The following is a 227,691-nucleotide window of genomic DNA, read 5'->3' on the forward strand; positions in this document are numbered from 1 at the left end:
TACGTGAACAAGATCTACCTGGGCAACCGCGCCTACGGCATCGACGCCGCCGCGCAGGTGTACTACGGCAAATCGATCCGCGACGTGAGCCTGGCGCAGATGGCGATGATCGCCGGCCTGCCCAAGGCACCGTCACGCTTCAACCCGCTGGCCAACCCGGTGCGCGCCAAGGAGCGCCGCGACTGGATCCTCGGCCGCATGTACAAGCTGGGCAAGATCGACCAGGCCAGCTACCAGGCGGCCCTGGCTGAGCCGCTCAATGCCAGCTACCACGTGCCGACGCCTGAGGTGAATGCGCCTTACATCGCCGAAATGGCCCGCGCCGAAATGGTCGGGCGCTACGGCAGCGAGGCCTACACCGAAGGTTTCCGCGTTACCACCACGGTGCCCAGCGACATGCAGGAAATGGCCAACAAGGCCATCCTCAAAGGCCTGTCCGACTACGATGAGCGCCACGGCTACCGCGGCCCCGAAGCACGCTTTCCGGGGCGTACCCAGGCAGCCTGGCTACAGGAACTGGGCAAGCAGCGCACCTTGGGTGGCCTGGAACCGGCCATCGTTACTCATGTCGATAAAACCGGCCTCCAGGTACTCACCCGGGACGGCCAGCAAGCCGAAGTGGCCTGGGACACCATGAAGTGGGCGCGCCCGTTCATCAACAGCAACGCCCAGGGCCGCGCACCACAATCGCCGGCCGACGTGGCACAGGTCGGTGACCTGGTACGCCTGCAGCGCCTGGAAGACGGCAAGCTCAAGTTCAGCCAGGTGCCTGGCGCGCAAAGTGCGCTGGTCACCCTCGACCCTTACAACGGTGCCATTCGTGCACTGGTTGGCGGCTTCTCGTTCGAGCAGAGCAACTACAACCGCGCCATGCAGGCCAAGCGTCAGCCGGGTTCGAGCTTCAAGCCGTTCATCTACAGCGCCGCACTGGACAGCGGCTACACCGCATCCACTCTGGTCAACGATGCGCCGATCGTGTTCGTCGACGAATCCGTGGACAAAGTATGGCGACCGAAGAACGACACCAACACCTTCCTCGGCCCGATCCGCATGCGCGAAGCCCTTTACAAGTCGCGCAACCTGGTGTCGATTCGCCTGCTGCAGGCCATGGGTGTAGACCGCACCATCGACTACATCGCCAAGTTCGGTTTCAACAAGCAGGACCTGCCGCGCAACCTGTCGCTGGCCTTGGGCACCGCCACCCTGACCCCTATGGAAATCGCCACAGGCTGGAGCACCTTCGCCAACGGCGGCTACAAGATCAGCCCATACCTGATCGAGCGCATCGAAAGCCGCAGCGGCGAAACACTGTTCACCGCCAACCCGGCCCGCGTCCCCCAAGGGGCCCAGGATCAGGCTGGCCTGGCGGCTCCCGAGCAGCCGATCAGCACCGCGGCCATGCCAGGTGAGGCACCTTCTGCCTTCAACCAGGTGGCCGCTGCACCGCAAGCGCCGGCTGTGGCCGAACAGATCATCGACGGGCGCACCACCTATATCCTCACCAGCATGCTGCAAGACGTGATCAAACGCGGTACCGGGCGCCGGGCGCTGGCCCTGGGCCGCACCGACCTGGCAGGCAAGACGGGCACTACCAACGAGTCCAAAGATGCCTGGTTCTCCGGCTACAACGCCGATTATGTGACCACGGTATGGGTCGGTTTCGATCAGCCGGAAACCCTCGGCCGCCGCGAGTACGGTGGCACGGCGGCGCTGCCGATCTGGATGAGCTTCATGGGCGCGGCACTCAAGGACAAGCCGGCGCATGCGCCAGCAGAACCTGAAGGCATCCTCAGCTTGCGCGTCGACCCGGTCAGCGGCCGTGCTGCCTCCCCGAGCACGCCGAATGCCTTCTTCGAGCTGTTCAAGGCCGAAGATTCGCCACCCTCGGTGGACGAACTGGGCAATGGCGCAGCACCGGGCAGCCCGCTGCCGGCCGATGAAGCGGCGCCGATGGACCTGTTCTAAGGCAGGGCGCCTGACTCAGGTTTTGCGTGGGCGCGTGAATCGAGCGCCGCCCGCGCGGCGCATCGCGACGCAAGGCCGCTCCCACATCTGTTGCAACGTGCCGAACCTGCCAAGCCATGGTTGCCCGCCTGGGTGCATGCTTTGAGACAGGCAGGGCGGCATCAATGCCCACCTCCAAATCCAGTCATGCCAGCAAGGCTGACAACCATGGCCTCACAGACATGGCCACGTTGCAACAAATGTGGGAGCGGCCTTGCGTCGCGATGCGCCGCGCGGGCGGCGCTCGGTCTCATAGGCGCCACAAGTACCCTGACGAACACCTGGCAGCCCTGACGCATTCCAACGCCCCAACAAAAAGCCCCGGCTCATGCGAGCCGGGGCTTTTTGTGTCGCGACAGGGGTGGGGTAATCAGCCCTTGAACACGTCATCCACGCTGGTGAGCGGGTAGTGCTTCGGATACGGCAGGGTAGCCACACCGGATTCGATAGCGGCCTTGGCCACAGCGTCGGAAACGACAGTGATCAGGCGTGCGTCCAGCGGCTTCGGAATGATGTACTCACGACCGAACTCCAGGCCTTCGACACCGTAGGCTTCGCACACTTCCTTCGGCACTGGCAGCTTGGCCAGGTCTTTCAGGGCGATGGCGGCGGCGATCTTCATTTCTTCGTTGATACGCTTGGCACGAACGTCCAGAGCACCACGGAAGATGAACGGGAAGCCCAGTACGTTGTTGACCTGGTTCGGGTAGTCGGAACGACCGGTAGCCATGATCACGTCGCTGCGAGTGGCGTGCGCCAGCTCTGGCGAAATTTCCGGGTCCGGGTTCGAGCAGGCGAACACGATCGGGTTGGCAGCCATCGACTTCAGGCCTTCCGGGCTGAGCAGGTTCGGGCCGGACAGGCCTACGAACACGTCCGCACCGTCGAGTGCGTCAGCCAGGGTGCGCTTGTCGGTTGCGTGAGCGAACTGTGCCTTGTACTGGTTCAGGTCGTCACGGCCAGCGTGGATGACACCGCTGCGGTCGATCATGAAGATGTTTTCGACCTTGCCACCCATGCTCACCAGCAGCTTCATGCAGGAGATGGCGGCAGCACCGGCACCCAGGCAGACGATCTTGGCGTCTTCGAGCTTTTTGCCGGCGATTTCCAGGGCGTTGATCATGCCGGCCGCGGTAACGATGGCGGTACCGTGCTGGTCATCGTGGAACACCGGGATGTCGCACTGTTCAATCAGGGTGCGCTCGATCTCGAAGCACTCTGGCGCCTTGATGTCTTCAAGGTTGATGCCACCGAAGGTGATCGAGATGCGGCGGACAGTGTCGATGAACGCTTGTGGGCTTTCCGATTCGACTTCGATGTCGAACACGTCAATACCCGCGAAACGCTTGAACAGAACACCCTTGCCTTCCATGACCGGCTTGGAAGCCAGTGGGCCGAGGTCACCCAGACCGAGGATGGCGGTGCCATCGGAAATCACCGCAACCAGGTTACCTTTACCGGTGTATTTGTAAGCCAGCTCTGGATCACGGCCAATTTCACGCACGGGCTCAGCAACACCTGGGCTGTAGGCCAGGGCGAGATCACGGGCGGTGGCAGTGGGCTTGGAGAGTTCGACGCTCAGTTTCCCCGGACGAGGGTGAGCGTGATATTCGAGAGCGGCGGTTTTCAGGTCTGACATGGTGGGCATTCCGCTATTTACTGTTCTGACGGACCGCCGAGGATACGCAAAGAGCCGGGGAGTCACAAGACTGGTCGGTCACTTGTGTCAAGGCCTTTAGCCTACGACTTTACGCTATAACCCACGGGGGCATACGGCTCACAGTGTGTACAATCCAATAGCGAAATGTCTACATCTTTTAGCCTGAAAAACGCTCCAACATGCTCGGATCGGTCAATGGCAATACCCAGCGTCGCTGCCCAGGCTTGAGGCCGCCCTTGCGGGAACGATCCAGCACCCAGCCACGCGCTTCGACCTGGCGTCCCTTGAGATTATCGAAGAAGCTGGCGGGGAAGTTGCGTTGCAGACGAGTGGGAACCTGTAGCACAACAGCCTCGTCCAGGGTCAACCAGACCCCGCCACGGTTGCGCTCGACACCCCTGATGCGGCCACTGACCACCGCGAAACCCGACTGCCTGACATCGGCTGCAGCCACCACAGGCGAGCGCCGCCACACACCATTGCCGGCCTTGCGCGCTGCTTGCTCGGCAACCTGCTGGCAGCCGCTGAGGCTTACATTGGGGGCAACTGCCACCCGGTAGCCCAAACCCTCGCTGAGCAACCGTGCTTCAATATTGTCCCCACTGATGCCGTAGATATGCGCCAGTGTGCGGCCATACTTGTCTTTTTCCTCAACGCCCGGTACCAGCCCGATGCGCCCGTCACTGGCGTTGACCAATGCTTGGAGGCGCCGCCTGGCAGCCTCGGCATAGGGCTCGCTGGTGCGCCCTTTGCGGCCAATTTCCGGAGCATTGATGCCGATCAGCCGCACGCTGCGGCCATCAACCAGGCGCAAGGTATCGCCATCCACTACCTGGCGCACAACCACTTGCTGCGCCTGCTGCGGCAGCGGGCAGAACGCCAGGGCCGGGAAATGCCAGATGACGCCCATAAAAAAAGCGCCCACAAGGGACGCTTTTTTGTGCAGCAATGCGAAACCCGAGGGGTTCGCCATGCGCATGATTACTTCTTGGCACCGAACATGCCGAAGCGATCGGCGAACTTCTGTACGCGACCACCGGTGTCCAGGACTTTCTGCTTACCGGTGTAGAACGGGTGGCACAGGTTGCAAACGTCGATCGACAGGGTGTTGCCCAGGGTCGAACGGCTTTCGAACTTGTTGCCGCAGCTGCAGGTGACTGCAACTACTTCATAGTTCGGGTGGATACCTTCTTTCATGGTCGCTTCCTCGAGCTGCGTGCCGCCATCCAACACCAATTGTTGAATACCGCACGTAATTAGGCGGCAAATAATACCAGAGCGCTGCGTCAGTGCAAGTTGTCGCTTGCACCGGCCGTCGTCTGCTAGGCTCGCCAGTCTTTGATACGCCCTCCGAGACCTTCCGCGTGCCCGACGTCATCCTGCGCCTTGCCCTGCCCTCCCCGCTGCGTCGCCTGTTCGACTACAAGGCACCCGCGAGCATGGCGCGCCAGGCCTTGACCCCGGGCATGCGCATTCGTGTGCCATTCGGCCGCCGCGAAATGATCGGAGTGCTGGTGGAGGTATGCGCGCAAAGCGAGGTGCCCGCCGACAAGCTCAAGCCGGCCAGCGCCCTGCTCGATCCGGTATCACCGATCCCGCCATCGCTGTTCAAGCTGTGCCTGTGGACCGCCCAGTACTACCAGCACAGCCTGGGCGACACCCTGAGCTGGGCCCTGCCGACATTATTGCGCCAGGGCGAGCCCGCCGAGATGCGCCAGGAGCGCTTCTGGCACGTCGCCCCCGGCGCCCGCCTGGAAGACCCGCGCATCGCCCGCGCGCCGCGCCAGCGCGACGCGCTCAAGACCCTGGCCCAGCACCCACACGGCGTGGCCCACAGCCTGCTGGCCAAGCTCAACCTGAACAAGGACAGCCTCGACCTGCTGTTGGCCAAGGAACTGGTACAAATTGAAGTACGCCGGCACCTGCCGGGGCTACGCCACGAACACTGGCTGGCGCAGCCGGAATTGCCGCTCAACGAGGAGCAACGCGACGCCTTTGATGCTGTGCGCGAAGGCTTTGGGGGCTTTGGCGCGTTCCTGCTGGCGGGCGTTACCGGTAGCGGCAAGACCGAGGTCTACCTGCAACTGATTCGTGAAACCCTGGAAGCCGGCAAACAGGCGCTGGTGCTGATTCCGGAGATCAACCTCGGCCCACAGACCCTGGCGCGCTTCGAGCAACGCTTCAACGCCCGCATCGCCCTGCTGCATTCGGCAGTGAACGACCGCGAGCGCCTGGACGCCTGGCTGGCTGCCCGGGACGGCGAAGCCGACATCATCATCGGCACCCGCTCGGCATTGTTCACACCGATGAAAAACCCCGGCCTGATCATCATCGACGAGGAGCACGACGGCTCCTATAAACAGCAGGAGGGGCTGCGCTACCACGCCCGCGACCTGGCACTGGTGCGCGCCCACCAGGAAAACATCCCGATCCTGCTCGGCTCTGCCACGCCGTCGCTGGAAACCCTACACAACGCCCTCACCGGCCGTTACCGCCTGCTGCGCATGAACCAGCGCGCTGGCGGAGCCCGCCCGCCGCGCATGTTGCGCCTGGATGTAAAGAGCCTGCCACTGGACAGCGGCATCAGCGGCCCGTTGCAACAAGCCATCCGCCAGACCCTGGAAGCAGGCCAACAAGTGCTGGTGTTCCTCAACCGCCGCGGCTTCGCCCCTACCTTGCTGTGCCACGATTGTGGCTGGCTGTCCGAGTGCCCGCGCTGTGATGCACGCATGACCGTGCACCAGCGTTCTGGCGAGCTGCGCTGCCACCACTGCGGCTATGACGAACGCCTGCCGCACCAGTGCCCGCAGTGCAACCACGTGGACCTGCGCCCGGTCGGCGCAGGCACCGAGCGGGCCGAAGAGCGCCTGAAAGTGCTGTTTCCGGACTACCCGATCCTGCGGGTGGACCGCGACAGCACAGCGCGCAAAGACGCCATGCACAACCTGTTCACGACTATTCAGCGGGGCCAGCCGAGCATCCTTGTCGGTACGCAGATGCTTGCCAAGGGTCACCATTTCCCCCGGGTGACCCTGGTGGCCATCCTCGATGCCGATGGCGGGCTGTTCTCGGGTGATTTTCGCGCCAGTGAGCGCATGGCGCAGCTGATGGTGCAGGTGGCCGGCAGGGCCGGGCGGGCCGAAGAGCCAGGCAAGGTCATCATCCAGACCCACCTGGCCGACCACCCGCTGTTGGTGCAGCTTACCGAGCAGGGCTACTTCGCCTTTGCCGAACAGGCCCTGGACGAACGCCGCGCCGCCGGGCTGCCGCCCTACTCCCACCTGGCCCTGCTACGCGCCGAAGCGCACAAGCCGGGGCAGGCCGAAGGCTTTCTCGACGAAGCCTGCGCCGCCGCCGAGCGCCTGGTCGCCGAGCAACACCTGCCGGGCATCGAACTGCTGGGCCCGGTGCCGGCGCCCATGGAGCGCCGCGCCGGGCGCTTCCGCGCGCAACTGTTGATACAGGCCAATACCCGGGCGCCTTTGCATCGACTCATCAGCGCCTGGTTGCTAGTGTTGGAGCAGATGCCCAGCGGGCGCCAGGTACGTTGGTCGCTGGACGTCGACCCGGTCGACCTGTATTGACGTCTGGCGCTGCTTTGCAGCCCCAAAGGTTGGCAACCCGCTCCCGGCAACGGATAATGCCCAGTTTTTCCACCTGCGCATCCAGGCGCTCACCGCGCTTGCGGTCGAAAAGAGATCCCCATGAAAGACACCATTCGCCAGCTGATCCAGCAAGCCCTCACCCAACTCGTCACCGACGGTGTGCTGCCTGAAGGGCTGTCGCCGGCGATCCAGGTGGAAAACGCCCGGGACAAGACCCACGGCGACTTCGCCAGCAACATCGCCATGATGCTGGCCAAGCAGGCAGGCATGAAGCCACGCGACCTGGCCGAAAAACTGATCGCCGCCCTGCCGGCCAGCGCCGACATCAGCAAGGTGGAAATCGCTGGCCCCGGCTTCCTCAACTTCTTCCAGAACACCGACGCCTTGGCCAACCGCCTGGATGCTGCCCTGGCCGATGACCACCTGGGCGTGCGCAAGGCCGGCCCGAGCGAAAAGGTCGTCATCGACATGTCGGCGCCAAACCTGGCCAAAGAGATGCACGTCGGCCACCTGCGCTCGACCATCATCGGTGACAGCGTCGCACGCGTGCTGGAATTTTTGGGTGACAACGTCATTCGCCAGAACCACGTCGGCGACTGGGGTACCCAGTTCGGCATGCTGATGGCCTACCTGCAGGAAAACCCGATCACCAGTGACGAGCTGTCAGACCTGGAAAACTTCTACCGGGCGGCGAAGAAACGCTTCGACGAATCGGAAGAGTTCGCCAATCGCGCCCGTGGCCTGGTGGTCAAGCTGCAGGCCGGCGACCCCGAGTGCCTGGCCCTGTGGACACGCTTCAAGGACATTTCGCTGTCGCACTGCCAGAAGACCTACGAGCTGCTCAACGTCAAGCTGACCATGGCCGACGTGATGGGCGAAAGCGCGTACAACGACGACCTGGCCAACGTGGTGGCCGAGCTCAAGGCCAAGGGCCTGTTGGTCGAGGACCAAGGCGCCCAATGCGTGTTCCTCGAGGAATTCAAGAACAGCGAAGGCGAACCACTGCCGGTGATCGTGCAGAAAGCCGACGGCGGCTACCTGTACGCCACCACCGACCTGGCCGCCGTGCGCTACCGCAGCAACGTACTCCACGCTGACCGCGCCCTGTACTTTGTCGACCAGCGTCAGGCCCTGCATTTTAACCAGGTGTTCGAAGTCGCCCGCCGCGCAGGCTTTGTCGGCCACCCGATGCAGATGGAGCACATGGGCTTCGGCACCATGAACGGCGCCGACGGCCGCCCGTTCAAGACCCGCGACGGCGGCACCGTGAAGCTGGTCGACCTGCTCACCGAGGCCAAGGAGCGTGCCTACGCGCTGGTCAAGGAAAAGAACCCGAGCCTGGCCGACGAAGATCTGCGCCACATCGGCGAAGTGGTGGGCATTGGCGCAGTGAAGTACGCCGACCTGTCCAAGCACCGCACCAGCGACTACAGCTTCAACTTCGAGCTGATGCTCAACTTCGAAGGCAACACCGCTCCATACCTGCTGTACGCCTACACCCGCGTAGCCGGCGTGTTCCGCAAGCTGGGCAAGGGCTTTGACGAAGTCGACGGCAAGATCGTGCTGCAGGCCCCCCACGAGCAGGACCTGGCTGCGCGCCTGGCCCAGTTTGGCGAAACCCTCAACAGCGTCGCCGAAAAAGGCACGCCGCATGTGCTGTGCAGCTACCTGTACGACCTGGCCGGCCTGTTCTCCAGCTTCTACGAGAACTGCCCGATCCTGGCCGCCGAAACCCCGGAACAACAGCAGAGCCGCCTGCGTCTGGCCGCCCTGACCGGCCGCACCCTCAAACAAGGTCTGGAACTGCTCGGCCTGGAAACCCTGGAGCGCATGTAAGTTGGCTGCCAAGAAAAAACCCGCCCCCAAACGCGGCGCCAGCCGCCAGACGGCGCCGGCCAAACAGCCGATCCCTGGTTGGGTATGGATGGCCGTCGGCCTCACCGTCGGCGCGTTTATCGTGTTCCTGATGAAGCTCGAGCCAGGCGGCGAAGACATCAAGCGCGCCAAGCCCGAGCAACAGAAGGTGGAGAAAGCGGCCGAAGCCAGCAAGCCTGCGCAGGCCACCCCACAGCAGCCCGTGAAGCCGAAGTATGACTTCTACACGCTGCTGCCAGAGTCCGAGGTGATCGTGCCACCGGAGGCCGTGCCCGAGAAGACACCACCGGTACCCGCCCAGCCGGTGACCCCGGTAACGCCGGCAGAAGCTGCGAAGATCGACACCGCGCGCGCGCAGGCGGCATTGCTGGGCCAGACCCCGCCACCGCCCCCGCCGGTGATCAAGCCGGCAGCGACCACCCAGTATTTCCTGCAGGCCGGCTCGTTCCGCAAGCAGGCCGATGCCGACAAGGTCCGCGCGCAGATCATCCTGCTGGGCCAGTCGGTGAAGGTGGAGTCGGGTACGGTCAAGGACGAGACCTGGTACCGCGTACTGGTCGGGCCCTTCAGCAACCGCGAGCAACTGACCGGCGCGCAGAAGCAACTGGCCGGGGCCGGGTTCACCAACCTGCTGCTGCAACAACGGCAGACCCGGCAGTAACCCAGCAACAAAAAAGGCCTTGCCGCTTCGGTGCGACAAGGCCTTTTTCATTACCCGCAAAGCATTTCAACGCAAGGCGTTGCGCTCGGACACCTGGCTGTTCAATGTCCAGAAGTCGTACAGCACCCCCACCAGGAACAAGCCGCCAGTAAAGAAGTAAATGATCGCGGTGATCCATTTGCCCTGGTACAGCCGGTGCAGGCCGAACACCCCAAGGAAGGTCAGCAGAACCCAGGCGATGTTGTAATCGATGCGACCAGACTGGAACCGCAGATCGGCTTCACGGTCCATGGACGGGATCAGAAACAGGTCGATCAGCCAACCGATGCCCAGCAGGCCGAATGTAAAGAACCAGAGGGTTCCGGTAATCGGCTTGCCGTAATAGAACCGATGCGACCCGGTGAAGCCGAAAATCCACAGCAGGTAACCGATGGTCTTGCTATGGGTGTCGTGAAAGGGCGCCCCCTGTTGATAACTGTTCATGCATAGCCCTCGTGGGTTATCCGAAAATTTTCTAAAAAAAAATGTGACTTTCTCGTTGCAGGCCGACGTACGGCACCTGGGCAATCGACCAACGGATCAAAGATTGATCAAAAAGCTGTTATAAAGTTGCGCGCCCAACACATAACTATTCATAAGAGCTTCATCTATGCCGCCTTTGATCAAGACATGGCTGACCCTCTGCCTATTATTGCCCCTGGCCGCCCACGCCACCAATCGTGAGCAACGTCTTCCTAATGGTTTCACCGGCTATACCTCCAATGCCTCGGTGAAACACGCGCCGGTCAAACAGACCTCTCTGCGCACGCGACCAGGCAATGCCGCCAGCAACCGCGGCTTGCCTGTCGCTGCCATGTCGCCGAAGCAGAGCAGCGATGTGCTTAGCCGTGCGGTGAATGTGCTCGGCACCCCTTATGTTTGGGGTGGCAGCAGCCCGAAAAAAGGCTTTGACTGCAGCGGGCTGGTTAAATACGCCTTCAACGATGTCGCTGACGTCGACCTGCCGCGCACCTCCAATGCCATGGCCCAGGGCCACGGCGTCAAGGTAGCCAAGGGTGACCTGAAGCCTGGTGACCTGATCTTCTTCAACATCAAGAGCCGCCGCGTAAACCATGTTGCCATCTACCTGGGCAACGACCGCTTCATCCACGCACCCCGGCGTGGCAAGCGGGTAAGCATCGACAACCTGAGCAAGCCGTACTGGCAGAAGCACTACGTAGTGGCCAAGCGGGTGCTGCCGAAGGAACAGCAGCAGCTGAACCTGGCCAAGCGCTAACAGCGCCCGGCCTCTTCGCGGGCACGCCCGCGAAGAGGCCTGAGCATGCACTATCACCCTCTGATCAGTCCGCTCTCCTTAAGCCCCCGCATCGCCCCTTCCATCGTCCGCATCCCCTGAGACGCCCCGCCCTGCATCACCGAACATAACTGCGCCATTCGCCCCTCCCGAACCAGGTTGCGCACCGCCGGCGTCGCCACCAGCACTTCCCGCGCCGCCACCCGCCCACCGTCCACACGCCGGACCAGCGTCTGCACCACCACGAGGCGTAACGATTCGGCCAGCATTGCCCGCACCAACGGTTTTTCCTCGGCAGCAAATACCTCCACCAATCGGTCAATGCTGCTGGCCGCCGAGCGCGTATGCACGGTCGCCAGCACCAGGTGCCCGGTCTCGGCGGCGCGCAAGGCCAGGCGAACGGATTCCAGGTCCCGTAGCTCACCGATCATGATCACATCAGGGTCCTGGCGCAGCGCACTGCGCAGCCCCTGGGCGAACCCGCCGCTATGGCGGCCAATCTCACGCTGATTGATCAGGCTGCGCTGGCTGCTGTGGATAACTTCGACGGGGTCTTCGAGGGTGATGATATGCAGCGCCCGGTCGCGGTTCAGTTGGTCGAGCAAGGTCGCCAGGGTGCTGGACTTGCCACTGCCCGTAGGCCCACCTACCAGGACCAGGCCATCAGTGCACTGCGCAACAGCTTGATACACATCCCCTAGGTCGAGTTCACCGACCGTGGCGATCCGCCCCGGGATCAACCGGAAGGTAACCGCAGGGCCGTTCAACTGGCGAAACAGGTTCAGCCGAAAACGGCCCAGGGCGGGCAGCTGCAGCGCCAGGTCCAACTCATCGCCCTCTGCCCATTGCCGCCGTTGGCGTTCAGCCAGCAAGGCCGCCATGCCGTCGGCCAGGTCTGCCGGCACCAACGCCGGCATGTCCAGGCGCTGCAAGTCGCCCTCAAGGCGCAGCATCGGGATCTGACCCGCCGCCAGGTGCAGGTCCGAAGCCCCTGCATCCACAGCACGGGCCAACAGGTCGGTCACATCCATGAGACTCCCCAAAGGCCTTCAAGTAGGTAGAATGCCGCAGACCCTACAGCCGTCGGCATCCGTCCATGTCCACCCTAGCAGACAACCTTTCCGCTATTTCCGCCCGTATTGCCAGCGCTGCCCAGGCTGCCGGGCGCGATCCGGCCAGCGTCCAGTTGCTGGCCGTGAGCAAGACCAAGCCCGCCAGCGCCATTCGCGAAATCCACGCCGCTGGCGTGCGCGATGTCGGGGAAAATTACCTACAAGAAGCGCTGACAAAGCAGCAGGCGCTAAGCGACCTGCCCTTGATCTGGCACTTCATCGGCCCCATTCAGTCGAACAAGACCAAAGCCATCGCCGAGCATTTCGACTGGGTGCATTCCGTGGACCGCCTGAAAATTGCCCAACGCCTGTCCGAGCAGCGCCCTGCCGGCCTGGCGCCACTGAATCTCTGCCTGCAAGTGAACGTGAGCGGCGAAGACAGCAAGTCTGGCTGCGCCCCCGCTGACCTTCCGGCCCTGGCCCAGGCAGTGGCCGGGCTGCCCAACCTGCGCTTGCGTGGGCTGATGGCAATCCCCGAGCCCACCGACGACCGCGCCGCCCAAGAGGCAGCGTTCGCCCGCTTGCGCCAGCTGCAGGAAAGCCTGGGCCTTGGCCTGGACACGCTCTCCATGGGCATGAGCCACGACCTTGAAGCGGCTATTGCACAGGGTGCGACCTGGGTACGCATTGGTACCGCCCTGTTCGGCGCCCGCGACTACGGCCAACACTGACTCCATGCTTTACTCACTCTTCCCCACAAGGACCTGACATGAGCAAGACACGTATTGCCTTTATCGGCGCCGGCAACATGGCCGCCAGCCTGATCGGTGGTTTGCGTGCCCAGGGCCTGGACGCCTCGCAGATCCGCGCCAGCGACCCGGGCGTCGAGACCCGCACCCGTATCCAGGCCGAGCACGGCATCGAAACCTTCGAGCACAACGCCCAGGCCATCGACGGCGCTGACGTCATCGTGCTGGCGGTCAAGCCGCAGGTCATGAAAACCGTGTGCCAGGCCCTGCAACCCCACCTGCAGGATGGCCAGCTGATCGTTTCCATCGCCGCCGGCATCACCTGTGCCAGCCTGCAAAGCTGGGTGGGCGCTCGCCCGGTGGTGCGCTGCATGCCCAATACCCCAGCGCTGCTGCGCCAGGGCGTAAGCGGCCTGTACGCCACCGCTGAAGTGTCCGACGCGCAGCGCCAGCAGGCCGAACAGCTGCTGTCGGCCGTCGGCACTGCCCTGTGGCTGGAGCAGGAACAACAACTGGACGCTGTGACCGCTGTATCCGGCAGCGGCCCTGCGTATTTCTTCCTGCTGATTGAGGCCATGACGGCAGCGGGCGAAAAACTCGGCCTGCCACGTGAAACCGCCTCCCAGCTGACCTTGCAGACTGCCCTTGGTGCTGCCCGCATGGCGGTTGCAAGCGATGTCGATGCCGCCGAGCTGCGCCGCCGCGTCACCTCGCCCGCCGGCACCACCGAAGCGGCCATCAAGTCGTTCCAGGCCAGCGGCTTCGAAGCCATCGTCGAGCAGGCACTGCAGGCTGCGGCCACGCGCTCCGCCGAGCTGGCCGAACAACTGGGCAAATAAGGAGCTTTAGATGAATGCACTGTCTGGCGCCGCGATCTTCGTGGTGCAAACCCTGGTCAGCCTCTACCTGGTGATCGTCCTGCTGCGTTTTGTCCTGCAACTGGTCAAAGCCAACTTCTATAACCCGCTGTGCCAGTTCGCTGTGCGTGCCACGCAGCCGCTGCTCAAGCCGATCCGCCGGATCATCCCCAGCATCGGCGGGCTGGACACCTCGTCGCTGTTGCTGGCGATCGTCATCCAGGCGCTGCTGATGGGCTTTGTGCTGATGGTCACCTACGGCACCTTCGGTGACGTCCTGCACCTGCTGATGTGGGCGATCATTGGCATCACCTCGCTGTTCCTGAAAATTTTCTGGGTGGCGATGATTGTCATGGTGATCGTGTCCTGGGTTGCCCCCAACAGTCACAACCCGGCAGCGGAACTGGCCTACCAGATCAGCGAACCGGTGCTGGCACCGTTCCGCCGCATCGTGCCCAACCTGGGCGGCATGGACATCTCGCCGATCTTCGCCTTCCTGGCGATCCAGGTAATCCAGTCGTTCGTCATGCCCCCGCTGGCCGCCTACGCAGGCATGCCACAAGAACTGTGGCGCATGATCTGACCCTGGTTGCTTCCAGCGGCAAGCCTTTGCTTGCCGCTGGGGGTAGCGCTCTTTAGACTTACGCCTCCGTCAAGCGTGAGCAGGGTCGATGTCCACTGTCTTTCCCGAAGATTCCGTCGGTCTGGTAGTACCGCAAACCGCCCGGTTCGATGAACCGCTGGCACTGGCTTGTGGCCGCTCCCTGGCCAGTTACGAGCTGGTCTACGAGACCTATGGCACCCTGAACGCCAGCGCGAGCAACGCCGTGCTCATCTGCCATGCCCTGTCCGGCCACCACCATGCCGCTGGCTATCATGCCGCCACCGACCGCAAACCAGGCTGGTGGGACAGCTGCATTGGCCCTGGCAAACCGATCGACACCAACCGCTTCTTCGTCGTCAGCCTGAACAACCTTGGCGGCTGCAACGGCAGCACCGGCCCCAGCAGCGTCAACCCGGCCACCGGCAAGCCTTATGGCGCCGACTTCCCGGTACTGACCGTAGAGGACTGGGTGCACAGCCAGGTGCGCCTGGGCGAGCGCCTGGGCATCCAGCAATGGGCCGCTGTGGTCGGCGGCAGCCTGGGCGGCATGCAGGCACTGCAATGGACCATCAGCTACCCGGAGCGTGTGCGCCATTGCGTCGACATCGCCTCGGCCCCCAAGCTGTCGGCGCAGAACATCGCCTTCAACGAAGTGGCTCGCCAGGCAATCCTCACCGACCCCGAATTCCACGGCGGTTCGTTCCAGGACCAGGGCGTGATTCCCAAACGCGGCCTGATGCTGGCACGCATGGTCGGCCATATTACCTACCTGTCCGACGACTCGATGGGCGAAAAATTCGGTCGCGAGCTGAAGAGCGACAAGCTCAACTACGACTTCCACAGCGTCGAGTTCCAGGTCGAAAGCTACCTGCGCTACCAGGGCGAGGAGTTTTCCGGCCGTTTCGACGCCAACACCTACCTGCTGATGACCAAGGCGCTGGACTATTTCGACCCGGCCGCAGCCCAAGGCGGCGACCTGGCCGCTACCCTGGCCCACGTCAAAGCGGATTACTGCATCATGTCGTTCACCACCGACTGGCGCTTCTCGCCGGCCCGTTCGCGCGAGATCGTCGACGCCCTGATGGCTGCACGCAAGAACGTCTGCTACCTGGAGATCGACTCGCCTTACGGGCACGATGCCTTCCTGATCCCTACACCTCGCTATATGCAGGGCTTCTCGAACTACATGAACCGCATTGTCATCTGAGGACAGCATGAGAGCCGATCTGGAAATCATCCACGACTGGATCCCCGCCGGCAGCCGGGTACTTGACCTGGGCTGCGGCAGCGGCGAACTGCTGGCCTCGCTGCGTGACCGTAAACAGGTCACCGGCTATGGCCTGGAAATCGACGCCGACAACATCGCCGCCTGCGTGGCCAAAGGCGTCAACGTTATCGAGCAGGACCTGGACAAGGGCCTGGGCAACTTTGCCAGCAACAGCTTCGACGTCGTGATCATGACCCAGGCCCTGCAGGCCGTGGAGTACCCCGACCGCATCCTCGACGAGATGCTGCGCGTGGGCCGCCAGTGCATCATCACCTTCCCCAACTTCGGCCACTGGCGCTGCCGCTGGTACCTGGCGACCAAAGGCCGCATGCCAGTATCGGACTTCATGCCGTATACCTGGTACAACACGCCGAACATCCACTTCTGCACCTTCGCCGACTTCGAAGAACTGGTGCACGAACGCAGGGCCAAGGTACTAGACCGCCTGGCCGTCGATCACTTGCACCGCAACGGGTGGGGTGGCCGGCTATGGCCTAATCTTCTAGGTGAAATCGGCATCTATCGCGTCAGCAGCCCGGCCCTGCAAGAACATCAGCTCGCCGTCTGACGCCCACTGGAGGAATCGCACCATGCGTCGCCTAGCCCTGTTCCTGTTCAGCCTGTGCCTGGCATTGCCGGTACTGGCTGCCGATGCCGCCCGGCCCGAGCGCAAGGAAGTGTTTGGCGACGTGACGGTGCACTACAGCGCATTCACATCAAGCATGCTCACACCCGAGGTGGCCGCAGCCACCGGCCTGGTGCGCAGCAAGAACCAGGGCGTGCTCAACATTGCCGTGCTCAAGGCCGGCAAGCCCGCCCCGGCGCTGGTCAGCGGCACAGTCAAGGACCTGACCGGGCGCAGCAGCCCGCTGTCATTCAAGCAGGTTACCGAACAGGGCGCGGTGTACTACATCGCTCAGTTCAAGATCGAACAGCCAGAAACCGTCACCTTCGACCTGAACATCGAAACCGGCGGCATCAGCAACTCCCTCAGTTTCAATCAGGAAGTTTTCCCAGGCGAATGATGAATTTCCAGCAACTCGTATTGGCCAGCCATAACGCCGGCAAACTCAAGGAACTCCAGGCCATGCTCGGCCAGTCCGTGCAGCTGCGCTCGATTGGTGAGTTCAGCCAGGTCGAGCCCGAAGAAACCGGCCTGTCGTTCGTCGAGAACGCCATCCTCAAGGCACGCAATGCCGCGCGTATTTCCGGCCTGCCCGCCTTGGCCGACGATTCCGGCCTGGCCGTGGACTTCCTCGGTGGGGCGCCGGGCATTTACTCGGCACGCTATGCCGACGGCAAGGGTGACGCGGCGAACAACGCCAAACTGCTCGAGGCCCTGAAAGACGTGCCCGAGGCCGAACGCGGCGCACAGTTCGTCTGCGTCCTGGCGCTGGTGCGCCATGCTGATGACCCGCTGCCGATCCTGTGCGAAGGCCTGTGGCACGGCAGCATCCTGTTCGAGGCCAGCGGTGAGCACGGCTTTGGCTATGACCCGCTGTTCTGGGTACCGGAGCGCAACTGCTCCAGCGCCGACCTGGCCCCTGTGGATAAAAACCAGCTCAGCCACCGCGCCCGTGCCATGGCCCTGCTGCGCCAACGTCTGGGCCTGGCATGATCGCAACGCTGTCTTCACCCGGCGCGGCGGGCTTTACCAGCCTGCCGCCGCTGGCGCTGTACATCCACATACCGTGGTGCGTGCGCAAATGCCCTTATTGCGACTTCAACTCCCACGCTGCCGGGCCTGAACTGCCCGAAGACGCCTACGTCACAGCCCTGCTGGACGACCTGGACCAGGAGCAGGCCGCGGTACAGGGCCGCCCGATCAGCTCGATCTTCTTTGGTGGCGGTACGCCCAGCCTGTTCAGTGCCAACGCCTTGGGCCGGCTGCTACGCGGCGTGGAACAACGCATCCCGTTCGCCCCAGACATCGAAATCACGCTGGAGGCCAACCCGGGCACGTTTGAGCAGGACAAGTTCAAGGCCTACCGGCAAACCGGCATCAACCGCCTGTCCATCGGCGTACAGAGCTTCCAGGCAGCCAAGCTGGAGGCACTGGGGCGCATACACAATGGTGACGAAGCAGTCCGTGCCGCCGGCATGGCGCGTGCCGCGGGCTTCGACAACTTCAACATGGACCTGATGCATGGCCTGCCCGACCAATCACTGGATGACGCACTGGGCGACCTGCGACAGGCCATCGACCTTGGGCCGACGCACCTGTCTTGGTACCAGCTGACCGTGGAGCCGAACACGGTGTTCTGGAACCAGCCGCCAGAGCTGCCCGAAGACGACATCCTCTGGGACATCCAGGAAGCCGGCCAGGCATTGATGGCCAAGCACGGGTTCCGCCAGTACGAAGTCTCGGCCTACGCCCAGGCGGGCCGTGCTGCGCAACACAACCTCAACTACTGGCGCTTCGGCGACTTCATAGGTATTGGTGCCGGTGCCCACGGCAAACTGACCTTCGCCGACGGGCGCATCCTGCGCACCTGGAAAACCCGCCTGCCCAAGGACTACCTAAACCTGGCCAAACCGTTCAAGGCCGGCGAGAAGCTGCTGCCGGTCGACGAGCTGCCGTTCGAATTCCTGATGAACGCCCTGCGGCTTACCGATGGCGTGGAGGCCGAACTGTTCACCCAGCGCACGGGATTGCCGCTGGCACAGCTGCGCGAGGCACGCCGCGCCGCCGAACAAAAGGGCCTTTTACAGGTCGAACCGGATCGACTGGCAGCCACGCCAAGGGGCCAGTTGTTTCTCAATGACCTGCTGCAGTATTTCTTGACCTAAGGATGACCCATGGATCTGGTACTTGATCTGCTCGCGACGGTTTCCCGCTGGAGCCGCAGCAACCTGTCGGAGATTTCACTGGCCTTGGTAGGCTGCCTGCTGGTGCTGTTCGGCACCGATGTCAAAGCCTGGGCCGAGCAACGCCTGGGTGGGCTGGCGGGCGCACTGCGGGTGCCGTTCATGGCGCTGATGGTGGTGGTCGGCAGCGGTGCAGCGCTAATCTATGCCACGCCGTGGGTAGTGAAGGGGTTGGGCCAGTTCAACAACTACGCGCTGGCGCCGGTGTTGCTGGTGGTGCTGGTGTTGATTGGCGTGGTGGCTGATCGCAGGGGTTGATTCCATCTACAAAGGCCCTTGCAAGGGCCACTGCCTTGCTCAAAATCTGACGGTTGCGTAATTTCTGTGGGGATGTTTGAGGTGAAGTCTCAGAGCCAAGGATACTCAGTCCTGGCGCTCACAAAAAAACCGCCTTTCTCAAGGCGGTTTTTTTCGCCTGCATTTCTGCAAGCACCAGCACATCGAAAGGCCAGATCAGCCGATCAATCCGCCTTCTCGAACTTCAAATCCCACACCCCATGCCCCAGCCGCTCACCGCGGCGCTCGAATTTGGTGATCGGGCGCTCTTCCGGGCGTGGCACGTAGGTGCCGTCAGCCGCACGGTTGCGGTAGCCCGGGGCGGCGCTCATCACTTCCAGCATGTACTCGGCATACGGTTCCCAGTCGGTGGCCATGTGGAACACGCCACCAGGCTTGAGCTTGCGACGGACCAGCTCGGCAAACTCAAGCTGTACGATGCGGCGCTTGTGGTGGCGCGCCTTGTGCCAAGGGTCGGGGAAGAACAGCATCAGGCGGTCGAGGCTGTTGTCCGCCACACAGCGGTTCAGCACTTCGATGGCATCGCAGTCGTACACACGCAGGTTCTTAAGCCCCTGGGTCAGTACGCCGTTGAGCAGCGCGCCAACACCCGGGCGGTGCACTTCCACACCGATGAAGTCCTGCTCAGGTGCGGCAGCAGCCATTTCCAGCAAGGAATGGCCCATGCCGAAGCCGATCTCCAGGGTGCGCGGCGCCGACCGGCCGAATACCTGGTCATAGTCCACCGGGCTGTCGGCCAGCGGCAGGATGTACAGCGGGCCGCCCTGATCCAGGCCGCGTTGCTGGCCTTCGGTCATGCGCCCGGCGCGCATCACGAAGCTCTTGATGCGGCGGTGTGGGCGGGCTTCGCCGTCGGGAGTGATCGGCGTATCGTGCGATTCAGTCATCAGGAGCTCTTACTTGATCAGACCATCCAGCGGCGAAGAGGCGCTGGCATAGAGTTTCTTCGGCATACGGCCGGCCAGGTAGGCCATGCGACCGGCGACAATGGCGTGCTTCATGGCTTCGGCCATCAGCACCGGCTGCTGGGCGTGGGCGATGGCCGAGTTCATCAGCACCGCCTCGCAACCCATTTCCATGGCGATGGTGGCGTCGGAAGCAGTACCTACGCCGGCATCGACCAGCACCGGCACCTTGGACTCTTCCAGAATGATCTGCAGGTTGTAGGGGTTGCAGATACCCAGGCCAGTGCCAATCAGGCCAGCCAGCGGCATGACCGCGATGCAGCCGGCTTCAGCCAGCTGGCGGGCGATGATCGGGTCGTCGCTGGTGTACACCATCACGTCGAAACCTTCCTTGACCAGCACTTCGGCGGCCTTGAGGGTTTCGATCACATTGGGGAACAGGGTTTTCTGGTCGGCCAGCACTTCCAGCTTTACCAGCGTCCGGGACTCGTGCGATTTGCGCCCGTCGAGCAGTTCGCGGGCCAGACGGCAGGTACGTACCGCTTCTACCGCGTCAAAGCAGCCTGCAGTGTTCGGCAGGATGGTGTACTTGTCGGGCGACAGTACGTCGAGCAGGTTCGGCTCGCCCGCATTCTGACCAAGGTTGGTGCGGCGCACGGCGACGGTGACGATTTCGGCACCCGAGGCCTCGGTGGCCAGGCGGGTTTCTTCCATGTCACGGTACTTGCCGGTACCGACCAGCAGGCGCGACTGAAAAGTACGCCCGGCCAGGGTGAAGGGCTTGTCGCTACGAACGTTGCTCATCGTTGTTCCTCGGGAAAAGGTTGCTGGGCTTGCTTGTAAACCGCCGGGCTGCTGTCAGCCGCCACCGATGGCGTGGACCACTTCGACCTGGTCGCCGTCGTTCAGCAGCGTGCTGTCGTGCTGGCTACGCGGCACGATATCCAGGTTCAGTTCCACTGCCACACGGCGCCCGGCCAGCTCCAGGCGCGTCAGCAGGGCTGCAACGCTTTCGCCAGCAGGCAGTTCGTAAGGTTCACCGTTCAGTTGAATGCGCATGCGCACGGCCACCATTGTTCTTTGGGGCCCGCATTCTAGCGCCGAACCGGCCTGCAACCCAAGGCCGGTGCACGCCATTAGTCGCGATTGTGGACCACTCGGTCAGCCCAGTCGCCAAGCTGCCAGGCCCAGGCACAGCCAGCCGGCCAGGAAGCACAGGCCGCCAATCGGGGTGATCATGCCCAGCTTGCCCACCCCGCTGAGGGTCAGCAGGTACAGGCTGCCGGAAAACAGCACTATCCCTAGCGCAAACAGGCCGCCAGCCCAGCCAACCAGGCGCCCGGGCAGGTGCGCCGAGAGCACGGCGACACCGAAGATCGCCAGGGCATGCACCAGCTGGTAGGTCACGCCAGTGTGGAAGATCGCCAGGTAGTCTGCCGTCAGCCGGCTTTTCAGGCCATGGGCGGCGAAGGCACCCAGGGCGACCCCGGTAAAGCCGAAAAAGGCGGCAAGCATCAGGAAGCTGCGAAGCATGGGACGACTCCTTGTATCGGGTCTGTATAATGGCCCCTTCCACCCGTACGGCCAAGCCATCGCCATGCTGCCAACCTTTATCCGTCGCCTCTTCCGCGCCCTGCTCTGGTTCGCTGCCGGCAGCGTCGTGCTGGTACTGGTGTTCCGCTGGGTGCCACCGCCCGGCACGGCGCTGATGGTCGAGCGAAAGGTCCAGTCATGGGTTAATGGCGAGCCGATCGACCTGCAGCGCGACTGGGAGCCGTGGGAGAACATCTCCGATGAGCTCAAGGTCGCGGTCATTGCTGGCGAGGACCAAAAATTCGCCACTCACTGGGGGTTCGACATCCCGGCCATCCAGGCGGCGCTGGCCTACAACGAGCGTGGCGGCAATGTGCGCGGGGCCAGCACCCTGACCCAGCAAGTGGCCAAGAACCTGTTCCTGTGGTCCGGGCGCAGTTGGTTCCGTAAAGGGCTAGAGGCCTGGTTCACCGCGCTGATTGAGCTGTTCTGGTCGAAAGAGCGCATTCTCGAGGTTTACCTGAACAGTGCCGAATGGGGCAAGGGCGTGTTTGGTGCGCAGGCGGCGGCGCGCTATCACTTTGGTGTCGATGCCAGCCGACTCAGCCGCCAGCAGGCCGCACAACTGGCTGCGGTGCTGCCAAGCCCGATCAAGTGGAGTGCCAGCAGGCCAAGTACCTACGTGGCCAGCCGGGCTGGCTGGATTCGCCGGCAAATGAGCCAGTTGGGCGGGCCCGGTTACCTGATGCAGCTGGATACATCGCGCAAGCCTTGAGTTTTGCGGTGATGCGCAAATCGAGCGCCGCCCGCGCGGCGCTCGATCTCACGGGCGTCACAACATTCACGCCGAGCACAAAAAAGCCGCTCGCCCCATCGGGGCCAGCGGCTTTCTCTACAACCAAGGCTCGATCAGGCTGCGATCAGTGCCTTGACCTTGTTCATCGCATTCTTCTCCAGCTGGCGAATCCGCTCAGCCGATACGCTGTACTTGTCGGCAAGCTCATGCAACGTGGCCTTCTCTTCCGCCAGCCAGCGCTGGTAGAGAATATCGCGGCTACGTTCGTCCAGACCTTGCAGTGCCTCGTGCAGGTTGCTGGTGGAGTTGTCGCTCCAATCGGCATCTTCCAACTGCACCGCCGGGTCGTAACGGTGGTCTTCCAGGTAATGCGCAGGCGACTGGAAGGCGCTGTCGTCGTCAGCTTCTGCTGCCGGGTCGAAGGCCATGTCCTGGCCACTGAGGCGGCTTTCCATCTCGCGCACTTCACGCGGCTCGACACCAAGGCTTTCTGCCACGCGATGCACTTCGTCGTTGTTCAGCCAGGCAAGACGCTTCTTCTGGCTGCGCAGGTTGAAGAACAGCTTGCGCTGGGCCTTGGTGGTGGCCACCTTGACGATGCGCCAGTTGCGCAGGATGAACTCGTGGATTTCTGCCTTGATCCAGTGCACGGCGAACGACACCAGGCGCACGCCCATCTCCGGGTTGAAGCGCTTGACGGCTTTCATCAGGCCGACGTTGCCTTCCTGGATCAGGTCGGCCTGGGCCAGCCCGTAGCCTGCATAGCTACGGGCGATATGTACGACGAAACGCAGGTGGGCCATCACCATTTGACGAGCGGCCTCGACATCCTGCTCATAATAGAGACGCTCGCCCAGATCACGCTCCTGCTCGACCGTCAGCAGCGGAATGCTGTTGACCGTGTGCACATAGGCTTCCAGGTTTGCACCGGGTACCAGGGCATAGGCAGGTTGCAACGATGTGGTCATTCAAGAACCTCCGACTTACTAAACTCGCGCCTTGTGGGCACTGCCAACATTGACCTGGAACGACGGTACAAGTTCCGTAGTGAAGAAAATGTCAATGCTGGCACGTAAAAACTATCGCGGCGCCAGCTCGTTCAAGTGGCGGGCGACGGCAATCCATGCACCGATATACCCCAACAACACCGCTCCGATCAAGAGCGACAGACCATCGGACGCCGGCACCCCACCCAGGGCGAAGTCACTGCCGTACAGCCCGGAAAGCCCTACCACCGCGTCGTTGAGCCAGTTCAGGCCAAACGCCAGGATACCCCAAGCCAGCAGGCCCGCACCCAGGCCATACAGGGCGCCCATGTACAGGAAAGGCCGGCGCACGTAGGCGTCAGTGCCGCCTACCAGCTTGATTACTTCGATTTCCACACGGCGGTTTTCAATGTGTAGACGAATTGTGTTACCGATTACTAACAGAAGCGCAGAAATCAGCATCACGGCCAGGCCGAAGACAAAGCGGTCACCCAGTTTGAGGATTGCCGCCAGGCGCTCGACCCACACCAGGTCCAGTTGCGCCACTTCCACCCGCGGCAGCTCCGACAGGCGCTGACGCAAGGCGTCCAGGGCCGGCTTGTCGACCTCGGTCGGGGTCACTACCACCACCCCTGGTAGCGGGTTGTCGGGCAGTTCGCGCAGGGCCTCGCCCAGACCGGACTGCTGCTGGAATTCTTCCAGTGCCTGCTCGCGGCTGACGAATTGCGCGTCCGCCACACCCGGCATGCCCTTGATCTCGTCGCGCAGCGCTTCGCCATCGCGGCTGCCAGCATCGAGCTTGAGGTACAGCGATATTTGCGCAGCGCGCTGCCACGAACCGCCAAGCTGCTCGACGTTCTTCAGCAGCAACGACAGGCCCATGGGCATGCTCAGCGCCACCGCCATCACCAGGCAGGTGAAAAAGCTGCCGATCGGCTGCTTGCCCAGGCGGCGCAGGCTGTCGGCCATGCTGGCACGGTGGCTTTCCAGCCAGGCATGCAGCAGCGTACGGAAATCCGGGCCGTCATCGTCTTCGCCGCGCTTTTTCTTCGTCGGCTGCGGGTCGGCAGGCTTTGGCGCAACCCGCTCGGAAACCTTCGGCGTACGTGTAGTGCTCATTGCCCGGCCTCCCCATCGCCGATCAAGCGGCCGCGCTGCAAGGTCAGCATGCGGTGGCGCATGCGCGCAATCAGTGCCAGGTCGTGGCTGGCGATCAATACCGTGGTCCCCAGGCGGTTGATGTCCTCGAACACACCCATGATCTCTGCTGCCAGGCGCGGGTCGAGGTTACCGGTGGGTTCGTCGGCCAGCAGCAGGGCCGGCTGGTGAACGATGGCGCGGGCGATACCCACCCGCTGCTGCTGCCCGGTAGACAGGTCGGCCGGGAACAGCTCGCCCTTGTCGGCCAGCGAGACACGCTCCAGGGCCGAGTCCACACGTTTGGCGATCTCGGCCTTGGACAGGCCAAGAATCTGCAGGGGCAAGGCGATGTTGTTGAACACAGTGCGGTCGAACAACAATTGGTGGTTCTGGAACACCACGCCGATCTGCCGACGCAGGAACGGGATCTGCGCATTGCTGATCTGGCCCAGGTCCTGCCCTGCCAGCATGAGCTTGCCGCTGGTCGGGCGCTCCATGGCCAGCAACAGACGCAGCAAGGTGCTCTTGCCAGCGCCCGAGTGGCCGGTGACGAACAGGAATTCGCCCCGGCGCGCCCGGAAACTCAGCTCATGCAAACCCACATGACCGTTGGGATAGCGCTTGGCAACCTGTTCGAATCGGATCATGGTCAGTCTCGCTCGGCGAACAGAGCCTTCACGAACGGCTCGGCTTCGAAGGTGCGCAGGTCATCGATACCTTCACCGACACCGATGAAGCGAATCGGGATGTTGAACTGCTTGGCCAGGGCGAAGATCACCCCGCCTTTGGCAGTGCCGTCCAGCTTGGTCAGGGCCAGACCGGTCAGTTCGACGCTCTGGTTGAAGTACTTGGCCTGGCTTATGGCGTTCTGGCCGGTGCCGGCATCGAGTACCAGCAGCACCTCGTGCGGTGCGTCGGCGTCCAGCTTGCCGATGACCCGGCGGACCTTTTTCAGCTCCTCCATCAGGTTGTCTTTGGTGTGCAGGCGGCCGGCAGTGTCGGCGATCAGCACGTCGGCGCCACGGGCCTTGGCGGCCTGCACTGCGTCGAAGATCACCGACGCAGAGTCGGCGCCGGTATGCTGGGCAATCACCGGAATCTGATTACGCTCGCCCCACACCTGCAACTGCTCGACCGCCGCAGCACGGAAGGTATCACCGGCAGCCAGCATCACTTTCTTGCCTTCGAGCTGCAGTTTTTTCGCCAGTTTGCCGATGGTGGTGGTCTTGCCGGCGCCGTTCACGCCGACCACCAGGATCACATAGGGTTTGTTCTGCGCCTGCACTTTCAGCGGCTGCTCGACCGGGCGCAGCAGCGCGGCCAGTTCTTCCTGCAGCGACTTGTACAGCGCGTCGGCGTCGGCCAGCTGCTTGCGTGCGACCTTCTGGGTCAGGTTCTGGACGATGGCCGAGGTGGCTTCTACACCGACGTCGGCGGTCAGCAGGCGCGTCTCGATTTCGTCGAGCAGGTCATCGTCGATGACCTTCTTGCCGAGGAACAGGCTGGCCATGCCTTCGCCGATGCTGGCGCTGGTCTTGGACAAGCCCTGCTTGAGGCGGGCAAAGAAGCCGGGTTTGGCTTGTTCGGCAACGGTTGCGGCAGCGACAGGCTCGGGCTCTGCCTGCACGGGCTCTGCTACCGGACGCTCGGGAATCGCTGGCGGGGCCTTAGGCTCCAGGTCAGGGACGAGCGCGACGGGCTCCTCGGCAACGGGCAGGACCAGGTTGCTGACCGGGGGTTCGACAGCCTGAAGGGCCGGGGCTGCAACTGGCGCAGGGGTTTCGAGCTGCGGGGCCGCAGGTTCCGCATTCGCGGGCACGCCCGCTCCCACAGGGGCGGGGGCCGGCTCAGGAGCTGGGGTAACCACCGGGGCAGGTGCTGGCTCAGGGACCGGTGCAACCACCGGGGCAGGTACTGGCTCAGGAACCGAGGCAGCCACCGGGGCAGGTGCTGGCTCAGCAGCCCGAGGGGCCTCAGTTGCAGTTGCGGGTGCTTCAGCAACCACCGGCTCGACCGGAGCAGCTTCAGGGTGCTCGACGGCAGACGGCGGCGCTACAGGCTCTGCAGCCTGGGATTCAGGGACTTGTGGCTGTTCGGCGACAGGTTGCTGCGGCTTCTTGCGAAACCAGCTGAACAGGCCTTTCTTCTCGCCAGCCTCGGCCGGCGCTTTTTTGTCGTCGTTGGAACCAAACATGGAGGACGGCTATCTCAGGGTAGCGATGAGCCAGCAATGGCACATCGGGAATTCTCTCTACGCAGAACAGACTATCTTGAAGCCGGCTGGTTCATGCGCAACGTTTTGTCGTAGTGTCCTGTGGGCCAGAACGGCGACAGGCATGGTCGCCAGGCAACCGGATCAGTATCCTAGCACCTCCTGGCCCGTCGACGCTAAACCCAGCGGGCCGCCGAACAGGTTAAACACCTTATGAATGCTCTAGCCCGCCGCGCCGCTGGCCTGTTGCTCGGCACGCTGTGCCTGCCACTGGCCGCCTTCGCCGCCGATGTGCAGCCCACCCACGAATTCATCCTCGACAATGGCCTGAAGGTGGTCGTGCGCGAAGACCATCGCGCGCCGGTGGTGGTCTCGCAGATCTGGTACAAGGTCGGCTCCAGCTACGAAACCCCCGGCCAGACCGGCTTGTCTCATGCGCTGGAACACATGATGTTCAAGGGCAGCGCCAAGGTCGGCCCCGGCGAAGCTTCACGCATCCTGCGTGACCTGGGCGCCGAAGAAAACGCCTTTACCAGCGACGACTACACCGCCTATTACCAAGTACTGGCCCGTGACCGCTTGCCGGTCGCCCTGGAGCTGGAGGCCGACCGCTTGGCCAGCCTGCGCCTGCCGGCCGACGAATTCAGCCGCGAAATCGAGGTGATCAAGGAAGAGCGCCGCCTGCGCACCGACGATCAGCCCAATTCCAAGGCGTTCGAGCTGTTCCGCGCCATGGCCTATCCGGCCAGCGGCTACCACACGCCGACCATCGGCTGGATGGCCGACCTGGAGCGCATGAAGGTCGAAGAGCTGCGCCACTGGTACGAATCCTGGTACGCCCCCAACAATGCCACTCTGGTGGTGGTCGGCGATGTCACCGCCGACGAGGTCAAGGGCCTGGCGCAGAAGTACTTCGGCAGCATTCCCAAGCGTGCCGTACCGCCAGCCAAACTGCCCCTGGAGCTGGCCGAACCTGGCCAGCGCCAGCTGACCCTGCACGTACGCACCCAACTGCCCAGCCTGATCTATGGCTTCAACGTGCCCGGCCTGCCCACCGCCAAAGATCCGCGCACCGTGCATGCCCTGCGCCTGATCTCGGCACTGCTCGACGGCGGTTACAGCGCGCGCATGCCGGCACGCCTGGAGCGTGGCCAGGAGCTGGTCGCCGGCGCCTCGTCCAGCTACAACGCCTTCACCCGCGGCGACAGCCTGTTCCTGATCTCGGCCACGCCGAATGTGCAGAAGCAGAAAACCCTCGACGATGTGGAAAAAGGCATCTGGCAATTGCTTGAAGAACTCAAGACCACCCCGCCCAGCGCCGAAGAGCTCGAACGCGTGCGCGCTCAAGTCATTGCGGGCCTGGTCTACGACCGTGACTCCATCAGCAGCCAGGCCACCACCATCGGCCAGCTGGAAACCGTCGGCCTGTCCTGGAAACTGATCGACAGCGAGCTGGACGAGCTCAAGCAAGTCACCCCGCAGGACATCCAGAACGCCGCGCGCACCTATTTCACCCGTGAACGCCTGAGCGTTGCCCATGTACTGCCCGAGGAGTCCGCTCATGAGTGATCGTCGCGCACCACGCCCAACCCTGCTGGCCACCGGCATCCGCGCCCTGGCGCTGGCGGCAGTGCTGGCCGCACCGGCCATGGCCGACAACTCCGCCAAGGCTGACAACAGCGCCGCCCGGCCGGCCAACACGTTGCAGTCGCTGGCCGAGCTGGATGGCAAGGCCCCCAGCCGGCGCCAGCTGAACATTCAGCACTGGAGCACCGCTGAGGGTGCCCGGGTGCTGTTCGTCGAAGCCCGCGAACTGCCGATGTTCGACCTGCGCGTCACCTTCGCCGCCGGCAGCAGCCAGGACGGTGGAACACCCGGCGTGGCGGCGCTGACCAACGCCATGCTCAACGAGGGTGTGGCCGGTAAGGACGTAACCGCCATCGCCGAAGGTTTTGAAGGCCTGGGCGCAGACTTTGGCAACGGCTCCTACCGCGACATGGCTGTGGCGTCGCTGCGCAGCCTCAGCGCCAAGGACAAACGTGAGCCTGCGCTCAAACTGTTCACCGAAGTGGCAGGCAAGCCGACCTTCCCCGAGGACGCCCTCAAGCGCATCAAGAACCAGATGCTGGCCGGCTTTGAATACGAAAAGCAGAACCCCGGCAAGATCGCGGGCAAGGCCCTGTTCGGCAACCTTTATGGTGACCACCCCTACGCCCACCCAAGCGATGGCACCGCAGAAACCATCAACGGCATTACCCTGGAACAATTGCGTGCCTTCCACGCCAAGGCTTATACCGGTGGCAACGCGGTGATCGCACTGGTCGGCGACCTCAGCCGGGCCGAGGCCGAAGCCATCGCTGCCCAGGTTTCGGCAGGCCTGCCCAAGGGCCCGGCGCTTGCCGCGCCGGCCCAGCCCAGCGAAGCCAAGGCTGGCCTGACCCACATCGACTTCCCGTCCAAACAGACCCACCTGATGCTGGCAGAACTGGGTATCGACCGCCAAGACCCGGATTGGCCAGCCTTGTCGCTGGGCAACCAGATCCTCGGCGGTGGTGCCTTCGGTACCCGGCTGATGAGCGAAGTGCGTGAAAAGCGTGGCCTGACCTACGGCGTGTACTCGGTGTTCAGCCCCATGCAGGTGCGTGGCCCGTTCATGATCAACCTGCAGACCCGTGCCGAGCTCAGTGAAGGCACGCTCAAGCTGGTGCAGGGCATACTTGCCGACTACCTCTCGACAGGCCCCACCCAGCAAGAGCTTGACGATGCCAAGCGCGAACTGGCCGGCAGCTTCCCGCTGTCCAATGCCAGCAACGCCAGCATCGTCGGCCAATTGGGTGCAATCGGTTTCTACAATCTGCCGCTGACCTGGCTGGAAGACTTCATGCAGCAGTCCCAGGCCCTCACCGTCGAGCAGGTCAAGGCAGCCATGAACAAACACCTGTCAGCCGATAAACTGGTGATCGTCACCGTGGGCCCGAAAGTGCCACAGAAACCCCTGCCAGCACCTACTGAAAAGCCCTCCGAGCAAGCGCTCGGGGTACCGGAGCACTAATGCCAAGATCCACCCCTCCCGCCCGCCCGCAATCGGGCCAAAGCAAGGGCCAGGGCCACCTGCGCATCATCGCCGGCGAGTGGCGTAGCCGCCGCCTGGCGGTACCGGAAGGTGAAGGCCTGCGGCCAACGCCAGACCGCGTGCGCGAAACCTTGTTCAACTGGCTGGCGCCGCACATCGAGGGTGCCCGCATACTGGATGCCTTCACCGGCAGCGGTGCTCTGGTGCTCGAAGCCCTGTCTCGCGGCGCCAAGGATGCCGTGGCACTGGACAGCAACCCCGCGGCGATCGGCAACCTGAAGAACAACCTCGAGATCCTTCGTTGCCCGCGCGGGCAAATTCTGCAAACCGATGCCCTGCGCTACCTGCAAGGCCCGGCCAAGCAGCAGTTCGACGTGGTGTTCCTCGACCCGCCGTTCCACAAGGACCTGCTGGCCAACACCTGCAACCTGCTGGAGCAGAACCAGTGGCTGGGCGAACAGGCGCTGATCTACACCGAAAGCGAAGCGGCGCCGTCAACACTGCCGATGCCCGGCAACTGGCGCCTGCACCGCGAGAAGAAAACCGGCCAGGTGCATTACGCGCTCTGGCAGCGAGGATGACCCGGTAAACCGGGTTTGGCTTACTTAGTTACCGCATTCCCGCCGCCTGCGTGGCTGAAGCTGCTCCTTTGTTTCTTGAAGGAGCACTTCAACCATGACCGAACACCCCTCCCCGCCCACACCGGCTAGCCGGGTAAGTGCTTTTACCCTCGCCAATGGCCTGCGCGTCTGTCTGCGTGAAGACCACCGCGCACCTCTGGTCAGCGTGCAGCTTTGGTATCACGTGGGTTCCAGCTACGAGCCCGAAGGCCATACCGGCCTTTCGCATGCCCTTGAACATTTGTTGTTCGAAGGCAGCAGCAAACTGGCTGGCGGCCAATACTCCGCCCTCATGACCCAGTTGGGTGGTGAGGCAAATGCATTCACCCTCACGGATGCCACGGCCTTCCCGCTGACGTTGCCAGCCAGCCGCCTGGAGATCGCTCTGGAAGCCATGTCCGATATCATGGCCAGTGCCACCCTCAGCGATGCACCCTTTGCCCGCGAACTGGCGGTTGTCATGGCCGAACGACGCGAGGATGTCGATAACAACCCGTGGGCATTGGCTCTGGAGCATCATCTGCTGCTAGCCTATGGCAACAGCGGCTATGGTACGCCTGTGATCGGCCACAAGACCGACCTCGGCCACATGACGCCTGCGGCGGCACGCACCTGGTACCAGACCTGGTATCACCCCAACAACGCGACGCTTGCAGTGGCCGGCGCCATTACCCTGGCGCAACTGCAAACGCTGGTAACGCGACATTTTGCAGCGATCCCCGCGCATCGCCTGCCAGCCCGGCAAATACCTGCAGAGCCCTCCTCGCTGGCTCGGCGCGTCCAAACCCTGCGCCAGCAAGGCCTGCGCACGGGTGTGATCATCAGTTTCAACCTACCCAGTCAATGCACCGCCCAGTCTGAGTCACAAGCCTATGCACTGCGCCTGCTACCCCAGATTCTTGCCCAAGGCCAAGCCAGCATCCTCCAGCGCCTGCTGGTGCACGATGAACCGCTACTGCAAGGTGTGGGGGCGAAGTACGAGCCCTGGCAGCGTGGGGACAGCCTGCTCATCATCTACGCGTTCTGCAGCCCGCAAGTGGCACCCGAGGCGGCGGCAGAACGGCTGCTGATGGAGATCGAAGCGTTCCGCCAGTCAGCGCCCGGCAAAGAAGACCTCCAGCGCGCCAAGGCACGGCTTCTGGCCGGGCAATTATTCGACAGGGACGATATCAGTCACCAGGCAGATGCCATCGGCAAGCAGGCCGCCTGTGGCCTGGACCCTGTTGCACTGGAGGATGAACGGCAAGCCATCGAAGCCGTGACAGCCGAGCAGGTAGGCCTGGCTGCCTATGACTTCCTGACCGAATCCCGGACCACCATTACCTTTACGTACCAGAAGGCAAGCGCTGATGAATGACTTGAGCTCAAACCCACAGCGTCCTGCTGCGATCAGTCCAGTTCATGGTGGCCTGGTTTCGGCCCAGGGGGTTGATCTTGACCGCTTGGAACCCATTGATACGCAGGTGCAAGCGTGGACCACAGATAACGGCACAGGTGTGAAATTCGTCGAAGCCCGAGGGCTGCCAATTGTCGATATCGTGCTGCGATTCAAGGCCGGCACGACTCAGGACACCGCACTCCCCGGCCTGGCATCCCTGGTGTTGTACATGCTCGACGAAGGCAGCCAGCTGCACACCGCCACCCAGCAAGCAGAGCAACTGGAGCGCCTGGGGGCTGTTTTGGAAAAGCAGATACGCCTGGAGCACGCGACCCTGAGCCTGCGAAGCCTGAGCACCCATGCGCTGTTCGACCCGGCGCTGGCGCTTTTCATTGACCTCGTCGCACGCCCTGCCTTCACCGCCGACGCGTTAGCCAAGATAAAATGCCAACTGCTGCGGCACAATGCATCTCGTGAGCAGTACCCCCGCCTTAGGGCGCGCAGCGAAGCCTTTCGTCATTTGTTCAGTGGGCATCAATATGGCAACCCGCTGGGGAGCACCCAGCAAGGGATAGACCAGACTACGCCTGAGGATCTGAAGCGCTTCCACCAACGTGCCTACTGCGCAAGCAACCTGGACATCGTGATAGTGGGTGACGTTTCCGTTGCACAGGCCCAGGCCATTGCACAACGGATCAGTCAGGCCCTACCCCAAGGCTGGTCCGCAATCGAGCTGCCGACGGCTGCCCCGGCAGCCGGCACCACGCTCAACGTCGAACAGCCTGGCGCGAGCAGTGCCGTCCTGATTGCGTTACCCATGGGCGTACCCGCCCATCATCCGGAATATCAGGCCATGGTGCTGGCCAACGAGGTGCTAGGGTCGGGAATCGCGTCCCGCTTGATGAATGAACTGCGGCACCGCCGCGGGTTGACGTATGGCATCCATACCCGGGTAAATGCATTGAGCGCGGGTGGCCTGTTCAGCGCCGAATGGGACATCACGCCCGCGTATGTCGAAGGCTCTCAAGAACTGGTGGTGACCTTGCTGCGCGAGTTCATCGACCAAGGGCCAACCCAGGCCGAGCTGCAAGTGGCGCGTAAACAGCTGGCAGGGCAACTGCTGCGCGATGTGGCACAGAACAAGCACCTGGCAGCCTTGCTCACGCAGATCACCTATCAACGCCAGCCCGCCGATTATCTCGCCACCCGCATCGAGCGCCTCGCCAGCCTGACACCAGAAGACGTCCGCGCCGTCATGCAGCGTCGGCTGGATCTGAGCAACGCAGTACGTGTCAGTGTCGGCCCACGCGCCGAGCAACAGCCGCTGCCAGCCACCGACCAATAGCGCAGGTACAGTGGCGCTTTTTCATGGCACTCTAGGCAGGCACATCACGAGTTGCCCAGCATGCCCAGCCAAAGCGCCACCTTCCGTCCGGCCATCGGCCTGTCCAACCCCCACCTGCAAACGCTGTGGGGGCCGCTGTGGCGCAAACTGCCAGACCTGCAGCGCAACCGCGAGCGCTTGTGGCTGGCCGACGGCGACTTCATCGACCTCGACTGGCACGGCCCGCATCAGCCACAAGCGCCACTGGTACTCGTGCTGCATGGCCTGACCGGATCGTCTCAATCACCTTATGTAAAAGGCTTGCAGCAGGCGTTGCAACGTCGCAACTGGGCCAGCGTGGCGGTGAACTGGCGTGGTTGCTCAGGCGAGCCCAACCTGTTGCCACGCAGCTACCACTCCGGTGCCAGCGAAGACCTGGCGGAAATTGTCAGTCACCTGCGCGCCCAGCGCCCGTTGGCCCCGCTGTATGCCGTGGGTTACTCACTGGGTGGTAATGTGCTGTTGAAATACCTGGGCGAAAGCGGCGTTGCCAGCCAGCTGGAGGCGGCAGTTGCAGTGTCGGTGCCATTTCGCCTGGACCACTGTGCCGACCGTATCGGCCAGGGGTTCTCCAAGGTGTATCAGGCGCATTTCATGCGCGAGATGCTGGCGTACGTTCAGCTCAAGCAGCGGCACTTCCACGACCAGGGCCAGCATGAACGGCTGGCGGCGCTGGAGCGGCTGGGGCAATTGAGCAACCTGCGCACATTCTGGGACTTCGACGGCAAAGTCACTGCCCCACTCAACGGGTTTCGAGATGTGCACGATTATTATCGTCGCTCATCGAGCCACTTCTTTCTCAGCCACAACCGCACGCCGACGCTGATCATCCATTCCAGCGATGACCCGTTCGTGTCCGCCCATAGCCTGCCTACGGCCCGTGAACTGGCACCCCAAACACGCTTCGAACTGCACAGCCGCGGTGGCCATGTGGGCTTCGTCGATGGCAGCCTGCGTCACCCAGGGTATTACCTGGAGCGGCGGATTCCGCAGTGGCTGGTCGAAGGCCAGTAAGCACCGCAGTTTTCATTGGCAATACCGGCCTGATCGCCGGGCCTGCTTACTCGCCGGTAGCTACGGCACGCTGCGGGTTGTTGATCCACTCGCTCCACGACCCGGCGTACAGCTTGCCCAGCGGGTACCCCGCCAGCGCCATCGCAAACAGGTTATGGCAAGCCGTCACCCCAGACCCGCAGTAAGACACCAACTGCTCCGGTGCCCGCCCGGCCAGCTTTTCGGCAAAGCGCTGCTTGAGTTGATCCACAGGCAAGAAGCGCCCGTCAGCCCCCAGGTTGTCGGTAAACGCCGCGCACTGGGCCCCGGGAATATGCCCCGCCACCGGGTCGATCGGCTCCACCTCACCGCGAAAACGCGGCACGGCTCGCGCGTCGATCAAGGTCAGGTCTGTGCTCCCGAGACGCTTGCCCAAGTGGTCGGCATCGATCAGCAGCTTGGCATCCGGCTCACCACTGAAGGTGCCTTCGCGCTTGGGCGGTGAGTCCAGGCTCAACGGCAGGTGCGCCGCATGCCAGGCCTTCAGGCCACCGTCGAGGATCGCCACACCGTTGCGCTTGCCCAGCCAGACCAGCAGCCACCAGGCCCGGGCGGCAAAGGCACCCGGGCCATCGTCGTACAGCACCACCTCGCTGTCGTTGTCCAGGCCCCACTCACGCAGGCGCGCGACCAGCCGCTGCGCATCTGGCAGTGGATGACGCCCGGTGCGCCCCTTGCTCACCGGCCCGCTGAGGTCGCGGTCCAGGTCGGCAAAATGCGCCCCGGCAATATGCCCCTGGGCATAGCTGCGTTGGCCATAGTCCACATCCTCGAGGGCAAAGCGACAGTCGAGGACCACCAACTTGGGCGAGCCCAATCGCTCGGCCAACTGCTGCGGGGTGATCAATTGCGCAAGGGGCATGACAATCTCCTGATCGATGGCACTAGGGCCCTGGGCTAGCGCTCCAGAGCCTGGTTGAACGGTACATGGAATTCCTGGCACAGGGCGTCCACGGCGGCGCGGGCGTTGTCGGTGACGAAGCCCAGTTCCAGCACCAGCACCTGATAGACGCCCCGCTTGAAGGCTTCTTCACCCAGATGCGCGGAATGCTCACGCGTGGTGCTGAGAAAACGAACCCAGGACGTCAGCACGATCCAGGCATTGATGGTCAGCGATTCGATCTGCGCCGGCACCATGGCCAGGATCCCCGCGTCGACAAAGCCACGGTAGATCGCCTGGCCCTGGCGCAGGCAGCGCTCGGAAAAACGCCGGTAACGGGCGGCAAGTTCCGCGTCACTGTCCAGCAGGTGCTCCAGGTCGCGGTGCAGGAAGCGGTAGTTCCACATCGCCGCCAACAAGGCCTTGAGGTAGAAGCGCTTGTCCTCCACGGTGGCCTTGCGGCCTTGGGGCGGGCGCAGGAAGCTGTCGACCAGTTCTTCATACTGGCTGAACAACAGGGCAATGATCGCCTGCTTGTTGGGGAAGTGGTAATACAGATTGCCGGGCGAGATTTCCATGTGCGCGGCAATGTGGTTGGTACTGACGCTGCGTTCGCCCTGCTCGTTGAACAACTCCAGGCTGTTCTGCACGATGCGCTCTCGGGTCTTCATGCGCGGGGCCATGCTCAGCTCCCAGTCTGCGGGCCTTCATCAAAGGATCATCTTACGGCGTATTGCTGGTGGAAGCACCGTTCGACGCCACGGAAAAATTCGCACCATCGTGCAGATTAGAGTATAGGCTCTAGGCACTCACTGCCCGGATCCGAAGCCGCCATGAACGCGCCCAGTGCCTTGTCCTCAGTGCAATCCGACCTCGACCTCGCAGCGATGTTCGCTGCCCAGCGCCAGGCATTTGCCGGCAACCCCCTGCCGCCGGCTGCCCAGCGCCTGCAATGGCTGAGAAGCCTGCGCGAAGCCCTGCTGGCCGGCCAGGCCGGATTGATCGAGGCCATCAGCGAGGACTTTGGCGGGCGTAGCGCCGACGAAACCCTGCTGGCCGAGCTGCTGCCCTCGATACAGGGCCTGCGTCACGCCGAAAGGCACCTGCATCGCTGGATGCGCGCCAGCCGGCGACGGGTCGGCCTGGCCTTCCAGCCCGCCAGCGCTCAAGTACGTTATCAGCCGCTGGGGGTGGTCGGTGTCATCGTGCCGTGGAACTACCCGCTGTTCCTCGCCATCGGCCCGCTGACCTGCGCCCTGGCCGCCGGCAACAGAGTCATGCTCAAACTCAGTGAAGCCACACCCGCCAGTGCCCAAGCCTTGAAACAATTGCTGGAGCAAGTGTTTCCTGCCGACCTGGTCAGCGTTGTGCTGGGCGAGGTAGAGGTGGGCCAGGCCTTCGCCCGCTTGCCCTTCGACCATCTGCTGTTCACCGGCGCCACCAGCGTAGGCCGACAGGTCATGCTGGCTGCCGCGCAGAACCTGACCCCGGTCACCCTGGAGCTGGGCGGCAAGTCACCGGCCATCGTGTCGGCCGATGCGCCGCTGGACAGCGCCGCCGAGCGCATCGCCTTCGGCAAGACCCTCAACGCCGGCCAGACCTGCGTCGCCCCCGACTATGTGCTGGTGCCACGCGAACGGCTATCAGCCTTCAGCGACGCCTATCAGCAGGCCGTGCGGCGTATGTACCCACGCATCGCCGACAACCCCGACTACACCGCCATCATCAACCCCCGCCAGCTTCAGCGCTTGCAGCACCTGCTGGACGATGCCCGCGACAAAGGTGCGCAGGTACTGGACCTGTACCCCGCTGAAACCCGCCAGGGCCGGCGCTTGCCACCCCACCTGCTGCTGGACGTCAACGACAGCATGCAGGTAATGCAGGACGAAATCTTCGGCCCGCTGCTGCCACTGGTGCCCTACGACAGCCTCGACCAGGCGCTGGCCTACATCAACCAACGCCCGCGCCCTCTGGCGCTTTACTACTTCGGTCATGACCGGGCCGCCCAGGAACATGTGCTGCGCCACACCCACTCTGGCGGGGTTTGCCTGAACGACACCCTGCTGCATGTAGCCCAGGACGATCTGCCTTTCGGCGGCATCGGCCCTTCCGGCATGGGCCACTACCATGGCCACGACGGTTTCCTGACCTTCAGCAAGGCCAAGGCGATACTCGCCAAGCACCGCTTCAACGCCGCACGGCTGATCTACCCGCCTTACGGCAAAACTTTGCAGCGCCTGGTCTACAAGCTTTTCATCCGCTGAGCGCCTGCCTGTGCACCGTATGCCATCAGTGCCAGGCTCACCGAGGCCTTGATTGCCCGCCTGGCACACAGTGCATGACAACGATTGCGGCCCCTGTCTATAGTGCCATCAGCTGGCCGCATGACTTGGCCAGGCGCAGTCGCTGCGCTACCATCCGACTCCCCAACGCACTCCAGCCAGGATGACGCGATGAACCGAGTGTTGTACCCGGGTACTTTCGACCCCATTACCAAAGGCCATGGCGACCTGGTCGAGCGCGCCTCGCGGCTGTTCGACCACGTGATCATCGCGGTGGCGGCCAGCCCGAAGAAAAACCCCCTGTTCCCACTGGAGCAGCGGGTGGCGCTAGCGCGTGAGGTCACCAAGCACCTGCCCAATGTCGAAGTCATCGGCTTCTCCTCCCTGTTGGCGCATTTCGCCAAGGAACAGGGCGCCAACGTCTTCCTCCGTGGCCTGCGTGCGGTGTCCGACTTCGAGTACGAGTTCCAGTTGGCGAACATGAACCGGCAACTGGCCCCCGATGTCGAGAGCCTGTTCCTGACGCCTTCGGAGCGGTATTCGTTCATTTCCTCGACCCTGGTCCGGGAAATCGCCGCACTGGGTGGTGATATCAGCAAGTTCGTCCACCCGGTGGTGGCCGAAGCGCTGACTGAACGCTTCAAGAAGTAAGCCCAATCGCCTGATTATCGCGCCCGCGTGCACTGCGGGCGCGAATGCGGCACAATTGTGCCCATTGCGTTGAACATGCCCGGGCACTGAGCCCCGGCCGGAGTCCCCATGTCCCTGATAATCACCGACGATTGCATCAATTGCGACGTCTGCGAACCCGAGTGCCCGAACGAGGCCATCTCCCAAGGCGAAGAGATCTACGTGATCGACCCTAACCTGTGCACCCAGTGTGTGGGCCATTACGACGAGCCGCAGTGCCAGCAAGTCTGCCCGGTCGACTGCATTCCGCTGGATGAAGCGCACCCGGAAACCGAAGAACAGCTGATGGCCAAGTACCGTCGGATTACCGGCAAGGACTGATCACTGCCTGCTCGCCTCTGTGCGGTCCTTGTGGGAGCGGCCTTGCGTCGCGATGGGCCGCACAGCGGCCCCGGCAATTTTTGCTGCGAAGCTAAACCAATGGGGCCGCTTCGCGCCCCATCGCGACACAAGGCCGCTCCCACAGGGGACAGCGATACACCTTAGCGCTGGCAGCGCGGGCAATACACGCTCGCCCGCTGCCCCAGCTTCACCTCGCGCAACTCCGTGCCGCACACCTTGCACGGCTGCCCGCCACGGCCGTACGCAAACAGTTCCTGCTGGAAGTAACCCGGCTGCCCATCGCCCCCGATGAAGTCGCGCAGGGTGGTACCGCCGCGCTCGATCGCCGCCGCCAGCACCCGCTTGATCTCGATCGCCAGCTTCAGGTAGCGCGCCCGTGAAATCCCGCCCGCCTCCCGACGCGGGTCGATACCTGCAGCAAACAGCGCTTCAGTGGCGTAGATGTTGCCCACCCCCACCACCACCGCGTTGTCCATGATGAACGGCTTGACCGCCATCGACCGCCCGCGCGACAGCTGGAACAGGCGCTCACCGTCAAACAGATCAGTCAGCGGCTCTGGCCCGAGGCGCAGCAATAGCTCGTGGTTCAGCGGGTCCAGGCTCCACAGCATGGCCCCGAAGCGGCGCGGGTCGGTGTAGCGCAGCATCAGCCCCGACTCCAGCTCGATGTCGACATGTTCATGCCGGGCCGCCGGCAAACCCAGTTCGACCAGCCGCAAGTTGCCCGACATGCCCAGGTGGCTGATCAGCGTACCCACCTCGGCATTGATCAACAGGTATTTGGCGCGCCGCTCGACACTGACAATGCGCTGCCCCGACAGGCGCACGTCCAGGTCTTCCGGGATTGGCCAACGCAAGCGCCGGTCACGCACCACCACGCGGCTGACACGCTGGCCTTCCAGGTGGGGCGCGATACCGCGCCGGGTGGTTTCTACTTCTGGCAATTCCGGCATGTGTCAGTGCCCGCTCAGCTCGCGAATGTTCTGTTTGAGGTTTTCGAAATCGTATTCCGACAAGCCAATGTAATCGAGCACCAGCGGGCCGACCGCGTTCCATTCGTGGTCCACCGCCTGGTTGCCCAGCACCCGGTAGGACGCGCAGATGTGCTCGGCCATCTTCAGTACCGCCAGCAGGTTTTTCAACTGGCTCTGGGTATTGCGCGAGCTCTCATCACGGAACACGGCCAGTGCATTGTGATGGGTGGCGATGGCTGCCGTGAGGTGCTCAGGCAGGCGCCACGACTTGGCGGTGAAATAACCGACTACCGAATGGTTGGTGTTGAACACGCGGTTTTCGGTGTCGACGACCCGCGTTTGCGCGCTGGCCTGAGCATAGGCCTGCACCAGCACATCCATGTAGTCGGGGAAGCGCTTGAGCATCAGCGGCACGCCACAGTCATGGAACAGGCCCAGGGTGTAAGCCTCGTCCGCGGCCTGGACACCGGTGCGCTTGGCCAGCGTCAGGCAGGTCATCGCCACGTCCTGGGCGGTATCCCAGAAGCGGTTGAGGGTGACGATGGTCTCGTCGCTCATCTCGCCCTTGATCGACTGGGCGTTGATCAGGTTGATGATCGAACGGCTGCCCAGCAGGTTCACTGCGCGCTGGATCGAGCCGATCTTGTTGGAAAGGCCGAAGTGCGGGGAGTTGACCAGCTTGAGCAAGGCGCCCGAGAGCCCCGGGTCCTGGGAAATCAGCTTGGCAATGGTTTCCAGATCCGGGTCAGGCATGTATTGCTCGAACTGCAGGTCGACCATGATCTGCGGTTGCGGCGGAATGGTGATGCCTTGCAAGGCTTGCTGGATCTGTTCGGCGCTGAGTTCTTGGGACATACGTGCACACTCGTTTAGGACCGGGGATTTTAACCCTCTCTGCGCTCGCCGTGACAGGTGCAGCGGCTGCGAGATTGAGCGCCACGCGCGCGGCGCTCGATCTCCCAGGCGCTGCACCTCTAAAGGCGAAAGCACCGCAGACACGCTATACTCCCGCTCTTTTTTCCCGGAGCGACGTCATGTCCCTGCCCAGCCTTCGCCTCAAAGCCAACGCCGACCGCCGCCTGCGCGCCGGCCACCTGTGGGTCTACAGCAACGAAGTCGACGTCACCGCGACCCCGCTGCAAGGCTTTCAGGCCGGTCAGCAGGCCGTTCTCGAGGCAGCCAACGGCAAACCGCTGGGCATCGTCGCACTCAGCCCGAACAACCTGATCTGCGCCCGCCTGCTGTCGCGCGACATCAAGCTGCCGCTGGACAAGTCGCTGCTGGTACACCGCCTGAACGTCGCCCTGTCGCTGCGCGAGCGCCTGTTCGATCAACCATGCTACCGCCTGGTCTACGGCGATTCCGACCTGCTGCCGGGCCTGGTGGTCGACCGCTTCTTCGATATCCTCGTGGTGCAATTGGCCTCGGCCACCATGGAAGCGCACAAGGACGACGTGATCGCTGCCTTGGTGCAGGTGCTCAAGCCCAGCGGCATCCTGTTCAAGAACGACTCCGCTGCGCGTGATGCCGAAGGCTTGCAGCGCTATGTCGAGACCGTCTACGGCGAGGTGCCGGACTGGGTGCCGCTGGAAGAGAACGGCGTCAAGTTCGAAGCCCCGGTGCGTGAAGGCCAGAAGACCGGCTGGTTCTACGACCACCGCATGAACCGCGCGCGCCTGGCGCCGTACGTGAAGGGCAAGCGTGTACTCGACCTGTTCAGCTACATCGGTGGCTGGGGCGTGCAGGCCGGTGCCTTCGGCGCCAGCGAAGTATTCTGTGTCGATGCCTCGGGTTTTGCCCTGGATGGCGTGGAGCGTAACGCTGCACTGAACGGCATCAGCGAGAAGCTGACCTGCATCGAAGGCGACGTGTTCGAAGCCCTGCGCGAGCTCAAGGCTGCCGAAGAGCGCTTTGACGTGATCATTGCCGACCCACCCGCCTTCATCAAACGCAAGAAGGACCTGAAAAACGGCGAAGCGGCCTACCGCCGCCTGAACGAACAGGCCATGCGCATGCTGAACAAAGATGGCATTCTGGTCAGCGCTTCGTGCTCGATGCACTTGCCCGAGGACGACCTGAACAACATCCTGCTCACCAGCGCCCGCCACCTGGACCGCAACATGCAGCTGCTCGAGCGCGGTGGCCAAGGCCCGGACCATCCGGTACACCCGGCCATTGCAGAAACCCGCTACATCAAGAGCATCACCTGCCGGTTGCTGCCCAACAGTTAAGTAAGGGTTCCGGGAATTCCGTTTAGTTTCCCGAAACGCCGATTACGGCCTCGGCCTGCACAGCCGAGGCCCTTCCCATATTTCGTACAGCAGTGTCGATTAAGGGCCTACGCCTGGCATTTCTGCCAGTTGTCTTCGCCCCCTCACCGGATTCCAATAAGCCCAGCCACCCGGGAAAATTGGAGAAAACGGCAATGAGGAATAACCATCACCACCAAGGGCTGGAAGCCCCAACCATTAAAGAAGCCAACAGCGATAACTTCTTACCGTTTGAAACACTAAACCAAGGCATAACCATCCTGATTCCAGGGTCGAGCGTATTCCAGAAAGGCGACCACATCGTCATAAACGTGGGCCAGATAAGCAGCTTTATATTATTAGATTGTGAAGCGCCCGGGGAAACAATCGAACATTTCATATCCGGCGAACGGCTGAATGAGCAGCATGGGCGCCGCGTCACGTTAAATTACATAATCGTTAGAACTGGCAATACATCACCGACCACCACGTATGATTTCGGTGCAGAGCTCTATCATCCTGTTGCAAAAGACATCGTAGAAGGCGTGCTGCCTTGGGACGCTGTAAAAAATGGGTTCAGCGTTACGATACCCGTGTACCCTGGCGCCACACCATCCGATACCATTCGGCTGTTCTTTGTAGGGTCCCACCCTCTCGCCAGTGGAATACTTGAAGAACAATTCGGCGACGTGGGGCAACCACTCGAAATAGCCATTGGAAAAGAATTGACGTTCCCCACCAACGGCGGCGAAGTGCACATTATTTATCAAGTCGTCCGTGACGGCGAGGCACGCACTTCCCCCTCTGTCAGCTTCTGGAGCGAAGCTCAGGTATTGGCTCCGAACCCGACCCACATGTACGCGGAGGACGCCTACTCCCCCGCCCAGATGAGTGCTGTTGAGAGCAGCCCAGGGAAATATGCTTTTACCACAGCATTGAGCGCCGAGCTGATAGCGGGCGATGAAGTTTTTTTACTGGCCCTGAACAGTGCTTCGCGTAAAAATGAAATTGCTCACAAAAAAATAAGTGAGCCCACAGAAACGGTAGAGCACACGCTTTCAAAACCCAACCTTGATTACATGTCAAGTTTTAAACTAGTGGCACTGGTACGCACCCCAGCAGCCACCTGCTCATCTCACACGCGCTCAATCGTTATAAAAAGCGCTTAACACCGCATTCAGCTGCAGCTATGGGTTCGTGGCAAGCCGATAGCAGCTGGCCTTTCAAGGCAGCTTAAGGCTTGGAGTGCACTGCTTGTCAGCGCCACGGGGCGGGTTTCAGAACGGTCCTGCAAAAACGCCCATCGCGCGCCCGATGCCACCGCCCAGACACATCGCCATTCCCTCGCCGCGCCAGCGGTGTAGAATCGGGCTATTCATCGCCAGTCATCCCCGGCGGGTTTATGAGCTCTGGTCGAGCACGCGGCGATCCCGTGCTGTCTTCGGCCCCATCCGTGCCAGTGGCAACCGGCCTAAGGCGCATAGGAAAAGAGAAGCTCACTCCCCTTTTTGTGACCTGATTAAGCCGCCAGGAGTGCTTCATGCCTGATTATCGTTCCAAGACTTCCACCCAAGGCCGCAACATGGCCGGCGCCCGTGCCTTGTGGCGTGCCACCGGGATGAAAGACGAAGACTTCAAGAAACCGATCATCGCCATCGCCAACTCGTTCACCCAGTTCGTCCCGGGCCACGTGCACCTGAAGGACCTGGGCCAGCTGGTCGCCCGCGAGATCGAGCGCGCCGGTGGCGTGGCCAAGGAATTCAACACCATCGCGGTCGATGACGGCATCGCCATGGGCCACGACGGCATGCTGTACTCGCTGCCAAGCCGCGAGATCATTGCCGACGCCGTGGAATACATGGTCAACGCCCACTGCGCCGACGCCATCGTGTGCATCTCCAACTGCGACAAGATCACCCCCGGCATGCTGATGGCCGCCCTGCGCCTGAACATCCCGGTGATCTTCGTTTCCGGCGGCCCGATGGAAGCCGGCAAGACCAAGCTGGCCAGCCACGGCCTGGACCTGGTCGACGCCATGGTCATCGCCGCCGATGCCTCGGCCTCCGATGAAAAAGTCGCCGAATACGAGCGCAGTGCCTGCCCGACGTGCGGTTCGTGCTCCGGCATGTTCACCGCCAACTCGATGAACTGCCTGACCGAAGCCCTGGGCCTGGCCTTGCCGGGCAATGGCTCGACCCTGGCCACCCACGCCGACCGCGAGCAGCTGTTCCTCACTGCCGGCCGCACCATCGTCGAGCTGTGCAAGCGCTACTACGGCGAGAACGACGAGTCGGTGCTGCCCCGCAGCATCGCCAACTTCAAGGCGTTTGAAAACGCCATGATGCTCGACATCGCGATGGGCGGCTCGACCAACACCATCCTGCACCTGCTGGCCGCAGCCCAGGAAGGCGAAGTCGCGTTCGACCTGCGTGACATCGACCGCCTGTCGCGTAAAGTGCCGCAGTTGTGCAAAGTGGCGCCGAACATCCAGAAGTACCACATGGAAGACGTGCATCGCGCCGGCGGCATCTTCAGCATCCTCGGTTCGCTGGCCCGTGGCGGCCTGCTGCACACCGACCTGCCGACCGTGCACAGCCGCAGCATGGAAGAAGCCATCGCCAAATGGGACATCACCCAGACCGATGACGAAGCCGTGCACACCTTCTTCAAGGCCGGCCCTGCCGGTATCCCGACCCAGACCGCATTCAGCCAGTCGACCCGTTGGGAAACCCTTGATGACGACCGTGAAAACGGCTGCATCCGCAGCTTCGAGCACGCCTACTCGCAAGAAGGCGGGCTGGCCGTGCTGTACGGCAACATCGCGGTCGACGGTTGCGTGGTGAAAACCGCCGGTGTCGACGAGTCGATCCACGTGTTCGAGGGCAACGCCAAAATCTTCGAGAGCCAGGACAGCGCCGTGCGCGGCATCCTCGCCGACGAGGTGAAAGCCGGCGACATCGTGATCATCCGCTACGAAGGCCCGAAAGGCGGCCCGGGCATGCAGGAAATGCTGTACCCGACCTCGTACCTGAAGTCCAAAGGCCTGGGCAAGGCCTGCGCCCTGCTCACCGACGGCCGCTTCTCGGGCGGCACCTCGGGCCTGTCGATCGGCCACGCCTCCCCAGAAGCTGCTGCTGGCGGCGCCATCGGCCTGGTCCGTGATGGCGACAAGGTATTGATCGACATCCCTAACCGTTCGATCAACCTGCTGGTCAGCGACGAAGCGCTGGCCGAGCGCCGCATCGAGCAGGACAAGAAGGGCTGGAAACCCGCTGAAGTACGCCCACGCAAAGTGACCACCGCGCTGAAGGCCTACGCCCTGCTGGCGACCAGTGCCGACAAAGGTGCGGTGCGCAACAAGGCGATGCTCGAAGGGCTCTGAGGCTTTTCTAGCGTGAAAGAAGAACCGGCGCCCTGGGTGCCGGTTTTTTTATGCCTGTTCCGGCCTCTTCGCGGGCACGCCCGCGAAGAGGCCGGAACAGACAACGCAACAACTACTGGATTTGCTCCGGCGTCACGATCACCCAGTTCTTGTCCGCCGTCACCGGCAACCCTTCCTTGGCCTGCGCCGCCGCATTCCTGGTAATCATGCCGTTGAGCTGGTCCATGTACTTGGCCTTGCGGTTTATCCACAGGTGGATGCCGCCCTTGCCCACATCCACCCCGTGGAACTGCATGTAGCCATCGCTGGTCGGCGTGTCGCCGCCCACCAGCACCGGCTTCTTCCATTCATCGATGTAGGTCAGGATGGCCGCCTGCTTGCCCGCCATCCAGGTAGCCGGGGTCCACAGATACGGGGTCAGCTCCAGCCCTTCATTGGCCTTGGCATCGTAATGGCCGGCACTGATCTGCTTGCGCGCCGTGGTCAGTTGGCCATTGCTGCGGTCCTTTAACAGCAGACTCACGCCAATCACGTTCTGCGGCTTCACGTTGTAGCCGTACTTGGGATCTGATGCGACCATGCGCACCAGTTCCTCGGAGGCAGCAGAAATCACATAGACCTCGATGCCGTTCTCCATCAGTTTGTTGTACAGCTCGGCCTGGCCCCTGAAGACCTTGGGGGGCTGTACTTCGATGGCCTTGACCTGGTCACCTTCGTAATAAGTGCTGGGGATGGGCTTGGTCGAAGCCATCAGCTCATCCACCTGCACCTTCAACTCCTTCAGGGTAAAACCGGAAAACACCTGGGCCACCCACGGGTAGCAGACCATATCGTCGACTTCGCACAACCGGTAGTAGTAGCTGAACAGGCTTTCCTTGTGCTCGGCAGTGTCCTTGAACGGCATCAGTTTCAGCGAAGGGTCGAGCTTGTCGCGGCTCAGCAGGCCTTTGTTTTCCATGAAGGGCAGCAAGGCTTCTTCCAGGTCATAACGGTAACTGGTGTTGTCCATGTCGAACACCGCGTAGTTACCTTTATTGGCATTGGCGGCGATCATGCTGTCGAGCTGCCTGGCCGCTTCGGCAGGCCAATGTTGGAGCTCGGTGGCGAAGGTTTCGATACTGAACAGCAGGGACAGGCCGATGGCGGCAGCTTTCACAGCGGATTTCATGTACGAATCTCCTGAAAGTGACCCAGAAACGCTAGTGCAACAATCACCCCTGGCAACCCTCGATAACGACCTCCAGACAGCCGTAAACGCCGTGTTCATTGCAATACGCGACACTTCGTTATTCCATAAACGACTATGCAAATTCCATTTGGGTATAAATTCGTTTGTTTTCAGGCTGTTAGCATTTCCGTTCGCAATCGCTCACAGAGGCGATGCCAATTCTGCTTTTTTCTGCTGGAGCTTCAATGAACCTGCCGCTGTCCCTAAACCTGCTGGCGTTCCTGGCCCTGTTGCTGGGCCTGGCACAAACCCGCCGCACCGACTGGAGCCTGGCCAAGAAGGTACTGCTGGGCCTGGTGCTGGGCGTCGTCTTCGGCCTGGCCCTGCACACGATCTACGGCGCTGGCCACCCCGTGCTCAAGGCCACCATCGCCTGGCTTGACCTGGTCGGCAACGGCTATGTGGGCCTGTTGCAGATGATCGTCATGCCGCTGATCTTCGCCTCGATCCTCAGCGCCGTGGCGCGCCTGCACAATGCCTCGTCGCTGGGCCGCATCAGCGTGCTGAGCATCGGCACCCTGCTGCTGACCACCGCCATTGCCGCGCTGATCGGCATCGTGCTGACCAACCTGTTCGGCCTGAGTGCCGAAGGCCTGGTGGCCGGTGTGCAGGAAAGCGCCCGCATGCAGGTTATCCACAGCGACTACGCCGGCAAGGTCGCGGACCTCAACATCCCGCAGCTGCTGCTGTCGTTCATCCCCAGCAACCCGGTGGGTGACCTGGCGCGGGCCAAGCCGACGTCGATCATCAGCGTGGTGATCTTCGCCGTGTTCGTCGGCCTGGCCGCGCTGCAGCTGATCAAGGACGATGCCGAGAAAGGCGAGCGCGCCCTGTCGGCCATCGACACCCTGCAAGCCTGGGTGATGCGCCTGGTGCGGGTGGTAATGAAACTGACCCCGTATGGCGTGCTGGCGTTGATGACCAAGGTGGTTGCCAGCTCGAACATGGAAGACATCCTCAAGCTGGGCAGCTTCGTGGTGGTGTCGTACCTGGGCCTGGGGCTGATGTTCGTGGTGCATGCCCTCATCCTGGCGGCGACCGGTGTGAGCCCGCTGCGCTTCTTCCGCAAGGTGTGGCCGGTGCTGACCTTCGCCTTCACCAGCCGCTCCAGCGCCGCCAGCATTCCGCTGAACATCGAAGCGCAAACCCGCCGCCTGGGTGTGCCGCAGTCGATTGCCAGCTTCAGCGCATCGTTCGGCACCACCATTGGCCAGAACGGCTGCGCTGGCCTCTATCCCGCCATGCTGGCGGTGATGGTGGCACCGGCGGTGGGCATCGATACCTTCGACCCGCTGTGGATCGCTACCCTGGTGGCCATCGTCACGCTGAGTTCTGCAGGGGTTGCCGGCGTGGGTGGCGGGGCCACCTTTGCCGCGCTGATCGTGCTCCCAGCCATGGGCTTGCCGGTGGAGCTGGTGGCGTTGCTGATTTCGGTGGAGCCGCTGATCGACATGGGCCGCACGGCGTTGAACGTCAATGGCTCGATGACCGCAGGCGTGGTGACCAGCCAACTGCTCAAGGAGACAGACAAGGATGTGCTGGCTGACGATGAGCACGCCGAGTTGAGCCACTCCTGAAACGGCTGGGGCCATTAATGCGGCCCCAGAATCATCACACCTTGTTCCACACCTCGAAGTGATACGCAGGCTTGTCCGCCTCTGCCTGCGCTTCACTCGACGCCAGTTGCCACTCCCCTTTGTCGAACTCGGGGAACCACGCATCACCTTCCGGCTCAAGCTCCACCCGGGTCAGGTACATGCGGCTCACCAAGCTTTTCTCCAGCGCCTGTGCATACAACTGCGCGCCGCCGATCAGCATCAGCTCATCCACGCCCTGCTCGCGTGCCCACTGCCCGGCGCGCGCAATCGCGTCTTCCAGCGAGGCGAAAACCTCGGCACCCGCCAATTCCAGGCCCGGTTGGCGGCTGACCACGATATTCAAACGCCCCGGCAGCGGTCGGCCCAGGGAGTCCCAGGTCTTGCGGCCCATGATGATCGGCTTGCCCAGGGTGGTGGCCTTGAAGTACTTGAAATCCCCCGGCAAATGCCAGGGCATGGAATTGTCGATGCCGATCACGCGGTTCTCGGCGAGCGCCGCAATCAGGCTGAGGGGGAGTGAAGTCGTCATGCAGCGAGGATAGCAAACCCGCGGTGGGTTATGCTTCTGCCCTGAACCGTGCAATGGAAGACCTTGTGACTGGACCGACTCCACTGGACAAGCGCTGGCTCACCGAAGCGGTACGCCTGCGCGAGGAACACGCCGGCCCCCTGGAGGACCAGGAAGCCAACCGTCGCGCCCGCCAATTGGGCGGCGACCTGGCGGCCCGCATCGAAACCCGTGCACTGTTCCTGGCCGAACGCGATGGCATGAGCACCGCCCTGCGCCACTGGAAGCAAGGCGCGCGCCTGGCGCTGCTGGCCTTGCTGCTGATGGCCGTGCTCAGCGGCGCGGGCCTGGCCCTGGCCGCCCTGGGCGACGGGCAGCGGCCGGTGAACGTGTTCTGGGCCCTGGGCAGCCTGCTCGGGCTGAACCTGCTGATGCTGCTGGGCTGGGCCATCGGTTTTGCCGTAAGCGGCGAGCATGGCGCAGGGCTGGGCCGCTTGTGGCTATGGCTGAGTGAACGCTTTGCCCGCGATGCCAAGGCCGCACACCTGGCACCTGCGCTGCTTGTGCTGCTGCAACGCCAACGCCTGAACCGCTGGCTGCTCGGCCTGCTGGTGCATGGCCTGTGGCTGCTGGCCATGCTCACCGCCCTGGGCATGCTGCTGGCCTTGCTGGCGACCCGGCGCTATGGCTTTGTCTGGGAAACCACGCTGCTTGCCGCCGACCCGTTCATCCACCTGACCCAAGCCCTGGGCGCCCTGCCTTCGCTGCTGGGCTTTGCCGTGCCTGACGAAGCCATGATCCGCGCCAGCGGCGACACCTTGCCGGCCCTGGAGCAAGCCCGACAGGCCTGGGCCAGCTGGTTGCTGGGGGTGGTGCTGGTGTATGGCCTGTTACCACGCCTGGTACTGGCTGCATTGTGCCTGTGGCGCTGGCGCCAAGGCCGCGAGCGCCTGGCACTGGACTTGAGCCTGCCCGGCTACGCGCAACTGCGTGATGCACTGATGCCGCGCAGCGAACGCATCGGCGTGCAGGATGCCGCACCCGAGGCCCTGCCACAGTTTGCCGCCGGCCAGCTGGAAAGCGGCAGCAGCGGTGCCCTGCTGGTGGGCCTGGAACTGGACGACCAGCGCCCCTGGCCGCCCGCCCTGCCGAACAGCGTGATCGATGCTGGCGTGCTCGACAGCCGCGAATCGCGCAACAGGCTGCTCGAACAACTCAGCCGCTTCCCCCCGGCACGCCTGGCCATCGCCTGCGACCCCCGGCGCTCACCCGACCGCGGCAGCCTGGCGTTGCTCGCCGAACTGGCGCGCAATGCCGGCGCAACCCGTATCTGGCTACTGCAGTCCGCACCCGGCCAGGCTGTTGATGCCCAGCGCCTGGGCGATTGGCACGAAGCCCTCGACCGCCTTGGCCTGCAGCACGCCGACACCTCACCACTGACCTGGCTGGAGCATGGCCATGACTGAGCCACTGAAACTGGCTGTGGTCGGCCATACCAACGTCGGCAAGACCTCGCTGCTGCGCACGCTGACCCGCGACGTAGGCTTTGGCGAAGTGTCCCACCGCCCCAGCACCACCCGCCATGTAGAAGGTGCGCGCTTGTCGGTGGACGGCGAACCCTTGCTGGAGTTGTACGACACCCCGGGCCTGGAGGACGCCATTGCCCTGCTCGACTACCTGGAGCGGCTGGAGCGCCCGGGCGAGCGCCTGGACGGCCCGGCACGTCTGGAGCGCTTTCTGCAAGGCAGCGAGGCGCGCCAGCGCTTCGAGCAGGAGGCCAAGGTGCTGCGCCAGTTGCTGGCCAGCAATGCCGGCCTGTACGTGATCGACGCGCGCGAGCCGGTGCTGGCCAAATACCGCGACGAACTGGAAGTGCTGGCCAGCTGCGGCAAGCCGTTGCTGCCGGTGCTCAACTTCGTCGCCAGCCATCAGCACCGCGAGCCGCAATGGCGTGAAGCCCTTGCCCGGCTTGGGCTTCACGCGTTGGTGCGGTTCGACAGCGTGGCCCCGCCCGAGGATGGCGAGCGCCGCTTATATGAAAGCCTGGCCCTGCTGCTGGAGGATGCTCGCCCGGCCCTGCAGCGGCTCATCGACGACCAGCAGGCACAGCGCCTGGCCCGCCAGCACAGTGGCAAGCGGCTGATTGCCGAGTTGCTGCTGGACTGCGCCGCCTGCCGGCGTAGCGTCGAGGCCGAGCCAGCGGCCGAAGCCAAGGCCATAGAGGCGCTGCGCCAGGACATACGCCAACGTGAACAGCGTTGCGTCGAAGCCCTGCTCAAGCTGTATGCCTTCCGCCGCGAGGATGCCCATGCCAGCGACCTGCCGTTGCTCGATGGCCGCTGGGGCGATGACCTGTTCAATCCCGAAACCCTGAAGCTGCTGGGCGTGCGCCTGGGCAGCGGCGTGGCGGCCGGCGCTGCAGCCGGGGCCGGCGTCGATCTGCTGGTCGGCGGGCTTACCCTCGGCGCGGCAGCGCTGGCCGGGGCGATTGCCGGCGGTGCGCTGCAGACGGCGCGTAACTATGGCTCACGGTTGATGGGCAAGCTCAAGGGCAAACGCGAGCTGACCGTGGACGACACGGTATTGCGCCTGCTGGCTTTGCGTCAGCAGCAGTTGATGGTGGCGCTGGATAACCGCGGGCATGCGGCGCAAGACAGCATCAGGCTGGGTGAGCTGGATGAGAAGGCATGGCGCGAGGGCAAGTTGCCAGAAGCACTGGTGAAGGCGCGGGCGCACCCACAGTGGTCCACCCTCAACCCCGGGGCGAAGCTGAATCAGGCTGAGCGGCAGGAGCAGTTGGAGGCGTTGGTTTCACAGATCTGAGCCCGCAGGGTCTGGCCTCTTCGCGGGCAAGCTCGCTTCCACAGGGATAGCGCAGTTTTTTAGGCGTGTGCGGTCTCTGTGGGAGATTCTATGGTTTCTGGCAAATTGCATTAGGGCCGCCAGGCGTTTGCCTATGCATTTCCATCGCCTGTGAGATCGAGCGCCGCCCGCGCGGCGCTTCGCGGGGCAAGCCCGCTCCCACATTTGTTGCAACGTGCCAAACCTGTCAGGCCATAGTTGTAAGCCTTGTTGGCTTGACGCGATTACTTGGCTGCCGCCGCCGCCCCGCCCTGTTTCAAGACATGCACCAAGGCTGACAACGCCGCTTCCACAGGCATGGCCACGTTGCAACAAATGTGGGAGCGGGCTTGCCCCGCGAAGCGCCGCGCGGGCGGCGCTCGATCTTGCAGGCGCCACACCACGCAAGCCATACCCCTGCCAGCCCTCACTCAATCACTGCTGGGCCACCTTCTCCGACTTGCCGTCGTAGCGCTTGCGCCACTCGGCCAGAATCTGGTCACGGTTCTTCGATGCCCAGGCAAAGTCGTTCTTGATCAGGCGCTGTTCATAGTCCGCCGGTAGCTCGGTCTGTGGCTTGGCAATACCCGGCGCGGCCAGCACGGCGAAGTTTTCCTTGTACAGCTCCATCGCCGCCGGGCTGGCCGAGAAATCAGCCAGGCGCTTGGCCGCATCCGCCTTGGGCGAGCCTTTGATCACAGCAGTCGCCTCGATCTCCCAGCCCAGGCCTTCCTTCGGCAACACGATGTCCAGCGGCGCGCCCTGGCGCTTCAGTTGCACAGCCGGGTATTCGAACGAGATACCGATCGGGAACTCGCCCGCAGCCGCCAGCTTGCATGGCTTGGAGCCGGAGTGAACATACTGGCCGATATTCTGGTGCAGTGCGTCCATATAGGCCCAGCCTTGCGGCTCACCAAAGGTCTGCAACCAGGCACTCACATCAAGGAAGCCGGTACCCGACGAGGCCGGGTTCGGCATGACGATCTTGCCCTTGTACTCCGGCTTGGTCAGGTCCTGCCAGCTCACCGGCTTGCTCAGGCCCTGCTTCTCGGCCTCGATGGTATTAAAGCAGATGGTTGCGGCCCACACGTCCATGCCCACCCACGCCGGCGGGTTGGCAGCGTCCCGGTAGTTGCCGGAGATCTTGCCCAGGTCCTTGGGTGCGTAGGCTTCTAGCATGCCGTTCTGGTCGAGAATGGCCAGGCTGGACGCTGCCAGGCCCCATACCGCGTCGGCTTGCGGGCGGTCTTTCTCGGCCAGCAGCTTGGCAGTGATGATGCCGGTGGAATCGCGTACCCACTTGATCTCGATGTCCGGGTTGGCCTTCTCGAAGGCCTGCTTGTAGCTCTTCAACTGCTCGGCTTCCAGTGCGGTGTAGACCGTCAGCTGGGTACCGGCGGCCGAAGCCTGCAGGCTGAACACGGTGCAAACAGCAGCGGCAAGTGCAAGGTGCTTGTACATGGATAGGTTCCTTACAGGTCAGACGGTCGCGGCGCGTTGGCGCCAGGCTTGGGAGCGGCGCAGCAGGCCGCGTGAGGCTGCGGCCAGCAGCAGTGAAGCGCCGGCACTGGTCAGCAGGATCAGGGTGGACATGGCAGCAGCACCGCCAACGTTGCCGGCATCGTCCATATTCAGCAGGGCAACGGCAGCCAGGATGGTGTCGGGGCTGTACAGGAAGATCGCCGCAGACACCGTGGTCATCGCCGAAACGAACAGGTAGCGGATGATGTCCAGCAGCGCTGGCAGGCAGATCGGCACTGTGACCCGCACGAAGTGCTTGTACAGCGGCGCCTTCAACGAGAGCGCCGCGGCCTCGAACTCGCCATCAAGCTGGCGCAGCGCGGTGGTTGCGGTCATCTGCGCGGTGGTCAGGTAATGGGCGATGGTGCACACCACCAACAGCCCCATGCTGCCGTACAGCACATGCAGCGGGTTGCCGTTCAGGTTGAAGAAGAAGACGTAGCCCAGGCCCAGCACCAGGCCCGGCACGGCCATGGGGATAAAACTGAGCAGGCGCAGCACCTGGTTGAGCAGGCGCTGCCCTTGGGTCTTCTCCATCAGGTAGGCACCGGTGAAAATCACGATGCTGCCGATCAGCGCGGTGCCGATGGCCATGGTCACGCTGTTGCGGTAGGCCAGCCAGCCGCCACCGGCGGTGTCTTCGAACATGTAGTGACGCAGCGACAACGACAGGTTATATGGCCAGAAAGTGACCAGCGACGAATACACCGCCATGCCGATCACCAGCAGCAATGCCGCACACACCAGCAGCACGAGGGCCAGGAAGCAGGCATCGCGGCCACGCGATGGCTTGGGTTCGAACACCTGGGCGCGGCCGCTCATGGCGTCGCCCTGGCGCCGGCGCAGCCAGGCGTCGACGCTGAAGCTGAACAGGGCCGGCAACAGCAGCACCATGCCGATTAGCGCACCACGGCCGAACTGTTGCTGGCCGACCACCGCCTTGTAGGCCTCCAGCGCCAGCACCTGATAGTCGCCACCGACCACCACCGGCACACCGAAGTCGGTGATGGTCAGGGTGAACACCAGGCAGAACGCCGCAAACACCGCCTGGCGCGTGGCCGGCCAGGTGATGCTGGTGAACGCCCGACCTGGGCCGGCGCCCATGCTGGAGGCAGCATCGAACAGCCGAGCATCGGCCAGCGACAGCGCCGAAAGCAGGATCATCAGCGCATGCGGGAAGGTGTAGATGGCCTCCCCCAGCACGATGCCCCAGAAGCCGTAGATGTTGTCGCTGAGCAACCCGCGTAGCAGCCCTTGGTTACCGAACAGGTAGACCAAAGCGATGGCCGGCAGCATCGACGGGGCAAGCAGCGGCAGCAGCGAAATCCCCCGCCACAGGCCCTTGGCCGGGATCAGCGTACGTTGCAGGGCATAGGCAAACAGGTAGGCCAACGGCACCACGATGGCCGCGACGGTGAAAGCCACCGACAGGCTGTTGCCCAGCAACCAGTGGAAGTTGTCGCTGGCGAACAGCTCCCGGGCTGCCAGCAAGCCGCCACCCTGGCCCGCGTCCGCGCTGAAGCCACGCCAGAAGATCGCCAGCAATGGCATCAGCACGGCCAGTACCAACAGGATCAGCAGCAGGCTCTTGCCGCCGACGACGAACAACCGGTCGCCCAAGGCAACGCCAGCACGCGGCGCGGCTTTGGCCTGGCTCAGCGGCAAGGACATTGGCGCGGCCATCTCAGGCAAACACCTGCAGGCTCTGCGGTGGCAATGCCACCCAGATGTCCTGCGAACCCAGGCGCGGCATGGCCTCGGGGGCCACCTCGGCCAGCAGGGCATGGCCTGGCAGGGCCTTGAGTTCAAAACTCATGCGGCAGCGGTTACCGAGAAAGGTGATTTCGCGGACCATAGCCGGGAACAGGTTTTCTTCGTGTACCACCGGGTTGACCGTGATCGCCTCCGGGCGACAGAACAGCCGGCCGCTGCTGGCCTGGGCCGACCCCGGCGCCAGGCGCATGTTCATGCCGCCAACCTGGGCATGGCTGTCGCCGCTGCGCTGGAATGGCAGCCAGTTGCCCTGGCCGACGAACTCGGCAACGAACGGCGTGGCCGGCTGGTCGTAGATTTCCTGCGGGGTGGCGTACTGCTCGACCTGGCCGTTGTTCATCACCGCAATGCGGTCGGCCATCAGCATGGCTTCGTCCTGGTTGTGGGTCACCATCAAGGTGGTGATGCCCAGCTGGCGTTGCAGCTGGCGCAGCTCGGTGCACAGGTACTCGCGCACCCGGGCGTCCAGCGCCGACATCGGCTCATCGAGCAGTAGCAGGGATGGCGACGGCGCCAGCGCACGGGCCAGGGCCACACGTTGCTGCTGACCACCAGAGAGCTGGCCAGGGTATTTCTTCTCGCTGCCAGAAAGGCCTACCAGTTCGAGCATTTCAGCCACCCGCTGGCGGGCCTGCTCGCGGCCACTGCCGGTCAGGCCGTAGGCGATGTTGGCTTCGACGGTCAGGTTGGGGAACAGCGCGTAGGACTGGAACAGGATGCCGTAGTCACGAGCCTGGGGCGGCAGCTCGGAGATATCGCGCTCGCCGATATACAGCGTGCCGCGGTCCTGGCGCTCCAGGCCGGCGATGCAGCGCAACAGCGTGGTCTTGCCACAGCCGGACGGGCCGAGCAGGCACACCAGTTCGCCGGCGGCGATGTCCAGCGAGACATCGTTGAGCGCCGTAAAGGCACCGAAGCGCTTGTGGATGTTGCGCACTTTCATCTGTGCGCCGGGGGTGGTGTGGTTCATGGCAGGGCCTCATCGAAGAGATGGGGCCATGCTAGGAAGGCTGTGCGAAGGTTCTGTGGCTTTGAGGCAAAAGCCGGTGATAGTGGTATAGGCAGATTTTGTATTGGCCTGTGGGGGCCTCTCCGCGGGCTTGCTCGCTCCCACAGGATATCTACAAAACTCAGACCCTGCGCAGTACCTGTGGGAGCGGGCAAGCCCGCGAAGAAACCAACACAGGTCTAGAAATGCGAACCGGCCACTTCTTGCGCTACACCCAGGAACGCGGCCGGCAACCTGGCCTGGCGCCGTTCCTTCAGGCAATACAGGTATTCATGCATCACCGGCGCATTCTCCAGCACGAGCACCCGCAGTTCGGGGTTGTGCGGCACCTCATGGCGGGCAATCACGCTGATGCCGATGTTGCGCAGCACCGCTTCGCGGATCGACTCGCGGCTGCCGATTTCCAGCAAGGCCCCGGCCGTCACCCCGGCCTCCTGCATCATCTGCTCGGTCAGCTTGCGCGTGGTCGAGCCCTTTTCGCGCATCAACAGGCAATGCCCGGCCACCACGTCGATGGACACTGTCTGGCGATAGGCCAACGGATGGTTGCGGTGTACCGCCACCACCAGCGGATCGGTGCCCAACACCCGCCGCACCAGCCGGGCGTCCTCCACCAGCTGCGACGAAGCGGCGATATCCACCCGGTAGTCTTCGAGCATTTCCAGCACCTGCTGCGAGTTGCCGATCTCCACCGCTACATCCACCTGCGGCAAGCGCTCGCGGTAGATCTTCACCAGGTCGAGAATGTAGTAAGGCGCCGTGGCGGCGATGCGCAAGCTGCCTTGGGCCTGGCCGCTGTTGCGCAGCTCGAACTCGATGTCGGCCTCCTGTTGCAACAGCGCCTTGACCATCGGCAGCAGTCGCACGCCCTCTTCGCTCAACACCAGGCGCCGCCCGCCACGGTAGAACAGCTCGACCGTGTAGTGGCTTTCCAGGTTGCGGATCTGCGTGGTCACCGTGGGCTGGCTGAGCCCGAGCTTCTTTGCCGCCAGGGTGATGCTGCCCAGGCGGGCCACCATGTAAAAGGCTTTAAGCTCCGAACTCAGCATGCACGTCCTCTATTTGCGCAAAAGGCGCAAGCCGTTGAACACCACCAGCAGGCTCACGCCCATGTCGGCGAACACCGCCATCCACAGGGTGGCCATGCCGGCAAAGGTAATCGCCAGGAATATCGCCTTGACGCCCAACGCCAGAACGATGTTCTGCATGAGGATCGCCGCACTTTGGCGCGACAGCCTGACGAAGGCCGGGATTTTCCGCAAGTCGTCGTCCATCAGTGCCACATCGGCGGTTTCGATGGCGGTGTCGGTGCCGGCAGCGGCCATGGCAAAACCGATCTCGGCACGGGCCAGGGCCGGGGCATCGTTGATGCCGTCACCGACCATGCCCACCCGATGGCCCTGTGCGTACAAGGCTTCGATGGTTTTCAGTTTGTCGGCAGGCAGCAGGTTGCCCTCCGCGCGGTCAATACCCACCACGGCGGCGATGGCCTGCGCGGTATGCGGATTATCACCGGTCAGCATGACAGTCTTGATGCCCAGCTCATGCAGCTCGGCAATGGCCTGGCGGCTGCTGTCCTTGACCGTATCGGCCACTGCAAAAAGGGCCAGCGGGCCACTGCGGTCAAGCAGCAGGACCACGGTCTTGCCCTGGCGCTCCAGCGCATCCAGCTGGGCTTCCAGCTCGGGTGAGCACAGCCCCAGTTCTTCCACCAAGCGGTGGTTGCCCAGGTGGTAGACCTCGCCAGCGATGGTGCCACGCACGCCGCGCCCGGCCAGGGCAGCGAAGTCATCGACCTCGCTCAAGGCCAGGCCTTGCGCCTTGCCGAACTGGGCAATGGCGCGGGAAACCGGGTGGTCCGAACGTTCGCCCAAGCTGGCAGCCAGGGCTTGCGCACGGCCTTCGAACACCGGCTCCAGTACTTTGGCGTCGGTCTGTACCGGCTTGCCGTGGGTGATGGTGCCGGTCTTGTCCAGGGCCAGGTAATCCAGGTGGCGGCCGCCTTCCAGGTACACACCGCCCTTGATCAGGATGCCTTTGCGCGCAGCAGCGGCCAGCCCGCTGACGATGGTCACCGGGGTCGAGATGACCAGGGCGCACGGGCACGCGACCACCAGCAGCACCAGGGCGCGGTACACCCAGTCGAACCAGCTTGCGGCCATGAACAGCGGCGGGATCACCGCCACGGCCAGGGCGATGGCAAACACCACCGGGGTATAGATACGCGAAAACTGGTCGACGAAGCGCTGGGTAGGCGCCCGCGCGCCTTGCGCTTCCTCCACGGCCTTGATGATCCGCGCCAGGGTCGATTGGCCCGCGCCAGCGGTAACGCGAAACTCCAGCGCACCCGCCTGGTTGATGGTGCCGGCGAACAGTTTGTCGCCTACGGCCTTCTCCACAGGCAAGCTTTCGCCGGTGATCGGCGCCTGATCGACGCTGGATTGCCCACTGGTCACTTCGCCATCCAGGCCGATGCGCTCGCCGGGGCGCACCCGCACCAACGCGCCGACGGCCACTTCGCGCACTTCCACTTCGCGCCATTGGCCATCTGCCTGCTGCACCGTGGCCATGTCCGGGGTCAGCTGCATCAGCCCGCTGATGGCATTGCGTGCGCGGTCCAGCGAGCGTGCTTCGATCAGCTCGGCAACGGTAAACAGCACCATCACCATGGCCGCTTCCGGCCACTGGCCGATCAGCACAGCACCGGTGACGGCGATGCTCATCAGCGCGTTGATGTTGAGGTTGCGGTTTTTCAGGGCAATCCAGCCCTTCTTGTAGGTGCCCAGGCCGCAACCAAGAATGGCTGCCAGCGCCAATGCCGCCACCAGCCACTCCGGCGCCAGCGACGCAAAGTGCACGATTTCGGCGGCGATGGCGGCAACACCCGACAATGCCAGCGGCCACCAGCGGGTCTTGGCCGGTTGGGGCGCGGCGGCGGTACTGTCGCCTTCGGCACCAAGCGGCTCGGCCTTCATGCCCAGGCTGTCGATGGCACGCTCGATGTCGCCAGTGCCGTCCAATGTATGGCGCACGCCCAGTACGCGGTTGATCAGGTTGAATTCCAGCTGCTCGATACCGGCCAGCTTGCCCAGCTTGTCCTGAATCAGGGTCTGCTCGGTCGGGCAGTCCATGGCGTCGATGCGGAAGCGGCTGAGCTGTGCCTGGGCACTGGCCGTTTCAGTCAGCTGCACCAGCGCCGGCGCGGCTTTGGCCCCGCAGCAGCTGTGGCCGTGGGCGGCGTGCCCATGGTCGTCATCGCCATGGGCGTGATCGTGCGGATGCTTGTGTTCGTGGCTGACAGGCTGGTTCATGGGGTCGTCCTTAAAGTGAGCCTGTTGCCAAGTGAACACCCTGTAGCCACTATAGGGTCAAGCCACTTGCTGGAGATTTCGTGATGAAGATCGGAGAACTGGCCAAAGCCACCGACTGCGCGGTGGAAACCATTCGCTACTACGAGCGTGAAAACCTGCTGCCCGAGCCTGCCCGTACAGAAGGCAACTACCGGCTGTATACCCAGGCCCACGTGGAACGGCTGACCTTCATCCGCAACTGCCGCACCCTGGACATGACCCTGGACGAAATCCGCAGCCTGCTACGCCTGCGCGACAGCCCCGACGACTCGTGCGGCAGCGTCAATGCGCTGATCGACGAACATATCGAGCATGTGCAGGCGCGGATCGATGGCTTGGTGGCTTTGCAGGAGCAGCTGGTGGAACTGCGGCGGCGCTGCAACGCGCAGGGGAGCGAATGCGCGATCTTGCAGCAACTGGAGACGAACGGGGCGGTATCAGTGCCGGACACCGAGCATTCGCATGTGGGACGCAGTCACGGGCATTGAGCCAAAAGCTTCGCGGGTGAACCCGCGAAGAGGCCAGTTCAAACAATGGAGATCTATCAGACCGCCATCGGCGCTGTCATCGGCGCATGGTGCTCATAGCCTTCCAGCCAGAAATCACTCGGCTCGATCTTCTCCAGCCACTCCGGCTCATACTTGCCCGTCTCGGCAAACGCCGGCACGCGGTCGCTGATCACCAGCTTCGGCGCTTCCAGCGGCTCGCGCTTGAGCTGCTCGTTCAGCATGTCCAGGTGGTTTTCATACACATGGGCATCGCCAATGAAGTAGGTGAACCAGCGCGGGGTGTAACCGGTCAGGCGGCCGAACAGCGACAGCAGCGCCGCGCCTTCGGTGAGGTTGAACGGTGTGCCCAGGCCCAGGTCGTTGGAGCGGATGTAAAGGGTCAGGGAAATTTCCTTGGTCTCTACATTCGGGTGGAACTGGTACAGCAGATGACACGGCGGCAGGGCCATCTCGTCCAGTTGCGCGCAGTTCCAGCCGTGGAACAGGATGCGGCGGCTGCCGGGGTCGTTGGCGATGGTGTCCAGGCACTGGCGCACCTGGTCGATGGCCTTGTACAGAATGACGAAGGCGACGCCGTCCTCTTCGTCCTGGGCGATACGACGGAAGCCGGCCTTCTCGGCCATTTCAATGGCGGCCGGGTTGCTCAGCGCAATGCGCTTGTAGCCCGGCCACTGGCGCCATTGCACGCCGTAGATCTCGCCAAGGTCGTCATGGCCCTGGCGGAACGGGTTAGCCAGCCACTGTGCGTTTTCGTTAGCGTTCTGGTCCCAGACCTTGCAGCCCAGCTCACGGAATTCACCGGCGTTCTTCACGCCACGCAGGAAACCGACCATTTCGCCGATCGCCGACTTGAACGCCAGCTTGCGCGTGGTGATGGCCGGGAAGCCCTTCTGCAGGTCGAAGCGCAGCATGGCGCCCGGCATGCTGATGGTACGGATGCCGGTGCGATTGCCTTGCAACGTACCGTTCTCGATGACTTCACGGACCAGATCTAGATACTGTTTCATGACTTTCCTGTAACAAGAACGGCAGGGGGATCGCCCCTGCCGTGAAAATCATACGGCTGGTTTTGCCGTAGGTTTGCGGTTGTAGGCCAACCAGATCAAGAAGATGCCGCCAACGATCATTGGCACGCAGAGCAACTGACCCATGGTCAACCAGCCGAATGCGATATAGCCAAGCTGAGCATCAGGCACCCGCACAAACTCCACGATAAAGCGGAAAATGCCGTAGAACAGCGCGAACATGCCGGAAACGGCCATGGTCGGGCGCGGTTTGCGCGAGTACAGCCAGAGAATCACGAATAATGCCACACCTTCCAGGGCAAACTGGTACAGCTGCGACGGATGACGGGGCAACTGGGCAGGGTCGCTGAACGGCGGGAACACCATCGCCCACGGCACGTCGGTCGCCTTGCCCCACAACTCGGCGTTGATGAAGTTGCCGATACGCCCGGCACCCAGGCCGATCGGCACCAGCGGGGCAACGAAGTCCATCAGCTCGAAGAACGACTTGTTGTTGCGCTTGCCGAACCACAAGGCCGCCAGCATCACGCCGATGAACCCGCCGTGGAACGACATGCCGCCCTTCCACACCTCGAAGATCAGCGTCGGGTTGGCCAGGTAGGCATGCAGGTCGTAGAACAGCACGTAACCCAGGCGGCCACCGACGATCACCCCCATCGACAGCCAGAACACCAGGTCGGAAAGCTTCTCACGCGACCAGGTGGGGTCGAAGCGGTTCAGCCGGCGCGAGGCCAGCAGCCAGGCGCCGCCGATGCCGATCAGGTACATCAGCCCGTACCAATGGATTTTCAGCGGCCCGATGGCCAGGGCCACGGGGTCTATCTGCGGGTAAGGCAGCATGGAACTTCCTCTCGATTCAAATCAAAAAGCTGAGGCCGACACAGAACAGCAGCGCTGCGAACAGGCGTTTCAACAAACGGGGCGAAAGCTTGTGCGCCAGACGCGCGCCAAAGCGGGCGAAAAACATGCTGGTCACGGCAATGCCGACCATCGCCGGCAGGTATACGTAACCCAGGCTGTGGGCCGGCAGGTGCTCCTCGTGCCAGCCGAGCAGCATGAAGCTCAGGGCGCTGGCCACCGCAATCGGCAGGCCACAGGCCGAGGACGTGGCCACCGCCTGCTGCATGGGCAGGCTGCGCCAGGTCAGGAACGGCACGGTCAGCGAACCACCGCCGATGCCAAAAATCGCCGAAGCCCAGCCGATCACACCGCCTGCGCCGATCAATGAGGGTTTGCCGGGGATGCCGCGGCTGGCCTTGGGCCTGAGGTCCAGCGCCATCTGCGCGGCGATGACCAGGGCGAACACGCCGATGATCTTCTGCAGCAGCGGGCCCTGGATCAGTGAAGCGGTCTTTGCGCCGACACCTGCCCCAAGGAGGATGCCGAGCGTCATCCAGGCGAAGATCGGCCATTGCACCGCACCCTTGCGGTGGTGCTCAAGCACGGCATTGATCGAAGTGAATACTATGGTTGCCAGCGATGTGCCGACTGCCAGGTGGGTCAGCACCGAGGCGTCGAAGCCCTGCAAGGTGAAGCTGAATACCAGCACCGGCACGATGATGATGCCGCCGCCCACGCCGAACAGCCCGGCCAGCACTCCGGCACAAGCGCCCAACAGCAGATAGAGCACGAATTCCATTCGGCTTCCCCGAAAAATCAATCCGGCATGGTAACGGAAGCCGGGCTCGAGGCTCTAGTGAACTCTGTGTCAGGATGGATCCGCCCGACTGCTGTGGGTACAGTGACAAAAAACACAGAGGCCAAACCGATGTGCCTGATCGTATTTGCGTGGCGGCCGGGGCACACCCTGCCGCTGATCGTGGCAGCCAACCGCGACGAGTTCTATGCCCGTCCTACCCAGCCCCTGGCGGCCTGGGAGGATTCGCCTGGGGTGCACGCCGGGCGTGACCTGGAGGCCGGTGGTACCTGGCTGGGCGTAGGCCCGCAGGGGCGCTTTGCCGCGCTGACCAATATCCGCGATCCGGGCCAGGCACCGGGGCCGCGCTCGCGGGGGGAACTGGTGGCGGCCTACCTGCAGGGGGAGCTTGGGGTCGAGGCTTACCTGGATCAGGTAGCCAGCCGCAGTGGGCAGTATTCGGGGTTCAACCTGCTGGTGGGTGATGGGCGACAGCTGGGTTACCTGCACGCCCGTGACGCCACGCCGTGCCTGCTGGACGCCGGGGTGTACGGGTTATCCAACGCAGGGCTGGATACGCCGTGGCCAAAGCTGGTGAAGGCACGTAGCGGGCTGGAGGGCCTGTTGGAAACGCCGGAGCCGGATCGGCTGCTGGCTTTGCTGGCGGATAACGAAACGGCGGCGGATGGCGACCTGCCCGAGACAGGTGTCGGGTTGGCGACCGAGAAATTGCTGTCGAGCGTGTTCATCGCCAGCCAGAACTACGGGACCCGGGCGAGTACCGTGCTGATCGTGGATGATCAGGGACGAAGGCGGCTGATCGAGCGCAGTTTCGGGCCCTTTGGTGGGCATCTGGGTGAGGTTGAAGTGCGGGTCTGATCATTTGATGCTGCCTGTGCGGGCCTCTTCGCGGGACAAGCCCGCTCCCACAGCTACCGCGGGGTCTTCAGGATCTGCGCAACCCCTGTGGGAGCGGGCTTGTCCCGCGAAGAGGCCGTAACAGGCAACCTAACGCTCAGAGGGTTTTGTTGGCCCCTGGCCCGATCATCCGCGCCAACCCGAGGTTCTTCAGGGCCAGCTGCAGCGAGCTGTGGATAACCTGCGGGTTGTCATGGCTCAAGGCGTCGGCCAGCAACTCCTTGGCCTTGCTCATGTTCACCTGGCGCAGCATCCACTTCACCTTCGGCAGGTTGGTGGCGTTCATCGAAAGGCTGTCGAAGCCCATCGCCATCAACAGGATGGCCGCCGCCGGGTCACCCGCCATCTCACCGCAGATGCTTACCGGCTTGCCTTCGCCATGAGCGTCGCGCACTACCGTATTCAGCGCTTGCAGCACCGCCGGATGCAGGTAGTCGTACAGGTCGGCAACCCGTGGGTTGTTGCGGTCCACCGCCAGCAGGTACTGGGTCAGGTCGTTGGAGCCCACCGACAGGAAGTCGACTTGGCGTGCCAGCTCCTTGGTCTGGTACACCGCCGCGGGGATTTCCACCATCACGCCCACCGGGGGCATCGGCACGTCGGTGCCTTCGTCACGCACCTCGCCCCAGGCGCGGTGGATCAGGTGCAGCGCTTCTTCCAGCTCGTGGATGCCAGAAATCATTGGCAGCAGGATACGCAGGTTGTTCAGGCCCTCGCTGGCCTTGAGCATGGCGCGGGTCTGCACCAGGAAAATTTCCGGGTGGTCGAGGGTGACGCGGATGCCGCGCCAACCCAGGAACGGGTTTTCTTCCTTGATCGGGAAGTACGACAGCGCTTTGTCACCGCCGATATCGAGGGTACGCATGGTCACCGGCAGCGGGTGGAAGGCGGCCAACTGCTCGCGGTAGATGGCCAGCTGTTCTTTCTCGCTGGGGAAGCGCTGGTTGATCATGAACGGCACTTCGGTGCGGTACAGGCCTACCCCTTCGGCGCCGCGCTGCTGGGCACGGGCCACGTCGGCCAGCAAGCCGGTGTTGACCCACAGCGGCATGCGGTGGCCGTCGGGGGTAACGCATGGCAGTTCGCGCAGGGCATCCAGGCCCTGGGCCAGCTGGCGCTCTTCCTCAACCACTTCGCTGTATTGCTTGCGCAGCACTTCGCTGGGGTTGGTGAACACCTCGCCCTTGTACCCGTCGACAATCAGTTCGATACCGTCGACCTTGGAGTACGGCAGGTCGACCAGGCCCATCACCGTGGGGATGCCCATCGCGCGGGCGAGGATGGCGACGTGGGAGTTGCCCGAACCCAGTACCGAGACCAGGCCTACCAGCTTGCCTTCCGGCACTTCGCCGAGCATGGCCGGTGTCAGCTCCTCACTGACCAGGATGGTGTTGTCGGCATACACCAGCGACTGCGAGCGGGCTTCCTGCAGGTAGGCCAGCAGGCGCCGGCCCAGGTCCTTGACGTCGGAGGCGCGCTCACGCAGGTAGTCATCGTCCATCAGCTCGAAGCGGCTGACGTGCTCGCCGACCACCTGGCGCAGGGCGCCCTGCGCCCACTGGCCGGTCTTGATGACTTCGGTCACCTCGCCGCCCAGGGCTGCATCTTCGAGCATCATCAGGTACACATCGAACAACGCGCGCTCTTCAGGCCGTAGCTGGGTGGCCAGCTTGGCCGACAGCTTGCGCATGTCAGCACGTACGCCTTCAAGGGCATTCTGGAACAGCTTGAGTTCAGCGTCGATGTCATCGACGGCCTTGTCCGGCACCACTTCCAGGTCGGCTGGCGGCAGCATCACCACCGCGCGCCCCACGGCAGCGCCAGGCGAGCCAGGCACGCCGACGAAGCGCGCCTCCTGGATACCCTTGCCTTGGCGGCCAAGGCCACGGATCGACCCAGTGGCTTCAGCGTGGGCGATTACCCCGGCGAGCTGGGCGCTCATGGTGACCAGGAAGGCTTCTTCGCCCTCGTCGAACTGGCGGCGCTCCTTTTGCTGGATGACCAGAACCCCGACCACGCGGCGGTGGTGAATGATCGGCGCACCCAGGAAGGAGGCGAATTTTTCTTCACCGGTTTCGGCAAAGTAGCGGTAACGCGGATGGTCGGCGGCGTTTTCCAGGTTCAGCGGCTCTTCCCGGGTACCCACCAGGCCAACAAGGCCCTCGTTGGGGGCCATGCTGACCTTGCCGATGGAGCGCTTGTTCAGGCCTTCGCTGGCCATCAGCACGAAGCGGTTGGTTTCCGGGTCAAGCAGGTAGACTGAGCAGACCTGGCTGCCCATGGCCTCCTTGACGCGCAAGACGATGATCCCCAACGCCGACTTGAGATCTTTGGCGGAGTTTACTTCCTGGACGATCTTGCGCAGCGTATTGAGCATGGCTCGGGGTCGAACTCCGTCGTCAGTCGCGCGTCAGCAGACGCGGTGCTAGCTCTTTCAGGGCGCGCCGGTACACCTCGCGCTTGAATGTCACAACCTGGCCCAGCGGATACCAATAGCTCACCCAGCGCCAGCCGTCGAACTCCGGCTTGCCGGTCAGGTCCATCCGCACCCGCTGTTCATTGCTGACCAGCCTTAGCAGGAACCACTTCTGCTTCTGGCCGATGCACAGCGGCTGGCTGTGGGTACGTACCAGTCGCTGGGGTAAACGATAACGCAACCAGCCACGGGTGCAGGCAAGAATTTCCACATCGTCGCGTTCAAGGCCAACTTCTTCGTTCAGCTCGCGGTACAGGGCATCTTCCGGCGTCTCGTCAGGGTTGATACCACCCTGGGGAAATTGCCAGGCATCCTGGTTGATCCGTCGAGCCCATAGCACCTGCCCGGCATCATTCGTGAGAATGATCCCGACATTGGGGCGAAAACCATCCGGGTCGATCACGGCAGCAACCTCGCAAACGCATGTCACCGCATTGTTCCACAAAGCTTGCGAGCGCAGCAACGCGCCTGCCAAGCTTATGTGCAGCAGCGTGAAAACTCCGTATTCTGCGGGCCTCCCCTGTGGCTGATGCGAGTGACCGCGATGCGCCTGGCTTTATTCGACCTGGACAATACCCTCCTCGGTGGCGACAGCGACCATGCCTGGGGTGATTACCTTTGCGAGCGCGGCATTCTCGACCCGGTCGCCTACAAGCAACGCAACGATGGCTTCTACCAGGACTACCTCACCGGCACCCTGGACCTGCAGGCCTACCTGGCCTTTTCCATGGAGATTCTGGCGGCAACGCCTGTGGCCCAGCTCGACGAATGGCACCGCGACTTCATGCGCGACTGCATCGAGCCGATCATCCTGCCCAAAGCCCTGGCCTTGCTGCAGCAGCACCGCGAGGCGGGCGACCAGCTGGTGATCATCACCGCTACCAACCGTTTTGTAACCGCACCGATTGCCCGGCGCCTTGGGGTGCGAGTATTGCTGGCGACCGAATGCGAGATGCGCGACGGCCGCTATACCGGGCGCAGTACCGATATACCGTGTTTCCGTGAAGGCAAAGTGACGCGGCTGGAGCGCTGGATGCTGGAGAACGGCTTTGACCTTGAGGACAGCTACTTCTATAGCGACTCGATGAACGATTTGCCGTTGTTGCAGCGGGTGACGCATGCGGTGGCGGTGGACCCCGACCCGAACCTGCGGGCCGAGGCCGAGAAGCGCGGGTGGCCGGTGGTTTCGTTGCGCGATTGAGGTTTTCCTGTGCTGGCCTCTTCGCGGCTAAAGCCGCTCCCACAGGGACCGTATCAGGCCTGAGGGCTGCGCCGTACCTGTGGGAGCGGGTTCACCCGCGAAGAGGCCGGCACAGGCAACCCAAGGCTGTCAGACTGGCTTGGCGCCCATCAGCCCGGCAATGGACAGGAAGCAGACCCCGCTGAACACCGCCAGCGCCAGGGTAAACCGCAACCCCACAACTTCAGCCTTGCGTAGCCGGTTCAGCCGCACCAGCAGCCACCACACGGCCAGCGCGCCGAAGGTATAGATGACGCTGGACGCCAGCACCCAGGCCTGCCCTAGCGGCCAACCCACCAGGTGCACCAGCCACCAGCCGGTAAACGGCATGCTCACCAGGCACAGGCCCATCACCAGCCACACAAATACCAGCGGCCGGCGCAGCAGTTTGGCATAGGCCTCGGCATCGCCCTGTCGACGGGCGCGCACCGTCCACACCGCAAGGCCCAGGGCGCCCAGAAACAGCAGTGCGGTGGCGATGATGTGCAAGGTCTTGAGGGTGGTCAGGTGTTCCATGTCTTCACATCCTTGAGCGATAAGCCAAGCTTAGCCGCTCAACCCAGGAACAGCTTGTAAGCCGGGTTCTCGGTCTCGTCCCAGTATGGGTAACCAATCTTGGCCAGCGCTGCCGGCACCAGGTGGCGCTCGTCCTCCGGCACCTGCAGCCCCGCCACCACGCGCCCGTCAGCCGCGCCATGGTTGCGGTAATGGAACATCGAGATATTCCAGCGCCCGCCCAGCTTGTTGAGGAAGTTGAACAACGCCCCCGGCCGCTCGGGGAATTCGAAGCGCAACACCATTTCATCACTGGCACCGGCCGAATGGCCGCCAACCATGTGGCGAATGTGCAGCTTGGCCAGTTCGTTGTCGGTCAGGTCGGTAACCGGGAAGCCCTGATCGGTCAGATGCTGCACCAGCGCCGCCCGTGGGTCGTTTTCCGGGTGGGTCTGCACGCCAACGAAGATGTGCGCTTCGTCGGAGGTGTGCTTGCGGTAGTTGAATTCGGTGATCTGGCGCTTGCCGATCGCCTCGCAGAAGGCCTTGAAGCTGCCCGGGCGTTCCGGGATGGTCACGGCGATGATCGCTTCGCGCTTTTCACCCAGCTCGGCACGCTCGGCCACATGACGCAGGCGGTCGAAGTTGACGTTGGCGCCGGAGTCGATAGCCACCAGCGTCTGCCCGGTCACGCCATAAAGCTCGACATACTTCTTGATACCCGCCACGCCCAAGGCGCCGGCAGGCTCGGTGATCGAGCGGGTATCGTCGTAGATATCCTTGATAGCCGCGCAGATCTCGTCAGTGCTGACCGTCACCACTTCATCCACATGGTGGCGGCAGATATCGAATGTATGCTGGCCGATCTGCGCCACCGCCACGCCGTCGGCAAATAACCCAACCTGTGGCAGCACCACACGCTCACCGGCAGCCATCGCCGCCTGGAGGCAATTGGAATCGTCCGGCTCGACACCGATCACCTTGATTTCCGGGCGCAGGTACTTCACATAGGCAGCAATGCCAGCAATGAGGCCGCCACCGCCCACGGGTACAAAGATGGCGTCCAGCTGCCCAGGGTGCTGGCGCAGGATTTCCATGGCCACAGTGCCTTGCCCGGCGATGGTGTGCGGGTCGTCGTAAGGGTGAACATAGACAAAGCCCTTCTCCTCGACCAGTTTCAGCGAATAGGCCAGCGCCTCGGGGAACGAGTCGCCATGCAGCACGACCTTGCCACCGCGCGAGCGCACACCTTCGATCTTGATCTCCGGGGTGGTTTTGGGCATTACGATAGTGGCCTTGATGCCCATCTCGCGCGCAGCCAGGGCCAGGCCCTGGGCATGATTGCCGGCCGAGGCAGTGACCACGCCACGGGCCAGCTCTTCGGCCGTCAGCTGCGCCAGCTTGTTATAGGCCCCGCGGATCTTGAACGAGAACACCGGCTGCAGGTCTTCACGCTTGAGCAAAATCTGGTTGCCCAGGCGCTTGCTCAGCTGCCCGGCGCTCTGCAACGGGGTTTCGACGGCAACGTCATAGACGCGCGAGGTGAGGATCTTCTTGACGTACTGTTCGAGCATCGGGAAAGCATCACTGGGCCGCGGGACAAGGGCTGCGAGTCTACCCCAGCGCTACGTCGGGCGACCACAGCAAAGCCGCCCAAGCCGTTATACTAGGCAACTTTGAAAACCGCCCTGCCCCTTTCGGAGCCCGCATGACCCAGGACCAACTCAAACAGGCCGTCGCCCAGGCCGCTGTCGACTTCATTCTGCCCAAGCTGGATGAAAAGAGCGTCGTCGGCGTCGGTACCGGTTCGACTGCCAACTTCTTCATCGACGCCCTGGCTCAGCACAAGACCGCCTTCGACGGCGCAGTCGCCAGCTCCGAAGCCACTGCCCAGCGTCTGAAGGGCCATGGCATCCCGGTCTACGAGCTGAACAGTGTCAGCGAGCTGGAATTCTACGTGGACGGCGCCGACGAGAGCGACGCGCACCTGAACCTGATCAAGGGTGGCGGCGCGGCCCTGACCCGCGAGAAGATCGTCGCCGCTGTGGCCAAGACCTTCATCTGCATCGCCGATGGCAGCAAGCTGGTGCCGGTACTGGGCGCATTCCCGCTGCCGGTCGAAGTTATCCCGATGGCGCGCAGCCATGTGGCCCGTCAATTGGTCAAGCTGGGCGGCGACCCGGTGTACCGCGAAGGCGTGGTCACCGACAACGGCAACGTGATCCTCGATGTGCACAACCTGCAGATCACCAACCCGGTGGAGCTGGAAGCGCAAATCAATGCCATCGTTGGCGTGGTGACCAATGGCCTGTTCGCGGCGCGGCCGGCAGACTTGCTGCTGCTGGGCACCCCTGAAGGCGTCAAGAGCCTGAAGGCCGAGTAATCTTCGGCGAGGGCTCTGCCCTCGATTCGCAGCCAAGGCTGCACCTACAGGGGTACACGATTTCCTGTAGGTGCAGCCTTGTGCTGCGAATGGGCTGCAAAGCAGCCCCACCTGCTCACTCCGTCGGCTGCTTGAACACATAGAACAGGTTAGGCTCACTGACCAGATAGATGGTCCCCGCCTCGTCCATTGCAATCCCCTCCGCCTGCGGCACCGTCGCCTGCAACCCCTGAAAGCCCTTGCGCAACGACAAGGTACTCAAGGGCACGCCTTCCAGATCCAGCTCCAGCACCAGCCGTGACTCATCCGAAAGCGCCAGCAAATGCCCACTGCGCTCATCGAACTGCAAGCTCGACAAGTCCCGCACAAACAGCCGTGAATCACGCTTGCGGTCTTGCACCACATGCACGGCGTAAGGCTTTTCCGGGTTGTCATGGGGAAAGCCATGAACCTCATAGATCAGCATCGGGTCGCGTTCCTTTGCCACGAACAGCCGCTTGCCCGCCGAATCGTAAGCCAGCCCCTCAAACCCTTTGTTGCCATTCAGGCCGATGCCCAGGCTGAGCTGTTCGGCATCACCGGCGTCGAGGAACATCGTGTCGTCTTCCAGCCGTACACGAATCAACCGTTGTTGACGCTCGTCGGTGATGACATAGCTGTTGGGCCCGACATACTCCACCGCCTCTGGGTCGCCGAACCCCGTCAGCGGTATGCGACGCAGGATACGGCCGTCCAGCGACAGCTCGATCAGCTCCGAGCGGGCGTTGGTGACGGTGAACAGGGTTTTTCGGTCCGGGTCGTAGGTCAGCGCCGAAATATCATCATCCAGCCCCTCGACCGGCTGCGCCTCCACCACCACACGGTAGCGGTCAAGGCCGATGCTCTGCTCGGCGGGCTGCCACCACGTCTTGAGGTTGAACCAGCCCCGCTCGAACAGGCGAAATTCCTGCCCGGCCCAGCCGAGCAGGAGCAGACCGATAACGACCAGGACAAGAAACAGGCGAACAAGATGACGCATGGGGCAGACTCGACATGGGGGTGGCGAATCTAACCATGTACAACTGAAACAAAGCTTAATGCCAGCATCAGAAACATCGGATGTTGGGGTCAGTTCTTTCTGAAGCGATAGAACAAAGCCGGCTCGCTGACCATATACAGGTTTCCCTTGTCATCCATGGCCACCCCTTCAGCCCTTGGAATGGTGTCTTCAAGGCCGTTGAAGCCTCCCAGCAAGGTCATGAAGCTGACCTGCTGGCCCTGCTCGTCCAGCTCCAGCAGCATGTTGGAATCGGCCGAGAGCACCAGCAGGTGACCAGTGCGCGGGTCGACCGCCAGTGCAGACAGGTTACGCAGGTCGAGTTCCTCGCTGGGTAACGGCTGCTTCTCGCCCTTGAGCGGGCTGCGGCCATCGGTGTTCCAGGTGTACAGCTTGGGCGGGCGCTCCTCGCCGATGATCAGGCGCTGACGCAGCGGGTCCCAGGCGACCGCCTCGAAGCCCTTGTTGCTCTTCACCGACGGGCCCAGGTCGTGGCTCTGAAAGTCGTCGTGGTTCAGCGCGGTGGTCTGCGCGTCCACCTTGACCACGGTCAGGTCATGCAGGCGCTCGTCGGTGATGGCCAGATTGCCGTCTTCCAGCACCGCAACGCCTTCCGGGTTGTTCCAGCCGTTGAGGGGGATCTTGCGCAGTACATCGCCCTCCAGGCTCAGCTCGACCAGGATCGGGTTCTTGCCCATGACCGCGAACAGGGTGCGGGTATGCGGGTTGAAGGCCACGTCCGAGGCTTCGTCATCGTCCATGCCTGGTAACGGTTTGGCATCGATGTCGACCTGATAGTCTGGCAACCACACGCTTTCGCTGCGCTCGCCGGTGCTTTCGAAGCGCTCTTTCACCCACAGCGCGCCGCGGTCATCCCAGTGCATCGCCACTGCGACGCCATAGCCGATCACCGCCGCCACGGCAAGGCCGAAAGGCCAGCGCCGGTAGAAGCGACGCTTGGGAGTTACCGGGGCGCTGGAGGGTGATGGCATGCGGGCTTCCTGGGGAATGGGCGTAGGTCAGCGCATTATCCGGATAGGGTGTGAAAAAAGGGTAAACAGGGCCGGCCTCTTCGCGGGTAAACCCGCTCCCACAGGTTCAGCACAGTATTCAAGGCCTGTGCAGTACCCGTGGGGGCGGTTTACCCGCGAAGAGGGCGACGCGGCTTCGAGTTAAAGCACCCGGCTTTCGAAGCGGCTCACGCCCGGCAGCTCCAGCACCAGCTCGTCACCAACATTGAACGGTCCCACACCCGCCGGTGTACCGGTGAGGATCACATCCCCGGCCTGCAGCGAGAAATGCGCCGCCATGTACTGGATCATCGGCACGATCGGGTTCAGCATCATCGCGCTGTTGCCATCCTGTCGCACTTCGCCGTTGACGGTCAGGCGCACCGGGATGTCGGTGACGTCTTCGAAGCTGGCAGCAGAGACGAACGGCGGCAGTACGCAGGCGCCGTCAAAACACTTGGCCAGCTCCCACGGCAGGCCCTTCTCTTTCAGCTGGGCCTGCACGTCGCGCAGCGTCAGGTCCAGCGCCGGGGCATAACCGGAAATGGCGTCCAGCACCTCTTCCTCGCTCGGGTGGGTCGACAGCGGCTTGCCCAGCAACACGGCAATTTCGGCCTCATAGTGCACCGAACCCCGGTCGGCCGGGATCTTGAAGCCGCCCTCGGTCGGCACCACGCAACTGCCCGGCTTGATGAACAGCAGCGGCTCGGTGGGGATCGGGTTGTCCAGTTCCTTGGCATGCTCGGCATAGTTACGGCCGATGCACACCACCTTGCCCAGCGGGAAGTGAATGCGCGTGCCGTCTACGTACTGGTGCTGGTAACTCATGGCCGACTCCTCTGGGTACTGCTTTTTATTCAGGTGCGAAGATCTTACCCGGATTCATGATGCCGTTAGGGTCGAAGACGGCCTTTATTGCCTTCATGCAGGCGATTTCTTCCGGCGAGCGGCTGTAGCCCAGGTAGTCGCGCTTGGTCATGCCCACGCCGTGCTCGGCGGAGATCGAGCCGTTGTAGCGCTTGACGATATCGAACACCCATTTGTTGACCTTGGTGCATGAGGCAAAGAAGTCGTCCTTGCTCATGTGTTCGGGCTTGAGGATGTTCAGGTGCAGGTTGCCATCGCCGATGTGGCCGTACCACACGACTTCGTAATCCGGGTAGTGCTCCGCGACGATGGCGTCGATATCACGCAGGAACGCGGGCACTTTCGACACGGTGACGGAAATGTCGTTCTTGTAGGGTGTCCAGTGCGAGATGGTTTCCGACAGGTACTCGCGCAGCTTCCACAAGTTTTTAAGCTGGGTGTCGCTCTGGCTCATCACCCCGTCCAGCACCCAGCCCTGCTCGACGCAATGCTCGAAGGTGGCCAACGCTTCGTTGGCGACTTCTTCAGTGCTGGCTTCGAACTCCAGAAGTGCATAGAACGGGCAGTCGGTCGCGAACGGGGCGGGTACATCGCCGCGCGCGAGGATCTTGGCCAGGCCCTTGTCGGAGAAGAACTCGAAGGCTGTGAGGTCCAGCTTCCCCTGGAAGGCGTGCAGCACCGGCATGATCGAGTCGAAATCCGGTGTGCCAAGCACCATGGCAGTGAGGTTGCGCGGGGTACGGTCCAGGCGCAGGGTGGCCTCGACCACGAAGCCCAGCGTGCCTTCGGCGCCAATGAACAGCTGACGCAGGTCATAGCCGGTGGCGTTCTTGATCAGGTCTTTGTTCAGCTCCAGCAACTCGCCCTTGCCGGTAACCACTTTCAGCCCGGCCACCCAGTTGCGGGTCATGCCGTAGCGAATCACCTTGATGCCGCCAGCGTTGGTGCCGATGTTGCCGCCAATCTGGCTGGAGCCGCTGGAAGCGAAGTCCACCGGGTAATACAGGCCCTGCTCTTCGGCGTAGGTTTGCAGCTGCCGGGTGATTACCCCCGGCTGGCAGACCACGGTGCGGTCGAAGGCATTGAAGCCGAGAATCTGGTTCATGTAGTCGAAGGAAACGACAACCTCGCCATTGGCCGCCACGGCCCCGGCAGAAAGCCCGGTGCGCCCGCCCGATGGCACCAGGGCCACCTTGTGCGCATTGGCCCAGCGCACAATGGCCTGCACCTGTTCTACTGTCTTGGGGAAGACGATGGCGCTGGGCGCCGGGGGGTAATGCTTGGTCCAATCCTTGCCATACGCTTCGAGGGAAGCCGCGTCGGTCAGGACCTTGCCAGGGTCGACAAGGGTCATCAGTTCATCAATTACAGCGGGGTGGGTCATCGCTGGAACTCTCGACTTATTCATAGTCACCCTGAGCACTCTTCACCTGTCGGGATAAGCTCAGATTGTGTCGCGTATGCTAGCATAGCCCTCCCGCTGTTCATGCTAAGGCTGCCCTCGCGCCTGGCATCACCCCTCGCCATTTTTTCTCCGGGATACAGGTTTACGCAGATGAGCAAGACTTCTCTCGACAAGAGCAAGATCCGGTTCCTTCTTCTTGAAGGTGTGCACCAGAACGCGGTCGATACCCTCAAGGCCGCCGGCTACACCAACATCGAATACCTCACTGGTTCGTTGCCGGAAGCCGAGCTGAAGGAAAAGATCGCCGATGCCCACTTTATCGGCATCCGTTCGCGCACCCAGCTCACCGAAGAGATCTTCGACTGCGCCAAGAAACTGGTCGCTGTTGGCTGCTTCTGCATCGGCACCAACCAGGTCGACCTGGAAGCTGCCCGCGAGCGCGGTATCGCCGTGTTCAACGCACCGTACTCCAACACCCGTTCGGTGGCCGAGCTGGTACTGGCCGAGGCCATTCTGCTGCTGCGCGGCATCCCTGAGAAGAACGCTTCCTGCCACCGTGGCGGCTGGATCAAGAGCGCGGCCAACTCGTTCGAAATCCGCGGCAAAAAACTGGGCATCGTCGGCTACGGCTCGATCGGGACCCAGCTGTCGGTACTGGCCGAGAACCTGGGCATGCAGGTGTACTTCTACGACCCACTGACCAAGCTGCCACTGGGCAACGCCGTGCAGGTCACCAGCCTGAACGAGCTGCTGGGCCTGGCCGACATCGTCTCGCTGCACGTGCCTGAGCTGCCATCCACCCAGTGGATGATCGGCGAGAAGGAAATCCGCGCGATGAAGAAGGGCGCGATCCTGATCAACGCCGCCCGTGGCACCGTGGTCGAGCTGGACCACCTGGCCGCCGCCATCAAGGACAAGCACCTGATCGGCGCCGCCATCGACGTGTTCCCGGTCGAGCCACGCTCCAACGACGAAGAGTTCGAAAGCCCGCTGCGCGGCCTGGACAACGTGATCCTGACCCCGCACATCGGCGGCTCCACTGCCGAAGCCCAGGCCAACATCGGCCTCGAAGTGGCCGAGAAGCTGGTCAAGTACAGCGACAACGGTACCTCGGTGTCCTCGGTCAACTTCCCGGAAGTGGCCCTGCCTGCCCACCCTGGCAAGCACCGCCTGCTGCACATCCACGAAAACATCCCGGGCGTGCTCAGCGAGATCAACAAGGTCTTCGCCGAGAACGGCATCAACATCTCCGGTCAGTTCCTGCAGACCAACGAGAAAGTCGGTTACGTGGTGATCGATGTCGACGCCGAGTACTCGGACCTGGCGCAAGAGAAACTGCAACAGGTCAAGGGCACCATCCGTTCCCGCGTCCTGTTCTAAGTTTGCTTGCAGCATGAAAAAAAGGGAGGCCATTGTGGCCTCCCTTTTTTTTATTTCACTTCAACAGTGATCTTCTTCGATTCGACGCTTGGCTTGAACGGCACGTGGTACTGGTCACCCAGGATCAGTTGCAGGGTGTGCTTACCCGGCGTCAGGGTGATGCTGGTTTCGGTCTGCGCCTTGCCGAAGTGCAGCACCTGCGGGCCCGCCGGCAGTGCGGTGCCGGCCTCTGGCATCAGGCTGGTCGGCAGCGGCATATCGGCGACGGGTTCTTTATCCACGTCCACCAGCAGGTGGTGGTGGCCGCTGTGAGGGGTCTGGTCACCCGCTGGCTTGAGCGCCATACCCTCGATGCCGAACTTGACGGTGAAGGTCTTGTCGACCGTGGCACCATCGGCGGGGGAAACGATGAAGACCTTGGCATCCTTGGGCGGCTCCTGGCTCTTCAGGGCGTCCGCAGCACCGGCGAAAACCGACACTCCCATCAGCAGACCGGCAACGGCAGCGCGCGAAAATAGGCTGTTCATTCACTTCTCCTGTGATTCACTTATTGACCGCCGCCATTCATCTGCCGACGACGGTAGTTCACCTTAGTTGAAATAATCGGCAAGGTGTTCACATTGCCTGACAGAAATATTTCAGTCAGGGTTAAACAATGCCGAGGCTTCAAGGTCATAGGCTGCGCTCGATCACGGCGAGGAAGAAAGCCGTGGCGAAGGTTTTTCATCAGTTAAAAGAAAAGGGGCAATCATGCGTTCGACCATAGGGGTACTGCTGGCAGTACTGATCAGTCCATTGGCCCAGGCGGAGCTGATCGACGAAATCGCCGACCGGGGCGAACTGCGTATTGCCGTACAGGCCGACAACTCGCCGTACGCCTTCAAACAAGATGACCACCTGACCGGTTTCGACATCGAATTTGGCCAGGACCTGGCCAGGGAACTGGACTTGCGCGCCGAGTTTGTCGAAGCCCCGGCCGAAGAAGTAATGAGCGGTGTCGAGAGTGGCAAATATGACATCGCACTTACCCCATCGAGTAATGCGCCCAAAGGCGACGGCCCGCTGGATGTGAGCCTGCCATTTGGCGACAAGAAACTGGTGATCCCGTTCCAGAAGGACAACCCGGCGTTCGAAAGTGCCGTGAACAATGCGCTGCAGCGCTTGAAAGACAGTGGCCGCACGGCCGAGCTTGAGCAGAAGTGGTTCAAGGGTGTGCAGGAGACTGCAGCCGGGCAATAAGATTTGTATTGCCTGTACCGGCCTTGTGCTGCGAAGAGGTCGGTACAGGTTTACCCCAAAGCCCGCTGCGCCTGTTCCAGCTCCAGCTCGCTGAACACCTGCACCCCAGCCCGCCGCAACAGCGCCGTGGTCACCCCTTCCCCCGCCACTTTCACACCACTGAACGTGCCGTCATAGGTCAACCGGTTACCACACGAAGGGCTACCCGCCTTCAGCACCGCCACGCCAATGCCATGCCGGCGCACCAGTGCCAGCGCCAGTTGCGCCCCGGCCACAAACTCGGCAGTTACATCTTCGCCCGTCACCGTCAGCACCTGCGTGCTGCCGTCGAGTACTGCACCGCCCTGTCCGCCCGGAATCTCCGCTGGCGGGCGCGGGGTGGGCAAGCCACCGGCTACCTCCGGGCACAACGGTACAACGCGCCCTTCGGCCTGCCACTGCTGCAACAGGTCCGGATGCCCGCTGGCCCGGCCGTCATAGCGTACCGGCTGGCCGAGCAGACAGGCGCTGACCAGCACTTTGGGCAGGTCAGAACAGGTCATTGCCACGGCGCCTGAACCAACCGGTCAACGACAACCGCTCACGCCCGGCCGGCAACACTTCGTGAGGCACTTCACCCGACAGGAACACCACCAGGCAGCCCGCCACAGGCTCCACGTCATGCTCTACGTCGCCGGCCAGGAACATGCGCAACTGGCCACCGTCCTGCGGCTGCCAGCCTTCATTAAGGTACAACACAGCCGACACCATGCGCCGGTCATCGTCGCGAAAGCGGTCCAGGTGCCGGCGATAGAAGGCGCCCGGAGGGTACAGGGCAAAATGGCACTCAAAGTCTTCCAGGCCCAGGAACAGGCCCTGATTGATTGCCAGACGCAACTGGTCCATGGCCGTCAGGTACTGGTCGCAGGATTCTGCCTGCCCGGGGTCGATCCACTGGATCTGGTCACCGCGAATGGCTTCGCGCACCTCCTGGGTAGCACCGCGCCCCACCCCCGCCGGGTTGAGCTCGCCCTCGGCATCACGGCGACGGCACTCGGCTGCCAGCGCGCGCACCAGTTCGGCAGGCAGAAAGAGTGCCTGCTGGGACCAGCCATGGGTGGCCAGATCGTCGACGACGGCCGCAAGCATCGGGTGTTCAGGGGATATGTGCATGGCGCGCATCATATCCATTCGCCCTGTCGGCGCACAGCGCCACTTGGCCGAGAAACACGCTGATATCTCGACAAACCGGCGCCGGGCCAAGGACAATAGCCACCTGCCGACAGGAGTCCTGAATGCGCCGTCTGTTTTCCCTGATTCTGCTGATGATCTGCACCGTGCCTGTCTGGGCAGACAACCTGGATCAACTGTACAAGGCCGCCGGCTGGCCCGACCAGCGCGCCCACTTCAACGATGCCCTGAGCGCCGCCCAGGAACGCTACCGCAACAGTTTGCCACCCGCCGTTTACCAGGCGCTGGTCAACAACAGCAACCAGCGCTTCCAGGCCCAGGCGGTGGACCGCCGCGCCCAGGCAAAGCTGCGCGCCACCTTGGCCAACCCGGCTCCGGCCCTGGCGTTCTTCCAGTCACCGCTAGGGCGCAAGGTGGTAGCAGCCGAACTCAAGGCCACCCGCAAGGACGAGCTGGCCAAGAACGCCAAGGGCCTGCCGAAGATCCAGGCCAGCGACGACCGCCTGCTGGTCATCGGCCACCTGGCCCAGGCCCTGCCAGCGCGTGAAGCCGGCGCCGAAGTGAGCCTGGCCATCGCCGGTGTGGCGGCCGATAGCCTCAGTTCGATGATCCCCGGCCTGTTCGGCGGCGGCCAGGCCCAGGGCCTGCTAGACGGCCAGCGCCAACGGCTGATGGGGCAGATTGGCGAAGACCTCAACAACACGCTGCTGTACGTCTACCGCGACTTGTCCGATGCCGAGCTGGAAGCGTTCGCCACCTTTGCCAAGTCGCCGGACGGCAAGGCCTACTACCAGGCGGCGTTGGCCGCTGTCCGCGCTGGCCTGGCGGTTGGCCAGAGCGCCAACGACCTGCAATGATCAGCCCAGCCGCTGGTCGATGAAGTCGAAGTAGCGCTGGCGGATGCCCGGTAGCTCGTTGGCCAAGTGGTGACGGGCTTCGGGCAACATCAGGATCTGCGGCTCGGCAAACTTGGCCTTGAGCACTGCGAGGTTGTAAGGCCAGTCCACCGTACCATCGGCCTCCCCCTGCACGATCAACGGCTGCCGCGTGCTGCGTGGCGCGGCCTCGATGCGTTTGACCCAGGCGATCAGTGCACCCACCCAGGCGGTTGGCAAGCGGCGCGGTTGCAGCGGGTCGGCTTCCAGGAACGGCAGGAAGGCCGGGTCGTTGGTGTTCTCGCTGAAGCGTCGTTCGATGCCGTTGACGAAATGCCGCAGCACCCGATAGCTGAACTTCGACCAACGCCAGGAGCACGGCCGCACCAGCGGTGCCAACAGGATGACCTGGCCATTGATCGGGCTGCGTGCGCCCTGGTGCAGCAGGTGGTCCACGGCAATGGCGCCGCCCGTGCTCTGCCCGCACAGGTGCCAAAGGCGCGGCAGTTGCAGCAGGCGCGCCTGTTCGAACAGGGCGTCCAGCACCTGCTGGTACACTGCGAAATCACTGATGCTGGCCCGCTCACCACTGGACAGGCCGTGGCCGGGCAGGTCGCAGCTGATCACGGCGAAACCCTGCTTGAGTGCCCACTCGATCACATGCCGGTAGAGGCCCATGTGGTCGTAGTAGCCGTGCAGCAAGAACAGCGTCGCGGTGGGCTGGTCGGGCAACCAGGCCTGCCCGACCAGGTCGAAGCCCGCCGCCTGGAAACCGCCCAGCCAGCTGTGTACCGGCAAGTTCAGGCCGTAGAAGCGCTGGTAGCCCTGCGCCTCGGTCGTTAACGGCTGGCGAGCGGCCAACGGCGCCAGGTGGGTGCGCAGGAGGTCGGGGTGAAAAGCAGCGGGCATCGAGCACATCCACATTGATGCAAGTATTGATCTGGAATCTTCAGCTCTGGCCGGCGTCATGGCAAGCTTGCTCACCTTTGAACAACCACTGTCTTGCACAAAGACTGAAAGCTGGCGCGATCACTGTGGGAGCGAGCTTGTCCCGCGAACACCGGCAACGCCGGGGCCATCCACCGCGTCGCCTGCTTCGCGGGACAAGCCCGCCCCCACAAAGGGTCACCGAGTCGTCATGAATAGCCGAATCATCAAACCGCTGTGCACGGTAATCGCCTTATTGGTCAGCGCCGTCATACTCTGGCAGGCCTACACCACCTTTCAAGCCCGCTACCTGCGCCCGTTCGTCAACCAGGCCACGCTGTTCGATGGCAGCCAGCTGCAACTACCGGCCGAGCTGGCCGGCCCCGGCCCGGTTCGTGTGGTGCATTTCTGGGACCCCGCGTGCCCGTGCAATGTCGGCAACCAGCAGCACCTGGGCGACCTGGTCAGCCAGTTCGCAGGCCGCGGCGTTACCTTCCACGTGCTGCAAAAGCCCGGCAGCCACGGCCAACTGCCCGCCAACCTCACCGCCCTGAAGCCCATCGCCAACCTGCCCGGCAGCGAGCACCTGCCCGCCTCCCCGGCCGTGGCCATCTGGGACCGGCAAGGCCGCCTGGCCTACTTCGGCCCCTACAGCGAGGGTGCGGTGTGCAATGCCAGCAACAGTTTCGTCGAGCCAATGCTCAAGGCCCTGCTCGACGGCCGCCAGGTCAGCGCCTCCAATACACTGGCAGTGGGCTGCTACTGCCCCTGGGCGGGCTGACGCACCCGCGCCGGGTTACCCACCACCGTCGCACCCGCCGGCACATCCCGGGTCACCACACTACCGGCACCCACCACGGCATTGTCGCCAATGGTCACCCCCGGCAGGATGATCGCCGCGCCGCCGATCCACACGTTGTTGCCAATGGTCACCGGCCGCCCGCTCTCCAGCCCGCTGCGCCGCACTTCGGGGTCGAGCGGATGGTCGGCGGCGTAGATCTGGACGTTGGGGCCGATCTGGCAGTCATCGCCGATACGCACCGGCACCACATCGAGGATCACGCAGTTGAAGTTCATGAAGGTATTGCGGCCAATACTGATGTTGTAGCCATAGTCGCAATAGAACGGCGGGCGGATCACCGTGCCTTCGCCAACGTGGGCAAAGTGCTCCACCAGCAACCCATGACGTGCCTCGTTGAGCAATTCGACACTGCTGTTGTAACGGTGCATCCAGTGCTTGTTGGCGATCTGCTCGGCTTGCAGCTCAGGGCAGCCAGCGTGGTAGAGCTGGCCTGTGAGCATTTTCTGTTTTTCGCTGAGGGACATGGAAACTCCTTCCTGGGGGCTATGCTCTGTTCGCGAATCCACCGATGATCGGACCACATTTTCTGCTTGAACGCACAAGGAGTCTGCATGAAGCGCAGCCTGACCCTGTTGGCCGTGGTTGTGGCCGTAGCCGCTGGCGTCGGTTACTGGTACGTGCAGGGCAAACTGCCACAGCGCGAGGGCGAGGTGGCCATGGCCGGCCTGCAAGCGCCGGTCAGCGTGCGCTACGACGCCCGCGGCGTGCCGCACCTGCAAGCGCAGAGCGAGCCAGACCTGTATCGCGCCCTGGGCTATGTGCATGCCCAGGACCGGCTGTTCCAGATGGAGATAATGCGGCGCCTGGCCCGTGGCGAACTGGCCGAGGTGCTTGGCGACAAGCTGCTACCCACCGACACCCTGTTCCGCAGCCTGCGCATTCGCGAGCAGGCCGCCCTGATGGCCAGCCGTCAGGACCCGCAGTCACCTGCCTGGCAGGCCCTGCAAGCCTACCTCGACGGGGTCAACAGCTGGCAGGCCAGCCATCCCAAGCCCATGGAGTTCGACCTGCTCGGCATCACGCCGCGTCCGTTCACCGCCGAAGACACTCTGAGCATCGCCGGTTACCTGGCCTACAGCTTCGCGGCCGCGTTTCGCACCGAGCCCGCACTGACCTACATCCGCGACCAGCTGGGGCCTGAATACCTGAACATCTTCGACCTCGGTTGGCAGCCCGAAGGCGCCCTCGGCACACCACTGGCCGCTGCCGATTGGCAAAGCCTGGAGGCCCTCGCCCGGCTCAGCCATGACGCACTGGGCGAGGCCGGTATCCCGCAGTTCGAAGGCAGCAACGCCTGGGCAGTGGCCGGCAGCCATACCCGCAGTGGCAAGCCGCTGCTGGCCGGCGACCCGCATATCGGCTTCGCGGTGCCCGCGGTGTGGTACGAGGCCGAACTGTCAGCACCCGGCTTCAACCTGTATGGCTACTTCCAGGCGCTCAACCCGTTCGCCTTGCTGGGCCATAACCGCGACTTCGGCTGGAGCCTGACCATGTTCCAGAACGACGACCTCGACCTGATCGCCGAGCGCACCAACCCTGCCGACCCCAACCAGGTCATGGTCGACGGCAAATGGCAGGCGTTGCAAAAGACCGAACAGCAGATCGCGGTGAAAGGCGAAGCGCCGGTGACCCTCAGCCTGCGCCGCTCGCCCCATGGCCCGATCGTCAACGACGTGCTGGGCGCCACGGCCGGGTCAACGCCAATCGCCATGTGGTGGGCGTTTCTGGAAACCGAAAACCCGATCCTCGAAGGTTTCTACCAGCTCAACCGTGCCGATACCCTGGGCAAGATGCGCGATGCCGCTGCCAAGGTTCACGCGCCGGGGCTTAACTTTGTCTGGGCCAATGCGGGTGGCGATATCGGTTGGTGGGCGGCGGCAAAGCTGCCAATCCGCCCCGACGGCGTCGACCCGGCATTCATCCTCGACGGTGCCAGCGCGCAGGCCGACAAGCTCGGTTTCTACCCTTTCAACGTTAACCCGCAGCAGGAAAACCCGGCCCGCGGCTATATCGTCTCGGCCAACTACCAGCCGCCGGCAGCGGTGCCGATACCGGGTTACTACAACCTGCCCGACCGTGGCCGCCAACTCGACCGACAGCTGGCCAACCCTGATGTGAAATGGGATACGCAGAACAGCCAGGCACTGCAGCTGGACTCGGCCAGCGATCACGGTCCACGCACCCTTGCACCGCTGCTGGCAACGCTGCGCGCGGTGGCCGAAGGTGACGAAGAAAAGGAGCTGGTCGAGCAGCTGGCTGCCTGGCGCGGCGACTACCCGCTGGACTCGACCAGCGCCACGTTGTTCAACCAGTTCCTCTACGAACTGGCATTCGCGGCCATGCATGACGAACTGGGCGACACGTGGTTCCCGGTACTGATCAGCACCCGCGCCATCGACGCTGCCTTGCCACGCCTGGCCGCGGATGCCGACTCACCCTGGTGGAACACCCGCGGTGGCAACCAGCGTACCGACCGTACCGCAGTCGTGCGCACGGCTTGGCAGAGCAGCTTGAAGCACTTGCGTGACGCCCTGGGCAGCGACCCGGCCCGCTGGCAATGGGGCAAGGCGCATACCCTGACCCACAACCACCCGCTGGGGGTAAAGAAGCCGCTGAACCTGCTGTTCAACGTCGGGCCGTTCGCCGCACCCGGTACCCATGAAGTGCCCAACAACCTCTCGGCGAAGATCGGCCCGGCGCCATGGCCGGTGACCTATGGGCCGTCGACGCGGCGGCTGATCGACTTTGCCGATGCCGGGCAGGCACTGACCATCAACCCGGTCGGGCAGAGTGGCGTGCCGTTCGACAGGCATTATGCAGACCAGGCCAAGGGGTATGTGCAGGGGCAGTATCAGCGGGCGCAGATGGGGGTGATTCCAGCGCAGAGTACCCTGAGGCTGGTACCGGGTGGGTGATAGATGGGGCTGCTTTGCAGCCCCAATTACGCGGTCAGCCCTGCCACTTGCCGCCTTCTACAATCACGCTTTCCGGCTTGGTGTCATCGCTCAGTTCCTTGCGCACATACTGGTCATACAGTTTCAGCAGAAACTTCTCTTCCCCCAGCTTGGCCAGCTCGGCATTCACCCAGTCACGCAGCTCGGTGTTGCCCTTCTTGACCGCTGGCGCAATCGGCGCTTCGTCACCCAGCAGCTGCGGCAGCACGCGGTAGCCCGGGTTCTGCTTGGCCCAGCTGAACAGGATCAGGTTGTCCTGGGCATAGGCATCGCCACGGCCAGTGGCCAGGGCTTGCAGCGACTCGCTGTTCTTCTCGAACTTGAGCAGTTTCCACTCAGGGTGGTGCTTGGTCAGCCAGATGTCGGCCGTGGTGCCGGTGGTGACGATGATGGTTTTGTCGGCCAGGTCGTCAAGCTTCTGCACCGGGCTGCCATCTGCAACGATGGCCTGCACGGCAACGCGCAGGTTGGGGTTGGTGAAGTCCACCGCTTCCTTGCGCTCCGGGGTGACGGTCATGTTGGCGAGGATCAGATCGACCTTGTCGCTCTGCAGGAACGGAATACGGCTGGCCGGTTCCACGGCAACGAACTCGACCTTGTTTTCATCACCCAGCAGGTCCTTGGCCAGGCGCCGGCCGATGTCAGTGTCAAAGCCCACATAGCGGCCTTTTTCATCGACGAAGCCAAACGGCGGTTTGTCGGTGAACACCCCGACAATCAGCTTGTCGCGGGCCTTGATGGTTTCCAGGTAGCTGGTGGCTGGCGACGCCGCTGCCGGCTTGGGCGGTTCTTCGGCCTTGTTGCAACCGGCGAGCAGGGCCAGGCCGAACAACGGCGCCAGCAGTTTGGTGAGGTTGGCAGTTTTCATGACAGTTCCTTGTGCAGTGTCTTTGGCAGGCTTTCTACGAAGGAGAATTTCTCCAGGAACTGCTGCGCGCGTGCGGTCTGCGGTTTGGTGAAGAAGCTCTCGGGGTCGCCTTGTTCAAGGATCCTGCCGGCCTCCATGAACACGATGCGGTCGGCCACCGCGCGAGCGAAGGCCATTTCGTGGGTAACGATGAGCAAGGTCATGCCGTCGCGGGCCAAGCCCTGGATCACTTGCAGCACCTCCTTGACCATTTCCGGGTCGAGGGCGGCGGTAACCTCGTCGAACAGCATCACCTCGGGGTTCATGCACAGTGAGCGCACGATGGCGATGCGCTGTTGCTGGCCGCCGGACAATTGCCGGGGGAAGGCGTCGCGTTTGTCCAGCAGGCCGACCCGCGCCAGCAGCGCCTCGGCCTGGGCCTGGGCCTCGGCGCGTTCGCGTTTTTGTACCTTGAGCGGGCCAAGCAGCAGGTTGTCGATCACGCTCATGTGGCCGAACAGGTGATAGCTCTGGAACACCATGCCCACCCGCTGGCGGACGTGGCGCCAGTCGGTGCGCGGGTCAAGCAGCTCTAGCCCGCCCAGCCGCAGGTGGCCACTGTGGGCCTGCTCCAGGCCGTTCAGGCAGCGCAGCAGCGTGCTCTTGCCGCAACCGCTGGGGCCGAGGATGACCACCACTTCGCCGGCCGCCACCTTGAGGTCGACGTCCTTGAGCACCTGGTGCTCGGCAAAAAACTTGTTGAAACCCTGGAATTCGATCAATGCGCTCATGAGTGTGCCCAGCGGCGTTCCAGCACGCGCGAAGCGGCGGACAGCGGATAACAGATGATGAAGAAGAACAGGAACAAGGCGCCGTAGATCAGCACCGATTCGTAGGTGCGTTCGATGATCTGCTGGCCGGCCTTGATCACCTCGACCACGCCGATCAGCACCGCAAGCGAGCTGGTCTTGATGATCCGCGTGTAGATGTTGATGGTCGGCGGGGTCATGCGCTTGAGTGCCTGGGGCAGCAACACGTAGCCATACAGCTGCCAGCCGGCCAGGCCGATCGACAGCCCGGCCTCGCGCTGGCCACGTGGCAGCGAAGCCAATGCACCGCGCACTACCTCGCCCACCTCGCTGGCGCCCCACAGGGCCAAAACCAGCACGGCGCACCAGAAGCTGGGGATGCTCAGGGCAAAGAAGATCGGCAGGCCAAAGAACACCAGGTACAGCCAGACCAGCACCGGGATGGCGCGGAACAGCTCCAGGTACACCTGCAAGACGATGTTCAGGGCACGGTTGCCCACGGTTGCCAGCACGCCGTACAGCACGCCACCCAGCGTTGCGAACAGGATGCCCAGCGCCGAGATGGCCAAGGTCTGCGCGGCGCCGCCAGCCAGCTGCGGCAACGCCTGCAGCAACAGTTCAGATGCCGAACTGGCCATGTTGCAGCCTCCTTTCCACGTAGCGCAGCAGCAACGACAGCGGCAGGAACAGCAGCACGCAGAGCAAGGTCAGCACGGTGAGCATTTCGTAGGTCTTGTAGTACAGCGCGATGTAGTTCTTGGTGGTGTAGAGGATTTCCGGCACGGCCACCGCCGACACCACGGTGGTTTCCTTGAGCAGGAAGATGAAATTGGCGAACAGCGCCGGCAAGCTGAGGATAGTGGCCTGGGGCAGCACCACATGGCGCAGCAACTGGCCCTCGGACAGGCCGATGGAGCGCCCGGATTCGAGCTGGGCGCGCGGCACGGCCTCGATGCCGGCCCGCAACACCTCGGTGAGATAGGCACCGCCCATGAAGGTCATGGTGATGATCGCTGCGCTGAAACCGGAAATTTTCAGCCCCAGGCTCGGCAAGGCGAAGTAGACGAAGAACAGCTGGATCAGCAGCGGCGTGTTGCGCGCCAGCTCCACGTAGGCTTTGACCAGTCGCCACAGGTAGGGGGTGCGTAGTACCAGCAGCGTGGCATTGACCAGGGCGACCAGTAGCGAGGTGGCAATGGCGATCAGGCCTACCTGCAAGGTCACGCCCACGGCCTTGAGGAAGGCGGGTAACGTGCTGAGGATGAATGCGGTGTCGAGGGTCATGGGTAGAGCAAGTCTGCAGGGTGCGCGGGGCACGATTGCTAGACTCTAATGATCTAAAAAATTTTTAATAAATACCTTTATTGCATATGCATATCACCAAGCATTTTTCACCGGGCATACATCCTGGGGCTGCTTTGCAGCCCAATCGCGACGCAAGGCCGCTCCCACAATGGCCCGCGTACGCCGAACCCATGTGGGAGCGGCCTTGCGTCGCGATTGGGCCGCAAAGCGGCCCAAGATACAGAAACAAAAACGCCGACACAGGGGTGTCGGCGTTGGGTTATGCAGGGTATCGCAAGCGAATCAGAACGCCGGCAGCACAGCCCCCTGATACTTCTTGGCAATGAATTCCTTCACTTCCGGGCTGGTCAGGGCCTTGGCCAGTTTCTGGATGGCTTCGCTGTCCTTGTTGTCCGGGCGGGCAACCAGGAAGTTCACGTATGGCGAGTCAGCGCCTTCGATCACCAGCGCATCCTTGGCCGGGTTCAGGCCGGCTTCCAGCGCGTAGTTGGTGTTGATCATGTCCAGGTCAACCTGGTCCAGCACACGCGGCAGCATGGCCGACTCAAGCTCGCGGAACTTCAGCTTTTTCGGGTTTTCGGCAATGTCCTTGGGGGTGGCCAGGGCATTCTTCGGGTCTTTCAGGGTGATCAGGCCAGCCTTCTGCAGCAGGATCAGGGCGCGGCCGCTGTTGCTGCCTTCGTTAGGGATGGCCACAGTAGCGCCTTCCTTCAGCTCAGACAGGTTCTTGATCTTCTTCGAGTAGCCACCGAAGGGTTCGACGTGTACGCCGATCACCGTTTCCAGGTGCGTGCCCTTACCTTCGTTGAAGCTCTTCAGGTAAGGCAGGGTCTGGAAGTAGTTGGCGTCAAGGCGCTTCTGGTCCACCTGCACGTTCGGCTGCACGTAGTCGGTGAAGACCTTGATTTCCAGGTCCACGCCTTCCTTGGCCAGAGCAGGCTTGATCAGCTCAAGAATCTCGGCGTGGGGTACCGGGGTAGCGGCAACCACCAGTTTCTCGGCGGCGGCGGCCAGGCCTGAGAACGACAGGGCAGCGGCCAGGGCGGTGGTCAGCAGGGTCTTCTTCATGGTGGTCCTTGTTCTGAATCTGGGCCATCGGCGATGGCGAATCGGGTGCCCAACCGGTTCACCAGCGGGCGTGAGGCGGACAATACCTAGATTTTTTATTCCGTAACAATATCTTTTATTTAGCTGCTTATTCCAAAAACAAAATGCCACCAGCCACTTTGCTTATGAGCGATGTCTAGCCCGCGGTGTTGGGCAAGTCGAGGTCCTCAGGCTTGATCTCCGCGCCGTCATTCACCAGCAAGGCAAAGTGAATGACGTTCTCCAGTTCGCGGGTATTGCCAGGCCAGAAATGCGCTTCCAGCACCTGCTGCGCAGCCTCGCTTACCAATGGCACAGGCCGCTGCAGACGCGCGCTGTAGATGCCCACAAAATACTCGGCCAGCGGCAGGATATCGCCCGGCCGCTCGCGCAGTGGCGGCAGTTCCAGCGCACCCTCGCGCAAGTACTGGTACAGGCGCTCGTTGAAACGCCCGGCACGTACCACGCGCGCCAGGTCGATGCTGGTGGCGGCGACCAGGCGCACATCCACCGGCTGTGGCTGCTGTGCGCCCACCCGGGTGACCTCGCGGTTTTCCAGGGCCGCCAGCAGCTTGCCCTGGATGGCCAGCGGCAAGTCGGCAATCTCATCCAGGTACAGCGTGCCGCCGTTGGCCGAACCGAACCAGCCGGCGCGGCTGCTGGCCGTACCGCCATGGCTGCCGGCGCTATAGCCGAACAGCTCGGCATCGGCGTAAGTGGGGCTGATGGCCGCACAGTTGACCGACACGAATAGCCCTCCACGGTCGCTGGCACGATGGATCTGCCGGGCCAACAGTTCCTTGCCGGTGCCGGTTTCGCCCCGGATCAGCACGGGCAAGGGTTGCGGTGCCAGACGCTCAAGGTCTTCACGCAACTGCTGCGAACGCGGGTCGATGAACACCAAGGCCTTGGCACGGATGCTCAGCGGGCTTTTGTCCAGCTCAGGGAAGGTCAGCAGTGGCTGGCCAAACGGGTGTTGAAGCGTCATGACGAACTCCCGCCCCAGGCCTGCAATGGCCGGGCGTCAGGTAAACGGTAAACAGCAAGGGGTGTCAGGCGCGACGCAGTGCGCGCTGCTCAACCCGGCTCTGCAAGCGATACAAGTAGGCGAAGCCTTGTTCCCAGCGCTCATGCCCGGACTTGACGTTGATGTGCCCGGCATTGCTCAGCAACCCCGCTTCGGCGCCCCATGCCTGGGCCAGGTACAGCGCCCGCGGCACGCTCACGGCCGGGTCGTTGTCCGAGCTGACTACCTGGCTGGGAAACGGCAGCGCTTCGCCAGGGATCGGCGCAAAGTTACGCAGGGCTGGCGCGCAGGTGGGGCGCTCGACGTCTGCCGGCGCCACCAGCAGTGCACCACGCACCCTGCGCAGCAAGGCCGGGCTGGCCTGCGCGGCCCAATGGGCGACAGTGATGCAGCCAAGGCTGTGGGCAATCAGGATCACCGGCGCACGCTCGGCGGCAACCGCCTGCTCCAGCGCCCGCACCCAGTCCTGACGTTGCGGGGTGAGCCAGTCGTGCTGCTCGACCCGCGCACTGTTGGGCAGGGTACGCTGCCAGTGACTCTGCCAATGGTTGTCTGGCGATCCTTGCCAGCCCGGCACAATCAGGTAACGAATAGACTCATTGCGCATGGGGACGCCTCCAGTAGTTTGCGTGCTTGGAGACAAGTATAGGGAGGGAGTTATATTCGTAAAGGAATAAGAAGCTATTTATTAATAACTATATGTAATTTATGCCGATAGCCCTATCGCCGGCAAGCCAGCTCTCACAGGGACTGCACAAAGCCTGAGGGCAGCACAATACCTGGGGGCGCTGGCTTGCCGGCGACAGGGCCCTCACAGGCAAAAAAAAGGGCCTACCCCTGCCAAGAGATATGGCCCCAACGCACTTGCGTGAGTCACTTGCCTGAAGAAGTTTTGCAGCCATCAGCGCGCGGTGATCACCGCCAGTTTGCTGATCCCCGCACGTTCGATGGCTGCCATGGCCCGCGCCACTTCGCCGTAGTTCACGCCGTCATCGGCCTGCAGTTGCACGCGAACGTTCGCGTCCTTGTCCTTGGCGGCCTTGAGGTTGGTCTCCAGCAGGTCAGGCTGGATCTGGTCCTTGTTGATGAACAGCTTGCCCTCGCCGTCGATGCTGACCACCAGTGGGTCCTTCTGCTCCACCGGGGCAACGGCCTCGGTCTTGGGCAAGTTGATGGGGATGGCATTGGTCAGCAGCGGCGCGGTGACGATGAACACCACCAGCAACACCAGCATGACGTCTACCAAGGGCGTGACGTTGATTTCACTGAGGACTTCGTCGCTGTCCTGGGTCGAAAAGGCCATATCAGGACGCCTCCTTTACCGGCTGGGTGAAACCAGCCTGGGTTTTTTGCACAGCGGGGTGCACCAGCACGCGGAAGGCACTCTTCTGCGCCAGGCTGTAGAAGTCGTGGGCGAAGTCATCCAGGTCGGCGGCGGTCAGCTTGAGGCGACGCAGGAAGTAGTTGTACACCAGCACCGCAGGCACCGCGACGGCGATGCCCACCCCGGTAGCCACCAGTGCCGCACCGATGGGCCCGGCGACGGTTTCCAGGCTGGCGGAGCCGGCCGCACTGATGCCCTTGAGCGCTTCCATGATGCCCCACACGGTGCCGAACAGGCCGATGAAGGGCGAGGTGCTGCCGATACTGGCGACCACCGCCAGGCCGGTTTCCAGCGAGCGGCGCTCACGCACGATCTGCTGGCGCAAGGCGCGCTCCAGGCGGTCCTGGTGGTTGATAGCGTGGCTCAGGTCGTTGGCCTGGGTATCGCCAACGGCAATCGCGGCGTAGCCGGACTGGGCAACGCGAGCAGCCGGCCCGGGCAGCTCATGGCTGAGTTCAGCGGCCGAGTCCAGGCTGGAGGCAGCCCAGAACTGCTTATGAAAGCGCTTGTCCTGGTTTTTAAGCCGCACGAACTGCGCAACCTTGACCAGGGCCAGGCCCCAAGTGACGACAGAAAAACCGACCAGCAGCCAGATGACTGCGCTTTCAACGGATTCGAGAGGGGATGCCAGCAGGCTCATGATGATGTCTTCCTGTGTTCTGCGAAATAGTTAGCGAAGCTTGAAATCGATCGGCACGCTGACCCAGCCGGTCTGGGCCACATCGCCCTGCTTGGCGGGTACGAAGCTCCAGCGCTTGACCGCGGCCAGCGCGGCAGCGTCGAGGGCGTCACGGCCACTGCTTTTCTGTACCTGGATCTGCCCGGGCTTGCCGCTGGGCAGCACCTCTACGCGCAACAGCACGGTGCCTTCCCAACCACGGCGCTGGGCCATTTGCGGGTATTCCGGTGCCGGGTTCTTCAAGTACGCGGCGTTGGCCGATGCCGGGGTTATCGGGGCCGGCGCGGGTGGCGCAGGCGCAGGCGGTGCGGGGGCGGCCACCGGCGCTGGCGGTGCTGCCTCGACCGGCTTGGGCTGTGGCTTGGGCGCTTGCTTGACCACAGGCTTAGGCACGGGCTTTGGCTTGGGTTTGGGCTTGGCGGCCAGTTCGTCGACTACCGGTGGTGGCGGTGGTGGCTCGACCACGGGCGGCGCGGGCGCTGGCGGCGGAGGCTCGACCACAGGCGGTGCAGGCGCAGCAAATTCGATAGTCATGGGCGGCACCTGTGGCGGCACCACCGGCAGTTCGGGCGTTGGCGCCTGGCTGACCCAGTACGCTGCGGCGCCATGCAGGGCCAGCACCAGCAGGCCCAACACCAGCTTGTCGCGGCGCTTGAGACCGCTGACGGGCGTGCGTTGCAGGCGCAGCTGGCCAAGCGGGAGGCGAAGCGTGCGTCCAAGCTCGACCAGGTCACCCGGGGCCGGGCGCCATGGCTGGTCGTAGGCCCTGACGGCCGACTGGACATTACCCATTGATCAAACTCCTGGGGTCTCGATTCAGGTGTGTGGCTGAATCATCGGGGCCAGAGGCTTATCTCTTAAAGTAATGTTTAAAATTATGGTTATAACTGAATTGAATATTGTTTTTGAGGGGGGCCGTGAAAGCCACGGATTGCGTGGGCTGCGGCTTTCATGGCTAAAGGCTATGCATTGGGGGCATGCAAAATATTCGCGTAAGGCATGAGATTGCCGCGAGGGCTGCGCCCTCGATCGCGACGCAAGGCCGCTCCCACAGGAAATTGCAGCTCCCTGTGGGAGCGGCCTTGTGTCGCGATGGGCTGCGGAGCAGCCCCGGCAATCCGACAGGCATAAAAAAGCCCGAGACCAAGCCCGGGCTTCTCATCATCAAGGGCAGATCAGATATCCGCCACCTTCTGCCAAACCTTCGGCCGGAAGAACAACGTCCCTCCCCGCGCCAACCCGGTCAGGCTGTCATGGTCCTTGACCACCTCGGCCTCGATCAGCTCGCTCTGCCCTTCCACCTTCAACGTTACCCGCGTGGTAGCGCCCAACGGCCGGATATCCCGCACCTCGGCAGCATGGTGCCCTTCGGTCTCATGCCGTGACAACGACACCTCATGCGGGCGGAACAGCACATGGTGCCCTTCGCTCAGCGCCAGGCGGTTGGAGTCGCCCAGGAAGTGGTAGACAAAATCGTTGGCCGGCTGCTCGTACACCTCGCCCGGCGAGCCGATCTGCTCGATCACGCCCTTGTTCATGACCACGATGCGGTCAGCCACTTCCATGGCCTCTTCCTGGTCGTGGGTGACGAACACCGACGTCAGGTTGATGTCCTCGTGCAGCCGCGCCAGCCAACGCCGCAGCTCCTTGCGCACCTTGGCGTCCAGCGCACCGAACGGCTCGTCCAGCAGCAGCACCTTGGGCTCCACTGCCAAGGCGCGGGCCAGGGCAATACGCTGACGCTGGCCGCCAGACAACTGCTCGGGGTAGCGGTCGGACAACCAGTCCAGCTGCACCATGTTCAGCAACTCGTGCACTTTCTCGGCGATCTTGCTCTCGCTCGGGCGCTCGCCCTTGGGCTTCATGCGCAGGCCGAAGGCGACGTTGTCGAACACGCTCATGTGGCGGAACAGCGCGTAGTGCTGAAACACGAAACCGACGTTGCGGTCACGCACGTCGTGGCCGGACACATCCTCGCCATGGAACACGATGTTGCCCTGGTCCGGGGTTTCCAGGCCGGCAATGATGCGCAGCAGGGTGGTCTTGCCACAGCCGGACGGGCCAAGCAGCGCCACCAGCTCGCCACTGTTGATGTCCAGGTTGATGTTGTTCAGGGCCTGGAAGCTGTTGAAGCGCTTGCTGACATTACGAACTTCGATCGACATGAATCATTCCTCCGCGGCGCTGTGGCGCAGGCGGTTAATACGGTTCTCGCTCCACTGCTTGAGCAGCAGGATGAAGAGCGCCAGGATCAGCAACAGGCTGGCCACGCTGAAGGCCGCGACGTGGTTGTACTCGTTGTAGAGGATCTCCACATGCAGCGGCAAGGTATTGGTCACGCCACGAATGTGGCCCGACACCACCGACACCGCGCCAAACTCGCCCATGGCCCGTGCAGTACACAGCACCACGCCATAGATCAGGCCCCATTTGATGTTGGGCAAGGTCACGTGCCAGAACATCTGCCAGCCATTGGCGCCCAGCAGGCGCGCAGCCTCCTCTTCTTGCGTGCCCTGCTCCTGCATCAGCGGGATCAGCTCACGGGCCACAAACGGCACGGTGACGAAGATGGTCGCCAGGACGATGCCCGGCAGGGCGAAGACAATCTGGATGTCATGGTCCTGCAGCCAAGGCCCGAACAGGCCCTGCGCGCCGAACATCAGCACGTAGACCAGGCCGGCGATTACCGGCGATACCGAGAACGGCAGGTCGATCAGGGTGACCAGGATACTTTTGCCACGGAACGTGTACTTGCTGACGCACCAGGCGGCGCTGACACCGAACACCAGGTTCAACGGTACCGAAATGGCTACGGCGAGCAGGGTCAGCTTCAGCGCCGACAAGGCGTCAGGCTCGAAGATCGCCTCGAAGAAGGTGCCAAAACCGTTCTTCAGCGCCTGCGACACCACGATCACCAGCGGCAGCAGCAGGAACAGGGCGAACACCAGCCAGCCAAGGCCGATAAGAATGCGCCGCGACGTAGCACTGCCACGGCGGGCGGCGTTGGCGGCGGCGCTTGCACTCAGGGATGAACTGGACATGCCGGCCTCCTTCAAGGGGTTTCGATGCGGCGCTGCAGCAGGTTGATCAGCAGCAGCAGGATGAAGGAAACCACCAGCATCAGCACGCCGATGGCGGTCGCGCCGGTGTAGTCGTACTGGTCGAGCTTGACCATGATCAGCAGCGGCAGGATCTCGGTCTTCATCGGCATGTTGCCGGCAATGAAGATCACCGAACCATACTCGCCCACACCGCGGGCGAAGGCCAGGGCAAAGCCGGTGAGCCAGGCCGGCAGCAGCGCTGGCGCCAGTATATGGCGGAACACCTGCAGCGGTTTGGCCCCCAGGCAGGCAGCGGCCTCTTCCACTTCACGCGGGATGTCGGCCAGCACCGGCTGCACCGTGCGCACCACGAACGGCAAGGTGACGAAGGTCAGCGCCAGGGTGATGCCCAACGGGGTGTAGGCAATCTTGAAGCCAAGGTCGGTCGCAAACTGGCCAACCCAGCCCGCAGGCGCGTACAGGGCGGTCAGGGCGATACCGGCAACGGCGGTGGGCAGGGCGAACGGCAGGTCGATCATCGCGTCGATGATCTTGCGCCCCGGGAAGGTGTAGCGCACCAGCACCCAGGCCAGCAGGGTGCCGATCACCCCGTTGATGATGGCGGCGAACAGGGCGGTGCCGAAACTCAGCTTGAGTGCGGCGATCACCCGCGGCGCACTGATGATGTTCCAGAACTGCTCCCAGGTCAGCTGCGAGGCATGAATGAACATGGCGGCCAGCGGTATCAGCACGATCAGGCTGAGGTACACCAAGGTGTAGCCCAGCGTCAGCCCGAAGCCGGGTATGACGGGGGAAATACGACGTGACATAAGTATCCCTGGTTGAACGCACTAAGCCCGGAATCAACCCCGGGCCGGTGCAAGCTTTTGAATCCTGGGGCTGCGTTGCAGCCCATTCGCGGCACAAGGCCGCTCCCATAGGGATCGCGGTTCCACAGGGGATCGCGGCTCTTTGTGGGAGCGGCCTTGTGCCGCGAATGGGCCGCAAGGCGGCCCCCGCTTTTCCTTGGCGTTTACTGTGCCTGATAGATCTGGTCGAACACACCGCCATCATTGAAGAATTTGGGTTGTGCAGTTTTCCAGCCACCGAAGTCCTTGTCGATGGTTACCAGGTCCAGTTTCGGGAATTGCTTGCCGAACTCGGCAGCGACCTTCTCGTCACGCGGGCGATAGAAGTTTTCGGCGGCAATCTTCTGGCCGGCCGGGCTGTACAGGTGCTTGAGGTATTCGGTGGCAATTTCGGTATTGCCCTTCTTCTCGGCGTTCTTGTCCACCACCGCCACTGGCGGCTCGGCCAGGATCGACAGCGAAGGTACGACGATGTCGAACTTGTCGGCGCCACCGTCTTCCTTCAGCGCCAGGAACGCTTCGTTTTCCCAGGCCAGCAACACGTCGCCCTGGCCGTTGTTGACGAAGGTGATGGTCGAGCCACGGGCGCCGGTATCCAGCACCGGTACGTGCTTGAACAGCTCCTGCACGTAGGCCTTGGCCTTGTCTTCGCTACCACCGGTCTTCAGGCCATAGGCCCAGGCCGCCAGGAAGTTCCAGCGCGCACCGCCGGAAGTCTTCGGGTTGGGGGTGATGACCGAAACGTCCTTCTTGATCAGGTCGCCCCAGTCCTTGATGCCTTTCGGGTTGCCCTTGCGCACCAGGAACACGATGGTCGAGGTGTACGGAGTGCTGGCGTCTGGCAGACGGGTCTGCCAGTTGTCCGGCAGGGTCTTGCCAAGCTTGGCAACTTCGTCGATGTCGCCGGCCAGGGCCAGGGTCACCACGTCGGCGCGCAAGCCGTCGATCACCGCACGGGCCTGCTTGCCCGAGCCACCATGGGATTGCTGGATCTTCACCTTGTCGCCCGGGTGGGCCTGCTGCCAGTGCTTGATGAACTCGGCGTTGTACTGCTGATACAGCTCGCGGGTCGGGTCGTAGGACACGTTCAGCAGTTCGTAGTCCTTGGCGATGGCGGAACCGGCAAAAACAGCACTGGCCAGGGCGGCGAGCGCATAACGGCGGATGGACATGGTGAAGCTCCCGATTGGCATTTTTCTAATTTTGGATGTAAGGCGTGCTCAGCCGGACTTGTTGCCGGGCTGTTGCAGGCGGAACTTCTCCTTGCGCTCGATCTGTACGACCTGAGCGTTGTGCACAGTGATCTCCACCGCACCAAACCGCAGGTCGCGCAAAGCGCTCTGGATTTCACGCAGAATGGTGGCTTCGTCCTGACCGTCGATGCTACGCAGAGATGCACTCATGCTCGTTCTCCTTGGAGTGAGGGTGCCGGGCAGAGGTTTGAAGGGGATTTGCGCCTGGCTTGAGGGCAATAGTAGTGAGGCGGAGTTATTCTTAAAAATACTGTTTAAGAATGTTTATATAACCAAATTAAAATCGCGATTCAACAGCCGACGCAAAGCCCTGTGGGAGTGGGTTCACCCGCGAATGCGAGGGTGGAGCTACCGTCGCATTCGCGGGTGAACCCGCTCCCACAGGGTCCGTACAAGGCTTCAGTTTTGTTTCTGCGGCTCGCGAATCTTGTACCAGGCCACATACAGCGCCGGCAGGAACAGCAGCGTCAGCAGCGTTGCCACGATGATCCCGCCAATCATGGCGTAGGCCATCGGCCCCCAGAACACCTCGCGGGCGATCGGGATCATCCCCAGGCTCGCCGCCGCCGCAGTCAGCAGGATCGGCCGCCGACGATGGTTGGTGGCTTCCACAACCGCATCCCAAGGCGAGAAGCCCTGGGCTTCGAACTCGTCGATCTGGGTCACCAGAATCACCGAGTTACGAATGATGATGCCCGCCAGCGCCAGGATGCCGAGGATCGCCACGAAGCCCATCGGGGTACCGGTGGGCACCAGCGCCAGCACTACACCGATCAACCCCAGCGGCGCCACGCTGACCACCAGGAACAGCTTCTGCACGCTGTGCAGCTGGATCATCAGGAAGGTCGCCATCAGGAACAGCATCAGCGGAATGACCTTGGCGATCGGGCCCTGGGCCTTGCTGCTCTCCTCCACCGTACCGCCAGTGGCCACTTCGTAACCGACCGGCAGCTGGCTGGCGAACTCATCGATCTTCGGCTTGAGCTGTGCCACCAGGTCGGTGGGCTGGATCTCGCCAGTGACCGAAGCCTTGAGGGTGATGGTCGGCTTGCGATCCCGGCGCCACACCAGCGGCTGCTCCAGCTCGTAGCGCACGGTAGCGAATGACAGCAGCGGGATCGAAGTACCATTGGGGGTGAGAATCTGCAGGTTCTGCAGGGTATCGGGCGAGCCGCGCTCACTGTCTTCGGCCCGCGCGACCACGTCCACCAGGTAGATGTTGTCGTTGACCTGGGTGATCTGCACGCCACTGACGATGCTGTTCATCACATTGGCCACGTCTTCCGACGACAGCCCCAGCTGGCGTGCCTTGTCCTGGGCGATTTCCACCCGCAGCACCTTACCCGGCTCGTTCCAGTCGTAGATCATCTCGCCGATGTGCTTGTTCTGGTCAAGCAAGGTGGCCAGTTCGATCGCGTGCTTGCGCACCTGATCGATATCAGGACCACTGACCCGGTACTGGATCGGCCGCCCTACAGGCGGGCCCATTTCCAGCGACTGCACATTGGAGCCAATGCCGACGAACTCTTCATGCAGGATCTTCTGCAAACGCTCCATCATGCCCTGGCGCTCTTCGAAGCCTTTGCTGACAATCACCAGCTGCGCGTAGTAAGGGTTCTGCAACTGCTGGTCGAGGGGCAGGTAGAAGCGGACCGCACCCTGACCAATGTAAGTGCTCCAGTGCACCAGGTCCGGGTCGTCCTTGATCCGCGCCTCGAAGCGGTCGACCACCTTGCGCGTTTCCTCGATCGAGGCGTTCTGTGGCAGGTTGAGGTCGACGAGAATTTCCGGGCGGTCCGAGGACGGGAAGAACTGGTTCTGCACGAAGCGCATGCAAAAGAGCGCCAGCGCGAACAGCACCACGGTACCGATGATGGTCAACCAGCGGTTGCGCATGCACCACAGCAACCCGCCTTCAAATGCCCGCCCGACACGGCCAGGCTCAGCCTCATGGGCCTTGACCTTGTCGCTCTTGAGAATATGCACCCCTAGCACCGGCGCAAAGAACACTGCCACCACCCAAGACACGATCAGGGCCACGGCGATGACCGCGAACAGGGTGAAGGTGTATTCACCCGCGGAGCTGGCGTTCAGGCCGATAGGCACAAAACCCGCCACGGTCACCAAGGTGCCGGTCAGCATGGGAAAGGCTGTGGAGGTGTAGGCGAATGTCGCCGCCTGCTCCTTGCTTTCGCCCATTTCCAGCCGCGTGACCATCACCTCCACGGTAATCATCGCATCGTCCACCAGCAGGCCAAGCGCAATGATCAACGCCCCCAGCGATATCCGCTGCATGGTGATGCCGCTGTACTCCATGAACACGAACACCATGGCCAGCACCAGCGGGATCGAACAGGCCACCACCAGGCCCGCACGCACGCCGAGGCTGACAAAACTGACGGCCAACACAATCACCACTGCCTCGAACAGCGCACTGGTAAAGCCGCCGACCGCTTGCTTGACCACCACGGACTGGTCCGACACGGTGTGTACGCCGACACCTATCGGTAAGTCCTGGACCACTTTGTCCATGCGCTTTTTCAGCGCCTCACCGAACACCTGGATATTGCCACCGGCCTTCATGCCGATGGCCAGGCCCAACGCCGTCTGGCCGTTGTAGCGGAACATCGGTGAAGGCGGGTCGACGTATCCGCGCTCGATGTCGGCGATGTCGGCCAGGCGGAAGAAGCGGTCGTTGATCCTCAGGTTGACGGTTTGCAGGTCCTTTTCCGAGGCAAACTGGCCGGAGGTACGCACCGAAATACGTTCCGGGCCGGCCTCGATGACGCCAGCCGGGGTCACCGCGTTCTGCGATTGCAGGGCCTGCATCACCTGGCGCTGGTCAATGCCCAGGGCGGCCAGCTTGCGGGTGGAGAAGTTCAGGTACAGCACTTCGTCCTGAGTGCCGACCAGCTCGATCTTGCCGATGTTGGGCACATCGCGCACCTCGGCCCGGGCCTGTTCCACGTAGTCACGCAGTTGGCGCAAGGTCAGGCCGTCGGCGGTAAAGGCATAGATCGAGCCGAATACATCACCGAATTCGTCGTTGAAACCCGGGCCCTGGATGCCCGCCGGGAATTCGCCACGAATGTCCTGGATCTTCTTGCGCACCTGGTACCAGATATCCGGAATGTCCTTGGCCTTGGTGGTGTCGCGCAGGTAGACGTAGACCGTGGATTCACCGGGGCGGGTGTAGCTCTTGGTGTAGTCGAGCGAGTCGAGTTCTTCGAGCTTTTTCTCGATGCGGTCGGTGACCTGGTACAGGGTTTCGTCCTGGGTCGCGCCGGGCCAGCGGGTCTGGATGACCATGGTCTTGATGGTGAATGACGGGTCTTCCTCGCGCCCGAGGTTGAAGTACGAAAAAATCCCCATCAGCAGGCCAACGAACATCAGATACCACACGAATGACTGGTGCTTGAGCGCCCATTCGGAGAGGTTGAAGCTTCCTTTCATTGCGCATCCTCGTCGAAGGTGACCTTCTGGCCAGGCTTGAGGCTGTTCACACCCGCGGTAACCACGCGCTCGCCGGGCTGCACGCCTGACGTCAGCACGATGCTGTCGGCGGTACGCTCGATCAGCTCCACGTCACGGGTTGCCACGGTCTTCTGCTGCGTATCGATCACCCACACCTGAGTCTTGCCGTCACGCTCCAGCAACGCGCTCAAGGGCAGCTCGCTACGAGGCGTCACTTCAGAACTCAGGGTCACGCTGATGGCAGTGCCCAGGTGGAACGCCGCTGGCGTGCTGGCCAGCGTCAGGCGGGCGCGGCGGGTACGGGTGGTGGCGTCGGCCTGGGGTTCCAGTTCGCGCAGGCTGGCCGTGGTGCTGATGGTCGGGTCGAGTTGCGAGGCAACGGTGAAGGTCAGGCCTTTGCTCAACTGCTCAGCCAGCCCGATCGGCAGGTCGATTACCGCTTCTTTCACATCCGGTCGGGCCAAGGTCACCACCGCTTGGCCGGCCGTAACGGTTTGCCCGGCTTCGGCCTGCCATGCGGTGATCACGGCGGCGTGGTCGGTGCGCAAGGTGCTGTAGTCGAGCTGGTCGCGAGCCTGGCTGAGCGCAGAGCGCGCCTGCTCCAGCGCCGCGCTGGTGGTTTTCAGGTTGGTCTGGGCGATATCCAGCTGGGCCTGGGCGCCAACGCCACGGTCATACAGCTGTTGCTGGCGACGGGCATCGGCCTGGGCGTTGATCCACTGCGCCTGCACCTTGGCCAGGTCGCCTTCGGCGGCGCGCAGCTGGTTCTGCTGGTCGGTGGGGTCGAGGGTGGCCAAGGTGTCGCCGGGCTTCACCTGGGCGCCCACATCCAGCCAGCGCCGGGCAATGCGCCCGGAAACCCGGAAGCCCAGGGTGCTTTCGAAACGCGCCTGGATACTGCCGGCGAAGCGGCCCAGTTGCGCCTGTACCTGGGGTTCGACCTTGACCGACAGCACCGGCCGAACCGGCTCGGGGGCCTCTTCCTCGCTACTGCAGCCAGCCAGCAATACGCCGGCCGACAGCATCAGCAGCAGGCGCTTCATAGCTCACCCCCTTGGGCCTTGGCGTCGACCTTTTGCACCTGCATGCCGGGGTGCAGCAGCTGCCCACCCGTGACCACCACGGTTTCACCACCCTTCAGGCCACTGGCGACCACAATCTTGCCGGTGAGGTAACGGCTGACTTCGACTTTGCGCAATTCCACCTTGTCGCCCTCGCCCACCACCCACACGGCGGGGTCATGCAGGGCCTTGGTCAGTGCCGACCACGGCAGCTCGATGCTGGGCCGGCCCTGAGCATTGGTGGTGGCGGTCACGGGTGCGCCCAGTTGCATACCTGCTGGTACGTCCTTCAGGCCTACCTTGACCTGCACCGTGCCGCTTTGCGCAGACACCGTGGGCGTGATCTCGCGCACGAAGCCATGCGCCTGGACCTTGGGATCGTCCAGCAGGCTGACGATCACCCCCGCATCGCTGGGCGGCGCTACCAGCAGTGATTCGTAGACGTTGAACACTGCATCGCGGTCGCCGTCAGTGGCCAGGCTGAAGATTGGCATGGTCGCCTGCACCACCTGGCCAACCTCGGCCTGGCGCTCGGTGATAACCCCGGCGGCCTCGGAGACCAGTGCGGTATAGCTGAGTTGTTCGTTGGCGTTAGCCAGTTGCGCCTGGGCGGCCTTGAGCGCGCTCTGGTTACTGCGCAGCGCGGCTTCGGCGGAATCGTACTCGCTCTGGCTGGTGTAGCCCTTGGGCAACAGTTTTTGCTGGCGCACAAAGGCCGCGCTGGTCTGGGTAACCCGCGCCTGCGCGGCAAACACCTCGGCCTTGGCCGAGTTGACGTTGTTCTGCAGGTCTTTCGGGTCCAGCCGGGCCAGCACCTGGTTGGCCTTCACGTGATCGCCCACGTCCACGCTGCGCGAAATGATCTTGCCGCCAACCCGGAATGACAGGTCGGTCTGCACCCGCGCCTGTACGTCGCCGGTCAGGGTAACCCGGGCAGCGAAGTCGGTGGGCTGGACCTGCTGCACACCAACCCGAGGCAGCGTCTCGGGGACCTCTTCCTTGCTACAGCCAGTGAGCATGTAAAGCAGCCCCAGGCAGACGACCGACAACGGACGTATCAACGCCATGCTGGCTCCTTGCTTGTGCACAAATGATTTGTGGAATGCGACTGTGAGCGTAGTTCAGGGTTCGATAAACATCACTGACGCGGATCAGTTCGGCATTTTCACAGCCTGTGCCGGCCTCTTCGCGGGTGAACCCGCTCCCACAGAGATCGTGCATAGGCTGAATCCTGTGCAGTACCTGTGGGAGCGGGTTCACCCGCGAAAGGGCCGGTCCTGCCATATCCAGAAATCATCTGCTTCCCTGGGGGTGCAACACAGCCACTACCTTGGGATGTTGATCTCTATTCAAGGAAGAACCTGATGCCCAGGGCCCAATCCCATCTGCTTCGTCGTGGTCGCTATTCAGAACTTGGCAGGCTGTATCTGCTGACCACTGTTACCCATCAGCGCAAGCCGCTATTCGATGACTTCCACCATGCCCGGTTAGTCATTCACCAATTGCGGCAAGCCGATCAAGAGCACGCCTGCCGCTCACTGGCGTGGGTGCTGATGCCAGACCATCTGCATTGGCTGATCGAGCTGAAAGGAACAACACTGGCTACCCTGATGCGCAGGTTCAAGTCCCGCTCCAGTCTCGCATTACATCAGGCAGGGGTTAAGCATGACCCGGTATGGCAGCCTGGGTATCAGGACCGGTCATTGAGAAGGGAGGAAAGCATGGTGCATGTAGCCCGGTACATTGTTGCCAATCCATTGAGGGCTGGATTGGTCAGAAGTGTCCGGGAATATCCACACTGGGATGCAGTATGGCTTTGATTCGATGCTGGAGCCTTCGCGGCGGTTCGGCGCGAAAGGGCCGAACCGCCGCGAAAGGGCCGGGTCAGGCCGACGCAGCCACCTGTGTCGGGCGCTTGACCTGCGGCTGCGAAGCGTTGGCCGCAGCGCCTTCCTCGATCGCCTGCTGAATCGCCTTGCGACGACGCTCTTCGCTGCGGCGGCTGAAGTACCAGACAAAGAAGGTCACCAGCGACACCGACAGCAGGATCAGGCTGGCCACGGCGTTGATCTCCGGCTTCACGCCCAGGCGCACTGCCGAGAACACCTCCATCGGCAAGGTGGTCGAGCCCGGGCCGGACACGAAGCTGGCCAGCACCAGGTCGTCCAGCGACAGCGCGAACGACATCATACCGCCTGCTGCCAGCGATGGCGCGATCATCGGGATGGTGATCAGGAAGAACACCTTCCACGGCTTGGCACCCAGGTCCATCGCCGCTTCTTCGATCGACAGGTCCAGCTCACGCAGGCGTGCCGACACCACTACCGCCACATACGCTGCACAGAACGTGGTGTGGGCAATCCAGATGGTGACGATGCCGCGCTCCTGGGGCCAGCCGATCATCTGCGCCATGGCCACAAACAGCAGCAACAGCGACAGACCGGTGATCACTTCAGGCATTACCAGCGGCGCAGTGACCAGGCCACCGAACAGCGTGCGGCCCTTGAAGCGGGTGACCCGGGTCAGCACAAAGGCCGCCAGGGTACCCAGCGCCACCGCTGCCACCGCCGTGTAGCAGGCGATTTCCAGCGAGCGCATCACCGAACCCATCAGCTGGGTGTTGTCGAGCAGGCCGACGTACCACTTGATCGACCAGCCCCCCCACACCGTCACCAGCTTGGAGGCGTTGAACGAGTAGATCACCAGGATCAGCATCGGCAGGTAGATGAACAGCAAGCCAAGCACCAGCATCAGCTTGGAGAAACTGAAGCGTTTCATGCGCGGCCCTCCATTTCTTTGGCCTGGCTGCGGTTGAACAGCAGGATCGGCACGATCAGGATCGCCAGCATCACTACCGCCAGCGCAGAAGCTACCGGCCAGTCACGGTTGTTGAAGAACTCTTGCCACAGCACCTTGCCGATCATCAGGGTTTCCGGGCCGCCGAGCAGTTCTGGGATCACGAACTCGCCCACCACCGGGATGAACACCAGCATGCAGCCGGCGATGATGCCGTTCTTCGACAGCGGAACGGTAATCTTCCAGAAGCTGTTGAAAGTGCTCGAGCCCAGGTCGGATGCAGCCTCGAGCAGGCTCGGGTCATGCTTCACCAGGTTGGCGAACAGCGGCAGGATCATGAACGGCAGGTACGAATAGACCACGCCGATGTACACCGCCAGGTTGGTGTTGAGGATCTGCAGCGGCTGGTCGATCAACCCGGTCCACATCAGGAAGCCGTTGAGCAGGCCGTTGTTGCTCAGGATACCCATCCAGGCATAGACGCGGATCAGGATCGCGGTCCATGTCGGCATCATGATCAACAGCAGCAGGACGGTCTGGGTTTCCTTCTTGGCGTTGGCAATGGCGTAGGCCATCGGGAAGCCGATCAGCAGGCACAGCAGGGTGCTGAAGAAAGCCATCTTCAACGAGCCCAGGTAAGCCGAGAGGTACAGCTCATCCTCGGTCAACAAGCCATAGTTGGCCAGGTTGAGCACCAACTGGATCTTGTCTTCGACGTAGCTGTAGATCTCGGTATACGGCGGGATCGCCACATCGGCTTCGGCGAAGCTGATCTTCAGCACGATGAAGAACGGCAGCATGAAGAACAGGAACAGCCAGATGAACGGCACGCCGATCACCACGTGCCGCCCCCGCGGGGTGAGGCGCTGGAAGGCTCGCTTGAGCTTGCGCAGTTTCATGACCGCAGTACCACGCCGCTGTCGTCTTCCCACCACACGTACACTTCATCGCCCCAGGTCGGGCGGGTACCCTGGCGCTCGGCGTTGGCGACGAACGACTGCACAACCTTGCCGCTCGGCAACTCCACGTAGAACACCGAGTGGCCACCCAGGTAGGCGATGTCATGCACCTTGCCGCGCGACCAGTTGTGCTCGAAATCCGGCTGCTTGGTGGTTACCAGCAGCTTTTCCGGGCGCAGGGCGTAGGTGATGTGCTTGTCTTCCACCGAGGTGGTGATGCCATGGCCCACGTAGATCTTGCGCTCAAGCTCCGGGCTGGCAATGATCGCGTAGCCTTCGGCATCATCGACCACATCACCTTCGAAGAGGTTGACGTTACCGATGAACTCGCACACCAGGCGGCTGGTCGGCGTTTCGTAAATGTCCACGGGCGAGCCGATCTGGGCAATCCAGCCCAGGTGCATGATGGCAATGCGCTGGGCCATGGTCATGGCCTCTTCCTGGTCGTGGGTCACCATCACGCAGGTCACGCCCACCCGCTCGATGATCTCCACCAGTTCCAGCTGCATCTGCGAACGCAGTTTCTTGTCCAGCGCCCCCATCGGCTCGTCGAGCAGCAGCAGCTTGGGGCGCTTGGCCAGCGAGCGGGCCAGGGCCACACGCTGACGCTGGCCACCGGATAACTGGTGCGGCTTGCGCTTGGCGTACTGGGTCATGTGCACCAGCTTGAGCATCTCCTCCACGCGGGCATCGATCTCGGCCTTGGGCATCTTGTCCTGCTGCAGGCCAAAGGCGATGTTCTGCGCCACGGTCATGTGCGGGAACAGCGCATAAGACTGGAACATCATGTTGATCGGCCGCTCGTAGGGCGGCATGTCGGTGATGTCGACGCCATCGAGGAAGATTCGCCCTTCGGTCGGGCGCTCGAAGCCGGCCAGCATGCGCAGCAAGGTCGATTTGCCAGAACCGGAGCCACCCAGCAGGGCAAAGATCTCGCCTTTGCGGATTTCCAGCGACACATCGTCTACGGCGATGGTTTCGTCGAATTTTTTCGTGACCCGGTCGATCTTGACCAGCACCTGCTTGGGTTGCTGGCCACCCTCGAGGGCTTTCTTATAGGCACCGGAGGCAACTGCCATGAGTGAAACTCCCAACAAGATTTGTGTGCCCGCCCCTGCTTTGCGGCGGGCCTGGATTGTTACTTGCCCGACTTGACCTTGGTCCAGCTGCGGGTCATCAAACGTTGCACCTTGGGTGGCAACTCACTGTTGACGAACATCTTGTCCAGCACTTCCTGCGGTGGGTATACCGCGGCGTCAGTCCTCACGGCCTGGTCCATCAGGTCGCCAGCCTTGGGGTTCGGGTTGGCGTAACCGACGTAATCACTGACCTGGGCGATAACCTCAGGTTTCAGCAAATAGTTGATGAAGGCGTGGGCCTCTTTGACGTTCTTGGCATCCTTGGGGATCGCCAGCACGTCGAACCAGAGGTTGCCGCCTTCCTTGGGAATGGCATAGGCCAGGTTCACACCCTTCTTCGCTTCTTCAGCGCGGGCCTTGGCCTGGAACACATCTCCGGAGAAGCCTGCCGCGACGCAGATGTCGCCGTTGGCCAGGTCGGTGATGTACTTGGACGAGTGGAAGTAGGTCACGTACGGGCGCACGGCCAGCAGCTTCTGCTCCGCTTTTGCATAATCCTTGGGGTCGGTGCTGTTGGGGTTGAGCCCCATGTAGTTGAGTACCGCCGGCAGCATTTCGTCCGCCGAGTCGAGGAAGGCCACGCCGCACTTGGAGAGCTTCTTCATGTTCTCGGGTTCGAACAGCACGGCCCAGGAGTCGATGGTGTCCACGCCCAGCGCGGCCTTCACCTTGTCGACGTTGTAACCGATGCCGTTGGTGCCCCACAGGTAAGGCACGGCGTACTGGTTGCCCGGGTCGTTCTTTTCCAGGCGCTTCATCAACCCAGGGTCCAGGTTGGAATAATTGGGCAGCAGGTTCTTGTCGAGCTTCTGGAACGCGCCCGCCTTGATCTGCTTGCCGAGGAAATGGTTGGACGGCACCACCACGTCATAGCCGGTATTACCGGCCAGCAGCTTGCCTTCCAGGGTTTCGTTGGAATCGAACACGTCCTGCACGGGCTTGATGCCCGTTGCTTTCTCGAAGTCCGCGAGTGTGGTCGGGCCGATATAGTCGGACCAGTTGTAGAAGTGCACCGTAGGCGCCGCTTGGACGCTGCATGCCAGCGTCAGGCCCGCACCAGCCATCAAGGCCTTGCGGTATACAGAAATAGACAAGTGGGTGCTCCTCACAATCAGTGCCTGGGTCGCGACAATGCTGCCGCACACGCAAAACCGGCGCGCAACTTACCTTCGCAGCTTCGATGCCGCAATCAACAATTGCCTTTCACTGGCTCTGGGCCGGTAAAGCCCGGCCCAGAGGTGTCGCATAGGGCTTATTTGCCCGATTTGATCTTGGTCCAGCTGCGGGTGATTACACGCTGCACAGAAGCGTCAGGCGCAGCGATCGCGTACAGCTGCTTCTTCACTTCGGCAGGCGGGTAGATGCTCGGGTCACCGCTGATGTCTTTGTTCACGAGCGCAGTGGCAGCCTGGTTGCCGTTCGGGAAGCGCACGGCGTTGGTGATCTCGGCCATGATTTCCGGCTGCATCAGGAAGTCCATGAACTGATAGGCGGCGTCTTTATGCTCGGCATCTTTGGGGATGGCGACCATGTCATAGAAGGTACCGGCGCCTTCTTTCGGAATGACGTAGTCCACTTTCACCTTGTCGCCAGCTTCGTGGGCGCGGGCCTTGGACTGCTCCAGGTCACCCGAGTAACCGACCGCCACGCAGATGTTGCCGTTGGCCATGTCGCCGATGTACTTGGACGAGTGGAAGTAGGTGATCGAAGGACGAATCTTGAGGAACAGGTCCTCGGCGGCCTTCAGGTCTTCTTTTTTGGTGCTGTTGCTCGGCAGGCCCAGGTAGTGCAGCGCGGCCGGGATCATTTCGGTCGGTGCATCGAGGAAGCTCACACCGCAGCTTTTGAGCTTGGCGATGTTCTCAGGCTTGAACACCACGTCCCACGAGTCGATCTTGTCCACGCCCAGCGCGGCCTTGACCTTCTCCGGGTTGTAGCCGATGCCGATCGAGCCCCACATGTACGGGAAGGCGTGCTTGTTGTCCTTGTCGCTGGCATCGCCAACGGCTTTGAGCAGGTCCGGGTCGAGGTTCTTCCAGTTCGGCAGCTTGGAACGGTCCAGCTCCTCGTAAACACCCGCCTTGATCTGCTTGGCCAGGAAGTTGTTGGACGGCACCACGATGTCGTAGCCCGACTTGCCTGCCAGCAGCTTGGCTTCGAGGGTTTCGTTGCTGTCGAAGACGTCGTACTTGACCTTGATACCGGTCTGCTTCTCGAACTTGGCGATGGTGTCCGGCGCGATGTAGTCCGACCAGTTGTAGACGTTCAACACCTTGTCTTCAGCCTGAACAGCGGAGGCCATGGCACCCATAAGGGCGGCGGCCAGCAACGTCTTGCCCATTTTCTTCATGCGTAATGCTCCAGAATTTTTGTTTAGCCTTCCGTTCAGCAGCCAGGACCCACGGTGCAGAGCGCGCGGCGACTGAAACAGTCGCTAGTCTGGCAAGTTACAAGGCCCTGTATCAAGGAAAGCAGGGCGTTGTAACGACTTAATGTCACATCGCTAGCCTAGCAGGTGCTCAGTTGATCGCCTGGAGCGTCAGGTCCAGGCATTTGCGCGCCTTTTCCACCAGCTCGTCGATCTCCGCATGGCTGATCACCAGCGGCGGCGCGATGATCATGGTGTCACCCACCGCGCGCATGATCAGGCCATTTTCGAAGCAGAAGTTACGGCAGATCATGCCCACACCCTTGCCCTCGTAACGGCTGCGGGTGGCCTTGTCCTTGACCAGCTCGATCGCGCCGAGCATGCCAAGGCCACGGACTTCACCCACCAGCGGGTGGTCCTGCAGCTCACGCAAACGCTTTTGCAAATACGGTGCCGCTTCAGTGCGCGCCTTCTCGACAATTTTCTCGTCGCGCAGGATGCGCAGGTTTTCCAGGCCCACCGCGGCCGCGACCGGGTGACCCGAATAGGTGAAACCGTGGTTGAAGTCACCGCCTTCGCTGATGACCTTGGCCACTTTGTCACGCACGATCACACCGCCCATGGGGATGTAACCGGAGGTCAGGCCCTTGGCGATGGTCATAAGGTCGGGCTTGAGGTCGTAATAGTCAGAGCCGAACCATTCGCCGGTACGGCCGAAACCGCAGATGACTTCGTCGGCAACGAACAGGATGTCGTACTTGGCAAGAATCTCCTTCACCTTCGGCCAATAGGTTTCTGGCGGGATGATCACGCCGCCTGCGCCCTGGATAGGCTCGGCGATGAAGGCGGCGACGTTGTCTTCGCCCACTTCGAGGATTTTCTTCTCCAGCTGCTCGGCCGCCCAGACACCGAACGCATCCGGGGTCATGTCACCGCCTTCGCCGAACCAGTACGGCTGCGGGATGTGCACGATGCCCGGGATCGGCAGGCCGCCCTGCTCGTGCATGCCGCTCATGCCGCCCAGGCAAGCACCGGCGAAGGTGGAGCCGTGATAGCCGTTGATACGGCCGATGATGGTCTGCTTGTGCGGTTTGCCCTTCAGCGCCCAGTAGTGACGCACCATGCGCAGCACGGTGTCGTTGCCTTCTGAGCCGGAGCCGGTGAAGAACACATGGGTCATGCCTTCGGGCGCCACATCGGTGATCGCCTTGGCCAGTTCCAGCGCAGGCGGGTGAGCAGTCTGGAAGAACAGGTTGTAGTACGGCAGCTCGCGCATCTGCTTTTCTGCCGCCTGCACCAGCTCTTCACGGCCGTAACCAACCGCCACGCACCACAGGCCCGCCATGCCGTCGAGGATCTTGTGCCCCTCGCTGTCCCACAAATGCACGCCCTGGGCCTTGGTGATAATGCGCGGCCCCTTCTCCTTCAGCTGCTTGTAGTCACTGAAAGGTGCGAGATGGTGCTCCCCGCTCAGGGTTTGCCATTCACGGGTTTGCGGGTTGTTGACGCTCATGTGCTTCTCCGTTGTTCGACAGCCGCGCTCCAGCGGCCCCAGGGTTTATCAGACAGCGAACAGCAGGAACTCACGCTCCCAGGAACTGATGACGCGTTTGAAGTTCTCGTGCTCGGCGCGCTTGGTGGCGACGTAGCCGGTAATGAATTTCTTGCCCAGGTACTGCACCAACGCACGGCTGTTTTCCATGCGCTCCAGGGCATCTTCGATGGTCAGCGGCAGGCGCAGGTTGCGGCGTTCGTAGCCACGGCCCTGCACCGGCGCGCTGGCCTCGATGCCTTCGACCATGCCGATGTAGCCACACAGCAGGCTGGCGGCAATGGCCAGGTAAGGGTTGGCGTCAGCGCCCGGCAGGCGGTTCTCGACCCGGCGGCTTTGCGGGCCGGCATCCGGTACGCGCAGGCCGACGGTGCGGTTTTCTTCGCCCCACTCCACGTTCACCGGCGCCGACGTGTCGGGCAGGAAGCGGCGGAACGAGTTGACGTTGGGGGCGAACAGCGGCAGCGCCTCGGGGATGAACTTCTGCAAGCCACCGATGTGGTTGAGGAACAGCTCGCTCATGCTGCCGTCTTCATTGCTGAAGATGTTCTTGCCAGTGGCCAGGTCGACCACGCTCTGGTGCAGGTGCATGGCACTGCCCGGCTCGCCGGTCATGGGCTTGGCCATGAAGGTGGCGGCCACGTTGTGCTTGAGTGCAGCCTCGCGCATGGTGCGCTTGAACACCAGGATCTGGTCGGCCAGGTGCAGGGCGTTGCCGTGACGGAAGTTGATTTCCATCTGCGCCGTGCCGTCTTCGTGAATCAGCGTGTCCAGGTCCAGCTGCTGCAGTTCGCACCAGTCGTACACGTCTTCGAACAGCGGGTCGAATTCGTTGGCGGCTTCGATCGAGAACGACTGGCGGCCGGTTTCCGGGCGGCCCGAACGGCCTACCGGGGGCTGCAACGGGAAGTCCGGGTCTTCGCTGCGCTTGGTCAGGTAGAACTCCATCTCGGGCGCGACAATCGGCTGCCAGCCCTTGTCGGCGTAGAGCTTGAGGACTTTCTTCAACACGTTGCGCGGCGACAGTTCGACCGGGTTGCCCTTCTTGTCGTAGGTGTCGTGGATCACCTGCGCTGTCGGCTCGATGGCCCACGGCACCAGGAACACGGCGTTCTCGTCGGGGCGGCAGATCATGTCGATGTCGGCCGGGTCGAGCAGTTCGTAATAGATGTCGTCGTCGACGTAGTCGCCAGTCACGGTCTGCAGCAGCACGCTCTCGGGCAGGCGCATGCCTTTTTCAGCGATGAATTTGTTGGTGGGCGAAATCTTGCCGCGCGTGATGCCGGTCAGGTCACTGATCATGCATTCGACTTCGGTGATCTTGTGCTCTTTCAACCAATCGGTGAGCTGGTCGAGGTTGTTACTCATAAATACCTCAGGAGGTAAGGTGGGCCGCACGTTGATTCTGGATGGAGTAGATTGCTAAAGCAAAAACCCCCGCGCAGCGCCGCAGTGGATACACTGAAAACAAGTGTGTCCATAATGAGTTGGAAGGGCAGGAAGACGAAGTGAAAGGCGGCAAGCCGCTTCGAGGCCAGGACCGGAGACGCCAAACGTCAATTATTGCGGCCAGGGCGACCACGCCATTGACGAAGCTTGCAAAAACGACAGAGGTACCCGTTGGCACTGCGCAGGCAGTGCTTTCAGGTCGCGGCAAGCGGACCATGTGACCCTCGTATTATTGTGTTCTGGGTTGTGACCGAGCTTAGCCTTGTTCATTTTTTTACACAACACCCGCGTAAAAAATAAAAGACGGCACGCTTGAGATACCCCTTTGCAGGTGAAATAGCGGATAATGGCACGCCCCGATTTGCAGCAAATCTGCCGTAGATGTGCCATTTCAGGGCATCATGGGGTTGGCTTGACATCAGTATGGCTTTTCGATTGACTGGTCCTGCAAGCCCCCCTTGATTGATATTTTTAACAACAAAGGTGTTGCATCATGTCGGTACCCCCGCGTGCCGTTCAGCTTAACGAAGCGAACGCGTTCCTTAAGGAACATCCTGAGGTTCTCTACGTTGACCTTCTGATTGCAGATATGAATGGTGTGGTGCGCGGCAAGCGCATTGAGCGCACCAGCCTCCACAAGGTTTACGAGAAAGGCATCAACCTGCCGGCCTCCCTCTTCGCCCTGGACATCAACGGTTCCACCGTCGAAAGTACCGGGCTTGGCCTGGACATTGGCGATGCTGACCGCATCTGCTACCCGATCCCCGACACGCTCTGTAACGAGCCGTGGCAAAAGCGCCCCACTGCCCAACTGCTGATGACCATGCACGAGATCGAAGGCGAGCCGTTCTTCGCCGACCCTCGTGAAGTGCTGCGTCAGGTGGTGAGCAAGTTCGACGAGATGGGCCTCACCATTTGCGCTGCATTCGAACTGGAGTTCTACCTGATCGACCAGGAGAACGTGAACGGCCGCCCGCAGCCGCCGCGCTCGCCAATTTCGGGCAAACGCCCGCAGTCGACCCAGGTGTACCTGATCGACGACCTCGACGAATATGCCGACTGCCTGCAGGACATCCTCGAAGGCGCGAAAGAACAAGGCATCCCGGCCGACGCCATCGTCAAGGAAAGCGCCCCGGCGCAGTTCGAAGTCAACCTGCACCACGTCCCCGACCCGCTCAAGGCCTGTGACTACGCAGTACTGCTCAAGCGGTTGATCAAGAACATTGCGTACGACCATGAAATGGATACCACCTTCATGGCCAAGCCCTACCCGGGCCAGGCAGGCAACGGCCTGCATGTACACATTTCCGTGCTGGACAAAGATGGCCACAACATCTTCACCAGCGAGGATCCCGAGCAGAACGCCGCGCTACGTCACGCTGTCGGCGGTGTGCTCGAGACCCTGCCCGCGTCCATGGCGTTCCTTTGCCCGAACGTCAACTCGTACCGCCGCTTTGGCGCGCAGTTCTATGTTCCGAACGCGCCAAGCTGGGGCCTGGACAACCGCACCGTAGCGCTGCGGGTGCCAACAGGCTCGGCAGATGCCGTGCGCCTCGAGCACCGGGTCGCCGGCGCCGACGCCAACCCGTACCTGATGATGGCGGCCGTACTGGCAGGCGTGCACCACGGCCTGACCAACAAGATCGAGCCGGGCAAGCCAATCGAAGGCAACTCGTACGAGCAGCTGGAGCAGAGCCTGCCGAACAACCTGCGCGATGCCTTGCGCGAGCTGGACGACAGCGAGATCCTCAACAAGTACATCGATCCGAAGTACATCGACATCTTCGTCGCGTGCAAGGAAAGCGAGCTGGAGGAGTTCGAGCACTCGATCTCCGACCTCGAGTACAACTGGTACCTGCATACCGTGTAAACAAAAACGCCGCCCCTCAAGGGCGGCGTTCTTGTTTGAGACCGGTGTCGCCCGCTTCCGCAGGTAAGCCACAAGCTTCAGCACTGGAGATTACCCTGTGGGAGCGGGCTTGTCCCGCGAAGAGGCCGGTACAGGCTTAAAGCGGTTTCTCGAAAATCTTCGAATTGCGCTGGTAGTTGTACAGCGAAGCCCGCGCCGATGGCAGCCGCTCCACACCGCTGGGTGCAAAACCGCGCTCACGGAACCAGTGCGCCGTACGCGTCGTCAGCACGAACAGGGTATTCAACCCCATCTGCCGCGCCCGGCTCTCGATGCGCTCCAGCAATTCATCTCCGCGCCCGCCGTGGCGGTATTCCGGGTTCACCGCCAGGCATGCCAGCTCTCCTGCTTCGGATTCGGCAATCGGGTACAACGCCGCACAGGCGATGATCATGCCCTCGCGCTCGACCACGCTGAACTGCTCGATCTCCCGCTCCAGCACTTCACGCGAGCGGCGCACCAGAATGCCCTGCTCTTCCAGCGGGCTGATCAGTTCCAGCAAGCCGCCCACATCCTCGATGGTTGCCTCGCGCACCACTTCGAACTGCTCCTGCGACACGAGCGTACCGCCACCACCCCGGGTGAACAGTTCGGTCAGCAGTGCGCCGTCCTCGGCATAACTGACAATGTGGCTGCGCGCCACGCCGCCCTTGCAGGCCTCGGCGGCGGCGTCCAGCAGTTCGCTCTGGTAGTCGCTGCCCAGACGCTGCAGGTGCGGGGCAACCTGCTGCGGGCGCAGTTCCCGCACCAGCTTGCCGTCGGCGTCCAGCAGGCCCGGCTCGGCGCCGAACAGCAGCAACTTGTCGGCCCCCAGTTCGATGGCGGCACGGGTGGCCACATCTTCACAGGCCAGGTTGAAGATTTCGCCGGTGGGCGAGTAGCCCAGCGGCGACAACAGCACGATGGAGCGCTCGTCGAGCAGGCGGCTGATGCCCTTGCGGTCGACCCGGCGCACTTCACCGGTGTGGTGGTAGTCCACCCCTTCGAGCACGCCGATCGGCCGTGCGGTAACCAGGTTGCCAGACGCCACCCGCAGGCGCGAGCCTTGCATCGGCGACGCGGCGATGTCCATCGACAGGCGTGCCTCGATGGCCAGGCGCAGGGCGCCAACGGCATCGATCACGCAGTCCAGGGTGGCGGCATCGGTGATACGCAGGCCATGGTGGTAGTGCGGGGTCAGCCCGCGCTCGGCCAATCGGCTTTCGATCTGCGGGCGCGAGCCATGCACCAGCACCAGGCGCACGCCCAGGCTGTGCAGCAACACCAGGTCGTGGACGATGTTGCCGAAATTAGGGTGTTCCACCCCATCGCCGGGGAGCATGACCACGAAGGTGCAGTCGCGATGGGCATTGATGTACGGGGAGGCATGACGCAGCCAGTTGACGTAGTCGGGCATGACAGGGCCTGTGGATAAGTGGACGGAGAACGGCGATACAAGGGGCGTTCAAGATCATCGTCGGAACAGGCTTGCGGTCACGCGCGGTCTCCTCTAGGCAGGAACGAATCAACTCGATTGACGTTTAGTGCAGGCAATAGTGCCGGATCAGGTCACGCAATAGACGCACGGTAGGCTCGATTCGTGACATTTCAAGGTATTCGCCGGGCTGGTGGGCACAGGCGATGTCGCCAGGGCCCAGCACGATGGTCTGGCAGCCCAGCTGCTGAAGATAAGGCGCTTCGGTGCCAAACGCCACCGCTTCGGCGCGATGGCCCGTCAGGCGTTCCGCCACTTGCACCAGCTCGGCATCGGCAGCCTGCTCGAACGGCGGCACCTCCGGGAACAGCGGTGCATAGTCGATGCGCACATCATGGCGCTCGGCCACGGGCACCAGCTTTTCGCGTATGGCTGCGCGCAGTTGCTCCACATCCATGCCCGGCAGCGGCCGCAGGTCGAATTCGAGCGCACACTGGCCGCAGATGCGGTTGGGGTTGTCGCCGCCGTGGATGCAGCCGAAGTTCAGGGTCGGGGTCGGCACGGTGAACTGCGGGTTGCGGTAGGTTTGCTGCCATTGCTGGCGCAAGCCCATCAGCTCGGCCATCACCGCGTGCATGGCCTCCAGGGCGCTGCGGCCCAGGCTTGGGTCCGACGAATGGCCGCTGCGCCCGAGGATGTCGATGCGGTCCATGAGAATGCCCTTGTGCATGCGGATCGGCCGCAGCCCGGTAGGCTCGCCGATGACCGCAACACGGCCCAGGAGCTGGCCGGCCTCAGCCAGGGCGCGGGCACCGGACATGGAGCTTTCTTCGTCGCAGGTGGCGAGGATCAGCAGTGGCTGCTTGAAGTCGTGCTCCAACAGCGGGATGACGGCTTCGATGACCAAGGCGAAAAAGCCCTTCATGTCACAGCTGCCCAGGCCGACCCAGCGGCCATCGACCTCGGTGAGCTTCAGCGGGTCGCTGGCCCACAGTTGTTCGTCATAGGGGACGGTATCGCTGTGCCCGGCCAGCACCAGGCCACCCGGGCCGCTGCCGCGGCTGGCCAGCAGGTTGAACTTGCCCGCAGTGACCTGCTGGATGTCGCATTTGAACCCCAGGTCGCCCAGCCACCCCGCCAGCAGGTCGATCACGTGGCGGTTGGACTGGTCCAGCGCAGGTTGGGTGCAACTGACCGAAGGCGCGGCGATCAAGGCGGCAAACTGGTCTTTCAGCGTCGGCAACGGCATGCACATACTCCTCGGAAGCGTTGCCCATCATAGGACTATCCGCTGTCTGGAATAAACCGTTGGTGGCTGACTGCTGTAGACTCTCCGCCAACCACGCCCCTCTTTCGAGTCTGTGATGCACAAAGAAACCGAACTGAAGCTCCGCGCCAGCCGCGAGACCCTTGCCGCCCTGCGCGAGCACCCTCTGCTGAAAAAGCGCAACAAGTCCGGCTGGCAGACCCGTGAACTGCTCAACCAGTACTTCGACACCCCCGAGCGTGAGCTGTCCGCCGCCCGTGTCGCCCTGCGCCTGCGCCGCGATGGCGATGCCGTCATCCAGACTCTCAAATGCCGCGGCACCAGCGTGGCCGGCCTGTCCGAGCGCAACGAGTACGAATGGAACCTGGACAAGGTCAAGCTCGACCTGAAGAAGCTGGACGCCACCTGCTGGCCCGAGCAACTGGCAGACCTGGACAAGAAAACCATCAAGCCGCTGTTCACTACCGACTTCAGCCGTGAATACGCCGAAATCGCCTGGGGCCGTGGCAAGAGCAAAGTGGTGATCGAAGCCGCGCTGGACCAGGGCTTCGTGATCGCCGGCAAGCGCAAGGAAGAGATCTGCGAGCTGGAGCTGGAACTGCGCGAAGGTGACCCGCAAGCACTGCTGGAGCTGGCCGCCGAGCTGGCCGCCAGCCTGCCGCTGATGCCCTGCGACATCAGCAAGGCCGAGCGTGGCTACCGCCTGCTGGAGCCGGACAGCTACGAGTTGGGCCTGCCGCACAGCGAGCTGGACGCCGAGATGGCCCTAGACGACGCTTACGCCGCATTGGCCTGGCAACTGCTGGGCAGCAGCCAGCGCCTGGCCGAGCAGTACCGCCACAACGGCCACTGGCGCCTGCTGCAGGACTGGGTCGAGTGCCTGAGCGAGCTGCGCGCCCTCACCGCCAGCCTTGGCCAGGCCGCGCCACGCGCGAGCACCCGTGACCTGCGCAGCAGCCTCGACGCCCTGCTGGAAGACTGGCGCCCGCTGGTGCAGGCCGGCAACGATGACGAAGACATCCGCCGCGCTGCCCCCGAGCAGTTCGCCGAAGAACTGGAAGACGTGCGCTGGGGCCAGTTCTCGCTGGAAACCTCGCGCTGGCTGCTGGCCCGTTCCTGGACCGTGGAGCGCAAAGGCCGTGGCGAACGCCAGGGCAAGGCGCAGCTGGCCAGCTGGCTGGCACACCTGCTGGGCGAAGAAGGCCGCGCGTTGAAGCTGCCGCTGTACACCCAGCGCCCAGAAGACCTGGCCGAGCAGCTGCCACGTATCGAGCAACTGCTGGCCTGGCTACACCATGCTCGCCAGGTGCTGGAAGCGCCGCAGATGGACCGCCTGTATGGCGACCTGAAGAAGCTGCACGAGCTGGCCGAACTGCCAATCAGTGATGAAGTGCTGGACGCACGTATCGAACAGGCTCGGGCAGTGGATCAGAGTCGCGGCTGGAAGCACCTGATCAAGGCTTGATACCGCGTCGCCATTTCGCGGCGGTTCGGCGCCGCGAATGGCCTCACCGCGACAGCGGCAGGCTGGTGGTGGACTTGATCTCGGACAGCGCCACAATAGAGTTCACTTCCTGGATACCCGGCACGTTCGACAGTTTTTCGAAGAAGAACCGTTCGTAGGCCTCGATATCCGACGTGACGATGCGCAGTAGAAAGTCCACTGCCCCCATCAGCACATAACACTCCAGCACCTCCGGAAACCCGCGGATCGCCTCGGTAAACTCGGTGAAGTTGGAGCGCCCGTGAGCATTGAGCTTCACCTCGGCGAAAATTTGCGTGTTCAGGCCGACTTTCTTGCGGTCCAGCAAGGTCACCTGCCCGCGAATCACCCCCTCTTCCTTCAAGCGCTGTATGCGCCGCCAGCACGGCGATTGCGACAGCCCCACGCGCTCGGCGATCTGCGCGCTGGACAGCGAAGCGTCCTCTTGCAGCAGTTCGAGAATGCGGCGGTCGTAGGCGTCCAGCTCACTATGCATTGTTCAATCTCCTGATTGGCATTATCTGAATTGATCAATTCATCAAATAGGCAAAATGATCAAATGATAGCGAAAAAATGCCGCGCCTGACGTGCAAGAATTTCTCCCACATTCGCGGAGACCAGCATGAACGCACAGCCCCGTACCGACGCCTGGGCCGCCAGCAACGCCCACAGCACCGTGCACTACCGCCTGCAAGCAGATGCCGAGCCCGACAGCCTATGCCGCGTGCTCAACCTGTTTGCCCTGCAGTTCCTGACCCCGCACAGCGTGCACGTCAGCCAGCAGGATGACTGGCTGGACATCGAAGTCGGCATTGGCGGCCTGAGCTGGCACCGGGCCGAGGTGATTGCGCAAAAACTGCGTAACCTGGTGTGTGTGGGTGAAGTGAGCCTGACCAACATGCACCGGGTGGAGCTGGCGGTTGTATGAATATTTGCGGCGCTATCGCCGGCACAGAAATAGCAAATTCCTGAAACCCTTCACCTCCGATGCTCTTCCGCCGCCCGGCTAGCCTTGATCAGCACTTCCCCATCAGGCACGGACGCCAACCATGCACACCCCCGACAACCTGGAACTCGATCTGAAGCGCGTGCTTCAGGCCCTGCTCACCGATCAGTACCTACACGCCAACGACACCCTGCAAGTACTCGAACACGCCGCCGCACAGCCCGCCGGCCACCCGCTGGAACACATCGCCGCCTGCTGCCTGGAAGACCGCCGGCAACCAGGCCGGCTGCTGGACGTGGACTACCTCTGCCAATGGCTGGCCGGCAAGGTCGGTCAGCCCTACCTGCGTATCGACCCCATGCAACTCGACCTGCCGCAAGTCGCCGGCCTGGTATCCCCTGCTTTTGCCCAGCGCCACGGCATCCTCATCGTCGCCGACGACCCCTCCGGCATCACCGTCGCCAGCGCCCAGCCCTACCAGAACGACTGGCAGGCAGACCTGGCCCGCAGCCTGGGTCGGCCGATCCGCCGCGTGCTGGCCAGCCCCACACAAATCCGCCAGTCAGGGCAGTCGTTTCACCACTTGGCCCAGTCGGTAAAGGGCGCGCAGCACCAGCAATCGTCCAGCTTGGGCGACCTCGAACAGTGGCTGGAACTGGGCATGCGCCAGACCGAAGCCAGCGCAGACGACGCACACATCGTGCATATCGTCGACTGGCTGCTGCAATACGCCATTGAGCAGCGCGCCAGCGATATCCACCTGGAGCCACGACGCGACCAGGGCCAGTTGCGCTACCGCATCGATGGCCTGCTGCACACCGTGTATGCCTTCCCCGCCGGGGTCACCCTGGCGCTGGTCAGCCGCCTGAAACACCTTGGCCGCATGGACGTAGCAGAAAAGCGTCGGCCCCAGGACGGCCGCCTGCAAAGCCGGCTACCGGGTGGTGGTGAAGTGGAACTACGGCTGTCGACGCTGCCGACCCCGTTCGGCGAAAAGCTGGTACTGCGCGTGTTCGACCCACACCAACTGCACGAGGGCTTCGACCACCTCGGCCTGGAGGGGCCGCAGCTGGCTCAGTGGCAAAGCCTGCTGCGCCAGCGCCAGGGCATCATCCTGGTCACCGGCCCCACCGGTTCCGGCAAGACCAGCACGTTGTACACCAGCCTCACACTGCTGGCCACGCCGCAGGTAAACGTGTGCACCATCGAAGACCCGATCGAACGCCTGGAACCGGCCTTCAACCAGCTACAGGTGCAGCCCGCGCTGGACCTGGGTTTTGCCAGCGCCGTGCGGGCCATGCTGCGCCAGGACCCGGACATCATCATGATCGGCGAAATCCGCGACCGCGAAACGGCCCTGGTGGCGGTACAGGCGGCCCTGACCGGGCACCTGGTCCTGTCGACCCTGCATACCAACGATGCCTGCGCGGCAATCACGCGCCTGCAAGAGCTGGGTGTGGCCGACTACCTGATCAAGGCCACACTGGTCGGGGTCATGGCCCAGCGCCTGGTGCGTACGTTGTGCCCGGACTGTGGAGCGAATCCTTCAGACACCTGCCGGACCTGCCGAGGCACCGGTTTTCATGGGCGCACGGGGTTGTTCGAACTGCTGCAGCCCAGTGAGAGCCTGCGTGCTTTGATTGGCCCGAACACCGATCTGGCCCATTTACGGCGTCAGGCGCTGGCCGATGGCCTGGTTGACCTGCGCCGTTGCGGCGAGGCCAAAGTGGCTAGCGGGCAGACCCGTACCGAGGAAGTACTGCGTGTCTGCAACTGACGAAAAGTCCTTCGTATTCAAGGAACTTGCCCTGGCAGAAAAGATCCAATCGCGCATCTTTAACCCTCACCCTTCGAGGTGTTTCAACATGCGTCTCAAAACCGCCATCGCTGCCGCTGCCTTGCTTTCGCTGCCCATTGGCTCGGCCATGGCCGATACCTTCTGGCGTAACGTGATGACTTCCGGTGCAACCACTGGATCGAGCTACCTGACCTCGCGGGATCACAAACTGGTAGTAGCCGCGCAGGATGACGCCAGCAGCTTCGTCGCCAGCGAAGGCGCAATCCGCGGGCCGTTCCTGGAAGCGGCCATGCGCCAGGCACGGGCAGAGCACCCAGGGATGCAAGCTTCCGACATGGAACTGGCCAATGCCATCCTGGCCAAGAATGCAGTAGCCGAGTAACCGCGTCGCCTGCTTCGCGGGCCTGCCCGCTCCCACAGGGACCGCACAAGGCTGAACCTGGTGCAATTCCTGTGGGAGCGGGCAAGCCCGCGAAAAACCCAGCACTAATCTCAGCGGTAAGCCTCCACCGGCACACACGCGCAGAACAGGTTTCTGTCCCCATACACGTTGTCCACCCGGTTCACCGCCGGCCAGTACTTGTGCTGGCGCACGTGCGCACTGGGTGCCACCGCCTGCTCCAGGCTATACGGCCTGTCCCACACCCCCAGTACATCAGCCAGGGTATGCGGCGCATGCTTGAGGGGGTTGTTCTCCGCCGGCCAGTTGCCTTTCTGCACCTCGCCAATCTCTGCACGAATCGCCAGCATCGCCTCGACAAACCGGTCCAGCTCGGCTTTGGACTCACTTTCGGTCGGCTCCACCATCAGCGTGCCCGGCACCGGGAATGACATGGTCGGGGCGTGGAAACCATAGTCCATCAAACGCTTGGCCACGTCCTCCTCGCTGATGCCCGTCTGTGCTTTCAACGGCCGCAAGTCGAAGATGCACTCATGCGCCACCCGCTGGTTGCGCCCGCGGTAGAGCACCGGGAAGGCGCCGCCCAACTGGCTGGCCAGGTAGTTGGCCGACAGGATTGCCACCTCGCTGGCATCGGCCAGCTGCGGCCCCATCATGGCAATGTACATCCAGCTGATCGGCAGGATGCTCGCGCTGCCCCAGGGTGCGGCGCTGACCGCGCTGTTGTTCGGGTCCAGGCCGGGCACAGGTACCACCGGGTGGCTGGCAACGAACGGCGTGAGGTGCGCGCGGATACCAATCGGCCCCATGCCCGGGCCACCACCGCCGTGAGGGATGCAGAAAGTCTTGTGCAGGTTCATGTGCGAAACATCGGCCCCCATGTCGGCCGGCCGCGCCAGGCCCACTTGGGCATTGAGGTTGGCGCCATCCATGTACACCTGGCCGCCGTGCTGATGGACCACTTCGCAGATTTCGCGGATGCCCTCTTCGTACACACCGTGGGTGGACGGATAGGTGACCATCAGGCACGACAAGCGCTCCCCGGCCGCGTGGGCTTTGGCCTTGAGATCGTTCAAGTCGACGTTGCCGTGGTCGTCGCAATCCACGATCACCACCTCCATGACCGCCATTTGCGCCGACGCCGGGTTGGTGCCGTGGGCTGACGAGGGAATCAGGCACAGCGTGCGCTGGGGCTGGTGGCGGCTGCGATGGTAGCGGGTGATGGCCATCAGGCCTGCGTACTCGCCCTGGGCACCGGAGTTGGGCTGCATGCAGATGGCGTCGAAGCCGGTGATTGCGCACAGCCAGCTTTCCAGTTCGTCGATCATCGCCTTGTAACCCGTGGCCTGGGCCGCCGGCGCAAAGGGGTGCATCTGGGCAAAGCCGGGCCAGGTGATGGGGATCATTTCACTGGTGGCGTTGAGTTTCATGGTGCACGAGCCCAGCGGGATCATCGACTGGTTCAGGGCCAGGTCCTTGTTCTCCAGCTGCTTGAGGTAGCGCAGCATCTCGGTTTCGCTGTGGTGCAGGTTGAACACCGGGTGAGCGAGAAACGGCGTGCGCCGCACCAGCCCGGCCGGGATGCCTTGGGGCAGGGCCAGCTGATCGAGGGCAGCGATCTCCAGCCCGTGGTCCACACCCAGGAAGATATCGAACAGGCGCAGCACCGTGTGCTCGTCACAGGTTTCGTCCAGGCTCACGCCCAGGTGCCCGCGCCCAAGAATGCGCACGTTGATGTGCGCGGCTTCGGCGCTTTCGATGATGGCCGCCTGGGTGCCGCCGACATCCAGGGTAAGGGTGTCGAAGAAATGCCGGTTGAGCCGCTGGATGCCTTTGGCTTCAAGGCCAGCAGCCAGGATGACGGTCAGCCGGTGCACACGCTGGGCGATGCGCTGCAGGCCTTCAGGGCCGTGATACACCGCGTAGAAGCCGGCAATGTTGGCCAATAGCACCTGGGCCGTGCAGATGTTGGAGTTGGCCTTCTCGCGGCGGATATGCTGCTCGCGGGTTTGCAGGGCCATGCGCAGCGCAGTGTTGCCACGGGCATCGCGCGACACGCCAATGATGCGCCCCGGCATGGCACGCTTGTAGTCGTCGCGGCAGGCGAAATAGGCCGCGTGGGGGCCGCCGTAGCCCATCGGCACACCAAAGCGCTGGGTCGAACCCAGTACCACATCGGCCCCCAGCTCGCCGGGGGGCGTCAGCACCACCAGGCTGAGCAGGTCGGCAGCCACGCAGGCCAGTGCCTGCTGGCTGTGCAACTGGTCGATCAGCGGGCGCAGGTCACGCACCTCGCCGTGGGTGTCGGGATACTGCAGCAAAGCGCCAAATACCGCGTGATTGCCAAGGTTATCCACAGCGTCGACGATCAATTCGAAGCCAAAGCCCTCGGCGCGGGTCTTGAGTACCGACAGCGTCTGCGGGTGGCAGTGCTCGTCAGCAAAGAAGGCATTGCTCTTGTTGCGCGCCATCCGCTTGGCCAGGGCCATGGCCTCGGCGGCGGCGGTGGCTTCATCGAGCAGCGAGGCATTGGCCAGCGCCAGCCCGGTGAGGTCGATGACCATTTGCTGGAAGTTCAGCAGCGCCTCCAGGCGGCCTTGGGCGATTTCGGGTTGATACGGCGTATAGGCGGTGTACCAGCCGGGGTTTTCCAGCACATTGCGCAGGATGACCGTGGGGGTGATGGTGCCGTGGTAGCCCATGCCGATCAGGCTGGTCCAGACCTGGTTCTGTGCGGCGTAGCCGGCGAGTTTGGCCAGCGCGGCCTGCTCATCCAGCGCCGCTGGCAGGTCAAGTGGGCGATTGAGGCGGATGCCTGGCGGTACGGTCTGCTCGATCAGCTCGCTGCGGCTGGCGACACCCAGCACGTTGAGCATGGCCTGCTGTTCTGCGCCATCGGGGCCCAGGTGGCGATGCAGGAAAGGGTTGAGCTCTTGCAGTTGATGCAGGGATGGCGACTGGGACATGACGACGCTCTCTTCCTAGACCAGGTCTCATGGAGACTTACAAGTCTAGGAAGGGATTGCCGATTCTGCGGGGAAACTTGCTTTGGCCTGGCGAAAGCCGGGGGCGCGTTGCGCCCCAAGATCTATCAGTTACTCGCCGATGGCAGCTGCATAGCCGGCAGCATCCAGCAGCTTTTCCAGCTCGGCCGGGTTGCTTGGCTTCAGCTTGAAGATCCACGCTGTGTAGGGTTCTTCGTTGAGCTGCTCCGGGCTATCGGCCAGTTCTTCGTTGACTGCGATCACTTCGCCGCCGATCGGGGCGTAAATGTCCGAAGCGGCCTTGACCGACTCGACCACACCGGCAGCGTCGCCAGCGGCGAATACCTTGCCGACTTCGGCCAGCTCGACGAATACCACGTCACCCAGGGCTTGCTGGGCGTGGTCACTGATACCCACGGTCACGCTGCCGTCGGCTTCCAGGCGCGCCCACTCGTGGCTTTCGGCAAAACGCAGGTCGGCGGGGATATTGCTCATGTCTTGAATTCCTCGATTGGCTCAGCGGTACGCCCGCCGGTTGATAAATGTTCAGATCAGGATCTTGCCGTGGCGCACGAAGGTCGGTTTGACCACTCGCACCGGGTACCATTTGCCGCGGATTTCCACCTCGGCGCGGTCACCGGTGGCCATGGGTACGCGCGCAAGGGCAATGGACTTGCTCAGCGTAGGAGAGAAACTACCACTGGTGATCTCCCCTTCGCCAATCCCGGCCACACGCACCACCTGGTGGGCACGCAGCACGCCGCGCTCTTCCAGCACCAGGCCGACCAGCTTTTCCTGCACACCCTGTTCGATTTCCGTCAGCAGGCCGGCGCGGCCGATGAAGTCACGCTCGGCTGGCTCCCAGGCGATGCTCCAGCCCAGGTTGGAGGTCAGCGGGGTATGGGCTTCGTCGATGTCCTGGCCGTACAGGTTCATGCCGGCTTCCAGGCGCAGAGTATCGCGGGCACCCAGGCCACTGGGGGCGATGCCGGCGCCGACTAAATCATTGAAGAATGCCACCGCCTGATCGCCCGGGAAGATGATCTCCAGGCCGTCCTCACCGGTATACCCGGTGCGGGCAATGAACCAGTCACCGTCGGCGACACCTTCGAACGGTCGCAGATCGCGAATCAGCGCCGCACGCGCCTGGCTGAGCAGTGCTGCGACCTTTTCGCGGGCACGTGGGCCCTGGATGGCGAGAATGGCCAGGTCGGGGCGGACCTGGAATTTCACGGTAAAACCGGCCTGCTGGCGTTCTAGCCAATCGAGCACTCTCGCCCGGGTAGCGGCATTGGTGACCAGGCGGTAGCCGGTTTCCGTGCGGTAGACGATCAAGTCGTCAATCACCCCGCCCTGCTCCTGGAGCAGCGGGCTGTACAGCGCCTTGCCGGTAGCCTTGAGGCGGGCCACGTCGTTGGCGAGCAAACGTTGCAGCCAGGCAGTTGCGTCGCTGCCATCGACATCGATCACGGTCATGTGGGAAACATCGAAAACCCCGCAATCGCTGCGCACCTGGTGGTGCTCCTCGACCTGCGAGCCATAGTGCAGGGGCATGTCCCAGCCACCGAAATCGACCGTTTTGGCGCCAAGCGCCAGGTGCAGGTCATACAAAAGCGTGCGCTGTCCCATGGGTTTCTCCTTCCGGGCGTGGCGAAGCGGCGGCGGTCGATGACGTTTGATCGTCAGCTCTTCTTGTAGGACCCACCGCGCGAATGCCGCGCATTGTAGCCGCAAGGACGCAGGCTGACACCCTCAGTGACTGTGACCGGGCCGATGTGCCGAACGGCGGATCAGGCCGATGACCGGCAGCAGGCCCACCAGTACCAGCGTCAATGCGGGCAGCGAGGCACGCGCCCATTCGCCCTCGCTGGTCATCTCGAACACCCGTACCGCCAAGGTGTCCCAGCCGAACGGTCGCATCAGCAAGGTGGCCGGCATCTCCTTGAGCACATCGACGAACACCAGCAGGGCGGCGCTGAGGGCACCGGGCACCAGCAGCGGCAGATACACCTTGAAAAACAATCTGGGCCCACCCACGCCCAGGCTACGGGAGGCCTCGGGCAGTGACGGGCGGATACGCTCCAGGCTGCTTTCCAGCGGCCCGTAGGCCACGGCGATGAAACGCACCAGGTAGGCCAGCAGCAGGGCGGCCAGGCTGCCCAGCAACAGCGGCTTGCCTGCCCCGCCCAGCCAGCTGGACAGCGGAATCACCAAGTGGTTGTCGAGGTAACTGAACGCCAGCATGATCGACACTGCCAGCACCGAGCCGGGCAAGGCATAGCCCAGATTGGCCAGGCCGACCCCGGCGCGGATAGCCCCCGTCGGCGCCTGCCGCCGGGCAAAGGCCAGCACCAGCGCCACGCTCACCGTGACCAGTGCCGCCATGCTGCCCAGGTACAGGGTGTGCAACACCAGGCCGACATAGCGCTCGTCCAGGTCATGCCGGCCGCGTTGCCAGAACCACGCCAGCAGCTGCAGCAGCGGGATGACGAAGGCGCAGGCAAACACCAGCAGGCACCAGCCACTGGCCAGCAGCGCCTTGACCCCGCGCAGGTGGTACAGCGCCTGCGCCCGCGGCCGCTCGTTGCCGCTGCGGCTGGCCCCACGGGCACGGCGCTCGCCGTACAGCACCAGCATCACTGCCAGCAACAACAGGCTGGCCAGCTGGGCGGCGCTGGACAGGCTGAAGAAGCCGTACCAGGTCTTGTAGATGGCGGTAGTGAAGGTGTCGAAATTGAACACGGCCACCGCGCCGAAGTCGGCCAGGGTTTCCATCAAGGCCAGGGCAATGCCGGCACCGATGGCCGGCCGTGCCATCGGCAAGGCCACACGCCAGAAAGCCTGCAGGGGCGATAGCCCGAGTACGCGCGCCGCTTCCATCAGGCCTTTGCCCTGGGCCAGGAAGGCCGTGCGCGCCAGCAGATAGACATAGGGGTAGAACACCAGCACCAGCACGATGATCACCCCGCCGGTGGAGCGCACCCGCGGCAGGCGCATCGGCCCGAACACCTCACGCAGGGCGCTTTGCACCGGGCCGGCGAAGTCCAGCAGGCCGACGAAGACGAACGCCAGCACATAGGCCGGGATGGCGAACGGCAGCATCAGCGCCCAGTCCAGCCAGCGCCGGCCGGGGAACTCGCAGAGGCTGGTGAGCCAGGCGAGGCTGACGCCCAGTACAGTGACGCCGATACCCACGCCCACCACCAGCGTCAGGGTATTGCCCAACAGGCGGTTCATCTGGGTGTCGAGCAGGTGCGACCAGATCTGCATATCGATCGACTGCCAGGACAACAGCAGGACGCTCAAGGGCAGCAGCACGAGGGCGGCGATCAGGGAGACCGGGAGGTACCAGCGGCGTTGGGGGGTGTGGGGCAAGGCTTGATTCTCGGTTGCGATGGCGACCGCTGCGCGGTCGTTCGCGGGACAAGCCCGCTCCCACAGGGACTGCACAAGGCATCGGTCCTGTGAAGGTACTGTGGGAGCGGGCTTGTCCCGCGAAGGGGCCTCTGAAGGCCCCGGAAGGATACGGCCTGGCGCTTAGTTGTAGCCAGCGCGATCCATCAAACGAATGGCTTCGGCCTGACGCTTGCCGGCAATTTCCACCGGAATGCTGTCAGCCTTGAAGCTGCCCCATGCCGCCACTTCCTCGGAAGGCTTGACCTTCGGGTTGGCCGGGAACTCCTGGTTGATGTCGGCGAACAGCTTTTGCGCGTCTTCACCTGTCATCCACTCCACCAGCTTTTTCGCCGCTTCCGGGTGTGGCGCATGCTTGGTCAGGCCAATACCCGACAGGTTGACGTGCACGCCACGGTCACCCTGGTTGGGCCAGAAGATCTTCACCGGCAGGTTCGGGTTTTGCTTGTGCAGGCGGCCGTAGTAATAGGTGTTGACCACGCCCACGTCACACTGGCCGGCCTCGATGGCCTGGATTACCGCGTTGTCGTCGGAGAACACGTCGGTGGACAGGTTGTTGACCCAGCCTTTGACGATTTGCTCCGTTTTCGCCTCGCCATGTGTCTCGATCAGGGTGGCGGTGAGCGACTGGTTGTACACCTTCTTTGCCGTGCGCAGGCACAGGCGGCCTTCCCACTGTTTGTCGGCCAAGGCTTCGTAGGTGCTCAACTCCTCGGGCTTGACCCGCTCGGTGGAGTAGATGATGGTGCGGGCGCGCAGGCTCAGGCCCGTCCAGTCATGGGACGAGGCGCGGTACTGCCGCGGAATGTTCTGGTCGATGATGTCGGACTTGATCGGCTGCAGGATGCCCATCTGCTCGGCTTGCCACAGGTTGCCGGCATCGACGGTCAACAGCAGGTCGGCCACGCCGTTGTCGCCCTCGGCCTTGATGCGCTGCATCAGCGGGGCTTCCTTGTCGGTGATGAACTTGATCTTGACCCCGGTCTTGGCGGTGTAGGCATCGAACACCGGCTTGATCAGCTCGTCGATGCGCGAGGAGTACACCACCACTTCATCCGCCGCTTGGGCAGTGCCGCCGAACAGGGTCAGGGCCAGGGCGGCCAGTAGGGGCTTGCGTGGCAACATGGGAAGCACTCCTCGGATCGTTTGAGAGGTGCGAATGGTAGTGAATCCCATTTTCTGGCTCATCTACCTAGCAGTTACCGGATGTTGCAGAGCTTGCACCGCCCATTGCAGGAGCAACCCTCAGGCTTTGGCCAGATCCGGCAGATCACCACTCAAACCCAGCGCCTGGCGTACAAACAGCGCCTTGGCCTCCGGCATCTGCTCCACCAGTTTCAACCCGCTGTTACGCAACCAGCGCAACGGCAGCGGGTTGGCCTGGAACAAGCGCTCGAAGCCCTCCATTGCTGCCATCAGCGCCAGGTTGTGCGGCATGCGCCGCCGCTCGTAACGGCTCAATACCTTCACATCCGCCAGCCGCTCACCGCGCTCGCAAGCGTTGACCAGCACTTCGGCCAGTACTGCGGCATCGAGGAAGCCCAGGTTTACACCCTGCCCCGCCAGCGGGTGGATGGTGTGCGCAGCATCGCCGATCAAGGCCAGGCCTTCATCCACATAGCGCTTGGCGTGGCGCTGGCGCAGCGGCACGCATACCCGCGGGTCGGCCTGCAGCACCTCCCCCAGGCGCCCCTCGAAGGCCCGCTCCAGGGCCTGCAGGAAGGCAGCTTCATCCAGTGCCATCAGCTGCTCGGCATGCTCCGGGGTGGTCGACCATACAATCGAGCACCAGTCCTGCTGGCCATCACGGGTCAACGGCAGGAAAGCCAACGGCCCCTCATCGGTGAAACGCTGCCAGGCCGTGCCCTGGTGCCCGGCACTGCAGCGCACACTGGTGACGATGGCATGGTGAAGGTAATCCCATTCGCGGGTTTCGCAGCCCGCCAGGCGCCGCACCGCTGATTGGGCACCGTCGGCGGCAACCACCAGCGGTGCACGCAGCTGCCGGCCATCGGCCAGGGTCAGCAACCACTCGTCTCCCGAGCGACGCAACTGCTCCATCCGCGCGTTGGGCAGCAGGCCGATGTCGCTGTCGTGCAGGCGCTCCAGCAGGCCATCCTGCACCACCCGGTTCTCGACGATATGGCCAAGCACGTGGGCGTGCACGCTGGCGGCCGAGAAATGAATCTGCCCAGTGCCGCTGCCGTCCCACACATGCATGTCCGAATACGGCGTGGCACGCCGCTGGGCAATGCCGTCCCACGCGCCAAGGCGCTCGAGGATGCGCTGGCTGGCCGCCGACAGCGCGCTGACACGTGGCTCGAAGGGTGCCTGGGCGTCGAAGGGCTTGACCGTCAGCGGGCCGCCATCGAGCAAGAGGATTTGCAAGCCACTGTGGCGCAACGCCAGGGCCAGTGCGCTGCCGACCATACCGGCACCGACAATCAACAGATCTGCGCGCGTTTCCATGCCTTACGCCAGCCTCGCTTGCGGCTTGAGCCGCACGTATAGGGTTTTATCGACCCGCGCCACCAGTTCGCCGGCACCATCGCGGATATCGACCTGCAATCGCGGCAGGCACTTCTTGCCGGTGGCGGTCTGCTGGCGAATGTCGTCCAGCAGCGCGTCATCAACGTGAAATTCGGCATACACCGGGCCTTTGCCCGGCGAGATGAAATCGATGCTGGCGGCCTTGTCCCAGACGATGTAGTCGCGGCCCAGTTGCTCGATCAGCAGCAACATGTAGAAAGGGTCGACCATCGAATACAGGCTGCCACCGAACTGGGTACCGACATAGTTGCGGTTCCAGCGGGTCAGCTTCATCGCCACTTTGACGCTGCGCAGGTCCGGGCTGATGGACTGCACGCGGATACCAGCACCCAGGTACGGCGGGTAGAGGTTCAGCATCCAGCGCAACATGCGTGCACGACGTGCCAGTTTACGCGGGTTGCTCATGCCTGCCCTCGCGGATCGGGGCGGGTGCCAAGGCCCATGGCCTGGCGGGCGAACCAGCTTTTGGCCGGCGGCAACAGGTCGAGCCCCAGCAGGCCGAGGTTACGACCGGCGGCCAGCAACGGCTGATTGCTGCCAAACAGGCGGGTGACCTGGTCGGAAAAGCCAATGGTCATGGCCTGGTCCAGACGCTGGCGCTGGGCATAAGCCTGCAGCGTGGCCAGGTCGCCAGGCTGCTGCGGGCCGGCCAGCAACGCGTCGGCCAGCGACTGCACATCGCGCAGCGACAGGTTGAAGCCCTGGCCAGCGATGGGGTGCAGGCTGTGCGCGGCATTGCCCAGTACCACCAGGTGCGGCCGCACCTGTTCCTGGGCCTCGATCAGTGACAGGGGGTAAAGGTGCCGTGCGCCGACCTGGCGCAGCGTGCCCAGACGATAGCCAAACACGCCTTGCAGCTCGCGCAGGAAGCTGCGCTCGTCGATGTCGGCCAGGCGCCGCGCATCCATGCCCTGGCGTGTCCACACCAGTGCACAGCGGTTTTCCGGCAGCGGCAGCAGGGCCATGGGGCCTTCTTCGGTGAAGCGCTCGAACGCCTGGCCGCCGTGGGCCTCACCCGGGGTGATGTTGGCGATCAATGCGCTCTGCTGGTACGGCGTATGACGCACGTGAATACCCAACTGCTCGCGCAGCCCGGAACGGCCGCCGTCAGCCAGTACCGCCAGGTCGCATTCCAGCTGGGTGTCGTCATTCAACCCCAGGCGGTAACCGCCTTCGATCGCCTGCATCGAGGTCACTTCTGCCGGGCAGCGCCAACTCACCACGTCGCTGTCCAGCCCTTGCCACAGGCATTGGCCAAGCCAGGCGTTTTCCACCACGTAGCCCAGTGCCGGCACACCCTCTTCCTGGGCATCCAGGCGGGTGGCGCCGAAGCGGCCACGGTCAGACACGTGAATTTGCCGGATGGGCTCGGCACGCCGGCCAATGGCCTGCCAAAGGCCCTGCTGCTGGTAGATCTGCTGAGTACCGAACGACAACGCCGAAGAGCGCGCATCGTAGCTGGGCTGGAAGCTGTCGCCGGGTGCGAACGGCTCGATCAGGAGGATCTTCCAGCCGCGCGCCTTGGCCCCGGCCTGCAGGGTCAACGCCAGGCTTGCGCCCACCAGGCCACCGCCAATGATTGCCAGGTTCACGCGGCTCATGCGGCGTCCTTGCGGGCGGCCTGCATCAGCGCCTCGATCTCGGCAACCGTACGCGGCACGCCTGAAGTCAGGATTTCACAACCTTGCCTGGTCACCACCACGTCGTCCTCGATCCTTACACCAATGCCGCGCCATTTTTTGGCCACTGCCTGATTGTCGGCACCTATGTAGATGCCCGGCTCGACGGTCAGCGCCATGCCGGGTTCCAGCACACGCCATTCGCCGCCCACCTTGTACTCGCCAACATCGTGCACATCCATTCCCAGCCAATGGCCGGCACGGTGCATGTAGAAGGCGCGATAGGCCTCGCTGTCGATCAGCGCCTGCACCTCGCCGGTGAGCAGGCCCAGCTCCACCAGGCCTTCGGTAATGACCTTCACGGTCGCCTCGTGGGCGTGGTTCCAGTGCTTGCCCGGGGCGATTTCGGCAAACGCCGCGGCCTGTGCCTTGAGCACCAGCTCGTAAATGGCCTTCTGCTCGGGCGAAAAGCGCCCGCTGACCGGGAAGGTGCGGGTGATGTCGCTGGCGTAGCAGTCGATTTCGCAACCGGCGTCGATCAGCACCAGGTCGCCATCCTTGAGCAGGGCGTCATTCTGCTGATAGTGCAGGATGCAGCCATTGCGCCCGGCCGCGACAATCGAGCCGTAGGCAGGCATCTTCGCGCCGCCCTTGCGGAATTCGTAATCCAGTTCGGCTTCCAGGCTGTATTCGTGCAGCCCGGCCCGGCAGGCCTGCATGGCACGCACATGTGCCCGCGCCGAGATGGCTGCGGCAGCCCGCATCACCTTCACTTCCGCAGCCGATTTATACAGGCGCATGTCGTGCAGCAGATGATCCAGCGCAACGAACTCGTTCGGCGGCTGCGCGCCCAGGCGGGCCTTGGAGCGGATCACGTTGATCCAGTCCATCAGCCGCCGGTCGAACTCGGGGTTGCTGCCCATGGCGCTGTATACCCGCTCGCGGCCTTCGATCAGGCCCGGCAGGATCTCGTCGATGTCAGTGATGGGGAAGGCATCGTCGGCGCCGAAATCGCGCACTGCGCCTTCCTGACCGGCCCGAAGCCCGTCCCACAGCTCGCGCTCCGGGTTACGCTCACGGCAGAACAGCACGTACTCGCCATGCTCACGCCCCGGGATCAGCGCAATGACCGCCTCAGGCTCCGGAAAGCCGCTGAGGTACTGAAAGTCGCTGTCCTGGCGGTATACGTGCTCGACGTCGCGGTTGCGGATGGCAACTGCGGCGGCGGGCAGGATGGCGATGCTGTTGGGGACCATCTGCGCCATCAGCGCCTTGCGCCGGCGGGCATACTCGGCCTTGGGAATGTGGCTCATGGGCAGACTACCCCCGGTTGATCAGTGCAGCGATGGCTTGGGCGCGGGTGCGGCCGGCTTGGCCAGCTCCGAGAACAGCAGCAGAGGCGCCACGCGCAGGTATTCCATGACTTCCATGTAGTCGCTCTCGCCGTCTTCAGACTCTTCGAGGGCTTCCTGTACCTGGGAAATGGCCACCAGGTCCTGCAGCACATCCTTGGCTTCGTCGGACAGGTCCTTGCCCCCGGCATTCAGGCCGAAACCGGTAATGAACCCTTGGCACCACTGGCCCAGCGCGGTGGCGCGGTCGCTGAGGGCGGCGTCGTCGGAAGGCAGCAGCAGGACGATGGCCATATCGTCGCTGGTCAGCTCACCCTTGACCATTTCCTGCAGGCCGATCAGGGCGTTGCGCACGGTGTCACCGGGCTCGGTTTCCAGCAACTGGGCGGCATCGGCCAGCCAGGCATCGGCATCGAAACCGGCACCGGCGCAGCTGCGGCCGATCAGCAGGCCGTGCAGTTCGGCCGGGGTGACAGGATGACCATTGCTCGAGAGCAGCATGGCGAAGGCGATGTAAGGCGATTGGGTATTGGGCATGGGCAGCTAGGCGCCAGACGGCGCAATGACTAGAATGGAGGCCTTGTATCCTAGCACCGGCAGGCGCGCCAAGACCATCGGCACTGGCCGTCGCCGCCCAGGGAGAGGCATCATCGCCAGGTGACTCAACGACGGAGCGAATCGAGTGCAACCCACGCAAGAGAACGACCTTCAGGCACTGATGAGCCGATTCGAGTTGCTGATCGAACGCGTCGAGCAACTAAAACGGCAAAATGCACTCCTAGTAGCTCAGGAAAAATCCTGGCGCGAAGAGCGCGCCCACCTCATCGAAAAGAACGAGATCGCCAAGCGCAAGGTCGAGTCGATGATCTTACGCCTCAAGGCTCTGGAGCAAGACTCATGAGTTCAAGCAATAGCGTCACCGTGCAGATCCTCGACAAAGAATACTCGATCATCTGCCCGCCGGAAGAGCGCAACAACCTGGTCAGCGCCGCGCGCTACCTGGACGGCAAGATGCGCGAGATCCGCAGCAGCGGCAAGGTGATTGGCGCCGACCGCATCGCGGTCATGGCGGCATTGAACATTACCCACGAAATGCTGCACCGCCAGGAAGACCGCACCGAAGCTCCGGCCAGCAGCACCAATCGCGAACAGGTGCGCGACCTGCTGGATCGGGTAGATAAGGCATTGTCCGACGACACGGATACCAAAATCGGTTGAGATTGGTATACTGGCGCCACTCCCTGGTGGATGCGCCAGTCGGTTATGTCCCTGAGCCGATACGCACAACCACGGGGGTTGCACGCTGGGGCCGGTGTGCATGTCCGCCCGACGGAAAGCCTTAACGCCCCCTGCAATCTCCACCTTGAACTTTCGGGTTCAAGGGCTACACCGACAGCGGTCTGACCGGGGAGCCTGAATTCTGTTGCCCGCCCCTCAAGGCGGGCGATTCGCTTTGGCCGACCTTGCAGTGTCGGCCAGCCCTCCTGGGATCGCTCGTGCCATGACCGACACCGCGCCGCTCACCCGCCCCCAGCTCCGTCGCCTGCTTCGCAATGCCCGCCGTGCCCTCACCCCTGCCCAGCAACGCCAGGCCACCCTCGGCCTGTATCGCCAGCTGGCACAGCATCCGTTGTTCCGCCGCGCCCGGCACATTGCCTTGTATCTGCCCAACGACGGCGAAATCGACCCTTGCCTGTTGATGCGCGAAGCCCAGCGTCGCGGCAAACGCACCTACCTGCCGGTGCTGCACGCCTGGCCGCGCACGCGCATGGTGTTCCAACGGTTCGAGCAGGGCGAAAAGCTAAAGCCCAATCGTTTCCGCATTCCCGAGCCGCTCACGGACCGCAGGCGCCAGCGGCCGGTCTGGGCGCTGGACCTGATCCTGCTACCGCTGGTCGGTTTTGACGAAGTGGGCGGGCGCCTGGGCATGGGGGGTGGGTTCTATGATCGCAGCCTGGCCTACCAGGCACGTCGGCAAACCTGGAAAAAACCATTGCTGCTGGGGCTGGCGCACGAATGCCAGAAGGTCGAGCGGCTGGCGCAAGCCAGTTGGGATGTACCGCTGCAAGGGACGGTCTCGGACCGTGACTGGTACCTGGCGCCGCGTTGAGCGGCGCCAGCGGAGGGCATCAACGTTGTGGCTGGCTGGCGTCAACCGGCATTTGATAGGCGCTGTCCAGCTTGCGCTCCCACAAACCCTGCGCATAACCGGTAGTGACCACACCCAGGCCAAAAATGAACACCAGAATCCACAGCAGATCCGGCTTTTTGCGTTGATTCATCGAAGATTGCCCCCCAGGCAAACTGTTCAGTGCTTGGCGATTTTCTGAGTATCGCCAGCGGATCGCGCTTTAAACGGGGCGCATTTTCCGACAACCTGCGTCCGCAAGCAAACCTTGACGCCAACCGGCTGTCGGTTTCGTGCAACAGGTTATTTCAAACCTTTTCAGGAGCAGTATCCATGGCCTACTGGCTGATGAAATCCGAGCCCGACGAACTGTCCATCGAAGGCTTGGGCCGCCTGGGCGAAGCGCGCTGGGACGGCGTGCGCAATTATCAAGCGCGGAATTTCCTGCGGGCCATGAACGTAGGTGACGAATTTTTCTTCTACCACTCCAGTTGCCCGCAACCGGGCATTGCCGGCATTGCCAGAATCATCCGCGCGGCTTATCCCGACCCCACCGCGCTGGACCCACAAAGCCACTACTACGACGCCAAGGCCACGGCCGACAAGAACCCATGGAGTGCAGTGGATGTGGCCCATGTGCAAACCCTGCCGCGGGTACTGGAACTGGGCAGGCTGAAGCAGCAGTCCGGTCTGGCCGAGTTGCCGCTAGTACAAAAGGGCAGCCGGCTGTCGGTCATGCCGGTAACCCCCGAACAATGGGCGGTAATTGTCGCGCTTCGTTGAATCCGTGGCTAAGGTCAAGGGTTTGACCGATATCAACACGCCACGCGTGGCCCCGCGCCATGATGTGGTGTGCATGAGCGCAAGGATGCAGAACGATGAACCGATACGCCCCCAGAATCTTCGCCACCGCGCTGATCGCCCTGCTCGCTGCAGCCGGAGGGCTGGGGTACTGGAAGTCGCTCCACGACCAGTTGCCCGAAGGACTGAGTATGGGCAACGGCCGCCTCGAAGCCACCGAAGTCCAGATTGCCAGTAAAGTCCCCGGTCGCCTGGCAGAAGTGCTGGTCGACGAAGGTGACAAGGTTACCCGCGGCCAGTTGCTGGCGCGCATCGACACCCGCACCATGCAAGCCCAGCGCAGCCAGGCCGAAGCCGAAGTGCTGCGCGCCCGGGAAAACTACGCCGCCGCCCAGGCCAGCGTGCAACTGCGTCAAAGCGAGCTGTTGCTGGCCAGCCAGGAGCTCAAGCGCGTGCGCGAAATTTTCCAGCGCAAATACGCGAGCCAGCAGTTACTCGACCAGCAACAGGCACGCTTTGACACTGCCAACGCCGCCGTGGTCGCCGCCCGCGCCCAACTGGCAGCGATCAAGGCTGCCATCGGTGCCGCCGAGGCCCAGGTGGCGCAGCTCACCAGCGAAATCGACGACAGCAGCCTGCGTGCGCCCATCAACGGCATTATCCAGCTGCGCCTGGCCGAGCCCGGTGAAGTGCTGGGTGCCGGCGGCCGCGTGCTGATGCTGATCGACCCCAGCGACCAGTACATGAACCTGTACCTCCCAGCGTCCACCAGCGGCCAGCTGACCGTAGGTGACCAGGCGCGCATCGTGCTGGACGCCCTGCCCGAACGTGCCTTGCCGGCCAAGGTGGCCTTTGTCGCCGCCAAGGCCCAGTTCACCCCCAAACAGGTAGAAACCCGCGACGAGCGGCAAAAGCTGGTGTTCCGGGTCAAGCTTCGCCTGACCGACCCAGGCGCCGTGCCGCAGGCCAAACCGGGCATGCCCGGCGCTGGGTATGTGCGCACGGCTGAGGTGGACTGGCCGGCCAACCTGCAATGAACGCCCCGGCACTGCTGGCCGAGGGCATCAGCCACCGCTACGGCGACCTGGTGGACCTGCACACCCTCGATTTCAGCCTGCCTGCAGGCACCCGCTGCGCGCTTATCGGCCCTGATGGCGCCGGGAAATCAACCTTGCTGGGGTTGATTGCAGGCGTCAAACGCCTGCAACAGGGCGAACTGCAAGTGCTGGGTGGCTCGATCCGCCAGCGGCGTCATCGCGCGGCGCTGTACCCGAAAGTGGCGTTCATGCCACAGGGGCTGGGCAACAACCTGTACCCGGAGCTGTCGATCAGCGAGAACATTCGCTTTTTCGCCACCCTGTTCGGGCTGGGCCGCCGCGAGTGCGACCAGCGCATGGCCAACCTGCTGCAGGCCACCGACCTGCAACGCTTTGCCAAGCGGCCGGCCGGCAAGCTGTCGGGTGGCATGAAGCAGAAGCTGGGGCTGTGCTGCGCGCTGATCCACGAGCCGGACCTGCTGATCCTCGACGAACCCACCACCGGCGTGGACCCGCTGTCGCGTCGGCGCTTCTGGGAGCTGGTCGAACAGGTTCGCGCACAGCGCCCGCAGCTGACCCTGCTGGTGGCTACCGCCTACATGGAAGAGGCCGAACAGTTCGAGCATTGCCTGATGCTCGATGGCGGCCACCTGCTGGCCGCAGGCCCGAGCCACGAACTGGCTGCCGTCACCCCAAGCGGCAAGCTGGACGACGCCTTCACCCACTACCAGGGCGCGGGCAAGGCGCAGCATCAACCCTTGCGCATCCCACCCCGCCCGGCCACAGACAGCCCGGTCGCCATCGAGGCCCACGACCTGACCCTGCGCTTTGGCGATTTCACGGCGGTAGACAAGGTCAGTTTCGCCATTGGCCGTGGCGAGATCTTCGGCTTTCTCGGTTCCAACGGCTGCGGCAAGACCACCACCATGAAGGTGCTCACCGGCTTGATGCCGGCCAGCGAGGGCAGCGCCAGCCTGCTGGGGCGCCCGGTGGACGCCAGTGACCTGGCCACGCGTAAGCGGGTCGGTTTCATGTCGCAGAGTTTCTCGCTTTATGGCGAGCTCAGCACCCGACAGAACCTGGCCTTGCATGCCCGCCTGTTCGACTTGCCCAAAGCCGAGAGCACCCCGCGCATCGATGAGCTGATCGCGCGCTTCGACCTCGCTGCTATCGCTGATCAACCTTCCGGCGCCCTGCCCCTTGGCCTGCGCCAGCGCCTGTCGTTGGCGGTGGCGGTGCTGCACCGCCCGGAAGTGTTGATTCTCGACGAACCAACCTCCGGCGTCGATCCCGCCGCTCGGGACGACTTCTGGCGCCTGCTGGTTGAACTATCACGCGAACAGGGCGTAACCATTTTCCTCTCAACCCATTTCATGAACGAAGCCCAGCGCTGCGACCGCATCTCGTTGATGCATGCCGGCCGGGTACTGGCCTGCGACACGCCCGATGCCCTGCAGCGCCAGTACCAGGGCGACACCCTGGAGGATGCGTTCGTGCGCTGCCTGGAGCAGGCCCAGGAGCTCGCGCCGCAAGCCGCAGATAACGCCGTGCTGGAGCAGGCAGCCACGGCCGCCCCGCCACTGCGTCAGGGCTTCAGCCTGCGCCGCCTGCTGGCGGTGGCCAGCCGTGAGGGCAAGGAGCTGCTGCGTGACAAGGTGCGCCTGGCCTTCGCCCTGCTGGGCGCGCTGTTCATGATGGTGATCTTCGGCTACGGCATTTCGCTGGATGTGGAAAACCTTGCCTTCGCCGTGCACGATCAGGACCAGAGCCCACAAAGCCGGGCCTACCTCGAAGCTTTCCGTGGCTCACGCTATTTTGCCGAACAGGCGCCGATTCGTGACAGCCGCGAGATGCATCAACGCCTGCAACGTTCGGAAATCAAACTGGCGCTGGAGATCCCGCCCGGCTTTGGCCGCGACCTGTACGCCGGGCGCCAACCGGTGGTGGCGGCCTGGCTCGACGGCGGCATGCCGTTCCGTGCAGAAACCAGCCGCAACTACGTGGAAGCCGTGCACCAGGCCAACCTTGAGCAACTGGCAAAGGCCAGCCCCCAGCCGCAGCCGCGCCAGGACCTGGTGCGCCTGGAAACGCGTTTTCGCTACAACCAGGACGTGGTCAGCGTAAATGCCATCGGCCCGGGCGTGATGGCGCTGATTTTGGCCTTTATTCCGGCCATGCTCACCGCGCTGGGCATTGTCCGCGAAAAAGAACTCGGCTCCATCACCAACTTCTACGCCACACCCCTCACCCGCCTGGAGTTCCTGCTTGGCAAGCAGGTGCCTTACCTGGCCGTGAGCCTGGTCAACCTGGCGCTGTTGGTGGCAATGAACCGCTGGCTGTTCGCCGTGCCGCTCAAAGGCAGTGTGCTGGCCCTGGCCTGTGGTGGCGTGGCCTACCTGCTGGCCACCACCAGCCTGGGCCTGCTGATCTCGGCCTTCACCCGCACCCAGATCGCAGCCATCCTGGGCACCATGATCATCACCAGCCTGCCGACCATCCAGTTTTCCGGGCTGATCGTGCCGCGCTCGTCACTGGACGGCGCAGCGGCGGTGATGGGTCAGCTGTTCCCGGCGGGCTACTTTCTCGATATCGCGGTCGGCACCTTCACCAAGGCGCTGGGGCTGCGCGAGCTATGGCCGCAGTGCCTGATCCTGCTGGGCTTCTTCGCGGTGTTTACCGGCCTGAGCCTGGCCATGCTGAAGAAGCAGGAGGCCTGACATGTCGCGCCTGAACCACACCCTGCGCCTGGGCCTGAAAGAACTGACCAGCCTGCGCCATGACAGCGTACTGCTGCTGTTCCTGCTGTATGCCTTTAGCGTGGCGATCTACATGCCGGCGGCCGGCTCGGTGATTGGCGTACACAACGCCAGCGTAGCGGTCGTCGACGAAGACCACAGCCAGCTGTCGCGCAAACTGGCCGAAGCCCTGCAACCGCCCGAGTTCCAGCCCGCCGTACCGCTGCCCGCAGAACGCCTGGACCAGGCCATGGACAGCGGCGAGTACACCTTCGTGATCAATGTGCCGGTGAACTTCCAGAGCGACCTGCTGGCCGGGCGCTCGCCGGAGCTGCAGATCAACGTCGACGCCACGGCCATGAGCCAGGCATTCATGGGCGCCGGCTACATCGGGCGCATCTTCGAGCGTGAGCTGCTCGACTACACCCAGCGTGGCAACGTGCAAAGCCCGGTGCTGATCAACCCCAAGGCGCTGTTCAACCCCAACCTTGAGGGGGGCTGGTTCCTGGCGGTGATCCAGATCGTCAACAACATCACCATCCTGGCGATCATCCTCACTGGCACCGCACTGCTGCGCGAGCGTGAACATGGCACCCTCGACCACCTGCTGGTGCTGCCGCTCACCGCACTGGAAATCATGCTGGCGAAGATCGGCAGCAACGCGCTGGTGGTGGTGATCTGCACGTGGGTTTCGCTGGTGGTGGTGGTGAAAGGCGCACTGGGCGTGCCACTGTCCGGCTCGATGGGGCTGTTCCTGGCCGTGACTACGCTTTACCTGTTTGCCAGTACCGCGCTGGGCATCTTCCTGGCCACCCTGGCACGCTCGACGCCGCAGTTCGGCCTGCTGGCGATCCCGGTGATCATCCCGATGCTGTTGTTGTCTGGCGGCAGCACACCCCTGGACAGCATGCCGCAGTGGTTGCAATGGGTGATGCAGGGGTCGCCGTCGACGCACTTCGTCAGCCTGGGTACCGCGATCCTGTTCCGGGATGCCGGGTGGACAGTCGTGTGGCCGGATATCCTGGCGCTGGCGCTGATCGGCCTGGTGTTTTTCAGCGTCGCCCTGGCGCGGTTTCGCCGCAGCCTGGCCTCATGACACCTCAGGATCTATGGTCGGCAACTGTGGGAGCGGGCAAGCCCGCTCCCACATTGATCACTGCACGATCAGGTTGTTGAACAGCAGGTCCTCGACGATCGGCTTGCCTTCTTCCGCTTCCAGCACCTGCTGCACCTGCTTCAGCGCCTCCTGGCGAAGGTGTTCCTTGGCCTCGACATTGCTCATGTTGTCCACGGTCTGCTGGGTGAACAGTGCCACCAGCTGGTTGCGGATCAGCGGTTCGTGGTGCTTTACCGCCTTGGCCGCTTCGTCGCCGGTCACGCGCAGGGCCACATCGGCCTTGTACACGCGCAGCCGTGGGCCGCCGTCGAGGGCATAGTTGCCCACAAAGGGTGGGCTCAGGCTGATGTAGGCAACCTTGGGCGCCCCTTCCTTGGCTTCTTCGGCCATGGCCGCAGCCGGCAACAGCAGCGCCAGCACCATCAAGATCCACGCTTTCACGAATTCGCTCCTCAATACAGTTGGCGCCAGCTTACCCAGCACGCCGCTCAAACCCAAGCCCGGGCTTATGCCGGCTCATCAGGGCGGGCCATGCTCGTTGACCCGGCAAGCGGCCCTCCTACACTTATCGGCCACTACCCGCAAAGGAATAGCCCCGATGAAAGCTGTGTTGTGCAAAACCCTGGGTCCGGCGCGCGATCTGGTACTGGAAGACGTGGCCAGCCCGCTGCCGAAGAAAACCGAGATCCTGCTGGATGTGCAGGCCGCCGGTGTCAACTTTCCCGACACCCTGATCATCGAGGGCAAATACCAATTTCAGCCACCGCTACCGTTTTCCCCCGGCGGCGAAGCTGCGGGCGTGGTGGCAGCAGTGGGCGAAAAAGCCGGCGCGTTCAAGGTCGGCGACCGGGTCATGGCACTCACCGGCTGGGGTTCGTTCGCCGAGCAGGTGGCAGTGCCCTTCTACAACGTGCTGCCGATCCCGGCGAGCATGGACTTCACCACCGCTGCGGCGTTTGGCATGACTTATGGCACCTCGATGCACGCCCTGCGCCAGCGCGGCCAACTGCAAGCAGGCGAGACGCTGCTGGTACTGGGCGCATCCGGCGGGGTCGGTCTGGCGGCGGTGGAAATCGGCAAGGCCATGGGTGCGCGGGTGATCGCGGCGGCCAGCAGTGCCGAAAAATTGGCCGTGGCCAAGGCTGCCGGGGCAGATGAACTGATCGATTACAGCCAGGCCAGCCTGCGCGAGGAAATCAAGCGCCTGACCGGCGGCCAGGGTGTGGACGTGATCTACGACCCGGTCGGCGGCGAGCTGTTCGAACAGGCAGTGCGCGGGCTGGCATGGAATGGCCGGCTGCTGGTGGTGGGGTTTGCCAGCGGCAGCATTCCACAACTGGCGACCAACCTGGTGCTGCTCAAAGGCGCGGCGGTGCTGGGGGTGTTCTGGGGCGCGTTCGCACAGCGCCAGCCCGAGGATAATGCGGCCAATTTCAAGCAGCTGTTTGCCTGGCATGCCGAAGGTAAGTTGAAGCCGCTGGTGTCGCAGACTTATCCACTGGCCGAGGCTGGGGCTGCCATCGAGAAACTGGGGCAGCGGCAGGCTGTGGGTAAGTTGGTGGTGCTGATGCATTGATTTTTTCTGGGGCCGCACAGCGGCCCCAAAAATTCAAACTTCACGCAGGTTATGGCAACGCCTGAACCGCGCCTCCAGGTTGCGATCAGGCATCTGGTGGCTGCGCAATGCGTTCAAGGTCTGCTCGACATAGTCGCGGGTGGTGCCATAACGCCCTTTGGCACTGGCCAGGATCTGGCTGAGCAAGGTGTCCGGCAGGTTGCCGGCATAGCACGGCAAATGCCGTTCCAGCACAAAGCCCAAGGCCTGCACCTTGCTGCCGTCGCCCAGCCGGCAATTGAGCCAGTGCGGCCGATAGGCCGGGTACGGCATCTCGCGTTGCCACAGGGCCATCAGCGAATCGTCCAGGTTGCTCTCATCCAGCCGGTAGGCAAAACCGCTGCAGGAACCACCGCGGTCCAGGCCAAACACCAGGCCGGGGGTTTCCGGTGTACCGCGATGTTCGTGCGACCACAGGTACAAGCCACGGTGATAGCCATGCACCCGTGCACGCTGGCGCTCCACTGAATTGCACTCCGGGCGCCAGATCAGCGAACCATAGGCAAACAGCCACACCGGCCCGCCCTGATGCCGAGACATGGTCGTCTTCATGGAGTTGAACAACTGGTCGCGAGTATGTTGCTGACCGAAGTCGAGTGCCGGAGGATACGAAACTTGCCAAGACATACTTTCAAGTGCCGACATAAGCTGCCGCCATTTATCCCTGTGAACTACGGATGTAGCGAGGTGCGATCAACGTGCGGCCCCAAGCCTTGTGCCAAGGGCCTTGCACTAACCATAGGACAGAAATAGAGGAATACTCAAGCCCTTGAGCAAGACTTTAATGCGCGGTTCCGACGACTGGGTAAGTACTGTTTCGGCAACGGTGAAAGTTATTGGCCAAGGCGGTAACAATTACCGCCTTATACCCACTTGTTCCAACTTCGGTTATTAACCGCGTGGCGCGTAGGCAAACACATCCGCACGCATGCGATGTGCATCCATGCCGGCGTCGACCAAGGCGTCGAGGGTGGCGTAGATCATGTTCGGTGAGCCGCTCGCATAGACATGCACGGTGTTGAGGTCGGCGATGTCCTCGCAGACCGCCTCATGCAACATGCCGCAGCGCCCCTCCCAACCGCACAGGTCACTGACGACCTGGTGCAGGAACAGGTTGGGCAAGCGCTGCCATTCGTCCCAGTGCTCGATCTGGTAGAAGTCTTCGGGCCGGCGCACCCCCCAGTACAGGTGTACCGGGTGCTTGAAACCGTTGGCTCGGCAGTGCTCGAGCAGGCTGTGCATCTGGCCCATGCCGGTGCCGGCGGCAATCAAGACCAACGGGCCGTCGGGCAGCTCAGCCAGGTGGGTGTCGCCAAACGGCATTTCGATGCGCGCCAGCCCGTCACGCCTGAGCTGCTCGATCAGTTGCAATGCGCTGGGTTCCCGCGCCAGCACGTGCAGCTCCAGCTCACGGCCGGCGTGAGGTGCTGAGGCCAGCGAGAACGCGGCAGGCTTGCCGCCCTCGCGCTCGATCATCAGGTACTGCCCGGCGTGGTAACGCAAGGGCTTGCCAGCAGGCGCACGCAGGCGCACCCGCCAGACATCGCCACCCACCTCGACGCATTCAGTGACGCTGCACGCCAGCTTGCGCACCGGCAGCTCGCCCAAAGCGAGCACACCATCCCAGAGCAACACACAGTCCTCCAGCGGCTCGGCAATACAGGTAAACAGCTCGCCATGGTCACGGACTTCGCCGCCCTGGCGTACCCGCCCTTCGACCAACAACGCGGCGCAGACATGGCAATTGCCATTGCGGCAGCTATTCGGGCAGTCATAGCCCAACCGCCGCGCTCCATCCAGGATCCGTTCCCCGGGTTCCAGCGCCAGCACCGCCCCGGACGGCTGCAACGTTACCTGCATCAATCTATTCCCAACTGATCCCACAGCTCATCGATACGGCGGGTGACGGCTTCGTCCTTGACGATGACCCGTCCCCATTCGCGTGTAGTCTCGCCCGGCCACTTGTGCGTGGCATCCAGGCCCATCTTCGACCCCAGCCCCGATACCGGCGACGCGAAGTCCAGGTAGTCGATCGGCGTGTTGTCGATCATCACCGTATCACGCTTGGGGTCCATGCGCGTGGTGATGGCCCAGATCACATCGTTCCAGTCACGGGCGTTGATATCGTCATCGGTGACAATAACGAACTTGGTGTACATGAACTGTCGCAGGAACGACCATACACCCAGCATCACGCGCTTTGCGTGACCTGGGTACTGCTTCTTCATGGTCACCACCGCCATGCGGTACGAGCAGCCTTCAGGCGGCAGGTAGAAGTCGGTGATTTCCGGGAACTGCTTCTGCAAGATCGGCACGAACACTTCGTTCAGCGCCACACCGAGAATGGCAGGCTCATCAGGCGGGCGCCCGGTGTAGGTGCTGTGGTAGATCGGCTTCTGCCGGTGGGTGATGCGCTCGACGGTGAACACCGGGAAGCTGTCCACCTCGTTGTAGTAGCCCGTGTGGTCGCCGTACGGGCCTTCCGGTGCCATTTCGCCCGGGTGGATCACCCCTTCCAGGATGATCTCGGCGGTGGCCGGTACTTGCAGGTTGCTGCCACGGCACTTGACCAGCTCGGTGCGGTTGCCGCGCAGCAGGCCGGCGAAGGCATACTCGGAGAGGGTGTCCGGCACCGGGGTCACGGCACCCAGGATGGTCGCCGGGTCAGCCCCCAGGGCCACGGCAACCGGGAACGGCTGGCCGGGGTTTTTCTCGCACCACTCACGGTAATCGAGGGCACCACCACGGTGGCTGAGCCAGCGCATGATGACCTTGTTGCGGCCGATGACCTGCTGGCGGTAGATGCCCAGGTTCTGGCGGTCCTTGTTCGGGCCACGGGTAACGGTAAGGCCCCAGGTGATCAGCGGCGCCACGTCGCCTGGCCAGCAGTGCTGGATCGGCAGTGGGCCGAGGTCGACATCGTCACCCTCGACCACCACTTCCTGGCACACCGCGTCCTTGACCACTTTCGGCGCCATCGATACGACTTTCTTGAAGATCGGCAGCTTCGACCAGGCGTCCTTCAGGCCCTTGGGGGGCTCGGGCTCCTTGAGGAAGGCCAGCAGCTTGCCGATTTCGCGCAGTTCATCGACCGACTCGGCGCCCATGCCCATGGCCACGCGCTCAGGGGTACCGAACAGGTTGCCCAGCACCGGGATGTCGAAGCCGGTGGGCTTTTCGAACAGCAATGCCGGGCCCTTCGCACGCAGGGTGCGGTCGCAGACCTCGGTCATTTCCAGGACGGGGGAGATCGGAACCTGGATGCGCTTGAGCTCGCCGCGCTGTTCCAGGCCACGGATGAAGTCGCGCAAGTCGCGATACTGCATGCAAAAGCCTCGTGTTGGCCGTATCGGTCGGGGTGCAGAGTGTAGCGCCGTTCGGGCATTGTTTGGGGGCAAAAATGCATTGGTGGCCGCTTCACGCCTTGGTCGGGACGCTTACCTTGCGCCTCACCGATTATGCGATACAACCTTTGACAACCCGATTCCAAGGGCCTGCAGCACCTTCAATACAGTCGATAATCTTGGGTCCCCATCAGCAGCCAATGCTCGATAGAGGTTTGGACGCGCAAGCCCCGTGGCCTGGGACAGATTACCCATCCCACCACGCGCTTCCGCTACGCGTCGAACCGCCGTCAGAAAACCTGCGGCGCCACCAGGCTCATCTATTTCTTCAAGCGCAACGGCAAGATAATCGATGGCGAAAGACTCATCCTTGCGGAGCATTTCGAGAACACTTTCTTCATGCGAGCGTGTGCCGGTCATAGCGCTACCTTGTGCCTCTGCCACAGAGATCTGGCTTGATCAATATCCGCCTGCTGCCGGTCTTTCGTGCCACCTCCGAGCAGGAAAATGATCTTCCGCCCGGAGATGGCGTAATAGACGCGCTAGCCTGGCCCGAAGTCCAGTTTCATCTCGAACACGCCATCACCCACTGGCTCGGTCACGCCAAAATGGCCCTGCGCCGCCCGGTCGACCCTTGTAGTGATTCGCGCCTTCACCCTTGTGTCACGAATGGTGTTCAGCCATGCCTGGTAAACATCCACATCATTAGCGGATATAACGTGATGAACTGCGTACATCCAAGTGTACCTTATAAGAGACATCCATGTGACGATTCATCAACCAGCCCGGCTTCGCTGGTCTTCGGGAGGCAGGAGGCAAATGCCTGATCAGGCAGGCCCCCACGCCACAAGCAGCATGTTGGCCTTCGTTCGGCGTGCTGGCGAACGGTCTTTTGTGACAAACAGCAAAAAGCCGGGTTTCCCCGGCTTTTGCGTGATGCCTGCGAAGCTTACTTGCGCTTCATCGACAAGAAGAACTCGTCGTTGGTCTTGGTCTGCTTGAGCTTGTCGACCAGGAACTCGATGGCGGCGATTTCGTCCATCGGGTGCAGCAGCTTGCGCAAGATCCACATGCGCTGCAGTTCGTCGTCGGCGGTCAGCAGCTCTTCGCGGCGGGTACCGGAACGGTTGATGTTGATGGCCGGGAACACGCGCTTCTCAGCGATGCGGCGGTCCAGTGGCAGCTCCATGTTGCCGGTGCCCTTGAACTCTTCGTAGATCACTTCGTCCATCTTCGAGCCGGTTTCGACCAGCGCGGTGGCGATGATGGTCAGCGAACCGCCCTCTTCGATGTTACGCGCGGCGCCGAAGAAACGCTTTGGCTTCTCCAGGGCATGGGCGTCAACACCACCGGTCAGCACCTTGCCGGAGCTCGGGATCACGGTGTTGTAGGCACGCGCCAGGCGGGTGATGGAGTCCAGCAGGATGACCACGTCCTTCTTGTGCTCGACCAGGCGCTTGGCCTTCTCGATCACCATTTCGGCAACCTGCACGTGGCGGGTTGGCGGCTCGTCGAAGGTGGAGGCAACCACTTCGCCGCGCACGGTGCGCTGCATTTCGGTTACTTCTTCCGGGCGCTCGTCGATCAGCAGGACGATCAGGTGGCACTCGGGGTTGTTACGGGTGATGTTGGCCGCGATGTTCTGCAGCATGATGGTCTTGCCCGCTTTTGGCGGGGCGACGATCAGGCCACGCTGGCCTTTGCCGATCGGGGCGCACAGGTCGATGACGCGACCGGTCAAGTCCTCGGTGGAGCCGTTACCAGCTTCCATCTTCAGGCGCTTGTTCGGGAACAGCGGCGTCAGGTTTTCGAACAGGATCTTGTTCTTCGCGTTTTCCGGACGGTCGAAGTTGATGGTATCAACCTTCAGCAGAGCGAAGTAACGCTCCCCTTCCTTTGGCGGGCGGATCTTGCCGACGATGGTGTCGCCGGTACGCAGGTTGAAACGGCGGATCTGGCTGGGCGAGACGTAGATATCGTCCGGGCCGGCCAGGTAGGACGCATCAGCCGAGCGCAGGAAACCGAAACCATCCTGGAGAATCTCCAGCACGCCGTCACCCGAAATCTCTTCGCCGCTCTTCGCATGCTTCTTCAGCAGGGCGAAAATCACGTCCTGTTTGCGCGAACGGGCCATGTTCTCGATGCCCATCTGTTCGGCCATTTCCAAAAGATCGGTAATCGGCTTTTGCTTGAGTTCAGTCAGGTTCATAAGGGGAGTGACGTAATCATGTAAGAAGGGAGAATTAAGCTTCTGGCTTAATGAGGCCGCGCCGCTAGATGGCGACAGGATCGCGTACTGATTCGAATTAGGGATGCTTCGGCGACGGCATGTAGAGGGCACTGAAAAAGCAGTGCGAGGCCGAATGTAACACTTGCTTTTTTCTGCGTCTAGTGCTCTGAAAAAGAAAAACCCCGCAATTGCGGGGCTTTTTCACATCACAGGTGGGCGTCGAGGAACGCGGTCAGCTGCGACTTGGACAGAGCGCCCACCTTGGTGGCTTCGACGTTGCCGTTCTTGAACAGCATCAGCGTCGGGATACCACGCACGCCGTGCTTGGCCGGGGTTTCCTGGTTTTCGTCGATGTTCAGCTTGGCGACGGTCAGCTTGCCATCGAAGGTGGTAGCGATGTCGTCCAGGACTGGCGCGATCATCTTGCATGGGCCGCACCATTCAGCCCAGTAGTCGACCAGCACCGGGCCTTGGGCTTTCAGGACTTCGGCCTCGAAGGTGGCGTCGGTGACATGTTTGATCAGATCGCTGCTCATGGATATCTCCAGGGTCGTAAGCAAAAAAACGTTGCCCATCATAGCCGCACCCGCCGCCTACAGGAAGCCGCGGACGATTGAGTGTAACTATAGTTGTGCAAGACGCCGCGAATCGAAACTGTCATACAGCCGTCATAGAATCGAATGGCACATTGCCTTGCATCAAGGCCAGCACATCGGCTGCGTGTCACGCGTTGGCGACAGCCTGCTATCGTGGCACGATTGCCGGGTTAACGACCGAGAACAACCAGATCATGCCGCATACCATCGCGAAGAACCTGTCCCTGATCGCCGCCATCGACCTTGGCTCCAACAGTTTTCACATGGTCGTGGCCAAGGCCCACCATACAGAAATCCGCATTCTCGAGCGGCTCGGCGAGAAGGTTCAGCTTGCCGCCGGCATCGACGAAGAGCGCAAGCTCAGTGAAGAGGCAATGGAACGAGGCCTGGATTGCCTCAAGCGCTTTTCCCAGCTGATCAACGGCATGCCGGCAGGCTCCGTGCGTATCGTCGGTACCAACGCCTTGCGCGAAGCGCGCAACCGTAACGAGTTCATCCAGCGCGCCGAAGCCATCCTCGGCCACCCGGTGGAGGTCATCTCCGGCCGTGAAGAGGCGCGCCTCATTTACCTGGGCGTGTCGCACACCCTGGCCGACACACCCGGCAAGCGCCTGGTGGCGGACATCGGCGGCGGCAGTACCGAGTTCATCATCGGCCAGCGCTTCGAGCCGCTGCTGCGCGAAAGCCTGCAAATGGGCTGCGTCAGCTTCACCCAGCGCTACTTCCGTGACGGCAAGATTACCCCGGCCCGCTACGCCCAGGCCTACACCGCCGCGCGCCTGGAACTGATGAGCATCGAGCATGCCCTGCATCGCCTGACCTGGGACGAGGCCATTGGCTCGTCCGGCACCATCCGCGCCATCGGCGCCGCCATCAAGGCCGGCGGCTTGGGCAATGGCGAGGTCAACGCCGAGGGCCTGGCCTGGGTCAAGCGCAAGCTGTTCAAGCTGGGCGAAGTCGACAAGATCGACTTCGACGGCATCAAGCCGGACCGGCGCACCATCTTCCCGGCGGGCATGGCCATTCTCGAAGCGATCTTCGACGCGCTGGAACTGCAGCGCATGGACCACTGTGACGGCGCCCTGCGTGAAGGCGTGCTGTTCGACCTGCTTGGCCGCCACCACCACGAAGACGTACGTGAGCGCACCCTCAATTCGCTGATGGAGCGTTACCACGTGGACCAGGGCCAGGCTGCACGCGTGGAACGCAAGGCACTGCATGCCTTCGACCAAGTGGCCGACGCCTGGGAGCTGAAAGATGGAAACTGGCGCGATCTGCTGGGTTGGGCGGCGAAAGTGCACGAAGTCGGCCTCGATATCGCCCATTACCACTACCACAAGCACGGCGCCTACCTGATCGAGCACTCCGACCTGTCGGGCTTCTCTCGCGAAGACCAGCAGATGATGGCCCTGCTGGTGCGCGGCCATCGCCGCAACATCCCCAAGGACAAGTTCGCCGAGCTGGGTGAAGAGGGTATCAAGCTGCTGCGCCTGTGCGTGCTGCTGCGCTTCGCCATTCTGTTCCACCATATCCGGGGCAACCAGCAGATGCCGAAGGTGGTACTGAACGGTGGGGACAACAGCCTGGATGTCGCCTTCCCTGAGGGCTGGCTGGAGCAGAACCAGCTGACCCAGGCCGACTTCGCCAACGAGGCGGAGTGGCTGGCCCGGGTCGGCTTCGTCCTCAGCGTACGTTGAGGACCGGGTTGCTCAGGCGCTCCAGCAGGGTCGCCTGGGCACTGCGCGGGTTCTGGTTGCCGGTCGGGGTGCTGCGCACGTAGCGCCCGTCTGGCTGCAAGGTCCAGGCGTGGGTGTTGTCGGTCAGGTAGCTTTCCAGCTCCTTCTTCACCCGCAGCAACAACTTCTTGCCTTCCACCGGGAAGCAGGTCTCGACGCGCTTGTCGAGGTTGCGCTCCATCCAGTCGGCACTGGACAGATAAATCTGCTCCTCGCCGCCGTTGAGGAAGTAGAACACCCGCGTGTGCTCAAGGAAGCGGCCAATGATCGAGCGCACCTGGATATTGTGTGAAACCCCCGGAATACCTGGGCGCAGGCAGCACATGCCACGCACCACCAGGTCGATTTTCACACCCGATTGGCTGGCCTTGTACAGCGCCTTGATGACCTTGGCGTCGGTCAGCGAGTTGAACTTGGCAATGATGTGCGCCGGCTTGCCTTCGAGGGCGAACTGGGTTTCCCGCGCGATCATGTCGAGCATGCCCTTCTTCAGGGTGAACGGCGCGTGCAGCAGCTTTTTCATGCGCAGCGTCTTGCCCATCCCGATCAGCTGGCTGAACAGCTTGCCCACGTCCTCGGTAAGGGCGTCGTCAGAGGTCAGCAGGCTGTAGTCGGTGTACAGGCGGGCGTTGCCGGCGTGGTAGTTGCCAGTGCCCAGGTGGGCATAACGCACGATTTCGCCCTGCTCGCGGCGCAGGATCAACATCATCTTGGCGTGGGTCTTGAAGCCGACCACGCCGTAGATCACCACCGCACCGGCCGCTTGCAGGCGGCTGGCCATCTGCAGGTTGGACTCTTCGTCGAAGCGCGCGCGCAATTCGATCACCGCAGTGACCTCCTTGCCGTTACGCGCCGCGTCCACCAGGGCATCGACAATTTCCGAGTTGGCCCCGGAACGGTACAACGTCTGGCGCACGGCAAGCACATGCGGGTCCTTGGCGGCCTGGCGCAGCAGGTCGACCACCGGGGTGAAGGACTCGAACGGGTGCATCAGCAGGATGTCCTGCTTGCTGATCACGCTGAAAATGTTGTCGGCGTTCACCAGCAGCTTGGGGATCGCCGGGGTGAACGGCGTGTACTGAAGCTCCGGGTGGCTGTCCAGGCCGGTAATGCTGAACAGGCGGGTAAGGTTGACCGGGCCATTGACCTGGTACAGCTCGCTTTCGCTGAGGCTGAACTGTTTGAGCAGGTAGTCCGACAGGTGTTTCGGGCAGGTGTCGGCTACCTCCAGGCGTACGGCATCGCCGTAACGGCGCGAGAACAGCTCGCCGCGCAGGGCGCGGGCCAGGTCGTCGACTTCTTCGGAGTCCAGCGCCAGGTCAGCGTTACGGGTCAGGCGGAACTGGTAGCAGCCCTTGACCTTCATGCCCTGGAACAGGTCGTCGGCGTGCGCGTGAATCATTGACGACAGGAACACGTAGTTGGCACCCGGGCCGCCCACTTCTTCAGGCACCCGAATGACCCGCGGCAGCAGGCGTGGAGCCGGGATGATCGCCAAGCCCGAGTCGCGGCCGAAGGCATCGACCCCCTCCAGCTCGACGATGAAGTTGAGGCTCTTGTTCACCAGCAGCGGGAACGGGTGGGTCGGGTCCAGGCCGATCGGGGTGATGATCGGGGCGATTTCGTCGCGGAAATAGCGGCGCACCCAGGTCTTGAGTTTGGGCGTCCAGTAACGGCGGCGAATAAAGCGGATGTGGTGCTTTTCCAGCTCCGGCAGCAGCACGTCGTTGAGGATCGCGTACTGGCGCTCTACCTCGAAGTGCACCAGCTCGCTGATGCGCGCCAACGCCTGGTGCGGCTGCAGGCCGTCGGCACCGGCCTGTTCACGGGCGAAATTGATCTGCTTCTTCAGGCCGGCGACGCGGATCTCGAAGAACTCGTCGAGGTTGCTGGAGAAAATCAACAGGAACTTGAGGCGTTCGAGCAGTGGGTAGCTCTCGTCCAGGGCTTGTTCCAGCACCCGGATGTTGAACTGCAGCTGCGAGAGTTCACGATGAATGTACAGGCTGCTGTCGTCCAGGCCAGGGACGGCAATTGCCGGGGCCGGCACGGGCGCGGCTACCGCAGCCACAGGCTCGGCCACCTGCTCCTCTACGGGCTCGGGCTCGGGCTCGGCCGCCGGCGGCAGGTCTGGCGGGGTCTGCACCATCTCTTCTGGGAGCTCCTGGGCATCCTTCATCGCGACAGGGGTGAGCACTTCATTATTCATCTGGCGTTCCTGAGGACGTTAACGCCCTATCATCAATTGAGCGGCAAGATAAGCGCCCATTATGACGCCTGTGTGACACACCAGGGCAAGCCATGGCGCGTGGGCTCTGGCATTGTCTGTGTAGGAATTGTTCACGTCGAGACACATTTGGACACTTTCACGAATGCGCGCGAAGGGGTAGGCTGCGCGTTCATTTCGCCAGCACCTCAGAAAATGCTTCAACAATTCCTGCAGGATTTCGGCTATTTTGCCCTTTTTCTAGGCACCTTCTTCGAAGGCGAGACCATCTTGGTGCTTGCGGGTTTCCTTGCATTCCGTGGGTACATGGACATCAAGCTGGTGTGCCTGGTGGCGTTCCTGGGCAGCTATGCCGGCGATCAGCTGTGGTACTTCATGGGCCGTCGCCATGGGCGCAGGATCCTGGCACGCAAACCGCGCTGGGAAGCCATGGGTGCCCGGGCGCTGGACCACATCCGCCGTCACCCCGACATCTGGGTGCTGAGCTTCCGCTTCGTTTATGGCCTGCGCACGGTCATGCCGGTGGCCATTGGCCTGTCGGGCTACCCGCCGCGCCGCTACCTGCTGCTCAATGGTATTGGCGCGGCCGTCTGGGCAATTGCCTTGGGCGCGGCCGCGTACCACTTCGGTGCCATCCTCGAAGGCCTGCTGGGCAACGTGAAGCGTTACGAGCTATGGGTGCTCGGTGGCCTGCTGGGTCTGGGTGCCTTGTTGTGGTTGCGCCGGCGCTTCCGCGCTTTGCGCGCGGAGCGCAAGGCGGCAGACCAGGCCCAGGCCCCAGAGGCTGAAAAGGCTGTAGACCACGAGCAACCACCAGAGCAGCGGCGCGACCACCGCTAGCCCCAGTGCGCCGGCCAGGTACAGCGCCGGCGCATTCGCCACCAGCCGCGCCAGCTCCAGGCGCGCAGCCCAGGGCCGGTTCTCCAGCAACGCGCCCAGCACGAACAGACCAAATGCCATCAGCGACCAGCCAAGCACCAGCGCCGCGACCGGCACGCGCTCGGCCACATCCATCAGGTAGCTGCCCAAGGCCACATAAACCGCGAACTGCATGGCCACGTAGGCTTGTTGCGGTCGAGCCAAGGTAATCTCAAACTTACGAAACACCGTCAGGTCCTGTTTGGCCTGCGGGAAGCGTGCGGCCACATCGGCCGGGCGCCAGCCAGTGGGCATGAACCAGATGCGCAGCTTGTCCCACAGGCTGGCGGTGTGCCGGGCGTCATGCCAGAGCTGGGCATAGAACTGCAGATTAGCCCACAGCGGGTTCCAGCTGGCCAGTGGCGTGGTTACCCCGAACACCACCGGCTCGGCCGGGTCTTCCTCTTTGAAGGTGCCAAACAGACGGTCCCAGAGAATGAACACGCCGCCATAATTGCGATCCAAGTAAACAGGATTTTGCGCATGGTGGACGCGATGGTTGGATGGCGTGATCAACACCCACTCAAGCCAGCCAAGCTTGGGAATGTGCCGGGTATGCACCCAGAACTGGTACAGCAGGTTGAGCGATGCCACGGTAATGAACACCAGTGGCGGCACGCCCAGCAGCGCCATCGGCAGGTAGAAGACCCACGAGAAGATGAACCCGCTACTGGTCTGGCGCAGCGCGGTGGTGAGGTTGTATTCCTCGCTCTGGTGATGCACCGAATGCGCAGCCCACAGCACGTTGCGTTCATGGCCCAGACGGTGCAACCAGTAGTAGCAGAAGTCGTACAGGACGAAGGCCAGCAGCCATACCCACCAGGCTTCGGCCGGCAGGCGCAACAGCGCCAAATGCTCGAACGCCAGGGCATAGGTCACCAGCCCTGCGCCTTTGGTCAGCAACCCGGTGCTGGTCGACAGCGCGCCGGTGCTCAGGCTGTTGATCGAGTCGGCCAGGGTAAAGTTGCGTTGTCCACGCACGCGGTCGGCCACCAGCTCCACGGCGATCAGCACGAAGAAGAACGGCACGGCCAGCAGTATCAGGTCCATGGGTACGGCCTCAGGCGGTATCCATCAAGATTAGGCCGCGCCTGCGGCAACCCCTATGGCGACATCTGCCAAACTAGAGGACATTTAGCGCCTCGACACTGGAGTAATGAACATGACAAAAAAAGTAGCGGTGATTCTTTCCGGCTGTGGCGTGTATGACGGCGCCGAAATCCACGAAAGCGTGATCACCCTGCTGCGCCTCGACCAGCGCGGTGCGCAGGTGCAGTGCTTCGCGCCGAACATCGCGCAGATGCATGTCATCAACCACCTGACCGGCGAGGAAATGCCCGAGTCGCGCAATGTGCTGGTGGAGTCGGCGCGCATTGCCCGTGGTGAGGTCAAGGACATCCGCGAAGCCAAGGCCGAAGACTTCGATGCGCTGATCGTGCCGGGCGGTTTCGGGGCGGCGAAAAACCTGTCCAACTTCGCCGTGGAAGGCGCCAACTGCAGCGTCAACCCGGACGTGCTGGCCCTGGCCGAAGCCTTTGCCGACGCCTGCAAGCCAGTTGGCCTGATCTGCATTTCGCCAGCACTTGCGGCGAAGATCTACGGGCCGGGCGTGGTCTGCACCATCGGCAGCGACGCAGACACTGCGGCGGCTGTCGAGAAGATGGGCGGCACCCATGAGGCGTGCGATGTACACGACATTGTCGAAGACACCCAGCGCAAGCTGGTGACGACTCCGGCTTACATGGAGGCCAAGTCGATCAGCGAGGCAGCTGGCGGGATCTACAAGTTGGTGGACCGGGTGCTGGAACTGACGCACGAGGGTGACCAGTAAGTCCTTGGGGCTGCAAAGCAGCCCCGCATCAGGTTTTACTCAGCCGGGCAATGATCCGGTCCAGCGCATTGGCAAACGCCTGCTTTTCACGCTCGCCATAAGTCCCCTGCCCTCCTCCCGCCTGGCCCTGCTCGCGCAGCTCGGTGAACAGGTTGCGCGCCGCCAGGCGGTCGCCCATGTTGCGCTCGTCGAATTCGCGACCGCGCGGGTCCAGCACCGCCACGCCCTTTTTCACCAGGCGGTCAGCCAGGGGCACATCACTGCAGATCACCAGCTCGCCGGGCACGGCGTGTTCGACCAGGTAGTCGTCGGCTGCGTCCATGCCGCTGGGCACCACGATCAGGCGCACGATCGCAAACGCCGGCTTGGCCACGGCCTGGCCCGCCACCATCACCACCTCGAACTTGCGCTTGAGGGCGAACTTGACGATCAGATCCTTGGCCGCCTTGGGGCAGGCGTCGGCATCGATCCATACACGCATCGGAAACTCTCTACATGATCTCAATGCGTCCATCATGCCTGAAGCGCAGCGAAAGCTGGAGCAGGCGCGCGCTGGGAAAATGGCGCCAAAAACCCAATTGCCGCTTATCCGGCCCCGCTACTCAGGCTAAACTCGCCACAGCTTCACTGGCCTGCCCGAGCGCGCAATGAATCACCCTCACGAAATCCGCCCTGACCTGGACGAAGGCATCGACCGCAAGGTCCTGGCAACATTGCGTGCGCGTTTCCTGCAACTGAATCAAGGGCGCCTGCAGCGGGCTATGGAAGGCCTGTCGACACGCCAGCAACAGGTACTGACGCTACTGCCGCTGCTGTTTCACGTGAACCACCCATTATTGCCGGGCTACGTCTCGGGTAGCACGCCTGCGGGCGTATCGGGTTACGAGCCAGGTGCCGAGCTGGTGGTCGAGGCCCAGCGCCTGGCCCGCTCGTTTACCTACAAAGCCCGCCATGGCAACCCGCCGCGCCCTATCCACGGCCTGTTTCTGATGGGCAGCCTGGGCTCGCTGGCCCAGGCCGAGCACAGCGACATGGACCTGTGGGTGTGCCATGCGCCCGGCTTGCCCGAGCATTTGCTGGAAGAACTGCGCCGCAAGTGCCAATTGCTGGAGGACTGGGCAGCAAGCCTGGGTGCCGAGGCGCACTTCTTCCTGATCGACACGCAAGGCTTTGCCCAAGGCCAGCGCGACGGCCAGCTGGGCTCCGATGACTGCGGCACCACCCAGCACTACCTGCTGCTGGATGAGTTCTACCGCACCACCCTCTGGCTGGCAGGCCGGACACCACTGTGGTGGCTGGTGCCCGTCTACCAGGAACACAATTATCACGCCTACACCCAGACCCTGCTGACCAAACGCTTCATCCGCAGCCAGGACACTCTCGATCTCGGCAACCTGGCACACGTTCCACCCGGCGAGTTCGTCGGTGCCGGCCTGTGGCAACTGTTCAAGGGCATCGATTCGCCCTACAAGTCGCTACTCAAGCTGCTGCTGACCGAGGCCTACGCCAGTGAACACCCCGCCGTGCGTTGTCTGAGCCTGGACTACAAGCAGGCAGTGTTCGCCAATCAGCTCGACCTCGACGCACTGGACCCCTACGTCATGGTCTATCGGCGTATCGAGCGCTACCTGCTGCAGCGCGGCGCGGTCGCACGCCTGGAACGGGTGCGGCGCAGCCTGTACCTGAAGGTGAACAAGAAGCTCAGCGACCAAGGCCGCGCCAATGGCTGGCAGCGCCGGCTGTTGCAGCGCCTGGCAGACGAGTGGGGCTGGGACCAGCGTCAGTTGGCGCTGCTGGATAGCCGTAGCCAATGGAAAGTGCAGCAAGTCGCTGTCGAGCGCCGCGAACTGGTGGCCGAGCTGAACCACAGCTACCGCTTCCTCAGCCAGTTCGCCAGCACCCAGAGCGCCAGCAGCCGTGCCGAGCAGCGCGACCTCAATGTGCTGGGCCGGCGCCTGTACGCGGCCTTCGAGCGCCGCGCCGGCAAGGTCGAGGTGATCAACCCCGGCATCGCCCCGGACCTTGCCGAAGGGACCCTGACCCTGGTTCAGGCACCTAACCGCAAGGAGCCCGGCAGCCACCACTGGGAGCTGTACTGCGGCAACCTGAGCACCCACGAGGTGGAGCACTTCAGCCCGATAAAGCGCTGCCGCGAGCTGATCGAGCTGCTGGCCTGGGCCCATCGTAACGGCGTGATCGACAGCAGCACGCGCATGGCGCTGCACCCCGGCGCCAGCGACCTCAGTGAATTAGAGCTGTTCAACCTGATGGGTTGCCTGCAGCAAAGTATTCCCCTGCCCTTGCCGATCGTCAGCGAAGTGCGCCTGCTGCAGCCCAGCGTTGCCGACGAGGTTTTGTTGCTGGTCAACGTCGCCATCGACCCGCTGCGCCATCACCGCGATCTGAACATCCTGATGACCACCGAGCGTACCGACTCGTTGAGCTACGCAGGCGTGCGCGAGAACCTGGTACTGACCCTCGACCAGGTCACCCTGAACAGCTGGAACGAAGTGCTGGTCCAGCGCTACGAAGGCGAACATGCGCTGGTGCGCTGCCTGCGCGACTTCCTCAATAGCCCGGTGCTGCGGGGCCACCGGCCACGGGTGCGGATACGCTGCTTTTGCCCGAGCCGCGCACAGGCCATCAGCCAGCGCGTGGAGGAAATTTTTGACACGGTGCAGCTGCTGCTGGACCAGGGCGCCAACCACCGCTACCTGCTAGAGGTAGCCCAGCACACCCATGTGCTGGAGCTGTTGGCCGGGCATGTAGGCCTGGCCACCCTGGCCGAGCACGAGGGGCTGCTGGCCCACCTGGGCGAAGAACGCAGCGCCTACAGCCCGCTGTACCTGGATACCAACGCCCTGCTGGACCACGACCTGCGCCTGGTGCTGGAACAGGGCCGCCCGGCTTGCATCCAGGTGTTCTACCGCCTGCAAGGTGGCTGGGCCGAGTTGTATGTGCTGGATGAGTACAATGCCCTGTGGCAGCAACGCCTGCCCCTGCATGACGAAGCCCACCTGCTGCTGCCGCTGCAGCGGTTCCTGCGTTCGGTGGTGATGCGCCGTGATGCCCGGCTGCCGCTGGATACCCAGCGCGCTGCCTCACTGGATATCCACTATGCGCAACTGTTGCCTTCCGGCGTTGGCAAGGCGCGTAGCCTCGAGCCGCGCCAAGCCCCGGTCGAGGGCAGCGACCAGCCCTACTATGAGGTGCAAGCCATCATCCAGGCCGGTGTGGCGGGTGCGGCGCATGTGACGCTGTACTGCGACCAGCAAGAGTTTTCCGAGCTGGAGCATGGTGCGCAGCTGTATGCGGTGGTGGCCAGGCAGATCATCGGGCAACGGCGCGCTGCCGGACAGTACCGGTGCTACATCACCGATCTGGATTTGTCCGAGCTGCTGGATGACCGGCTGGGCGCGACGCAGGTGTACCTGAACTACAAGCGGGTGCTGGAGCAGGCGTTGAATGAGGGGCTGGAGCAGGTGCTGGGTGAATGACCGAGGGCTGCCTTGCAGCCCCCTTGAGCCTTACAGGTCGTAATCGCCCGCCGCTTCTGGCTGGTACTCCACTTCCAGCAGCTTCAGCTTGAGGGTCTTGCCCCCCGGTGCCGGCCAGTCGATCTGCTCGCCCACCGACAGCCCCAGCAAGGCGCAGCCAATCGGTGCCAGGACCGAGACATTACCTTCCGGCCCGGCATCCTTCGGATAGACCAACGTCAGGTGGTAGTCCTTGCCGCTGGCTTCCTCACGGCAGTGCACGCGCGAGTTCATGGTGACCACGCCCGCCGGCACTTCATCGTGACCGACCACCTGCTCGGCGCGGTCCAGCTCGTCCTGCAGGGCGAGCACACCCGGCGTACTTTCGTCGAGGCTGTCGATCAGACGCTCCAGACGCTGTACGTCCAATCGGGTGAGGATGAGGGAAGGCTTGGTGCTCATGATCCAGTCAGACTCCTTTGAACAGGCGATTTTCGTCGTGCAGATAAAGCAAAACCCCGCCCAAGGGCGGGGTTTGTGAAGGCTTTGGCGTCACCGACGCAGAAACCCGACACTACCACAGCCGGGCAAATACTCAAGCCCTTGCTATCAGTGTGCCTTAGCCTGGTCGCGCAGGGCCTGGGCCTCGCGGCAAATCTGCCGACGCCGTTCGTCATCGGCCGAGCGCCATTCGCGAATGTGCTCCACATGCCGCTGGCAGCCAGTGCACACCCGCTGTTCGTCCAGCCGGCAAACGCTGATGCACGGTGATGGCACAGCGGGGCTGACGTTGCTGTAGAGCGGCTTGGGGGGACGGGCCGGGGCGGTGCTCATGTCAGATCTCGTCGAAGTCCAGCTTCTCGCCGGCCCGCTCCCAGACGATGCGCTCGAGCATTTCGCCCAACAGCTCTTCGCTCTTCTCGCACACCCACTTGCCGCTTTCTTCGTCGTAATCGAAGTGGAAGCCACCTGAGCGATCGGCGAGCCACAGCTGGCGCAGCGGTTCCTGGCGGCTGAAAATCAGCTGGGCGCCACCTTCGAACTTGACGGTGAGCACACCGGCGGAGTTCTCCATGTCCAGGTCCAGGCCGCTCTCGTCGAACAGGTCTTCCAACGCCTGTTGGGTCGCGTCGACCAGATCATGGAAACGCGCTTCACTCAAACTCATTGCAGGAACCTCGAAATTGGCTGCGTTACAGGCAAGCCGGGCAAGATACGGGCGCTTGGCGCCGAATGCAAAGATTAGCCATTGAAGGCGGTAAGAATAGCCCGCCCGGCGGACCGGCCCTTGCATAGGCAAGCCGCCGGTCGCTCGGTATACTCGGGCGCAATACTGCATTTTTCTAAGGATTTCACCCATGAAGCGCCTGATTTCCTCCTTCGCGGCGCTGGTCGCTGTTGCCTGCCTCGTTTCGGCCTGCGGCCAGAAAGGCCCGCTGTACCTGCCTGAAGACGGCGATAACGGCAAAGCGCACAAGTCGCACCAGCACCAGCCAAAAGCCCAGCCGGCGCCGGCGCAAGCGCAGCCCGAGCTGCAGTCCGAGCCCGAGCAGTCGCCTGCGCAGTAAGGAAACCAGATGAACGCTTTCAACTACCGCGACGGCCAGCTGTTCGCGGAAGGGGTGGCCCTGTCGGCCGTCGCCGAACGTTTCGGCACCCCCACCTACGTGTACTCGCGCGCCCACATCGAGGCCCAGTACCGTAACTACGCCGATGCCCTGCAAGGCACCGAGCACCTGGTGTGCTTCGCGGTCAAGGCCAACTCCAACCTTGGCGTGTTGAACGTACTGGCGCGCCTGGGCGCAGGTTTCGACATTGTCTCCGGTGGTGAGCTGGAGCGCGTGCTGGCCGCTGGCGGGCGCGCCGACCGCGTGGTGTTCTCTGGCGTCGGCAAAACCCGCGAAGACATGCGCCGCGCCCTGGAAGTGGGTGTGCACTGCTTCAACGTCGAATCCACCGACGAACTGGAGCGTCTGCAAGTCGTGGCAGCCGAGATGGGCAAGGTTGCCCCGGTGTCGCTGCGGGTCAACCCGGACGTTGACGCCGGTACCCACCCGTACATCTCCACCGGCCTTAAAGAAAACAAGTTCGGCATCGCCATTGCCGACGCCGAGGCCATCTACGTGCGTGCCGCGCAGTTGCCGAACCTGGAAGTGGTTGGCGTCGACTGCCACATCGGCTCCCAGTTGACCACCGTTGAGCCGTTCCTCGATGCCCTGGACCGCCTGCTGGACCTGGTCGACCGCCTTGCCGACTGCGGCATCCACCTGCGCCATCTGGACCTGGGTGGCGGCGTTGGCGTGCGCTACCGCGACGAAGAACCACCGCTGGTGGCCGACTACATCAAGGCTATTCGCGAACGCGTAGGCACGCGCGACCTGGCTTTGGTGTTCGAGCCGGGCCGCTACATCGTGGCCAACGCTGGCGTGCTGCTGACCCGCGTGGAATACCTCAAGCACACCGAACACAAAGACTTCGCCATCATCGATGCGGCGATGAACGACCTGATTCGCCCTGCGCTTTACCAGGCCTGGATGGGTGTAAGCCCGGTCGTGCCACGCGAGGGTCAAGGCCGTGCCTACGACCTGGTCGGCCCGATCTGCGAGACCGGCGACTTCCTCGGCAAGGACCGTGTGCTGAACCTGGCCGAAGGCGACCTGCTGGCCGTGCAGTCCGCGGGCGCCTATGGTTTTGTCATGAGCTCCAACTACAACACCCGTGGCCGTTGCGCTGAAATCCTGGTCGACGGCGACCAGGCGTTCGAAGTACGCCGCCGCGAAACCATCGCCGAACTGTACGCTGGCGAAAGCCTGCTGCCGGAGTAAGCCCATGCTGCTGCGTTTTACCAAGATGCATGGCCTGGGCAACGACTTCATGGTCCTCGACCTGGTCAGCCAGCACGCGCATATCCAGCCCAAGCACGCCAAGCAATGGGGTGACCGGCATACCGGCATCGGCTTCGACCAGTTGCTGATCGTCGAGGCCCCGAACAACCCGGAAGTGGACTTCCGCTACCGCATCTTCAACGCCGACGGCTCCGAAGTGGAGCAGTGCGGCAACGGTGCGCGCTGCTTCGCCCGCTTCGTGCTGGACAAGCGCCTGACCGCGAAAAAGCGCATCCGCGTGGAAACCAAAAGCGGCATCATCGTGCTGGACGTGCAGAACGACGGCCAGGTGAGTGTCGACATGGGCCCACCGCGCTTCATCCCTGCCGACATTCCCTTTGTCGCTGACGAGCAGGCGCTGAACTACCCACTGGAAGTCGACGGCCAGCTGCATTCGATTGCCGCCGTGTCCATGGGTAACCCGCATGCCGTGCTGCGCGTCGATGACGTGCATACTGCCCCCGTGCATGAGCTGGGCCCGAAGATCGAAAACCACCCACGCTTCCCGCAGCGGGTGAATGCCGGCTTCCTCCAGGTCATCGACCGCCACCGCGCCAACCTGCGCGTGTGGGAACGCGGCGCGGGCGAAACCCAGGCCTGCGGCACCGGTGCTTGTGCCGCCGCCGTGGCAGCCATCAGCCAAGGCTGGATGGATTCCCCGGTATCCCTCGACCTGCCCGGTGGGCGCCTGCACATCGAATGGGCCGGCCCCGGCAAGCCCGTGGTGATGACCGGCCCGGCCGTACGCGTCTACGAAGGACAGGTTCGTCTCTAAGCGAGTAACCGCCATGACCGATCAGCCCCAGGTTGTACCCCAGCAGTCCGCCGAGCTCGATGCCGAAGCGGTGGTCGCCTACCTGCGCGCCCATCCCACCTTCTTTGCCGAGCACGACGAGCTGCTGATCGAACAGCGCATACCGCATCAGCGTGGCGACAGCGTGTCGCTGGTGGAACGTCAGCTCAAGCTGCTGCGTGACCGTAACATCGAGATGCGCCATCGCCTGTCGCAATTGATGGATGTGGCTCGCGACAACGACCGGCTGTTCGACAAGACCCGGCGGCTGATCCTCGACCTGCTCGATGCCGGCACCCTGGAAGAAGTGGTAATGGCGGTCGAAGACAGCCTGCGCCAGGAGTTCCAGGTGCCGTTCGTCAGCCTCATCCTGTTCGGCGACAACGGCGCGCCGGTCGGGCGCTGGGTCAGCAACACCGAGGCGCAACAGGCCATCGGTGCTCTGCTGGGCGGTGGCAAGACGGTCAGTGGCAACCTGCGTGAGCATGAGCTGGCCTTTCTGTTCGGTGAGGAACAGCGTCGGGAGGTGGGCTCCAGTGCCGTGGCCACCCTCGAATACCAAGGGCTGCACGGGGTGCTGGCGATCGGCAGCCGCGACCCGCAACACTACAAGAGCAGCGTCGGCACCCTGTTCCTTGGCTACATCGCCGAAGTGCTCGGCCGCGTTGTACCGCGCGTTACCCAGACTCTGCGCTCGGTACGCTGATGGAACGCCAACTGGAGGCTTATTGCGCACACCTGCGCAACGAGCGCCAGGTGTCGGAGCACACCTTGCTGGGCTACCGTCGCGACCTGGATAAGGTCACCGCTTACTGCAAGGAACACGGTATTGCCGGGTGGCAAGCGCTGCAAATCCAGCAACTGCGCCAACTGATCGCCCGCCTGCACCACCACGGCCAGTCCTCCCGCAGCCTGGCACGGCTGCTGTCGGCGGTGCGCGGCCTGTACCGCTACCTCAACCGCGAAGGCCTGTGCCAGCACGACCCGGCCACTGGCCTGAGCGCGCCCAAGGGTGAGCGCCGGTTGCCCAAGGTGCTGGACACCGACCGCGCCCTGCAGCTGCTTGATGGCGGCGTCGATGACGATTTTATTGCCCGTCGTGACCAGGCGATCCTTGAACTGTTCTACTCGTCGGGCCTGCGCCTGTCCGAGCTGACCAACCTCGACCTCGATCACATCGACCTTGCCGCCGGGCTGGTGCAGGTGCTGGGCAAGGGTGGCAAAGCCCGCGTGCTGCCCGTTGGCCGCAAAGCCCGCGAGGCGCTGCACGCCTGGTACCGCCTGCGCGGCATCGGCAACCCGCGTGACCGCGCGGTGTTCATCACCCGCCAGGGCAACCGCATCACTCCACGGGCTGTGCAGCAACGTGTGCAGAAGGCGGGTGAGCGCGAGCTGGGCCAGCACCTGCACCCACACATGCTTCGCCATTCCTTCGCCAGCCATGTGCTGGAATCGTCCCAGGACCTGCGGGCGGTGCAGGAAATGCTCGGCCATGCCGACATCAGCACCACGCAGATCTACACCCACCTGGACTTCCAGCACCTGGCCGCGGTGTACGACAGCGCCCACCCTCGGGCCAAACGCAGCAAAGGCACAGACTCATGAGCATCAAGCTGATCACGTTCGACCTCGACGACACCCTGTGGGACACCGCGCCGGTCATCGCCAGCGCAGAAGTCGTGCTGCGCGACTGGCTCGAAGCCAACGCCCCGATCCTGGGCGGGGTGCCGGTGGAGCACCTGTTTGCCATTCGCGAGCGGCTGGTACAGGCCGACCCCGGCCTCAAGCACCGCATCAGCGCCCTGCGCCGACGGGTGCTGTTCCATGCCCTGGAAGAGGTCGGCTACAGCGAGAAGCAAGCGCAGGCGCTGGCCAACGAAGGCTTTGAAGTGTTCCTGCATGCTCGCCACCAAGTGGAGATCTTCCCCGAGGTGCAGCCGGTACTGGAGGTCCTGCGTCACCATTACATCCTGGGCGTGGTCACCAACGGCAACGCCGACGTGAGCCGGTTGGGGCTGGCGGACTACTTCCGCTTTGCCCTGTGCGCCGAGGACCTCGGCATTGGCAAGCCGGACCCGGCACCGTTCCTGGAAGCCCTGCGCCGCGGCGAGGCGGATGCCAGCGCCGCCGTTCACATCGGCGACCACCCCGGCGATGACATCGCAGGCGCCCAGCGAGCAGGGCTACGGGCCGTCTGGTTCAACCCTCAGGGCAAGGCCTGGACCGGTGAGCAGGCACCGGATGCCGAAATCCAGCGCCTGTCGCAGCTGCCCGACGTCCTTTCCCGCTGGGGCTGACAAGAGACCGCCTCGAAATTTGCGTTGGTGCGTATATCGAGCGCCGCCCGCGCGGCGCATCGCGGGCGGCGCTCGATCTCACTGGCAATGAAAATATACCGGCAAACGCCCACAAAAAAGCCCGCAGCGACGGCGGGCTTTTTTTGCGGTCAGCCACTCAGATGGGGCGGCTGCCGTACTTGTTGTCCGGCTTTTTGGGCGGGTCGGCGACCACGTTGGCCTCGACTTCCTGCACCTTGCCACCGCGCGAAAGGAATTCTTCCATCGCCTTGGCCAGTGCATCACGCTCTTTCTGCTTGGCTTCCATGCTCGGCAGTTCGTCTACCGAAACAGCCGCCTTGGACTTGCCCTTGGCAGCGGGTGCCGGGCTGCTGTCGTCATCGCCCGCATCTTCGGCGACATCGTCAGCTGCCGCTTCGAGGCCTTCATCAACCTCGTCTTCATCGCCTACTTCGAGGTCGTCGTTTTCCAGATCGTCGTCGCTCATGTTCTACCTCATGACTTGCGAAAGCAGGTTAGTTATAGACCAGTGCAGCCGTAGACCGGCAGCCACCAGTGAAAATTCAACTGGCCGTGGGTTAGGCCACTGCCCTTGGGTCGGCGCTCCTGATGGGAGGCGGCACCCAGCAGGCCCTGCTCCTGGCAGGACCTGACAAATCCATCTAGCCCCTGCTGGCCACACGCTATTGGCAAGCCTAGCAAAGGCTGGCGAAGTGTGTGGACTACACGTCAAACACCCTTCGGCGCGCATTCTAGCGCGCCCGTGGAAAAAGCAAAGCTCCATAAACGCCCTGCGACTTGTAAGTTTTTTACCTACGTCGCGAACGTGCCGGATAAACCGTTTGCCAAGCGCGAAATGCTGAAAATCTGGCAAAAAAATGCCCGGCAAGCCGGGCAAGTTTTTACCGCGTCGCAGTTACAGGTTGTAGCCGCGTTCGTTGTGCTGAGCCAGGTCGAGGCCGACCGACTCTTCTTCTTCGTTGACCCGCAGGCCCATTACCAGATCCAGCACCTTGAGGATCACGTAAGTGACGATGGCGGTGTAGACCACGGTGAAGATCACGCCTTTGGCCTGGATCCAGACCTGCATGCCAATGTCGGTGACGGTGCCGAAGCCGCCCAGCGCCGGCGCTGCGAACACACCGGTAAGGATTGCCCCGATGATGCCGCCGACACCATGTACACCGAAGGCATCCAGCGAATCGTCATAGCCGAGCCTGCGCTTGAGGGTGGTGGCGCAGAAGTAGCAGATCACACCCGAAGCCAGGCCGATCACCAAGGCGCCCATCGGCCCCACGGTGCCTGCAGCCGGGGTGATGGCAACCAGGCCGGCAACCACACCCGAAGCGATGCCCAGGGCGCTGGGTTTACCGTGACCAATCCACTCGGCGAACATCCAGCCCAGCGCAGCAGCAGCGGTGGCGATCTGGGTGACCAGCATGGCCATGCCAGCGGTGCCGTTGGCGGCGGCGGCGGAGCCTGCGTTGAAGCCGAACCAGCCGATCCACAGCATGGCCGCGCCCATCAGGGTGTAGCCCAGGTTGTGCGGGGCCATCGGGGTGGTCGGGTAGCCCTTGCGCTTACCCAGCACCAGGCAGCAGACCAGGCCTGCGATACCGGCGTTGATGTGCACCACGGTGCCGCCAGCGAAGTCCAGTACGCCCCAGTCCCACATCAGTGCACCGTCACCGCTCCACACCATGTGGGCGATCGGCGCATACACCAGGGTGAACCAGATGCCCATGAACACCAGCATCGCAGAGAACTTCATGCGCTCGGCGAAGGCACCCACGATCAGTGCCGGGGTGATGATGGCGAAGGTCATCTGGAAGGTGATGAATACCGCCTCAGGGAAGAGTGCAGTGGCCGACGTCAGGTTCTCGGGCGTGACGCCGCTGAGGAAGGCCTTGGAGAAGCCCCCGACGAAGGAGTTGAAGTTGAGCACGCCCTTTTCCATACCGGTGGTATCGAAGGCCATGCTGTAGCCGTAAACGACCCAGAGAATGCTCATCAGGCCGGTGATTGCAAAGCATTGCATCATCACCGACAGCACGTTCTTGGAACGCACCATGCCGCCATAGAACAGGGCCAGGCCCGGGATAGTCATGAACAGCACCAGCGCCGTTGCGGTCAACATCCAGGCGGTGTCGCCGGAGTTCAGCGCTGGGGCGGCTTCCTCGGCCAAGGCAAGCCCGGGCATTACGAGGGACAATAGGGCTCCTAGCCCTGCGATCTTACGCAGAGTCATGTTGTTTTCTCCTGGGGCGTTGGGTTTGGTGAGGCGTTGTTGCTGCTTAGATCGCGTCGGTATCGGTTTCGCCGGTACGGATGCGGATCGCCTGCTCCAGATTCACCACGAAAATCTTGCCGTCACCGATCTTGCCGGTGTTGGCTGCCTTGGTGATGGCTTCGATTACCCGATCAAGGTCCTTGTCATCGATGGCAACATCGATCTTCACCTTGGGCAGAAAATCGACCACATATTCAGCACCGCGATACAGCTCGGTGTGGCCCTTCTGCCGGCCGAAGCCTTTGACTTCAGTAACAGTGATGCCCTGCACGCCGATTTCCGACAGCGACTCGCGCACGTCGTCCAGCTTGAACGGCTTGATGATGGCTGTGACTAGCTTCATGAAACTCTCTCCCGATTTGGTGGACTTGCCCCAGGAAAACAAACCCGTCTCAAGTCTAAGCGCAGCGGTTGGCTTTGTAACGCGTCGTCGGCATCCGGCTCCGCGTGCGCACTGCTTGGTCACAAGGAACTGCATCAGTGCATGGCTCGTACAGGTCTTTGCAGAAACCTTGCCAGTTCCGGCAAATCACCGGAAAACAGCGAGTTATGCGAAAGGGTCGGGATTGGCCAGTCGCCAGCATGGGAAACATGCACAGTTTCGGTGCGCACCGGGAGGGCGCATTGCGCGAAAAACGTGCACCCAAACGTCCGATTTGTGCGTGCTACACTGCCGGCCATTCTCAGTTTCAGTGGACTGCCCCATGCTTGCGCCCAAAGCCCTTCTCGATGCCCTGAGCGACCAGGCCTCGCGCCTGTTCAGCAGCGATACCGCCCAGCCCCGTGCAGAACTGGAAAGCCAGTTCAAGGTGCTGATGCAAGGTGCCTTCAGCAAGCTGGACCTGGTCAGCCGTGACGAATTCGACAGCCAGATGGTTGTGCTGGCGCGCACCCGTGCTCGCCTGGAGGCTTTGGAAAAACAAGTAGCCGAGCTGGAAGCACGGCTGAACCCGACCCCACAGGATCAGTGAATGCAGCCCTCCAGCGCATACCCGGTACTGCTGTTTTCCTACGGCACGCTGCAGGACAAGGCCGTGCAACGGGCCAACTTCGGCCGTGAGCTGAGCGGCCAGGCCGACCGCATGCCGGGCTACCGACAGGACTGGGTCGAGATCACCGACCCGGCTGTGCTGGCGGCTAGCGGCAAGTCCCATCACCCCATCGTTTCCCCCAGCAGCCAGGCCGACGACAGCGTGGCCGGCACGGTCTTCCAGATCAGCGAAGAAGAGCTGGCGGCGGCGGACCGCTATGAAGTTGCCGACTACAAGCGCGTCGCCGTCACGCTCGCATCGGGCCTGACTGCCTGGGTTTATGTGCGCGCCTGAATCCCTCTGGCGCGGGTTGTTACACGGAGCGTTCCCCATGAAAGTCAGCGCACGCAATGTTTTTGAAGGCAAAGTCACCAACGTTCAGCCCGGCGCGGTCAATGCCGAAGTCGAGCTGACCCTGGGTGGCGGCGAAAAGCTGGTAGCGGTGGTCACCATGGCCAGCCTGCATAACCTCAGCATCAACGTCGGCAAAGACGCCGTGGCGCTGGTCAAGGCGCCGTGGGTGGTACTGCTGACCGACGCCGCCGGCTACAAGCTATCGGCCCGTAACGCACTGGAAGGCGAAGTGGTGCGGGTGGGTGATGGTGCAGTGAATGCCGAAGTGGTGCTGAAGCTGGCCGGCGGCACCGAGGTGTTTGCCATCGTGACCCGCGAAGCTGTGCAGGAGCTGGGCCTGGCACCGGGTGTGAAGGCCACTGCGCTGATCAAGGCCTCGCACATCATCCTCGGCGCCAAGCCCTGAGGGTATCAGGCCGACGCCCGTAGCCGGCCCGGCTCGGATACTGCCTGTTTCGGCGGCAACTCGCTGGCGTGCAAGGTGCCGCGAAACAGGGTCGCACCACACTGGGTAACCAGGGTCTTCACCCGGTTGTGCGAGTTGAGGATCTCGGCCTGGATGTTTTCGATGGCTGAATCCCCAGGCTGCAAGGCAGCCGCACGGTTGGCCCATTCGATGGCAGCAAAACGGCTCTGCTTGCGAGTGCCGCGCCCCTGCATCCAGGCCAGCCCCAGTTCGGCGCTGGCCCGTCCGGCAACCCACGGGTCCGGGTGCTCGACCAGGCTCGACAGGTAGGCGACGGCCTCGGCCCGTTCCTGGACTTCGCCAAACTGGCGCAACAGGATACCCAGGTGCAAGCGCGCACGCGCATTGGTGTGCGGATTACCCAGCGCATCGACCAGCAGGCGCCTGACAGCCAGCATGGCACTTCGCTCACTCAGGTCCTCATCACCCTCCATACGCAGGCAGGCGAGGTTGTACTTGGCCTGCCTGCTGCCCGCCTCTACCGCACGCTGCAGCCAATACTCAGCCGTCTCGTCGTCCAGATAGTGCGCCGGGGTGTTGCCCAGGCCGCCGCTGTGCAGCTCGTACAGGCCAAGGGCAGCACCCGGCAAGCTCAGCTCCGCAAAGCGCTCGTACAGGTAACAAGCCACCTCGTGCCGGTTGGCAGCCCACAGCAGCCGCGCCACAGCGAGCACATCGAAGCCTGGCGCATGGCCCGCGCGCTGGCGGGTCACCGCCACCTGTGACCAGAGCCTTGCCTGCTCGGCCGAACGCGGCAGCCCCCACAGGCCGAAGCGATGCCCGGCAGCGCGCATTGCACAAGCGCCAGCATGCGAGCGGCCTTCACACAGGCGCTCGATGGCGGTGCGCAACAGCTGATGCTCATCTGCCATGCCATCACACAGTATCAGCCCGACAAAACAGCGAAATGGCTCGCCCATCGCAGGGGTGGCGCCATGACTGGCGTTGCATGCCAAGCTCGCGGCGAAATCACGCATACCGCCTGCATGGTCTTGCAAGGCACTGCTGCGCAGCGCGCCTCGCCAGGCCAGCACGACGGCGCTTTCCCTGGGCCTTAGCGGGCGTTGCAGCCAGCTATCGAACAGTTGCTGCCAATCCGCGACGGCCTGCAACTGCTCGGCATGTGGCAGCTTCAGCCGTTCTTCGACGGCCATCCAGCGCAACGCATTGCGCAGCGCTTCGTCCCACCCCTCGCACAACGGCCCATTGGCCAACAGGTCCAGCGCATCAAAACTGGCACCCCAACGGGGCAACAGGTAAACGGCCAGCGCCTGGATCGCTTCGAAACAACCAGGGCGGGCCACCAGCGCATGGCGCAACCAGTAATAGCGTGGTGCTTCGTTTTCGTGATCGGCCCGCCTGCTCAGGCACGCCGGTAATGCTTGGGGCAGCTCGGCCAAGGGCAACAGCCCGTACTTCACGAGCAAGGGGGCTGCGGCTTCCTGCGCTTCCACATCGGCATGGGCACTGGGCCTGTACCGCGCAGGCTGCCCCTGAAACAGTTCGATCAACCAGCCAGGTTCGCGCAGTTGCGCACTGACACGCAGCATGCCAATGGCCGCTGCCACGGGTTGTGCAGAGCGGTCCATTGCACGCAACAGGTGCGCGGTCGCGGTTTCACAAATTTGCTCGACGGCCAGCAAGCGGGCAGCGTTGCGTTGGCCACCATCCTGCACCTGGCAGGCCCGGTGGAAACAGTGCATGCCCATTACCACTTGCGGGTGGTAAGCCTTGGGGCAGGCATCAATCCAGGCTTTGAGCACTTGGCTCAGGGCCCTGTCACCCTGGTTTTCCAGGTCCACCAGCATGTGCCCTTCGATGGCCGCCAGGTAGGCCGGGAACTCGCCGGGCGCGGCTTGGCGCCATTGCGCCTCAAGGCTGTCGAAACACCGGGTGAGTTCAATGAATGAATTGGCCTGCACCAGTTCGCGAATCACCTGGCGCGTTTGGGCGAGCGTTTGCACGGCGCAATACCTCAAGTCCATTTGAAAGAAGACGCGGTGCCATCCCATGGCAACGGCATTTGCCCAACAACACTAAGCCATACCACCCACCTGCGCAAAGATTATTGGATCCATTTTTTGCCGATTTTTAAGAAAACACAGGGAAAAAACCTGCTCTGCAAAACCACGACGCACACTTGTTGCGCCTGTCGTGGCCACCATCGCTATCCTTGACCCAGCCGCAGGAAGCGGCCCTTTTCAGCGACAACGGAGCGTCCATGTCACTAGCCCTCGTCCACAGCCGCGCCCAGGTAGGTGTGCAGGCACCCGCGGTCAGCGTCGAAACCCACCTGGCCAACGGCCTGCCCCATCTCACTCTGGTCGGCCTGCCAGAAACCACGGTCAAGGAAAGCAAGGACCGGGTACGCAGCGCCATCGTCAACTCCGGGCTTAGCTACCCGCAGCGGCGCATTACCCAGAACCTCGCCCCCGCCGACCTGCCCAAGGATGGCGGGCGCTACGACTTGGCCATTGCCCTGGGTATCCTCGCCGCAGATGGCCAGGTGCCGACTGCCACCCTGGCCGATATGGAATGCCTGGGCGAACTGGCGCTTTCGGGGAAATTGCGCCCTGTCCAGGGCGTGCTACCTGCGGCCCTGGCGGCACGCGAAGCAGGCCGGGCGCTGGTGGTGCCACGGGAAAATGCCGAGGAAGCCAGCCTGGCAGGCGGGCTGGTGGTGTATGCGGTGGGCCACCTGCTGGAGTTGGTCGCCCACCTGAACGGCCAGGTGCCATTGCCGCCGTACGCGGCCAATGGCTTGATCCTGAATCAACGTCCCTACCCTGACCTGAGCGAGGTGCAGGGCCAACTGGCGGCCAAGCGCGCGTTGATGCTGGCGGCGGCTGGGGCGCACAACCTGCTGTTCACCGGGCCACCCGGCACCGGCAAGACCTTGCTCGCCAGCCGCCTGCCGGGGCTGCTGCCACCGCTGGACGAGCACGAGGCGCTCGAGGTGGCTGCCATTCAGTCGGTCAGCGGGCATACACCGCTGAGCAGTTGGCCGCAGCGACCGTTTCGCCATCCCCACCACTCCGCATCCGGCCCGGCACTGGTTGGAGGCTGTAAAACACATCGTAAAATGAGAAAATACGGCTAGCTTCTAGAGATCAATGAGAATGAAGAAAGCTCTGCCCACTTTGCCGGTCCGCAGCATCGGCGTTAGCGGCCGTAGCGTCACAGGCATCGTACCGCTAATGGGACGGTTCGAATCGACCCTTGAGCGCGATCTGATGGAGCTTGTCCGCTTTGATCGCCGCGTCACCAGCTTCCTGCCTCAGCCCGTAAAGATCGAATTTAAAGGCGACGCCGGTGAAGACCGGTCGTACACCCCCGACGGCCTCATCACCTTCCAGGAATCGGCCTCATCACCGCAGCCAATCCTCTATGAGGTTAAATACCGAGCAAATTTTCGCGAGCAGTGGCGAAGCCTGCTGCCCAAGTTTCGTGCGGCAAAATCGTACTGCGCTGAGCGCGGGTGGCGTTTTGAGGTCTACACGGAGCGGGAAATCCGCACGCCGTATTTGGATAACGTCAAATTTCTGTGGCCGTTTCGAAGCCGAGAGCCTGGCCCCCTCCAGCGCGCCCAAGTCGTGGGTGTATTTGAGAGTTACAGCTTGATCAGTGTGAGCAACCTCCTTGGAATGCTTGCCCCTGATCCCAAACAGCGCGGTGAGCTGATCCCCGTCTTGTGGCACCTGATCGCCAATGGGGTCGTTTGTTGTGACCTGAATATCCCATTAAGCATGACGAGCGTGCTATCGATCGGGGAGGTAGTGAAATGAAAACCATCAGACCAGGTCAGTTGGTCTACTGGAGAGATTCGGCTTCGATAGTTGTTGAACTGAAAGGTCTGATTGAGGCTGTAATCCGAAGAATTGAGGACTCCTCGATCGAGGTGGTGCGCTGTGTGGACCTCAAGTCCAGTCCAGAAGTCGGCCCGACGAGGGACTCGTCCCATTTAACCCAAGATCGAGCGGCTTGGGATGAGACTCTTGAGCGTTTTGCAATCATCAAACCGCTATTGCAGGGTCGTCGGAGTGTGGAAGATGTCAAGAATGCTGCGAAGCGTTCAGGTAAGAGTGTTCCCACCATCTATAGATGGCTGAAGCGCTATGAAAAAACAAATCTTGTATCTTCTCTATCCAAGTCCCCTCGCTTCGACAAAGGTCAAGGGCGCTTACCCAAAGAAGTCCAAGACGTAATAGATGAGCAAATAGAGGCATACTATCTAAAAAAAGAACGGCGAAATGTTACTCAGCTGCACACACGTATTCGGGAAATTTGTAAATCTCGCGGCTTGCCCGAGCCGCATCTAAATACTATTTATGGGCGAGTTAGTAATATTGAGGACAGTGTCAAGGTCAGGAGGCGTCATGGGTCAAAAGCCTACCGTGATAACATACTGCCCACCTTAGGTGAGTTCCCTGGCGGCGACTATCCCAACGCGGTTGTACAAATTGACCATACGCCGGTAGATGTCATCATCGTTGATGAGAAACACCGCTTACCCATAGGTAGACCATATCTTACCATTGCTATTGATGTTGCTACAAAGATGGTTACTGGATTTTGCCTGACACTGGATCCGCCCAGCGCGCTTTCGGCCGGTCTGTGTATCGCACATGCGGTGCAAGAGAAATCTAATTGGCTAGCTAAGAGGGATATTCTTGCTGAATGGCCGATTCATGGGAAAATGGCAAAAATCCATGTCGATAATGCTAAAGAATTCCGTGGCACTATGTTGCAAAGAGCCTGTGCGCTGCATGACATTGTCTTAGAGTACAGGCCTAGGCATCAGCCGAACTATGGCCCGCATGTAGAGCGTGCTTTTCGGACCTTTATGACTGAATGTCATACGTTGGAAGGGACGACCTTCTCAAACGTCAAAGCTAAGGCCGATTACAATTCGGAACAAAAAGCGTGCTTAACCTTAGATGAGTTGGAACTTTGGTTCACAACTTTCTTTGTTTACTCCTACCATAATGCTAAGCATTCAGGTAACGGTGGCATTCCTCCTATCAAGAAATTCGCTCAGCTTGTGTATGGCTCGGATACACAGCTTGGGGTTGGGCTACCAGCTAGGGTCGAGGATGAGGAGACGTTTCGCCTAGATTTTACGCCATACCTCGAAAGAACCATACAGCAGACTGGCGCGCTGGTTAACTACATCCATTATTATTCGCCGGTTTTGCGTAAATGGATCAAGGCGATAGATCAGAATACAAACAAATCCAAGAAATTCATCTTTGCATACGATCCGAGAGATATAAGTGTTGTTTACTTCTTGGACCCAGACACAAAAACCTACGTTCCGATCCCATACCTGAATAGTGCTCGGCCAGCGATCAGCTATTGGGAGCTCAAGGCCGCGCTGAAGCGTATAAAGAATGACCCTAATAACGAGCCAGATGAGGAAAAGATTTTTCACGGAGTTACGCTGATGCGGAAAATTGAGGAAAATGCTATTGAAAGTACACGGTTAGCTAAGGCTCAACGGACCAGAGAAAAGAGGAGTCTGCGGAATGCTCAAAGGCGCAGGCAGTCTTTGGGTGTGCATCAGATATCTAAGGCTGATTCCCGTGTCGAAGTTCCGGAGGACTTAGATCCGTTCGACGAAGTGATCACGCCGTTTGACGATATAGAGTTGGGGTGATCCATGACCAGCTATCAATATCTACATCCTGAAGCCCTCAAAGTCGTTGAGCAGGATGCGGAGGCGCGAAGCCTATGGATTGCCAACCGACGATGGATCGGGTATCCACAAGCTAATGCCATCCTCAAAAAGCTCGACCGGTTGCTCGTCCATCCGCGGCAAACACGCATGCCTAACATGCTCATCGTAGGTAACACTAATAATGGTAAATCAAACTTGGTTGATAAGTTCGTTGGACGCAATTTGCCCGACGAAAATCCGAGTGGTGAGCACATCGTGTGTCCAGTGCTTAAAATAGAAACTCCTCCAAGCCCGACGGAGGCAAGTATCTATTCGGAAATACTTGGGAAACTTTTTGAGAAGGATCCTGCATCATCTACCAATGCTAAGCGCATGCGCGTTATAAAGGTTTTGAGGGAGATTCAACTAAAGGTTCTCGTTATTGATGATCTTCACAATATGCTCGCGGGTACATCCGTAAGGCAGCAACAATCTCTGAACATGTTGAAGTACCTGGGTAACGAACTTCAAATTTCCATAGTAGGTTGCGGTACTGGCGATCTGCTCCGTGCAGTCAGCATCGATCCGCAGATCCAGAACCGGTTTCCTCCCGAGTTTCTACCGAAGTGGGAAATGAATAAGGAATTCCTACAGCTCTTGATGTCCTTTGAACGATTGCTGCCATTGCGGCAGAGGTCGGCGTTACATGAGCGGCCGTTGGCAGCCAAGGCTTTGGCCATGTGTGAAGGTTACATAGGGGAGCTGTCGCTGTTGCTCAACGCCGCGGCAGAGTACGCAATTGAGTCTGGTGAGGAAAGGATCACAGCTGAGGTAATGAACGAGTGTGGGTATCTCTCACCCAGTGATAGGACGCAAATGGCATCGAGGATCTAGCATATGCTCCCAATCCATCCACAGCCGTTGTCGGATGAGCTTCTGACCTCTTGGATGGTGCGGCTGGCTTTTGCTAATGGTTTTGCCTTGCACACCTTTTACTCCAATCTGCTGGGGTACAGGGCGCCTATCTGGAATCGCGATTCTGATCGCCATCCTCCGTCAGCTCTGCTCGACTGCTTATCCACCGCGACGGGGCGGCCGGTCGAGGAGCTAAGAGGCCTGACATTGGGCTGCTATGAGGGATTCATTTTTGAACACTTTGTCGTTAGTGGAGATGTCCCATTTCTGCTCCCCACCGGTCTTTATCACCGCACCCGTCGCAGGGCGGGCATACAGTTCTGTCCCATCTGCCTGAAGCTCGATCCGGCACCCTATTATCGTCGCCACTGGCGTTTAGCACTCTCTACTGTGTGCACAGCGCACGATTGCTTTCTGGAGCAGATTTGCCCCTCCTGTGGGTCGCCGGTAGTCTTCCACCAGCACGGAATAGGTCGCTCAAAACTAATCGCCGGAAGTGCGTTGAGCATCTGTAGCAAATGCGATTTCAGATTAGGCGATACCCAGCCCAGGTTCATGGACTGCGCAAACAATGCGGTCAGTCGGATGCTCCTCACCATCACCCGTGCGGTTCAGCTTGGAGACTGGAACGGCTTCTTCCAAGGGCTGCCGCTGAGTCTGTCATTTTTTACAGGCCTGCGAGTACTTTTAGGCCTGATATGCGGAAGACACGGCCGACGATTACGCGCCGTGTTGAGCGGGATAGTCGGGATAGAAGTCGCCCCGGTGGCCCATCTAGATTTTGAGTATCAGTCACTGGAGGCGCGATACGCTTTGCTACGAGCTGCAGCGGCCCTTTTGGTCGATTGGCCAGCGCTCTTCTATGATGCTTGCAGCCAGGCGAAGCTCACTCGCTCACGCCTTACGGACTCATTCTCGACAATGCCGTACTGGTTGCGCATTCAGGTCGACCAATATCTTGATACCCGGTCGTACCTACCCCACGCTGAGGAGGTCGAATCTGCAGCTTGCTATCTGCAAGGTGCTGGGATGGCCGTCTCCGGCTCATCTCTCGGTGCTTTGCTAGGCTTGAAGAGGGATGTCGCCCGCAGGGCATTTGTGCAGTGGAAAGAATGTCAGCCAGAAGCACCAGGCGCTTGTCTGGGACTACGGCCCCCATGTCATGCTCCCCGCGACGGTTAAATGCCAAGACCCGAAGGATGGGACCTTATCATCGATATCCCTGACGAAATGCTCCAGGCAATCGGTGTTGTTGTAGGCGACGAGCTCAGTATTGAAGTGGTCGACGGCGTGATTCTGTTGAGACCGCTCAGTAGTGCCACTCCAGGGCCAGGAGTGTAACGCGAGGCAATAGCTTCACTAGGCCCCGTACAGCCAGTCGTCCTATTACCTGGATATTTCGGCTGGGAGATCTCGCGCGTAGCCTTCGATCAACTCGATCAGTTCAACATGCTTGGGGAACTCTGTTTTCAGCCAGCCGCTTGGTACAAAGTGATGATCCAGGTGCACCGCAGTGCTCTGTCCATCGCCGCAGGCACACAGCATCACATTCATCTCGGTTTCATCTCCAGCCATCGCTGCGGGGACGAACACGATTCCCATTTCACTCACCCCAAATGAGCGTCTCCATTCGGGATAGCGCTTTCCATCGGGGTTGGATACTGCATACCACTGAATACTGTTCATTGGTGTCTCTCAAAGGGAATTAATGTCGGGTGTGGTAGATCTTCGCCGTCGATTGCCGCCAACACCCGCTCCAGCACTGTGGTCGGGGCATCCGGCGCACTGAGGATGACATACCACTCAGAGAGTCGTTTTGTGTCGGCTTTCCGACGGCGGTCTGTGCCGCCGTCTCTGCCTCTCCATCATCGAATGCGCTATTCACGGATTGCTTGGCGATTAGATGGCGTGCATTGCAGTCACAGGAGAAAGGGTGATCGCCGTTGTGGAACCGGTCTTAGGCTTCCCAGCCACAAAGCCGGGGGGCGAGGTTTGCCGCATTGGGGACAATAAACAGGTTGGCCGTCGATGAGGTAGTGCATGGCTGAGTTCCTTTCGCCTGTCCGATGTGAAGTCGCTGTCATGCCTCGCCGTTCACTGGCTAGGCGCGGCATTGTCGTGAACGCCGTATGCCGCTGTCCACCAAAGGTACAAATGTTCAAAGCTCCAGTACGTGAGGCTTCACGGGACAGAGCGGGATCGGACGCTCAAAATGGTCAGGATCTATGCGAATCACTAAAGCATAAAAGCGTAACGGTTTTTGCCTAATGCGCTACACTCTCGCGCAATTCCGAAACAGTTTACCCCGTGAGCGAATCATCCCGTGGAATACCTCTCTGAAATCTTGAAGATCCTAGATGGGGCCCTCAAGGCGAATGCCAGCATGGCTTCGAACTATGCCGGCCTTCTGGCCGACAAGCTTGAAAGCGATGGCGACAGACGCCAGGCGCGCATGATTAGAGAGCGACTGGCACGCGCACCCACTGCGCTTGCAACCGCCCAGGATGCCGCCAATGGTTTCAGCTTCTCCAACTTGCCCACCGATGGTGAAAGTCATTTGCACACGGTGGATGTGAGTAGCCCCGCGCTGGATAAGGAGTCGCTGCTGCTTTCGAGCGCGGTGGCGAGCCGAGTGGGTGAGTTTCTGGCCAATATTCGCCGGTTTGACGATTTGGCGCGTGTGGGAGCTGCCACGGCCTGCCGCCTTCTGACTTATGGCCCACCTGGCACCGGAAAAACCAAGCTTGCGCGTTATGTCGCTGCGCACTTGGAGCTGCCTTTGCTGACCGTGCGTTGTGACACCTTGGTGAGCAGCCTCCTTGGCCAGACCAGCCGAAATCTTCGGCGGGTGTTCGAATATTCGCAGCAGCAGCCATGCGTTCTCTTCCTGGATGAATTCGATGCGTTGGCCGGTGCCCGCGGTAACGAGAGGGATGTCGGTGAGCTGCAGCGTGTGGTGATCTCGTTGTTGCAGAACATCGATGCGGTCCCGGAGAGCACCATCATCGTGGCGGCTACCAACCATGACCAGCTACTCGATCCTGCTATCTGGCGTCGCTTCAGCTTCCGCATTCCCATGGCTGAGCCGGATGGGTATCTGCGCAAATTGCTTTGGAAGCAATACTTGGAGCCGTTCAGTTCGGAAACTCTGGATCTGGACAACCTAGCCAAGGTCTCGAAGGGGATAACCGGGGCTAATATTGAGCAGGTATGCCTCGACACCAAACGAGCGGTCGTTCTTTCGAATCAGTCAGCCATTGACGAGGACGATCTTCTTCGCCGCCTGGGTTTGAATCTTGCGCTAGGTGCTGGCCGAGTGCTATCTACTGTCGAGTCAGAAATTCGGTGGCTTAATGGATGGGCGCCCAGGTACTTCTCTCTGAGGACACTTGGAAGACTGTACGACCTGTCGACTAGGCAAATAAGAAAGATCCTCAAGGAGGAGATCGGCAGTGGCTCGCAAGAATGTACCCGCTCGGGAGTCGTTGAATGCGAGGGTTGAAAACCCTTTCATACACATTCCGTTTCAGGCAAAAGACCTCTCTTCGATTGAGCGGACTGGTGGAGGCGGCGGCAAAGAGCTCGTAGTCGTCGATGACGCATACCGCGCCGCTCTTTCGAAAGCTCTAATTCAAGCCTCCAGTGCACTTTCTCACGAGCAGACGCTTCATCCCCAAGCACTCTCGCACTTGGTTCTCAAGCTCCGAGATACCGGCATCGCCAAAAGCCACCGGCCTGTTCAGCTTGCCCAAGAGGCCGAGCTGGAACCGGCTGGTCATGCCAGGATCGATGAGATGCTGGTCGGTGCTTCTGCCAGCAGCTTGACCCAGTTCAATCGAGTCATTCTCAAGCGGAATACCCAGGCAATCCGCTGCAATCTAAGCGCGATTGAATCGATTGAACCCTGGGATCGTAAGCGTCGAAACCCTCAGGGTAGCCAGCAGCTGCTGGAACATGGACGAGCTGTTATGAGGCTATTTCAGTATCAGCACGATAGCTTGAACGAGCTCAACTTCGAGTCCGTGCTGAGTACGTTAAAGTCGCTTTCTCTGCCATTTATCGAGATTGCCCAAGGCCGCGGACTACCTATCATTGGCATCCAGGATTTGGACGGTGTCGGCGACAGCGGGCTCGATGTGCTTCTGGACTTGCCGGGAATTCGTACGATTTATGCCGAGCCGGTTTTCCATCCGCGGAACACGGTAGTTGTCCCTCAAAGCGGTACGAGTGCTACTCAAGCTTCCGCTCAGGAAATAGCGTTGCCGACTGTAGCGGTGTTCGACACAGGTGTAAGCAAAGACAGATCGCCAATCGCGGCGTATGTGAAGTCACACGACACCTACGTCCTTCCGCCAGACACTAATTATGAGCATGGCACCGCAGTGGCATCGTTGGTCGCTGCGGGGTCTTTCTACAACGATAAGCACGCATGGATTCCGTCAACGCCGGCTTTCATTCATGACGTCTGCGCCCTTGAGGCAACTGGGTCACACATGAGCGACCTGGAGCTTCGACTGCAGGAGGCCGTACGTCGACGGCCTGATGTGAAGATCTGGAACCTGTCCGTTGGTGGGGATCCATGCGACGAGAGTAACTTTAGTGACCTATCGATGACGCTCGATGAGCTGAGCGACAAGTATCAGGTTCTCTTCGTCGTGGCAGCGGGAAATTACAACGACCTTCCCCGTCGTAATTGGCCGACTCCATCAGCGCTCAAGGACAGGATCTCCACACCCGGTGAGTCCGTGCGCTCGCTGACCGTCGCTTCGGTAGTGCATATCGATGCAATCGACGGCCTCACCGCAGCCGGGCATCCGGCCCCGTATTCACGCTGTGGTCCTGGCCCTGTTTTCACGCCTAAGCCTGACCTGGCTCATGTTGGCGGTGGTGTCCACGCCCCTTGGGCCGCTGGTACATCGAGTCTCAAAGTCCTGGCTCCGCAGGGACACTTGTACTCCTCGTTCGGCACGAGTTATGCCGCGCCGTTAGCCTCATGTATGGCTGCCCATGCTTGGCAGGCTCTGGCGGGGCGTCCCAATCCCAGCCCCTCACCATCGCTGGTCAAGGCGCTCATGATCCATTCGGCACAACTGGCGTCACCGGATTATGACTCCTACCAGCGTCGGTACTTTGGTGCTGGCCGCCCCGATGACGTGTTGAGGGCCCTCTACGATTCGGACGACTGCTTCACCCTCGTTTTCCAAGCGAATTTAGTTCCTGGAAATATGCGCTGGAGAAAATCGCCTTATCCTATGCCAGATGTCCTGATCGAGGATGGAAAATTCCGCGGCGAAATTATCATGACTGCCGTTTACGCGCCGCCCCTGGACCCTAACGCAGGTAGCGAGTATGTACGAGCAAACGTTGAGTTGAGCTTCGGCACGATCGAAGGCGACAACATCACCGGCAAAGTGCCGATGGAGAGCGAGGAAGGCCAAAGCGGCTACGAAAGCGCACAAATCTCAAGCGGCAGCAAGTGGTCTCCGGTGAAGGTTCATCGTAAGGCCTTCCCGCGAGGGGTAGCTGGTAATGTCTGGGGGCTGCAGGCGTCTGCGCTTTTGCGTGCCTATGAACCTGCGCTCACGGAAGCCTTGCCGGTGCACATCATCGTCACTGTAAGGTCGCTCGATGGCGATCTGCGCGTACGGGCTGCAGGCATGCGCGCGCTCGCGCAGAGGAACTGGGTCAATACGCCACTGCCTCTGCGCGTGCCCATTAACGTTGTTAATCGCTGAGGATGAGGTCCCTTCATCTTTACCGAGTAACCGTAGCCCACGTTGTGAGGGCCTGTTTGAGGGGGCGGTTTTTTTCTCACCCGCCCAGCGAATAGCATAGGATCCAGTCCCAGGTTTTGGCTGGCAGGTCCGAACGTTTAGGAGAGCTGTAGGCGATGCGCAAGCATGATGATGAAAGCAAAAAAGTCTGCGCATCGTGCGTGACAGAGGACTATCTGCAGCAGCTGATCGAGTCGAAAGCGAATGGCGGTTGCAGCTACTGTGAGGAAGCAGACGTTGCCTGCGTTGCCTTAGAGGAGTTGGCAGATCTTGTCGAGGAGGCGTTCGAAGCACACTTTGAGCGCACGCCATCAGAGCCGAGCGATTTTGAGTCGGCCCTAATGAGAGACAAGGAGATGGGGTACGACTGGTACCGAGACGGCGAACCTGTCCTAGATGTCATCACCGGCATCACCTGCTGTGAGCCCGAGGTAGGTGAAGACCTGTTAGCGGTCCTGAACGAACGACACGCATCATATGACCCTGGTGATCCTTGTGAAGGGGAAAATGAGTTCGACCCGGAATCATGCTACGAGAGAACCAACGCCAAAAGCGTTCACTGGCATGTGCAATGGCGTCGGCTAGAAATGGCGCTGAAATACGAGAGCAGACTCTGTAATCAAGAAGTACTGAAGCTCTTTGACAGCGTATTCGCGGGGCTGGATCAGGCGAGGACCCATCACGGCACCGTTCCGATCGTTGATGCTGGGCCCGGAACAGAGCTCCTAGGGGTTTACCGAGCCAGAGAATTCCAAAGTCAAAATGATCTGAAGAAGGCGCTACAGGATCCGGTAAAAGAGCTTGGTCCACCTGACGGATCTATCGCTCGCGCCAATCGGATGAACGCGTCCGGTATTTCGGTTTTCTATGGGGCCAAAGATGCCAGTTCTGCTCTGGCGGAGGTTCGGCCTGCGGTTGGAAGCAAGGTCGTAGTGGCCAACTTCCTATTTACCCGGCCATTGAAGCTGCTTGATCTGCGCAGCCTGGAAACGGTCACCTGCAGCGGAAGCCTTTTTGATCCGGCATACACGCGAGAGGTAGAGCGGGTTGGTTTTCTGCGGACCCTGACCAAGCTGCTGATTTTGCCAGTCATGCCCAATGAGCAGGAGCGTGAGTACTTGATGACCCAAGCGATCGCGGACTATCTGGCATCGCTCAAGCAACCTTCACTAGACGGCATCATTTTCCCTTCGGTTCAAGATGGCGTGGGCGAAAACGTTGTGCTCTTTCACAAGGCATCCTTGGTGGAAAAGCTCCAATACCCACAGGGCACCCGTGTCACTGCAGGCCTCATGGACTTCGATCCAGAGACGGAGGACAGCTATCCGTCCTACTCCATTCACATCAGCCAGCCGGAGGAACCGTCCAAGCAAAAGCGTGGGCAGCCCATCACCCCCTTTGAGCCTAATTGGCTGCTCAAGACGGAAAGGAAAAATACCCTGCAGCTAGTGATCGATTCGATCGTAGTGCATACCGTCAAAGCTGTGTGTGTAGAAACCAGTCCCGATCGGGTCTTCGTCAGTCACGGTACTCACCGAGAGAGATCGGAACTCGATTCGCCTCCTGGAGATTTTTAGTCGTAGCGGCGTGCGCCATCGTTTCGCTGGGATGTACGAAGAGCAGCACAAATTCACGGCAGTTATTGCTTAGATAATTTTTGGCGGAAGGGATTTCTCGAAGGTGAACAACGAACCTTATGGTTCGTTACCCCTCCCAGAGCTCATTCAGATCTATCCAGTCGGTCTACAGCAATTAAAAAGGTCCTGCGTGAGGACCTTAATCGACCAACATTAAGGGTTGAGCCACATCCTGTCCGGCGCGCATATGATTCGAGCATCCAAATATGCCATGTCCATGGTTAGAATTGTTCTCACCATATATTTGTTTCTAGCTAAATCTTTCTCGGCCACCAAAGCTACATCTGCTTCATTATCGTCAGTGATGCTAAGCGGAAGCAGCAGTTGGATGCGTTCGTTGTACCAGTGCGGAACTGCAAGCTTGTAATTGCGTTTCAGTCGCTCTTTGAGTTGCCTAATGGCCCCCTCTACAGCGTTTCGAGCTAGAGCTGAGTTTCCTTTTAGTACATCTGGCAGGCGATCTATGTTGTCTGTAAGGATGTGTTTGAAGTCAATCTCTAGTTCCAGCCTATGGTCAAAAACCAATTCGCTAGGGTCATCAATATATGTGGCAATGTCCGGGAGAGGTTCGAAGTCCCTGACCTTGTCAGAATACGCATCAAAATACCCGAATAATGTCCAGTCTGGTTGATTTCGCTCGGTCGCATTCGGGTTTTTGTAAAAGGTAGCGAATAGATCTTTGCCTTCAGGGGTCTGCAAGCCTGTATTTATGCACGCTTTAGTTTCGTCAGCAGAAAGTTTGATTTTAGACTGTTGTTGAAGGCGTAAAAACGTATAGTTGAGATAGCTCGCGATGATCGGGAACTCTACCCCTGGTCGTTTGAATTCAGGCTTATCGAAGTTCCACTGTTCTTTTTTTGCTTTCTCAGAAAGCTTCTGAAAAGGGGACTCCCAAGTTTCACCGATGTCACCTTTCCAGGCGAAATGAGCAAAAATTGTTTTTGGGTCTTGGTCTTTGTAGCGGCGAAATAGGCTTTCGTACATAACAGTCCCTGTTTTATTGAGGACGACTCCATAGCTGGCGTCGATATCATCTAGCCATGCTATCAGTAAATAATTGTATTTAAGCAATATCTCAGGTGGATTTTTATAATGTTTGGCTATAAAAAATCCGTTTATATAGCTGGTGGTTTGTTGGCGAAAGTTGGCTGCAAGTTTATATTTAGGGTTTTTATAATTTCGCCGAGTGTTGATTGTGTTTGTCTATGAGGATTTTGTAAATTTGCACTGCTACGGTGTCTTGGGATGTCCCTGCGGTCACTTTCATTTTCAGGTATGAATAATTTGCGGTTGGAAAAATCGCGGCCAAGCAAATGGGCGAATGTCCTCGTCGCATCATACGATTGATGTTTAGTATTTTTAGCATTTTGAATGGATGTCGAGCAGCTCTGATACCTTCAGCAGTAGATAATAAAAAATCTGTGGTTGATATCTCGTTTTTAGTTGCGCGATTTTTTGGTGCGGTTCTACTGGGGCCGCTAAAAGATAAAAAATCTTCGAATTGCCCTGTCATTATTGCTTTGCCATATCTGAGTGTGGGGAATAGGAAATACCTAATAAGCTCTGAGCAAGGTATTCGAACTGTGAAATGTGGTCCTCTGTAAAACATGTGGGTGATTTGTTTTGTAAACGCTAAGTGCGGATCTCTGGCATTGGAAAGCTTTCTGACAAGTTCCTTCTCAGTGTAGTGTTTTTTACAGGTGCGAAGCTTTGCCTTTACCGGATCCACAGGTCGTGCCTGAAGATACCTTGTAGTTGTGGACTTTAATTGCTCTCCATTTTTCCACCGAGAGCCTGGTTTCACATGTTTTATCGCCATTAACGGCAGATTTAACACGCTGACGCATCGTTTGGATCGGGCAGGGGGATCTTCGTCACTGAAGCAGAAGAACTGCAGAGAAAGGGCCGACGGGTCTCCATCATTGAAGCTCACATCTCTGATTCCAAGGATCTCCCAGGTGCGAGTGTCATCCGATAGCTGGGGGATAAAATACACAGTGCTACCAAAGCGTCATTATCAGATAAAGATGGAAATTATCATGCTTTGCTGGGTATTTGCATTTATCGATGGGTGTAAAACACATCGTTAAATGAGAAATTCTATGAGCATGTGATAAATTCTATTTTTAAATGAGAATTTACGTAGGTTGAGCTGTGTTCGTTGAAGCGCTGGCGGAGGATTCCGCCGTATGGGAAATTCTCGGTGTACGTGAGGTGAGCTTCATTGACAATGATCCCGCATCGATAAGGCTCGAGTTCTTTTGCTTCAGTGGAAACAACAGCGGGGGCTCGGCAAAGCGGATGGTGAAAAGTTTCTCTTTGCCATTCATTGCCTTGATGAAAGTAAGACCTGGATCTCTGTGGCAAAATGGCCAAAAAATAAGCATAAATCCTCGACTTCGCCAGACTCGCTACATTTTCCCTAAGAAATCAAAACTAGTAATTTGCCGAAAGCACCTTACGACCGAGCAAATTAAAGCCAAAGTTTCCCGCTCAAAAAAACCACACAGGTCGTTCATGGCCTTCACCAATTATGTTTTGTGTAGAGGATCACATTTCACCGTACGCATTCCATGCGCAGAATTAATAAGGCACTTTTTGTGCCCAACCCAAGGTTTCGCAAAAAAGATGATCAGTGGACAGTTTGATACTTATACTGATCCCGCTCACCCCACTCTTCCTGTAGTAGGCCTCACCTCTCGCGTGTCTGAGGCTGTAGCGCTTCTGCTGTCCACTCATGAAGGCCGTCGAGCCGCACGTTTTCCGCATAAAATGCTGAAACTCTGCAGGATTGCCGCTGCGATGAATCGAGACCACTCTCCGCTACCAAAGGCTGGCCGCACCCTTGCATTACCAAACGGGGGAGGGTTGGGGTTGAAAACGCCAGTAGCGTGAAGATTCTCAAGTCGAGTGATCACACTTAATACAACGTCCTTGCTGTGGTACTTAATGACATCCTCAAACTCATGGCCAGAGACCACTCTCCGCTACGCCTTCGCGGTGGCGGACATGTTGCCATTGTATTGGCGAAGAGTATTTTGGATCACATCCCATTCGATCGCCTGCAGTGTCGAGGGAGCGGACTGGGAAATGCATGGCCGGAGTACTTGTTGCAAATCAGGGGAAAAATGATCGATCTCGATGCACGGACTGTCTGCGCCTAGAATTGCGGCCACTTTCAACGCCTGTTGCAACTGCCGGACGTTGCCTGGCCAGCGATATCCGGCGACCGCACGCATAGCCTCGCTTGATAGTTGTTTGGGCTCGTTTGGCGAGAGCTGCTGCAACAACTTCTTAATAAGTTCGGGAATATCCTGACGCTCGCGAAGCGGTGCGATCACCACTCGCATGCCATTAATTCGGTAGTACAAATCCTCACGAAAACCTTGCTCGTGGATCAATCGGTCCAACTCACGTAATGATGCACTTACCAGCCGGAAGTCCACAGAAATGCTTCGATTAATGAGATCTAATCAGGTCGGCCATACGTTTCTGTAGATTCGATAATGCCAACAGTGCCGCACGTGAGAGTTGGCGATGAGGAGCTACACAAATGGAAAGAACTGGATGACTGACGTGGATACCGTCAAGAGGAACGAAGGCAATGGTTTGCGCTTCTACTTCGCTTGCGACATCCAACCAGGACAGAATCCCCACCCCCACGCCGGCGCGAATTAACGAACGCATCATACGCAAATCGTTGCACGCTACTCGCTGCCGAACATCAAGCCTCAAATGATCGTGAAGCGCATGCACGTGCTTTTGTACAACCAAGGGAGCAGCAGGGAAGATCACTGTCACATCCTGAGTATCGCTCAGACGTAGGCTTTTCCTTCCCGCCAGTGGATGGGAAGTGGGCATGGCAACACCCATCTTGATCACCGCACTCGCGGTCACCGACAGCTCAGCCCCCGCAACAGCATCCAGAACGAAGCCGAAGTCCACCTCAGCAGAGGCAATCATTTTTGCGACATTCTGGCTGTCAGCAACCTTCATACCAAATGTGAGGCCCGGGTACTGCTGCATGAGAGACGAGATGGCTTCAGCCACCATTCCCTCACTAAGCGCGTCGATCAATCCAATATCGATATGACCGCGGCGCAACCCTTGCATCTCGTCGATCTGCTCACGAGTTCGAGCATATTCTTTCTGCCACTGACGGGCATTCGCCAATACTAATTCGCCCGCGGACGTAAGCCTCAAACCGCTTGGGAGTCGCTCAAATAAGGGCACTCCAAGCTCTTCCTCAACCTTAAGAATCTGCCGATCAATAGCCGAGGCAGAGACGTGCAAAACCTCCGCCGCTCGGCGAATGCTGCGGTGCTGAGTGACCTCGAGAAAGTACCGGGTGAATCGAGAGAAAGGGAACATGTGTTGTGTTTTTTGCAACGCGATGATGAGAAATCGATGTTTGAGTTCATCACGCCGTGATCTTAAAGTCCATACCGAAGCGCCTCAGAGCGCGCTTTTCAGACCGTTATGGCAGCTGACGAGGCTTATGTCCCATGATCAAAGACCGTACTCTTCCACTCAATTGCACTTTTGTCGAAAGTGACTGGCGCATTCTCGCTTCGCATTGGTACCCAATCGCCGAATCAATCACAGTGGGCGTTGAGCCGATCAAAGCGATGCTTCTCGACGAGCCGCTTGTGGTTTATCGGATAGGCGAAGAGTTGATCGTGGCGCGGGACGTATGCCCGCATCGTGGTGTTCCGCTGAGTATGGGGAAGAGCGACGGCCAAGGAGTGGTTTGTCCGTACCACGGCTTGCGCTTCGGTCACGGAGGCAAGTGCAACAAGGTTCCGGCAAGCCCCAATGGATCCATCCCAAGCCGTATGCAGCTTTACACGTATCCTGCGGTCGAGCGTTATGGACTGATCTGGACGTGCCTCGATCCTCAGAACGATCAAGTCGACATACCGAACATGCCTCATTGGGAGGATGCAGGGTTTCAGCAAATTGTTTGCCCAGCTTTCGACGTTAAGGCATTTGCAGGGCGTCAGCTTGAGGGCTTCCTTGATGTCGCTCATTTTGGCTTCGTTCACACGGACACTTTTGGCAATCCGAACAACGTTGAGGTTCCTGCCTATCGTCCCGAAGAAACACCTCAAGGTTTCGAAGTTCGCTATCTAAGCACAGTGGCAAACTACCCGATCGGCGTAGAGGCTGACATTCCTGCTGATTTCATTTGGCTGAGACACTTCGAGGTACACCTGCCGTTCACGGCTACTCTGACGGTGCACTTTCCGAACGATGGTCGGCTGGTGATCATGAATGCGGCTTCCCCCGTGTCGGCGAAATACACGCGAATGTTTGCCCCGATCGCGCGTAATTTTGACAAGCATATTCCTGTAGAGGACGTTCATAGCTTCAACTTTCAGGTGTTCGAAGAGGATCGTCTTATCGTCGAAGCTCAAAAACCGGAGCGTCTGCCACTCGATCCATCTCTAGAAGTGCACATTCCGGCGGACATGAGCTCGATTGCCTATCGCAAAGGGTTGCGTAGCCAAGGACTAAGCCAGTTCTTCCTGAGCTAAGTACGCGATTGTTTTACCTGAATAGACGTGGGGAGCATGCGTGGCATGCTACCCGTGTCCCGGGGCGCGGACACTAACCAGTGCTGGTGGAGGTGCTCTCCCAATTCACACTGGCAAATGACCAGGAACAATCAGCCCAAGCGATCTTTTCATCTCTTCATCTTTGGTGCGTTCGCAATGACTCTTTCACCTTCTAACTCGAAGTCGTTGGATATCGTCATCATCGGCGCAGGCATCGGTGGGCTAACGGCGGGTATTGCCCTGCAACGTCACGGACATCGCGTACGGCTGTTCGATCGGGTTGCAGAGCTGACACCTGCAGGCGCTGCGATCTCCGTCTGGCCCAACGGCGTCAATATCCTAGAAAAGCTTGGTCTCGGAGATGAGATCAAAAGCTTCAGCGGTAGCATGGACACCATGAGTTACAGCACGCACAAAGGTGCCCTGCTAACCCGCTTCAGCCTCGAACCGCTATATAAGTCCGTCGAGCAGCGCGCTTGCCCCATCGCCCGTACAGCCTTGCAGAAAGTCCTGCTGAATGCCTGTGGCGCTGAGAACGTCACTCTGAGTGTGAGCTGCGACAGTGTCGAGGTTCAGGAGGGCGGTGTGCTGGTGAAGCTCTCCGATGGCCAGCGCATCCAGGCCGATCTTGTGGTGGCCGCTGACGGTACCCACTCGCGGCTGCGCAACTACGTGGCTGGCTGCGAAGTAGCGCGTGACTACTGCGGCTATGTCAACTGGAATGGGCGCGTGGACGCTAGCGACGATCTTGCTTCTGCTGCCGAGTGGACCCAGTTTGTCGGTGACCAAAAACGCGTTTCGCTCATGCCTATCGGCAACGGCCAGTTCTACTTCTTTTTCGATGTACCACTTCCCGCTGGAACTCTCTATGTGCGGGAACGCTACCGTGAAGAGCTGTACAGCCACTTCGAAGACTGGGCTCCTCCAGTGCAAGCCCTAATAGAGCGTATGGATACCTCCATCGTCAGCCGCGTCGAAATCCACGACATAGCGCCAATCACCAGCTTCGTCAAAGGCAGGGTAGTTCTGCTGGGCGATGCGGCGCACCCCATGGCGCCTGACCTGGGCCAAGGAGGCTGTCAGGCTATGGAGGATGCCTGGGTACTTGCCAAATGCCTGGAGCTAAGAGCCGCTGATGTCGTAGCCGCGCTTGACCTCTACAACACCGCTCGTGTCGATCGCACCGCGCAGATCATGCTGCGTGCCCGTAGCCGGTCAGAACTGACCCACGGAAGAAGCCCGGCGCATACGCAAGCTTGGTATCAGGAGCTCGCGCAGGAGACAGGGCAACGTGTAATTGCGGGGATCGTCAAAACTACCCTAGGAGGCGGGGAAATGGTACTCGGCTGATCCGGAAGTGGCCAACCCTGCCTGCGCAATCTGAGGCAGTAATGATCTCCCTTGAAAGTCTCTTCAGACGCATAGGCGCCTGGTCGATCAGGTCATGGGTGGCATCTGCGTCATTACCGATCGAACCATGCGTTCAACCAGATAACCTTCACCTGCGACCTGGATTGTACCTGTGCAAGGGCGGACACCATCGCCCTTGATGCTGGAGTTTGGAGGTGGGTTCGCCGAACGCATACGTTCGAGTAGCGATCTCGACTGCTCATGCTGATAGGTCCAACCGTGATTGCTCCAGGGGCCGCTCTACACGAGGTCCACTTTCAGTTGGTGCCCGGCATACCTCGCAAAAGCTGCCGTCAAGCCCAGCCGGTGACCATTCCCATTCAGGCGCAAGTGTTTCATCGTCCCAAAGCTTCGTGCGGGGCATTGTCAGAATGGCTGGATAAAGGCCAGTGCGATCGCGCTGGCCGTGCAGACCGCATTACATGGCGTAGGTTTTGCGGAACATGTTTTTGTAGTGGTCCTCGACAGTGATCACCGGGTACTTAGGCGACTCTCCTGGAATCAGACATTGCTGGATACACTCGATCTTGTGATCAACATTCCCAGAATAGAAATATGGCACTGAGTAACGCTCGTTCCCTGACAGATTGACTACCCGATGCAAGGTCGAGCGATACAGATCGTTGGTCCAACGCGAAATCAGGTCGCCTATGTTCACCACGTAGGAACCAGGCACAGGCATAGCCCAGATCCAGCCGTTACTTTCCTGATCCCAAACCTGCAAGCCCGAATTATCGTCCTGCAGTAGTAGCGTCAGGCCGCCCCAATCGGTGTGTGCTCCGCAACCTTTTTCACCTGGTGCTGCCGAAGGTGACTGGGGCGGATAATGGAGCAACCGCAAGGTCGTCATCGCGTCGTGGCAGAAGCCAGCAAAGTGCTGCTCAGGAAGACCCAGGGACAACGCGACGCCTTGCATCAACAGTTGCGCTACACCCTCCAGTTCCCATTGGTACTGCTCCATCGTTGCACGAAACTCAGGCAAGGCTTCTGGCCAGAGGTTTGGACCTTGGTTGAACTTTCCGTTCAAAACATCAGGGTGGTCGAGTGGCTTATCCTGCCCGATATAAAATCCCTCTTTAACATCGGCAGGCGCCCCGGCCTCAAGCACCTGATTGCGCAGCGGCTCGTAGCCTCGATTTGCTTGAGAGAGCGACTTATCAACCTTGGCTTTTTCTTCGGGGGCCAGTGCAAACAGCTTCGCTGCCTGGTCGATGACTCGCTGCTGGAGCTCCGAAGATATCTCGTGACCGGTCACATAAAAGAACCCTTTATCGCGGCAAGCCTCACCGATTTGCCGGCCTACCTTTGCGCGTACAGCGAGGTTCGATGAGCGCAGTCCGGACATATCGATGATCGGCAGCGATGCAGCCGTATCCGAGATTTCAATGGTTGTTGGTACGAGTTGAGCGTTTGTCATGGGAGCAACTCCTGCTTGAAGACTTTTAGTGTCATCGGTTGAGCCGCATACGAAAAGCATCGAATATCGCTCTCGCTGATGCCTTTTTGGCAGCGCTAGCCAGGAGCCCCGTAATCAGCGGCCTCTTGGCGCTCGCGGAGCAAAATCTCGTCTGCGAGAATTCTGGCAAAGGCATCAACGGCAGTCGGGATATAACGACCCGCCCGCTTATACAACCCAAGATCGCAAAAAACCCCGCCGCCATCCGTTAACGGCAGCATTTTTAGCAGCTTCGCCTCCATTTGCGCCTCAATACCAAATCTGGTCTGGAAAGCGATGCCACGGCCCCGGAGCACCATCTGCTTAGCAAGTTCGAGTGAGCCAGACTCAATTCGGGCTTTGCCTGGAATATTCGCTGCCTTTAGCAAGGCCGCCAATCGGTGGCGAGTCGATAACTCAGGTTTGCCGAGAATGAGATCGTAATCTGCGCAAGCACCGAAACTAACTTGAACCCTTGCACCTAATGGATGCCCTGGGGGCACTATTGCTCCAAGTCGAAAATGCCCGAGGGCTAGCTGCTGAAGCTCTTCGTGTCTGGGCAGTGCAAACGCCAAACCAAGGTCAGCGTCTCCTGTAACGATCGCGTCAGGAATGCCATCGGCACCGCAGAGAGAAACCCCAATAGTCACCCTTGGATAACGCTGATGCATTATCTCCATCACCGTTGGTAAGAGGTCGACCGCCAGCGTCTCAACCGTTACCACTTCTACATGCCCAGCACGCAGCCCCTCCATCGCGTCAAACTCTGCGCGCAGCCTTTCAACGTCATGCAAAACCACACCGATGTGACGTGCAAATAACTCGCCAGCGGGCGTCAATCGGAGGCCGGAATTGAGCCGATCGAACAGGGGTGCACCAATATCATCCTCGAGCTTAAGTATCTGACGGTTCACCGCTGATGAGGCGACATTCAAACGCCGCGCGGCTTCGCGGATGGACTCGCAACGGCGGACCATGTCGAAGTAGGTGACGGCAATTGAGTGAAACTTTAAACGGCGAGCCATTGTTAATCCCTCAAATCACTATGCGGGCTTAAAGGTCTTCAGCCCAAGCGATGCTAGGGCAAAGACTGGAGGTAGCACGCGTGCGCAAGCAGACATACACCTCACCAGCGCACCAATCTGAATCACAAAAGAAGATTGGCGCACCTCTTTGGCGCTAAAAGCCTCGCCAAGAATCTTCGGACGCTTTCATCAAAAGCTGTCCGACCAGTCAAATAGAGGGCTAGCCCTATCAATCAAGTGAATTGGCACAGGAAGTGCTTTGACATCGGTATAACTGGTATACCAGATTGTGTATCTGGAAAGCCATGAAATTTGATGATGACAGCAAATGGCCTTTGACTCTGGCTCACGCGATAGGGGATCAACATATGAAAAAGATGTTCAAGCTGGGATGTGCCGGTCTCGGCATTCAAGCGTCGTCCATGCAGCGGCCAGTTTCCCTGGTCGAACTGCCTATACTCGAGCAGTTCAAGCTGGTAAAGGAAGCCCAAGTCTGGGACTTCATTGACCGTATTCCGAACAATCGTCAGGAGCTGGACGAGTACATCAAGGGCAGCCAACTCTACGATCTGCCGGTACTGTCGGGCAGTGGCTGCTACACCTTGGGGCTCGATGAGGCAGTCATCAGGGAAAACCTGGATCTCACCGTAGAAGTAGGCGGCAAGTACCACAACTTCATGGTTTGGGCCAAACACAAGGACGGCCACTACGTCACCAATGAGGAAGTGGCTGCCTGCTACCTCGACGCTTATGAATACGCTGCCAAATCTGGGGTCATCATCACCTTCGAAAACCACGTTGACATGTGGTCAGAAGACTACCGGCGAGTGCTGGAAGTAGCCGATCTGGTTGAGGCTCGCGGTGTGCCATTCAACATGGCGATGGATTACAGCCACTGCATCTTCAAGATTGAAAATGAGGTCGAGCACGCGGTTTCACAGATGCGCGGAGATAACGAGGCCATTGCGATGCTTGACCCGTTCAATTCCGATAGCTACGCAGATCAATGGCTTAGCCGCAACCTAGTGCACTGGGCGCAGATGCGGCCAGCAGCACCGAACGGCCCATTGAACTGGTGGGGCTTTGAGACTGGCCCTTGGGACGCGAAAGGTATTGACCGCCCAGGTCGATCTATTCAGTACCCATTCGAGCGTCCAGCCAAGGGGGAATGGCACACCGATATGTGGCATGCGCACAAGTTGGCTTGCACCAAAGAAGTGACCCGCAAAGTCATCGATGCGTATCTGCAAAGTGACGACACCTCGCTGTCGCTGATGACCATCGACAACATCAATCTGAACGCCTACGGCCTAGGCTGGAAATACAACATGTTCGCTGACAGCTGCGCCTACGCGAACTTCGTTCGTGAGCTGTATGCCGAGCGTGCGGCTGTCCATCAAGCCCGCAGTGCTGTTTCACCTACCGAATTCGTTGCCCAGTACCGGGCCCAATAACCGTGACTGCCCCGGTCACTCCACGGTGCGCCGGGCTTCAGAAGGCATTTTCATGCACGCAGAAAACAGCTTTGTAATCGACGACTGGTATCCCGTCGGGGCGCTGGCCGAGACAGTCAGCGGCCGGAAATACCACACTCGAATTTTAGGGACGGAGATCTGGTACCAACTTGCAGATGGCACTGTATCCGCCGGGCTGGCAGATAACACGGCGGAGCTAGCGTCCAAGAGCATTTATGGTCTGCTTTGGGTGTCACTAAGCGATAACCCTAGGGACGTCATTGCGATACCGGAGTTCGCGGAAGCGGACCGCAGAGTGGTCAGCGCAGGCTCGATCCGAGTAGCTACGTCAGGACTGAGGGTTATCGAGAACTTTCTCGACATGGCGCATTTTCCGTTTGTTCATACCGACATTCTTGGCGCGGAGCCCCTGACCGAGGTTGCCGCTTACGATGTCGAAATAGATGAAGCGGCTGATGAAATTCGGGCAGTCAATTGTCGTTTCCCGCAGCCCAAGGGGTCAGCAGCTGCGAGCGAGCCGGTGGAGATGCAATACGTCTACCGGATAGCTCGCCCTTTCATTGCCATCCTCTACAAAACATGTGTGATCGATGCCAACCGCTTGGATGTGCTTGGACTTTTCGTGCAGCCGGTGGATCAGGAGAGCAGCATCGCTCACACGATCATGTGCTACCTGGACGACATCAATACCGACAAACAACTGCGCGACTTTCAGCAGCGCATTTTCGGGCAGGACATCATGATCCTGATAAACCAAGTCCCCAAGGCCTTGCCCCTTAATCCAAGACATGAAACCCCCGTGCGAGCGGATGCACTCTCCAGTGCCTATCGACGCTGGCTTAATGACAGAAACGTGACGTTCGGCACCACCCGAGGGTGAGCTGTATTAGCAGGTGATGAGATATGGTTTCGTTGAATCAACAATGGCACGTGATTGCCAGCTCTGAAGACTTGCCGTTCAGGCATGTGTACCAGACACGTCTGCTTGGCCAGGAGCTTGCCGTCTGGCGTGACGACGCAGGTGAAGTAAACGTATGGGAGAATCGTTGCCCACACCGTGGTGTGCGGTTAAGCCTAGGCGTGAATGTCGGCGACCAGCTCAAATGCCAATACCACGGCTGGAAATACGAGAGCGGCTCGGGGCAGTGCTCCTTTGTACCGGCACATCCCGGCGCAAAACCTAGCACTGCATGCGTTCGCACGTTCCAGTGTACGGAGGTGGACGGTGTAGTTTTTGCTCGGCTTGAGGCCGCTGGATCTGAACACAAACCGAACAACTCTGCACCGATCGATGCAGCCGTAGCGAGCAACCTACGCAGTCATACTGTTCCCATGAGCGCCACTGCAGCCGCAGGCTTGCTCAAAGAAGCAGCAACGTTATTCGCTCCTGTTTTGGGCAGTTCTACCGATGGGGTTCAGGTGCTGGCCACCGGCCTTATTATAGACCTGAAGTGCGCAGGCCTTTTGGACACCCTACGGCTGTTCGTGCAGCCGGAGTCGGATGGACGAGCAGTAATTCATGCTCGCCTTTTCTCTAACCAACCCGTGTCCTTAGAGCGTAAGTCGACTTTCATTGATATTCTGGGAAATTTGTTCTTGCCCGCGCGGGAGAGCACTAGCAACGTCGCGGCTCCCCCTGTCCGACTGATTGCATCTGATGCCGTACCAGTGGCGGCAACACGCAAGGCTACAGCGAACCACCAGTTCTGGTGCACCGTGACGTCACGTCGTAGTGAAACTCCGGACATTGACTCTTATTGGCTCACGCCTGACGAGCCACAACAATTCGATCTCGAACCGGGAATGCATGTCAGCGTGCTCACGCCCTCCCGACACCTACGCCAGTATTCTTTAGTGAACACCCCGGAGGAACGGGACGTCCTGGTGATCGGAGTCAAGCATGAAGTGAACTCACGAGGCGGCTCGCGCAGCATGCACGCTGATGTGCACGTCGGCACCAAAATCCTGGTCTCACTACCACGAAACCAGTTCATCCTACAGCCGCCTGGCCGCACACCATTGCTGATCGCGGGTGGCATTGGGGTCACACCGATCTTGGCGATGGCTTTGCATCTGCAGTACGTAGGGCGCCCCTATGGTTTTCATTACCTGGCGCGAGGTGAGCAACATATCGCCTTCCCGGATCGAATCGCTACCTTGGCCAGTGATCATCCACCTTATCTAGGATTGGATGTCCTTGGGACCCAACGAACGATCACTGAACTGTTGCAGTCGGTGGATAGCGACAAGCACGATGTGTACGTTTGTGGTCCACAACAGATGATCGAGTTGGTGGCTACAGTTGCTCAGCAAGCGGGGTTTACCCGAGAGCAGATTCACTTCGAGTACTTTGGTCTGACGCCTTCCACAGGCTCAGTCCCCGCCACCACAACGACCGGGTACCAAGTCGCAATAAATTCTACAGGCCAAGAGTTCACCGTCGAACCAGGGCAAACACTTCTAAAGGCGTGTCTGGATCACGGCATAACAATAGATTACTCCTGCGAGCAAGGCGTCTGCGGGGCTTGCGTTACCCCTGTTATCAGTGGCGATATAAATCATGAAGACGTCTACCTTTCCGCCAAAGAGAAGGAAAGTGGGAAATTAATCATGCCATGTGTGTCGGGCTGTAATTCCAAGAAGCTGGTGTTGAATATTTAATCGGTGCCCCATGTTAAAACTTTACGATTTCGAGTTGTCTGGCAATTGCTTCAAAGTCCGATTAATGATGTCGATTCTAGGTCTAAAATACAAGACCGAGGTTGTGGAGTTTTACCCAAGGCGGGAACATAAAACCCCAGCATTTCTGAGAATTAATCCGATGGGGCAATTGCCAGTTTTGCAGGATGGTGAAAAAACCATTCGAGACTCCCAGGCGATATTGGTTCATCTCGCTGCGATGTATGACTCGACGCGTCAATGGTATCCGGTCAATCGCCCCGACGTGCTTGGAGATATCCAGATCTGGCTAGCATTCGCGGACAGTTTGACTGGGTCCATCTCAGCTGCTCGGTTGCACGAGCTTTTCATGTACGACTTCGATGCTGAGAGTTGCCGCTCTCGCGCTTACGATCTGCTGAATGTAATGGATAAGCATCTTTGGATGCAGCGTCAACAGGGCTTCAATTATTTATGCCCGTTGGCACATGCGACTGTGGCTGACATTGCCTGTTTTCCGTATGTAGCGATGGCCGACGAAGCAGGACTATGCCTGCAAGATTATCCCTCCGTACGTTTGTGGCTGGATGCAGTCAAGCGAGTTCCTGGATTTACAGTAATGTCGGGGATTTTCCCAGCAGGAGACGCACCGCACTAATCAGGATTGGCACTGGGCGAAGCGCCGAGCCGAGCATCGGCGCCCGAAAATTCGTGCCAAACCGATTCAATTTGAAACGCTGCCTTGCTACTAAAACATTTGGCTGAATGAGGCTTGGAAATGGTCATTTACACCCCGCCATCAGTGGCAAAGAACATTCCTGTTATCGATTTGCTCGACAGCTTTTCTCACGATATTGAAAAACGCAAGGCAGTAGCCTGGGAAATTCATAAAGCTGCTCGACAGACTGGTTTTTTTTACATTAAAAACCACGGCGTTCCGTTAGAGCTGCAACAGGCGCAATTCGCGGTGGCCAAAGATTATTTCCGAACTCCGCTTGAAGATAAGATGCGAATTAACTCTAAGAAATCGAGTTGTCTGCGTGGCTATGAGCCTATCGCGGCACAAACCTTGGACGAGGGTTCGCCACCCGATTTGAAGGAAGGGTTCCTTTTGGGGCGAGAGCTAACCGAGGCGCATCCCCATGTTCAGCGCAAGACTCCTTACCATGGCCCCAATCAATGGCCAGAAGGGAATCCACGTTTTCGTCAGCATACCGAAGATTACATGCAGTACATGGATCTACTCGGCCGTAGGCTGGTTCGCTTACTCGCGCTATCACTGCAACTGCCTGAAGACTTTTTCGACGAAGGTCTCAAGGAACCAATGATCATCACTCGGATGCTTCACTATCCAAGTCAGCCGGCCGATGCTCGTGAAAATCAGCTGGGTGCCGGCGCACACACCGACTGGGGTCTAATCACTCTCCTGCTGCAGGATGAAGTGGGTGGTCTGGAGGTACGTAATGCCGACGGGGAATGGCTGAAAGCCCCCTACATTGATGGTACTTTCGTTGTGAATCTGGGCGACATGGTTCCGTTGCTAACGGATGGCCTGTATCACTCCACCATGCATCGGGTCTTCAACGCGAGACAAGACGCCGCGCGTTACTCGATTCCTACCTTCTTTGACCTGGATTACTACTACGAGGTCGAAGTAGTACCGTCACTTCGCAAGCCTGACACTACCTACCCGGCACCTATCACGGTTGGGGGGCACATTGCTGCGATGTTCGACAAGACGTTCGGCGTCACCAAAGCCACGGTATAATCACTCGCCGGAATGCAAAGGCCACCCTCGGGTGGCCTTTTTAATTTCTGGCTCTGCCAACTATAAATGGCGAACTACCAGCCCGCCACTATAGTTAAAAATAGTATTTCACAATCAGGCTTGTCACATTCTGATTGGTATTGAACTCCTTGGTACTCTTAATGGCGTACTTGTTAGACCAATTATTATACTCGATACCTGCATAGAAGTGCTTCGCTTTATAGCCTAGATACTTGCCAATGTCATATTTTACCTGGGGATTGAAGAGCAAATTGCGATGGTAGCTCCCCTTGTTATTGACTACCCAGTCCAAATAACCATCGATAACAAGATCGGAGCGTCCCATCGGAATCGTATAAGCCCAGCTTGGAGTAATCTGCCATTGACCAGAGGGCGCGGCGCCGCCATCTGGCTTGCGGTAATAGAAATTTATCTGGAAATAATCGAATCCTGGAAGAGCGAGATCAAATCCCGGGCCTAGTAGATAATTGACCTGATCGTGTGAACCGTTCCGGTCGTTCTTATCCCATTCAATGCTTGTTGCGATTAGCACATCCTTGATCGGACCAAAGGCAAGGTTGCTGTTGAACATTTTGCCAAGTGAAAGACGCGGCGCCGCCTCACTGTAGATAGAATGATGCCCGTCATTGTAGGTCCCACCTCCTGGATACCAGTTGTTATCAATGAAAAAATACACGTCGCCCCACGACCAATCGCTAAAATGTTCATAGGTGATGGTCTGAACAGTCTTGGCATCGACTTTGAACTCTTTACCATATTGGTATGTAAGGCTGTCGCTATGCCAATTCATGTCTGCAAATGCAGATAGTGGGAGACAAGTGATACCCAGCAGCCCAGCAGAGCCTACCGCAGCGACCAACTTATTAACTTCCATCTTACCTCCAATATATAAAACTGACCGAGCGATCAGCTATTTATACATAGCAAGTATGGGGCCAGCTAAACACTCTATTGCGCAGATTTTACCGACGAAATCAACACATAAAAAAATCTTTTGCGCTGTGTGAGAGCATATAAATAAATGGCGGCGTATTACGGTGCGGGATAATCTCTCTCTCTTGCAACGTGATGGTGCGGCCGCGCCCCATAATAATCGGGAGTTTGAGAGGCAAAAAAAAGCGACCGATAACGGTCGCTAAGCGCAATCCTGACCTGGGAGCATTAAGGCAGGTACCACTTCATATTTTCTAAAACATTTATCAACATTACTGAGTTCTACTTTATAGAGTTTGCGATTGAGCAGGAGTTGATTCGGATCCTTGACGCATTGGTTTCGCAGCTACTCCATTGAAGAACAAATTAAGGAGAGTGGCGACGATCGCGGTTAGTAGAATAGGACTTTCAAGAATAGGCCCTAACGCAGACGGTAACTTATTGAAGAATTGCGGAGACACTACCGGCAGCAGGCCTACCGCAAGGCTGATCGCCACTATATAAAGGTTGCCCACTTTCTTGAAGTCTACCCGAGCCAAGACCTTCATCCCGCTAGCAGTCACCATGCCGAACATTACAATGCCCGCACCACCCAACACAAAAGGAGGTATGGAGGCGACGAAATACGCGACCTTCGGAAATAACCCAAGCACAATCAGTATCATTCCGGCAAAAGCGCAAACCCAACGGCTCCGTACCCCGGTGATACTCACCAGGCCTATGTTCTGCGCATAGGAGGTGTAAGGGAACGTGTTGAATATGCCGCCAATCATAGTGCCTGCAGCATCAGCACGAAAACCCCGAACCAGCGTTCGCTCGTCCATTGGTTTCTCTACTATCTCGCCTAGGGCGATGAACATTCCGGTGGACTCGATGAAGGTGACCAGCATCACGATGCACATGGCTGCGATTGGCCAGATATGGAAGGTCGGTATGCCGAAATGAAAGGGCTTGATAAGCCCGAACACTGGTGCTTCCTGAATCCCCTCCAGGCTTACTAAACCCGCCACCGCCGCCACTGCGAACCCAAATACTAGCCCTAGAAGTACAGATATGTTATTCAGAAAACCCTTGGCATACCGCACAATTAGCAGAATACAGACCAACACTGCGGCAGCGATTCCAAGGTAGAGAGGTCGACCAAAGTCCGGATTCCCAAAGCCGCCGCCAGACCAAGCGGCAGCTACGGACATTAGCGAAAGTCCTACTGCGACGATCTCTGTTCCCGTCACCACGGGCGGGAAAAAACGCAGAAGTTTCCCCACCAATGGCGCGACAGCCAAGCCGAACAAACCAGCAGCGATGGTAGCCCCAAAGATTCCCGACAAGCCCACTGTAGCGTCGGAACCGATTGCAATCATGGGGCCAATAGCTGTGAACGTTACCCCCATCATTACAGGCATGCGAATACCTATTGGCCCCACACCTAACGCTTGAATGATCGTGACGATCCCGCACGCGAATAGGTCGGCGTTGATTAGAAAAGCGATGTCGGCCTTAGACAATCCAAGCGCCGCACCCAGCACCAATGGAATCGCCACGGCACCGGCGTACATCACCATTACGTGCTGGCATGCCATTAAGAGCATTGAAATGAAGCGCGCATTATTTCTAGGTGGAGAGTTCTTCATACAGACCTGCGCTGTGGGGCTCCTTGCTTATGGCAACTGGCTGGAGCTAGTAGTCGAAGTGGACACTGAAATGCCAGATTGGATATCTGGTATACCAGTAGCCATCTGACGCAAGCATCCTTCATGCCAGATCCACAAGCTGTCTCGGTGATCAGGTTTCTGAGGGCTGCGCCGGGAGTTTATGTTGGGCTTTTCGACCAAAACGCCCCTTTTCGGACCATTTTCTGCGGAGGCTCCCCAAGACAGTGCCAATCCCGCCGGAGAAGGCGGTGTGATAGGCTACCCGGCTGCTAACTTCCATTGATAGCTGGTGCCATGCTCACTCAAAAAATTGTTTCCGCTATTTCAGACGCCATCTATCATCGCCGACTACCGCCAGGGACCAAGCTGAACGAGCGGGACATCGCTGAGCTGTTCGAAGTAAGCCGCACCGTTGTAAGGCAAGCGTTGATACGCTTGTCACAGGATCGGCTGGTAGTGGTCTCGCCTAAACGCTCCTCAACAGTTGCCTGCCCCACCTTCGATGACGCCTACCAGCTGTATCAAATGCTGCTGGTCATGGAAAGTGGGGTCATTGACCAGTTGACCCGCAGCATCAGTGAAAAAGATCTAGAAACTTTACGGGCTCATACCCTGAAGGAGCGAGTTGCCTTCGAAAACCACGACCACGATCTTGGCGACCAGCTTGGCCGGCAGTTTCACTCGCTACTCATTTCGTTTCTGCAGAACGACATCCTGAATCAAATCCATACCCAGCTTCGACGCCAAGAAGCGCTTATCAATGCCTTGTACCGTTCAGGATTCGACTACTGTCAGCTACGAAATGAGCATTCCCGTCTGGTCGACTGCCTCGAACTTAAAGATGGCGAATCGGCTAAGGCCCTGCTGGCCTCGCACTACAACCTGGTCATTAAGGGCTACAAGTTCGACACCGCAGTGCCCCCAGAAATCGACCTGAAATCGGTACTTGGTTTGTAGCGACGGAGGGTGTTGACGCTGCATCCACCCCCACAAGTTTTTCACTAGGCAGGGTGTTTAGGGACTCTCCGATCAAGTCAGCACAGGCAGCCGGACCTGTGCTGAAATAGCGCTCCGTTCATCCACGCCAAGAAGTCTTGCCCATGAGTCAGATGAGCTTCTCCGATTTCGAATATGCCGGTAAGCGCAAGCAAACCCGTCGTGAGCGTTTCCTGGCCGAGATGGAACAGGTCGTACCGTGGAGCGGACTGGTCGCATTGATCGAGCCGCATTACCCAAAGGCAGGTGGCGGTCGCAAACCCTATCCATTGGAAACCATGCTGCGCATTCATCTGCTGCAAAACTGGTTTTCACTGAGCGACCCCGCTATGGAGGAAGCGTTGTACGAGATCACCTCGATGCGCCAGTTCGCTCGACTGACGCTCAGCGCCCCGATCCCCGAAGACACGACGATCATGAACTTCCGGCATCTGCTGGAGAAGCACCAGTTGGCGGCGGGTATTCTGGAAACCATCAACGCGTACCTGCGAGACAAAGGCTTGTCGCTGCGCCAGGGCACGATCGTCGATGCCACGATCATCCACGCCCCCAGTTCGACCAAGAATAAGGAAGGCAAACGCGACCCGGAAATGCACCAGACGAAGAAAGGCAACCAGTACTTCTTCGGCATGAAGGCGCATATTGGTGCCGATGCTGAGTCGGGCCTGGTACATCACGTCCACGGCACTGCCGCGAACGTAGCTGACGTGACGGAGGTCGCTCAGCTACTGCATGGCGAAGAGAATGTCGTCTGTGCGGATGCGGGCTACACAGGCGTGGAAAAGCGGCCTGAACACGAGGGGCGCCAGGTGATATGGCAATCGCTGCCCGCCGCAGCACCTACAAACACTTGAGTAAACGCAGCGTACTATACTAAGCCAAGCGCAAGATCGAAAAGGCCAAGGCGCAAGTACGTGCGAAAGTGGAGCACCCGTTCCGGGTGATCAAACGCCAGTTCGGCTATGTGAAGACTCGCTTTCGCGGCTTGGCCAACAACACGGCGCAACTGACCACGCTATTTGCGCTGTCGAATCTGTGGAGCTCGCTCGTCATGCTTAACGGAATATTCAGGTCGCAACAAACGACGCCCTTTGCGATCAGGTTCCACAACACGGGGATCAGCTCACCGCGCTGCTTGGGATCAGGAGCAAGCATTCCGAGGAGGTTGCCCACACTGATCAAGTTGTAGCTTTCAAATACACCCACGACTTGGGCGCGCTGAAGCGGGCCAGGCTCTCGGCTTCGAAACGGCCAAAGAAATTTGACGTTATCCAGATATGGCGTGCGGATTTCCCGTTCCGTGTAGACCTCAAAACGCCACCCGCGCTCAGCGCAGTACGATTTTGCCGCGCGAAATTTGGGCAACAGGTTTCGCCACTGCTCGCGAAAATTCGCTCGGTATTTGACCTCATAAAGGATTGGCGGCGGTGATGACGCCGATTCCTGGAATGTGATGAGGCCGTCGGGCGTGTACGACCGCTCCTCACCGGCATCGCCCTTGTATTCGATCCTAACGGGCTGAGGTAGGAAGCTGCTGACGCGGCGATCGAAGCGGACAAGCTCCATTAGGTCGCGCTCGAGGGTCGATTCAAACCGACCCATCAGCGGTACGATGCCTGTGACGCTACGACCGCTAACGCCGATGCTGCGGACCGGCAAAGTGGGCAGAGCCTTCTTCATTCTCATTGATCTCTAGAAACTAACCGTATTTTCTCATTTTACGATGTGTTTTACAGAGGCAGCAGCCGGCCGCAACCGGGCGAAATCACCCTCGCCCACCATGGCGTGCTGTTTCTCGATGAACTGCCAGAGTTCGAGCGGCGTGTGCTGGAGGTGCTGCGCGAGCCGCTGGAGTCGGGCGAGATCGTGATTGCCCGGGCACGCGACAAAGTGCGCTTTCCGGCGCGCTTTCAGCTGGTGGCGGCGATGAACCCATGCCCTTGCGGCTACCTGGGCGACCCTACTGGCCGCTGCCGCTGCAGCACCGAGCAGATCGCGCGGTACCGCAACAAGCTATCAGGGCCGCTGCTGGACCGCATCGACCTGCACCTGACCGTGGCTCGCGAAAGCACCACGCTGAACAATCAGCCCTGTGGTGAAGCCAGTGCCGATGTGGCAGCCAGGGTAGCGCAGGCGCGGGAGGTACAGCAGCGCCGCCAAGGGTGCGTGAATGCGTTTCTCGACCTCGACGGGTTGCGTCGCCATTGCGGCTTGACGGCGGCGGACCAAGCTTGGCTGGAAGGGGCCTGCGAACGGTTGACCTTGTCGTTGCGGGCAGCGCACCGGTTGTTGAAAGTGGCGCGGACACTGGCGGACCTCGAGGGTTGTGAGGCAATCGGCCGGCCACATCTGGCCGAGGCCCTGCAGTACCGGCCGGGGAGCAGTTAAATTGCCGTGGCTGCAAAGCGGCCCTGGAAATTTCAGCCCCAGCAGCAGAACCTGCATTTGACAGCGCCCTGCGGCAACTGTCCTTCTTTACGGGACAATGTTTCTCCCGGACAGCTGATTGTCTGCCCCCCCTCCACCCCTCAAAATCGTCGGCCAAACTGTTCAAATGCTGCCCCGGCAGCTCATGGAGTAAGAGCCAATGCCACACGAAGGCAGCCTTCTGCAAACCGCGGTGATCTTTCTGCTCGCGGCCGTCGTCGCCGTCCCCCTGGCCAAGCGCCTGCAACTGGGTGCCGTGCTCGGCTACCTGCTGGCCGGTGTAGCCATCGGCCCGCAGGCACTTGGCCTGATCCGCGACACCGAAAGCGTGGCGCACATTTCCGAGCTGGGCGTGGTCCTGCTGCTGTTCATCATTGGCCTGGAGCTGTCGCCCAAGCGCCTGTGGCTGATGCGCAAGTCGGTGTTCGGTGTGGGTACCGCGCAGGTGCTGCTGACCGGCGCGCTGCTCGGTGCCATTGCCCTGTTCGGCTTCAGCCAGACGCTGCCGGCAGCCATCGTCCTCGGCCTGGGCCTGGCGCTGTCGTCCACCGCCCTTGGCCTGCAAAGCCTGGCCGAGAGCAAGCAGCTCAACGCCCCGCACGGCCGCCTGGCGTTCGCCATCCTGCTGTTTCAGGACATCGCTGCGATCCCGCTGATTGCCCTGGTACCGCTACTGGCCGCCAGTGGGCCGGACGCCAGCCACGGCGATAGCCTGCAACACGGCCTGAAGGTATTTGCCAGCATCGCCGTGGTGATCATCGGTGGTCGCTATCTGTTGCGCCCGGTGTTCCGCACCGTGGCCCGCACCGGCCTGCCGGAAGTGTCTACTGCCACCGCACTGCTGGTAGTGATCGGCACCGCCTGGCTGATGGAAGAAGCGGGTATATCCATGGCCCTGGGCGCCTTCCTCGCCGGCCTGCTGCTGGCCGACTCGGAATACCGCCACGAGCTGGAATCGCAGATCGAGCCGTTCAAGGGCCTGCTGCTGGGTTTGTTTTTCATCAGCGTGGGCATGGGCGCCAACCTTCGCCTGCTGCTGGACATGCCGCTGGTGGTGCTGGGCCTGACCCTGCTGCTGGTGGCAGTAAAGCTGGTGCTGCTGATCGGCGTCGGGCGGCTGGTCGGTGGCCTGAACAGCGCCAGCGCCCTGCGCCTGGGCATGGTACTGGCGGCCGGTGGCGAGTTCGCCTTCGTGGTCTTCAAGCTGGGCAAGGACCAAGGCCTGTTCGACACCCAGACCTACGACCTGCTGCTGATGACCATTACCCTGTCGATGGCCATCACCCCGCTGCTGATGCTGGGTTGCGCCCGTGCCCTCAAACGCCCGCAACCGGCCCGTGAAGTGCCCGAGCAGTACAAGCAGATCCAGGCTGATACGCCGCGGGTGGTGATTGTCGGCATGGGTCGCATGGGCCAGATCGTCGCGCGCATCCTGCGGGCGCAGAAGATCCCGTTCATTGCCCTGGAAACCTCGGTGGACGCCATCGAGATGACCCGCATGTTCGAACAGGTGCCGGTGTTCTACGGCGACCCGCTGCGCCCCGAGGTGCTGCACGCCGCCAAGGTGGGTGAAGCGGAGTACTTCATCATCACCATCGATGACCCAGAAGCCGCCATTCATACCGCTGAACGGGTGAAACGCCTGTACCCGCACCTGAAGGTGCTGGCCCGGGCACGTAACCGCCAGCATGTGCACAAGTTGGTGGATGCAGGCGCCGAGCCGATTCGCGAGACGTTCTACTCCAGCCTGGAAATGACCCGCCGCGCGCTGGTGGGGTTGGGCTTGAGCGATGAACAGGCGGCGGACCGTATCGCACGGTTTACCCAGCATGACGAAGAAGTGCTGGTGGCCCAGGGGCAGGTACGCGATGACCGGGCCAAGGTGATGCAGACGGCCAAGGAGGCGCGGGTGGAGCTGGAGCGGTTGTTTGATTCGGATGCGGTTTGAGTAGTCAGGCGAACACCAACCGCTCTATTTGAGGATGCTCACGCTGAGCGGCTTGCCAAAGATCGTAAGCTGCCTGTTCGGCAAGGTATTGCCGGGCAGGCCCCAGGCCTGCCAGCTCAAGCCGATAAGCAAGATCGGCAGAAATGGCGGCGCGCCCATTGAGTACCGTGGACAACTGCCCCCGCGAATAGCCGAGGTGGCGAGCTAACTCAGAAACGTTCATGCCAATTGCGGGCAACACATCTTCTCGCAAAGACTCCCCAGGATGGGGTGGATCGAACATAGGCATGACTCAAGCCTCCTAGTGATAATCCAGATAGTCAACAAGCTCCACATCGGTACCCACGAAGCGGAACACCACTCGCCAGTTACCCGAGACATTTACTGCCCAATAGCTTTCCAGCTTTCCGTGCAGAGGATGAAGACGGTAACCCGGCCGGTTCATGTCTGCTGCGGTTTGTGCAACTTCAAGAGAAGCCAGTAAACGCCGCAAGCGATTCACATGATCTGCACGCACTCCAGACGTGTCACGATGCTGATGGAGCAGCCTCAGGCCTTTGTGCCTGAAACTTCTTATCACCGATGGTTGAGTGTAAGGTCATGCCTTACACTTTTCAAGCTAGCGTTGGCGCTGCGCATGGAGTCACTCCTGAAAAATTTCCGGGTGCTCAGTTTGCTCTCGGCGTGCCCGTTTAGCGCCGTTATGCCTTCCGCTCTTTCGTGTAGGAGATTTCCGAGAAAGGTTTATAGCGTGGGGCCACGTCGTGCCCACCCCCTCCTGCGTGAACAGATGACACAGGCAAAAGCCTGTTCCGGAGCAACCTGAATGCGCTCGAAACGGCAGAAGGTTGCTTGAGTCGTTGCGGAAAGGGATTGAGCCACAGTCCATGAATTGATGCTGCCTGTACCGCCCTCTTCGCGGGTGAACCCGCTCCCACAGGATCACCACTGGTTCTGAAACTGTGCAGTACCTGTGGGAGCGGGCGTGCCCGCGAAGAGGCCGGTACAGCAAACAAAAAAAGCCGGCTCCCTGCAGAGGGAGCCGGCCTTCGTGCGTACTGCTACTGGTTTGCTTACTTACCCGCAGTCAGCGCGTTATAGCTGGTCATCAAATTGCGATAATCCGGAATGTGGTTGGAGCACAGCGCAGCCAGCCCTTCGACATCGTTGCGCCAGTCGCGGTGCAGCTCGCAGGCCACGCCGAACCAAGTCATCAGCTGCGCACCGGCCTGAAGGGTTATGAATCTTTCAGCAATCCGGGGTGTTTCGCGTTGATGGGCACAGATTAAAATCATCACCTTTGCTGCACTAGACTGCGAAAACCGCCCTTAGCGTTCCGTTTGGAGAACGATCATTGGAAGACCTCAACTCCCTCTACTACTTCACCCAAGTCGTGGAGCACGGCGGCTTCGCCCCGGCCGGGCGGGCGCTGGACATGCCCAAGTCGAAACTCAGCCGCCGCATCGCCGACCTTGAAGACCGCCTGGGCGTGCGGCTGCTGCACCGCACCAGCCGGCACTGCTCGCTGACCGAGATCGGCCAGGCCTACTACAACCGTTGCCTGGCCATGCGCGTGGAGGCCGAGGGCGCGGCGGAAATCATCGAACGCAACCGCAGCGAGCCGCGCGGGCTGGTGCGCATCAGTTGCCCGACCACCCTGCTCAACTCCTGGGTCGGGCCGATGCTGACCCGCTACATGCTCAAGTACCCGCAGGTGGAGTTGTTCATCGAAAGTACCAACCGCCGTGTCGACCTGCTGCACGAGGGCTTCGACATCGCCCTGCGCGTGCGCTTTCCGCCGCTGGAGAACACCGACATGGTGATGAAGGTGCTGAGCAACAGCACCCAGTGCCTGGTCGGCCAGCCGCACTACCTGGCGCAACTGCCCAAAGGGTTTGACCCGCAGCTGCTGGGCACGCTACCCAGCGTGCATTGGGGCAGTGCCCAGCGCGAGTACCAGTGGGAACTGTTCCAGGGTGAGGACAACAGCCGCAGCATCGTCATCCCGCACACACCGCGCATGGTGACCGATGACCTGTTTGCACTGCGACATTTCGTGGTGGCCGGGGTGGGGATCGCGCACTTGCCGAGGGTGGCGGTTCGCGAGGACCTGGCTTCGGGGCGCTTGGTGGAATTGCTGCCTGAGTGGCACCCGCGTTGCGGCATCGTGCATGCGATCTTCCCGTCGCGGCGGGGGTTATTGCCGTCGGTGCGCGCGCTGATCGATCATCTGGCTGAGGAATTTGCGATCAGCGACATGGCGTGAGTCGGTGGCTGTCAGTCACGGCCCTTTCGCGGGACAAGCCCGCTCCCACAAGTTACCCCACTGCCCTCGGGATGGGTGGTGAACCTGTGGGAGCGGGCTTGTCCGGCGAAGCGGCCGTCATTTATCCAGGCAAAGCAGCTCAGAAAGCAAAGCAGGAACAACCCAGCGAACCCCAGAAGCCCTGGAAGTCACTCACCGGGACACTCGAATGCCGTGCCTTCTCATGGCTGTGCGCATGCACCCCGCATGGCCCGCTGCACTGGTGCACGGCGGCTACCAAAGATGGCGTACCCACGCGCCAGTGCCCCGGCACCTTGGCCACCGGCGACCACTCCGGCAGTACCGGCACCTGCGCAGGGCCAAGCTTGTCGAACTCGCCAGCGCCGTACACCACCTTGCCATCGACGATGGTCAGCACCGACTCGATGCCCTTGATCGCCTCTTCCTCAACACTGAAAAAGTCCAGCGACAGCGCCGCCAGGTCGGCCAGCTGGCCCACCTTGATCTGGCCCTTCTTGCCCTGCTCGCTGGAGAACCACGCGCTGCCTTGGGTGAACAGTTGCAGTGCGGTGTCGCGGTCCAGGCCTTCCGGGTACAACTCCATGCCGCCGACGGTCTTGCCGCTGACCAGCCAGTACAGCGAGGTCCACGGGTTGTAGCTGGACACGCGGGTGGCATCGGTGCCGGCCCCCACAGGCACGCCCATGTCGAGCATGCGCTTGATGGGCGGGGTCTGCTCGGCAGCCTTGGCGCCGTAGCGGTCGACGAAGTACTCACCCTGGAAGGCCATGCGGTCCTGGACGGCGATACCACCGCCCAAGGCGCGCACGCGCTCGATGTTCTGTGGGGTGATGGTTTCGGCGTGGTCGAAGAACCACGGCAGGCCGTTGAACGGGATGTCGCGGTTGACCTTCTCGAACACGTCGAGCATGCGCGTGATCGATTCGTTGTAGGTGGCGTGCAGGCGGAACGGCCAGCGCTGCTCGACCAAGTGCCGCACCACCGGTTCCAGCTCCTCTTCCATGGTCTGTGGCAGGTCCGGGCGTGGCTCGAGGAAGTCCTCGAAGTCGGCGGCGGAGAACACCAGCATTTCGCCGGCGCCGTTATGGCGCAGGAAGTCGGTGCCGCTGTGCAGCTTGACGCTGGAGGTCCACTTCTTGAAGTCGTCCAGCTCTTCCTTGGGCTTCTGGGTAAACAGGTTATAGGCGATGCGCACGGTCAGCTGGTTATTGTCGGCCAGCTCCTGGATAACCGAATAGTCGTCGGGGAAGTTCTGGTAGCCGCCGCCGGCGTCAATGGCACTGGTCAGGCCCAGGCGGTTCAGTTCACGCATGAACTGGCGGGTCGAATTGACCTGATACTCCAGTGGCAGCTTCGGCCCTTTGGCCAAGGTAGCGTAGAGAATCATTGCGTTCGGGCGGGCGATCAGCATGCCGGTCGGGTTGCCGAACTTGTCGCGCTGGATTTCGCCACCCGGCGGGTTCGGGGTGGCCTTGTCGTAGCCGACCGCCTTGAGCGCAGCGCGGTTGAGCAGCGCGCGGTCATACAGGTGCAACAGGAACACCGGGGTGTCGGGCGCAGCCTGGTTGATCTCCTCAAGGGTTGGCATGCGTTTTTCGGCAAACTGGAATTCGTTCCAGCCGCCCACCACGCGTACCCACTGCGGGGTGGGCGTGCGCGCAGCCTGGTCCTTGAGCATGCGCAGGGCATCGGCCACCGACGGCACGCCTTCCCAGCGCAGCTCCAGGTTGTAGTTCAGGCCACCGCGGATCAGGTGCAGGTGCGAGTCGTTCAGGCCGGGGATGACCGTGCGCTGCTTGAGGTCGATGATCTGCGTGGTAGTGCCCTTGTGGGCCATGGCCTCGGCATCGTTGCCCACGGCGATGAAGCGCCCATCCTTGATCGCGACAGCAGTCGCGGTAGGTTTTTCGCGGTCAACGGTGTGCAGTTTGCCATTGAACAGAATCAGGTCAGCGGTCATGGAACCTCCTTGGATGGATGCGTGAGCGGAACCGGCCTGGCCGGCGAAGGGCAATGCGGACCAGAGCGCGCCGGCCGCACCGAGCACGGTGCTGGTAGCGAGGAACTGGCGACGGGTCTTGTCGTTGCGGTCCTGGGACATAGGCTTCTCCGACTGGGGCCGGCAGGGCGACTGCGAAGCATGCCGGTTGACGCAAGGTCAGGGCTTGGCTGGATGTGCGGTGGGTTGAAGAAGGTTAGCCGTGTTCAAACCTTTTGCTGCCCGCGCAGCCAGTTGGCGCAGCGGCGGGTTACCCAAGGCATGATGTAGAACACCACGGGCAGGATGACGAACAGGTTGACGATCAGGTTGCCGGTGATCGGGCCGCCCAGCTGCGGGAAGCGTGCGAACAGCGGCGCTAGCAGCTGCGGAATGATCATGGTCATGGGGCAGATCACCAGGTAGGTCAGCAACGCCTGCTTCCAGCGTGGCGGTTGGGCCGGCGTGGAGTTCGTCGGGCTAGCGAGAACCTGGTGTTGCAGGCATACGGTCACCACTTCGCGGTTGTGTTGGAGTGCGGTGTTCATCGGCGTTCCTTGAGATGAGCGTGCCCGCATTCACTGTGCAACGGCGAACGGGCGGTGGATTGGATGGGTGTGCTGCCCTTGGCGGGCACCGACTGGCGGTGCCCGGGGCGGTCGGCTTACTTGCCGGCGTTGAAGGCGTTGTAGCTGGTCATCAGGTTGCGGTAGTCCGGGATGTGGTTGGAGCACAGCGCGGCCAGGCCTTCGACGTCGTTGCGCCAGTCGCGGTGCAGCTCACACGCCACGCCGAACCAGGTCATCAGTTGCGCACCGGCCTGGCTCATGCGGTTGTGGGCGGCGTCGCGGGTCATGGCGTTGAAGGTGCCGGAGGCGTCGGTCACCACGAACACATCGAACTCTTCTTCCAGGGCCGCCAGGGCCGGGAAGGCCACACACACTTCTGTCACGACGCCGGCGATGATCAGCTGCTTCTTACCGGTGGCCTTTACCGCCCTGACGAAATCTTCGTTGTCCCAGGCGTTGATCTGGCCTGGGCGGGCGATGTACGGGGCGTCCGGGAACAGGGCTTTCAGCTCTGGCACCAGCGGGCCGTTGGGGCCTTGCTCGAAGCTGGTGGTGAGGATGGTCGGCAGGTTGAAGAACTTGGCCAGGTCAGCCAACGCCAGCACATTGTTCTTGAACGCGTCTGGTTCGATGTCACGGACCAGGGACAGCAGGCCAGCCTGGTGATCGACCAGCAGTACGGCGGCGTCGTCTTTGTTCAGGCGGTTGTATTTGAAGTTGGTCATGGTCGTTGCTCCTAAGGGTTTCTGTTTTCAGTAAGTTGGGTGTTTCGCGTTGATGGGAGAAGATTAAAACCATCACCTTTGGAGCGGTAGATAGTGGTTTTTGGCTTTAGCGTTCTGTTTTATGAACGATAGATTGGCGTTTTATTTGCTGGCCTCTTCGCGGGTAAACCCGCTCCCACAGGGATCGCGCATCCTGCAAGTCATGCGCAGCCCCTGTGGGAGCGGGTTTACCCGCGAAGAGGCCGGTGCAGGCCCCATTGCCTGCAGCAGCAACCTGCTCTATTACTACCCACAGCCCTACCCTCACCCCCGAGACCACCATGCTGGCGTTCATCCAGTCCTTCCCGTTGTTGCTCGGTACTGCCCTGATCTTGCTCGACCTCATGCTCTGGCAAGTCATCCCCATGCAGCGCCGTGCCTGGCGCATTGGCACGCGGCTGGTGATATTCCTGCTATTCAGCTCGGTGCTGGTGGCTGCCGGCATGAGCCCGCTGCAACCGCCACCCTGGCCCGACGATGTCTCGCGCAACCTCATGGCCACGGTACTGGCCATCGGCTGGTGGCTGTTTGGTGCGCGCACGGTCACGGTGGTGTTCGGCCAGCTGCTGGTCGCCCGTGGCAGCCATGGCGGCCGGTTGCTGCAGGATGTGCTGGGGGCTTTGATCTTTCTGGCCGCCGTCGTGGCTGCCGCGGGCTATGTGATGCAGCTGCCGGTGAAGGGCTTGCTGGCCACGTCCGGGGTGATGGCCATCGTCATCGGTCTGGCGCTGCAGAGCACCCTGGCCGACGTATTCAGCGGCATCGTGCTGAACACCACGCGGCCCTATCAGATTGGCGATTCAATCTCCATCGACGGTACCGAAGGCAAGGTGCTGGACATCGACTGGCGCGCCACGCGCTTGCTGACCGGCAGCGGCAGCCTGGCGGTGATCCCCAACTCGGTCGCGGCCAAGGCGCGGCTGCTCAACCACAGCCGCCCGGCCGATGTGCATGGGGTGTCGATCAGCGTGGTGGTGCCGGCCAAGGTGCGGCCCAAGCGGGTATTCGATGCGCTGGAAAAGGCCCTGCAGGGCGTCAGTGCCATTCTTGCGACCCCAAAGCCGAAGGTGACGGTGAAGGCCTCGACGCTGGAGTCCGTGGAGTACGAGGCCAGCGGCTTCGTGGCCGACGCGGGCACCAAGGGCGACGCACGCAATCAGCTGTTCGACCTTGCCCACCGGCACCTGGAGGCCAGCGGGGTGATGTGGAACGTGGACCTGGCCCTGCCGCCGCGCAGCCGCCAGCGCGAGGTGCTGGACGAAGTGCGGGTGTTCCGCTCGCTAAGCGATGAGGAGCGCGACGCGCTGAGCCAGCGCATGACGGCGGTGGAGTACCTGGCGGACCAGGTGATACTGGGGGTTGGCGAGCTTTCCGAGCATTTGCTGGTGATTGGCAGCGGTGTGGTTTCGGCGTCGGTGCGCGAGGGCGACAAGCGGATCGAAGCCGGGCGCATGGGGCCGGGAGAGGTGCTGGGAATCGAGGGCATCATTGATGAGGATGACTCGTTCGCCGAGTTCCGCACGCTGACCAGTTGCGTGCTGTACCGCATCGAAAAGGAACAGGTGAAGAGCTGTTTGCAGCAGCGTGGCGAAGTGCAGACGGCGTTGAGCAAGTTGCAGCGGTTCCGGCGGCAGAGCCGGGAATCGTTGTTGCTGCAGAAGCCGGCCCTGATCAAGAAAGGCGGCTTCCTCAGCTGGCTGCACAAGTAAGCCTGCGCCGGCCTCTTCGCGGGCATGCCCGCTCCCACAGTGCCCGCGCAATTCCGGAATGCTGCGCGGTCCCTGTGGGAGCGGGTTTACCCGCGAAGGGGCCAGTTGTTACAACACAACCCTCAGGCACTGCCCCGCGTGGTACAGCGAGAAGCCGGATTCGTAGAACGCAGTCCGCAGCGAAGGCGCACTCACGCCGCTCATCGGCGAGAACGGAATCGGCAGGCTGTCCGCGTCACCCTTGAGCAGAAACTCGGCAAAGGCACGGCCGATCACGGTACCTGTGGTGTTGCCCCGCCCGTTGTAACCCGTAACCGCCACCAACCCCGGCGCAGGCTCGAACAGGCGCATCAGGTGGTCGGGGGTAAAGTCGATACAGCCGGTCCAGTGCATTTCCCACTCGACCTTGCCCAGCTCCGGGTAGTAGTGGCTCTGGATACGGTCCGCCCAGCTGCGCACAAACCACGACGGCTTGTTGTCGACCCGGCCCAGGCTGCCGAGCAGCAGGCGGCCCTGATCGTCGCGGCGGATGCTGCTGAGCACGGTACGGGTGTCCCACGAGCCTTGGCCGTGTGGCAGCACTTTATCGGCTGCGGCGCCCTGCAGCGGCTTGGACGCCACCTGATAGTAGTAACCGCGGAAGAACTGCTTTTGCAGGTTGCTCCAGTCGCCTTCGGTGTAGGCGCCCGTGGAAATCACAACCTTGTCGGCGCGCACCGAGCCACGCGCAGTCTTCACCCGCCAGCCATCGCCATCACGCTCCAGGCCTTCAACCGAAGACTGCTGGAACAGCTTGCCACCCAAGCGCGCCACGGCAGCCGCCAGGCCCTGGGTGTAACCCATGGGGTTGATGGTGCCGGCGCGGCGGTCGAGCAGCGCGGCGGAAATCTTGTTGGTACCGCAGTATTCCTGGCATTGGGCGCCGGTCAGCAGCTCCACGTCGGCACCGCGGCGGCGCCATTGTTCGTGGCGGGCTTCGAGGTCGGCAATGCCAGTGGCGTTGTGCGCCATGTGCAGCGTGCCTTTGTGCTGGGCCTGACAGTCGATGCCCAGACGCTCGATCATGGCGAACACTTCGCCAGGGGCTTCGCCGAGCACCTTGTTCAGGCGGCTGCCCTGCTTCTGGCCGAGGGTGGCCTCGACGTCGTCGGGGCGGATCCAGGTGCCGGCGTTGACCAGGCCGACGTTGCGCCCGGAACCACCGTGGCCAATCTTCCAGGCCTCCAGCAGGATCACCGACTTGCCCTGTTCGAGCAGATGGATGGCCGCCGACAGGCCGGTAATGCCGCCGCCGATCACGCAGACATCAGCCTTGTGCTCACCGGCCAGGGCCTGGGCGGCAACGGTCGGTTTGCTGACGTGTTCCCACAAGCATTGTTGACGCAGTTCGGACATGGCCCGGCTCCAGCAGTGTTGTTCTTATAGCGTTGGGGCGGCGCTGCCGCCCATTCGCGGGACAAGCCCGCTCCCACAATGATCAGTGCCACCTGCACGATCCCTGTGGGAGCGGGCTTGCCCCGCGAACCGGGGGCTATGCCCCCGGCCTTGCAGCATGGATCAGTCGAACACGATACCCTGCGCCAGCGGCAGCTCGCGCGAGTAGTTCACGGTGTTGGTCTGGCGACGCATGTAGCCTTTCCACGCATCCGAACCCGACTCACGACCACCGCCGGTTTCCTTCTCGCCACCAAACGCACCGCCGATCTCGGCACCGCTGGTGCCGATGTTGACGTTGGCGATACCACAGTCGCTGCCCGAAGCACTCTGGAAGCGCTCCGCCTCACGGATGTCGGTCGTGAAGATGCACGACGACAGGCCTTGTGGCACTTCGTTGTTCAGGCGCAGGGCCTCTTCGAAGTCGTCGTAAGCCAGCACGTAAAGAATCGGGGCGAACGTTTCGTGGCGCACCACGTCGCTCTGCGCCGGCATTTCGGCGATGGCAGGCGATACGTAGTAGGCGTTCGGGTACTGGTCGGCCAGCTGACGCTCGCCACCAAACACCTGGCCACCTTCGTCGCGGGCCTTGGCCAGCGCACCCTGCATGGCGTCGAACGACAGCTTGTCGATCAGCGGGCCCACCAGGTTGTCTTTGCGTGGGTCGCCAATACGCACTTTGCCGTAGGCGGCTTTGACGCGGGCAACCACTTCGTCCTTGATCGAGCGGTGCACGATCAGGCGGCGCAGGGTGGTGCAACGCTGGCCGGCGGTGCCCACCGCCGAGAACAGGATGCCCCGCACGGCCAGGTCCAGGTCGGCGCTCGGCGCCAGGATCATGGCGTTGTTGCCACCCAGCTCGAGGATGCTACGGCCGAATCGGGCAGCTACACGTGGGCCGACTTCGCGCCCCATGCGGGTGCTGCCGGTGGCGCTGACCAGCGGTACGCGCGGGTCATCGACCATGGCTTCGCCAGCTTCACGGCCGCCGATCACCAGTTGTGCCAGGCCAGCCGGGGCATCGCCGAAGGCTTTCAGGGCTTTGTCGAACAGCGCCTGGCAAGCCAGAGCAGTCAGCGGGGTCTTTTCAGACGGTTTCCACACCACCGAGTTACCGGCCACCAAGGCCAGGGCGGTGTTCCAGGCCCATACGGCAACCGGGAAGTTGAAGGCGCTGATGACGCCAACCACGCCCAGCGGGTGCCAGGTTTCACGCATGTGGTGGCCCGGGCGCTCGGAGGCGATGGTCAGGCCGTACAGCTGGCGCGACAGGCCCACGGCGAAGTCGCAGATGTCGATCATTTCCTGCACTTCGCCCAGGCCTTCCTGGGTGATCTTGCCGGCTTCGATCGAGACCAGCTCGCCAAGGTCGGCCTTGTGCTCACGCAGCACTTCGCCAAACAGGCGCACCAGTTCACCACGGCGCGGGGCTGGCACAGTGCGCCAGGCCTCGAAGGCGCTCTGGGCCTGATCGATGCGGGCGATGGTCTCGGCCTTGCCAAGCAGTTTCACCGAGGCGATCTGGCTGCCGTCGATCGGCGTGTGAACAGGGTAGTCGCCCTGGGTGTAAGCCTCGGCGGCAACGCCAAGGCGCTCGAGCAATCCAGCAACCATTGTGTTTCTCCTACATCGGGTGATGGGGTGGAAAAATGATGTGGATCAGTATTAATCCGATCACATAGGTACAACAAACGACCTTTATTCCGCATATCATTCCGTCAGGTAATGATTTGAGCCGCAGAGACCACTATGTCCAAACGCCTGGTGCCTTCCATGACCGCCCTGCAGTGCTTTGAAGCTGCAGCCCGTCATTTGAGCTTTACCCGTGCCGCCGAAGAACTGCACCTGACCCAGAGCGCCGTCAGCAAGCAGGTGGCGCAACTTGAAGACATGCTGCGCCATCACCTGTTCCTGCGCATCCGCCGGCGCCTGCAACTGACCCCGGCCGGCAGCCTGTACCTGGCCGAGGTCAACAAGATCCTCACCCAGGTGGACATGTCCAGCCGCTACGTGCTCACTTACGGCGAGCAGACCGAGATATTGAAAGTAGCCACTCAACCGAGTTTTGGCGTGCGCTGGTTGATCCCGCACCTCAAGGGTTTTGGCAAACGCCACACCAACATCCACCTGGACATCCGCAACGAGATGGAGCCGTTCGCCCTGCTGCAGGGCTCGGCAGACGTGGTGTTCTTCTATGGCCAGGGCACCTGGCCTGGTGCCACCTGCGTGGAGCTGTTCCGCGAAGAGGTGGTGCCGGTGTGCGCGCCGGAGCTGCTGGCCGGGCGCACGCTGGGCGATGCTGCAGAACTGGCCGACCTGGTGCTGCTGCAAAGCACCTCACGGCCCGAGGCCTGGCATGAGTGGTTCCTGGAGCTGGGTTTGCAAAGCGTCAGCGCCTACCACGGGCCACGCTTCGATACGTTCTATATGGCCTTGAGCGCGGCGCAGGCGGGGTGCGGGGTGGCGTTGGTGCCGCGTTACCTGGCGGCGAAGGAGTTGGCCGAGGGTAGCCTGGTGGTGCCGTGGAACCATGCGATGCGCAGTGCCGGGGCGCATTACCTGGCGTATGCCGAGCATGCGGCGGAGGTGCTCAAGGTGCGGGCGCTGGTGGAATGGATTCAGGAGCAACTTCAGGCTTGAGATTGCCGGGGCAGCGTTGCGGCCCAGTCGCGGCACAAGGCCACGCCTGCAAACAGCACGCGGTCCCCTGTAGGAGCGGCCTTGTGCCGCGAATGGGCTGCAAAGCAGCCCCAATGGCCCTGAAGGTCGATCAAAAAAGGAATGACACACTCACTTTTTTTCGCTTGTGAGCCAAGTGCATTCCCAGCTTTCATGTAAGCGTCCGAACCCAACCAGGAAGCTAGCGATGCCCGCCCACGATTTCGTCAGCCCAGACAGCATTCGCGCGCAGTTCTCTGCCGCCATGTCGCTCATGTACAAACAGGAAGTGCCGTTGTACGGCACGCTGCTGGAGCTGGTGAGCGAAATCAACCAGCAGGTCATGGCCCAGCAACCCGAGGTTGCCCAGGCCCTGCGCTGGACCGGCGAAATCGAGCGCCTGGACCACGAGCGCCACGGCGCCATCCGCGTCGGCACCGCCGAAGAACTGGCCACCATCGCCCGCCTGTTTGCCGTCATGGGCATGCAGCCGGTCGGCTACTACGACCTCAGCTCCGCCGGTGTGCCGGTGCACTCCACCGCCTTCCGCGCGGTACACGAGCAGTCGCTGCACGTCAGCCCGTTCCGTGTGTTCACCTCGCTGCTGCGCCTGGAGCTGATCGACAACCCGCAGCTGCGTGAGCTGGCACAGAGCATCTTGGCCAAGCGCCAGATCTTCACCCCCCGCGCCCTCGAACTGATCGCCAAGTGCGAGCGCGATGGCGGTCTGAACGCAGCCGATGCCGAAGCGTTCGTGCAAGAAGCGCTACACACCTTCCGCTGGCACCATGACGCCACCGTCACCGCCGAGCAGTACCAGCAACTGCACGACCAGCACCGCCTGATTGCCGATGTGGTGGCCTTCAAGGGCCCGCACATCAACCACTTGACCCCACGCACCCTGGACATCGATGCGATCCAGCTCGGCATGCCGGCCAAGGGCATCCCGCCGAAAGCCGTGGTCGAAGGCCCGCCCACCCGCCGCCACCCGATCCTGCTGCGCCAGACCAGCTTCAAGGCCTTGCAGGAAAAGGTCGCGTTCAGCGACCAGCAGGGGAGCGAAGGCAGCCACACCGCGCGCTTTGGCGAAATCGAGCAACGCGGTGCAGCCCTGACGCCGAAAGGTCGCCAGCTGTACGACAAGCTGCTCGACGCCACCCGCGCCGCCCTGGGTGGCGCACCGGCCGAAGCCAATGCCGAGCGCTACATGGCCTTGCTCAAAGATACCTTTGCCGAGTTCCCGGATGACCTGGCGCAGATGCGTGAACAGGGCCTGGCGTACTTCCGCTACTTTGCCACCGAGAAAGGCCTGGCTGCGCGTGACCAGGAAGGCCGCCCGACCACCCTGCAAGGGCTGATCGATGCTGGCCATGTGCATTTCGAGCCATTGGTGTACGAGGACTTCCTGCCGGTGAGCGCAGCGGGGATCTTCCAGTCCAACCTGGGCGAGGATGCGCAGGCCGAGTACGGCAGCAATGCCAACCGGGATGCATTCGAAGCCGCGCTGGGGCTGCCGGTGCAGGATGAGCTGGCACTGTATGCGCAGAGCGAGCGCCGCTCGCTGCAGGCTTGCGCACAAGCGTTGAACCTGGGTTCGATGTAAAACCGTCTAGGCCTCTTCGCGGGCTTGCCCGCTCCCACAGGTGCAGTGTCGGTCCAAGGCATACGACAAACCTGTGGGAGCGGGCGAGCCCGCGAAGAGGCCGGTACAGGCGATCAGAGAGGCGGCAGGATTTCCACATCCGGTAGGTCCATCGCCGCCACCTCATCTGCCAGAAAGTCACTCAAGCGCCGCAACCGCTCGCCACCCGGCCGGGTGCGCGGCCATACCAGGTAGTAGTCCATCCCACTGGGCACTGCTGTCGGCCAAGGCAGGCTCAACCGCCCCTGCGCCACATCTTCGGCCACCATCAGCAAATCACCCATGGAAATCCCGTAGCCCCGCGCTGCGGCAATCATGCCCAGCTCCAGGGTGTCGAACACCTGCCCGCCCTTGAGCGAAACCTTGTCGCCAAGCCCCATGCGCTCCAGCCATTCCCGCCAGTCACGCTTGTCCACCGTGGGGTGCAGCAGTTCGATAGAGGCCAGCCGGCACACGTCCCAGGGTTCTTCGTCGAGCAGGTCGGGCGCGCCGACCGGGATCAGCAACTCTGGAAACAGCTTGCGCACCTCCCACTCCGCCGGGAACACGCCATCACTGAGCAGCACCGCACAATCGAATGGCTCCTGGTTGAAGTCCACGTGGTCGACGTCCATCCAGGCGCTGGTCAGCTGCACTTCGTTACCCGGTTGCAAGTGCCGGAACCGGCTCAGGCACGCCAGCAACCAGCGCATGGTCAATGTCGATGGGGCTTTCATGCGCAGGATGTCATCTTCACCGCGCAAATTATCGCAGGCCCGCTCCAGCGCCGCGAAGCCTTCGCGCACCCCCGGCAACAGCACCCGCGCCGCTTCGGTCAATTGCAGGCTGCGGCCGCTGCGCACGAACAGGCGACAGGCAAAGTGCTCTTCCAGCGTGCGGACATGCCGGCTGACAGCACTTTGGGTAATCGACAATTCTTCGCCGGCACGGGTGAAGGAGCAATGCCGCGCGGCAGCTTCGAATGCGCGCAGGGCATACAACGGAGGGAGCTGTCGGGACATGAGGCACCTGCCATACCGGGCTGTGAAACTAATCATCAATAAGCATATATACATGAGTCAGACTCATGCCAATGATCGCTTTTATCCTTTTGTACAAAGTTGACCAAAGCCTCAGAATCGCCCTTCGTTGTTTTCCCAGGAAAGGACCGCCCCCATGCATGTCGCGCCCACCACAGAACTCAAGGCTTTGCTGCGCCTGGCCGGGCCGCTGATCGCCTCGCAGTTGGCGCATATGCTGATGGTGCTGACCGATACCCTGATGATGGCCCGTATCAGCCCACAGGCACTGGCCGGTGGCGGCCTGGGTGCGGCCAGCTACTCGTTCGTGTCGATCTTTTGCCTGGGCGTGATCGCTGCGGTCGGCACCTTGGTGGCGATCCGCAAGGGCGCCAACGACATCGAAGGTGCCACCCGCCTGGCACAGAACGGCGTGTGGCTGGCCTGGGGCCTGGCGCTGATCGCCGCGCTGGCCCTGTGGAACCTCGAGCCAGTACTGCTGCTGTTCGGGCAACAGCCCGAAAACGTTGCCTCGGCCGCCGAATTCCTCACCCTGCTGCCACTGGCGCTGCCCAGCTACCTGACCTTCATGGCCTTGCGTGGCTTTACCAGCGCGCTGGGCCGCTCGACCCCGGTGATGGTGATCAGCGTGGTCGGCACGGTGCTCAACTACCTGTTCAACGTGGCGTTGATCGAAGGCATGTTCGGCCTGCCAAAACTGGGCCTGATGGGCATCGGCCTGGTCACCGCAGTGGTATCGCTGGGCATGGCCATCGCCCTGGCGCTGTACATCCGCTGGCATTCGGCCTATGCCGCCTACCCGCTACGCAAAGGCCTGTCGCGCCCGTCGCTGCCGGCCCTGCGCGAGCTGTGGCGGCTGGGCTTGCCGATTGGCGGCACCTACATGGTGGAAGTGGGCCTGTTCGCCTTCGCTGCGCTGTGCATGGGTGTGCTGGGCAGCACCGAACTGGCGGCGCACCAGATCGCCCTGCAGATCGTGTCCACCGCGTTCATGGTGCCGACGGGCTTGTCCTATGCGGTGACGATGCGCGTGGGCTTGTACTACGGCGCTGGCAACCTGCTGGCGGCGCGCAGCGCCGGGCGCGTGGGCATCGGCTTTGGGGCAATGATCATGTTTGCCTTCGCCGCACTGTTCCTGCTGCTGCCCGAAGCGCTGGTAGGACTGTTTATCGACCGCAATGATCCGGCCTTTGCCGCGATCTTCCGGGTGGCTGTGCAGTTATTGATGGTGGCGGCATGGTTCGAACTGTTCGACGGCATGCAGACGATTGCCATGGGTTCGATCCGTGGGCTGAAAGATGCCAAGACCACCTTCCTGATCGGGCTGGTGTGCTACTGGCTGGTGGGTGCGCCGAGCGCCTGGTTGTTCACCTTTACCCTGGGCGGTGGCGCCGTGGGGATCTGGTGGGGGCTGGCGCTGGGCCTGGCATGTGCGGCAGTGGCGCTGACATTTGGCTTTGAGTGGCGAATGAAACGGTTATTGGGGAAGGCGCAAGCGCGTGCAGAGGCTGCTGCTTCGGCCTGACTTCGGGGCCTCTTCGCGGGCACGCCCGCTCCCACAGGATTGCGTGGTCCCTGTGGAAGCGGGCGTGCCCGCGAAAGGGCCCTAAGGGACAACATTCAGCTGACGGCCAGGCACCTTCAGCAAAAAATCGATCAGCTCCCCGACCCGCAGCGGCTTGCTGACCAAAAAGCCCTGCACCTGGTCACAGCCAAACCCGCGCAACAAGGCCAGCTGCTCTTCACTCTCCACCCCTTCGGCCACCACCTCGAGGTTGAGGTTGTGCGCCAGGTTGATCATGGCGTGCACCAGCTTGCGGTTCTCCTCGCGCATTTCCATTTCTGCAACAAAGCTGCGGTCCACCTTGAGCAAGGTGATCGGCAGGCTGTTGAGGTGCACGAACGAAGAAAACCCGGTGCCGAAATCGTCTAGGGAGAAGCGCACGCCCAGGCGGCCGAGGGCGTCCATGGTCTGGCGCACCAGCTCGTTGCGGCGCATCACCGCCGTTTCGGTCAGTTCGAACTCCAGCCAGCGCGCGTCCACCCCATGCTCAAGGATCAGCCGACTCAGGGTGGCCAGCAGCTGGCTGTCCTGGAACTGACGGAAACTCAGGTTTACCGCCATGTGCAACGGCTCCAGACCGCGCTCGCACAGCGCCTGCATGTCGCGCAAGGCGCGGGAGATGACCCAGTAGCCCAACGGCACGATCAGGCCGCTCTGCTCGGCCAGGGGCACGAACTCGCTGGGCGGTAACAGCCCGCGTTCGGCATGGCGCCAGCGCACCAGCGCCTCCAGGCCGACGATGCGCCCATCGGCCAGGTCGAGCCGCGGCTGATAGTGCAGCTCCAGCTCGTCACGGCGCAGCGCGCGGCGCAGTTCGCTTTCCAGGTCGGCAAGGCTGCGGGCGTTGCGATTGATGCGCTCGTTGAACACATGGAAGGTACAGCCCTGGCTGCCCTTGGCCTGGCGCATGGCAATGTGCGCATGCCACATCAGCGGGTCGGCGCCGCTCTGCGCGCGGGCATGGGCCAAGCCCAGGCTGCACCCCAGCAGCAGGCTTTCGCCGTCGATCCAGTAGGGTTCGGCCAAGGCCTCTATGATGCGTTCGGCGATCCATTCGGCGCGGTTGGCGTCGCGTCGGGTGTCGATCAGCAAGGCAAACTCGTCGCTGCCCAGGCGCGCCAGCTGGTCGCCAGCCTCCAGCTGGTTTTGCAGCCGCGCCACCACTTGCAGGATCAGGCGGTCACCGCTCTGGTGGCCGAGCGCATCGTTGACGTGGCGGAAGTTGTCCAGGTCCAGGTGGCCCAAGGCAATGCCACGGCCATCGTTTTCGGCCAGCCGCGCGGTCAGCAAGGCCTGAAAGCCCTGGCGGTTGGCGATGCCGGTCAATGGGTCCTGTTCGGCCAGGCGCTGCAAGGTGGCCACCAGCACGCCACGTTCGCGCACATGGCGCAGCGAGCGGCGCAGGGCGTCGGCATTGAGCTGGTCGCGTACCAGCCAGTCGCTGACCGCGCCGGGCGCCACCTCAGGCTCGTGATCGAGCAGCAGGATGGTCGGTAGCTCGCAGCGCCCAGGTGCCGGCTGCAGGGCTGGGGTTGCCAGCACCACGGCCTGGCGATCATGGCTGAACAGGCTATCCACCGCGTCCCAGTCAGGCGCGGTCAGCAGCACTGCACTGCCGTTCAGGGCAGGCATGCATGCGTGCAACAAGGCGGCCCATTGCGGCTCATCAGCCAACAGCAGCAAACGCAAAGGTTCGACAGGCGTGGACAAGCGGGCTCCTTAGGACTTCACGGTGCAACGGTATCAGCCATTATGCTACTGCATTAATGAAAATGATTTTCACTTTTATACATGCATTTGCGACCGTAGCATTCCGACGTATTTTGTCGTGCATCCTGCTCGAAACGAGGGGAAGCGGCAAATATGATTTTTTCCTCTAGTAGCATTAGCCGCACTAATAATGGGACAGACAAAAGTCTGACTCAGACGTCAGACGGTCGCGCCACAACCGCCCCATGCCTGTTAGAATGCGCGGCTATTTTCTGGCGACCCCGGTTTCTAGCATGTCCCGACTCAATCCCCGGCAGCAGGAAGCCCGTGACTACGTCGGCGGCCCTCTTTTGGTGCTCGCCGGTGCAGGTTCGGGCAAGACCAGCGTGATCACGCGCAAGATTGCCCACCTCATCCAGAACTGCGGCATCCGTGCCCAGTACATCGTGGCGATGACCTTCACCAACAAGGCCGCACGCGAGATGAAGGAGCGGGTCGCTACGTTGCTGCGTCCGGGGGAAGGCCGTGGCCTGACGGTATGTACCTTCCACAACCTGGGCCTGAACATCATCCGCAAGGAGCACGAACGCCTTGGCTATAAGCCGGGCTTCTCGATCTTCGATGAGTCCGACATCAAGGCGTTGCTGTCGGACATCATGCAGAAGGAGTACTCCGGCGACGACGGCATCGACGAGATCAAGAACATGATCGGTGCCTGGAAGAACGACCTGGTGCTGCCGCCCGAGGCTTTGGAAAAGGCGCGCAACCCGCGCGAGCAGACGGCCGCCATCGTCTATACCCACTACCAGCGCACGCTCAAGGCGTTCAACGCGGTGGACTTCGACGACCTGATCCTGCAGCCGGTCAAGCTGTTCCAGGAGCACCCCGAGGTGCTCGAACGCTGGCAGAACCGGGTGCGCTACCTGCTGGTGGACGAATATCAGGACACCAACGCCAGCCAGTACCTGCTGGTGAAAATGCTGATCGGCATGCGCAACCAGTTCACCGTGGTGGGCGACGACGACCAGTCGATCTACGCCTGGCGCGGTGCGCGCCCCGAAAACCTGATGCTGCTCAAGGAGGACTACCCTTCCTTGAAAATCGTCATGCTCGAGCAGAACTACCGCTCCACCAGCCGCATCCTGCGCTGTGCCAACGTGCTGATCGCCAACAACCCGCACGCGTTCGAGAAGCAGTTGTGGAGCGAGATGGGCGTGGGCGACGAGATCCGCGTGATCCGCTGCAAGAACGAGGAAGCCGAGGCCGAACGCGTGGCCATGGAAATCCTCACCCTGCACCTGCGCACCAACCGCCCCTATAGCGACTTCGCCATCCTCTACCGTGGCAACTACCAGGCCAAGCTGATCGAACTGAAGCTGCAGCACCACCAGGTGCCATATCGCCTGTCGGGCGGCAACAGCTTCTTCGGCCGCCAGGAGGTCAAGGACCTGATGGCCTACCTGCGCCTGCTGGTGAACCCGGATGATGACAACGCCTACCTGCGGGTGATCAACGTACCGCGTCGCGAAATCGGCTCCACCACCTTGGAAAAGCTTGGCAACTATTCCACCGAGCGGGGCATTTCGATGTACGCCGCCAGCGAAGAGCTGGGCCTTGGCGAGCACCTGGACGCCCGCTACACCGAGCGTTTGCAGCGCTTCAAGCACTGGCTGGACGGGGTACGCCAAAAGGTTGCCCTGGAAGACCCGATCGCCGCGCTGCACGAGATGATCCGCGACATCGACTACGAGAACTGGATCCGCCAGCAGACCGCCAGCGACAAAGCGGCGGAGTTCCGTATCAGCAACGTCTGGTTCCTGGTCGAAGCGCTGAAAAACACCCTTGAGAAGGACGAAGAGGGTGACATGACCATCGAGGATGCCATCGGCAAGCTGGTGCTGCGCGACATGCTCGAGCGCCAGCAGGAAGAGGAAGAAAACGCCGAAGGTGTGCAGATGATGACCCTGCACGCCTCCAAGGGCCTGGAGTTCCCGTACGTGTTCATCATGGGCATGGAAGAGGAAATCCTCCCGCACCGCTCCAGCATCGAGGCCGACACCATCGAAGAGGAACGCCGCCTGGCCTACGTGGGCATCACCCGCGCGCGCCAGACCCTGGCCTTCACCTTCGCTGCCAAGCGCAAGCAGTACGGTGAAATCATCGACTGCACGCCCAGCCGGTTCCTTGACGAACTGCCTCCGGACGACCTGGCCTGGGAGGGCCTGGACGATGCGCCGGTCGAGGTAAAGGCCGCACGCGGCAACAACGCCCTGGCCGATATCCGGGCAATGCTCAAACGCTGATCAACCATTACTCTTTAACTTTGCCGCTATTTGCGGCGACCTTTGCTACATCGAGGAAAACAAAGTGGAAGCACTGCATCAGAAGATTCGCGAAGAAGGCATCGTGCTTTCCGACCAGGTTCTTAAAGTCGACGCGTTTCTCAACCACCAGATCGACCCGGCGCTGATGCAGCTGATCGGTGACGAGTTCGCCCGCCTGTTCGCCGACGCCGGCGTGACCAAGATCGTCACCATCGAAGCCTCGGGCATTGCCCCGGCCGTGATGACTGGCCTGAAGCTGGGCGTACCGGTGATCTTTGCGCGCAAGCACCAGTCGCTGACCCTGACCGAGAACCTGCTGACTGCCTCGGTGTACTCCTTCACCAAGCAGACCGAGAACACCGTGGCCATCTCGCCACGCCACCTCAACAGCAGCGACCGCGTGCTGGTGATCGACGACTTCCTGGCCAACGGCAAGGCGTCGCAGGCGCTGATCTCGATCATCAAACAGGCCGGCGCCACCGTGGCTGGCCTGGGTATCGTGATCGAGAAGTCGTTCCAGGGCGGCCGTGCCGAGCTGGACAGCCAGGGCTACCGCGTTGAGTCGCTGGCCCGGGTGAAGTCGCTGGAAGGTGGTGTGGTCAGCTTCATCGAGTAAGCCTGTACCGGCCCCATCGCCGGCAAGCCAGCTCCCCCAGGTACTGCACAAGGCTCGGCCTTTGTGAAACTCCTGTGGGAGCTGGCTTACCGGCGATGGGCTGCAAAGCAGCCCCGGCAATTTTCAGGTCGCCGCCAACCCTGCCAGCAAAAGGCGCTGGTACAGCTCTTCCTTCAATCCCTGCGGAGCGTCCAGCCCCATCCGCTCCAGGTGCCCTTGATACCCCTCCGGCCCCGGCGCATCCAACGCTGCCTTGCCCAGCTCCAGCACCTCGCTCAGCTTGAACTTGCTCTTCAACCAGTTCAGTGCCCGCAACAGGTCCCGCTCCTCAGCTGTAAAGTCCGTCCCCATCGGATACTCCGGGAACAGCCGCGCATGCCGCGCCCTGATCGCTTCCAACCGCTGCGGCGTATTGTCGGTAAAACGAGCGTCCAGCTCAAAACCCTTGGGCAGCTTGCCGGCCTCTTTTGCCTGCTCGATGAGCCCCTGCTGGAACCGCGAATCGCTCACCGCCAGCAACCGCGCAATCACCTCGCTGTCGGTCTGCCCACGCAAGTCGGCAATGCCGTATTCGGTCACCACGATATCGCGCAGGTGCCGGGGGATGGTGCAGTGGCCGTAGGTCCAGAGCAGGTTTGAGGTCATCTCCCCGCCTGCCTCGCGCCAGCTGCGCAAAAGCAGAATCGAACGCCCGCCTTCCAGCGCGTGGCCCTGGGCGACGAAGTTGTACTGCCCGCCAACGCCGCTGAGCACGCGGCCGTCCTCCAGCTGATCGGCCACCCCGGCGCCGAGCAAGGTCATGGCGAACGCAGTGTTGATGAAGCGCGCATCGCGGCGCTGGCGCCGCTTGAGTTCTTCCTGCCCGTACAACTCGTTGATAAAGCTGATGCGGGTCATGGCAAACCGCGCACGCGCTTCGAGTGGCATCTCCCTCAACCGCTGGTAGAACGCCTGAGGGCCGAGGAAAAAGCCACCATGCACCACGGGCCCCTGCTCATCGGCCGGGCGCCGCAGCAGGCCTGCTTCGGCAAGCACCAACAGGCCATTGGCGAACATCTCGCTGCAGCCGTACAGGCCTTGGGCAAACGTCCCCAGCCCCCCTTCGCGCTCGATCAGCGCATGCCACGGGCCCGTATCCAGCTCGTCGAGCAAGGTGCGGTAGCCGGCGTTGTCACCCTGACGCGCCAGCAACGCGGCGGCGACTGCATCGCCCATGGCACCGATGCCGATCTGCAGGGTGCCGCCATCGCGTACCAGCGTGCTGGCGTGCAAGCCGATGCAGTGGTCCTGGGTGCCGACCGGCATGTTCGGGGTGGAGAACAGGCGACGTTGCTCGGCTTCATCGAGCAGCAGGTCGAACGCATCAATGGGCAGTTCCGCATCGCCCGGCATGTAAGGCAGCTCGGCATGCACCTGACCGAGCATGAGGATGGTTTCGCCGGCCGCGCGGCGCTTGGCGATCATCGGCAGCAGGTCGAGGGTGATGTCGGGGTTGCAGGCCAGGCTCAGGTGAACAGGCCTTTCAGGTGTGGCGGCCACCAGTTGCGCGACCAGGTTCAGGCCCTTGGCGTTGATATCGCGTGCGGCGTGGCTGTAGTTGCTGCTGATGTAGTCCTGCTGGGCAGCCTCGCTGTGCAGCAGGCTACCGGGCTGCATGAAGAACTGCTCGACGCGGATATTCGCCGGCAGGCTGTCGTTGCGCAGGTCAGCGAGGTAGTCGAGCTCTTGGTAGTCGGCGAAGACGCGCTCGACGAAGGGTTCGAGAAACCGCCGCTGCAGGCCATCGCCCAATGGCGGGCGGCCCAGGGAGAGCGCGGTGTAGATAGTCAGCTGCCGCTCGGGCAGCTCGCGCACGCGGGCGTAGAGGGCGTTAACGAAAGCATTAGGCTTCCCCAGGCCCAAAGGCAGGCCCATGTGAATATGGGCTGGCAGCCGGGACAAGACCTGCTCGACAGCCTGGTCGATGGAGCAGAGGTGCATCAGGGCCTCCTGAGACATCCATGGGTTCAGGGGTTGGACATGGCACTGGCGGGTTGGTTGCCTGTACCGGCCTCTTCGCGGGACAAGCCCGCTCCCACTGGCACCTCACAGCACCTGAAGGCAGTGGTGTTCTTGTGGGAGCGGGCTTGCCCCGCGAAAGGGCCAGTGCAGCCACCACAAAAAACAAAGCCCGCCATCAAAGGCGGGCCTCATGCAATTCAGCTGTGTCTTACAGACCGGACATTTTCTTGATCGCCCCTTTCAGGTCGTCATCCGAGCAGTCCGCGCAGGTGCCCTTGGGCGGCATGGCGTTGATGCCGGTAATGGCCTTGGCCAGGATGCCATCCAGCCCGCCCTGGTGGTCGGCGCGTTCTTTCCACGCGGCGGTATCGCCAATCTTCGGTGCACCGAGCAGGCCGCTGCCATGGCAGGCATTGCAGTGCTTGGCGATGATGTCATCTGGCGTCTTGGCTCCCCCGCCTCCCGCTGCAGCAGCCACTTCCATGCCTTTGCATTCCTGGCCCTGGACGCACACCTGGCCAACCGGCTCGAGGCGTTTGGCAATGTCGTCATTGGTTGCAGCGGTTGCGCTCATTGCCCAGAGGGCGAATACGGCTGCTGGTACGGCCAGCATCTTCTTGATTTGGTTCACGCGAACACCCTCATGGTGGCTAATCACGCTCGCGGCCACGGAACGGCGAGCGTTGAAAAGTATAGCGGGAACCCAGAGGCCGTGAAACGACCCTACACTGGAAAGGGGTATTGCCGAATCAATGCACTGCGCTGGATCAAAAGTTTGATGGCGTCGCTGCACTGATCAGGCGTGCGGGCTGGTTGAACGGATTGCGAAAGCGGTGCGGGCGCGTGCTTTCGAAGTAGTAGCTGTCGCCTTCTTCGAGAATGAAGATCTCGTTGCCGACCACCAGCTCCAGCCGGCCTTCGAGCAGGATGCCGGTTTCTTCGCCGTCGTGGGTGAGCATTTCGGCACCGGTGTCGGCACCTGGCGGGTATACCTCGGTGAGAAACGCGATGGCACGGTTGGGGTGCGACTTGCCGACCAGCTTCATGGTCACCGCACCGTCCGAGATGTCGATCAGCTCG

The 227,691-nt window shown here is 61.6% G+C and carries 208 protein-coding genes, 1 other RNA gene and 7 pseudogenes (2 of these 216 only partly in view); 95 read left to right on the plus strand and 121 right to left on the minus strand.

What is annotated here, in order from left to right:
- On the plus strand, positions 1-1,965 hold the 3' portion of the coding sequence (locus LU684_RS06740; RefSeq protein WP_371918298.1) for a penicillin-binding protein 1A. Its footprint begins 486 nt before the window's first position; the window shows 1,965 of its 2,451 coding nt (coding positions 487-2,451); its start codon lies off the left edge, out of view; its stop codon occupies positions 1,963-1,965.
- Positions 1,966-2,374: 409 nt separating this feature from the next.
- Here LU684_RS06740 and LU684_RS06745 read toward each other — a convergent pair whose 3' ends face one another.
- The 3 genes from LU684_RS06745 to rpmE form a co-directional block, all read right to left on the minus strand.
- Positions 2,375-3,643: a malic enzyme-like NAD(P)-binding protein gene (locus LU684_RS06745; protein ID WP_024717569.1), complete on the minus strand. Its 1,269-nt coding sequence runs from the start codon at positions 3,641-3,643 to the stop codon at positions 2,375-2,377.
- A gap of 178 nt (positions 3,644-3,821) precedes the next feature.
- The gene (locus LU684_RS06750; protein WP_016489629.1) at positions 3,822-4,643 is read right to left on the minus strand and encodes a thermonuclease family protein; all 822 of its coding nucleotides are present in this window, start codon (positions 4,641-4,643) and stop codon (positions 3,822-3,824) included.
- 2 nt (positions 4,644-4,645) lie between these two features.
- Positions 4,646-4,861, minus strand: a complete 216-nt coding sequence (gene rpmE / locus LU684_RS06755; protein ID WP_016489630.1) for a 50S ribosomal protein L31 — start codon at positions 4,859-4,861, stop codon at positions 4,646-4,648.
- Positions 4,862-5,028: 167 nt separating this feature from the next.
- On the opposite strand from rpmE, the gene LU684_RS06760 reads away from it, so the two are divergent.
- The 3 genes from LU684_RS06760 (at position 5,029) to LU684_RS06770 (ending at position 9,805) form a co-directional block, all read left to right on the plus strand.
- Entirely contained in the window at positions 5,029-7,248 is a 2,220-nt protein-coding gene (locus tag LU684_RS06760; RefSeq protein WP_232894457.1) for a primosomal protein N', read from the plus strand.
- Between the two features lie 120 nt (positions 7,249-7,368).
- Positions 7,369-9,105: an arginine--tRNA ligase gene (gene argS / locus LU684_RS06765; protein WP_232894310.1), complete on the plus strand. Its 1,737-nt coding sequence runs from the start codon at positions 7,369-7,371 to the stop codon at positions 9,103-9,105.
- Between the two features lies 1 nt (position 9,106).
- Positions 9,107-9,805 carry an SPOR domain-containing protein gene (locus LU684_RS06770; protein ID WP_016489633.1) on the plus strand — a complete coding sequence of 233 codons (699 nt, stop codon included), beginning with the start codon at positions 9,107-9,109 and terminating at the stop codon, positions 9,803-9,805.
- A 66-nt stretch (positions 9,806-9,871) separates the two neighbouring features.
- On the opposite strand, the gene LU684_RS06775 is transcribed toward LU684_RS06770, so the two are convergent.
- Complete coding sequence (locus tag LU684_RS06775; protein WP_016489634.1) at positions 9,872-10,288, minus strand: NINE protein; 417 nt, start codon at positions 10,286-10,288, stop codon at positions 9,872-9,874.
- 166 nt (positions 10,289-10,454) lie between these two features.
- Between LU684_RS06775 and LU684_RS06780 the strand changes: the two genes are divergently transcribed.
- Positions 10,455-11,081 carry a C40 family peptidase gene (locus tag LU684_RS06780; RefSeq protein WP_016489635.1) on the plus strand — a complete coding sequence of 209 codons (627 nt, stop codon included), beginning with the start codon at positions 10,455-10,457 and terminating at the stop codon, positions 11,079-11,081.
- 53 nt (positions 11,082-11,134) lie between these two features.
- Here LU684_RS06780 and LU684_RS06785 read toward each other — a convergent pair whose 3' ends face one another.
- Entirely contained in the window at positions 11,135-12,130 is a 996-nt protein-coding gene (locus tag LU684_RS06785) for a type IV pilus twitching motility protein PilT (protein WP_016489636.1), read from the minus strand.
- Positions 12,131-12,195: 65 nt separating this feature from the next.
- Between LU684_RS06785 and LU684_RS06790 the strand changes: the two genes are divergently transcribed.
- The 9 genes from LU684_RS06790 (at position 12,196) to LU684_RS06830 (ending at position 18,754) form a co-directional block, all read left to right on the plus strand.
- Positions 12,196-12,882: a YggS family pyridoxal phosphate-dependent enzyme gene (locus LU684_RS06790; RefSeq protein ID WP_016489637.1), complete on the plus strand. Its 687-nt coding sequence runs from the start codon at positions 12,196-12,198 to the stop codon at positions 12,880-12,882.
- A gap of 38 nt (positions 12,883-12,920) precedes the next feature.
- Positions 12,921-13,739 carry a pyrroline-5-carboxylate reductase gene (proC, locus tag LU684_RS06795; RefSeq protein WP_016489638.1) on the plus strand — a complete coding sequence of 273 codons (819 nt, stop codon included), beginning with the start codon at positions 12,921-12,923 and terminating at the stop codon, positions 13,737-13,739.
- A gap of 10 nt (positions 13,740-13,749) precedes the next feature.
- On the plus strand, positions 13,750-14,340 hold the full coding sequence (locus tag LU684_RS06800; RefSeq protein ID WP_016489639.1) for a YggT family protein: 591 nt from the start codon (positions 13,750-13,752) through the stop codon (positions 14,338-14,340).
- An 88-nt stretch (positions 14,341-14,428) separates the two neighbouring features.
- Positions 14,429-15,568, plus strand: coding sequence for a homoserine O-succinyltransferase MetX (metX, locus tag LU684_RS06805; protein WP_016489640.1), 1,140 nt, complete (start codon positions 14,429-14,431; stop codon positions 15,566-15,568).
- Positions 15,569-15,575: 7 nt separating this feature from the next.
- Positions 15,576-16,196, plus strand: a complete 621-nt coding sequence (metW, locus tag LU684_RS06810; protein WP_016489641.1) for a methionine biosynthesis protein MetW — start codon at positions 15,576-15,578, stop codon at positions 16,194-16,196.
- Positions 16,197-16,218: 22 nt separating this feature from the next.
- On the plus strand, positions 16,219-16,653 hold the full coding sequence (locus tag LU684_RS06815) for a DUF4426 domain-containing protein (RefSeq protein WP_016489642.1): 435 nt from the start codon (positions 16,219-16,221) through the stop codon (positions 16,651-16,653).
- Positions 16,650-17,246, plus strand: a complete 597-nt coding sequence (gene rdgB / locus LU684_RS06820; protein WP_019097207.1) for an RdgB/HAM1 family non-canonical purine NTP pyrophosphatase — start codon at positions 16,650-16,652, stop codon at positions 17,244-17,246. The genes LU684_RS06815 and rdgB overlap by 4 nt, the downstream gene beginning before the upstream one ends.
- Complete coding sequence (hemW, locus tag LU684_RS06825; protein ID WP_016489644.1) at positions 17,243-18,418, plus strand: radical SAM family heme chaperone HemW; 1,176 nt, start codon at positions 17,243-17,245, stop codon at positions 18,416-18,418. Before rdgB ends, hemW begins: the two co-directional genes overlap by 4 nt.
- Before the next feature lie 9 nt (positions 18,419-18,427).
- Complete coding sequence (locus LU684_RS06830) at positions 18,428-18,754, plus strand: DUF3392 family protein (protein ID WP_016489645.1); 327 nt, start codon at positions 18,428-18,430, stop codon at positions 18,752-18,754.
- A 203-nt stretch (positions 18,755-18,957) separates the two neighbouring features.
- On the opposite strand, the gene trmB is transcribed toward LU684_RS06830, so the two are convergent.
- The 4 genes from trmB to LU684_RS06850 form a co-directional block, all read right to left on the minus strand.
- Positions 18,958-19,680: a tRNA (guanosine(46)-N7)-methyltransferase TrmB gene (gene trmB / locus LU684_RS06835; RefSeq protein WP_060516925.1), complete on the minus strand. Its 723-nt coding sequence runs from the start codon at positions 19,678-19,680 to the stop codon at positions 18,958-18,960.
- A 9-nt stretch (positions 19,681-19,689) separates the two neighbouring features.
- Entirely contained in the window at positions 19,690-20,502 is an 813-nt protein-coding gene (locus LU684_RS06840; protein ID WP_016489647.1) for a thiazole synthase, read from the minus strand.
- A gap of 54 nt (positions 20,503-20,556) precedes the next feature.
- Positions 20,557-20,757, minus strand: coding sequence for a sulfur carrier protein ThiS (gene thiS / locus LU684_RS06845; protein WP_012274654.1), 201 nt, complete (start codon positions 20,755-20,757; stop codon positions 20,557-20,559).
- 102 nt (positions 20,758-20,859) lie between these two features.
- Positions 20,860-21,231: a DUF423 domain-containing protein gene (locus LU684_RS06850; RefSeq protein ID WP_016489649.1), complete on the minus strand. Its 372-nt coding sequence runs from the start codon at positions 21,229-21,231 to the stop codon at positions 20,860-20,862.
- A gap of 64 nt (positions 21,232-21,295) precedes the next feature.
- Between LU684_RS06850 and mtgA the strand changes: the two genes are divergently transcribed.
- Positions 21,296-22,006: a monofunctional biosynthetic peptidoglycan transglycosylase gene (gene mtgA, locus LU684_RS06855; RefSeq protein ID WP_060516946.1), complete on the plus strand. Its 711-nt coding sequence runs from the start codon at positions 21,296-21,298 to the stop codon at positions 22,004-22,006.
- Between the two features lie 134 nt (positions 22,007-22,140).
- On the opposite strand, the gene rpoH is transcribed toward mtgA, so the two are convergent.
- The 4 genes from rpoH to ftsY form a co-directional block, all read right to left on the minus strand.
- Positions 22,141-22,995, minus strand: a complete 855-nt coding sequence (gene rpoH / locus LU684_RS06860) for an RNA polymerase sigma factor RpoH (RefSeq protein ID WP_003249083.1) — start codon at positions 22,993-22,995, stop codon at positions 22,141-22,143.
- 111 nt (positions 22,996-23,106) lie between these two features.
- Positions 23,107-24,132: a permease-like cell division protein FtsX gene (gene ftsX / locus LU684_RS06865; protein ID WP_016489651.1), complete on the minus strand. Its 1,026-nt coding sequence runs from the start codon at positions 24,130-24,132 to the stop codon at positions 23,107-23,109.
- Positions 24,129-24,800, minus strand: a complete 672-nt coding sequence (gene ftsE, locus LU684_RS06870) for a cell division ATP-binding protein FtsE (protein ID WP_009684915.1) — start codon at positions 24,798-24,800, stop codon at positions 24,129-24,131. The genes ftsX and ftsE overlap by 4 nt, the downstream gene beginning before the upstream one ends.
- A gap of 2 nt (positions 24,801-24,802) precedes the next feature.
- Positions 24,803-26,347 (minus strand): signal recognition particle-docking protein FtsY, encoded by a 1,545-nt coding sequence (gene ftsY / locus LU684_RS06875; RefSeq protein WP_232894322.1) that lies wholly within the window; start codon positions 26,345-26,347, stop codon positions 24,803-24,805.
- A gap of 231 nt (positions 26,348-26,578) precedes the next feature.
- Between ftsY and LU684_RS06880 the strand changes: the two genes are divergently transcribed.
- From LU684_RS06880 to LU684_RS06905, 6 genes are all read left to right on the plus strand, one after another.
- Positions 26,579-27,934 (plus strand): M16 family metallopeptidase, encoded by a 1,356-nt coding sequence (locus LU684_RS06880; protein WP_023048333.1) that lies wholly within the window; start codon positions 26,579-26,581, stop codon positions 27,932-27,934.
- Positions 27,927-29,417, plus strand: coding sequence for a M16 family metallopeptidase (locus LU684_RS06885; RefSeq protein ID WP_016489654.1), 1,491 nt, complete (start codon positions 27,927-27,929; stop codon positions 29,415-29,417). The genes LU684_RS06880 and LU684_RS06885 overlap by 8 nt, the downstream gene beginning before the upstream one ends.
- Positions 29,417-30,019: a 16S rRNA (guanine(966)-N(2))-methyltransferase RsmD gene (gene rsmD, locus LU684_RS06890; protein ID WP_016489655.1), complete on the plus strand. Its 603-nt coding sequence runs from the start codon at positions 29,417-29,419 to the stop codon at positions 30,017-30,019. Before LU684_RS06885 ends, rsmD begins: the two co-directional genes overlap by 1 nt.
- A 94-nt stretch (positions 30,020-30,113) precedes the next feature.
- Positions 30,114-31,415 (plus strand): M16 family metallopeptidase, encoded by a 1,302-nt coding sequence (locus tag LU684_RS06895; protein ID WP_232894324.1) that lies wholly within the window; start codon positions 30,114-30,116, stop codon positions 31,413-31,415.
- Positions 31,408-32,781, plus strand: a complete 1,374-nt coding sequence (locus LU684_RS06900; protein ID WP_095116171.1) for a M16 family metallopeptidase — start codon at positions 31,408-31,410, stop codon at positions 32,779-32,781. The genes LU684_RS06895 and LU684_RS06900 overlap by 8 nt, the downstream gene beginning before the upstream one ends.
- A gap of 60 nt (positions 32,782-32,841) precedes the next feature.
- On the plus strand, positions 32,842-33,834 hold the full coding sequence (locus LU684_RS06905; protein ID WP_023048382.1) for a hydrolase: 993 nt from the start codon (positions 32,842-32,844) through the stop codon (positions 33,832-33,834).
- Between the two features lie 46 nt (positions 33,835-33,880).
- Here LU684_RS06905 and LU684_RS06910 read toward each other — a convergent pair whose 3' ends face one another.
- Both LU684_RS06910 and LU684_RS06915 read right to left on the minus strand, forming a co-directional pair.
- Positions 33,881-34,735, minus strand: coding sequence for a sulfurtransferase (locus LU684_RS06910; RefSeq protein ID WP_060516934.1), 855 nt, complete (start codon positions 34,733-34,735; stop codon positions 33,881-33,883).
- A gap of 35 nt (positions 34,736-34,770) precedes the next feature.
- Positions 34,771-35,436: a TetR/AcrR family transcriptional regulator gene (locus tag LU684_RS06915; RefSeq protein ID WP_016489660.1), complete on the minus strand. Its 666-nt coding sequence runs from the start codon at positions 35,434-35,436 to the stop codon at positions 34,771-34,773.
- A 150-nt stretch (positions 35,437-35,586) separates the two neighbouring features.
- On the opposite strand from LU684_RS06915, the gene LU684_RS06920 reads away from it, so the two are divergent.
- The 3 genes from LU684_RS06920 to LU684_RS06930 all read left to right on the plus strand — a co-directional run bounded on the left by LU684_RS06920 (position 35,587) and on the right by LU684_RS06930 (position 38,046).
- Complete coding sequence (locus LU684_RS06920) at positions 35,587-37,017, plus strand: coniferyl aldehyde dehydrogenase (RefSeq protein ID WP_191087078.1); 1,431 nt, start codon at positions 35,587-35,589, stop codon at positions 37,015-37,017.
- 189 nt (positions 37,018-37,206) lie between these two features.
- Positions 37,207-37,686 carry a pantetheine-phosphate adenylyltransferase gene (coaD, locus tag LU684_RS06925; RefSeq protein WP_016489662.1) on the plus strand — a complete coding sequence of 160 codons (480 nt, stop codon included), beginning with the start codon at positions 37,207-37,209 and terminating at the stop codon, positions 37,684-37,686.
- 108 nt (positions 37,687-37,794) lie between these two features.
- Complete coding sequence (locus tag LU684_RS06930; protein WP_016489663.1) at positions 37,795-38,046, plus strand: YfhL family 4Fe-4S dicluster ferredoxin; 252 nt, start codon at positions 37,795-37,797, stop codon at positions 38,044-38,046.
- A 161-nt stretch (positions 38,047-38,207) separates the two neighbouring features.
- On the opposite strand, the gene mutM is transcribed toward LU684_RS06930, so the two are convergent.
- Positions 38,208-39,020: a bifunctional DNA-formamidopyrimidine glycosylase/DNA-(apurinic or apyrimidinic site) lyase gene (gene mutM, locus LU684_RS06935; protein ID WP_016489664.1), complete on the minus strand. Its 813-nt coding sequence runs from the start codon at positions 39,018-39,020 to the stop codon at positions 38,208-38,210.
- A gap of 3 nt (positions 39,021-39,023) precedes the next feature.
- Positions 39,024-39,842 carry an HDOD domain-containing protein gene (locus LU684_RS06940; RefSeq protein ID WP_232894458.1) on the minus strand — a complete coding sequence of 273 codons (819 nt, stop codon included), beginning with the start codon at positions 39,840-39,842 and terminating at the stop codon, positions 39,024-39,026.
- A gap of 233 nt (positions 39,843-40,075) precedes the next feature.
- Between LU684_RS06940 and LU684_RS06945 the strand changes: the two genes are divergently transcribed.
- From LU684_RS06945 to ilvD, 3 genes are all read left to right on the plus strand, one after another.
- On the plus strand, positions 40,076-41,272 hold the full coding sequence (locus LU684_RS06945) for a class I SAM-dependent rRNA methyltransferase (RefSeq protein ID WP_016489666.1): 1,197 nt from the start codon (positions 40,076-40,078) through the stop codon (positions 41,270-41,272).
- A gap of 194 nt (positions 41,273-41,466) precedes the next feature.
- Positions 41,467-42,459, plus strand: coding sequence for a hypothetical protein (locus LU684_RS06950; protein ID WP_145913570.1), 993 nt, complete (start codon positions 41,467-41,469; stop codon positions 42,457-42,459).
- A gap of 371 nt (positions 42,460-42,830) precedes the next feature.
- Positions 42,831-44,672: a dihydroxy-acid dehydratase gene (ilvD, locus tag LU684_RS06955; RefSeq protein ID WP_016489668.1), complete on the plus strand. Its 1,842-nt coding sequence runs from the start codon at positions 42,831-42,833 to the stop codon at positions 44,670-44,672.
- Between the two features lie 112 nt (positions 44,673-44,784).
- On the opposite strand, the gene LU684_RS06960 is transcribed toward ilvD, so the two are convergent.
- Positions 44,785-45,840: a phosphorylcholine phosphatase gene (locus LU684_RS06960; protein WP_016489669.1), complete on the minus strand. Its 1,056-nt coding sequence runs from the start codon at positions 45,838-45,840 to the stop codon at positions 44,785-44,787.
- Positions 45,841-46,085: 245 nt separating this feature from the next.
- Here LU684_RS06960 and LU684_RS06965 point away from each other — a divergent pair, with 245 nt between their 5' ends.
- On the plus strand, positions 46,086-47,477 hold the full coding sequence (locus LU684_RS06965; protein ID WP_023048385.1) for an L-cystine transporter: 1,392 nt from the start codon (positions 46,086-46,088) through the stop codon (positions 47,475-47,477).
- Positions 47,478-47,511: 34 nt separating this feature from the next.
- On the opposite strand, the gene LU684_RS06970 is transcribed toward LU684_RS06965, so the two are convergent.
- Entirely contained in the window at positions 47,512-48,027 is a 516-nt protein-coding gene (locus LU684_RS06970; protein ID WP_232894326.1) for a dihydrofolate reductase, read from the minus strand.
- A 53-nt stretch (positions 48,028-48,080) separates the two neighbouring features.
- Here LU684_RS06970 and LU684_RS06975 point away from each other — a divergent pair, with 53 nt between their 5' ends.
- Entirely contained in the window at positions 48,081-49,472 is a 1,392-nt protein-coding gene (locus LU684_RS06975) for a DUF2868 domain-containing protein (protein WP_197888679.1), read from the plus strand.
- The gene (locus LU684_RS06980; protein WP_060516944.1) at positions 49,465-50,829 is read left to right on the plus strand and encodes a GTPase/DUF3482 domain-containing protein; all 1,365 of its coding nucleotides are present in this window, start codon (positions 49,465-49,467) and stop codon (positions 50,827-50,829) included. Before LU684_RS06975 ends, LU684_RS06980 begins: the two co-directional genes overlap by 8 nt.
- A gap of 453 nt (positions 50,830-51,282) precedes the next feature.
- On the opposite strand, the gene LU684_RS06985 is transcribed toward LU684_RS06980, so the two are convergent.
- From LU684_RS06985 to LU684_RS07005, 5 genes are all read right to left on the minus strand, one after another.
- Positions 51,283-52,308 (minus strand): putative 2-aminoethylphosphonate ABC transporter substrate-binding protein, encoded by a 1,026-nt coding sequence (locus LU684_RS06985; protein ID WP_016489674.1) that lies wholly within the window; start codon positions 52,306-52,308, stop codon positions 51,283-51,285.
- An 18-nt stretch (positions 52,309-52,326) separates the two neighbouring features.
- Entirely contained in the window at positions 52,327-54,051 is a 1,725-nt protein-coding gene (locus tag LU684_RS06990; RefSeq protein ID WP_232894328.1) for a putative 2-aminoethylphosphonate ABC transporter permease subunit, read from the minus strand.
- Position 54,052: 1 nt separating this feature from the next.
- Positions 54,053-55,111, minus strand: a complete 1,059-nt coding sequence (locus LU684_RS06995; RefSeq protein ID WP_232894330.1) for a putative 2-aminoethylphosphonate ABC transporter ATP-binding protein — start codon at positions 55,109-55,111, stop codon at positions 54,053-54,055.
- A 218-nt stretch (positions 55,112-55,329) separates the two neighbouring features.
- Positions 55,330-56,199, minus strand: coding sequence for a LysR family transcriptional regulator (locus tag LU684_RS07000; protein ID WP_016489677.1), 870 nt, complete (start codon positions 56,197-56,199; stop codon positions 55,330-55,332).
- 9 nt (positions 56,200-56,208) lie between these two features.
- A complete protein-coding gene (locus tag LU684_RS07005) occupies positions 56,209-58,461 on the minus strand; it encodes a heavy metal translocating P-type ATPase (protein WP_232894349.1) in 2,253 nt (750 codons plus the stop codon).
- 83 nt (positions 58,462-58,544) lie between these two features.
- On the opposite strand from LU684_RS07005, the gene cadR reads away from it, so the two are divergent.
- A complete protein-coding gene (gene cadR / locus LU684_RS07010; protein WP_016489679.1) occupies positions 58,545-58,988 on the plus strand; it encodes a cadmium resistance transcriptional regulator CadR in 444 nt (147 codons plus the stop codon).
- A 56-nt stretch (positions 58,989-59,044) separates the two neighbouring features.
- On the opposite strand, the gene LU684_RS07015 is transcribed toward cadR, so the two are convergent.
- The 3 genes from LU684_RS07015 to LU684_RS07025 are packed head-to-tail and all read right to left on the minus strand — an operon-like array spanning position 59,045 to position 61,673.
- Positions 59,045-60,016, minus strand: a complete 972-nt coding sequence (locus LU684_RS07015; RefSeq protein WP_016489680.1) for a thymidylate synthase — start codon at positions 60,014-60,016, stop codon at positions 59,045-59,047.
- Between the two features lie 48 nt (positions 60,017-60,064).
- On the minus strand, positions 60,065-60,874 hold the full coding sequence (gene lgt / locus LU684_RS07020) for a prolipoprotein diacylglyceryl transferase (RefSeq protein ID WP_016489681.1): 810 nt from the start codon (positions 60,872-60,874) through the stop codon (positions 60,065-60,067).
- Between the two features lie 16 nt (positions 60,875-60,890).
- Positions 60,891-61,673, minus strand: a complete 783-nt coding sequence (locus LU684_RS07025) for a sulfite exporter TauE/SafE family protein (RefSeq protein WP_016489682.1) — start codon at positions 61,671-61,673, stop codon at positions 60,891-60,893.
- Positions 61,674-61,802: 129 nt separating this feature from the next.
- Here LU684_RS07025 and LU684_RS07030 point away from each other — a divergent pair, with 129 nt between their 5' ends.
- Complete coding sequence (locus tag LU684_RS07030; RefSeq protein WP_024717934.1) at positions 61,803-62,549, plus strand: NRDE family protein; 747 nt, start codon at positions 61,803-61,805, stop codon at positions 62,547-62,549.
- A gap of 136 nt (positions 62,550-62,685) precedes the next feature.
- Here LU684_RS07030 and ptsP read toward each other — a convergent pair whose 3' ends face one another.
- On the minus strand, positions 62,686-64,965 hold the full coding sequence (gene ptsP, locus LU684_RS07035; protein WP_016489684.1) for a phosphoenolpyruvate--protein phosphotransferase: 2,280 nt from the start codon (positions 64,963-64,965) through the stop codon (positions 62,686-62,688).
- 22 nt (positions 64,966-64,987) lie between these two features.
- Positions 64,988-65,467, minus strand: a complete 480-nt coding sequence (locus tag LU684_RS07040) for an RNA pyrophosphohydrolase (protein ID WP_003249017.1) — start codon at positions 65,465-65,467, stop codon at positions 64,988-64,990.
- Positions 65,468-65,608: 141 nt separating this feature from the next.
- Here LU684_RS07040 and LU684_RS07045 point away from each other — a divergent pair, with 141 nt between their 5' ends.
- Positions 65,609-66,265 (plus strand): HAD family hydrolase, encoded by a 657-nt coding sequence (locus tag LU684_RS07045; RefSeq protein WP_191087086.1) that lies wholly within the window; start codon positions 65,609-65,611, stop codon positions 66,263-66,265.
- Positions 66,266-66,394: 129 nt separating this feature from the next.
- Here the strand turns inward: LU684_RS07045 and LU684_RS07050 are convergent, their stop codons facing one another.
- Entirely contained in the window at positions 66,395-66,820 is a 426-nt protein-coding gene (locus LU684_RS07050; RefSeq protein WP_016489687.1) for a DUF2269 domain-containing protein, read from the minus strand.
- A 38-nt stretch (positions 66,821-66,858) separates the two neighbouring features.
- Positions 66,859-68,373 (minus strand): threonine ammonia-lyase, biosynthetic, encoded by a 1,515-nt coding sequence (gene ilvA, locus LU684_RS07055; protein WP_023047246.1) that lies wholly within the window; start codon positions 68,371-68,373, stop codon positions 66,859-66,861.
- Positions 68,374-68,507: 134 nt separating this feature from the next.
- Here ilvA and rpiA point away from each other — a divergent pair, with 134 nt between their 5' ends.
- Entirely contained in the window at positions 68,508-69,182 is a 675-nt protein-coding gene (rpiA, locus tag LU684_RS07060) for a ribose-5-phosphate isomerase RpiA (protein WP_016489689.1), read from the plus strand.
- 115 nt (positions 69,183-69,297) lie between these two features.
- On the opposite strand, the gene LU684_RS07065 is transcribed toward rpiA, so the two are convergent.
- The 4 genes from LU684_RS07065 to LU684_RS07080 form a co-directional block, all read right to left on the minus strand.
- Positions 69,298-70,200, minus strand: coding sequence for an SdiA-regulated domain-containing protein (locus LU684_RS07065; RefSeq protein ID WP_232894351.1), 903 nt, complete (start codon positions 70,198-70,200; stop codon positions 69,298-69,300).
- 89 nt (positions 70,201-70,289) lie between these two features.
- Positions 70,290-71,210 (minus strand): SdiA-regulated domain-containing protein, encoded by a 921-nt coding sequence (locus tag LU684_RS07070; RefSeq protein WP_016489691.1) that lies wholly within the window; start codon positions 71,208-71,210, stop codon positions 70,290-70,292.
- Positions 71,211-71,390: 180 nt separating this feature from the next.
- A complete protein-coding gene (locus tag LU684_RS07075; RefSeq protein ID WP_232894352.1) occupies positions 71,391-72,056 on the minus strand; it encodes a fumarylacetoacetate hydrolase family protein in 666 nt (221 codons plus the stop codon).
- A gap of 25 nt (positions 72,057-72,081) precedes the next feature.
- Positions 72,082-73,479, minus strand: a complete 1,398-nt coding sequence (locus LU684_RS07080) for an FAD-binding oxidoreductase (RefSeq protein WP_016489693.1) — start codon at positions 73,477-73,479, stop codon at positions 72,082-72,084.
- A 171-nt stretch (positions 73,480-73,650) separates the two neighbouring features.
- Here LU684_RS07080 and serA point away from each other — a divergent pair, with 171 nt between their 5' ends.
- Positions 73,651-74,880 carry a phosphoglycerate dehydrogenase gene (serA, locus tag LU684_RS07085; RefSeq protein ID WP_016489694.1) on the plus strand — a complete coding sequence of 410 codons (1,230 nt, stop codon included), beginning with the start codon at positions 73,651-73,653 and terminating at the stop codon, positions 74,878-74,880.
- Between the two features lie 50 nt (positions 74,881-74,930).
- Here the strand turns inward: serA and LU684_RS07090 are convergent, their stop codons facing one another.
- Positions 74,931-75,407: a DUF4399 domain-containing protein gene (locus LU684_RS07090; RefSeq protein ID WP_016489695.1), complete on the minus strand. Its 477-nt coding sequence runs from the start codon at positions 75,405-75,407 to the stop codon at positions 74,931-74,933.
- Between the two features lie 223 nt (positions 75,408-75,630).
- On the opposite strand from LU684_RS07090, the gene LU684_RS07095 reads away from it, so the two are divergent.
- The gene (locus LU684_RS07095; protein WP_016489696.1) at positions 75,631-76,119 is read left to right on the plus strand and encodes a transporter substrate-binding domain-containing protein; all 489 of its coding nucleotides are present in this window, start codon (positions 75,631-75,633) and stop codon (positions 76,117-76,119) included.
- Between the two features lie 50 nt (positions 76,120-76,169).
- On the opposite strand, the gene LU684_RS07100 is transcribed toward LU684_RS07095, so the two are convergent.
- Together LU684_RS07100 and LU684_RS07105 are read right to left on the minus strand one after the other, a co-directional pair.
- Positions 76,170-76,661 (minus strand): DUF523 domain-containing protein, encoded by a 492-nt coding sequence (locus LU684_RS07100; RefSeq protein ID WP_023047250.1) that lies wholly within the window; start codon positions 76,659-76,661, stop codon positions 76,170-76,172.
- Complete coding sequence (locus LU684_RS07105) at positions 76,648-77,280, minus strand: 2OG-Fe(II) oxygenase (protein ID WP_024718090.1); 633 nt, start codon at positions 77,278-77,280, stop codon at positions 76,648-76,650. Before LU684_RS07105 ends, LU684_RS07100 begins: the two co-directional genes overlap by 14 nt.
- A gap of 113 nt (positions 77,281-77,393) precedes the next feature.
- Between LU684_RS07105 and LU684_RS07110 the strand changes: the two genes are divergently transcribed.
- Positions 77,394-78,146, plus strand: a complete 753-nt coding sequence (locus LU684_RS07110; protein ID WP_232894354.1) for a DUF2059 domain-containing protein — start codon at positions 77,394-77,396, stop codon at positions 78,144-78,146.
- Here LU684_RS07110 and LU684_RS07115 read toward each other — a convergent pair whose 3' ends face one another.
- Positions 78,147-79,073: an alpha/beta hydrolase gene (locus tag LU684_RS07115; protein WP_096426887.1), complete on the minus strand. Its 927-nt coding sequence runs from the start codon at positions 79,071-79,073 to the stop codon at positions 78,147-78,149.
- 229 nt (positions 79,074-79,302) lie between these two features.
- Here LU684_RS07115 and LU684_RS07120 point away from each other — a divergent pair, with 229 nt between their 5' ends.
- Entirely contained in the window at positions 79,303-79,872 is a 570-nt protein-coding gene (locus LU684_RS07120) for a DUF6436 domain-containing protein (protein WP_060516814.1), read from the plus strand.
- On the opposite strand, the gene LU684_RS07125 is transcribed toward LU684_RS07120, so the two are convergent.
- Entirely contained in the window at positions 79,851-80,417 is a 567-nt protein-coding gene (locus LU684_RS07125; protein ID WP_060516816.1) for a sugar O-acetyltransferase, read from the minus strand. The two genes, LU684_RS07120 and LU684_RS07125, sit on opposite strands and share 22 nt — an antisense overlap.
- 87 nt (positions 80,418-80,504) lie before the next feature.
- Here LU684_RS07125 and LU684_RS07130 point away from each other — a divergent pair, with 87 nt between their 5' ends.
- A complete protein-coding gene (locus LU684_RS07130) occupies positions 80,505-82,868 on the plus strand; it encodes a penicillin acylase family protein (RefSeq protein WP_232894356.1) in 2,364 nt (787 codons plus the stop codon).
- Between the two features lie 34 nt (positions 82,869-82,902).
- Here the strand turns inward: LU684_RS07130 and LU684_RS07135 are convergent, their stop codons facing one another.
- The 18 genes from LU684_RS07135 to LU684_RS07220 form a co-directional block, all read right to left on the minus strand.
- The gene (locus LU684_RS07135) at positions 82,903-83,775 is read right to left on the minus strand and encodes a transporter substrate-binding domain-containing protein (RefSeq protein ID WP_016489704.1); all 873 of its coding nucleotides are present in this window, start codon (positions 83,773-83,775) and stop codon (positions 82,903-82,905) included.
- Positions 83,772-84,545 (minus strand): amino acid ABC transporter ATP-binding protein, encoded by a 774-nt coding sequence (locus tag LU684_RS07140; RefSeq protein ID WP_016489705.1) that lies wholly within the window; start codon positions 84,543-84,545, stop codon positions 83,772-83,774. The genes LU684_RS07135 and LU684_RS07140 overlap by 4 nt, the downstream gene beginning before the upstream one ends.
- Entirely contained in the window at positions 84,542-85,201 is a 660-nt protein-coding gene (locus LU684_RS07145) for an amino acid ABC transporter permease (protein WP_016489706.1), read from the minus strand. Before LU684_RS07145 ends, LU684_RS07140 begins: the two co-directional genes overlap by 4 nt.
- A complete protein-coding gene (locus tag LU684_RS07150) occupies positions 85,182-85,847 on the minus strand; it encodes an amino acid ABC transporter permease (protein ID WP_016489707.1) in 666 nt (221 codons plus the stop codon). The genes LU684_RS07145 and LU684_RS07150 overlap by 20 nt, the downstream gene beginning before the upstream one ends.
- Positions 85,848-86,150: 303 nt before the next feature.
- Positions 86,151-86,936, minus strand: coding sequence for a MetQ/NlpA family ABC transporter substrate-binding protein (locus LU684_RS07155; RefSeq protein ID WP_016489708.1), 786 nt, complete (start codon positions 86,934-86,936; stop codon positions 86,151-86,153).
- A gap of 175 nt (positions 86,937-87,111) precedes the next feature.
- Positions 87,112-87,942: a sigma 54-interacting transcriptional regulator gene (locus LU684_RS07160; protein ID WP_232894368.1), complete on the minus strand. Its 831-nt coding sequence runs from the start codon at positions 87,940-87,942 to the stop codon at positions 87,112-87,114.
- A gap of 64 nt (positions 87,943-88,006) precedes the next feature.
- The gene (locus LU684_RS07165; protein ID WP_016489710.1) at positions 88,007-88,588 is read right to left on the minus strand and encodes an alpha/beta hydrolase; all 582 of its coding nucleotides are present in this window, start codon (positions 88,586-88,588) and stop codon (positions 88,007-88,009) included.
- Between the two features lie 294 nt (positions 88,589-88,882).
- Positions 88,883-89,284: an ExbD/TolR family protein gene (locus tag LU684_RS07170; protein ID WP_016489711.1), complete on the minus strand. Its 402-nt coding sequence runs from the start codon at positions 89,282-89,284 to the stop codon at positions 88,883-88,885.
- A gap of 1 nt (position 89,285) precedes the next feature.
- Complete coding sequence (locus LU684_RS07175) at positions 89,286-90,005, minus strand: MotA/TolQ/ExbB proton channel family protein (RefSeq protein WP_060516819.1); 720 nt, start codon at positions 90,003-90,005, stop codon at positions 89,286-89,288.
- A 30-nt stretch (positions 90,006-90,035) separates the two neighbouring features.
- Positions 90,036-90,836 (minus strand): energy transducer TonB, encoded by an 801-nt coding sequence (locus LU684_RS07180; RefSeq protein WP_232894370.1) that lies wholly within the window; start codon positions 90,834-90,836, stop codon positions 90,036-90,038.
- A 383-nt stretch (positions 90,837-91,219) separates the two neighbouring features.
- On the minus strand, positions 91,220-92,209 hold the full coding sequence (locus tag LU684_RS07185; RefSeq protein WP_232894372.1) for a sulfate/molybdate ABC transporter ATP-binding protein: 990 nt from the start codon (positions 92,207-92,209) through the stop codon (positions 91,220-91,222).
- Positions 92,210-92,212: 3 nt separating this feature from the next.
- Positions 92,213-93,085 (minus strand): sulfate ABC transporter permease subunit CysW, encoded by an 873-nt coding sequence (gene cysW, locus LU684_RS07190; RefSeq protein ID WP_016502135.1) that lies wholly within the window; start codon positions 93,083-93,085, stop codon positions 92,213-92,215.
- Positions 93,086-93,096: 11 nt separating this feature from the next.
- Complete coding sequence (gene cysT / locus LU684_RS07195) at positions 93,097-93,915, minus strand: sulfate ABC transporter permease subunit CysT (RefSeq protein ID WP_012274724.1); 819 nt, start codon at positions 93,913-93,915, stop codon at positions 93,097-93,099.
- A gap of 203 nt (positions 93,916-94,118) precedes the next feature.
- Entirely contained in the window at positions 94,119-95,126 is a 1,008-nt protein-coding gene (locus tag LU684_RS07200) for a sulfate ABC transporter substrate-binding protein (protein ID WP_016489715.1), read from the minus strand.
- Positions 95,127-95,174: 48 nt separating this feature from the next.
- The gene (oscA, locus tag LU684_RS07205) at positions 95,175-95,357 is read right to left on the minus strand and encodes a sulfur starvation response protein OscA (protein ID WP_016489716.1); all 183 of its coding nucleotides are present in this window, start codon (positions 95,355-95,357) and stop codon (positions 95,175-95,177) included.
- Positions 95,358-95,606: 249 nt separating this feature from the next.
- Positions 95,607-98,660 (minus strand): efflux RND transporter permease subunit, encoded by a 3,054-nt coding sequence (locus LU684_RS07210; RefSeq protein WP_016489717.1) that lies wholly within the window; start codon positions 98,658-98,660, stop codon positions 95,607-95,609.
- Positions 98,657-99,724, minus strand: coding sequence for an efflux RND transporter periplasmic adaptor subunit (locus LU684_RS07215; RefSeq protein ID WP_016489718.1), 1,068 nt, complete (start codon positions 99,722-99,724; stop codon positions 98,657-98,659). The genes LU684_RS07210 and LU684_RS07215 overlap by 4 nt, the downstream gene beginning before the upstream one ends.
- On the minus strand, positions 99,721-100,809 hold the full coding sequence (locus LU684_RS07220; protein ID WP_016489719.1) for an efflux RND transporter periplasmic adaptor subunit: 1,089 nt from the start codon (positions 100,807-100,809) through the stop codon (positions 99,721-99,723). The genes LU684_RS07215 and LU684_RS07220 overlap by 4 nt, the downstream gene beginning before the upstream one ends.
- A gap of 297 nt (positions 100,810-101,106) precedes the next feature.
- Here LU684_RS07220 and LU684_RS07225 point away from each other — a divergent pair, with 297 nt between their 5' ends.
- Positions 101,107-101,562 (plus strand): REP-associated tyrosine transposase, encoded by a 456-nt coding sequence (locus tag LU684_RS07225; RefSeq protein ID WP_023047984.1) that lies wholly within the window; start codon positions 101,107-101,109, stop codon positions 101,560-101,562.
- A gap of 64 nt (positions 101,563-101,626) precedes the next feature.
- Here the strand turns inward: LU684_RS07225 and LU684_RS07230 are convergent, their stop codons facing one another.
- The 7 genes from LU684_RS07230 to LU684_RS07260 all read right to left on the minus strand — a co-directional run bounded on the left by LU684_RS07230 (position 101,627) and on the right by LU684_RS07260 (position 109,924).
- Positions 101,627-102,520: an ABC transporter permease subunit gene (locus LU684_RS07230; protein WP_016489721.1), complete on the minus strand. Its 894-nt coding sequence runs from the start codon at positions 102,518-102,520 to the stop codon at positions 101,627-101,629.
- Positions 102,517-103,437 (minus strand): ABC transporter permease subunit, encoded by a 921-nt coding sequence (locus tag LU684_RS07235; protein ID WP_016489722.1) that lies wholly within the window; start codon positions 103,435-103,437, stop codon positions 102,517-102,519. The genes LU684_RS07230 and LU684_RS07235 overlap by 4 nt, the downstream gene beginning before the upstream one ends.
- On the minus strand, positions 103,434-104,576 hold the full coding sequence (gene potA, locus LU684_RS07240) for a polyamine ABC transporter ATP-binding protein (protein WP_016489723.1): 1,143 nt from the start codon (positions 104,574-104,576) through the stop codon (positions 103,434-103,436). The genes LU684_RS07235 and potA overlap by 4 nt, the downstream gene beginning before the upstream one ends.
- 59 nt (positions 104,577-104,635) lie before the next feature.
- Positions 104,636-105,730 carry a polyamine ABC transporter substrate-binding protein gene (locus LU684_RS07245; protein ID WP_016489724.1) on the minus strand — a complete coding sequence of 365 codons (1,095 nt, stop codon included), beginning with the start codon at positions 105,728-105,730 and terminating at the stop codon, positions 104,636-104,638.
- A 158-nt stretch (positions 105,731-105,888) separates the two neighbouring features.
- Positions 105,889-106,986, minus strand: a complete 1,098-nt coding sequence (locus tag LU684_RS07250) for a polyamine ABC transporter substrate-binding protein (RefSeq protein ID WP_016489725.1) — start codon at positions 106,984-106,986, stop codon at positions 105,889-105,891.
- Between the two features lie 169 nt (positions 106,987-107,155).
- Positions 107,156-108,517 (minus strand): aspartate aminotransferase family protein, encoded by a 1,362-nt coding sequence (locus LU684_RS07255; protein ID WP_016489726.1) that lies wholly within the window; start codon positions 108,515-108,517, stop codon positions 107,156-107,158.
- 48 nt (positions 108,518-108,565) lie between these two features.
- Positions 108,566-109,924 carry a glutamine synthetase family protein gene (locus LU684_RS07260; protein WP_016489727.1) on the minus strand — a complete coding sequence of 453 codons (1,359 nt, stop codon included), beginning with the start codon at positions 109,922-109,924 and terminating at the stop codon, positions 108,566-108,568.
- A 574-nt stretch (positions 109,925-110,498) separates the two neighbouring features.
- Here LU684_RS07260 and LU684_RS07265 point away from each other — a divergent pair.
- Positions 110,499-111,875, plus strand: coding sequence for a glutamine synthetase family protein (locus LU684_RS07265; protein ID WP_016489728.1), 1,377 nt, complete (start codon positions 110,499-110,501; stop codon positions 111,873-111,875).
- 136 nt (positions 111,876-112,011) lie between these two features.
- Here LU684_RS07265 and argA read toward each other — a convergent pair whose 3' ends face one another.
- Both argA and argE read right to left on the minus strand, forming a co-directional pair.
- Positions 112,012-113,310: an amino-acid N-acetyltransferase gene (argA, locus tag LU684_RS07270; RefSeq protein ID WP_232894373.1), complete on the minus strand. Its 1,299-nt coding sequence runs from the start codon at positions 113,308-113,310 to the stop codon at positions 112,012-112,014.
- A 124-nt stretch (positions 113,311-113,434) separates the two neighbouring features.
- Positions 113,435-114,577 carry an acetylornithine deacetylase gene (argE, locus tag LU684_RS07275; RefSeq protein ID WP_232894374.1) on the minus strand — a complete coding sequence of 381 codons (1,143 nt, stop codon included), beginning with the start codon at positions 114,575-114,577 and terminating at the stop codon, positions 113,435-113,437.
- Between the two features lie 115 nt (positions 114,578-114,692).
- On the opposite strand from argE, the gene LU684_RS07280 reads away from it, so the two are divergent.
- The gene (locus LU684_RS07280) at positions 114,693-116,060 is read left to right on the plus strand and encodes a CYTH domain-containing protein (protein ID WP_024718089.1); all 1,368 of its coding nucleotides are present in this window, start codon (positions 114,693-114,695) and stop codon (positions 116,058-116,060) included.
- A 43-nt stretch (positions 116,061-116,103) separates the two neighbouring features.
- Here the strand turns inward: LU684_RS07280 and LU684_RS07285 are convergent, their stop codons facing one another.
- Positions 116,104-116,574, minus strand: coding sequence for an Lrp/AsnC family transcriptional regulator (locus tag LU684_RS07285; RefSeq protein WP_003253717.1), 471 nt, complete (start codon positions 116,572-116,574; stop codon positions 116,104-116,106).
- Positions 116,575-116,700: 126 nt separating this feature from the next.
- Between LU684_RS07285 and LU684_RS07290 the strand changes: the two genes are divergently transcribed.
- From LU684_RS07290 to LU684_RS07300, 3 genes are all read left to right on the plus strand, one after another.
- Positions 116,701-117,006 (plus strand): hypothetical protein, encoded by a 306-nt coding sequence (locus LU684_RS07290; RefSeq protein ID WP_016489732.1) that lies wholly within the window; start codon positions 116,701-116,703, stop codon positions 117,004-117,006.
- 121 nt (positions 117,007-117,127) lie between these two features.
- Positions 117,128-118,801 carry a GspE/PulE family protein gene (locus LU684_RS07295; protein ID WP_232894376.1) on the plus strand — a complete coding sequence of 558 codons (1,674 nt, stop codon included), beginning with the start codon at positions 117,128-117,130 and terminating at the stop codon, positions 118,799-118,801.
- 88 nt (positions 118,802-118,889) lie between these two features.
- Complete coding sequence (locus LU684_RS07300) at positions 118,890-119,204, plus strand: DUF2388 domain-containing protein (RefSeq protein WP_024718088.1); 315 nt, start codon at positions 118,890-118,892, stop codon at positions 119,202-119,204.
- A 110-nt stretch (positions 119,205-119,314) separates the two neighbouring features.
- On the opposite strand, the gene gcvP is transcribed toward LU684_RS07300, so the two are convergent.
- From gcvP to LU684_RS07350, 10 genes are all read right to left on the minus strand, one after another.
- A complete protein-coding gene (gene gcvP / locus LU684_RS07305) occupies positions 119,315-122,188 on the minus strand; it encodes an aminomethyl-transferring glycine dehydrogenase (protein ID WP_232894377.1) in 2,874 nt (957 codons plus the stop codon).
- A gap of 129 nt (positions 122,189-122,317) precedes the next feature.
- The gene (gene gcvH, locus LU684_RS07310; protein ID WP_016489736.1) at positions 122,318-122,701 is read right to left on the minus strand and encodes a glycine cleavage system protein GcvH; all 384 of its coding nucleotides are present in this window, start codon (positions 122,699-122,701) and stop codon (positions 122,318-122,320) included.
- A 51-nt stretch (positions 122,702-122,752) separates the two neighbouring features.
- A complete protein-coding gene (gene gcvT, locus LU684_RS07315) occupies positions 122,753-123,835 on the minus strand; it encodes a glycine cleavage system aminomethyltransferase GcvT (protein WP_096426895.1) in 1,083 nt (360 codons plus the stop codon).
- Positions 123,836-123,958: 123 nt separating this feature from the next.
- Entirely contained in the window at positions 123,959-125,581 is a 1,623-nt protein-coding gene (locus LU684_RS07320) for an ABC transporter permease (RefSeq protein ID WP_070086388.1), read from the minus strand.
- Between the two features lie 162 nt (positions 125,582-125,743).
- Entirely contained in the window at positions 125,744-126,745 is a 1,002-nt protein-coding gene (locus LU684_RS07325) for an extracellular solute-binding protein (protein ID WP_232894378.1), read from the minus strand.
- Positions 126,746-126,865: 120 nt separating this feature from the next.
- Complete coding sequence (locus tag LU684_RS07330) at positions 126,866-128,089, minus strand: 2-octaprenyl-3-methyl-6-methoxy-1,4-benzoquinol hydroxylase (protein ID WP_016489740.1); 1,224 nt, start codon at positions 128,087-128,089, stop codon at positions 126,866-126,868.
- Positions 128,090-128,092: 3 nt separating this feature from the next.
- Positions 128,093-128,575, minus strand: a complete 483-nt coding sequence (locus LU684_RS07335) for a DUF4442 domain-containing protein (protein ID WP_016489741.1) — start codon at positions 128,573-128,575, stop codon at positions 128,093-128,095.
- Positions 128,572-129,771 (minus strand): 2-octaprenyl-6-methoxyphenyl hydroxylase, encoded by a 1,200-nt coding sequence (gene ubiH / locus LU684_RS07340; protein ID WP_096426897.1) that lies wholly within the window; start codon positions 129,769-129,771, stop codon positions 128,572-128,574. The genes LU684_RS07335 and ubiH overlap by 4 nt, the downstream gene beginning before the upstream one ends.
- Positions 129,768-131,102 (minus strand): Xaa-Pro aminopeptidase, encoded by a 1,335-nt coding sequence (gene pepP, locus LU684_RS07345; protein WP_016489743.1) that lies wholly within the window; start codon positions 131,100-131,102, stop codon positions 129,768-129,770. Before pepP ends, ubiH begins: the two co-directional genes overlap by 4 nt.
- A gap of 21 nt (positions 131,103-131,123) precedes the next feature.
- Positions 131,124-131,678: a YecA/YgfB family protein gene (locus LU684_RS07350; protein ID WP_016489744.1), complete on the minus strand. Its 555-nt coding sequence runs from the start codon at positions 131,676-131,678 to the stop codon at positions 131,124-131,126.
- A 181-nt stretch (positions 131,679-131,859) separates the two neighbouring features.
- Between LU684_RS07350 and LU684_RS07355 the strand changes: the two genes are divergently transcribed.
- The 4 genes from LU684_RS07355 to LU684_RS07370 all read left to right on the plus strand — a co-directional run bounded on the left by LU684_RS07355 (position 131,860) and on the right by LU684_RS07370 (position 133,251).
- Positions 131,860-132,042 (plus strand): TIGR02449 family protein, encoded by a 183-nt coding sequence (locus tag LU684_RS07355; RefSeq protein ID WP_029886233.1) that lies wholly within the window; start codon positions 131,860-131,862, stop codon positions 132,040-132,042.
- A complete protein-coding gene (locus LU684_RS07360; RefSeq protein WP_016489745.1) occupies positions 132,039-132,359 on the plus strand; it encodes a cell division protein ZapA in 321 nt (106 codons plus the stop codon). The genes LU684_RS07355 and LU684_RS07360 overlap by 4 nt, the downstream gene beginning before the upstream one ends.
- A gap of 17 nt (positions 132,360-132,376) precedes the next feature.
- Positions 132,377-132,556, plus strand: a non-coding RNA gene (gene ssrS, locus LU684_RS07365) — 6S RNA.
- 86 nt (positions 132,557-132,642) lie between these two features.
- Entirely contained in the window at positions 132,643-133,251 is a 609-nt protein-coding gene (locus tag LU684_RS07370) for a 5-formyltetrahydrofolate cyclo-ligase (protein WP_024718086.1), read from the plus strand.
- 19 nt (positions 133,252-133,270) lie between these two features.
- On the opposite strand, the gene LU684_RS07375 is transcribed toward LU684_RS07370, so the two are convergent.
- Positions 133,271-133,423 carry a hypothetical protein gene (locus tag LU684_RS07375; protein ID WP_016489747.1) on the minus strand — a complete coding sequence of 51 codons (153 nt, stop codon included), beginning with the start codon at positions 133,421-133,423 and terminating at the stop codon, positions 133,271-133,273.
- Between the two features lie 179 nt (positions 133,424-133,602).
- Here LU684_RS07375 and LU684_RS07380 point away from each other — a divergent pair, with 179 nt between their 5' ends.
- The 4 genes from LU684_RS07380 to LU684_RS07395 all read left to right on the plus strand — a co-directional run bounded on the left by LU684_RS07380 (position 133,603) and on the right by LU684_RS07395 (position 138,938).
- The gene (locus LU684_RS07380) at positions 133,603-134,052 is read left to right on the plus strand and encodes an EVE domain-containing protein (protein WP_016489748.1); all 450 of its coding nucleotides are present in this window, start codon (positions 133,603-133,605) and stop codon (positions 134,050-134,052) included.
- 95 nt (positions 134,053-134,147) lie between these two features.
- Entirely contained in the window at positions 134,148-135,107 is a 960-nt protein-coding gene (locus tag LU684_RS07385; RefSeq protein ID WP_016489749.1) for an HlyD family secretion protein, read from the plus strand.
- Complete coding sequence (gene rbbA, locus LU684_RS07390) at positions 135,104-137,824, plus strand: ribosome-associated ATPase/putative transporter RbbA (protein WP_232894379.1); 2,721 nt, start codon at positions 135,104-135,106, stop codon at positions 137,822-137,824. Before LU684_RS07385 ends, rbbA begins: the two co-directional genes overlap by 4 nt.
- 1 nt (position 137,825) lies before the next feature.
- Entirely contained in the window at positions 137,826-138,938 is a 1,113-nt protein-coding gene (locus LU684_RS07395) for an ABC transporter permease (protein ID WP_023048875.1), read from the plus strand.
- Positions 138,939-138,995: 57 nt separating this feature from the next.
- Here LU684_RS07395 and LU684_RS07400 read toward each other — a convergent pair whose 3' ends face one another.
- Positions 138,996-139,400 carry a flagellar basal body-associated protein FliL gene (locus LU684_RS07400; protein WP_016489751.1) on the minus strand — a complete coding sequence of 135 codons (405 nt, stop codon included), beginning with the start codon at positions 139,398-139,400 and terminating at the stop codon, positions 138,996-138,998.
- 157 nt (positions 139,401-139,557) lie between these two features.
- Here LU684_RS07400 and LU684_RS07405 point away from each other — a divergent pair, with 157 nt between their 5' ends.
- A complete protein-coding gene (locus tag LU684_RS07405; RefSeq protein ID WP_023048874.1) occupies positions 139,558-140,535 on the plus strand; it encodes an NADPH:quinone oxidoreductase family protein in 978 nt (325 codons plus the stop codon).
- A gap of 33 nt (positions 140,536-140,568) precedes the next feature.
- On the opposite strand, the gene LU684_RS07410 is transcribed toward LU684_RS07405, so the two are convergent.
- From LU684_RS07410 to trxA, 7 genes and pseudogenes are all read right to left on the minus strand, one after another.
- Positions 140,569-141,219 carry a gamma-glutamylcyclotransferase gene (locus LU684_RS07410; RefSeq protein WP_016489753.1) on the minus strand — a complete coding sequence of 217 codons (651 nt, stop codon included), beginning with the start codon at positions 141,217-141,219 and terminating at the stop codon, positions 140,569-140,571.
- Between the two features lie 246 nt (positions 141,220-141,465).
- On the minus strand, positions 141,466-142,434 hold the full coding sequence (locus LU684_RS07415; protein WP_016489754.1) for a CDP-6-deoxy-delta-3,4-glucoseen reductase: 969 nt from the start codon (positions 142,432-142,434) through the stop codon (positions 141,466-141,468).
- On the minus strand, positions 142,434-143,900 hold the full coding sequence (ubiD, locus tag LU684_RS07420; RefSeq protein WP_232894385.1) for a 4-hydroxy-3-polyprenylbenzoate decarboxylase: 1,467 nt from the start codon (positions 143,898-143,900) through the stop codon (positions 142,434-142,436). The genes LU684_RS07415 and ubiD overlap by 1 nt, the downstream gene beginning before the upstream one ends.
- A gap of 123 nt (positions 143,901-144,023) precedes the next feature.
- Positions 144,024-144,338 carry an addiction module antidote protein gene (locus LU684_RS07425; protein ID WP_016489756.1) on the minus strand — a complete coding sequence of 105 codons (315 nt, stop codon included), beginning with the start codon at positions 144,336-144,338 and terminating at the stop codon, positions 144,024-144,026.
- Positions 144,335-144,655 (minus strand): annotated as a pseudogene (locus LU684_RS30585) (type II toxin-antitoxin system RelE/ParE family toxin). The gene LU684_RS07425 and the pseudogene LU684_RS30585 overlap by 4 nt, the downstream one beginning before the upstream one ends.
- A 212-nt stretch (positions 144,656-144,867) precedes the next feature.
- Complete coding sequence (gene rho / locus LU684_RS07435) at positions 144,868-146,127, minus strand: transcription termination factor Rho (RefSeq protein WP_003253661.1); 1,260 nt, start codon at positions 146,125-146,127, stop codon at positions 144,868-144,870.
- Between the two features lie 227 nt (positions 146,128-146,354).
- Complete coding sequence (gene trxA / locus LU684_RS07440) at positions 146,355-146,684, minus strand: thioredoxin TrxA (RefSeq protein ID WP_060519684.1); 330 nt, start codon at positions 146,682-146,684, stop codon at positions 146,355-146,357.
- Positions 146,685-146,938: 254 nt separating this feature from the next.
- Between trxA and ppx the strand changes: the two genes are divergently transcribed.
- The gene (gene ppx, locus LU684_RS07445; RefSeq protein WP_016489758.1) at positions 146,939-148,441 is read left to right on the plus strand and encodes an exopolyphosphatase; all 1,503 of its coding nucleotides are present in this window, start codon (positions 146,939-146,941) and stop codon (positions 148,439-148,441) included.
- On the opposite strand, the gene ppk1 is transcribed toward ppx, so the two are convergent.
- A complete protein-coding gene (ppk1, locus tag LU684_RS07450) occupies positions 148,428-150,689 on the minus strand; it encodes a polyphosphate kinase 1 (RefSeq protein ID WP_016489759.1) in 2,262 nt (753 codons plus the stop codon). The two genes, ppx and ppk1, sit on opposite strands and share 14 nt — an antisense overlap.
- Before the next feature lie 213 nt (positions 150,690-150,902).
- On the opposite strand from ppk1, the gene LU684_RS07455 reads away from it, so the two are divergent.
- On the plus strand, positions 150,903-151,547 hold the full coding sequence (locus LU684_RS07455) for a DedA family protein (RefSeq protein ID WP_023049545.1): 645 nt from the start codon (positions 150,903-150,905) through the stop codon (positions 151,545-151,547).
- A gap of 549 nt (positions 151,548-152,096) precedes the next feature.
- Here the strand turns inward: LU684_RS07455 and LU684_RS07460 are convergent.
- A pseudogene (locus LU684_RS07460) lies at positions 152,097-152,675 on the minus strand (sterol desaturase family protein); the annotation flags it as partial.
- Between the two features lie 112 nt (positions 152,676-152,787).
- Between LU684_RS07460 and elbB the strand changes: the two are divergent.
- Positions 152,788-153,456 carry an isoprenoid biosynthesis glyoxalase ElbB gene (gene elbB, locus LU684_RS07465; protein ID WP_016489762.1) on the plus strand — a complete coding sequence of 223 codons (669 nt, stop codon included), beginning with the start codon at positions 152,788-152,790 and terminating at the stop codon, positions 153,454-153,456.
- A gap of 28 nt (positions 153,457-153,484) precedes the next feature.
- Here the strand turns inward: elbB and LU684_RS07470 are convergent, their stop codons facing one another.
- Positions 153,485-153,937: a YaiI/YqxD family protein gene (locus LU684_RS07470; RefSeq protein WP_016489763.1), complete on the minus strand. Its 453-nt coding sequence runs from the start codon at positions 153,935-153,937 to the stop codon at positions 153,485-153,487.
- A gap of 166 nt (positions 153,938-154,103) precedes the next feature.
- Between LU684_RS07470 and LU684_RS07475 the strand changes: the two genes are divergently transcribed.
- Complete coding sequence (locus LU684_RS07475; RefSeq protein ID WP_023047199.1) at positions 154,104-156,953, plus strand: class I adenylate cyclase; 2,850 nt, start codon at positions 154,104-154,106, stop codon at positions 156,951-156,953.
- Between the two features lie 30 nt (positions 156,954-156,983).
- Here LU684_RS07475 and rnk read toward each other — a convergent pair whose 3' ends face one another.
- The 3 genes from rnk to cyaY form a co-directional block, all read right to left on the minus strand.
- Positions 156,984-157,394: a nucleoside diphosphate kinase regulator gene (gene rnk / locus LU684_RS07480; RefSeq protein ID WP_023047198.1), complete on the minus strand. Its 411-nt coding sequence runs from the start codon at positions 157,392-157,394 to the stop codon at positions 156,984-156,986.
- 147 nt (positions 157,395-157,541) lie between these two features.
- On the minus strand, positions 157,542-157,766 hold the full coding sequence (locus tag LU684_RS07485; protein ID WP_016489766.1) for a DUF1289 domain-containing protein: 225 nt from the start codon (positions 157,764-157,766) through the stop codon (positions 157,542-157,544).
- Position 157,767: 1 nt separating this feature from the next.
- A complete protein-coding gene (gene cyaY, locus LU684_RS07490) occupies positions 157,768-158,100 on the minus strand; it encodes an iron donor protein CyaY (RefSeq protein WP_016489767.1) in 333 nt (110 codons plus the stop codon).
- A gap of 190 nt (positions 158,101-158,290) precedes the next feature.
- Here cyaY and lptM point away from each other — a divergent pair, with 190 nt between their 5' ends.
- Genes lptM through LU684_RS07520 form a run of 6 tightly spaced genes read left to right on the plus strand, consistent with a single transcriptional unit; the run spans position 158,291 to position 162,907 of the window.
- The gene (gene lptM, locus LU684_RS07495) at positions 158,291-158,500 is read left to right on the plus strand and encodes an LPS translocon maturation chaperone LptM (protein WP_016489768.1); all 210 of its coding nucleotides are present in this window, start codon (positions 158,291-158,293) and stop codon (positions 158,498-158,500) included.
- A gap of 9 nt (positions 158,501-158,509) precedes the next feature.
- Complete coding sequence (gene lysA / locus LU684_RS07500; RefSeq protein WP_232894387.1) at positions 158,510-159,757, plus strand: diaminopimelate decarboxylase; 1,248 nt, start codon at positions 158,510-158,512, stop codon at positions 159,755-159,757.
- A 4-nt stretch (positions 159,758-159,761) separates the two neighbouring features.
- The gene (gene dapF / locus LU684_RS07505; protein ID WP_016489770.1) at positions 159,762-160,592 is read left to right on the plus strand and encodes a diaminopimelate epimerase; all 831 of its coding nucleotides are present in this window, start codon (positions 159,762-159,764) and stop codon (positions 160,590-160,592) included.
- 13 nt (positions 160,593-160,605) lie between these two features.
- Complete coding sequence (locus LU684_RS07510; RefSeq protein ID WP_060519688.1) at positions 160,606-161,316, plus strand: DUF484 family protein; 711 nt, start codon at positions 160,606-160,608, stop codon at positions 161,314-161,316.
- A complete protein-coding gene (xerC, locus tag LU684_RS07515) occupies positions 161,316-162,215 on the plus strand; it encodes a tyrosine recombinase XerC (protein WP_016489772.1) in 900 nt (299 codons plus the stop codon). Before LU684_RS07510 ends, xerC begins: the two co-directional genes overlap by 1 nt.
- Complete coding sequence (locus LU684_RS07520; protein WP_016489773.1) at positions 162,212-162,907, plus strand: HAD family hydrolase; 696 nt, start codon at positions 162,212-162,214, stop codon at positions 162,905-162,907. The genes xerC and LU684_RS07520 overlap by 4 nt, the downstream gene beginning before the upstream one ends.
- Positions 162,908-163,064: 157 nt before the next feature.
- Here LU684_RS07520 and sutA read toward each other — a convergent pair whose 3' ends face one another.
- From sutA to glnK, 3 genes are all read right to left on the minus strand, one after another.
- Positions 163,065-163,394, minus strand: a complete 330-nt coding sequence (sutA, locus tag LU684_RS07525; protein ID WP_016489774.1) for a transcriptional regulator SutA — start codon at positions 163,392-163,394, stop codon at positions 163,065-163,067.
- A gap of 429 nt (positions 163,395-163,823) precedes the next feature.
- The gene (locus LU684_RS07530; RefSeq protein ID WP_016489775.1) at positions 163,824-165,155 is read right to left on the minus strand and encodes an ammonium transporter; all 1,332 of its coding nucleotides are present in this window, start codon (positions 165,153-165,155) and stop codon (positions 163,824-163,826) included.
- Between the two features lie 46 nt (positions 165,156-165,201).
- Positions 165,202-165,540 carry a P-II family nitrogen regulator gene (gene glnK, locus LU684_RS07535; RefSeq protein WP_002555808.1) on the minus strand — a complete coding sequence of 113 codons (339 nt, stop codon included), beginning with the start codon at positions 165,538-165,540 and terminating at the stop codon, positions 165,202-165,204.
- A 361-nt stretch (positions 165,541-165,901) separates the two neighbouring features.
- On the opposite strand from glnK, the gene LU684_RS07540 reads away from it, so the two are divergent.
- The 3 genes from LU684_RS07540 to LU684_RS07550 are packed head-to-tail and all read left to right on the plus strand — an operon-like array spanning position 165,902 to position 166,988.
- Positions 165,902-166,168 (plus strand): accessory factor UbiK family protein, encoded by a 267-nt coding sequence (locus tag LU684_RS07540; protein ID WP_024717668.1) that lies wholly within the window; start codon positions 165,902-165,904, stop codon positions 166,166-166,168.
- On the plus strand, positions 166,169-166,522 hold the full coding sequence (locus LU684_RS07545) for a gamma-glutamylcyclotransferase family protein (protein WP_016489776.1): 354 nt from the start codon (positions 166,169-166,171) through the stop codon (positions 166,520-166,522).
- A 37-nt stretch (positions 166,523-166,559) separates the two neighbouring features.
- Positions 166,560-166,988: a TOBE domain-containing protein gene (locus LU684_RS07550; protein ID WP_016489777.1), complete on the plus strand. Its 429-nt coding sequence runs from the start codon at positions 166,560-166,562 to the stop codon at positions 166,986-166,988.
- A gap of 5 nt (positions 166,989-166,993) precedes the next feature.
- Here LU684_RS07550 and LU684_RS07555 read toward each other — a convergent pair whose 3' ends face one another.
- Positions 166,994-169,012, minus strand: coding sequence for a DUF4034 domain-containing protein (locus LU684_RS07555; RefSeq protein ID WP_232894389.1), 2,019 nt, complete (start codon positions 169,010-169,012; stop codon positions 166,994-166,996).
- A gap of 257 nt (positions 169,013-169,269) precedes the next feature.
- Here LU684_RS07555 and LU684_RS07560 point away from each other — a divergent pair.
- From LU684_RS07560 to LU684_RS07580, 6 genes and pseudogenes are all read left to right on the plus strand, one after another.
- Positions 169,270-170,112, plus strand: a pseudogene (locus LU684_RS07560) (YifB family Mg chelatase-like AAA ATPase); the annotation flags it as partial.
- Positions 170,113-170,167: 55 nt separating this feature from the next.
- Entirely contained in the window at positions 170,168-170,833 is a 666-nt protein-coding gene (locus LU684_RS07565; protein WP_232894391.1) for a heteromeric transposase endonuclease subunit TnsA, read from the plus strand.
- The gene (locus tag LU684_RS07570) at positions 170,830-172,704 is read left to right on the plus strand and encodes a Mu transposase C-terminal domain-containing protein (RefSeq protein WP_232894399.1); all 1,875 of its coding nucleotides are present in this window, start codon (positions 170,830-170,832) and stop codon (positions 172,702-172,704) included. The genes LU684_RS07565 and LU684_RS07570 overlap by 4 nt, the downstream gene beginning before the upstream one ends.
- Before the next feature lie 3 nt (positions 172,705-172,707).
- Entirely contained in the window at positions 172,708-173,598 is an 891-nt protein-coding gene (locus LU684_RS07575) for a TniB family NTP-binding protein (protein ID WP_232894406.1), read from the plus strand.
- A 3-nt stretch (positions 173,599-173,601) separates the two neighbouring features.
- Positions 173,602-174,801, plus strand: coding sequence for a TniQ family protein (locus tag LU684_RS30690; RefSeq protein WP_425288072.1), 1,200 nt, complete (start codon positions 173,602-173,604; stop codon positions 174,799-174,801).
- 48 nt (positions 174,802-174,849) lie between these two features.
- Positions 174,850-174,960 (plus strand): hypothetical protein, encoded by a 111-nt coding sequence (locus LU684_RS07580; protein WP_232894459.1) that lies wholly within the window; start codon positions 174,850-174,852, stop codon positions 174,958-174,960.
- Between the two features lie 45 nt (positions 174,961-175,005).
- Here LU684_RS07580 and LU684_RS07585 read toward each other — a convergent pair whose 3' ends face one another.
- Positions 175,006-175,305 carry a hypothetical protein gene (locus LU684_RS07585; RefSeq protein WP_232894407.1) on the minus strand — a complete coding sequence of 100 codons (300 nt, stop codon included), beginning with the start codon at positions 175,303-175,305 and terminating at the stop codon, positions 175,006-175,008.
- 637 nt (positions 175,306-175,942) lie between these two features.
- Between LU684_RS07585 and iteA the strand changes: the two genes are divergently transcribed.
- The 3 genes from iteA to LU684_RS07600 all read left to right on the plus strand — a co-directional run bounded on the left by iteA (position 175,943) and on the right by LU684_RS07600 (position 180,970).
- On the plus strand, positions 175,943-177,121 hold the full coding sequence (gene iteA, locus LU684_RS07590; protein ID WP_232894409.1) for an anti-phage ATPase IteA: 1,179 nt from the start codon (positions 175,943-175,945) through the stop codon (positions 177,119-177,121).
- Complete coding sequence (gene iteS, locus LU684_RS07595) at positions 177,072-179,354, plus strand: S8 family anti-phage peptidase IteS (protein ID WP_232894410.1); 2,283 nt, start codon at positions 177,072-177,074, stop codon at positions 179,352-179,354. Before iteA ends, iteS begins: the two co-directional genes overlap by 50 nt.
- Positions 179,355-179,509: 155 nt before the next feature.
- Positions 179,510-180,970, plus strand: a complete 1,461-nt coding sequence (locus LU684_RS07600; RefSeq protein ID WP_232894416.1) for an RES domain-containing protein — start codon at positions 179,510-179,512, stop codon at positions 180,968-180,970.
- 213 nt (positions 180,971-181,183) lie between these two features.
- Here LU684_RS07600 and LU684_RS07605 read toward each other — a convergent pair whose 3' ends face one another.
- Complete coding sequence (locus LU684_RS07605) at positions 181,184-182,014, minus strand: DUF3825 domain-containing protein (protein ID WP_232894417.1); 831 nt, start codon at positions 182,012-182,014, stop codon at positions 181,184-181,186.
- Between the two features lie 187 nt (positions 182,015-182,201).
- Positions 182,202-182,963: a hypothetical protein gene (locus tag LU684_RS07610; protein ID WP_232894419.1), complete on the minus strand. Its 762-nt coding sequence runs from the start codon at positions 182,961-182,963 to the stop codon at positions 182,202-182,204.
- A gap of 221 nt (positions 182,964-183,184) precedes the next feature.
- Here LU684_RS07610 and LU684_RS07615 point away from each other — a divergent pair, with 221 nt between their 5' ends.
- The gene (locus LU684_RS07615; protein ID WP_232894421.1) at positions 183,185-183,925 is read left to right on the plus strand and encodes a hypothetical protein; all 741 of its coding nucleotides are present in this window, start codon (positions 183,185-183,187) and stop codon (positions 183,923-183,925) included.
- A gap of 92 nt (positions 183,926-184,017) precedes the next feature.
- Here LU684_RS07615 and LU684_RS07620 read toward each other — a convergent pair whose 3' ends face one another.
- From LU684_RS07620 to LU684_RS07630, 3 genes and pseudogenes are all read right to left on the minus strand, one after another.
- Positions 184,018-184,494: a sigma 54-interacting transcriptional regulator gene (locus LU684_RS07620; protein WP_132476520.1), complete on the minus strand. Its 477-nt coding sequence runs from the start codon at positions 184,492-184,494 to the stop codon at positions 184,018-184,020.
- Positions 184,490-185,203 (minus strand): LysR substrate-binding domain-containing protein, encoded by a 714-nt coding sequence (locus tag LU684_RS07625; RefSeq protein WP_232107120.1) that lies wholly within the window; start codon positions 185,201-185,203, stop codon positions 184,490-184,492. The genes LU684_RS07620 and LU684_RS07625 overlap by 5 nt, the downstream gene beginning before the upstream one ends.
- A gap of 18 nt (positions 185,204-185,221) precedes the next feature.
- Positions 185,222-185,401: pseudogene (locus LU684_RS07630) on the minus strand (helix-turn-helix domain-containing protein); the annotation flags it as partial.
- Positions 185,402-185,535: 134 nt separating this feature from the next.
- Here LU684_RS07630 and LU684_RS07635 point away from each other — a divergent pair.
- Positions 185,536-186,567, plus strand: a complete 1,032-nt coding sequence (locus tag LU684_RS07635; RefSeq protein ID WP_232894422.1) for an aromatic ring-hydroxylating oxygenase subunit alpha — start codon at positions 185,536-185,538, stop codon at positions 186,565-186,567.
- A 117-nt stretch (positions 186,568-186,684) separates the two neighbouring features.
- On the plus strand, positions 186,685-187,938 hold the full coding sequence (gene hpxO / locus LU684_RS07640) for an FAD-dependent urate hydroxylase HpxO (RefSeq protein ID WP_232894436.1): 1,254 nt from the start codon (positions 186,685-186,687) through the stop codon (positions 187,936-187,938).
- A gap of 478 nt (positions 187,939-188,416) precedes the next feature.
- On the opposite strand, the gene LU684_RS07645 is transcribed toward hpxO, so the two are convergent.
- Positions 188,417-189,415, minus strand: coding sequence for an isopenicillin N synthase family dioxygenase (locus LU684_RS07645; protein WP_197864806.1), 999 nt, complete (start codon positions 189,413-189,415; stop codon positions 188,417-188,419).
- 95 nt (positions 189,416-189,510) lie between these two features.
- Positions 189,511-190,458: a LysR family transcriptional regulator gene (locus LU684_RS07650; RefSeq protein ID WP_054890492.1), complete on the minus strand. Its 948-nt coding sequence runs from the start codon at positions 190,456-190,458 to the stop codon at positions 189,511-189,513.
- 305 nt (positions 190,459-190,763) lie between these two features.
- Here LU684_RS07650 and LU684_RS07655 point away from each other — a divergent pair, with 305 nt between their 5' ends.
- The 5 genes from LU684_RS07655 (at position 190,764) to LU684_RS07675 (ending at position 196,359) form a co-directional block, all read left to right on the plus strand.
- Positions 190,764-191,912: a sugar phosphate isomerase/epimerase gene (locus tag LU684_RS07655; RefSeq protein WP_232107112.1), complete on the plus strand. Its 1,149-nt coding sequence runs from the start codon at positions 190,764-190,766 to the stop codon at positions 191,910-191,912.
- A 52-nt stretch (positions 191,913-191,964) separates the two neighbouring features.
- Positions 191,965-192,813, plus strand: a complete 849-nt coding sequence (locus tag LU684_RS07660; protein WP_009682459.1) for an aromatic ring-hydroxylating oxygenase subunit alpha — start codon at positions 191,965-191,967, stop codon at positions 192,811-192,813.
- A 23-nt stretch (positions 192,814-192,836) separates the two neighbouring features.
- The gene (locus LU684_RS07665; RefSeq protein WP_232894437.1) at positions 192,837-194,594 is read left to right on the plus strand and encodes a Rieske 2Fe-2S domain-containing protein; all 1,758 of its coding nucleotides are present in this window, start codon (positions 192,837-192,839) and stop codon (positions 194,592-194,594) included.
- A gap of 10 nt (positions 194,595-194,604) precedes the next feature.
- A complete protein-coding gene (locus tag LU684_RS07670) occupies positions 194,605-195,249 on the plus strand; it encodes a glutathione S-transferase family protein (protein ID WP_232894438.1) in 645 nt (214 codons plus the stop codon).
- Positions 195,250-195,369: 120 nt separating this feature from the next.
- On the plus strand, positions 195,370-196,359 hold the full coding sequence (locus tag LU684_RS07675) for an isopenicillin N synthase family dioxygenase (RefSeq protein ID WP_009682462.1): 990 nt from the start codon (positions 195,370-195,372) through the stop codon (positions 196,357-196,359).
- A 94-nt stretch (positions 196,360-196,453) separates the two neighbouring features.
- Here LU684_RS07675 and LU684_RS07680 read toward each other — a convergent pair whose 3' ends face one another.
- Entirely contained in the window at positions 196,454-197,254 is an 801-nt protein-coding gene (locus tag LU684_RS07680; protein ID WP_232894439.1) for an outer membrane protein OmpK, read from the minus strand.
- Positions 197,255-197,600: 346 nt separating this feature from the next.
- Positions 197,601-198,944 carry a nucleobase:cation symporter-2 family protein gene (locus tag LU684_RS07685; RefSeq protein ID WP_009682464.1) on the minus strand — a complete coding sequence of 448 codons (1,344 nt, stop codon included), beginning with the start codon at positions 198,942-198,944 and terminating at the stop codon, positions 197,601-197,603.
- Positions 198,945-199,259: 315 nt separating this feature from the next.
- Here LU684_RS07685 and LU684_RS07690 point away from each other — a divergent pair, with 315 nt between their 5' ends.
- Positions 199,260-199,922, plus strand: coding sequence for a GntR family transcriptional regulator (locus LU684_RS07690; RefSeq protein ID WP_023662964.1), 663 nt, complete (start codon positions 199,260-199,262; stop codon positions 199,920-199,922).
- Between the two features lie 143 nt (positions 199,923-200,065).
- A pseudogene (locus LU684_RS07695) lies at positions 200,066-201,000 on the plus strand (IS5-like element IS2000 family transposase); the annotation flags it as partial.
- On the opposite strand, the gene LU684_RS07700 reads toward LU684_RS07695, so the two are convergent.
- Positions 200,922-201,647: a TnsA endonuclease N-terminal domain-containing protein gene (locus LU684_RS07700; protein WP_132476296.1), complete on the minus strand. Its 726-nt coding sequence runs from the start codon at positions 201,645-201,647 to the stop codon at positions 200,922-200,924. The pseudogene LU684_RS07695 and the gene LU684_RS07700 overlap by 79 nt on opposite strands.
- A gap of 51 nt (positions 201,648-201,698) precedes the next feature.
- Here LU684_RS07700 and LU684_RS07705 point away from each other — a divergent pair.
- Positions 201,699-202,349 (plus strand): annotated as a pseudogene (locus tag LU684_RS07705) (ATP-binding protein); the annotation flags it as partial.
- A gap of 199 nt (positions 202,350-202,548) precedes the next feature.
- A complete protein-coding gene (locus LU684_RS07710; RefSeq protein WP_096426907.1) occupies positions 202,549-204,336 on the plus strand; it encodes a monovalent cation:proton antiporter-2 (CPA2) family protein in 1,788 nt (595 codons plus the stop codon).
- A gap of 4 nt (positions 204,337-204,340) precedes the next feature.
- Here the strand turns inward: LU684_RS07710 and LU684_RS07715 are convergent, their stop codons facing one another.
- The 3 genes and pseudogenes from LU684_RS07715 to LU684_RS07725 form a co-directional block, all read right to left on the minus strand.
- Complete coding sequence (locus LU684_RS07715; RefSeq protein ID WP_024717670.1) at positions 204,341-204,625, minus strand: HigA family addiction module antitoxin; 285 nt, start codon at positions 204,623-204,625, stop codon at positions 204,341-204,343.
- A gap of 12 nt (positions 204,626-204,637) precedes the next feature.
- The gene (locus tag LU684_RS07720; RefSeq protein WP_080642829.1) at positions 204,638-204,916 is read right to left on the minus strand and encodes a type II toxin-antitoxin system RelE/ParE family toxin; all 279 of its coding nucleotides are present in this window, start codon (positions 204,914-204,916) and stop codon (positions 204,638-204,640) included.
- A gap of 493 nt (positions 204,917-205,409) precedes the next feature.
- Positions 205,410-205,568, minus strand: a pseudogene (locus LU684_RS07725) (hydrolase); the annotation flags it as partial.
- A 122-nt stretch (positions 205,569-205,690) separates the two neighbouring features.
- Between LU684_RS07725 and LU684_RS07730 the strand changes: the two are divergent.
- A complete protein-coding gene (locus tag LU684_RS07730) occupies positions 205,691-206,602 on the plus strand; it encodes a LysR substrate-binding domain-containing protein (protein WP_016489788.1) in 912 nt (303 codons plus the stop codon).
- Positions 206,603-206,741: 139 nt separating this feature from the next.
- On the opposite strand, the gene LU684_RS07735 is transcribed toward LU684_RS07730, so the two are convergent.
- The 3 genes from LU684_RS07735 to ycaC all read right to left on the minus strand — a co-directional run bounded on the left by LU684_RS07735 (position 206,742) and on the right by ycaC (position 209,895).
- On the minus strand, positions 206,742-208,583 hold the full coding sequence (locus LU684_RS07735) for an amidohydrolase (protein ID WP_161775552.1): 1,842 nt from the start codon (positions 208,581-208,583) through the stop codon (positions 206,742-206,744).
- A gap of 245 nt (positions 208,584-208,828) precedes the next feature.
- A complete protein-coding gene (locus LU684_RS07740) occupies positions 208,829-209,149 on the minus strand; it encodes a hypothetical protein (RefSeq protein ID WP_016489790.1) in 321 nt (106 codons plus the stop codon).
- 116 nt (positions 209,150-209,265) lie between these two features.
- Positions 209,266-209,895: an isochorismate family cysteine hydrolase YcaC gene (gene ycaC, locus LU684_RS07745; RefSeq protein ID WP_016489791.1), complete on the minus strand. Its 630-nt coding sequence runs from the start codon at positions 209,893-209,895 to the stop codon at positions 209,266-209,268.
- Between the two features lie 320 nt (positions 209,896-210,215).
- Between ycaC and LU684_RS07750 the strand changes: the two genes are divergently transcribed.
- Positions 210,216-211,643 (plus strand): mechanosensitive ion channel family protein, encoded by a 1,428-nt coding sequence (locus LU684_RS07750; protein ID WP_016489792.1) that lies wholly within the window; start codon positions 210,216-210,218, stop codon positions 211,641-211,643.
- 108 nt (positions 211,644-211,751) lie between these two features.
- Here the strand turns inward: LU684_RS07750 and amaA are convergent, their stop codons facing one another.
- Together amaA and amaB are read right to left on the minus strand one after the other, a co-directional pair.
- Positions 211,752-213,038: an L-pipecolate oxidase gene (gene amaA, locus LU684_RS07755; protein ID WP_023047191.1), complete on the minus strand. Its 1,287-nt coding sequence runs from the start codon at positions 213,036-213,038 to the stop codon at positions 211,752-211,754.
- Between the two features lie 162 nt (positions 213,039-213,200).
- Positions 213,201-214,691: an L-piperidine-6-carboxylate dehydrogenase gene (gene amaB, locus LU684_RS07760; RefSeq protein ID WP_016489794.1), complete on the minus strand. Its 1,491-nt coding sequence runs from the start codon at positions 214,689-214,691 to the stop codon at positions 213,201-213,203.
- Positions 214,692-214,826: 135 nt separating this feature from the next.
- Between amaB and LU684_RS07765 the strand changes: the two genes are divergently transcribed.
- Both LU684_RS07765 and hglS read left to right on the plus strand, forming a co-directional pair.
- The gene (locus LU684_RS07765) at positions 214,827-215,717 is read left to right on the plus strand and encodes a LysR family transcriptional regulator (RefSeq protein WP_232894440.1); all 891 of its coding nucleotides are present in this window, start codon (positions 214,827-214,829) and stop codon (positions 215,715-215,717) included.
- Positions 215,718-215,943: 226 nt separating this feature from the next.
- Positions 215,944-217,338 (plus strand): 2-oxoadipate dioxygenase/decarboxylase HglS, encoded by a 1,395-nt coding sequence (gene hglS, locus LU684_RS07770; RefSeq protein ID WP_232894441.1) that lies wholly within the window; start codon positions 215,944-215,946, stop codon positions 217,336-217,338.
- A gap of 113 nt (positions 217,339-217,451) precedes the next feature.
- On the opposite strand, the gene LU684_RS07775 is transcribed toward hglS, so the two are convergent.
- Positions 217,452-218,378, minus strand: a complete 927-nt coding sequence (locus LU684_RS07775; protein WP_016489797.1) for a LysR substrate-binding domain-containing protein — start codon at positions 218,376-218,378, stop codon at positions 217,452-217,454.
- 154 nt (positions 218,379-218,532) lie between these two features.
- On the opposite strand from LU684_RS07775, the gene LU684_RS07780 reads away from it, so the two are divergent.
- Entirely contained in the window at positions 218,533-219,921 is a 1,389-nt protein-coding gene (locus tag LU684_RS07780; RefSeq protein ID WP_016489798.1) for a NorM family multidrug efflux MATE transporter, read from the plus strand.
- Between the two features lie 81 nt (positions 219,922-220,002).
- Here LU684_RS07780 and LU684_RS07785 read toward each other — a convergent pair whose 3' ends face one another.
- Positions 220,003-221,670, minus strand: a complete 1,668-nt coding sequence (locus LU684_RS07785) for a putative bifunctional diguanylate cyclase/phosphodiesterase (RefSeq protein WP_232894442.1) — start codon at positions 221,668-221,670, stop codon at positions 220,003-220,005.
- Between the two features lie 293 nt (positions 221,671-221,963).
- On the opposite strand from LU684_RS07785, the gene rep reads away from it, so the two are divergent.
- Both rep and LU684_RS07795 read left to right on the plus strand, forming a co-directional pair.
- Positions 221,964-223,973, plus strand: coding sequence for a DNA helicase Rep (gene rep, locus LU684_RS07790; protein ID WP_016489800.1), 2,010 nt, complete (start codon positions 221,964-221,966; stop codon positions 223,971-223,973).
- A 64-nt stretch (positions 223,974-224,037) separates the two neighbouring features.
- The gene (locus LU684_RS07795; protein WP_003253535.1) at positions 224,038-224,610 is read left to right on the plus strand and encodes a xanthine phosphoribosyltransferase; all 573 of its coding nucleotides are present in this window, start codon (positions 224,038-224,040) and stop codon (positions 224,608-224,610) included.
- A gap of 123 nt (positions 224,611-224,733) precedes the next feature.
- On the opposite strand, the gene LU684_RS07800 is transcribed toward LU684_RS07795, so the two are convergent.
- The 3 genes from LU684_RS07800 to LU684_RS07810 form a co-directional block, all read right to left on the minus strand.
- Positions 224,734-226,590, minus strand: coding sequence for an acetyl-CoA hydrolase/transferase C-terminal domain-containing protein (locus tag LU684_RS07800; RefSeq protein ID WP_232894443.1), 1,857 nt, complete (start codon positions 226,588-226,590; stop codon positions 224,734-224,736).
- Between the two features lie 229 nt (positions 226,591-226,819).
- Entirely contained in the window at positions 226,820-227,224 is a 405-nt protein-coding gene (locus tag LU684_RS07805) for a c-type cytochrome (RefSeq protein WP_033731233.1), read from the minus strand.
- Positions 227,225-227,378: 154 nt separating this feature from the next.
- Positions 227,379-227,691, minus strand: partial view of a cupin domain-containing protein gene (locus LU684_RS07810; RefSeq protein ID WP_016489803.1) — the 3' portion only. The gene runs 236 nt beyond the window's last position; the window shows 313 of its 549 coding nt (coding positions 237-549); the start codon falls outside the window, past its right edge; its stop codon occupies positions 227,379-227,381.

The sequence above is a fragment of the Pseudomonas sp. NMI542_15 genome, from assembly GCF_021283425.1.
Classification (GTDB): Bacteria; Pseudomonadota; Gammaproteobacteria; order Pseudomonadales; family Pseudomonadaceae; genus Aquipseudomonas; species Aquipseudomonas fortuita.

Excerpts from the sequence above, each read along its gene's own strand:
- elbB (WP_016489762.1), top strand. The coding sequence starts at position 152,788 with ATGACAAAAAAAGTAGCGGTGATTCTTTCCGGCTGTGGCGTGTATGAC.
- LU684_RS07100 (WP_023047250.1), bottom strand. The coding sequence starts at position 76,661 with ATGACCTGTTCTGACCTGCCCAAAGTGCTGGTCAGCGCCTGTCTGCTC.
- rnk (WP_023047198.1), bottom strand. The coding sequence starts at position 157,394 with ATGAGCACCAAGCCTTCCCTCATCCTCACCCGATTGGACGTACAGCGT.
- ilvA (WP_023047246.1), bottom strand. The coding sequence starts at position 68,373 with ATGCTCGAACAGTACGTCAAGAAGATCCTCACCTCGCGCGTCTATGAC.
- LU684_RS06785 (WP_016489636.1), bottom strand. The coding sequence starts at position 12,130 with ATGGATGTGACCGACCTGTTGGCCCGTGCTGTGGATGCAGGGGCTTCG.
- LU684_RS06960 (WP_016489669.1), bottom strand. The coding sequence starts at position 45,840 with ATGAAATCCGCTGTGAAAGCTGCCGCCATCGGCCTGTCCCTGCTGTTC.
- LU684_RS07775 (WP_016489797.1), bottom strand. The coding sequence starts at position 218,378 with ATGTCCCGACAGCTCCCTCCGTTGTATGCCCTGCGCGCATTCGAAGCT.
- amaA (WP_023047191.1), bottom strand. The coding sequence starts at position 213,038 with ATGTCCGAACTGCGTCAACAATGCTTGTGGGAACACGTCAGCAAACCG.
- argA (WP_232894373.1), bottom strand. The coding sequence starts at position 113,310 with ATGCCCGACTACGTCAACTGGCTGCGTCATGCCTCCCCGTACATCAAT.
- rpiA (WP_016489689.1), top strand. The coding sequence starts at position 68,508 with ATGACCCAGGACCAACTCAAACAGGCCGTCGCCCAGGCCGCTGTCGAC.
- LU684_RS07330 (WP_016489740.1), bottom strand. The coding sequence starts at position 128,089 with ATGGAAACGCGCGCAGATCTGTTGATTGTCGGTGCCGGTATGGTCGGC.
- thiS (WP_012274654.1), bottom strand. The coding sequence starts at position 20,757 with ATGCGCATTCAACTGAACGGTGAACCTTACGAACTGCCTGCTGGCGAA.
- LU684_RS06840 (WP_016489647.1), bottom strand. The coding sequence starts at position 20,502 with ATGAGCAACGTTCGTAGCGACAAGCCCTTCACCCTGGCCGGGCGTACT.
- rep (WP_016489800.1), top strand. The coding sequence starts at position 221,964 with ATGTCCCGACTCAATCCCCGGCAGCAGGAAGCCCGTGACTACGTCGGC.
- LU684_RS07130 (WP_232894356.1), top strand. The coding sequence starts at position 80,505 with ATGAAGCGCAGCCTGACCCTGTTGGCCGTGGTTGTGGCCGTAGCCGCT.
- LU684_RS07540 (WP_024717668.1), top strand. The coding sequence starts at position 165,902 with ATGCTTGCGCCCAAAGCCCTTCTCGATGCCCTGAGCGACCAGGCCTCG.
- xerC (WP_016489772.1), top strand. The coding sequence starts at position 161,316 with ATGGAACGCCAACTGGAGGCTTATTGCGCACACCTGCGCAACGAGCGC.
- LU684_RS07750 (WP_016489792.1), top strand. The coding sequence starts at position 210,216 with ATGCTGGCGTTCATCCAGTCCTTCCCGTTGTTGCTCGGTACTGCCCTG.
- gcvT (WP_096426895.1), bottom strand. The coding sequence starts at position 123,835 with ATGGGACAGCGCACGCTTTTGTATGACCTGCACCTGGCGCTTGGCGCC.
- LU684_RS07645 (WP_197864806.1), bottom strand. The coding sequence starts at position 189,415 with ATGACAAACGCTCAACTCGTACCAACAACCATTGAAATCTCGGATACG.
- LU684_RS07120 (WP_060516814.1), top strand. The coding sequence starts at position 79,303 with ATGAATAGCCGAATCATCAAACCGCTGTGCACGGTAATCGCCTTATTG.
- LU684_RS07805 (WP_033731233.1), bottom strand. The coding sequence starts at position 227,224 with ATGCTGGCCGTACCAGCAGCCGTATTCGCCCTCTGGGCAATGAGCGCA.
- LU684_RS07225 (WP_023047984.1), top strand. The coding sequence starts at position 101,107 with ATGCCCAGGGCCCAATCCCATCTGCTTCGTCGTGGTCGCTATTCAGAA.
- LU684_RS07250 (WP_016489725.1), bottom strand. The coding sequence starts at position 106,986 with ATGAAGAAAATGGGCAAGACGTTGCTGGCCGCCGCCCTTATGGGTGCC.
- LU684_RS06990 (WP_232894328.1), bottom strand. The coding sequence starts at position 54,051 with ATGGCCGCGCCAATGTCCTTGCCGCTGAGCCAGGCCAAAGCCGCGCCG.
- LU684_RS07015 (WP_016489680.1), bottom strand. The coding sequence starts at position 60,016 with ATGAAACAGTATCTAGATCTGGTCCGTGAAGTCATCGAGAACGGTACG.
- LU684_RS06965 (WP_023048385.1), top strand. The coding sequence starts at position 46,086 with ATGAACCTGCCGCTGTCCCTAAACCTGCTGGCGTTCCTGGCCCTGTTG.
- LU684_RS07175 (WP_060516819.1), bottom strand. The coding sequence starts at position 90,005 with ATGAGCCTGCTGGCATCCCCTCTCGAATCCGTTGAAAGCGCAGTCATC.
- LU684_RS07665 (WP_232894437.1), top strand. The coding sequence starts at position 192,837 with ATGGTTTCGTTGAATCAACAATGGCACGTGATTGCCAGCTCTGAAGAC.
- LU684_RS07050 (WP_016489687.1), bottom strand. The coding sequence starts at position 66,820 with ATGGAACACCTGACCACCCTCAAGACCTTGCACATCATCGCCACCGCA.
- LU684_RS06830 (WP_016489645.1), top strand. The coding sequence starts at position 18,428 with ATGGATCTGGTACTTGATCTGCTCGCGACGGTTTCCCGCTGGAGCCGC.
- ubiH (WP_096426897.1), bottom strand. The coding sequence starts at position 129,771 with ATGAGCCGCGTGAACCTGGCAATCATTGGCGGTGGCCTGGTGGGCGCA.
- LU684_RS07280 (WP_024718089.1), top strand. The coding sequence starts at position 114,693 with ATGCACAAAGAAACCGAACTGAAGCTCCGCGCCAGCCGCGAGACCCTT.
- LU684_RS07290 (WP_016489732.1), top strand. The coding sequence starts at position 116,701 with ATGAACGCACAGCCCCGTACCGACGCCTGGGCCGCCAGCAACGCCCAC.
- LU684_RS07180 (WP_232894370.1), bottom strand. The coding sequence starts at position 90,836 with ATGGGTAATGTCCAGTCGGCCGTCAGGGCCTACGACCAGCCATGGCGC.
- oscA (WP_016489716.1), bottom strand. The coding sequence starts at position 95,357 with ATGAGTGCATCTCTGCGTAGCATCGACGGTCAGGACGAAGCCACCATT.
- LU684_RS06920 (WP_191087078.1), top strand. The coding sequence starts at position 35,587 with ATGAACGCGCCCAGTGCCTTGTCCTCAGTGCAATCCGACCTCGACCTC.
- LU684_RS07395 (WP_023048875.1), top strand. The coding sequence starts at position 137,826 with ATGTCGCGCCTGAACCACACCCTGCGCCTGGGCCTGAAAGAACTGACC.
- LU684_RS06970 (WP_232894326.1), bottom strand. The coding sequence starts at position 48,027 with ATGACGACTTCACTCCCCCTCAGCCTGATTGCGGCGCTCGCCGAGAAC.
- proC (WP_016489638.1), top strand. The coding sequence starts at position 12,921 with ATGAGCAAGACACGTATTGCCTTTATCGGCGCCGGCAACATGGCCGCC.
- ppx (WP_016489758.1), top strand. The coding sequence starts at position 146,939 with ATGCCGCATACCATCGCGAAGAACCTGTCCCTGATCGCCGCCATCGAC.
- LU684_RS07680 (WP_232894439.1), bottom strand. The coding sequence starts at position 197,254 with ATGGAAGTTAATAAGTTGGTCGCTGCGGTAGGCTCTGCTGGGCTGCTG.
- LU684_RS07735 (WP_161775552.1), bottom strand. The coding sequence starts at position 208,583 with ATGACCGCTGACCTGATTCTGTTCAATGGCAAACTGCACACCGTTGAC.
- LU684_RS07405 (WP_023048874.1), top strand. The coding sequence starts at position 139,558 with ATGAAAGCTGTGTTGTGCAAAACCCTGGGTCCGGCGCGCGATCTGGTA.
- LU684_RS07235 (WP_016489722.1), bottom strand. The coding sequence starts at position 103,437 with ATGAAACTGCGCAAGCTCAAGCGAGCCTTCCAGCGCCTCACCCCGCGG.
- mtgA (WP_060516946.1), top strand. The coding sequence starts at position 21,296 with ATGCTGCCAACCTTTATCCGTCGCCTCTTCCGCGCCCTGCTCTGGTTC.
- LU684_RS07095 (WP_016489696.1), top strand. The coding sequence starts at position 75,631 with ATGCGTTCGACCATAGGGGTACTGCTGGCAGTACTGATCAGTCCATTG.
- rsmD (WP_016489655.1), top strand. The coding sequence starts at position 29,417 with ATGCCAAGATCCACCCCTCCCGCCCGCCCGCAATCGGGCCAAAGCAAG.
- LU684_RS07070 (WP_016489691.1), bottom strand. The coding sequence starts at position 71,210 with ATGCCATCACCCTCCAGCGCCCCGGTAACTCCCAAGCGTCGCTTCTAC.
- LU684_RS07255 (WP_016489726.1), bottom strand. The coding sequence starts at position 108,517 with ATGAGCGTCAACAACCCGCAAACCCGTGAATGGCAAACCCTGAGCGGG.
- LU684_RS07215 (WP_016489718.1), bottom strand. The coding sequence starts at position 99,724 with ATGAAGCGCCTGCTGCTGATGCTGTCGGCCGGCGTATTGCTGGCTGGC.
- LU684_RS07230 (WP_016489721.1), bottom strand. The coding sequence starts at position 102,520 with ATGAAACGCTTCAGTTTCTCCAAGCTGATGCTGGTGCTTGGCTTGCTG.
- ycaC (WP_016489791.1), bottom strand. The coding sequence starts at position 209,895 with ATGACCAACTTCAAATACAACCGCCTGAACAAAGACGACGCCGCCGTA.
- LU684_RS06780 (WP_016489635.1), top strand. The coding sequence starts at position 10,455 with ATGCCGCCTTTGATCAAGACATGGCTGACCCTCTGCCTATTATTGCCC.
- LU684_RS06995 (WP_232894330.1), bottom strand. The coding sequence starts at position 55,111 with ATGAACCACACCACCCCCGGCGCACAGATGAAAGTGCGCAACATCCAC.
- LU684_RS07675 (WP_009682462.1), top strand. The coding sequence starts at position 195,370 with ATGGTCATTTACACCCCGCCATCAGTGGCAAAGAACATTCCTGTTATC.
- LU684_RS07690 (WP_023662964.1), top strand. The coding sequence starts at position 199,260 with ATGCTCACTCAAAAAATTGTTTCCGCTATTTCAGACGCCATCTATCAT.
- LU684_RS07650 (WP_054890492.1), bottom strand. The coding sequence starts at position 190,458 with ATGGCTCGCCGTTTAAAGTTTCACTCAATTGCCGTCACCTACTTCGAC.
- coaD (WP_016489662.1), top strand. The coding sequence starts at position 37,207 with ATGAACCGAGTGTTGTACCCGGGTACTTTCGACCCCATTACCAAAGGC.
- dapF (WP_016489770.1), top strand. The coding sequence starts at position 159,762 with ATGCTGCTGCGTTTTACCAAGATGCATGGCCTGGGCAACGACTTCATG.
- ftsE (WP_009684915.1), bottom strand. The coding sequence starts at position 24,800 with ATGATCCGATTCGAACAGGTTGCCAAGCGCTATCCCAACGGTCATGTG.
- LU684_RS07530 (WP_016489775.1), bottom strand. The coding sequence starts at position 165,155 with ATGACTCTGCGTAAGATCGCAGGGCTAGGAGCCCTATTGTCCCTCGTA.
- LU684_RS07140 (WP_016489705.1), bottom strand. The coding sequence starts at position 84,545 with ATGAGCGCATTGATCGAATTCCAGGGTTTCAACAAGTTTTTTGCCGAG.
- LU684_RS07580 (WP_232894459.1), top strand. The coding sequence starts at position 174,850 with ATGCTCCAGGCAATCGGTGTTGTTGTAGGCGACGAGCTCAGTATTGAA.
- lptM (WP_016489768.1), top strand. The coding sequence starts at position 158,291 with ATGAAGCGCCTGATTTCCTCCTTCGCGGCGCTGGTCGCTGTTGCCTGC.
- LU684_RS07025 (WP_016489682.1), bottom strand. The coding sequence starts at position 61,673 with ATGGAATTCGTGCTCTATCTGCTGTTGGGCGCTTGTGCCGGAGTGCTG.
- LU684_RS07110 (WP_232894354.1), top strand. The coding sequence starts at position 77,394 with ATGCGCCGTCTGTTTTCCCTGATTCTGCTGATGATCTGCACCGTGCCT.
- LU684_RS07350 (WP_016489744.1), bottom strand. The coding sequence starts at position 131,678 with ATGCCCAATACCCAATCGCCTTACATCGCCTTCGCCATGCTGCTCTCG.
- LU684_RS07185 (WP_232894372.1), bottom strand. The coding sequence starts at position 92,209 with ATGTCGATCGAAGTTCGTAATGTCAGCAAGCGCTTCAACAGCTTCCAG.
- argS (WP_232894310.1), top strand. The coding sequence starts at position 7,369 with ATGAAAGACACCATTCGCCAGCTGATCCAGCAAGCCCTCACCCAACTC.
- LU684_RS07125 (WP_060516816.1), bottom strand. The coding sequence starts at position 80,417 with ATGTCCCTCAGCGAAAAACAGAAAATGCTCACAGGCCAGCTCTACCAC.
- LU684_RS06975 (WP_197888679.1), top strand. The coding sequence starts at position 48,081 with ATGGAAGACCTTGTGACTGGACCGACTCCACTGGACAAGCGCTGGCTC.
- rpoH (WP_003249083.1), bottom strand. The coding sequence starts at position 22,995 with ATGACCACATCGTTGCAACCTGCCTATGCCCTGGTACCCGGTGCAAAC.
- cadR (WP_016489679.1), top strand. The coding sequence starts at position 58,545 with ATGAAGATCGGAGAACTGGCCAAAGCCACCGACTGCGCGGTGGAAACC.
- LU684_RS07105 (WP_024718090.1), bottom strand. The coding sequence starts at position 77,280 with ATGCGCGCCATGCACATATCCCCTGAACACCCGATGCTTGCGGCCGTC.
- LU684_RS07155 (WP_016489708.1), bottom strand. The coding sequence starts at position 86,936 with ATGAAGAAGACCCTGCTGACCACCGCCCTGGCCGCTGCCCTGTCGTTC.
- LU684_RS07800 (WP_232894443.1), bottom strand. The coding sequence starts at position 226,590 with ATGCACCTCTGCTCCATCGACCAGGCTGTCGAGCAGGTCTTGTCCCGG.
- LU684_RS07570 (WP_232894399.1), top strand. The coding sequence starts at position 170,830 with ATGAAAACCATCAGACCAGGTCAGTTGGTCTACTGGAGAGATTCGGCT.
- LU684_RS07135 (WP_016489704.1), bottom strand. The coding sequence starts at position 83,775 with ATGAAAACTGCCAACCTCACCAAACTGCTGGCGCCGTTGTTCGGCCTG.
- hpxO (WP_232894436.1), top strand. The coding sequence starts at position 186,685 with ATGACCAGGAACAATCAGCCCAAGCGATCTTTTCATCTCTTCATCTTT.
- LU684_RS07080 (WP_016489693.1), bottom strand. The coding sequence starts at position 73,479 with ATGACCCACCCCGCTGTAATTGATGAACTGATGACCCTTGTCGACCCT.
- LU684_RS07200 (WP_016489715.1), bottom strand. The coding sequence starts at position 95,126 with ATGTCCATCCGCCGTTATGCGCTCGCCGCCCTGGCCAGTGCTGTTTTT.
- LU684_RS07520 (WP_016489773.1), top strand. The coding sequence starts at position 162,212 with ATGAGCATCAAGCTGATCACGTTCGACCTCGACGACACCCTGTGGGAC.
- rdgB (WP_019097207.1), top strand. The coding sequence starts at position 16,650 with ATGATGAATTTCCAGCAACTCGTATTGGCCAGCCATAACGCCGGCAAA.
- ftsX (WP_016489651.1), bottom strand. The coding sequence starts at position 24,132 with ATGAGCACTACACGTACGCCGAAGGTTTCCGAGCGGGTTGCGCCAAAG.
- LU684_RS07285 (WP_003253717.1), bottom strand. The coding sequence starts at position 116,574 with ATGCATAGTGAGCTGGACGCCTACGACCGCCGCATTCTCGAACTGCTG.
- LU684_RS07780 (WP_016489798.1), top strand. The coding sequence starts at position 218,533 with ATGCATGTCGCGCCCACCACAGAACTCAAGGCTTTGCTGCGCCTGGCC.
- serA (WP_016489694.1), top strand. The coding sequence starts at position 73,651 with ATGAGCAAGACTTCTCTCGACAAGAGCAAGATCCGGTTCCTTCTTCTT.
- ftsY (WP_232894322.1), bottom strand. The coding sequence starts at position 26,347 with ATGTTTGGTTCCAACGACGACAAAAAAGCGCCGGCCGAGGCTGGCGAG.
- LU684_RS07565 (WP_232894391.1), top strand. The coding sequence starts at position 170,168 with ATGAAGAAAGCTCTGCCCACTTTGCCGGTCCGCAGCATCGGCGTTAGC.
- cysT (WP_012274724.1), bottom strand. The coding sequence starts at position 93,915 with ATGTCACGTCGTATTTCCCCCGTCATACCCGGCTTCGGGCTGACGCTG.
- LU684_RS07765 (WP_232894440.1), top strand. The coding sequence starts at position 214,827 with ATGTCCAAACGCCTGGTGCCTTCCATGACCGCCCTGCAGTGCTTTGAA.
- hemW (WP_016489644.1), top strand. The coding sequence starts at position 17,243 with ATGATCGCAACGCTGTCTTCACCCGGCGCGGCGGGCTTTACCAGCCTG.
- LU684_RS07030 (WP_024717934.1), top strand. The coding sequence starts at position 61,803 with ATGTGCCTGATCGTATTTGCGTGGCGGCCGGGGCACACCCTGCCGCTG.
- LU684_RS30690 (WP_425288072.1), top strand. The coding sequence starts at position 173,602 with ATGCTCCCAATCCATCCACAGCCGTTGTCGGATGAGCTTCTGACCTCT.
- LU684_RS07545 (WP_016489776.1), top strand. The coding sequence starts at position 166,169 with ATGCAGCCCTCCAGCGCATACCCGGTACTGCTGTTTTCCTACGGCACG.
- LU684_RS07425 (WP_016489756.1), bottom strand. The coding sequence starts at position 144,338 with ATGACCGGCACACGCTCGCATGAAGAAAGTGTTCTCGAAATGCTCCGC.
- LU684_RS06880 (WP_023048333.1), top strand. The coding sequence starts at position 26,579 with ATGAATGCTCTAGCCCGCCGCGCCGCTGGCCTGTTGCTCGGCACGCTG.
- potA (WP_016489723.1), bottom strand. The coding sequence starts at position 104,576 with ATGGCAGTTGCCTCCGGTGCCTATAAGAAAGCCCTCGAGGGTGGCCAG.
- LU684_RS07685 (WP_009682464.1), bottom strand. The coding sequence starts at position 198,944 with ATGAAGAACTCTCCACCTAGAAATAATGCGCGCTTCATTTCAATGCTC.
- LU684_RS07260 (WP_016489727.1), bottom strand. The coding sequence starts at position 109,924 with ATGAGTAACAACCTCGACCAGCTCACCGATTGGTTGAAAGAGCACAAG.
- LU684_RS07065 (WP_232894351.1), bottom strand. The coding sequence starts at position 70,200 with ATGCGTCATCTTGTTCGCCTGTTTCTTGTCCTGGTCGTTATCGGTCTG.
- LU684_RS06885 (WP_016489654.1), top strand. The coding sequence starts at position 27,927 with ATGAGTGATCGTCGCGCACCACGCCCAACCCTGCTGGCCACCGGCATC.
- mutM (WP_016489664.1), bottom strand. The coding sequence starts at position 39,020 with ATGCCGGAATTGCCAGAAGTAGAAACCACCCGGCGCGGTATCGCGCCC.
- cysW (WP_016502135.1), bottom strand. The coding sequence starts at position 93,085 with ATGTCCAGTTCATCCCTGAGTGCAAGCGCCGCCGCCAACGCCGCCCGC.
- LU684_RS07385 (WP_016489749.1), top strand. The coding sequence starts at position 134,148 with ATGAACCGATACGCCCCCAGAATCTTCGCCACCGCGCTGATCGCCCTG.
- LU684_RS07160 (WP_232894368.1), bottom strand. The coding sequence starts at position 87,942 with ATGACGCTTCAACACCCGTTTGGCCAGCCACTGCTGACCTTCCCTGAG.
- LU684_RS06895 (WP_232894324.1), top strand. The coding sequence starts at position 30,114 with ATGACCGAACACCCCTCCCCGCCCACACCGGCTAGCCGGGTAAGTGCT.
- LU684_RS07550 (WP_016489777.1), top strand. The coding sequence starts at position 166,560 with ATGAAAGTCAGCGCACGCAATGTTTTTGAAGGCAAAGTCACCAACGTT.
- LU684_RS06815 (WP_016489642.1), top strand. The coding sequence starts at position 16,219 with ATGCGTCGCCTAGCCCTGTTCCTGTTCAGCCTGTGCCTGGCATTGCCG.
- LU684_RS06750 (WP_016489629.1), bottom strand. The coding sequence starts at position 4,643 with ATGCGCATGGCGAACCCCTCGGGTTTCGCATTGCTGCACAAAAAAGCG.
- LU684_RS07380 (WP_016489748.1), top strand. The coding sequence starts at position 133,603 with ATGGCCTACTGGCTGATGAAATCCGAGCCCGACGAACTGTCCATCGAA.
- LU684_RS07045 (WP_191087086.1), top strand. The coding sequence starts at position 65,609 with ATGCGCCTGGCTTTATTCGACCTGGACAATACCCTCCTCGGTGGCGAC.
- glnK (WP_002555808.1), bottom strand. The coding sequence starts at position 165,540 with ATGAAGCTAGTCACAGCCATCATCAAGCCGTTCAAGCTGGACGACGTG.
- LU684_RS07585 (WP_232894407.1), bottom strand. The coding sequence starts at position 175,305 with ATGAACAGTATTCAGTGGTATGCAGTATCCAACCCCGATGGAAAGCGC.
- LU684_RS07360 (WP_016489745.1), top strand. The coding sequence starts at position 132,039 with ATGAGTTCAAGCAATAGCGTCACCGTGCAGATCCTCGACAAAGAATAC.
- LU684_RS07475 (WP_023047199.1), top strand. The coding sequence starts at position 154,104 with ATGAATCACCCTCACGAAATCCGCCCTGACCTGGACGAAGGCATCGAC.
- LU684_RS07090 (WP_016489695.1), bottom strand. The coding sequence starts at position 75,407 with ATGAACAGCCTATTTTCGCGCGCTGCCGTTGCCGGTCTGCTGATGGGA.
- ubiD (WP_232894385.1), bottom strand. The coding sequence starts at position 143,900 with ATGCAGTATCGCGACTTGCGCGACTTCATCCGTGGCCTGGAACAGCGC.
- LU684_RS07740 (WP_016489790.1), bottom strand. The coding sequence starts at position 209,149 with ATGAACACCGCACTCCAACACAACCGCGAAGTGGTGACCGTATGCCTG.
- LU684_RS06930 (WP_016489663.1), top strand. The coding sequence starts at position 37,795 with ATGTCCCTGATAATCACCGACGATTGCATCAATTGCGACGTCTGCGAA.
- LU684_RS07710 (WP_096426907.1), top strand. The coding sequence starts at position 202,549 with ATGCCACACGAAGGCAGCCTTCTGCAAACCGCGGTGATCTTTCTGCTC.
- LU684_RS06985 (WP_016489674.1), bottom strand. The coding sequence starts at position 52,308 with ATGTACAAGCACCTTGCACTTGCCGCTGCTGTTTGCACCGTGTTCAGC.
- sutA (WP_016489774.1), bottom strand. The coding sequence starts at position 163,394 with ATGAGCGACGACGATCTGGAAAACGACGACCTCGAAGTAGGCGATGAA.
- LU684_RS07655 (WP_232107112.1), top strand. The coding sequence starts at position 190,764 with ATGAAATTTGATGATGACAGCAAATGGCCTTTGACTCTGGCTCACGCG.
- pepP (WP_016489743.1), bottom strand. The coding sequence starts at position 131,102 with ATGAGCCACATTCCCAAGGCCGAGTATGCCCGCCGGCGCAAGGCGCTG.
- argE (WP_232894374.1), bottom strand. The coding sequence starts at position 114,577 with ATGCCGTTGCCGACGCTGAAAGACCAGTTTGCCGCCTTGATCGCCGCG.
- gcvP (WP_232894377.1), bottom strand. The coding sequence starts at position 122,188 with ATGTCCCAGTCGCCATCCCTGCATCAACTGCAAGAGCTCAACCCTTTC.
- LU684_RS07470 (WP_016489763.1), bottom strand. The coding sequence starts at position 153,937 with ATGCGTGTATGGATCGATGCCGACGCCTGCCCCAAGGCGGCCAAGGAT.
- LU684_RS07355 (WP_029886233.1), top strand. The coding sequence starts at position 131,860 with ATGAGCCGATTCGAGTTGCTGATCGAACGCGTCGAGCAACTAAAACGG.
- LU684_RS07115 (WP_096426887.1), bottom strand. The coding sequence starts at position 79,073 with ATGCCCGCTGCTTTTCACCCCGACCTCCTGCGCACCCACCTGGCGCCG.
- amaB (WP_016489794.1), bottom strand. The coding sequence starts at position 214,691 with ATGGTTGCTGGATTGCTCGAGCGCCTTGGCGTTGCCGCCGAGGCTTAC.
- rpmE (WP_016489630.1), bottom strand. The coding sequence starts at position 4,861 with ATGAAAGAAGGTATCCACCCGAACTATGAAGTAGTTGCAGTCACCTGC.
- LU684_RS06790 (WP_016489637.1), top strand. The coding sequence starts at position 12,196 with ATGTCCACCCTAGCAGACAACCTTTCCGCTATTTCCGCCCGTATTGCC.
- rbbA (WP_232894379.1), top strand. The coding sequence starts at position 135,104 with ATGAACGCCCCGGCACTGCTGGCCGAGGGCATCAGCCACCGCTACGGC.
- LU684_RS06980 (WP_060516944.1), top strand. The coding sequence starts at position 49,465 with ATGACTGAGCCACTGAAACTGGCTGTGGTCGGCCATACCAACGTCGGC.
- LU684_RS07145 (WP_016489706.1), bottom strand. The coding sequence starts at position 85,201 with ATGGCCAGTTCGGCATCTGAACTGTTGCTGCAGGCGTTGCCGCAGCTG.
- gcvH (WP_016489736.1), bottom strand. The coding sequence starts at position 122,701 with ATGAGCAATATCCCCGCCGACCTGCGTTTTGCCGAAAGCCACGAGTGG.
- cyaY (WP_016489767.1), bottom strand. The coding sequence starts at position 158,100 with ATGAGTTTGAGTGAAGCGCGTTTCCATGATCTGGTCGACGCGACCCAA.
- LU684_RS06915 (WP_016489660.1), bottom strand. The coding sequence starts at position 35,436 with ATGGCCCCGCGCATGAAGACCCGAGAGCGCATCGTGCAGAACAGCCTG.
- LU684_RS07300 (WP_024718088.1), top strand. The coding sequence starts at position 118,890 with ATGCGTCTCAAAACCGCCATCGCTGCCGCTGCCTTGCTTTCGCTGCCC.
- hglS (WP_232894441.1), top strand. The coding sequence starts at position 215,944 with ATGCCCGCCCACGATTTCGTCAGCCCAGACAGCATTCGCGCGCAGTTC.
- LU684_RS07485 (WP_016489766.1), bottom strand. The coding sequence starts at position 157,766 with ATGAGCACCGCCCCGGCCCGTCCCCCCAAGCCGCTCTACAGCAACGTC.
- LU684_RS07455 (WP_023049545.1), top strand. The coding sequence starts at position 150,903 with ATGCTTCAACAATTCCTGCAGGATTTCGGCTATTTTGCCCTTTTTCTA.
- LU684_RS06950 (WP_145913570.1), top strand. The coding sequence starts at position 41,467 with ATGAGGAATAACCATCACCACCAAGGGCTGGAAGCCCCAACCATTAAA.
- rho (WP_003253661.1), bottom strand. The coding sequence starts at position 146,127 with ATGAACCTGACTGAACTCAAGCAAAAGCCGATTACCGATCTTTTGGAA.
- LU684_RS07265 (WP_016489728.1), top strand. The coding sequence starts at position 110,499 with ATGTCGGTACCCCCGCGTGCCGTTCAGCTTAACGAAGCGAACGCGTTC.
- LU684_RS07600 (WP_232894416.1), top strand. The coding sequence starts at position 179,510 with ATGCGCAAGCATGATGATGAAAGCAAAAAAGTCTGCGCATCGTGCGTG.
- metX (WP_016489640.1), top strand. The coding sequence starts at position 14,429 with ATGTCCACTGTCTTTCCCGAAGATTCCGTCGGTCTGGTAGTACCGCAA.
- lysA (WP_232894387.1), top strand. The coding sequence starts at position 158,510 with ATGAACGCTTTCAACTACCGCGACGGCCAGCTGTTCGCGGAAGGGGTG.
- LU684_RS06745 (WP_024717569.1), bottom strand. The coding sequence starts at position 3,643 with ATGTCAGACCTGAAAACCGCCGCTCTCGAATATCACGCTCACCCTCGT.
- ilvD (WP_016489668.1), top strand. The coding sequence starts at position 42,831 with ATGCCTGATTATCGTTCCAAGACTTCCACCCAAGGCCGCAACATGGCC.
- LU684_RS07670 (WP_232894438.1), top strand. The coding sequence starts at position 194,605 with ATGTTAAAACTTTACGATTTCGAGTTGTCTGGCAATTGCTTCAAAGTC.
- LU684_RS06800 (WP_016489639.1), top strand. The coding sequence starts at position 13,750 with ATGAATGCACTGTCTGGCGCCGCGATCTTCGTGGTGCAAACCCTGGTC.
- LU684_RS06900 (WP_095116171.1), top strand. The coding sequence starts at position 31,408 with ATGAATGACTTGAGCTCAAACCCACAGCGTCCTGCTGCGATCAGTCCA.
- LU684_RS07660 (WP_009682459.1), top strand. The coding sequence starts at position 191,965 with ATGCACGCAGAAAACAGCTTTGTAATCGACGACTGGTATCCCGTCGGG.
- lgt (WP_016489681.1), bottom strand. The coding sequence starts at position 60,874 with ATGCTGCCTTACCCGCAGATAGACCCCGTGGCCCTGGCCATCGGGCCG.
- LU684_RS07410 (WP_016489753.1), bottom strand. The coding sequence starts at position 141,219 with ATGTCGGCACTTGAAAGTATGTCTTGGCAAGTTTCGTATCCTCCGGCA.
- trxA (WP_060519684.1), bottom strand. The coding sequence starts at position 146,684 with ATGAGCAGCGATCTGATCAAACATGTCACCGACGCCACCTTCGAGGCC.
- LU684_RS07605 (WP_232894417.1), bottom strand. The coding sequence starts at position 182,014 with ATGTACGAAAGCCTATTTCGCCGCTACAAAGACCAAGACCCAAAAACA.
- LU684_RS07000 (WP_016489677.1), bottom strand. The coding sequence starts at position 56,199 with ATGCTGAGTTCGGAGCTTAAAGCCTTTTACATGGTGGCCCGCCTGGGC.
- LU684_RS07075 (WP_232894352.1), bottom strand. The coding sequence starts at position 72,056 with ATGAGTTACCAGCACCAGTACGTAGACGGCACGCGCATTCACTTCCCG.
- LU684_RS07575 (WP_232894406.1), top strand. The coding sequence starts at position 172,708 with ATGACCAGCTATCAATATCTACATCCTGAAGCCCTCAAAGTCGTTGAG.
- LU684_RS06850 (WP_016489649.1), bottom strand. The coding sequence starts at position 21,231 with ATGCTTCGCAGCTTCCTGATGCTTGCCGCCTTTTTCGGCTTTACCGGG.
- ptsP (WP_016489684.1), bottom strand. The coding sequence starts at position 64,965 with ATGCTCAATACGCTGCGCAAGATCGTCCAGGAAGTAAACTCCGCCAAA.
- metW (WP_016489641.1), top strand. The coding sequence starts at position 15,576 with ATGAGAGCCGATCTGGAAATCATCCACGACTGGATCCCCGCCGGCAGC.
- LU684_RS07165 (WP_016489710.1), bottom strand. The coding sequence starts at position 88,588 with ATGCGCAATGAGTCTATTCGTTACCTGATTGTGCCGGGCTGGCAAGGA.
- trmB (WP_060516925.1), bottom strand. The coding sequence starts at position 19,680 with ATGACTGAATCGCACGATACGCCGATCACTCCCGACGGCGAAGCCCGC.
- LU684_RS07510 (WP_060519688.1), top strand. The coding sequence starts at position 160,606 with ATGACCGATCAGCCCCAGGTTGTACCCCAGCAGTCCGCCGAGCTCGAT.
- LU684_RS07150 (WP_016489707.1), bottom strand. The coding sequence starts at position 85,847 with ATGACCCTCGACACCGCATTCATCCTCAGCACGTTACCCGCCTTCCTC.
- LU684_RS06775 (WP_016489634.1), bottom strand. The coding sequence starts at position 10,288 with ATGAACAGTTATCAACAGGGGGCGCCCTTTCACGACACCCATAGCAAG.
- LU684_RS07210 (WP_016489717.1), bottom strand. The coding sequence starts at position 98,660 with ATGAAAGGAAGCTTCAACCTCTCCGAATGGGCGCTCAAGCACCAGTCA.
- LU684_RS07220 (WP_016489719.1), bottom strand. The coding sequence starts at position 100,809 with ATGGCGTTGATACGTCCGTTGTCGGTCGTCTGCCTGGGGCTGCTTTAC.
- LU684_RS07715 (WP_024717670.1), bottom strand. The coding sequence starts at position 204,625 with ATGCCTATGTTCGATCCACCCCATCCTGGGGAGTCTTTGCGAGAAGAT.
- LU684_RS07005 (WP_232894349.1), bottom strand. The coding sequence starts at position 58,461 with ATGAACCAGCCTGTCAGCCACGAACACAAGCATCCGCACGATCACGCC.
- LU684_RS07370 (WP_024718086.1), top strand. The coding sequence starts at position 132,643 with ATGACCGACACCGCGCCGCTCACCCGCCCCCAGCTCCGTCGCCTGCTT.
- LU684_RS07325 (WP_232894378.1), bottom strand. The coding sequence starts at position 126,745 with ATGTTGCCACGCAAGCCCCTACTGGCCGCCCTGGCCCTGACCCTGTTC.
- LU684_RS07415 (WP_016489754.1), bottom strand. The coding sequence starts at position 142,434 with ATGCAGGTAACGTTGCAGCCGTCCGGGGCGGTGCTGGCGCTGGAACCC.
- LU684_RS07375 (WP_016489747.1), bottom strand. The coding sequence starts at position 133,423 with ATGAATCAACGCAAAAAGCCGGATCTGCTGTGGATTCTGGTGTTCATT.
- LU684_RS07335 (WP_016489741.1), bottom strand. The coding sequence starts at position 128,575 with ATGAGCAACCCGCGTAAACTGGCACGTCGTGCACGCATGTTGCGCTGG.
- ppk1 (WP_016489759.1), bottom strand. The coding sequence starts at position 150,689 with ATGAATAATGAAGTGCTCACCCCTGTCGCGATGAAGGATGCCCAGGAG.
- LU684_RS07635 (WP_232894422.1), top strand. The coding sequence starts at position 185,536 with ATGATCAAAGACCGTACTCTTCCACTCAATTGCACTTTTGTCGAAAGT.
- LU684_RS07170 (WP_016489711.1), bottom strand. The coding sequence starts at position 89,284 with ATGGCCTTTTCGACCCAGGACAGCGACGAAGTCCTCAGTGAAATCAAC.
- LU684_RS06945 (WP_016489666.1), top strand. The coding sequence starts at position 40,076 with ATGTCCCTGCCCAGCCTTCGCCTCAAAGCCAACGCCGACCGCCGCCTG.
- LU684_RS07700 (WP_132476296.1), bottom strand. The coding sequence starts at position 201,647 with ATGAGAATGAAGAAGGCTCTGCCCACTTTGCCGGTCCGCAGCATCGGC.
- LU684_RS06905 (WP_023048382.1), top strand. The coding sequence starts at position 32,842 with ATGCCCAGCCAAAGCGCCACCTTCCGTCCGGCCATCGGCCTGTCCAAC.
- LU684_RS06910 (WP_060516934.1), bottom strand. The coding sequence starts at position 34,735 with ATGCCCCTTGCGCAATTGATCACCCCGCAGCAGTTGGCCGAGCGATTG.
- LU684_RS07295 (WP_232894376.1), top strand. The coding sequence starts at position 117,128 with ATGCACACCCCCGACAACCTGGAACTCGATCTGAAGCGCGTGCTTCAG.